The organism is Mucilaginibacter sp. CAU 1740 (assembly GCF_039839285.1).
Taxonomy (GTDB): domain Bacteria; phylum Bacteroidota; class Bacteroidia; order Sphingobacteriales; family Sphingobacteriaceae; genus Mucilaginibacter.
Genome location: NZ_JBDOQS010000007.1, coordinates 115,343 through 346,028, shown reverse-complemented (window position 1 = coordinate 346,028; position 230,686 = coordinate 115,343). Strand labels below are relative to the sequence as shown.

At 43.4% G+C, this 230,686-nt stretch carries 194 protein-coding genes and 1 tRNA gene (2 of these 195 cut by a window edge); 59 read left to right on the top strand and 136 right to left on the bottom strand.

Annotated features, from left to right (window positions below; all coding sequences use genetic code 11):
* The 4 genes from AAFN85_RS17305 to AAFN85_RS17290 all read right to left on the bottom strand — a co-directional run.
* Nucleotides 1–1,527, bottom strand: partial view of a HAMP domain-containing sensor histidine kinase gene (locus tag AAFN85_RS17305; RefSeq protein WP_347528861.1) — the 5' portion only. The gene continues 93 nt to the left of window position 1, outside the view; only the first 1,527 of its 1,620 coding nucleotides appear in the window; the start codon lies at nt 1,525–1,527; its stop codon lies beyond the left edge, outside the window.
* A gap of 100 nt (nt 1,528–1,627) precedes the next feature.
* Nucleotides 1,628–2,071, bottom strand: a complete 444-nt coding sequence (locus AAFN85_RS17300; protein ID WP_347528860.1) for a hypothetical protein — start codon at nt 2,069–2,071, stop codon at nt 1,628–1,630.
* Nucleotides 2,072–2,175: 104 nt separating this feature from the next.
* The gene (locus AAFN85_RS17295) at nt 2,176–2,889 is read right to left on the bottom strand and encodes a LytTR family DNA-binding domain-containing protein (RefSeq protein WP_347528859.1); all 714 of its coding nucleotides are present in this window, start codon (nt 2,887–2,889) and stop codon (nt 2,176–2,178) included.
* 136 nt (nt 2,890–3,025) lie between these two features.
* Nucleotides 3,026–5,764 carry a PAS domain S-box protein gene (locus AAFN85_RS17290; protein WP_347528858.1) on the bottom strand — a complete coding sequence of 913 codons (2,739 nt, stop codon included), beginning with the start codon at nt 5,762–5,764 and terminating at the stop codon, nt 3,026–3,028.
* 74 nt (nt 5,765–5,838) lie between these two features.
* On the opposite strand from AAFN85_RS17290, the gene AAFN85_RS17285 reads away from it, so the two are divergent.
* Nucleotides 5,839–6,222, top strand: a complete 384-nt coding sequence (locus AAFN85_RS17285; RefSeq protein WP_162996362.1) for a response regulator — start codon at nt 5,839–5,841, stop codon at nt 6,220–6,222.
* Between the two features lie 83 nt (nt 6,223–6,305).
* Here the strand turns inward: AAFN85_RS17285 and AAFN85_RS17280 are convergent, their stop codons facing one another.
* Nucleotides 6,306–6,668, bottom strand: coding sequence for a response regulator (locus tag AAFN85_RS17280; RefSeq protein WP_347528857.1), 363 nt, complete (start codon nt 6,666–6,668; stop codon nt 6,306–6,308).
* A 109-nt stretch (nt 6,669–6,777) separates the two neighbouring features.
* Between AAFN85_RS17280 and AAFN85_RS17275 the strand changes: the two genes are divergently transcribed.
* The gene (locus AAFN85_RS17275; RefSeq protein ID WP_347528856.1) at nt 6,778–7,983 is read left to right on the top strand and encodes a GAF domain-containing sensor histidine kinase; all 1,206 of its coding nucleotides are present in this window, start codon (nt 6,778–6,780) and stop codon (nt 7,981–7,983) included.
* A gap of 700 nt (nt 7,984–8,683) precedes the next feature.
* Here the strand turns inward: AAFN85_RS17275 and AAFN85_RS17270 are convergent.
* Entirely contained in the window at nt 8,684–9,874 is a 1,191-nt protein-coding gene (locus AAFN85_RS17270) for a PLP-dependent aminotransferase family protein (RefSeq protein ID WP_347528855.1), read from the bottom strand.
* Between the two features lie 457 nt (nt 9,875–10,331).
* Between AAFN85_RS17270 and AAFN85_RS17265 the strand changes: the two genes are divergently transcribed.
* Nucleotides 10,332–10,655, top strand: a complete 324-nt coding sequence (locus AAFN85_RS17265) for an antibiotic biosynthesis monooxygenase family protein (protein ID WP_347528854.1) — start codon at nt 10,332–10,334, stop codon at nt 10,653–10,655.
* Between the two features lie 69 nt (nt 10,656–10,724).
* Here the strand turns inward: AAFN85_RS17265 and AAFN85_RS17260 are convergent, their stop codons facing one another.
* Nucleotides 10,725–11,168 carry a carboxymuconolactone decarboxylase family protein gene (locus AAFN85_RS17260; RefSeq protein ID WP_347528853.1) on the bottom strand — a complete coding sequence of 148 codons (444 nt, stop codon included), beginning with the start codon at nt 11,166–11,168 and terminating at the stop codon, nt 10,725–10,727.
* A 114-nt stretch (nt 11,169–11,282) separates the two neighbouring features.
* Here AAFN85_RS17260 and AAFN85_RS17255 point away from each other — a divergent pair, with 114 nt between their 5' ends.
* Nucleotides 11,283–11,861: a Crp/Fnr family transcriptional regulator gene (locus AAFN85_RS17255; protein ID WP_347528852.1), complete on the top strand. Its 579-nt coding sequence runs from the start codon at nt 11,283–11,285 to the stop codon at nt 11,859–11,861.
* Nucleotides 11,862–12,141: 280 nt separating this feature from the next.
* Here the strand turns inward: AAFN85_RS17255 and AAFN85_RS17250 are convergent, their stop codons facing one another.
* Nucleotides 12,142–12,795, bottom strand: a complete 654-nt coding sequence (locus tag AAFN85_RS17250; RefSeq protein ID WP_347528851.1) for an NAD(P)H-dependent oxidoreductase — start codon at nt 12,793–12,795, stop codon at nt 12,142–12,144.
* 250 nt (nt 12,796–13,045) lie between these two features.
* Here AAFN85_RS17250 and AAFN85_RS17245 point away from each other — a divergent pair, with 250 nt between their 5' ends.
* Complete coding sequence (locus tag AAFN85_RS17245) at nt 13,046–13,981, top strand: proline dehydrogenase family protein (protein ID WP_347528850.1); 936 nt, start codon at nt 13,046–13,048, stop codon at nt 13,979–13,981.
* Nucleotides 13,982–14,245: 264 nt separating this feature from the next.
* On the opposite strand, the gene AAFN85_RS17240 is transcribed toward AAFN85_RS17245, so the two are convergent.
* From AAFN85_RS17240 to AAFN85_RS17215, 6 genes are all read right to left on the bottom strand, one after another.
* The gene (locus AAFN85_RS17240) at nt 14,246–15,742 is read right to left on the bottom strand and encodes an arylsulfatase (protein WP_347528849.1); all 1,497 of its coding nucleotides are present in this window, start codon (nt 15,740–15,742) and stop codon (nt 14,246–14,248) included.
* A 12-nt stretch (nt 15,743–15,754) separates the two neighbouring features.
* Complete coding sequence (locus AAFN85_RS17235; RefSeq protein ID WP_347528848.1) at nt 15,755–17,155, bottom strand: sulfatase; 1,401 nt, start codon at nt 17,153–17,155, stop codon at nt 15,755–15,757.
* A 7-nt stretch (nt 17,156–17,162) separates the two neighbouring features.
* Nucleotides 17,163–18,743: a RagB/SusD family nutrient uptake outer membrane protein gene (locus AAFN85_RS17230; RefSeq protein WP_347528847.1), complete on the bottom strand. Its 1,581-nt coding sequence runs from the start codon at nt 18,741–18,743 to the stop codon at nt 17,163–17,165.
* Nucleotides 18,744–18,765: 22 nt separating this feature from the next.
* Nucleotides 18,766–22,134 (bottom strand): TonB-dependent receptor, encoded by a 3,369-nt coding sequence (locus AAFN85_RS17225; RefSeq protein ID WP_347528846.1) that lies wholly within the window; start codon nt 22,132–22,134, stop codon nt 18,766–18,768.
* Nucleotides 22,135–22,164: 30 nt separating this feature from the next.
* Complete coding sequence (locus tag AAFN85_RS17220) at nt 22,165–23,145, bottom strand: FecR domain-containing protein (RefSeq protein ID WP_347528845.1); 981 nt, start codon at nt 23,143–23,145, stop codon at nt 22,165–22,167.
* Nucleotides 23,146–23,237: 92 nt separating this feature from the next.
* Nucleotides 23,238–23,831, bottom strand: coding sequence for an RNA polymerase sigma-70 factor (locus AAFN85_RS17215; RefSeq protein ID WP_347528844.1), 594 nt, complete (start codon nt 23,829–23,831; stop codon nt 23,238–23,240).
* A gap of 666 nt (nt 23,832–24,497) precedes the next feature.
* Here AAFN85_RS17215 and AAFN85_RS17210 point away from each other — a divergent pair.
* From AAFN85_RS17210 to AAFN85_RS17200, 3 genes are read left to right on the top strand one after another with little or no spacing between them, the layout of a single operon-like run.
* Complete coding sequence (locus AAFN85_RS17210) at nt 24,498–25,028, top strand: Crp/Fnr family transcriptional regulator (RefSeq protein WP_347528843.1); 531 nt, start codon at nt 24,498–24,500, stop codon at nt 25,026–25,028.
* A gap of 59 nt (nt 25,029–25,087) precedes the next feature.
* The gene (locus AAFN85_RS17205; RefSeq protein ID WP_347528842.1) at nt 25,088–25,696 is read left to right on the top strand and encodes a sugar O-acetyltransferase; all 609 of its coding nucleotides are present in this window, start codon (nt 25,088–25,090) and stop codon (nt 25,694–25,696) included.
* A 19-nt stretch (nt 25,697–25,715) separates the two neighbouring features.
* On the top strand, nt 25,716–26,363 hold the full coding sequence (locus AAFN85_RS17200; RefSeq protein ID WP_347528841.1) for an HAD family hydrolase: 648 nt from the start codon (nt 25,716–25,718) through the stop codon (nt 26,361–26,363).
* A 175-nt stretch (nt 26,364–26,538) separates the two neighbouring features.
* On the opposite strand, the gene AAFN85_RS17195 is transcribed toward AAFN85_RS17200, so the two are convergent.
* From AAFN85_RS17195 to tssO (AAFN85_RS17055), 29 genes are all read right to left on the bottom strand, one after another.
* Nucleotides 26,539–28,575: a hypothetical protein gene (locus AAFN85_RS17195; protein WP_347528840.1), complete on the bottom strand. Its 2,037-nt coding sequence runs from the start codon at nt 28,573–28,575 to the stop codon at nt 26,539–26,541.
* 45 nt (nt 28,576–28,620) lie between these two features.
* Entirely contained in the window at nt 28,621–30,078 is a 1,458-nt protein-coding gene (locus tag AAFN85_RS17190) for a hypothetical protein (RefSeq protein ID WP_347528839.1), read from the bottom strand.
* A gap of 57 nt (nt 30,079–30,135) precedes the next feature.
* Nucleotides 30,136–31,734 (bottom strand): solute:sodium symporter family transporter, encoded by a 1,599-nt coding sequence (locus AAFN85_RS17185; protein WP_347528838.1) that lies wholly within the window; start codon nt 31,732–31,734, stop codon nt 30,136–30,138.
* 20 nt (nt 31,735–31,754) lie between these two features.
* Nucleotides 31,755–32,765, bottom strand: coding sequence for a winged helix-turn-helix domain-containing protein (locus tag AAFN85_RS17180; RefSeq protein ID WP_347528837.1), 1,011 nt, complete (start codon nt 32,763–32,765; stop codon nt 31,755–31,757).
* A gap of 131 nt (nt 32,766–32,896) precedes the next feature.
* Complete coding sequence (locus AAFN85_RS17175) at nt 32,897–34,519, bottom strand: RagB/SusD family nutrient uptake outer membrane protein (protein ID WP_347528836.1); 1,623 nt, start codon at nt 34,517–34,519, stop codon at nt 32,897–32,899.
* 18 nt (nt 34,520–34,537) lie between these two features.
* Nucleotides 34,538–37,648 (bottom strand): TonB-dependent receptor, encoded by a 3,111-nt coding sequence (locus AAFN85_RS17170; RefSeq protein ID WP_347528835.1) that lies wholly within the window; start codon nt 37,646–37,648, stop codon nt 34,538–34,540.
* A gap of 587 nt (nt 37,649–38,235) precedes the next feature.
* A complete protein-coding gene (locus tag AAFN85_RS17165) occupies nt 38,236–39,126 on the bottom strand; it encodes an alpha/beta hydrolase (RefSeq protein WP_347528834.1) in 891 nt (296 codons plus the stop codon).
* A 12-nt stretch (nt 39,127–39,138) separates the two neighbouring features.
* Complete coding sequence (locus AAFN85_RS17160; RefSeq protein WP_347528833.1) at nt 39,139–39,513, bottom strand: hypothetical protein; 375 nt, start codon at nt 39,511–39,513, stop codon at nt 39,139–39,141.
* A 649-nt stretch (nt 39,514–40,162) separates the two neighbouring features.
* Complete coding sequence (locus tag AAFN85_RS17155) at nt 40,163–40,936, bottom strand: hypothetical protein (protein ID WP_347528832.1); 774 nt, start codon at nt 40,934–40,936, stop codon at nt 40,163–40,165.
* A gap of 1 nt (nt 40,937) precedes the next feature.
* Nucleotides 40,938–41,621: a hypothetical protein gene (locus tag AAFN85_RS17150; RefSeq protein WP_347528831.1), complete on the bottom strand. Its 684-nt coding sequence runs from the start codon at nt 41,619–41,621 to the stop codon at nt 40,938–40,940.
* An 8-nt stretch (nt 41,622–41,629) separates the two neighbouring features.
* Entirely contained in the window at nt 41,630–44,365 is a 2,736-nt protein-coding gene (locus AAFN85_RS17145; RefSeq protein WP_347528830.1) for an OmpA family protein, read from the bottom strand.
* A gap of 2 nt (nt 44,366–44,367) precedes the next feature.
* Nucleotides 44,368–44,847: a DUF4280 domain-containing protein gene (locus AAFN85_RS17140; protein ID WP_347528829.1), complete on the bottom strand. Its 480-nt coding sequence runs from the start codon at nt 44,845–44,847 to the stop codon at nt 44,368–44,370.
* A gap of 4 nt (nt 44,848–44,851) precedes the next feature.
* Complete coding sequence (locus AAFN85_RS17135) at nt 44,852–45,805, bottom strand: hypothetical protein (RefSeq protein WP_347528828.1); 954 nt, start codon at nt 45,803–45,805, stop codon at nt 44,852–44,854.
* A gap of 1 nt (nt 45,806) precedes the next feature.
* Nucleotides 45,807–46,730 (bottom strand): hypothetical protein, encoded by a 924-nt coding sequence (locus AAFN85_RS17130; protein ID WP_347528827.1) that lies wholly within the window; start codon nt 46,728–46,730, stop codon nt 45,807–45,809.
* Between the two features lie 24 nt (nt 46,731–46,754).
* Entirely contained in the window at nt 46,755–47,864 is a 1,110-nt protein-coding gene (locus AAFN85_RS17125) for a hypothetical protein (protein ID WP_347528826.1), read from the bottom strand.
* 2 nt (nt 47,865–47,866) lie between these two features.
* The gene (locus AAFN85_RS17120) at nt 47,867–48,043 is read right to left on the bottom strand and encodes a hypothetical protein (RefSeq protein ID WP_347528825.1); all 177 of its coding nucleotides are present in this window, start codon (nt 48,041–48,043) and stop codon (nt 47,867–47,869) included.
* Nucleotides 48,044–48,046: 3 nt separating this feature from the next.
* The gene (locus AAFN85_RS17115; RefSeq protein ID WP_347528824.1) at nt 48,047–49,912 is read right to left on the bottom strand and encodes a phage baseplate assembly protein V; all 1,866 of its coding nucleotides are present in this window, start codon (nt 49,910–49,912) and stop codon (nt 48,047–48,049) included.
* Nucleotides 49,913–50,052: 140 nt separating this feature from the next.
* Entirely contained in the window at nt 50,053–50,841 is a 789-nt protein-coding gene (locus AAFN85_RS17110) for a hypothetical protein (RefSeq protein ID WP_347528823.1), read from the bottom strand.
* A gap of 7 nt (nt 50,842–50,848) precedes the next feature.
* Nucleotides 50,849–51,421, bottom strand: coding sequence for a hypothetical protein (locus tag AAFN85_RS17105; RefSeq protein WP_347528822.1), 573 nt, complete (start codon nt 51,419–51,421; stop codon nt 50,849–50,851).
* 168 nt (nt 51,422–51,589) lie between these two features.
* Nucleotides 51,590–51,982 (bottom strand): type VI secretion system tube protein TssD, encoded by a 393-nt coding sequence (gene tssD, locus AAFN85_RS17100; RefSeq protein ID WP_347528821.1) that lies wholly within the window; start codon nt 51,980–51,982, stop codon nt 51,590–51,592.
* A gap of 76 nt (nt 51,983–52,058) precedes the next feature.
* Complete coding sequence (gene tssD / locus AAFN85_RS17095; RefSeq protein ID WP_347528820.1) at nt 52,059–52,457, bottom strand: type VI secretion system tube protein TssD; 399 nt, start codon at nt 52,455–52,457, stop codon at nt 52,059–52,061.
* A gap of 122 nt (nt 52,458–52,579) precedes the next feature.
* Nucleotides 52,580–53,149: an NAD(P)H-dependent oxidoreductase gene (locus AAFN85_RS17090; RefSeq protein ID WP_347528819.1), complete on the bottom strand. Its 570-nt coding sequence runs from the start codon at nt 53,147–53,149 to the stop codon at nt 52,580–52,582.
* Nucleotides 53,150–53,495: 346 nt separating this feature from the next.
* Nucleotides 53,496–54,884 carry a DUF5458 family protein gene (locus AAFN85_RS17085; RefSeq protein WP_347528818.1) on the bottom strand — a complete coding sequence of 463 codons (1,389 nt, stop codon included), beginning with the start codon at nt 54,882–54,884 and terminating at the stop codon, nt 53,496–53,498.
* Nucleotides 54,885–54,929: 45 nt separating this feature from the next.
* Nucleotides 54,930–55,370, bottom strand: a complete 441-nt coding sequence (locus AAFN85_RS17080; RefSeq protein WP_347528817.1) for a type VI secretion system contractile sheath small subunit — start codon at nt 55,368–55,370, stop codon at nt 54,930–54,932.
* A 97-nt stretch (nt 55,371–55,467) separates the two neighbouring features.
* Nucleotides 55,468–57,933: an ATP-dependent Clp protease ATP-binding subunit gene (locus tag AAFN85_RS17075; RefSeq protein ID WP_347528816.1), complete on the bottom strand. Its 2,466-nt coding sequence runs from the start codon at nt 57,931–57,933 to the stop codon at nt 55,468–55,470.
* Nucleotides 57,934–57,944: 11 nt separating this feature from the next.
* A complete protein-coding gene (gene tssR, locus AAFN85_RS17070; protein ID WP_347528815.1) occupies nt 57,945–60,311 on the bottom strand; it encodes a type VI secretion system protein TssR domain-containing protein in 2,367 nt (788 codons plus the stop codon).
* A 17-nt stretch (nt 60,312–60,328) separates the two neighbouring features.
* Nucleotides 60,329–61,294 (bottom strand): PKD domain-containing protein, encoded by a 966-nt coding sequence (locus AAFN85_RS17065; protein WP_347528814.1) that lies wholly within the window; start codon nt 61,292–61,294, stop codon nt 60,329–60,331.
* Between the two features lie 41 nt (nt 61,295–61,335).
* Nucleotides 61,336–61,842, bottom strand: coding sequence for a type VI secretion system TssO (tssO, locus tag AAFN85_RS17060; RefSeq protein ID WP_347528813.1), 507 nt, complete (start codon nt 61,840–61,842; stop codon nt 61,336–61,338).
* Nucleotides 61,843–61,847: 5 nt separating this feature from the next.
* Nucleotides 61,848–62,366, bottom strand: a complete 519-nt coding sequence (tssO, locus tag AAFN85_RS17055) for a type VI secretion system TssO (RefSeq protein WP_347528812.1) — start codon at nt 62,364–62,366, stop codon at nt 61,848–61,850.
* Nucleotides 62,367–62,580: 214 nt separating this feature from the next.
* Between tssO (AAFN85_RS17055) and AAFN85_RS17050 the strand changes: the two genes are divergently transcribed.
* Complete coding sequence (locus AAFN85_RS17050) at nt 62,581–63,015, top strand: GPW/gp25 family protein (RefSeq protein WP_347528811.1); 435 nt, start codon at nt 62,581–62,583, stop codon at nt 63,013–63,015.
* Nucleotides 63,016–63,020: 5 nt separating this feature from the next.
* On the top strand, nt 63,021–64,874 hold the full coding sequence (locus tag AAFN85_RS17045) for a hypothetical protein (protein ID WP_347528810.1): 1,854 nt from the start codon (nt 63,021–63,023) through the stop codon (nt 64,872–64,874).
* Here AAFN85_RS17045 and AAFN85_RS17040 read toward each other — a convergent pair whose 3' ends face one another.
* A complete protein-coding gene (locus tag AAFN85_RS17040; protein WP_347528809.1) occupies nt 64,875–65,813 on the bottom strand; it encodes a type VI secretion system baseplate subunit TssG in 939 nt (312 codons plus the stop codon). It lies immediately after the preceding gene.
* A gap of 116 nt (nt 65,814–65,929) precedes the next feature.
* Here AAFN85_RS17040 and AAFN85_RS17035 point away from each other — a divergent pair, with 116 nt between their 5' ends.
* Both AAFN85_RS17035 and AAFN85_RS17030 read left to right on the top strand, forming a co-directional pair.
* Complete coding sequence (locus AAFN85_RS17035; RefSeq protein ID WP_347528808.1) at nt 65,930–66,823, top strand: TssN family type VI secretion system protein; 894 nt, start codon at nt 65,930–65,932, stop codon at nt 66,821–66,823.
* A gap of 10 nt (nt 66,824–66,833) precedes the next feature.
* Nucleotides 66,834–67,979 carry a hypothetical protein gene (locus AAFN85_RS17030; protein WP_347528807.1) on the top strand — a complete coding sequence of 382 codons (1,146 nt, stop codon included), beginning with the start codon at nt 66,834–66,836 and terminating at the stop codon, nt 67,977–67,979.
* 128 nt (nt 67,980–68,107) lie between these two features.
* Here the strand turns inward: AAFN85_RS17030 and AAFN85_RS17025 are convergent, their stop codons facing one another.
* The 10 genes from AAFN85_RS17025 to AAFN85_RS16980 form a co-directional block, all read right to left on the bottom strand.
* Complete coding sequence (locus tag AAFN85_RS17025; RefSeq protein ID WP_347528806.1) at nt 68,108–69,028, bottom strand: glycoside hydrolase; 921 nt, start codon at nt 69,026–69,028, stop codon at nt 68,108–68,110.
* A 264-nt stretch (nt 69,029–69,292) separates the two neighbouring features.
* Entirely contained in the window at nt 69,293–70,540 is a 1,248-nt protein-coding gene (locus AAFN85_RS17020) for a DUF4998 domain-containing protein (RefSeq protein ID WP_347528805.1), read from the bottom strand.
* Nucleotides 70,541–70,569: 29 nt separating this feature from the next.
* Nucleotides 70,570–71,775 (bottom strand): DUF5000 domain-containing lipoprotein, encoded by a 1,206-nt coding sequence (locus AAFN85_RS17015; protein ID WP_347528804.1) that lies wholly within the window; start codon nt 71,773–71,775, stop codon nt 70,570–70,572.
* Nucleotides 71,776–71,814: 39 nt separating this feature from the next.
* Nucleotides 71,815–73,791, bottom strand: coding sequence for a RagB/SusD family nutrient uptake outer membrane protein (locus AAFN85_RS17010; protein WP_347528803.1), 1,977 nt, complete (start codon nt 73,789–73,791; stop codon nt 71,815–71,817).
* Nucleotides 73,792–73,809: 18 nt separating this feature from the next.
* Nucleotides 73,810–77,304: a TonB-dependent receptor gene (locus tag AAFN85_RS17005; RefSeq protein ID WP_347528802.1), complete on the bottom strand. Its 3,495-nt coding sequence runs from the start codon at nt 77,302–77,304 to the stop codon at nt 73,810–73,812.
* A 229-nt stretch (nt 77,305–77,533) separates the two neighbouring features.
* Complete coding sequence (locus AAFN85_RS17000) at nt 77,534–78,679, bottom strand: FecR domain-containing protein (protein WP_347528801.1); 1,146 nt, start codon at nt 78,677–78,679, stop codon at nt 77,534–77,536.
* Between the two features lie 36 nt (nt 78,680–78,715).
* Nucleotides 78,716–79,249, bottom strand: a complete 534-nt coding sequence (locus AAFN85_RS16995; RefSeq protein WP_347528800.1) for a sigma-70 family RNA polymerase sigma factor — start codon at nt 79,247–79,249, stop codon at nt 78,716–78,718.
* Nucleotides 79,250–79,725: 476 nt separating this feature from the next.
* Nucleotides 79,726–80,694 carry a glycoside hydrolase family 43 protein gene (locus AAFN85_RS16990; RefSeq protein WP_347528799.1) on the bottom strand — a complete coding sequence of 323 codons (969 nt, stop codon included), beginning with the start codon at nt 80,692–80,694 and terminating at the stop codon, nt 79,726–79,728.
* 35 nt (nt 80,695–80,729) lie between these two features.
* Complete coding sequence (locus tag AAFN85_RS16985; RefSeq protein ID WP_347528798.1) at nt 80,730–82,718, bottom strand: alpha-L-arabinofuranosidase C-terminal domain-containing protein; 1,989 nt, start codon at nt 82,716–82,718, stop codon at nt 80,730–80,732.
* A gap of 154 nt (nt 82,719–82,872) precedes the next feature.
* Nucleotides 82,873–83,277, bottom strand: coding sequence for a DinB family protein (locus AAFN85_RS16980; RefSeq protein WP_347528797.1), 405 nt, complete (start codon nt 83,275–83,277; stop codon nt 82,873–82,875).
* 252 nt (nt 83,278–83,529) lie between these two features.
* On the opposite strand from AAFN85_RS16980, the gene AAFN85_RS16975 reads away from it, so the two are divergent.
* Nucleotides 83,530–84,018, top strand: a complete 489-nt coding sequence (locus tag AAFN85_RS16975; protein ID WP_347528796.1) for a hypothetical protein — start codon at nt 83,530–83,532, stop codon at nt 84,016–84,018.
* 44 nt (nt 84,019–84,062) lie between these two features.
* On the opposite strand, the gene AAFN85_RS16970 is transcribed toward AAFN85_RS16975, so the two are convergent.
* The 6 genes from AAFN85_RS16970 to AAFN85_RS16945 all read right to left on the bottom strand — a co-directional run bounded on the left by AAFN85_RS16970 (nt 84,063) and on the right by AAFN85_RS16945 (nt 88,942).
* Complete coding sequence (locus AAFN85_RS16970; RefSeq protein WP_347528795.1) at nt 84,063–84,281, bottom strand: hypothetical protein; 219 nt, start codon at nt 84,279–84,281, stop codon at nt 84,063–84,065.
* Nucleotides 84,278–85,570: a paraquat-inducible protein A gene (locus tag AAFN85_RS16965; RefSeq protein ID WP_347528794.1), complete on the bottom strand. Its 1,293-nt coding sequence runs from the start codon at nt 85,568–85,570 to the stop codon at nt 84,278–84,280. Before AAFN85_RS16965 ends, AAFN85_RS16970 begins: the two co-directional genes overlap by 4 nt.
* 1 nt (nt 85,571) lies before the next feature.
* Entirely contained in the window at nt 85,572–86,873 is a 1,302-nt protein-coding gene (locus AAFN85_RS16960; protein WP_347528793.1) for a paraquat-inducible protein A, read from the bottom strand.
* A 185-nt stretch (nt 86,874–87,058) separates the two neighbouring features.
* Entirely contained in the window at nt 87,059–87,574 is a 516-nt protein-coding gene (locus tag AAFN85_RS16955; RefSeq protein WP_347528792.1) for a DinB family protein, read from the bottom strand.
* 1 nt (nt 87,575) lies between these two features.
* Nucleotides 87,576–87,998 carry an ester cyclase gene (locus tag AAFN85_RS16950; RefSeq protein WP_347528791.1) on the bottom strand — a complete coding sequence of 141 codons (423 nt, stop codon included), beginning with the start codon at nt 87,996–87,998 and terminating at the stop codon, nt 87,576–87,578.
* A gap of 71 nt (nt 87,999–88,069) precedes the next feature.
* Nucleotides 88,070–88,942 (bottom strand): AraC family transcriptional regulator, encoded by an 873-nt coding sequence (locus AAFN85_RS16945; protein WP_347528790.1) that lies wholly within the window; start codon nt 88,940–88,942, stop codon nt 88,070–88,072.
* A gap of 400 nt (nt 88,943–89,342) precedes the next feature.
* On the opposite strand from AAFN85_RS16945, the gene AAFN85_RS16940 reads away from it, so the two are divergent.
* Complete coding sequence (locus tag AAFN85_RS16940; RefSeq protein WP_347528789.1) at nt 89,343–90,512, top strand: macrolide family glycosyltransferase; 1,170 nt, start codon at nt 89,343–89,345, stop codon at nt 90,510–90,512.
* An 18-nt stretch (nt 90,513–90,530) separates the two neighbouring features.
* On the opposite strand, the gene AAFN85_RS16935 is transcribed toward AAFN85_RS16940, so the two are convergent.
* The 4 genes from AAFN85_RS16935 to AAFN85_RS16920 form a co-directional block, all read right to left on the bottom strand.
* Nucleotides 90,531–90,932: a DUF5655 domain-containing protein gene (locus tag AAFN85_RS16935; protein WP_347528788.1), complete on the bottom strand. Its 402-nt coding sequence runs from the start codon at nt 90,930–90,932 to the stop codon at nt 90,531–90,533.
* 173 nt (nt 90,933–91,105) lie between these two features.
* The gene (locus tag AAFN85_RS16930) at nt 91,106–91,609 is read right to left on the bottom strand and encodes a GNAT family N-acetyltransferase (protein WP_347528787.1); all 504 of its coding nucleotides are present in this window, start codon (nt 91,607–91,609) and stop codon (nt 91,106–91,108) included.
* Nucleotides 91,593–92,099 (bottom strand): MarR family transcriptional regulator, encoded by a 507-nt coding sequence (locus AAFN85_RS16925; protein WP_347528786.1) that lies wholly within the window; start codon nt 92,097–92,099, stop codon nt 91,593–91,595. The genes AAFN85_RS16930 and AAFN85_RS16925 overlap by 17 nt, the downstream gene beginning before the upstream one ends.
* Before the next feature lie 10 nt (nt 92,100–92,109).
* A complete protein-coding gene (locus AAFN85_RS16920; protein ID WP_347528785.1) occupies nt 92,110–92,601 on the bottom strand; it encodes a GNAT family N-acetyltransferase in 492 nt (163 codons plus the stop codon).
* A gap of 163 nt (nt 92,602–92,764) precedes the next feature.
* Here AAFN85_RS16920 and AAFN85_RS16915 point away from each other — a divergent pair, with 163 nt between their 5' ends.
* Together AAFN85_RS16915 and gap are read left to right on the top strand one after the other, a co-directional pair.
* Nucleotides 92,765–93,829 carry a helix-turn-helix domain-containing protein gene (locus AAFN85_RS16915; protein ID WP_347528784.1) on the top strand — a complete coding sequence of 355 codons (1,065 nt, stop codon included), beginning with the start codon at nt 92,765–92,767 and terminating at the stop codon, nt 93,827–93,829.
* Nucleotides 93,830–93,927: 98 nt separating this feature from the next.
* Complete coding sequence (gene gap / locus AAFN85_RS16910) at nt 93,928–94,905, top strand: type I glyceraldehyde-3-phosphate dehydrogenase (protein WP_347528783.1); 978 nt, start codon at nt 93,928–93,930, stop codon at nt 94,903–94,905.
* Between the two features lie 109 nt (nt 94,906–95,014).
* Here the strand turns inward: gap and AAFN85_RS16905 are convergent, their stop codons facing one another.
* From AAFN85_RS16905 to AAFN85_RS16875, 7 genes are all read right to left on the bottom strand, one after another.
* On the bottom strand, nt 95,015–96,538 hold the full coding sequence (locus tag AAFN85_RS16905; protein WP_347528782.1) for a glycoside hydrolase family 32 protein: 1,524 nt from the start codon (nt 96,536–96,538) through the stop codon (nt 95,015–95,017).
* A gap of 26 nt (nt 96,539–96,564) precedes the next feature.
* The gene (locus AAFN85_RS16900; protein WP_347528781.1) at nt 96,565–98,160 is read right to left on the bottom strand and encodes a glycoside hydrolase family 172 protein; all 1,596 of its coding nucleotides are present in this window, start codon (nt 98,158–98,160) and stop codon (nt 96,565–96,567) included.
* 88 nt (nt 98,161–98,248) lie between these two features.
* On the bottom strand, nt 98,249–99,976 hold the full coding sequence (locus AAFN85_RS16895; protein WP_347528780.1) for a RagB/SusD family nutrient uptake outer membrane protein: 1,728 nt from the start codon (nt 99,974–99,976) through the stop codon (nt 98,249–98,251).
* Nucleotides 99,977–99,988: 12 nt separating this feature from the next.
* A complete protein-coding gene (locus tag AAFN85_RS16890; RefSeq protein ID WP_347528779.1) occupies nt 99,989–103,117 on the bottom strand; it encodes a TonB-dependent receptor in 3,129 nt (1,042 codons plus the stop codon).
* The gene (locus tag AAFN85_RS16885; RefSeq protein WP_347528778.1) at nt 103,114–104,040 is read right to left on the bottom strand and encodes a carbohydrate kinase; all 927 of its coding nucleotides are present in this window, start codon (nt 104,038–104,040) and stop codon (nt 103,114–103,116) included. The genes AAFN85_RS16890 and AAFN85_RS16885 overlap by 4 nt, the downstream gene beginning before the upstream one ends.
* Nucleotides 104,040–105,365: a sugar porter family MFS transporter gene (locus AAFN85_RS16880; protein WP_347528777.1), complete on the bottom strand. Its 1,326-nt coding sequence runs from the start codon at nt 105,363–105,365 to the stop codon at nt 104,040–104,042. The genes AAFN85_RS16885 and AAFN85_RS16880 overlap by 1 nt, the downstream gene beginning before the upstream one ends.
* 454 nt (nt 105,366–105,819) lie before the next feature.
* Nucleotides 105,820–108,597, bottom strand: a complete 2,778-nt coding sequence (locus AAFN85_RS16875) for a substrate-binding domain-containing protein (protein ID WP_347528776.1) — start codon at nt 108,595–108,597, stop codon at nt 105,820–105,822.
* A 211-nt stretch (nt 108,598–108,808) separates the two neighbouring features.
* Here AAFN85_RS16875 and AAFN85_RS16870 point away from each other — a divergent pair, with 211 nt between their 5' ends.
* The 12 genes from AAFN85_RS16870 to AAFN85_RS16815 all read left to right on the top strand — a co-directional run bounded on the left by AAFN85_RS16870 (nt 108,809) and on the right by AAFN85_RS16815 (nt 128,115).
* Nucleotides 108,809–109,126, top strand: coding sequence for a hypothetical protein (locus AAFN85_RS16870; RefSeq protein WP_347528775.1), 318 nt, complete (start codon nt 108,809–108,811; stop codon nt 109,124–109,126).
* A 1,086-nt stretch (nt 109,127–110,212) separates the two neighbouring features.
* Nucleotides 110,213–113,170, top strand: coding sequence for a SusC/RagA family TonB-linked outer membrane protein (locus AAFN85_RS16865; protein ID WP_347528774.1), 2,958 nt, complete (start codon nt 110,213–110,215; stop codon nt 113,168–113,170).
* A 34-nt stretch (nt 113,171–113,204) separates the two neighbouring features.
* On the top strand, nt 113,205–114,713 hold the full coding sequence (locus tag AAFN85_RS16860) for a RagB/SusD family nutrient uptake outer membrane protein (RefSeq protein ID WP_347528773.1): 1,509 nt from the start codon (nt 113,205–113,207) through the stop codon (nt 114,711–114,713).
* Nucleotides 114,714–114,724: 11 nt separating this feature from the next.
* Nucleotides 114,725–115,834 carry a fasciclin domain-containing protein gene (locus AAFN85_RS16855; RefSeq protein WP_347528772.1) on the top strand — a complete coding sequence of 370 codons (1,110 nt, stop codon included), beginning with the start codon at nt 114,725–114,727 and terminating at the stop codon, nt 115,832–115,834.
* A 44-nt stretch (nt 115,835–115,878) separates the two neighbouring features.
* Nucleotides 115,879–116,967, top strand: coding sequence for a DUF5007 domain-containing protein (locus tag AAFN85_RS16850; RefSeq protein ID WP_347528771.1), 1,089 nt, complete (start codon nt 115,879–115,881; stop codon nt 116,965–116,967).
* Nucleotides 116,968–116,987: 20 nt separating this feature from the next.
* A complete protein-coding gene (locus tag AAFN85_RS16845; protein WP_347528770.1) occupies nt 116,988–120,134 on the top strand; it encodes a SusC/RagA family TonB-linked outer membrane protein in 3,147 nt (1,048 codons plus the stop codon).
* Between the two features lie 11 nt (nt 120,135–120,145).
* Nucleotides 120,146–121,669: a RagB/SusD family nutrient uptake outer membrane protein gene (locus AAFN85_RS16840; protein WP_347528769.1), complete on the top strand. Its 1,524-nt coding sequence runs from the start codon at nt 120,146–120,148 to the stop codon at nt 121,667–121,669.
* A 17-nt stretch (nt 121,670–121,686) separates the two neighbouring features.
* On the top strand, nt 121,687–122,421 hold the full coding sequence (locus tag AAFN85_RS16835; protein WP_347528768.1) for a hypothetical protein: 735 nt from the start codon (nt 121,687–121,689) through the stop codon (nt 122,419–122,421).
* 42 nt (nt 122,422–122,463) lie between these two features.
* Nucleotides 122,464–124,074, top strand: coding sequence for a DUF5008 domain-containing protein (locus AAFN85_RS16830; RefSeq protein WP_347528767.1), 1,611 nt, complete (start codon nt 122,464–122,466; stop codon nt 124,072–124,074).
* Between the two features lie 29 nt (nt 124,075–124,103).
* Complete coding sequence (locus AAFN85_RS16825) at nt 124,104–125,804, top strand: alkaline phosphatase family protein (RefSeq protein WP_347528766.1); 1,701 nt, start codon at nt 124,104–124,106, stop codon at nt 125,802–125,804.
* A gap of 26 nt (nt 125,805–125,830) precedes the next feature.
* The gene (locus tag AAFN85_RS16820) at nt 125,831–127,270 is read left to right on the top strand and encodes a PA14 domain-containing protein (RefSeq protein ID WP_347528765.1); all 1,440 of its coding nucleotides are present in this window, start codon (nt 125,831–125,833) and stop codon (nt 127,268–127,270) included.
* A gap of 32 nt (nt 127,271–127,302) precedes the next feature.
* Nucleotides 127,303–128,115 carry a PKD domain-containing protein gene (locus AAFN85_RS16815; RefSeq protein WP_347528764.1) on the top strand — a complete coding sequence of 271 codons (813 nt, stop codon included), beginning with the start codon at nt 127,303–127,305 and terminating at the stop codon, nt 128,113–128,115.
* Between the two features lie 30 nt (nt 128,116–128,145).
* On the opposite strand, the gene AAFN85_RS16810 is transcribed toward AAFN85_RS16815, so the two are convergent.
* From AAFN85_RS16810 to AAFN85_RS16785, 6 genes are all read right to left on the bottom strand, one after another.
* On the bottom strand, nt 128,146–130,107 hold the full coding sequence (locus AAFN85_RS16810) for a beta-N-acetylglucosaminidase domain-containing protein (protein ID WP_347528763.1): 1,962 nt from the start codon (nt 130,105–130,107) through the stop codon (nt 128,146–128,148).
* Nucleotides 130,108–130,211: 104 nt separating this feature from the next.
* Entirely contained in the window at nt 130,212–132,017 is a 1,806-nt protein-coding gene (locus AAFN85_RS16805; protein ID WP_347528762.1) for a glycoside hydrolase family 35 protein, read from the bottom strand.
* A 67-nt stretch (nt 132,018–132,084) separates the two neighbouring features.
* Nucleotides 132,085–133,671: a RagB/SusD family nutrient uptake outer membrane protein gene (locus AAFN85_RS16800; protein ID WP_347528761.1), complete on the bottom strand. Its 1,587-nt coding sequence runs from the start codon at nt 133,669–133,671 to the stop codon at nt 132,085–132,087.
* A gap of 10 nt (nt 133,672–133,681) precedes the next feature.
* Nucleotides 133,682–137,029 (bottom strand): TonB-dependent receptor, encoded by a 3,348-nt coding sequence (locus AAFN85_RS16795; protein ID WP_347528760.1) that lies wholly within the window; start codon nt 137,027–137,029, stop codon nt 133,682–133,684.
* Nucleotides 137,030–137,239: 210 nt separating this feature from the next.
* The gene (locus AAFN85_RS16790) at nt 137,240–138,382 is read right to left on the bottom strand and encodes a FecR domain-containing protein (RefSeq protein ID WP_347528759.1); all 1,143 of its coding nucleotides are present in this window, start codon (nt 138,380–138,382) and stop codon (nt 137,240–137,242) included.
* Nucleotides 138,383–138,446: 64 nt separating this feature from the next.
* Nucleotides 138,447–139,016, bottom strand: coding sequence for an RNA polymerase sigma-70 factor (locus AAFN85_RS16785; protein ID WP_347528758.1), 570 nt, complete (start codon nt 139,014–139,016; stop codon nt 138,447–138,449).
* A 345-nt stretch (nt 139,017–139,361) separates the two neighbouring features.
* On the opposite strand from AAFN85_RS16785, the gene AAFN85_RS16780 reads away from it, so the two are divergent.
* Both AAFN85_RS16780 and AAFN85_RS16775 read left to right on the top strand, forming a co-directional pair.
* On the top strand, nt 139,362–140,180 hold the full coding sequence (locus AAFN85_RS16780; protein ID WP_347528757.1) for an alpha/beta hydrolase: 819 nt from the start codon (nt 139,362–139,364) through the stop codon (nt 140,178–140,180).
* A 180-nt stretch (nt 140,181–140,360) separates the two neighbouring features.
* Complete coding sequence (locus tag AAFN85_RS16775) at nt 140,361–142,766, top strand: outer membrane beta-barrel protein (RefSeq protein WP_347528756.1); 2,406 nt, start codon at nt 140,361–140,363, stop codon at nt 142,764–142,766.
* A 28-nt stretch (nt 142,767–142,794) separates the two neighbouring features.
* Here the strand turns inward: AAFN85_RS16775 and AAFN85_RS16770 are convergent, their stop codons facing one another.
* Both AAFN85_RS16770 and AAFN85_RS16765 read right to left on the bottom strand, forming a co-directional pair.
* Nucleotides 142,795–144,261, bottom strand: coding sequence for an FAD-dependent monooxygenase (locus AAFN85_RS16770; protein ID WP_347528755.1), 1,467 nt, complete (start codon nt 144,259–144,261; stop codon nt 142,795–142,797).
* Nucleotides 144,262–144,330: 69 nt separating this feature from the next.
* Nucleotides 144,331–144,861: a Crp/Fnr family transcriptional regulator gene (locus tag AAFN85_RS16765; protein WP_347528754.1), complete on the bottom strand. Its 531-nt coding sequence runs from the start codon at nt 144,859–144,861 to the stop codon at nt 144,331–144,333.
* A 362-nt stretch (nt 144,862–145,223) separates the two neighbouring features.
* Here AAFN85_RS16765 and AAFN85_RS16760 point away from each other — a divergent pair, with 362 nt between their 5' ends.
* The 6 genes from AAFN85_RS16760 to AAFN85_RS16735 all read left to right on the top strand — a co-directional run bounded on the left by AAFN85_RS16760 (nt 145,224) and on the right by AAFN85_RS16735 (nt 151,419).
* A complete protein-coding gene (locus tag AAFN85_RS16760; RefSeq protein WP_347528753.1) occupies nt 145,224–145,880 on the top strand; it encodes a hypothetical protein in 657 nt (218 codons plus the stop codon).
* A 265-nt stretch (nt 145,881–146,145) separates the two neighbouring features.
* Nucleotides 146,146–146,535: a hypothetical protein gene (locus AAFN85_RS16755; RefSeq protein ID WP_347528752.1), complete on the top strand. Its 390-nt coding sequence runs from the start codon at nt 146,146–146,148 to the stop codon at nt 146,533–146,535.
* Nucleotides 146,536–146,537: 2 nt separating this feature from the next.
* Nucleotides 146,538–149,141: a DUF4132 domain-containing protein gene (locus tag AAFN85_RS16750; protein WP_347528751.1), complete on the top strand. Its 2,604-nt coding sequence runs from the start codon at nt 146,538–146,540 to the stop codon at nt 149,139–149,141.
* A 379-nt stretch (nt 149,142–149,520) separates the two neighbouring features.
* A complete protein-coding gene (locus tag AAFN85_RS16745; RefSeq protein ID WP_347528750.1) occupies nt 149,521–150,168 on the top strand; it encodes a FadR/GntR family transcriptional regulator in 648 nt (215 codons plus the stop codon).
* Between the two features lie 4 nt (nt 150,169–150,172).
* Nucleotides 150,173–151,006: a sulfite exporter TauE/SafE family protein gene (locus tag AAFN85_RS16740; protein WP_347528749.1), complete on the top strand. Its 834-nt coding sequence runs from the start codon at nt 150,173–150,175 to the stop codon at nt 151,004–151,006.
* Nucleotides 151,007–151,017: 11 nt separating this feature from the next.
* Nucleotides 151,018–151,419, top strand: a complete 402-nt coding sequence (locus AAFN85_RS16735) for a DUF1634 domain-containing protein (RefSeq protein WP_347528748.1) — start codon at nt 151,018–151,020, stop codon at nt 151,417–151,419.
* A 20-nt stretch (nt 151,420–151,439) separates the two neighbouring features.
* Here AAFN85_RS16735 and AAFN85_RS16730 read toward each other — a convergent pair whose 3' ends face one another.
* From AAFN85_RS16730 to AAFN85_RS16720, 3 genes are read right to left on the bottom strand one after another with little or no spacing between them, the layout of a single operon-like run.
* Nucleotides 151,440–151,796 carry a diacylglycerol kinase family protein gene (locus AAFN85_RS16730; RefSeq protein ID WP_347528747.1) on the bottom strand — a complete coding sequence of 119 codons (357 nt, stop codon included), beginning with the start codon at nt 151,794–151,796 and terminating at the stop codon, nt 151,440–151,442.
* A gap of 11 nt (nt 151,797–151,807) precedes the next feature.
* Nucleotides 151,808–152,311 (bottom strand): hypothetical protein, encoded by a 504-nt coding sequence (locus AAFN85_RS16725; RefSeq protein WP_347528746.1) that lies wholly within the window; start codon nt 152,309–152,311, stop codon nt 151,808–151,810.
* The gene (locus AAFN85_RS16720) at nt 152,308–152,895 is read right to left on the bottom strand and encodes a class I SAM-dependent methyltransferase (protein ID WP_347528745.1); all 588 of its coding nucleotides are present in this window, start codon (nt 152,893–152,895) and stop codon (nt 152,308–152,310) included. Before AAFN85_RS16720 ends, AAFN85_RS16725 begins: the two co-directional genes overlap by 4 nt.
* 517 nt (nt 152,896–153,412) lie before the next feature.
* Between AAFN85_RS16720 and AAFN85_RS16715 the strand changes: the two genes are divergently transcribed.
* Nucleotides 153,413–154,963 (top strand): hypothetical protein, encoded by a 1,551-nt coding sequence (locus AAFN85_RS16715; RefSeq protein WP_347528744.1) that lies wholly within the window; start codon nt 153,413–153,415, stop codon nt 154,961–154,963.
* Nucleotides 154,964–155,027: 64 nt separating this feature from the next.
* On the opposite strand, the gene AAFN85_RS16710 is transcribed toward AAFN85_RS16715, so the two are convergent.
* The gene (locus AAFN85_RS16710; protein ID WP_347528743.1) at nt 155,028–155,885 is read right to left on the bottom strand and encodes a universal stress protein; all 858 of its coding nucleotides are present in this window, start codon (nt 155,883–155,885) and stop codon (nt 155,028–155,030) included.
* Between the two features lie 76 nt (nt 155,886–155,961).
* Nucleotides 155,962–156,318 (bottom strand): 6-carboxytetrahydropterin synthase QueD, encoded by a 357-nt coding sequence (queD, locus tag AAFN85_RS16705; RefSeq protein ID WP_347528742.1) that lies wholly within the window; start codon nt 156,316–156,318, stop codon nt 155,962–155,964.
* A gap of 228 nt (nt 156,319–156,546) precedes the next feature.
* Here queD and AAFN85_RS16700 point away from each other — a divergent pair, with 228 nt between their 5' ends.
* The 6 genes from AAFN85_RS16700 to hemN all read left to right on the top strand — a co-directional run bounded on the left by AAFN85_RS16700 (nt 156,547) and on the right by hemN (nt 162,624).
* A complete protein-coding gene (locus tag AAFN85_RS16700; RefSeq protein ID WP_347528741.1) occupies nt 156,547–157,239 on the top strand; it encodes an OmpW family outer membrane protein in 693 nt (230 codons plus the stop codon).
* 153 nt (nt 157,240–157,392) lie between these two features.
* Entirely contained in the window at nt 157,393–157,767 is a 375-nt protein-coding gene (locus AAFN85_RS16695; RefSeq protein WP_347528740.1) for a hypothetical protein, read from the top strand.
* Nucleotides 157,768–157,913: 146 nt separating this feature from the next.
* Complete coding sequence (locus tag AAFN85_RS16690; RefSeq protein WP_347528890.1) at nt 157,914–159,095, top strand: PAS domain-containing sensor histidine kinase; 1,182 nt, start codon at nt 157,914–157,916, stop codon at nt 159,093–159,095.
* Between the two features lie 2 nt (nt 159,096–159,097).
* Nucleotides 159,098–160,150, top strand: a complete 1,053-nt coding sequence (locus AAFN85_RS16685) for a response regulator (protein ID WP_347528739.1) — start codon at nt 159,098–159,100, stop codon at nt 160,148–160,150.
* 82 nt (nt 160,151–160,232) lie between these two features.
* Nucleotides 160,233–161,258 carry a 2-hydroxyacid dehydrogenase gene (locus AAFN85_RS16680; RefSeq protein WP_347528738.1) on the top strand — a complete coding sequence of 342 codons (1,026 nt, stop codon included), beginning with the start codon at nt 160,233–160,235 and terminating at the stop codon, nt 161,256–161,258.
* A 4-nt stretch (nt 161,259–161,262) separates the two neighbouring features.
* Entirely contained in the window at nt 161,263–162,624 is a 1,362-nt protein-coding gene (gene hemN, locus AAFN85_RS16675; protein WP_347528737.1) for an oxygen-independent coproporphyrinogen III oxidase, read from the top strand.
* Between the two features lie 588 nt (nt 162,625–163,212).
* Here hemN and AAFN85_RS16670 read toward each other — a convergent pair.
* The 8 genes from AAFN85_RS16670 to AAFN85_RS16635 form a co-directional block, all read right to left on the bottom strand.
* On the bottom strand, nt 163,213–163,902 hold the full coding sequence (locus AAFN85_RS16670; protein WP_347528736.1) for a sulfite exporter TauE/SafE family protein: 690 nt from the start codon (nt 163,900–163,902) through the stop codon (nt 163,213–163,215).
* On the bottom strand, nt 163,899–164,321 hold the full coding sequence (locus AAFN85_RS16665; protein ID WP_347528735.1) for a FixH family protein: 423 nt from the start codon (nt 164,319–164,321) through the stop codon (nt 163,899–163,901). The genes AAFN85_RS16670 and AAFN85_RS16665 overlap by 4 nt, the downstream gene beginning before the upstream one ends.
* Before the next feature lie 4 nt (nt 164,322–164,325).
* Nucleotides 164,326–165,699: a cytochrome c oxidase accessory protein CcoG gene (gene ccoG, locus AAFN85_RS16660; RefSeq protein WP_347528734.1), complete on the bottom strand. Its 1,374-nt coding sequence runs from the start codon at nt 165,697–165,699 to the stop codon at nt 164,326–164,328.
* A gap of 5 nt (nt 165,700–165,704) precedes the next feature.
* Nucleotides 165,705–166,613 (bottom strand): cbb3-type cytochrome c oxidase N-terminal domain-containing protein, encoded by a 909-nt coding sequence (locus tag AAFN85_RS16655; protein WP_347528733.1) that lies wholly within the window; start codon nt 166,611–166,613, stop codon nt 165,705–165,707.
* Entirely contained in the window at nt 166,610–166,801 is a 192-nt protein-coding gene (locus AAFN85_RS16650) for a hypothetical protein (protein ID WP_347528732.1), read from the bottom strand. Before AAFN85_RS16650 ends, AAFN85_RS16655 begins: the two co-directional genes overlap by 4 nt.
* Before the next feature lie 6 nt (nt 166,802–166,807).
* Nucleotides 166,808–168,934 (bottom strand): cytochrome-c oxidase, cbb3-type subunit I, encoded by a 2,127-nt coding sequence (gene ccoN / locus AAFN85_RS16645; RefSeq protein WP_347528731.1) that lies wholly within the window; start codon nt 168,932–168,934, stop codon nt 166,808–166,810.
* A gap of 247 nt (nt 168,935–169,181) precedes the next feature.
* Nucleotides 169,182–169,340, bottom strand: coding sequence for a cbb3-type cytochrome oxidase assembly protein CcoS (gene ccoS / locus AAFN85_RS16640; RefSeq protein ID WP_347528730.1), 159 nt, complete (start codon nt 169,338–169,340; stop codon nt 169,182–169,184).
* Complete coding sequence (locus AAFN85_RS16635; RefSeq protein WP_347528729.1) at nt 169,337–171,727, bottom strand: heavy metal translocating P-type ATPase metal-binding domain-containing protein; 2,391 nt, start codon at nt 171,725–171,727, stop codon at nt 169,337–169,339. The genes ccoS and AAFN85_RS16635 overlap by 4 nt, the downstream gene beginning before the upstream one ends.
* Before the next feature lie 152 nt (nt 171,728–171,879).
* Between AAFN85_RS16635 and AAFN85_RS16630 the strand changes: the two genes are divergently transcribed.
* Nucleotides 171,880–173,661: a hypothetical protein gene (locus AAFN85_RS16630; protein ID WP_347528728.1), complete on the top strand. Its 1,782-nt coding sequence runs from the start codon at nt 171,880–171,882 to the stop codon at nt 173,659–173,661.
* Nucleotides 173,662–173,934: 273 nt separating this feature from the next.
* Here the strand turns inward: AAFN85_RS16630 and AAFN85_RS16625 are convergent, their stop codons facing one another.
* The 6 genes from AAFN85_RS16625 to AAFN85_RS16600 form a co-directional block, all read right to left on the bottom strand.
* Nucleotides 173,935–175,230: a glycoside hydrolase family 71/99-like protein gene (locus AAFN85_RS16625; protein ID WP_347528727.1), complete on the bottom strand. Its 1,296-nt coding sequence runs from the start codon at nt 175,228–175,230 to the stop codon at nt 173,935–173,937.
* Nucleotides 175,231–175,508: 278 nt separating this feature from the next.
* On the bottom strand, nt 175,509–175,853 hold the full coding sequence (locus AAFN85_RS16620; protein WP_347528726.1) for a phosphoribosylpyrophosphate synthetase: 345 nt from the start codon (nt 175,851–175,853) through the stop codon (nt 175,509–175,511).
* Nucleotides 175,854–176,020: 167 nt separating this feature from the next.
* Entirely contained in the window at nt 176,021–177,643 is a 1,623-nt protein-coding gene (locus AAFN85_RS16615; RefSeq protein WP_347528725.1) for a hypothetical protein, read from the bottom strand.
* 621 nt (nt 177,644–178,264) lie between these two features.
* On the bottom strand, nt 178,265–179,281 hold the full coding sequence (locus tag AAFN85_RS16610; protein ID WP_347528724.1) for a kelch repeat-containing protein: 1,017 nt from the start codon (nt 179,279–179,281) through the stop codon (nt 178,265–178,267).
* A gap of 293 nt (nt 179,282–179,574) precedes the next feature.
* On the bottom strand, nt 179,575–182,193 hold the full coding sequence (clpB, locus tag AAFN85_RS16605; protein WP_347528723.1) for an ATP-dependent chaperone ClpB: 2,619 nt from the start codon (nt 182,191–182,193) through the stop codon (nt 179,575–179,577).
* A 422-nt stretch (nt 182,194–182,615) separates the two neighbouring features.
* Nucleotides 182,616–183,047 (bottom strand): hypothetical protein, encoded by a 432-nt coding sequence (locus tag AAFN85_RS16600; protein ID WP_347528722.1) that lies wholly within the window; start codon nt 183,045–183,047, stop codon nt 182,616–182,618.
* 192 nt (nt 183,048–183,239) lie between these two features.
* Here AAFN85_RS16600 and AAFN85_RS16595 point away from each other — a divergent pair, with 192 nt between their 5' ends.
* Entirely contained in the window at nt 183,240–184,631 is a 1,392-nt protein-coding gene (locus AAFN85_RS16595; RefSeq protein WP_347528721.1) for a HAMP domain-containing sensor histidine kinase, read from the top strand.
* A gap of 130 nt (nt 184,632–184,761) precedes the next feature.
* Here the strand turns inward: AAFN85_RS16595 and AAFN85_RS16590 are convergent, their stop codons facing one another.
* Nucleotides 184,762–186,183 carry an AAA family ATPase gene (locus tag AAFN85_RS16590; RefSeq protein WP_347528720.1) on the bottom strand — a complete coding sequence of 474 codons (1,422 nt, stop codon included), beginning with the start codon at nt 186,181–186,183 and terminating at the stop codon, nt 184,762–184,764.
* A gap of 57 nt (nt 186,184–186,240) precedes the next feature.
* Here AAFN85_RS16590 and AAFN85_RS16585 point away from each other — a divergent pair, with 57 nt between their 5' ends.
* The 4 genes from AAFN85_RS16585 to AAFN85_RS16570 all read left to right on the top strand — a co-directional run bounded on the left by AAFN85_RS16585 (nt 186,241) and on the right by AAFN85_RS16570 (nt 189,992).
* Nucleotides 186,241–186,711, top strand: a complete 471-nt coding sequence (locus AAFN85_RS16585; protein WP_347528719.1) for a hypothetical protein — start codon at nt 186,241–186,243, stop codon at nt 186,709–186,711.
* A gap of 915 nt (nt 186,712–187,626) precedes the next feature.
* Nucleotides 187,627–188,439, top strand: a complete 813-nt coding sequence (locus tag AAFN85_RS16580) for a DUF3822 family protein (RefSeq protein WP_347528718.1) — start codon at nt 187,627–187,629, stop codon at nt 188,437–188,439.
* Entirely contained in the window at nt 188,415–188,951 is a 537-nt protein-coding gene (rsmD, locus tag AAFN85_RS16575) for a 16S rRNA (guanine(966)-N(2))-methyltransferase RsmD (RefSeq protein ID WP_347528717.1), read from the top strand. Before AAFN85_RS16580 ends, rsmD begins: the two co-directional genes overlap by 25 nt.
* A 39-nt stretch (nt 188,952–188,990) precedes the next feature.
* A complete protein-coding gene (locus AAFN85_RS16570; protein WP_347528716.1) occupies nt 188,991–189,992 on the top strand; it encodes a hypothetical protein in 1,002 nt (333 codons plus the stop codon).
* Nucleotides 189,993–189,999: 7 nt separating this feature from the next.
* Here the strand turns inward: AAFN85_RS16570 and AAFN85_RS16565 are convergent, their stop codons facing one another.
* Nucleotides 190,000–190,752 carry a DeoR/GlpR family DNA-binding transcription regulator gene (locus AAFN85_RS16565; protein ID WP_347528715.1) on the bottom strand — a complete coding sequence of 251 codons (753 nt, stop codon included), beginning with the start codon at nt 190,750–190,752 and terminating at the stop codon, nt 190,000–190,002.
* Nucleotides 190,753–190,809: 57 nt separating this feature from the next.
* Here AAFN85_RS16565 and nudK point away from each other — a divergent pair, with 57 nt between their 5' ends.
* Together nudK and coaD are read left to right on the top strand one after the other, a co-directional pair.
* On the top strand, nt 190,810–191,388 hold the full coding sequence (gene nudK, locus AAFN85_RS16560) for a GDP-mannose pyrophosphatase NudK (RefSeq protein ID WP_347528714.1): 579 nt from the start codon (nt 190,810–190,812) through the stop codon (nt 191,386–191,388).
* A gap of 209 nt (nt 191,389–191,597) precedes the next feature.
* Complete coding sequence (coaD, locus tag AAFN85_RS16555; protein WP_347528713.1) at nt 191,598–192,059, top strand: pantetheine-phosphate adenylyltransferase; 462 nt, start codon at nt 191,598–191,600, stop codon at nt 192,057–192,059.
* Here the strand turns inward: coaD and AAFN85_RS16550 are convergent.
* Entirely contained in the window at nt 192,028–192,666 is a 639-nt protein-coding gene (locus tag AAFN85_RS16550) for an NUDIX domain-containing protein (protein ID WP_347528712.1), read from the bottom strand. The genes coaD and AAFN85_RS16550 overlap by 32 nt on opposite strands.
* On the opposite strand from AAFN85_RS16550, the gene pyrE reads away from it, so the two are divergent.
* The 4 genes from pyrE to AAFN85_RS16530 all read left to right on the top strand — a co-directional run bounded on the left by pyrE (nt 192,665) and on the right by AAFN85_RS16530 (nt 196,358).
* Complete coding sequence (pyrE, locus tag AAFN85_RS16545; protein WP_347528711.1) at nt 192,665–193,321, top strand: orotate phosphoribosyltransferase; 657 nt, start codon at nt 192,665–192,667, stop codon at nt 193,319–193,321. The two genes, AAFN85_RS16550 and pyrE, sit on opposite strands and share 2 nt — an antisense overlap.
* A 97-nt stretch (nt 193,322–193,418) precedes the next feature.
* The gene (locus AAFN85_RS16540; protein WP_347528710.1) at nt 193,419–193,814 is read left to right on the top strand and encodes an SRPBCC family protein; all 396 of its coding nucleotides are present in this window, start codon (nt 193,419–193,421) and stop codon (nt 193,812–193,814) included.
* Between the two features lie 377 nt (nt 193,815–194,191).
* Entirely contained in the window at nt 194,192–195,820 is a 1,629-nt protein-coding gene (locus AAFN85_RS16535) for an ATP-binding cassette domain-containing protein (protein WP_347528709.1), read from the top strand.
* 465 nt (nt 195,821–196,285) lie between these two features.
* Nucleotides 196,286–196,358, top strand: a tRNA-Lys gene (locus AAFN85_RS16530).
* Here the strand turns inward: AAFN85_RS16530 and AAFN85_RS16525 are convergent.
* The 7 genes from AAFN85_RS16525 to AAFN85_RS16495 all read right to left on the bottom strand — a co-directional run bounded on the left by AAFN85_RS16525 (nt 196,324) and on the right by AAFN85_RS16495 (nt 202,056).
* The gene (locus AAFN85_RS16525) at nt 196,324–197,871 is read right to left on the bottom strand and encodes a recombinase family protein (protein WP_347528708.1); all 1,548 of its coding nucleotides are present in this window, start codon (nt 197,869–197,871) and stop codon (nt 196,324–196,326) included. The two genes, AAFN85_RS16530 and AAFN85_RS16525, sit on opposite strands and share 35 nt — an antisense overlap.
* A 128-nt stretch (nt 197,872–197,999) precedes the next feature.
* On the bottom strand, nt 198,000–198,431 hold the full coding sequence (locus tag AAFN85_RS16520) for a hypothetical protein (RefSeq protein ID WP_347528707.1): 432 nt from the start codon (nt 198,429–198,431) through the stop codon (nt 198,000–198,002).
* A 2-nt stretch (nt 198,432–198,433) separates the two neighbouring features.
* Nucleotides 198,434–198,916: a J domain-containing protein gene (locus AAFN85_RS16515; protein ID WP_347528706.1), complete on the bottom strand. Its 483-nt coding sequence runs from the start codon at nt 198,914–198,916 to the stop codon at nt 198,434–198,436.
* The gene (locus AAFN85_RS16510; protein ID WP_347528705.1) at nt 198,903–199,034 is read right to left on the bottom strand and encodes a hypothetical protein; all 132 of its coding nucleotides are present in this window, start codon (nt 199,032–199,034) and stop codon (nt 198,903–198,905) included. The genes AAFN85_RS16515 and AAFN85_RS16510 overlap by 14 nt, the downstream gene beginning before the upstream one ends.
* 80 nt (nt 199,035–199,114) lie before the next feature.
* Complete coding sequence (locus AAFN85_RS16505; protein ID WP_347528704.1) at nt 199,115–199,732, bottom strand: hypothetical protein; 618 nt, start codon at nt 199,730–199,732, stop codon at nt 199,115–199,117.
* Nucleotides 199,733–200,383: 651 nt separating this feature from the next.
* Nucleotides 200,384–201,439: a cytochrome c peroxidase gene (locus AAFN85_RS16500; protein ID WP_347528703.1), complete on the bottom strand. Its 1,056-nt coding sequence runs from the start codon at nt 201,437–201,439 to the stop codon at nt 200,384–200,386.
* A gap of 53 nt (nt 201,440–201,492) precedes the next feature.
* Nucleotides 201,493–202,056, bottom strand: coding sequence for a TetR/AcrR family transcriptional regulator (locus tag AAFN85_RS16495; protein WP_347528889.1), 564 nt, complete (start codon nt 202,054–202,056; stop codon nt 201,493–201,495).
* A gap of 211 nt (nt 202,057–202,267) precedes the next feature.
* Here AAFN85_RS16495 and AAFN85_RS16490 point away from each other — a divergent pair, with 211 nt between their 5' ends.
* The gene (locus tag AAFN85_RS16490; protein WP_347528702.1) at nt 202,268–202,897 is read left to right on the top strand and encodes an HD domain-containing protein; all 630 of its coding nucleotides are present in this window, start codon (nt 202,268–202,270) and stop codon (nt 202,895–202,897) included.
* A gap of 284 nt (nt 202,898–203,181) precedes the next feature.
* On the opposite strand, the gene AAFN85_RS16485 is transcribed toward AAFN85_RS16490, so the two are convergent.
* Nucleotides 203,182–204,072, bottom strand: a complete 891-nt coding sequence (locus AAFN85_RS16485) for a helix-turn-helix domain-containing protein (protein WP_347528701.1) — start codon at nt 204,070–204,072, stop codon at nt 203,182–203,184.
* Nucleotides 204,073–204,215: 143 nt separating this feature from the next.
* The gene (locus AAFN85_RS16480) at nt 204,216–205,058 is read right to left on the bottom strand and encodes an SDR family NAD(P)-dependent oxidoreductase (RefSeq protein WP_347528700.1); all 843 of its coding nucleotides are present in this window, start codon (nt 205,056–205,058) and stop codon (nt 204,216–204,218) included.
* 164 nt (nt 205,059–205,222) lie between these two features.
* Here AAFN85_RS16480 and AAFN85_RS16475 point away from each other — a divergent pair, with 164 nt between their 5' ends.
* Entirely contained in the window at nt 205,223–205,663 is a 441-nt protein-coding gene (locus AAFN85_RS16475) for a hypothetical protein (RefSeq protein WP_347528699.1), read from the top strand.
* A 173-nt stretch (nt 205,664–205,836) separates the two neighbouring features.
* Here the strand turns inward: AAFN85_RS16475 and AAFN85_RS16470 are convergent, their stop codons facing one another.
* The 3 genes from AAFN85_RS16470 to AAFN85_RS16460 form a co-directional block, all read right to left on the bottom strand.
* On the bottom strand, nt 205,837–206,715 hold the full coding sequence (locus tag AAFN85_RS16470) for an NmrA family NAD(P)-binding protein (protein ID WP_347528698.1): 879 nt from the start codon (nt 206,713–206,715) through the stop codon (nt 205,837–205,839).
* A 1,370-nt stretch (nt 206,716–208,085) separates the two neighbouring features.
* Nucleotides 208,086–208,715: a hypothetical protein gene (locus AAFN85_RS16465; protein WP_347528697.1), complete on the bottom strand. Its 630-nt coding sequence runs from the start codon at nt 208,713–208,715 to the stop codon at nt 208,086–208,088.
* A gap of 87 nt (nt 208,716–208,802) precedes the next feature.
* Nucleotides 208,803–209,393, bottom strand: a complete 591-nt coding sequence (locus tag AAFN85_RS16460; RefSeq protein ID WP_347528696.1) for a carbonic anhydrase — start codon at nt 209,391–209,393, stop codon at nt 208,803–208,805.
* A 131-nt stretch (nt 209,394–209,524) separates the two neighbouring features.
* Here AAFN85_RS16460 and AAFN85_RS16455 point away from each other — a divergent pair, with 131 nt between their 5' ends.
* A complete protein-coding gene (locus tag AAFN85_RS16455; RefSeq protein ID WP_347528695.1) occupies nt 209,525–210,136 on the top strand; it encodes a TetR/AcrR family transcriptional regulator in 612 nt (203 codons plus the stop codon).
* Between the two features lie 131 nt (nt 210,137–210,267).
* On the opposite strand, the gene AAFN85_RS16450 is transcribed toward AAFN85_RS16455, so the two are convergent.
* The 23 genes from AAFN85_RS16450 to AAFN85_RS16340 all read right to left on the bottom strand — a co-directional run bounded on the left by AAFN85_RS16450 (nt 210,268) and on the right by AAFN85_RS16340 (nt 229,813).
* Nucleotides 210,268–211,257: a beta-ketoacyl-ACP synthase III gene (locus AAFN85_RS16450; RefSeq protein ID WP_347528694.1), complete on the bottom strand. Its 990-nt coding sequence runs from the start codon at nt 211,255–211,257 to the stop codon at nt 210,268–210,270.
* A gap of 188 nt (nt 211,258–211,445) precedes the next feature.
* The gene (locus AAFN85_RS16445) at nt 211,446–211,736 is read right to left on the bottom strand and encodes a DUF1330 domain-containing protein (protein WP_347528693.1); all 291 of its coding nucleotides are present in this window, start codon (nt 211,734–211,736) and stop codon (nt 211,446–211,448) included.
* 31 nt (nt 211,737–211,767) lie between these two features.
* On the bottom strand, nt 211,768–212,337 hold the full coding sequence (locus AAFN85_RS16440; RefSeq protein WP_347528692.1) for a hypothetical protein: 570 nt from the start codon (nt 212,335–212,337) through the stop codon (nt 211,768–211,770).
* 229 nt (nt 212,338–212,566) lie between these two features.
* On the bottom strand, nt 212,567–212,977 hold the full coding sequence (locus AAFN85_RS16435; protein WP_347528691.1) for a response regulator: 411 nt from the start codon (nt 212,975–212,977) through the stop codon (nt 212,567–212,569).
* A gap of 8 nt (nt 212,978–212,985) precedes the next feature.
* On the bottom strand, nt 212,986–214,413 hold the full coding sequence (locus AAFN85_RS16430) for a PAS domain S-box protein (protein WP_347528690.1): 1,428 nt from the start codon (nt 214,411–214,413) through the stop codon (nt 212,986–212,988).
* 868 nt (nt 214,414–215,281) lie between these two features.
* Entirely contained in the window at nt 215,282–215,461 is a 180-nt protein-coding gene (locus tag AAFN85_RS16425) for a histone H1 (protein WP_347528689.1), read from the bottom strand.
* Nucleotides 215,462–215,518: 57 nt separating this feature from the next.
* Nucleotides 215,519–216,850 carry a hypothetical protein gene (locus AAFN85_RS16420; protein ID WP_347528688.1) on the bottom strand — a complete coding sequence of 444 codons (1,332 nt, stop codon included), beginning with the start codon at nt 216,848–216,850 and terminating at the stop codon, nt 215,519–215,521.
* A gap of 7 nt (nt 216,851–216,857) precedes the next feature.
* Nucleotides 216,858–217,925 carry a conjugative transposon protein TraM gene (traM, locus tag AAFN85_RS16415; protein ID WP_347528687.1) on the bottom strand — a complete coding sequence of 356 codons (1,068 nt, stop codon included), beginning with the start codon at nt 217,923–217,925 and terminating at the stop codon, nt 216,858–216,860.
* A gap of 20 nt (nt 217,926–217,945) precedes the next feature.
* Complete coding sequence (locus AAFN85_RS16410) at nt 217,946–218,158, bottom strand: hypothetical protein (protein ID WP_347528686.1); 213 nt, start codon at nt 218,156–218,158, stop codon at nt 217,946–217,948.
* A gap of 1 nt (nt 218,159) precedes the next feature.
* On the bottom strand, nt 218,160–218,777 hold the full coding sequence (gene traK, locus AAFN85_RS16405; protein ID WP_347528685.1) for a conjugative transposon protein TraK: 618 nt from the start codon (nt 218,775–218,777) through the stop codon (nt 218,160–218,162).
* A gap of 38 nt (nt 218,778–218,815) precedes the next feature.
* On the bottom strand, nt 218,816–220,075 hold the full coding sequence (gene traJ / locus AAFN85_RS16400) for a conjugative transposon protein TraJ (RefSeq protein WP_347528684.1): 1,260 nt from the start codon (nt 220,073–220,075) through the stop codon (nt 218,816–218,818).
* A gap of 1 nt (nt 220,076) precedes the next feature.
* Complete coding sequence (locus tag AAFN85_RS16395) at nt 220,077–220,742, bottom strand: TerB family tellurite resistance protein (protein ID WP_347528683.1); 666 nt, start codon at nt 220,740–220,742, stop codon at nt 220,077–220,079.
* Nucleotides 220,729–221,376, bottom strand: coding sequence for a hypothetical protein (locus tag AAFN85_RS16390; RefSeq protein WP_347528682.1), 648 nt, complete (start codon nt 221,374–221,376; stop codon nt 220,729–220,731). The genes AAFN85_RS16395 and AAFN85_RS16390 overlap by 14 nt, the downstream gene beginning before the upstream one ends.
* Complete coding sequence (locus AAFN85_RS16385; protein WP_347528681.1) at nt 221,363–222,076, bottom strand: conjugal transfer protein TraI; 714 nt, start codon at nt 222,074–222,076, stop codon at nt 221,363–221,365. Before AAFN85_RS16385 ends, AAFN85_RS16390 begins: the two co-directional genes overlap by 14 nt.
* Nucleotides 222,077–222,161: 85 nt before the next feature.
* Nucleotides 222,162–222,539, bottom strand: a complete 378-nt coding sequence (locus AAFN85_RS16380) for a hypothetical protein (protein ID WP_347528680.1) — start codon at nt 222,537–222,539, stop codon at nt 222,162–222,164.
* An 11-nt stretch (nt 222,540–222,550) separates the two neighbouring features.
* Complete coding sequence (locus tag AAFN85_RS16375; RefSeq protein ID WP_347528679.1) at nt 222,551–225,001, bottom strand: TraG family conjugative transposon ATPase; 2,451 nt, start codon at nt 224,999–225,001, stop codon at nt 222,551–222,553.
* Complete coding sequence (locus tag AAFN85_RS16370) at nt 224,988–225,323, bottom strand: DUF4133 domain-containing protein (RefSeq protein ID WP_347528678.1); 336 nt, start codon at nt 225,321–225,323, stop codon at nt 224,988–224,990. Before AAFN85_RS16370 ends, AAFN85_RS16375 begins: the two co-directional genes overlap by 14 nt.
* A complete protein-coding gene (locus AAFN85_RS16365) occupies nt 225,320–225,598 on the bottom strand; it encodes a DUF4134 domain-containing protein (protein ID WP_347528888.1) in 279 nt (92 codons plus the stop codon). Before AAFN85_RS16365 ends, AAFN85_RS16370 begins: the two co-directional genes overlap by 4 nt.
* Before the next feature lie 124 nt (nt 225,599–225,722).
* On the bottom strand, nt 225,723–226,220 hold the full coding sequence (locus AAFN85_RS16360; protein ID WP_347528677.1) for a hypothetical protein: 498 nt from the start codon (nt 226,218–226,220) through the stop codon (nt 225,723–225,725).
* 129 nt (nt 226,221–226,349) lie between these two features.
* Nucleotides 226,350–227,240, bottom strand: coding sequence for an RteC domain-containing protein (locus tag AAFN85_RS16355; protein WP_347528676.1), 891 nt, complete (start codon nt 227,238–227,240; stop codon nt 226,350–226,352).
* A 211-nt stretch (nt 227,241–227,451) separates the two neighbouring features.
* A complete protein-coding gene (locus tag AAFN85_RS16350; RefSeq protein WP_347528675.1) occupies nt 227,452–228,357 on the bottom strand; it encodes a LuxR C-terminal-related transcriptional regulator in 906 nt (301 codons plus the stop codon).
* A gap of 615 nt (nt 228,358–228,972) precedes the next feature.
* Complete coding sequence (locus AAFN85_RS16345) at nt 228,973–229,392, bottom strand: hypothetical protein (protein WP_347528674.1); 420 nt, start codon at nt 229,390–229,392, stop codon at nt 228,973–228,975.
* Entirely contained in the window at nt 229,385–229,813 is a 429-nt protein-coding gene (locus AAFN85_RS16340; RefSeq protein WP_347528673.1) for a helix-turn-helix transcriptional regulator, read from the bottom strand. Before AAFN85_RS16340 ends, AAFN85_RS16345 begins: the two co-directional genes overlap by 8 nt.
* 693 nt (nt 229,814–230,506) lie before the next feature.
* Between AAFN85_RS16340 and AAFN85_RS16335 the strand changes: the two genes are divergently transcribed.
* Nucleotides 230,507–230,686 carry the 5' portion of a hypothetical protein gene (locus tag AAFN85_RS16335; protein ID WP_347528672.1) on the top strand. It continues 1,347 nt past the right edge of the window, so 180 of the gene's 1,527 nt are visible here — the first part of the coding sequence; its start codon is at nt 230,507–230,509; its stop codon lies off the right edge, out of view.

Sequence of the window (230,686 nt, the reverse complement as noted above, 5' to 3'; positions counted from 1 at the left end):
ACCGCTCTGACCGTGGATCAACTCGCGACACAGATACAACCCCAGGCCGGTGCCGGGCTTTTGCCCTCCGGCCTGGTAATATGGCGTGAACAACTGCGCCTGCCTGTTTGCGGGAATACCCGAGCCGGTGTCGCTAACCACCACGCTTAATTGGTAACCGGGACTATGTTCTACAAGTTCAGCTGTCACTGAGACGCTTCCCTGATCAGTATATTTAATGGCATTGCTTAATAAATTCAACAATACTTGTTTAAGACGAAAACTATCACCCTCAACAATGGTGTCGGAGTGCCCATTCCATAATAATTTCAATTGCAGGTTTTTATTTTCAGCCATAAAACGCATTGCTTCGATTGATTCGGCTATAGCTTCTCTTGGTTTAAAAGGCCCGCTTTGCCGCGTTTCCGCATAGCCCTGCTCCAGCTTGCTGGCATCTAATACATTATTGATCGTTTCCAATACAAGGCCTGAGGCCAGCGTGATCGCCCCCAGCTTCTGTTCCTGTTGAGCTGACAATACTGTTTTTTTCATTGTAAAAACCGCACCATTGATAGCCATTAACTTATTACGGATCTCATGGCTCATAATGGCCAGGATCTCCGATTTTTGACCGGCCAACCGTACAGCGCGGCTATTTTCCACGCGTATCCGCCGTTCCGCCCAACCGGCACGGCGAACATAGATCACCAGTAAAACGATAAAGATCAAAACGGCCACAAGCGAGATGCCGGTAAACGTATTTAGGTCGCCTGTTGCTGAAGCATAAGCTTTTAAAGTCGCTTCCCTGCTTTGTTCATAAGCAATTTGGTCTATATCCTGTAACTGCCGCGTCAATTGCCGCAGTTGGTTCAACAAATTAAGGTTAGCTGTTACCAGCGCCTGTCCGGACAATGCCATCCGTCCATACTGCGAGCCGAGTTCGGCCAGCAATCGTTTTGCTGCTACGTTCGAAAGGCCGGCCTTTTCCCGTTGACGCTGGTGTACCGTGAGTACTTTCACCGATTGCGTGGTATGAAATGCATCTTTTAGCCTGCGCAGCAAACTGTTTTTTACTGTTTCCTTTTTTGTGGTTACGATGGTATCGGCACTAACGAGCACAGATGATGTATGCTGGAGATCACCCCGGTTATGGATGCGGTCAAAAGTGGTGACCCGAAGTAACGAATCAAAATTTTTCCTTAGGCCGAATAACTGTCTCGATAAATTAAGTTTTTGCTGCAGCTTTTGTTCAAGTTGCCTGCGGCTTTCCGGTAGGGAACTGTCCCCACCCTGCCGGTAATGATCAATGATCAAATTCATTCCGCGAAAGATCGTATCCAATCGCCGCTGATAAATAGCCAGATCGGCCGGGCTTCCGTCAGCCGCAGCTTTCTGGAAATTGTTCTCCGCAACATCCAGGTCTACCAAAAGCGCGGTGATCCCCTGACGGTAAGAAGGAGTTTTTAATTGCTCAGCTAATTTGTCGAGTTTATGCGTTATAGCGCGCCTTAAAACAAAAGATCCTGTTGTCACCAAAAAGGTGAACAACAGGAAAATAATAAAAACCCGGTTAATTATCCCTGAAAAATTTCCTGCCTTTGTTGCCATGTGTTGATTGACATTGAACACTTATATCCTTCATAAAGTTTCAGACCTGATCTTGTTGCAGCTTCACGATCTTTTCTCTAATCTTTTCGATATCTTTATTCAGGTCTTTGATCTTTTTTTGATCTTTTTTTACTTTATTATCAGCATCTTCCGCATCGCCTGTTTCATTCGCCGCTTTTTTTGCTGCTTTGGCCGCTTTACGCGCGTCACCGGTATCACCGCCTACAGCAGAAGACGCTTCACTTCGGCTTTTTTCCTGTGCTTTACTTGAACTTTTTGATGCTTCTTCGGCAGCGGCCTGTTCATCAGGCAAACGGTTTTGAACTTTGGTCAGTTCCGCCTGCAGATCGGTCAGCTTTTCATTTAATTTGCGTAACTGATTGTTAATCTTCACCGTATCGCGTTTGGTAGAATCATTTTTTTCAGCAGCCCGGGCAAAGGTTCCTAAACCAAGCATCAGGGCAATCATTATTATCTTTTTCATGGTCGTTCTTTTAAATTATGCTCAAATGAACGCCATAGATAATTAGTTGGCAAGCCGCTTCGACCAAAACGAATTTCCGGCCGACGAAAACCAGCTCTCATCCGTTAGAGCCATTCGCGAAACTCGGCCTTGAAAGCCTCGCGGTATTGCTCAGTGACCGGGATGATGGTTTTTCCAAACCTGATGGTTAAGTGCTGAATTTGTTCGATCTTGTCAAGGTTGACGATAAAAGAACGGTGCACACGCATGAATCGCTTTCCTGAAAGACGTTCTTCCATAGCTTTTAGAGTAGATAAAGCTATTATCGTTTGGTCGCCGGTAAATACTTTAACGTAGTCCTTAAAACTTTCTACGTAACAGATCTCTCTAATATTTACACGGATCAGGTAATGTTCCACTTTTAAAAACAAATACTCATCGGCTGGCGAGGTTTTAGGCACACTCGCTAACGTCCGTACTTTGGCTACTGCCCGGTAAAAGTCTTCATAGGAAAATGGTTTGACCAGGTAATCTACAGCATCCACTTTATAACCATCAATAGCGTAATCCCTGGAGCCGCTGATAAGGATTACGCGTGGTACATGCTCCCTTGGCAAGTCTTTCAGGGTACTGGCAAAAGTAACCCCATCGATTCCAGGTAAATTGATATCCAGCACCAGTAAACCGATACCGCCTGCTTCCAGCCTGTTCAAAGCCCCGGGAGCATTGTTGTATGATCCTGCCAAATGCAAAAATGGAATTTGATCTACCATTTCGCATACATAGGCATTCACATCCGGATCATCGTCAATTACCAGGCAGTTAAGCACTTGTTCCATCAGGCTAAGATACAATGGGTCGCGATCCTTTCCAATTAAGATATAAGGTTGATCATAACAGATTTACGATAGACATTATTCGAGCCAAATTATTGAGAATCATCCTTGTTAAACAACGAAACTACATGAATTACATTTAGTTTAGCGGCAAGCTGAAATAAAAAGTACTGCCCTTTTCTATCTGGCTTTCTACCCATATTTTTCCATCATGCCGTCTGATGATCTCGGCACACAAGTAAAGCCCGATACCGAACCCCGATACATGTCCCAGGGAATCAGCACGGTAATACCTGTCGAAGACATGTTTAACGTCGTCAGGTTTGATGCCGATCCCCACATCACTTACCGAAATTACCACCTGCTTATTTTCAAGCCTGCAGTTAACAACGATTTCCGTGCCTGGCCTGGAATATTTGACCGCATTGCTGATCAGGTTGTTCAATACCTGACCGATCTTATCATGGTCGCCAAAAATACTCACCGATGATTTGCAGGCAAAAGTGATAGTGTGCGCAGTGTGCATAGGATTAACTTCTTCACGTGCCTCCGCAAAAAGTTCCTGTATATCGAACGGTTCTTTAATGATGGCAATCTGACCTGATTCCAATCGGGAAACATTCAAAAATCCATTGATCATGGCGGTCATTTTTTTAACCTGTTTAGCAGATTGTTCCAGGGAACGCTCAATGAACTGATCATCCGCTTTACCGAGTTTGGCCAGCATTACCTGAAGGTATGCGTTCAGCGAAGTAAGCGGCGTTTTCAACTCATGGCTAACCATGCCTATAAAATCGCTTTTTCGTTGTTCTTCTTCCTTCATTCGCTGGATATCGGTAGTCGAGCCAACCCACATAGTGATCTCGCCTTCTTCATTTAACACGGGTGAGACAATATTCAAGTGCCAGCGATAGTTGCCATTAATATCTTTAAAACGCATTTCGCTCTCCAGCGCCATTCCTTTCGTAGCTGCTTCACCTAATTTTTCTACGAATTCCGGGATCTCATCCGGATGCATCATAGCGTGATAGCCAAAATCACGCAGGTCCTCGAAATTCATACCGGCATAATCCAGCCATTGTTTATTAAAAAAAGTAACCTCGCCGCTGGGCAAAGCATTACTGATCTTAGCGGGCACCAGATCTGCAAGATAACGGAAATGTTTTTCGCTATCCTCCATCTTTTGGGCGGCCAAATGTTGCTGGGTAATGTCCATTACTACGCCGGTAAATGCTGAAAATGCTCCGGATGGATCAGCCTGCAGGTTACCTATGGCGCGCAGCCAGCGCAGCTGCTGGTCATGCAGACCTTTTACGGGATAAGTTACATCGTAATCGCCGTGATTATAAATGGCATTCTCCAGTTTATTCGACACAAATCCACGATATTCCTCAGTGATCTGGGCAATAGCTTGCTCGATGCTTAGTGGCTCGTCAGGGTAATACCCAAAAAGTTCTTTTAAGCGGGTGTCTGTAATAAACTCTCTTGTCTCAGAATTGATGAACCATGTGCCAAAATTTGCCGCTTCAATTGCAAGGCGAAGTGCAGTTTCACTTTCTTCAACCTGTCTACGCGCTTCCTGTAGCTGCAGATTTACTGAAGCCAATTCCTGATTCGTAGCGGTCAGTTCTTCATTGGATGCGGCTTGTTCTTCATTTGTTGCAGCCATTTCTTCGTTTATAGCCTGCAATTCCTCTGAACTTTGCGCAAGTGCCTGTTCCATTTGCTTACGCTCGGTAACATCGCGGGTAGTGCCTGCAACCGCCTCCACTTCCCCCGTTTCATTTAGCACTGGTATTAAAATATAATCATATATACGCCTCCCTAAAGTTGCGTGGGGAAAAGAAACTTCCCCCCTAACAGATTGCTTAGTAGCCCGTACCTGATCGATCTCCCGTTCATGCATTTGTGCATGCCATTCTTCGTAACCATTTTCACGCAAGCCTTTACCAATGGCGGTATCCCATGTTTTGCCCCACATGGAAAGCAAAGCACCATTAACATAAGTAAACCGGTAATCCAGATCCCAAACATACATCAGATCGGGGGTGCCTGAAGTAATGGCCTCGTAAACCCTTTTCTGCTGATCGGCTTGTTGCCTCACCTCCTGCAGGGCTTCCTCAACCTGCTTGCGCTGCGTGATATCGCTCGCCGTACCAAACCATTCCACAACATTGTCTTCGTTATCCAAAATAGGTACAGCACGTGAAAATGTCCAGCCAGGTGAACCATCTGTTCGCAACACCCGGTGTTCCAACTGAAATATTTTCTTAGCCTTTATCGCCTCTTCTATTGCCGCATTAACCTTATCTAAATCGTCGGAATGAACGTTCCGTTCCCGCCAACCGGTAATAGGTTTATCGGTGTCCTTCAAAAAACCGCGTCCATCAAGTTCGTTCATTATCTGCCAATCCGCGCTTACGCTATATGTCACATCAGATGTGGCAGTTACCAATGCCCTGAGGCGTTGTTCACTCGCAGAAATCGCTTTACGTTCTTTAACCTGTCGTGTGTTTTCCAGCACCCAAATAGCTAATTTGGTCACTTTACCAGTTTCATCCTTTACAGGTGCGTAAACAAAGGTCACAACTATTATCTCCTCGCGGCCATGCCTGATCAGCATCAGCTCCGCTTCTTCCGCGTAGTAGGCTTCACCAGTTTGCACCACGCCAACCATCGCAGCTTCATAATATGTGCGGGCTTCTGCAAAGGGGTCCCAGTACCACTTTCCTATAATGGCTTCTTTAGGTTTACCCGCAATTTCCAGGAACTTATCATTGAGCATTTCGGCCTTGAAAGTAAACGCATCCAAAATGCAAATGCCTATCGGGGCGCTTTGTACAATCGTATGTAACAGCTCATTATCCTGTAAATTCATAATGCTCAAAAAACTGAAAAACAGGAAATTTGTTTGATTGTAAAACTGCTATATTTACTTATAACCCACTGGCATTGAAGAAGAGAATATTGATCATTGAGAACGACCAGGATATCCGGAATATCGTGGAACTCATTTTAGAAGATCAGGGATTTGAAACGCTAAGTATTCCTGAGCCGGCTGATCTGGCTGAGATCAGCTCATTCAAGCCTGATCTGATCCTGCTTGACGAGTTCATCAACAGTAAACCTGGCCATCGCTTGTGCCGTAAGATCAAACAGGTACCAGACCTCGCGGTCACCCCGGTAATTATCCTTTCAACCGCTAATGATATTGAGCTGATTGTTGAAGAATGCGGGGCCAACGATCATATCCGTAAACCTTTTGATATAGAAGACCTGATCAGTAAAGTACTTCGGCTCCTTAGCTACCAGCAATTAACCCATATCGGAGTATAGATTCCTGCACTGAACCGATTAACAAACAACTCAATCCCGGTTGAGAAATCCTTATTTTACTACAGACTGTGCTAAATATGAGGCTATTGCAATTGATCTTTTACCTTATTGAGCAGCACGTCGATGTCAAAAGGTTTGGGAATAAAATCGTTCGGGGCTCCTTTTTGATTTAATGAATCTGAAAGATTGTGCGTACCAGAGATCAAGATTACCGGTATATGGTGTGTGTTTTCATCTTCCTTTAATTTGCTGCAGATTACCCGGCCATCCATATCGGCCAGCATCACATCCATCAGTACAAGATCTGGATTGAACTCGCTGATCACAGCTTTCACCTGTTCTCCGGTGGAAAGTGTTTTTACTTCAAAGCCACTATCGGTCAACAAGTAGGATACCACATCCAAAATGTCCTGGTCATCATCCAGGATGAGTATTCGCTTGCCCATAGAGTTATATATTTATTTTGTTAGCACAGTGCGAATACGATGCCAGTAAAGCGCGCGCTCACATAATATTGAATAAGGATTATTAAATGTATCTTTGTGATGTTCAGCTATGATAGAAAAAGAGTTACCGGTCCCGGAGAATGAAGCTGAAAGGCTGATCGCATTACAATCTTACGATATTATTGATAGCGGTGAGGAAAAGGATTTCGACACTATAGCATCTATAGCGTCTGCCATTTGCGGTACACCAATCTCGCTCATTACTTTCATTGACGAAAAACGCCAGTGGTTTAAATCACATATAGGTACTGACCTAACTGAAAATTTCCGTGACCTTTCTTTTTGTACCTATGCTATTGCGGCACCCGATGAGATCCTGATCGTACCGGATGCTTTACAGGATGAGCGTTTTGCAGATAATCCGGTTGTGACAGAGGCAAATGTTACTTTCTACGCGGGCGTGCCCCTTGTTAATGAAGATGGTTATGCTTTAGGTACCTTATGTGTGCTTGATCAGCAATCGCATGATTTTAGCCAGGGACAAATTGATGCGCTAAAAGCGCTGGCCAAACAGGTAGTGGATAAAATTGAACTGCAGCGTAAAGTATCCTTGCTCGAAAAAACCAATCAGGAGCTATTGAACGCTAATGTATTGATCCAGAAGTTCGCTTCGATGGCCGCCCACGATATTAAAAACCCGCTCAGCAGCATCAAGCTGACCTCGCAGGCCCTTCGTACCAGAAAGGAAATCACCATGAGCGAAAACTGTTTGCGACTGGTAAACATGAACATCTCTGCAACAGATAACCTGTTACTACTGGTTGACGAAATGATGGCTTACTCTAAGAAACCAGCCTTATTACTTGAAAAGCGGCAGGAGTTTGAACTCAATGCTTTAACAAACAGGATAGTAAGCTTGCTGACGGTACCGGATAGTATCCGTATTGACATACCATCGGCTAAGCAAATGGTAAACTTTTCGATTGTTGCTATGGAACAGATCCTGATCAACCTGCTGAGTAATGCAATCCGCTACAATGACAAACCAGAGGGCTGGATAAAAATACGCTTTGCCGAGGATGTGGAGTTCTATCACCTGGAAATAGAAGATAACGGCATGGGTATCCCAAAGGCTTACCTCGAAAAAATATTTACGAATCACTTTACGCTCAACGTGGCCGACAGGTTTAATAATAAAGGGTCGGGTATTGGATTAGCTACGGTGAAAGATTTGCTTTATCTGCTCAACAGCACAATTTTCGTAGAGTCAAGTACCGGGCTGGGGTCAATTTTCAAAGTTCGCTTAAAAAAATAACAGTTAAGTCAATTATAGCCTTTTGCATTCACATGTCTATTTCTAACACTTTGGCTAAGTGAACAAGCTTTAGACAACACCTAAGAGTGTATTTGTATATTCCCGCGTACTTGACCATACCATTCCGTGCTTTTTAGAGTAACGAGTTGTGTAAATGCGTATTACGTTAAATGTCTAATTCAGAAAGATAAGTTGGTCAAAGTGCAATAGAACGCTCTAAACTGTTCTCCGGAAAGCAGTGATCAAATGCTTTGTAATATCCAGTTTTGGGGACTTTCGTATTTTTTGAAAGATGATTTAATGATTTGAAGACTAAAGTCAGCATGCTATTATAATTCTGTGAGGCTAAAGAGGCTTAAAGTAAATCCTTAGTAAACGAACGGACGTTTTCATGAAAAATTAAGGTTTTTTTCCTTCTTTCGTATAGTTGAATATAGCATTTGCAGGTATATTATTGTCAATAAAGTGGTGAGTAATTCGGTGAGTACCATATTGAAAACCATTTAAGATATCGAAAAGAGCAGAAAATTTGGGTTAAAACAAATCCGTAACTATTATTTGAACCAAGCCCGAGAATTTAAAATATCTCATTGCTACCCGATAGCATTCCTCTTTGTCTACATTTTCACTAAAATAGTTGCTTAACACATCTGTAAATCCTATATTTATAATAATAAACTAAGTAGCATAATAAGGTCTGTTAGTAGCCATTTGGTGAGCACACAGTGAGCAGTGTCAAAAGCCAAAATATTGATATTGAAAGTGAGCCTATTACGTGATTTTTCACGTTCCCTCCGGCTCCACAAACTTCCCGCGAAATCCGCGAAATTTCGCAGATTTCGCGGATTTTTTTTGCGCCACATACAAGATTCCATACAAAATCAGGTTTGTACGAACCTATGTAAACGATCTGCCCGCTGTGGTCGGCGCTGGCCAGTGGTAAAATGGGGCTGTTATGGTAGTGAAAATCGTAGTCGTAATCCTCCTCTATCACCCACAGTTTGTACCGCTGTATCAGGTTAAGCAACTTTATTCGCCGCGAAGCACTTAAGGTAACCGTTGTTGGATGATGGTGATGAGGGATAACATAAAGTAGCTTTATCTTTTTACGCTGTAATAGTTCTTCGAGGACATCAACATCTATACCGTCCTGATCAACAGGGATGTAATTAATGCGTGCTCCCTTATTTTGAAAAATACCATCAGCTATAAAATAGCTTGGGTTACTAACAATTATTTCGTCGCCGGGCTTGAGTAACAATGACGCGGCTATATAAATAGCCATTTGCGCGCCACGGGTTATCAGAATATTGGGGGCAGAGATGTTGAGGCCTCTTGTTTGGTTAAGAAATAACGCGGTGGCCTGGCGCAGCTCATCATTACCGGCATACTGCTTTTCGGCCAAAAGCCCCTTCATTACCTCCCCTTTCATTGTTTTGCGGTATTCACGCATCAACTCATCTACCGGTGCAAGGGTAATATCTGGAAAGCCGTCGTTTACAATAATATCAGGCCGCCGGGTTGTAGCGGGTATAAATCTAAAATCAATAAAGTTATCTATAAACTCCCCGGTATTTTGTGGCGGCGGAACGGAGTATTTTTGTTCGGGATGAAACGAACGGGGTTTAACGATAGGCAATTCGGGAATAACTTGGAAACCTTTACGGTTAATGGCCTTGAGCCAGCCCTGCGATATCAGTTCATTATAAGCGTTAATAACCGTATTGCGGTGTACGTTGATCATCGCGGCCATTTCCCTTGTACCCGGCAAAAATGTACCGGGCAGCAATTTACCCTGTTGTATCAGCGCGATAAGCCGGTTAGCGATGTAACGGTACATTGGGATATTGATCTTTTCATCAAAGCTGATAAGCGACTGATATGGTAACATGGCTATTAATTATTTTCGTGGGCGTTGGTAGTACGGAATATCATGCGCAGGGCTTTATGTCTGGTAATGAAAGTTTGAATGTTTGCGAAAAAAATCAGACCTTGCAAATCCCTCTACTACAACCATTTTTTTAATTCCAGCGGTAACAGCCATCTTGTGATTTCAAGTTATCGATTTTAAGCCCTTTTTCAAAATGCAGTTTTTTTTATTATCAATAACCCGGCGAAATTATAGTAGCCTTATCGCCGTTTTACCTACCAGTTTTACTTAATGAGATAGTCCAGATTAATTAATTGTATATCTGGTTGTGGCTATATAATATTATCCTCTGGACTATTGATAAATATGCATGCTGGAACCTTAAAGTGCTTCAAATTCCGGATACCTTAACCCCGTCAAAGCGTTATCGATTTGACTGATTTTTAAATTTCAAATAGCACCAAAAAAAGAATACAAAATGATCACAATCTCTAAAGATCAAAACTGCCTAACGCTGGTTAACTTTTTCACGGTAAAGCCAGAAAATCAAGACGCGCTTATACAACTTCTAATTTCGTGCACTGATGAATTTATATCCGAATGTCCCGGATTTATTTCAGCCAGCTATCATAAAGGGATAGATGGAAAAACGGTTGTTCTTTACGCTCAATATGAAAATATGGAGGCCTTTCAAAACGTGATCAACAGCGAAGGCGGAAAAAGAATGGTTGCCGAAGGTACCAAACTGGCCGAGGCGGCACATCGCGGCTTATGCCAGGTTGCCGATACCAGGACCTCCTGATCTGAATGCTTCCTTACAGGAGGAAAGTCTGCCTGTTTCGGCAGACTTTCGGAGCTTGATAAGTACCTCTTAATCCAACGTTGGTTGTTGATGGGTTGATACCGCAATCCTGTTCCAGGCGTTAATGGCGATGATAGCCATGATGGTTTGGGCAAGCGTATGGTCGTCAAGAACGCTGGCAGCGCGCTGATAGGTGGTATCAGAAACCCCGCCGTTGTGGATGTAAGTGATCTCTTCGGCTAAAGCTAAAACAGCCATCTCCTTTTCACTGAAAAAGGGTGTCTCTCTCCAGGCACTTAGCGCATAAATCCGTTGCTCTGTCTCACCCATTTTTCGGGCATCTTTGGTATGGAGGTTGATACAGAACGCGCAGCCATTGATCTGCGAAACGCGGATTTTGATCAACTCTTTCAGTGAGGCCTCAAGGTTGGTAGTACCAAGGTATTTTTCCAAACCGAACATCGCTTCGTAAGCTTTCGGCTCAAGCTCTTTAATCACAATTCTTTTGTTCATTATATTATGTTTTTTGTTTGGGCAAAAGTCCCGAATACCCGCGTTTTAAAAATTAAAGTAGTTGAAGAAATAAGCCGGGCGGATAGTTTATTTTAGATGCAGATATCAGCAGTTATGAAACAACACATCATATTATTCGACCATATCCGCCGGTTTACCCGGCTGGAAACCACGCATGAAGCGATATTGGTGGAAAAACTAAAATACAAGACAGTTGACCGAAAGTGCCAGCTTCTACCACAAGATCAAGTTTGTAACGCCTACTATTTTGTACTTGAAGGTTGCCTGCGATTATACAAAAACACTGAAGATGGGATAGAACAAATCCTGCAATTCGGGATACCCGGATGGTGGCTGAGCGACTTTCAAAGCTTCGAAACAAGGAGGCCTTCTGAATACAATATCCAGGCCGTTCAGCCAACCAAAGTACTCATTTTGGAACGAGCCGATTATGCGCAGTTGTTTGAAGAGGTTCCGGAATTAAACCATTACTTCCGGCTGATGATGCAGAAGGCCTACATGGCATCGTTAAAAAAAGTAGAGTTGCTGCTATGTGAATCGGCAGAAAAACGGTATGAACAGTTTGTTAATGCATTCCCTAATTTTGTGCAGATCATCCCTCAGTATATGCTGGCTTCCTTCCTCGGTTTCTCACCACAATTTCTGAGTATGCTGAGGGCTAAACGCTGTTAATTGCACTGAAAACTAAGTGTAACTAAACCAGGCCCGACTTACTTCATGCTTTATTTAGTTGGATATTTAAAAAAGGTGTTCTCTGCAATCAGGTAAACGATCACCGCTACGCAGGCCGTCATTACAGTTCGGGTTATTGAATAGATCAGTAATTCCATATCATATTGATTTTATTGTTGATAGATCCGCTCTTAGCAACTATCGCGTCGGCGTCCCATTTCGGGAGCCGACGCAAAACAGTAAAAAACGGGTATCAAACAAAGCTCACTACCATTAAATCTTAATACAACTCGCAAGACATCCCCAGCATCTCAACAATTAACCGGATCTGATTTTGGGCGTTTTCGAAAGTTTTCGCCAATTCCTCACCGCCGTTAAGTTCACCGTCAACCACCACTTCCTGTACGTCTTTTATCCCCATCATTTTGAACGCCGCCCGCAAATAAGAAGCCTGAAAATCCAGGTGCTCGTTGTAGCCGCCCTGTTCGTATGCTTGCGCGCCGCGGGAAAGGATCAGGATCAGCTTCTTATCTTTTAGTTGGCCAATGTATGGGTCTTTGATATTTTCACGATTGAGTACCCAGGTTTCATTTATCCGGATCACCTGATCCAGATAAGCTTTTAGCGAACTGGGGATGCCGTAATTATACATGGGTACACCTACCGCTATCACATCGGCCTCCCGCAATTCTTTGATGTACTCATCGCTTTTGGCAAGTGCGCTTACTTCTTCGGCTGTACGCAGTTCGGGCGCTTTAAATGCGCCGGCAATCCATTGCTCTGTTACATGCGGAACGTGTGCAAGCCCAAGATCACGATAAACCACGGGGGCTTTCGAGTCGATGGTTAACCAATAGGAGGCGAATAGGCCTGTTAACCTTCTGGAATTAGAACGAAGCGTTCTCGGGCTGGTATTGATGATCAGTAATTTCATATTGTTTTTTTTGACAAAATTACCGGGGCGGGAATTGCTGGCAGTTAATCTACTTGAAGAAATGCGAGCGATTGTATTTTTTATGCGGAGACAGAAAGATTGGTGGTTTCTCTTTCGCCTGAGAGGTTTTTCTGGTTATGTAATAAAAAAGTCAGATTAGAAATAATACCCCAATAATAAAGGGATAGTTTATCAAAAACAGATCAACAAATTTGATCTTTAACCAGGCAAAAGCCATACATCTTCAAATATGGAAAAGGAACTATTGAAATTAGGAGCTGCGGCCCTCCGCAAGGCTGCATTAGATGAAAATGCCAAATCGTATATCTTAAAAGATCCATTATTGTTCGGATTGCTCAAAAAAGCTGCAAACCGCTACATCGGTGGTGAAACCCTCAATGAGACAATTGCAAAAATAAATGCGCTAAACGGTATAAAGTGCTCCATTGAATTTATGGGCGAAAGCACCAGGAATGCTGAGGAAGCGAATCAGGCATCGGCAGAGTTTTTAAATATCTGCCGTTGTATCGGTAGCGATCGGTTGAATGCCACCGTATCGCTTGATCTGTCACACATCGGGCTGGCAGTGGATGCTGATCTGTGCCTGCAAAACTTAGAAGCGATATGCACCGAAGCCGCCTTGTATGGAACAGAGGTCATCATCAGTGCGGAAGGTACCGAACGTACTGATGCGGTATTGCAAACGTACCAAAAGGCGGCTCTTAAACATAATAATATAGCTATTACCCTGCAAGCCTATTTGCATCGTACAGCCGATGATTTTAAGGAGGTTGTTAAAACAAATGGCCGAATCCGTATTGTTAAGGGAGCTTTTCAAACTGCGGAAAACCTCGCATTGCCAAGGGGAGAAAAATTAGATGAAATTTACCTGAGTTATATAGAACAGTTGCTGGCACGTGGTCACAAATGCTCAATCGCTACCCATCATGATAAAATCCAGCAGGCAGCAAAAAAATTGGTCGACCAATATAGGCCTTCTTCAGTGGATTACGAATTTGAAAGCTTGTTTGGCATTAACAACGAACAGCTTCAAATTTTACAACAGGAAGGTTATCAAACGAAAATTTATTTTGTGTATGGCAAAGAATGGTACCTGTACCTTTGCAATCGCCTCGCCGAATATCCGCAGAACCTTTTCCGTGCATTAAATGATATTGTAGCTTAAGTATTCCATTCCGATATTCATTTAGTTTTTAATAAAGAGGGTTGGCTTTGAGAAAATCAGTTAAAATATGGCAAACCGTCGTCTTATGTTGCCGCCCGTTAAGATCCATTTAAACGTATCCCGCAATGGCATTTGAGTAAGCGCGGCATGAGTTACTGTGATGGAAGGTAAACTATTTCTGTAACAGCTTCTAAAAAAAATAAAAGAGCCCCGGCCAGGTTATCAACTATTTACCTGGCCGGAGCTTTTAAAATATTAGTAATATTAATCGCCTTTTTCAAACTTAGGCGCTACAAATTCCCATTCGTGAATGTGAGCTTGTCGGTGTTCTTTTTTAACGATCTGATCAAAGTAGGTGGTGATATTTGTATGAGCTAATGCTATATCATTTGCTTCGGCAGGATCTTTATCCAGATCATAAAGTTCCCATTTAGCTAAACTATCTTTTTTCATGTTTGATTTTACGCCTTTCCAGTGCCCGTATCGGATAGCCAGCTGTCCGCCTTTTTCCGGAAACTCAAAATAAATATAGGGATGTTGCTGCTGACCGGGTTTGTCCAGCAAAGTTGGCAACAATGAGATTCCATCGTTTTGAGGTGCTTTAATACCGGCTATTGCCGCAAATGTGCTCATCATATCAAACTGAACAGAAACAAGGTCGCTTACTTTACCCGCCGGGATCTTGCCCGGCCAGCGGGCAATAAAAGGTTCACGGATGCCGCCTTCATAAAGGTCCTGTTTTCGGCCACGCAAATCGGCCACGCTGTTAAAGTAATGGGTATCTACCCCGCCCACATCAAAGGTTGCTCCGTTATCGCTCGAAAACATAACGATGGTATTTTCATCAAGCTTCAACTTTTTGAGCAGAGCGAAGATCTTTCCTATCTGCGTATCCATATAAGTGATCATAGCCGCATAAGTTTCCCTTGGATGTAAGGTAGCTGCATATCCCTTCTCACCCCGATAAGGTTTATCATCAAATTGGCCCAGGTAAGGTTTCAATGCCTCCGGTGGCACTTGTAAGGATAAATGCGGAATGGTGAAGGGCAAGTACAGGAAAAACTGCTTCTCCTTATTCTTTCCAATAAAATCAAGCGCTTTGGCCGATAACCTGTCTATCGAGTAATCCTTTCCTATAAAATAATTAAAGGCCTCGGTATCGGTTTCGTTTTCTTTGAGTTTACGGTGTACAAAAATACTGGAGTTGTGCAGGGTATCCCATTTACCGTTTTCCCATAAATGGGTTGGGTAATAGTTATGCGCTTGCTTTTGATCAAGGTAGCCATAAAAATAATCGAAGCCTTGTTTGTTGGGATCGCCGGTGGTAGTGTTCATACCCAACCCCCATTTGCCTATGGCGGCGGTTGTATAACCAGCCTGTTTTAGCATGTGGCCGATGGTAAATGTACCCTCAGGCAAGGGCATTTGCCCACCCTCAGTAGCATCAGAAAACCCACCAAACTCATAATTGCCCCTGATGTATGAATGCCCGCCATGCCTGCCTGTAAGCAGCATACAGCGCGCCGGCGCGCAAACCGGCGTGCTGGTATAATGTTGGGTAAACCTGATCCCCTCCTTCGCCATTTCATCTAAAAAGGGCGTTTTTATCTTTTGCTGCCCGTAAGCACCTAACTCGCCATAACCCAGGTCATCAGCATAAATGTAAATGATGTTTGGTTTTTTCTGCGCATATGTAAGTGCACCAGGCAACAGCAGTAAAAAAGTTATAAACAATCGGCAATGAGCAAAAGGGATCTTCATAAACTTTAAATTTTAGTTTTCAGTTTTACCCGGGTATTTATCAAACAATGCTTTAAGCTGTTTGGCGATTTCCGGGTATTCATCAATAACATTGGTACGTTCGCTTGGATCGTAAGCTAAGTTAAACAGTTCTGTTTTTGATTCCTGTACTTGTTTTACAATGCCCATATTGGTGTTGCTGCCTTTAATTTCCCGGTACTTCCAGTCGCCTTGCCTAACAGCTTCGCATACTCCGCCGTTGTAGTAATAAATTTCCCGGTGTTTAGGTTTAGCTTCTTTACCAAGCAATAGTTTTGATACCGATTGCCCATCAAGCGTGCGACCTTTAGGCAGTGGCGCGTTGGCCCACTCAGCAAGTGTAGGCAGCACATCAAGGTTGCTCGTCATGCCGGTTAGCGAAGCTCCTACCGGGGTATGCCCTTTCCAGTAAACAATAAATGGCTCGCGTACGCCGCCTTCATAGCTCAGTCCTTTGCTGCCCCTAAACACACCCGCTGTACCGGCATCCCAATGTTTGGTTGCGCCGTCGCCACTCATGCGTGATGGAAATTCGATCCAGGGACCGTTGTCGCTCGAGAAAATGAATATGGTATTATCGGCCAGGCCGTGTTTTTCCAACACGCTCCAAATCTCGGCAAGGCTGGCATCCAGTTGCTCTACCACATCACCAAGGTGACCGCCATCCGAGCGGCCTTTATTTTTCTTCGACGATGCAAAGGCTACCGGCAAATGCGGCATATTATGCGCCAGGTACAGGAAAAACGGACTCCCTTTTTTCTGACCTTTGATATATCTAACCGCTTCTTTGGTGTACAGATCAACTATCGATGAATCTGCAGGTTTGATCACCTCCGGTTTATGGTTACGGAATAGTTTGATTGTGGTATCGGTAACCACATAAGGCGAGCGATAATCATGGCTGTATAACAAGCCATAATACGAGTCGAAACCTTGAGCCATTGGATGGTTAAAGGCATCATGATCGCCAAGGTGCCATTTGCCTATCATGGCCGTGCGGTAGCCAACTCTTTTCAGCATTTCGGCTATGGTTACTTCCTGATCCGGCAAGCCAAGCGGCGAGCCGGGCGAAAGCGGGTTAGGGATATTCATCCTGGATGCATACCTGCCAGTCAGCAGAGATGCACGCGAAGGCGAACAAGTAGGGCTTGAAACTACGTAATTGGTTTCCCTCACTCCTTTCAACGCCATTTTATCTAAAAACGGCGTTTTAATTACGGGGTTACCATAGCAACTCAAATCTGAATAACCCATATCATCGGCCAGTACAAAAATAATGTTGGGGCGTTGTTGTCCTCTTGCACCTGTTGCTAAAAATAACATGGCGGCGGCAAACAGCCATTTGCCCGCTGTTGAACTATTTATTTGCATGAGCTTTATATTTTGCTTTTTCATGATCAGTTTACCAGTTAGGGTTTTGTTTCAAATTAGGATTAAGGTTGGTTTCCTTTTGTGGAATAGGCCACAAGTAATGTCTTGATTTATCAAACACACGGTTAAAAGATACTACCTGCACGGTAACCAGTTTATTGGTAGCATCTGAGTAAGTGATGCCATATACCGGACCTGTCATTACAGTTTCGGCCGTTTTCCAGCGGCGTATATCAAACAGGTGCAGGCCTTCAAAAGCCAACTCTACCGTGCGTTCGTGGCGCACAATCTGCCTCAGCTGTTCCTGGGTTAAACCGGTTGCAATATTGGGCAATTTAACGTCGCTCCGGCCATTGCGAACGGTGTTAATGGCATCATAAACCGACTGATCGATCTGGTTCAGCTCGATCTTAGCTTCGGCAAGGGTTAACAATACCTCCGCGTAGCGCAATAAAATGATATTGATGCCACTATTTGATGGGTTGGCGTAATCTTCGGTATTGATATATTTTTTGATGTTGTAGCCCGTGGTTGAAGCGATGTAGGTGCTTCCAATAGCATCAGCAGTACCACTGTTGGGGGCGGGTTTAAAAGCGATACCGCTTGGCAAAGCATCGCCGTCAACAAACACGGAAAACCTGAGCCTTGGGTCGCGGTTATCATAAGGGTGATAAGGATCAAAGCCACTACCTGCATCATTAATGTTTTTACCATCCGCTGTTTCGTAGGCATCAACCAGTGACTTGGTAGGCACGTAATAACTCTGCGCGTTCTTTTGGCTGTAAGGTGCCAGCAAAGCGAATACCCCGTTCGAATAGGTATCTTTTAAAAACTGTTTATCGAGAATAACTTCGGAATTATTCTCTGCTGCATATTTAAACAGGTTTTGGTATGAGCTGTACAGCGTATAACCTTTCACCTGGTTTGCCGCGTCAACCACCAGTTGGTAACGGCGAGCCCATAGGTCGGCCCGTGCTTTTAAAGCCCAGGCTGCACCAGAAGTAACGCGCCCTTTATCGGCAGCTCCGTATGTGGCAGGCAGTAAAGCTGCAGCATCGCTCAATTCCTTATCTACAAAATCCCATACCTGGCTAACCGGCGTGCGGGTAACCTGCTGCCCTTCGGCAATGGTAAGTGTTTTGGTAATTAGCGGCACATCACCAAAAAAGCCTGCCAACTTGATGTATTGATAAGCCCTCAATACTTTCGCCTCACCTTTAAAACGGTTAATGAGTGTAGTATTGGTTGATGATACTTTATCTATATTTTCGAGAAAATAATTGGTTGCCTGGATGCCCGTGTAAGCGGCCGACCATTCATTATATATCTTGGCATTGGCGATATCATAAGTCCCTAACTCAATGAAGGCCTGCGTATCGAAATTCTGGTTAGTATGGGCAATATCCGATAAAGCATCCCAGGTAAAAATGCTAACCCCATCAAGGTCTGTATAAAGCGCGTTATCGGCAAGTAAGGCGTCGTTTTCTGTTTTCCAGAATATATTGGCGGATACACGATCATTAGGCAACGAATCCAACAAGTTTTTACGGCATGACGAAAGACCGCCAGCCAGTATCAGCGCGAATAAATATTTATATGTAGTATGTTTCATGATGTTAATTTGGGGTTGATGTTTAAAACTGAACATTGATACCGGCTGTATAAAGCGATGTTTGCGGATAATATGTAGCCCTGCCCGATTCCACTTCCGGATCAAGTTTCCACTCGTTCAGCTTTGAAAAAGTAAGCAGGTTGGTGGCCGATATGTAGAACCGGATGCGGCTTAGGTGCAGCTTACTAACCGTTTCTTTAGGCAGACTGTAACCCAGCTGGATGTTTTTAAGACGAACATATGAGCCGTTGATGATCAGCCTATCAGAAGTGGCCACGTTACGCAGATCAAACTTAATTGGCCGTGGGAAGCGTGCACCGGTATTATCGGGCGTCCAGTAATTGTTGGTATATACTGACGATGTAAAACCTTCCTGGTTACCCATCTCGGCCAGGGCACCTGATAAGCGGGTATCAACCTTTGCCGCTCCCTGGAACAGGAAATTTAGATCGAAGTTTTTATAGGCAAAATCACTGCTTAAGCCGAAGGTGTATTTAGGGAAAGGATTGCCTATGGCAGTCATGTCGTTGGCATCTATCTTTTTATCTCCGTTCAGATCTACATATTTTACATCACCGGGTTTTGAGTTGGCGGCATAAGTTGGATAGCTGTTCACCTCGGCTTGGGTTTGGAATAGACCGTCGGTTTTATAGCCCCAAAGTGTGTTAACGGGTAAGCCAACTTTTACAATATACCGCGGGTCGATATCCGAACCGGTAATATACGGGCCGGTACCTTTCAAGTCGAGTACTTTATTTTGGTTGATAGTAAGGTTGGCGTTGATGTTATACCTGAAACCAGATTCACCGCCGTGGTAACCTACGCTAAACTCGAAGCCCTTATTTTCAACTGAGCCTGCATTTTGCGGCGGCGCATTAAGGCCTACCGTTGCCGGGATACCCAGGTTTAGCAAAATATCATTGGTTACTTTGCGATAATAATCGGCAGTTACGCTTAGACGGTTGTTTAAAAAGGTGGCATCAAAACCTAAATCAAGCTGTGTGGTTGATTCCCAGCCCAGGTTAGTATTTGCCAATGTTGACTGACGGTAACCCGCCGCCGAAGTACCACCAAAAGTATAAGTAGTTAATGCCAACGCCGAGTAATAGCTATACAAATCAACAGACTGGTTACCGGTTTTACCCCATGAACCGCGCAATTTAAGATCGTTTACCGTATTCTTTAAACCATCCCAAAACTCCTCCTGTGATACGCGCCATCCACCAGAAAAAGACGGGAAAAATCCATAGCGTTTATCACCGGTAAATTTAGATGAACCATCATAACGGCCATTGGCTTCAAACAGGTATTTGTTATCATAAGCATAATTCACCCTGCCAAAATAAGAGCGCAGGCCAAAGTTGGCATCGTATCCCGAATTGCTTTTGGTACCATCATTAGCACCCTGCCCTATCGATTCCACATCGTTATTGTAAAAACGTTCGCGGTAGGCTGTGAGGTAGCTTTGCGTATCGTAAATTTCAGAATAACCTACCAAACCCCTGAACGCGCTTTTGCCTATGGTTTTATCGTAGGTAAGCAAGTTGTTCCAGGTGTACTCGCGCAAGTTATTGCGTACTTCGGTAAGGCTGTTGTTTGCTACAGTTTTGGTGATATTGGTGTTTTTATCGGTATTAGAATACGAGTTGGTAAAGTTTTTTTGCTGGATGTATTCTACACGTGCACCATATTGGGTAGATAGCTTAAGGCCGGGTAAAATCTCCAGTTCGGCTTTCAGGTTGGCGATCAGGTTATCATCGTATTGTGATGAAAGGCCACCTTTTTCGGCAAACATCAGCGGGTTGTTACCCTGGGTGCTTAAACCGTAAGTGCCATCGGGATATTTAGGCACTGCCCATAATGAACCATGGTAAAAGTTGTTAAAAGGATCAACCGTTGGCACGGTTGAGTAATTAGTACGATAGTTCAAGTCACCGCTAAATTTCAGGATCTTTGCAGCGGTGTAATCTGTATTCAGCTTAACCTCTTTGATCTGGTCTTTAAAATTAACCACGATGCCATCCTGATCAAGGTAGCGCGCGCTTAACCGTGCCTTGATCTTATCATCGCCACCGGCAATAGATAAACTGTGGTTTTGCTGCGGTGCCGAGTGCAGCATGGTTTGAAACCAGGTATTTGGCAATGGATATTTTTCCCTGTCGGTAGCGTTTACCCAGGTATTGATTGATTCATCGGTAAAACGTGCAGGCAAAGCGGCTCCTGCGTTGGTATAGGCAACCTGTTCCAAACGCATATAGGCTTTAAGGCCCATCATCTGCGGTTTATTGATGGCGTTTTGCGATGCGTAGTAATAATTATAGTTGATGGAAAGCTTATTTTCCTTAGCTCTTTTGGTGGTTATGAGGATTACCCCGTTAGTAGCCCTTGAACCGTAAATGGCGGTGGAGGCAGCATCCTTCAGGATCGATACATTATCAATATCATCAGGATTGATATCGGTTAGCTTTTGCTCAATACCATCAACAATAACCAAAGCGTCGTTTTTGCTGAGGTCATAGCCGCCGGTGCTGCTGTTGTTAATATTAAAGGTAGTAATACCACGCACCCGGATGGTGGCGCTTGATCTGCCCGGCGATCCTCCCCTGTCCAACACCGTAACACCCGGAGCCAAACCTTGTAAAGATTGCTGCACGTTTGATACCGGTCGTTGTACCAGTGTATTACCGCTTACCTGGCTCACGGCGCTGGTAAGGCTTGTTTTTTTCTGTGTGCCGTAACCTACAACCACCACAGCATCCAGCTGACCTGATGATACTGCCAGCTGTACGTTCAACTCCTGCTTTCCGGCCAATGATACTTCCTGAGTTTTAAAACCTACAAATGAAAATACCAATGTAGCATCAGCCTCATTAACAGTTAACTTATAATTACCATCGGCATCGGTTACTACGGCGGCACTTCCACCCTTTACTTTGACGGTAACACCCGGAAGCGCGAGGCCCTTATCGTCGGTTACCTTGCCGCTAACAGGTATCGCTACAACAGGCTTTTGAACTACCGGCTTAGGTTTTTCTTTTTGGATGATGAGTACCTTATTATCATGTACCTGGTAAGTAAGATCTGTTTTTTTAAGCAACAGGTTCAACAGATCGGCAACGGTTATTTTTTCCTTATTTAAAGTGAAGTTTCCATATGGATTTAGTAGTCTTTCGTTGTAAACAAAAATGAACCCGCTTTTTTGTTCAACCTGTAATAAAGCTGTTTTTAAACTCGCGTTTTCAAGTTTTATCGAAACGCGAGTATCAGTAATGGTTTGGCCACTAATGGTTTCCGCAAACAGTAACGAGGTAAAGGTGATCATCACAATGCTGAGTAATGTTACCCTCGCCAACTTGTTTATCAATAATTTGTTAAGGAAATTTATATTCATATTATAAGGGGTTATTAATATTTAATGGGATTAATTTGCTTTTGTTGATGATGAAATAGTTACCTGGTTATTGTGGATCTGATATTGGATATTACCTGTTTTAACCAGGTCGTTCAGTATATCACTTAGCAGATCCGTAGCGTTAAAACCGGTATTAAATCGCATACTGCGAAGCTCCTCTGTTTTGAAAATGAAACTTACATTATACCTGCGCTGCAACTCACTGGTAATGGCTTCCAGTTCTTCATTATGAAACCTGTATTTTCCAACCATCCAACCTGTGGTGTTTTCTGCAGTTACGCTTGCTTTGTCTATAGTGCCTGTTTCTTTATTAAATTCGGCCTGTTCATTTGGTAAAAGGAATAAAGGTGCGGTACCTTTTTTTATCACTGCTACTTTACCTCCCAAAACCGTTACTGTGATCTTTTTCATTTCGGCCGCCGCCCTAATATTGAACGAAGTGCCCAACACCTGTGTTTTTATCTTCCCGGTTTGCACTACAAAAGGTTTATGCGCATCATGTGCTACATCAAAATAAGCCTCTCCGTCACTAAGCCGTACCGTACGGATCTCTCTCCCGAAAGATGGCGTATAAGCCAGCGTGCTTCCCGCATTAAGCCACACTTTTGAGCCATCTGGCAAATCAATCTTGATCACTTTACCGTCGGGGGCCTTTACTTTAACCCAGACTTCTTTTGTATTGGTGCTAAAAATTCCGCGGTTCAACTGGGTTATGCTAACTGCTAAAAGCAGGATAACCGCGGCTGCTATTCCAGCCAGTTTATATTTAAGCGGTCGTACTATTGTCTGCGGTTTATCAATGTTGCTCCACATCTCCTGCTTAAGCTTTTTAAAATCGATGTAATCCGGCAATCCACTCTCTTCTGACGCTTTTAAATTATACCATTGCTCAACCAAGGCCCGCTCCTTTTCGGTGCAGGTTCCGTTTAAATAGCGGGTAAGGACATCGTTATCGCCCTCTCCCCTGTTGTTTGCATGGTTTGTTTTCATTGCTGTTGTATGTATATGACAGTTTAGCGAAGCCCTGGTAGTAGGGCTTTCTCAATTATTTTTATTTTTTATTGAAAAAAAGCTGAAACAGATCAGCGAAGGAATAAAAGCAGGATAAAAAGATAGGATATTTTGAGCTTCAAGATCCTGATAGCGTTATTGATCTGCTTTTTGACGGTCTTGTCGGAGATCTGCAGTTCGAGTGCTATTTCTTTATGGCTAAGGTGTTGTTTACGGCTCATTTCGAACACCAACCTCATCTTTTCGGGCAGATTGGCTATTTCGCGTTCAATAATATTACCTAACTCTTTTTCGCGGAAACGCTCTTCAATAACAAGGTGATGCTCTTCAAAATAGATAGTCAGCGAATCGATATAGTTACCGCGCACTTTTCTGCTATCAAAAATATTGAGGATGCGGTTACGCAACGCGGTATATAGATAACCTTTTAAGGATGTGCGAAGGTCCAGTTCATCGCGCTGGGTCCAAAGATGGGCGAAGAGTTCTTGAATAACATCTTTCGCTTCGTCCTCATCTTTAAGCATCTTGTAAGCGTGAATATACATCTGGCCCCAATGTCTTTCATATATTTCTTCGAATGCGCCTTTTACACCCTCTTTAGTAAAGTTTATTAATTCGGCATCCGTAGCCTGAGCTAATTGGACTGCGTTAATGTGCTTTCGCATGATGAGTTAGGGGAAGTGATAATGAGATCTGAATTTAAATGTAGGGTGGCAGGTATTGTTACCCGGGTAAAAACGACAACAATCGACAGCAACAGGAAAGGCTTCCCATTGGAGAGAAAACAAGCTTTTTTACCGAAGATGATTTAAAATTCAGATACACGCGAAGGCATAAATAATTTGAGTAATTATTGATCACGTGACAAAAATAGCAGATTTGAATTAAATCTACTATTCAGATAGAAATAATAGTAATAATTTTTACTACTCAATTGTTTTCGTATAGAGTTCCCCGGCAGTTAAATAATAACAAACCGGCGAGTGCATACGCTATTTAATATAGCGGCAGTATATCATCATTACCGCGGGCGTGTTTTTACCGCAATTCAGACACCCGAAGGCCGAAATGGTTAGGTAATGTAAAAAGCGACGAATGGCAGCATTGGTATGAAAGCGGCGAGAAGCTGAAAGAGGCCCCGTTCTCGACTACCTGATATTAATGTTGCTCATCTATTACCAAAACTCATGAAAAAAAGAACCCGGTTAATAACTGTAATAATGGCTTTAAAAGCACTAACAGCTATATTGCACTTGTAATATATAGTTATAGCGCGCGTGGAACTAAACGAGATTTAAAACATTATTAGGGGTATTCGACATTGCTATCCGATGTCGGATGCTGCTATTGATGAACTGTCAGGGCACTTTATCATGAAGCGCCTGCCTAAAAATCATTTATTGGCCGAGGCCGGTTTAAAGAACAATTATGTATATTTTATAGAAAAAGGGTGTGCCCGAACTTATTTCTTTTTGGATGGTAATGAGGTAACTAACTGGTTTAGCAGAGAGGGTGATATCACTTTTTCTTCAACTGCCTTATACCACGGCGCGCTTGCTACAGAATATGTGCAGCTTTTAGAAGATGCTATAGTTTACCTGATGCCTATTGACGCACTTAACAGGTTATACGAAACTAACATCGAAATTGTAAACTGGTCGCGGGTTATTCATCAGGAGGTACTGTTGAAAATGCAGACTTTACGACTCGATAGGTTATCACTTTCTGCTAAAGAAAGGTATGATAAGTTTAATGCCGAAAATCCTGATCTCATCAATCGTGTAAACTTAGGATATATAGCTTCGTTCCTTGGGATGACCCAACAGCACCTGAGTAGTTTACGGGCCGAAGTACGAATTTAAGATAGATGAAAATTTTATTTTGATTTTGCGGGTACCTTTGTTTTTCTAATTAGCAACTCATGAAATCGGAAATACAAAAGTGCCTGGATGGCGAGTTTTTCAATACATCTGACCCCGAAATTCGAGGCATTATACATAGTGCAAGGAAGTTGGCCAAAACTTACAATCAAACAGATAGTACAGATTCAGCCGAAAGGGAAAAAATATTAACTGCATTGTTAGGGAAAATTGGCAACAACGTTAATATTGATACGCCGTTTTATTGTGACTACGGCAGGCACATTGCTATCGGTAATAATGTGATCATCAATATCAACTGCACATTTGTTGATTGTAACAAAATAGAGATCGGCAACAATGTACTCATTGCTTCAAATGTTCAGATCTATACCGCTACACACCCGGTAAATACGCCGGAACGCTTAGTTGCCGATTGGCATGAAGATTCGGACTTACCGTACTTTCGCACTTATGCCTTACCTGTTAAAATAGAAGATAACGTTTGGATTGGTGGCGGTGTTATAATACTCCCCGGAGTAACTATCGGCAAAAACTCTGTTATTGGTGCAGGCAGCGTAGTTACCCGCTCTATTCCTGAAAATAGTGTGGCTGTAGGTAATCCATGCCGGGTTATACGCAAAATCAATAACGAAACTACCGGTATTTAATTAAAGCCTTTAAATCACGATGTCTAAAATAAAAGCAGTCATTTTTGACCTTGATGGCACGCTCGCCGATACGCTTCCATTATGCATCAGCGCCTTCCGTAAATCCATCGAACCGCTTATCGGCAAGTCGCTTTCCGATGCGGAAATCATAGCTACATTCGGCCCCTCTGAAGAAGGTACCATAATGGCACTTGCGCCTGATCATTATGAGCAAGGTATCGCCGCATACTTACAGCATTATAAAGCGTTGCATAACATGTGCCCGGCACCTTTCCCCGGTATTATAAACCTTTTAAATACCTTAAAAAGCAAAGATATTCATATAGCCATGGTTACCGGCAAAGGTGAGTATAGTACCGAGATATCCTTAAGTTACCTTGGGCTCGCCGGTTTTTTTGAAGCTGTTGAAACCGGCTCGAAAGAGGGACCCAGAAAAGCTGAAGGGATTCAAGAAGTGGTGAACAGTTGGAATAATATAAAAAGTGAAGATATAGTTTATATAGGTGATGCTCCGGGCGATATTATCGCAAGCAGAAAAGCAAGCATCAGAGCAATTGCCGCAGCATGGGCGGATACCACAGCCCCCGAAGAACTAAATGAGCTTAAACCCGATCAAATATTTTATACCGTTCATGATTTTTCAGAATGGATATTAGCCATGTGTTAAAATTACTATCGTTGCTCCATTTGGGTTGAACAATTGTTATCCAGCCAAAACATGTTGATAGGCTTGTTTGCTTATATCCGAAAAATAATTGCTTTACTTTTCGGATATAAGGCTTTTAAAGGTTCTCCATCTTTTATTCAAACCATGCATATGCATCTATAATGTATCGATCTTTCTAAATCGATATTTTTATCGTATCTCCTTTCCTGACAACATGTTGATAAGTACGCCCGTTACGTGTGACGGTAATTATTAAATGATCTGTGCTTTTTTTGCTGATAGACAGATCGAACACCGAGCCAAACGCATGGATATTATCCAAACTCATGTGGTCCCAAGCCTGCGGTAAGCGAGGTGTACAATAAAAACTATTGAAGGCGGCCGGCCGCATCCCAAACAACCCCTCGGTAAAAATGCGACAGTACAATCCGCTCTCAGCCGAAAGATGCCGCTGATTGCCTTCCGGGTAAGCTTCAACGGCATACGGTACATGTTCACCCAAAAGCCGGCGTTGCGAATAATATTTTAAAAACCTGATAGCTTTTTCTGTTTCACCAGCCTGCAACACGCCACGAAGCGCGTATAAAGTTGAGCGATCCCAAAACGTGGCATCACCGGCCTGGGTGGCCAGGCCATCGGCTGTCCAAAGCTGGGGCGAGAACAGCGCATCTATAGTCCCTTTGCTACGATCATAAATACCCATAGTTAGTGGTACGCATATCCAGGAACGTAATACGGTATTGGTTTCGTAATATTTATAGGTATGATAACCGGCTATATCAGCCCCAAAGTATTTTTCAATCGCGCTTTTAAGCGTTGCGGCCCGTTGAGCATATTGTGCTGTTTCTTTTTTAGGCAGATGTAGTTGCCCGGCTAAAAAACTTGCAGAGATCAGGGCATCGTAATACAAGCCATTAGTAGATAAGTTGGCTTTACCCGACGGAAACCGACCCTCCAGTTCATCACTTTGCGACTCGACCACTCCTTGCTGGTTGATGTGCCTGCGATTATACTCCAAACACCAGGATATCAATGGCCAGAGTTTTTTTGCTGAATCAATGTTTCCTAAAGTAAGGGCATAACGCGATGCACCATAAGCGATCATGGCCTGGTCACCCCTATCACCAGCACCTTTCCAAACAGTATCCCCCTCAGCCACTATCGAACTTGGCAGGGGTTTGTAATCCGGGTTCATATAACCTGCAAACAAGCGGTAAGCATTCATGGCCGATGGGTTCCCTATCCTGTCGCCCGAAAATGCAAAATAAGGATTAACATACTCAGCCTGGTCATTAGCCCAGATGGCCGCATAATACGACAGGCCACCGGGACCATGCATATAGCCGGCCTTGGTTTTAAAAATACTTTCGGTAGCCCTGATCTTGGCAAAGGCAAACATGGCGTTCAAAACACTATCGGGCGTTTTGAGTTGCAGAGGTGCCAGGATCTCATCAATACGGTGCTGCCGTGCCAGCTCCTCAACGTCTGCCCTTACAGGCTGTAATGATCCGGGATGATCTGTAGCCTGGTAGCTGATGGCGAAAGTGTACGATTGTCCGGGTTGCAATATTTTACGCCCGTCATTTTCTGATCGCATGATCACGGTGTGTGGCGCACCTTTGCTTTTAAGTGTATCGGTGGTTGTTTCGCGTTTTAAGTGTTCCATCATCACCGTAACCGGTTTATTACTAACGTTGGTAAACTTGTAGGTTTCGATAGCCATGGGCTTGTCTGTTGATGGGAACAGGCTGTGTTCGATACTTACCTGTTTTAATTTATCTGTGCGATAAGTAATCCGCATAAAACCATGCTGGTTAATACTCTTTGCAGGTAAACTTATACCGCCTTTCGCTGCATCCGGCCATAATAATTCATCGTCAACGTACACGCGGGGCAAGGCATTATCATCAAATGTGTAAGCGATATGGCTGCGGGTATCGTCGGGCAGCATCCGGAAGGTTGGGAAAACCACTGTACGCGAAAGCTGGCATAAACCCTCTTTATCTACATTGTAAGCAATCCATAGAGATACCTTCTCGCCCGACATTTCAATATGATCAGCATGTGGGAGGCGACCGTTAATATTCCAGGTGATACTGCCATCCGGCTGTAAGGCCCACCTGTTGTTTTGTTGTGGTAAAACCAATTGCTGCGCCGAAACCCAACGCAGCTGTACAAAAAATATCAGTATAAGTAAACAAAGTTTTCGCAAGCAACAATTCATTAAATAGTATAGATAAGGATGTAATTGATCATATTATTTCACGCTGATTTTAACCTGACTACCGGGTTTAACCGAGACTTCGGCAAATGAAATTCGTTTCCCCCAATTATCGGTTGTTTGTTTAACAGGCACCTGTTTTCCGTTGGCATAGGCATATTTATAACTACCATAAAACATGGCTTTCCATTTAAGTTGCCTTTTACCTGTATTTTTTAAAGATGATTCCCGGATACTATGATGGGCAATATCCACTACCGTACCCAGCAGCGATAAATTTCTAACGGAGGCATTCCCCCCATCCGTAGTTTTGTAAATGGTACTGGTACTTTGCGAACAGGCATCGGGGGTTACGCCCATCATTCCTTGTACTATAGCTTCTATCACGCCGAATGAAACCTCAGGATACTCCCGTCTTTCGGTACTTTTATCAGATAGATATAAAATATAATCGCGGGCTTTATCCCAGGCGTTATTGTTATAAAATATTAAAGGCAGGTAGGATGTATTTTCCACATTCCAGGTTTTGGAAGCGAGGTGCGTTAGCGTTTGTTTAATACGCGTGGTATCTTTTAAAGCATCAAACCAAAGCAAAAATGTTTCGCCTTCGTCGCGGCCAAATTTGCCATCTTTACCGTAGTAAGTAAAGTATAAATTATCCTTCGCGTCCCACCAATTGGCCTCTAAGCGCTGCCTGTATTTTTCGGCCTTAAGGGCATAAACTTTAGCTTCAGCTTGTTTGCCTTTACTGGTCAGTATAGCCGAGTAAGTTGATAATCCCCGGTAAAGCGCGGCCACCAGGTCGGCACCGGTTTTTAAGTTAGGAACTCCCTCGGAATAAGAAGGTAAGCCCCGGCAACGATGGAATGAATCACTTTCATTAAAAGGTACCGGTGCATTGGGATGGGCAGGTCTGTTCAACATCGAATCGGCAGAAAGTACCCAGGCATCAATATAATCTTTAATCGTTTTTTCCTGGAAATTAACAAATGCGGGATCGTTAATGTAGTACTTATTGCCTGTCCATAAATACAATCGCCAGCTGGCACTCAGTACATCAAAATTTGCAGGGAGGTTGTACCAAAACTCCCGGTCGTTCCGGTAATCTTCGGGAGCGGGCTGGCCTGCTTTATTCATCTCCCAGTATGAGCACCAGTTTTTTGAAGCAGAGATATTACGGGCAAAAAGCGCGAGCATATTGTGGTTTTCGCGCTGCAGGCCAAGTATCTCGCCCCCTATACTTTGGTGCGATACATCGCGCATGCAAAAGGCATCGCGCGGGGGTAATGCGGATTCGTACCAGGGGCCAACCGGATCGGCAGGGTGGCCTTTGTAATGCAGGGCCATAGCTTTGGCCCATGCAAAGGCGTATTCTACCTTTTTATCGGATGAGGTGAATTGTACGTTTTGGGCATAAGCCTTAATATTAAAGAATACGCACAGTATTAGCAAGGCTGTAACAAGCCTGTGTTTTAGTAAAGGTAGAATATTCATAATTGGTCTATTCTGGTCTATTTTATAAAAATAGATAATTTTGTTGATTGTCCAAACTTATTTTGCAAGTACAAGCGGAGAAAACACAATAAACATCAGCACCATCAGCAGTAATAATATACAACTGTAAATATGCCGGTTTTTCCAGGGCTTAACATCAACCAGGGTATTGAGCTTTAACTGGTAAGGTTGCGCCATGGGATAAAGCTTGCCTATAAGCAACATCAGCCCGCAGGTTACTACAAATAGTATAGCCAGGATATGCAGAAAATGGATATGCAGATCGAAAACCGTTTGCGTAAGCGCATAGCTTACAATAAAAAACGCCAGACCGATACCTGCTGCTTTGGCTGGCACCCGTTTAGTTACCAAACCTATAAATATAATGGTAAAAATGGGCACATTGAAAAAGCCATTCACCATTTGTACATAAGTGTAAAAGCCATTTTTAACAAAAATGATAAAGGGAGCGATAAACATAGCCAACAGGCAGATCACGATCTCGAATAGTTTGGCCGCCCGGATCATCTGTTTCTCATCGGTCGCCTTTCCCCGCTTTTCCGTCCATGGTTTATAGATATTCAACACAAATAGTGTGCTTGAGCTATTGAGGCCAGCATTAAAAGTGGTAAGGGCGGCCCCGAAAATAATGGCTGCTATATAACCCGCTATAAAAGGCGGCGAAACCAGGCTATCCAGCTTTGGGAATACTTCGGCCGTGTTATCTAAATGTGTAAAAATGTGTACTGCTATCAAACCCGGTACATTCAATAATAGTGGCGAGATCAATTTACCAAAACAGGCTACAGCTATGCCTTTCTGGCTGCTTTTTAAATCGCGCGAGGCCAAAACCTGCTGAACTATATATTGCTCTGTTCCCCAATAATACAGGTTTACCAACAGCATACCCGTAAATAGCGTGCTAAAAGGGATAGGATCTGTGGCTTTGCCAATACTATTTAAATGCTCCTGATGATTATTCAGTAAAATATGCAAACCTTGCAGCATACTCCCCTGCCCCAGGTATCGCAACGCAAAAAATGGCAACAAAACGCCTCCTGCAAATATGCCCAAACCAAGCAAAGTATCCGAGGTGGATATAGCTTTCAATCCCCCCAATAATGAATACAGGCAACCGATAGTTCCCATTACCCAGATCAGGATCCAGATGGTAGTCCAATAATCCGTTTTCCAAACATCCGAAAAATGGAACAGGCCATTAAATGCCACCGCGCCACTGTATAAAACCGATGGCAACAGGTTAATGATATAACTTACTAAAAAAATGCAGGAAACCAGCTTGCCGATCCCCGCTCCATAGCGGGCTGTCAAAAAATCGGGAGTGGTAGCTATGCCCAGCTTCAGGTACATCGGCATCAAAAACTCCGAAACCAGCAACATGGCCAGCACTGAGGTAATGCCCCAGGCCATAATCGACATGTTGTGGGTGTAAACCAGCTCGTTCTCGCCTATAATGGTGGCCGTGTTGATATTGGTGAATAACAGTCCCCCGCCTACCAGCAAAAAGCCAAGGCTCCTATCGGCAAAAAAGAAACCGTTAAGAGTATTGAGCTTGCTTTTGCGCGATTTATACCAGGATACCAGGCCAACTATGCCTGTAAAAAAAATAAAGCTGGTTAGTATAAGCCAATTCACCCTGCCTGTATTTGGTAAATTTAAAGCGTGCTGCGCTCAAATAATAAAGTTGGCACCGTTAGGCTGATTTTTTCTTTGTTCACGATAGCCCGCCCGGCCAGTGTACCCATACTGGCAAAATCGGCCGAGAAGGTGGTAACGCCGATGATCTCTTTAGCCGGCTCATCATTACTCGATAATACGCCTACATCTTTGCCCGGAACAAGTTGCATGCTCTTACAATCGCGCATAATTTGCCATAGGGCAAAGTTGTCTAACGTAAAATAAACTTTCCCCTTTTCAACCGAGCCATGGGTGTACTCCTTAATGATCCGGCCTTTGATATTAAAATCCTTCAGGAATTTTTTAAACGATGGCACGATCTCCTTTGGATCCAGCGAGGTTGGCGAGTGATAAAATATGATCTCATCAAACTTTTTGATCTTAGGGGCAAGCTCGGCCAAAATGCGGTATGACGATTGGCCAAACTCCTGGGTGATATGGTTAAAATCACCGTCGATAGGTTCGTACCTGTCAAACATCAGGAACTTGTTTGGCGGGATGGTTTCCAGCAGTTCTTTGGTTTTAGGGTGAGGAATAGGTGCTATTACATACATGCCATACTTCCCCTTGATCTGGTTAAGAATGGTTTCGAAGATCTCGATATCGCCGTGATGAAAATACGGGTTCAGGCGGATATTAGGGCCAAGCTCGTGACGGAAATTGCGGTAAAACTGCTCTTCAAAACTATCCAGGTTGTACATGAGCAAGGCAACATTCAGCGTTTGCTCGGCATTACTGTTGGCCACAAAATACCCATGCCTGTTTTTAGATTCAACAATCCCCCTGCTAATCAGTTCCCGGTACGCCTTAATGATCGTTTCCCTCGAAAAGCCCAACTCCTTGATCAGCTTGTTTACAGATGGCAGCATCTCATCCTGGCCTATAACCTTCTCGTTAATGGCGTTGATGATACCCTGCACAAACCTATCATGTTTAGAGTATGAAGGGATATCCGTAAGCTTTTTGATCTCCTGAAAAATTTTATCCATTGTACCAGTACATTTTAGCCAAAGTAAGAAAAAAGGCGGCAACCCGCAGTTCTTTTTCTTTATTGCCGATGATCGGCATATTTAGTATAAACCAGTTTGGCAGCCGGAGCTGCCAAACTGGTTTTGCTTAATTAATAACCCGGATTTTGCTTCAGGTTTTTATTGAGGTCGATCTCTGTTTGAGGTATCGGGAATAAGTAGTTTTTATTCGCATCAAACACGCGCGGAGTTCCTACTTTAATGGTGGTACCTGGAGTCAGGGTTAACGCGCCATTGGTTTGGCTCACGCTGCCTTGCAAACTACCGGTAACCTGCCCGTTCATTACCTGCGTACCGATTTGCCAGCGCTGTATATCAAACCACCTCAAACCTTCAACTGCCAGCTCAACCCTGCGCTCGCGGCGTAACAGGGTACGCAAGCTTGCCTGGTCGTTATATTTGGATTGATCAACAGCCGGCATATTTACATCCGGGCGTTTCCTTACCGAGTTGATATCATCATACACCGAGGCATCAATTTTATTGCTCTCGATCTTAGCTTCGGCATCCATCAGTTTTATTTCGGCAAAACGGATGAGGATCACATTCATACCAACCTGGTCCATGTTAGGAAAATCGGCAATTACGGGGGTATATTTCCTCAAGCCATAGGCCGATGGACTACAGTTGTTATCGCCCCAATGATCGATAGTTTTAGGGCTGCCCGATAGCGGATCATAATAAAACCCGTAAGGCAGCCTGCTGCTGTATTGCGTACCTGGATAAAAAACAGTGGCGGTTAGCCTTGGGTCGCGGTTTTTGTAAGGCTGCGTGGCATCATATCCGGATGCAGCCTCGTCAATGGTTTTTCCGTTGCTCATTTCGTAAGCATCTACCAGGCTTTGGGTTGGCGCTATGGAGTTATAGCCACCCAACGAGTTGATGGTCATATTCCTGGCCCAGCCAAAGTTATTATCGCTCGCTTTAAACTGAACATCCAGTATCACTTCCTGGTTATCGGCAAAAGGTTGGCGGAACAGGTTCACATAGCTTGGGTAAATGCTGTAGCTAAACGGCGGTGCCATCAGCGACTGGCAATCGGCTATACACTCGGCGTACATTTTATTAAAAAGCTCAATCCTGGCTTTTAAAGCGATGGCTGCACCACGGGTAACCCTGCCGATATCCCCGCCCGAATAACTAACCGGCAGGTCGGGCGCTATTGCAGTAAGCTCTTTCAGTATATAAGCTACAACATCTGCCTTGGTTGATTGTGCTGCTTTATTGGCCTCATCGGGCGAAACATTGTGTTCAACCAAAGGTACCGCGCCGTATAACTGACTAAGCGTAAAATACTCGTAAGCCCTTAAAAAACGGGCTTCGGCAATAAAGCGGGCTTTTAATGTGGCATCCATATTGGTGCCGCCCACATTATCCAAAAACCAGTTACAGGTTTGGATACATTTGTAATTCCATTTGGTGTATCCCGGATTAGTTGGGGTTGCTATCCCAGCCGAAAGCGACAGCCAGTTCTCCCACGGAAACTGATCGAAGGTGTTATCCGAGTTGTTATCGGCAAAAACACCGTAGTAGCCATTGTTACTGCCGCCCCATTTGGAGTAGCAACCGTTTAATGCGGCAAGGGCATCATTTGATGATTTCCAGAGTACACTATTAGTGTATGAATCTAAAGGAGCCCTATCAAGGAAACCTTTCCGGCACCCAGAAGCCGCCACCGAGCCTAATATTATTGCGGTTATGATTAATTTTTTCATCGAAAATTTCTTTAATAATTAAAATGATACCTCAATACCAAGTGTGTTTGTTTTTAACTGCGGGTACGAGCCATAGGCATTGTTACCGGCACTGGTTTCGGGATCAACCCATTTATAAAAGCTGGTGAACGTGAGGATATTCTGTCCGCTGTAATAAACCCTTACGCCTTTTACGCCAATCCTTTCCAATGGCTTGGCCGGGATGTTATAACTTACCTGTAAGTTCTTCAACCTTAAGTAAGAAGCATTCCTAACCCAAAAAGACGACACAAAGCTTTGCGGGTTATTTTGCGAATAGGTTGACCATAGCCTTGGGAAAGTAGCCGACGTATTTTGCGGCGTCCAGGCATCAAGCAAAGCCGTGGTTGGGTTACCGATATTGGGTTGCTGCAACGAACCAAGCTCAAAACCCTGAACATAGTTTTTAACACCCAAAGCCCCCTGGAAAAACGCGCTCACGCTGAAACCCTTCCAGCCAGCACCAAGCGTAAAACCAAATGTTGTTTTAGGGAATGGCGTACCGAGGTACACGCGATCGTTACCATCAATAACACCATCTGGAGTACCATTAGGGCCGCTGATATCTTTATACATCAAATCGCCGGGGCCAATAACGCCGCCGCTTTGTTTAGCGTGCTGGGCTACCTGTTGCTGAGTTTGGAAAATGCCCTCAACCTGGTAACCGTAAAATGCCTTGATAGGCTCGCCAACAACCAATCCGCTGGAGATAGAACCTGTACCCGCCAGATCAGTTATTTTGTTGGTGATGAACGAGGCGTTTACAGCGATGTTGTAAGATACACTGCCTATCTTGTCGCGATAAGCCGCAGAAAACTCCCAGCCTTTGTTGCGTACCGAACCCGCGTTTTGATATGGCGTGGTAAAACCATAAACACTGCTGGCCGGCAATTGCAGCAGGATATCGTTGGTATTTTTAACAAAGTAATCAGCCGTAAAACTCAATTTGCTATTCAACAATTCCATATCGAAACCTACATCAGTAGTGGTTGATTTTTCCCAGGTGATAAGCGGATTTGCGCCATTATTAAGCGCTATACCTGGTGCAAGCGTTTGGTTGAACGAATAGTTTTGCCCGCTGGTGATAGTTGAGATAGCAGGATAAGGGCTAACTATATTAAGCGCGCCCATACTGGCCAGGGTTTGACTGCCGTTGTTAGGATTAACCAAAGTTTGGTTACCTAATTTACCCCATGAAGCCCTTAATTTTAACAGGGGAATGGTGCTGGATAATGATTCGAAAAACGATTCTTTAGAGATATTCCAACCGGCAGAAAAAGATGGGAATACGCCCCATTGCTGGCCCCTCGCAAAACGAGATGAACCATCATCGCGAATATTGGCTTCCAGCAAATACTTATCATCATATGCATACCTTACTCGGCCAAAATACGATAGCAAAGCCAGCTGACTGGACGTGCCGGCATTTTGCTGACCTAAAGACGGAGCAGCGTTAATTTCTGATAACGAACTATTCAGAAAGTTTTGCCTGTAAGCATACAGGTAGCTATAATTGGTTAACTCCTGCGACGCGCCAGCCAATACATTGATGCTATGTTTGCCGAAACGCCTGTCGTACTCCAATAAGCCCTGCAGGTTGTAATAGCTGTTAACCACATTGGCATTAGCCAACGAACTTTGACTGATGGTTGTAAGTACCGACGAAGGATTTTTCGGATCGTAATAAACATCGGCCGGTTTAAACTCCTGAGCGGGGTTGGCGTTGTAGCGATAGGCGAACGATGGCTTAAAATGCAAACCTTTAATCGGTTCCCAATCGGCACCCACATTACCTGTAAAAAGCGTATTTTGATTGTTATTATACCCCGGCGAATTTAGCCAGGCAATAGGGTTACCAAACGACAGGTAATTATAAACGCCGTTTTTATACTGGTTTACCACCGTACTGCTCATAGCCGCGGTTGTACCGATAATACCCCCAATATCGCCCCCACCTAAACCATCGGGAGCCTGGGTTGGCGCGTATAAAAACGACAGGTTGGCGCTAACACTAAAGTTTTTTGTTAAGGCCGAATTGATATTCATACGGGTTGAATATCTTTTAAAATTCGATTTGGCAATAATACCATCCTGCTGAAAATACCCCAGCGAAAAGGCGTATTGCGTTTTCTCATCTCCCCCGCTAATGTTTACCGCATGATTTTGCTGAAAACCGCTGCCTTTGTAAAGGAAACCCTGCCAATCAGTATTGGGGTGCGTATCCGGATCGGTTTGGTTTTTAAACAGCGTGATGTCGTTATCAGACCAGTAAGGCGTTTGCCCTTCGTTGGCCAGGGCCTGGTTGTAAAGTGTAGCCGCCTGCCATGACGGTAAAAAATCGGGCAGGTTTGATGGTCTTTGTTTGCCGAAATAGCCGGTATAATTTATCTGCATTTTGCCGTTTTTGCCCCTTTTAGTGGTGATCAGTATCACACCGTTGGCAGCCCTCGATCCATAAATTGAAGCTGAAGCCGCATCTTTCAATACCGAAACCGACTGCACATCATTTGGGTTCACGTCCGATAGACTCCCGATGATGCCATCAACTACTACCATCGGGTCGCTGTTGTTCAGCGTACCGATACCCCGAATGTTAATGTTGCCGGAGGTGCCCGGTTGCCCGCCTGTTGTGGTAACAGTCACACCGGCCATAGTGCCTTGCAAGGCATCATTAAGGTTGGTAACCGGCCTGTCCTGCAGTTCTTTTGCACCTATTGATGCTACTGAACCAGTGAGGTTGGCTTTTTTCTGTGTGCCGTAGGCAACAACAACTACCTCGTTCAGGTCTTTTGTTCTTTTGTCAGGCACCATGGTTACGGTACCATCCCAGCCTGCGGTAACTTTTACAGTTTGTTTTTCATAACCGATAAAGGAAAACAACAGCGAAGCGTTTTCAGGTACGCTGATCTTGAAAACGCCGTCAATGTTTGTTACGGTGCCCTGCGAGGTACCCACAAGACTAACACTTACCGAGGGCATAGGCGAACCCAGCTCGTCCTTTACCCTACCCGAAATGGATTTTAATTGCTGGGCGAAAACCTGTTGAATGCTGCATAACATGACACAGCAAAACATAACAAGCCCCAGTTTTTTAGGTACTTTTCTTTTCATAATTGATTTTTGAATTAATTGGTCTATTCTGGTCTATTATGTTATAAAAGTAGAAACTTTTTAAATACTGTCAAATTTTTTTTAAATAATTCTGGATGAGGGGAGATTTCATTAAAACCAATTGTTTAACATGTTATAGCTATGCGAAATGAATAACTATAAGGCGGAACTTCTGCAAGACGCCATGCCGCGAATAATTTTGAAAAGAATAGGCAATTCATCCACCTTGAATTTGTAATACTCTGTTGTGGTTGATAGTGAATTTATCTCACACAAAATGAAATGTGAGATAAATAATGTGATATAAAGTGGGTAACAGATAATTAAACCATAGGTATGCTTTTTAAAAACATACTATATTGCAGGCTTAAGCATCGCCCCGGATGGCGAATTGGCTGAAGTTATATACCCGTTTCAACAAAATAACGACATTTTGCTTGCCCTATATATAGTAGCACAATATCTTAAGTAGGCGGTTCAAGGCAGATTTATACAGATGAATTGCTTTAAAACAAAAAATCAAGTGGAAAGGCAACACGCCTCATTGTCAAAATATGTAAACATTACTGACCCTTACCAGGCTCTATTTACTTTAAAAAAGTTTTGATGATGCCGATTAACTCTTCAGGTTTTTCTGACTGAAGAAAATGGCCGCAATTTTCAATTTTGCACAGCTTAAACTCTGTTGCTAACATAGGTAATGCATCGTTAATCATCTGATAACCCGAACCACCTACACCTAAAACCGGTACTTCTATTTTTTTGTAATGTTTATTATCCTCAATATCGGCGGCAAAAGCTTTATACCAGCCATTTGCGGCACGGATGCCTTCCACGGTATTGTAAGTCCTCACGTAAACCGAACGGTCGAAAGCGTTTATCGCATCTTGTTTAACTGATAAACCGTCAAATATTGCATTAAGAACCAAAGAATAGCGCCCTTCGAGAATTTTTTCGGGCAAATCATCAACCTGGTTGAAAGCAAGCCACCAGGGGTAAAACATACCAGGGATTGGGAGCATTGGTAACTTGTAGATAGAGGCGTCTACCGGTGGGGTATCCAACATGATCAAACTGGCGGTGAGCTCGGGGTAAACTGCAGCAAAGCTATAAGCGATGCCCGAACCAATATCATGCCCGGCAATGTGTACTTTCCCTAAATTTAATTTCCTGACCATTTCCGCCACGTCGGAAGCCATCTCTTTTTTACTGTAACCAGACGCGGGAGCGGAAGAATAACCCATACCGCGAATATCCAGGCTAATTACAAAATACTGCTTAGCCAGTTCAGGCATTATCTTATGATATGACCACCATGTTTCAGGCCAACCGGGCAAAAGTATTAGTGGTTGCCCCTCACCTCCTGCAACGTAGTGTAAAGTAATACCATTTACCTCAACCTCTTTACTTTCAAAGGCTCCAAGACTAAGTGCCAGTTGGGCATCATTTATATTTTGTTGGTTTAGGATACTATTCATCACCATATCGTTTTATTTAAGAACTATACCAATGCTTTGGGCGAATGATTTCCACGCGTAACGTTTAACATCATTTAATGCTACATCACCAGATTCAATAGCCGTAATGGTTGTGCTGATCATGCCATCGAACAAAAAAAACACCCAGTAAACAGTAATATCACTGCTTATCACGCCTTCCTTTTGTAGTGCGATGATAAGTTCCCGCCATTTGATCTTTACATTATCATGCAGCTCATTTCTATCATCACCGTTAAAAAGCTTAGGTTGCTCGCGTTGCTGCAGTTTGTTTAAAAAAGCATATTTATAATTACAGTCTATACCGGCGTACAGCATCTTTTCCAACTTTTCCAACGGTTGCTGCGCACTATCATAAGCAAGATTCATTGCTGTTTTGCAAATCAGCATCATTTCTTTTCTACATTCTGAGATAAGTTGCTCTCGATCTTTATAGCGCCTGTACAACGTTCTCCGGTTTATCCCGGCCTTATCAGCTATAAGATCTAACGGCGCGGAGAAATCATCATTTAAAACTTCTATTGCTGCTTGTAATATTGCCTTATCGCTAATCATGCTCAAAAATATGAAAAATGTCACAGTATTGAGACTTTTTTATATATTAATAGACACGCATTTTGATCAGTCTTTTTGCAAACGCTTATTAAACCACCCAATTAATATATCATAACAATGGTGTTCACGTTAAATCGCAAAAGTCCCTGGTGAAGATTTTCAAAAGCCAAATACGGCAATAATCCGGTCTGTGAACGGTAGCTACTTAGTGTTGTACCTTCAAAGCATCTCCAATGGTTTCTACATTAATAGATACAGGATCGCCTTCATAGTGACCCTCTGATTAACAGTCAGATGCTCTAACCGGCTGAGCTACTCAGGAGTGTTGTCCGGTTCGGAGTAGGGAAAAGTATAATTTATGCTGATATTTCACATTTTTTATTTGATGGAAAATTTTTCTTTTACCAAATAAATTTACGCCAATAATGAAGTTTAACTTCTATGCCTTCTGATTATCAATATCTTATATCACCTCAAACTCAGTTTTATTAACCGGCATATAAAAAGCAAGGTCAAGCAAAATTTCCTCTTCTTGCTCTTCATTGATAACGCTCAGGGCGTGATCGCCGTTGGGTCTGCGCAGCGCAGCCACTTTTCCGTTACCATAGTAAACAGGTATAGCATCCCCCGGAAACGGCGCAACCTCAAAGCCCGATTCAAAATCTTTTATCAGGTTGTCAACGCGCGCGTTGGCCTTCCGGCCATCCAGGTACATGCTGGTAGACATAATTTGTTCCCTGTTTTCGATGGCTTTTCTAAACGCGGGGTAATCTTTGTTTCTGATCATATTGGCAAGCCTGTCATAAGCGCGGTGCAAAAGCAGTTGGGCATCATCTATTTTAGAAACATCCTGCCCGCTTTGCCAGCCGATAAAGCTGTAAGGAACTTCGCCTTTAAATTGCTGTACCTTTTGGGCAACGGGAAACGCTTTATCGGGCGAGATATCCGGGAATGTATAGTTGAGCACCGTTTCTTTCAGATCGAAACCGTTGGTTATCTCATATAACTTGAGTGTGTAGGCAAGCTTGGCATGCTCATTCAATTTGGTTTCGCCGGTTAAAGGCAGCATCCGTGCCGAAAGTACCTGGTTGCCGGAAGCCGGAATGGCAAAGTTGACAGGTACCAGGCTGGATGCCTGTCCGGGTAGTTCCAGGTGCAGCACGGCTATATCGTTCACCCTGATCTCGGCAATGCAGGCGGCCGCGCTAAATTCTATTGCATAATATGGCTTGTTCACATTATTGTTTTTTATACCAGTCGAAAGAGCGGAACGCGATCCAGTCTTTGCCCGATTGTTCAGATGGTTTTAAAGCAGTTAGTTCGGCATCGAAGTTTTGGCCGCTACCCGTTTCTATCAGGTAATAGGAAACTCCGGTGGCAGCGTTTTCCCAAACAAAGTATTTTTTGGTTTCGCCTTTACCGGGTTTTACTTCATTGCCGTTCTCATCAAGTTCGATTGATCCCTTTGCTGTCCCTGTTTTTTTAAATACCTGTTTGCCTACTTTATCAAGCTCGGTTATCAGCTCGCCAGCCTGTTGTTCAGAATGGAGCTTCAGTTCATAAAAGCCAAGCGTTTTATCGTTTTCGCGGTAATGAAACAGCACCTCGCTTTGGCTTGCCGAAAAATCCTTGCCGTTGAAACGAAGCACCTTTGGGTCGCGGGATTTGGCAACTTCAAAATCGAGCAGGGTTTGATCTGTTGCTTCTTTTGGTTTGGGTTTAATGCCTTGCGCAGTCAGTTGATCCATTATCTTTTCCTTTAAGGTTAGCTTTGCAAGATCAAACGGCGCTGCGGCGGCACTGGCGTTGGTCATGGTTTTTGTCGAGTCGGTACCATTATGTGTTGTTGCTCCCTGCGGCTTTTGCGTGCATGACAACATTGTAGTTAAAACTATTGTTAAACTGATAAGCGGGTTTTTCATTGTAGTGGTTATGATTCTTTAAACAATGGGATGTTTGCACTCACCCCTGCGTATTTTTCAAGATTTTTAATAACATCAAACTCTGGAATAAGTGTGGCCTTTTTTTCAAAATTTGCCAGTGGCATTTCTTTTTTGCCTTTAAATATTCCTCGTTTAATAGATAAGCCAACATCGGCCTTGATCACAAAGGTTACCACCAATCCCTCAAACATCAACTGCGGGCGGTATGACATACCGGTGTTATCGTACTTTAACCCATGCCCAAATGTTATCGCGGCCTTTCCGGTGGCTTTCATCTCTCCTTTAACATAAGCCTGTACCCCTATTGTTACTATCTTTCCCTCTACTTCAAGCGCTGCCTGCAACTCGGCACTCAAGGTACCTGTAAGGGTGGCGTTCATGTTCTTTTTGTCGGAAGCGGTATTGAAATTGATATCTGCCGAGCCTTGTAAAGTGCCGGTGATCAGCAGGTCGATATACATTTTAAAGGTGATGTTGTGCCCATCTTCGGCCAGCCAGTCGCGCACCTCGTTAAAGATCTGCCCGGCTTCAGGATTGCCTACCGCTGTTCCGGCGGCTGTAACGGCCATGGATAAGAGGTCGATGTTCAGCGTGGCACCGATAAGTGGTTTGGCATTGAAATAAAACTTTACTGAGGTTCCTATTTCATCAGTAGGCTTACCTTTTTTCTCGCCTTTCTCCAGCATCCATTCGGCACCGAGGCAAAAGTTTGGCGGTTGCAATTCCAGTTTAAAAGGCAGTGCTCTACCCAGTCTTGTTTTGGTGAGCTTGCCTTTAGTAGTATCTGTTACCGCTTTCGAAAACTCCTTAAGTGAACCGAACAAACTGTAAAGCCATTTTATTTTTTGCTCATGCTTTAAAGTTACATCCAGCTTTGAGCCGTAGGTTGTGCCGGATTTATCCCAGTTCACTTCCATTATTACCCCGAAATCAACTTCAGTTTGGCTCCATCGTTTCTCGGCGCCTATTTTCCCGGCTTTCTTTTGCATTTCGGTATGCTGCGCCGGTGTAAGGTTTTGCCACTTCACGCTGAGCTGGTTGCTGAGGTTTAAAAAGAAATGGAAATCCCATTTAATATCTGGGTACACTTTAACAACTACGGTAGGGTTATTCTCAACCGAGTAGTACCTGCACGAGTGGATATGAACAAAGTAATCATTAGCCGAACTGGATGTACGGGTATCTAAAATTTTATTCCTCGGCCAGATGTATTGGAACGGCAGCGGGTTAGTTTTCTCAATAGCCGATACCGCCGGGATGGTAATACTGCCATCCCCTTCCGATTTTAAATTGATGTTGGTAACCTTTACTTTTTTGGTATGCTTGGTACGCTCAAAGCAGGCCCTTGTATCAAACTTTTCGGGCTTAACAGTAATGTTTTTAGGCGTTGAACCTAAAATAGTTTCGTAAATAATGGTTTCGGCATTGTGGCCCAGATAATCAAAACCGATATCAACCCTGCGGTTTTGGATGTATTCCTGTTCGTTTTTGAACTTGATATTGTCTCGTCCCTTTTTATCGTCAGTAGGGTTTACTTCACCATGCCCTGCCGTAGTAATCCGCGACGGATCGAGCTTACCGCGCGAGAAAAACTCCTTTACCGTTTTGGCCCTGTTTTCGGATAGGATATTATTATGGTTTTGCTTACCGATAACGCAGGCGAAACCATCCAGCTGGATACTGCTGTGCCTGTGCTCGAGCAAAAACTGCAGGATATTGTTTAGCTTTTTAAGGCTATCTGCGGATAGCTCGGTACTATCAAAATTAAAGATGATGGATTCGATCACCTTTTCGCGCTTATCCTGGATATTTTTAACGCCGTTGCCATTATCAAAAATAAGATGAGGTTTTCCATCTTCAATCACATTGATCTGCTCAAACTTACAAAGTTCAAAGCGGGCGGCATTTTTATCAGGCTGATAAATGGTTACAGGGGTACGGTTTTGTGGCAAATCGGTTACCTGCGATACCACATTATCCTTGATCCGTAAAAACCGGGCGTGTACATTATCGCCGTTATTATCTTCAATAAACTTCCCGGTTGCGGGGTGCACCACCCTTACGTAAAACTCCTCCACGCCCGATCTATCGCTCATGGATTGATACCAGGAATAAGTGTTGGGGATCTTCAGGTTGATCTCACCGTTGATCACTTTTACAAAGTAAATTTTACGGGTTTCCTCATCATCTTTAGGCAATAACCCGAAAGCCGCACGCAGCTTGCGGTACACCCTCACCTCCACATTATCATAACCGTTCAATCCCTCGGTAAACAGCCTGAGCCAAACCAGCTCACCATACGAGAACTGGTACGACTGGCGAACATCCGCCCCACCCTCGGTGCGCGACCAACGGCTATCGGTAAGTTTGGCGGGCGTTTCTCCCCGCATTTTCAGGCCCGATTTGCCGTCAAAATTGCCGCTAAGTGATGCCTCTACATACCAGGTATAAGGCCCACAAAGGCGTTTCGGGATTTTATAAGCATATTTAGATGTGCTGGAAACGGTACGTTGGTGATCAATGTAACCTTTATTATTAAAAATGGCCCATTTAACCTCCTTGGCTTTATCCTGCGGTGTTGTTGCCGGAAACCATTCACCTATCTGAAACCAGATAAACTGATCGGGCGCAACAACCAGCAACTGGCCGGGGATAGATCCTTTGCTCCCATTGTAAACTGTGCCCTCGCCGGTCCAGGCTATTTTCTTGATTCCTTTATCCATAACTATGATTTTACGCTTACCTCGGTACCCTCAAAGCTATCATCAGGCTCTGTTACCGAACCAGACATGGGGTTGAGTTGCGATTGCACATTTTTATTAGCGTTATCAAAATTTTGTTTGGAGCCTTCCGCTTTCTGGCCGTGCTGCACTATCTCAATACAATCCTTCCCACCAACCGGGCAGGTAGCCTTACTATCTTCCAGCAGTATTTTGCCCCCGTTGGATAGAATGGTATCCTCATAAAAACCCGACCACTCGGTTACCACAGCGCTGCACGTACGGTTATTGTTTTTTGAGCACGAACCAAAAGTATTCTTCTCAAAAGTGGTGTTGAGATCCTTAGTGGTGGCAATAGGTTTCTTGCTGCCATCCTGATCGTTAGCAAACTCCTTTTTGTTGGTAAGCACCTTCAGTTTATCCGGGGCGTTACCATATTTGCACATACACTGTGCTCCTTGAACTACTATATGCTTCTCTGCCATGTGTTCATATATTTAGTAAGCGGTACCAAAAGCTCTTCCTGGGCGCGCCGTCAATAACTACCAGGCCTTCGCCATCTGCATAAGCAGCCTCGGTTTTGTCCTGTGCAAAATCATGATCAAACGGTTGCCCGTTTTCGGGTGTCATAAATATTTTAACTTTTATATTGATGGTTGTCTGTTCACGATAAGTTAGATCAGACACTACAGAAATGATATGTTTATTTTGAGGGTGCAGTATATAAAAACCCTCATAGCTGCCAGTTGGCGCTGTTGGGTCTTCGGCACCTGGTGGTAAGTAGCCCTCATGTATTAGTTGTAAAGCGCCAAAATCATTTTCCTGCTGCTGCAGGTTTTCCCTCGTAAAATACCCGTCGCTCATCAGGCTTTTTAACACCGGGAACTTGTAGCTAATGCCACCGTTAACCAACCCGTAAGTTTTATAAATGGGCTTGAAGAGTGTTTGCAGGAACCAGTCATTTTGCAACAGCGCCATCTGTACATTTTCGCGCAGGGCAAGCTGTTTTTCCATGCGGGCCACATAATCTTCAATAACCCGGCCTTCAAAATTATCCATGATCTTGGCCTTCACTCCTTCCCAGCGTTTCAAGATCTGTTGATGATTGGCTATCCCATCAAAGCCGCCATTTTTGTCTACCGAAATAATAAGCGGATAAAACACCTTCCCGGCGGCGTGGGCCAGTTTGTCGGCTATCAGATCGGGCAGGATTTCGTTAACGAATACATCGCTGATCCTTTCTATCTGGAACAGGGCTTCACCCGTGGCAGATGGTTTAAGGCGGGTAACACGGGTTTCATATTTCACTTCGTTCTGTGTTCCCTCTTCATCAAAAACAATACGCACACCGTAATTAATGGATTTCCCTACCGGCCATTTTAAACGGAGGGTATTGCTCCCTTCCACATAAATTTTGTTGTTTACCGTTTCCATCACTTCCATTTTATTTAACCAGTGCTAAAGCCTCCGCTTGTGTCATGATCATTACTTTTAGCGATGAAATGCCGCGTTTGCTAAATGTGGTTGATATTGTTGTTTGCCTGTCCTTACCCGGTTCAAAAACTTTTTCCGCAAGCTTTACCTCGCTGGCTTTACCAGCCGGATAAGTTACCGTGCCATTCGTCACCTGTCTATCCTCAACATTGCGGTAGTATTTAATGGCTGATATTGCAGCACCAGCATAAGTCACTTTTTTTGAAAAGCGGTTTTCTTTATCGTGTGATACCTTAACTTCATCAAGCTTGCCATTGGTATAATGGTAAGCGCTATTCCACGTATCAGTAACATCAGTAGCCTGGCTGCGGGATGTTATTATGGTAGCCTTCTCAACCGATTTACCTGATGATGTTTTTGACTGATAGAATAATAACGGATCGGCATCTGATACCGGGTAATCGCCAATTTGATCTGCCAGTAAATTCAACACAGCCATTACCGAATGTTTTTCACCAACCTTCTGTTTAAAGGTTGAATAAAATTCAGGGTAAAGCGTGTAGCGATCATTTTTGATAAGCACACTATGGTCGGCATCGTTAAAGATGATTTTCAGGCTATCGCCCGGCTCCTTGCCTGCAATAACAGGTTTGGCAATAAAATAAAGCGCGTTATTAACCAAATCCACGCTGTAAACTGTAGCAGTTGAAACAGCACCCTCTTCAATATGATATACGGCTATGCTATCGCCGGTTTTATTACAGGCATAAACAAACCGACTGGTGCTGTTTTCATTGCCCCCTGTCGATTTACTGTTGCTCACCTTATTGATCACCACACCGGTATAACTCCCACTCGCCTTTGTTTGGGCAGCCGAAGGCATTTTACAGGCGGCAAACAGCAGCAATATCAATATGTTAAATAGTTTTTTCATGTATAATGTAGTAACGGCTTTTTATTATGGATGCCTTGGTGGTTGCCCCGGATTTGGCGGTTGGCCCCGCTGCTGCGGAGGCATACCAGGCCGTTGTGGTGGCTGTCCCGGTCTTTGACCTTGTGGTGGTTGTCCGGGCTGTTGCGGCGGCTGACCGGGTTGCCCAGGCTGCTGTGGCGGCTGACCAGGTTGCTGTGGCGCGGCTTGCCCCGGTTGTTGCGCTTGCGCTGTTGCCGAGGTTAAACGGGTAGGCGTAAGTTTCCAAAAAATACTTTTACCTGCCGTTATAGTAGCCGAAATACCGTTGGTGGCTTTTACACCGGTATCGTAATAAAAGCTTCCGCTTGTCCAGTATTGCTGGTCTGTGAAATCGCTCGCAGGTAAACTGTACTTTAATTTGGCTTTCTCTACGCCTTTTTTGTTTTTTACGGTGATGTGCTCATGGGTACCGTGATCATGTTTCAGATCGTGATTGCCCGAATCGCCGTAAGTGGTAGAGGTACCACCCTGCGCCGCAAGAAAATCGTCATACACATCCTTTGGGATCTCCACAAATTTATACTCATCAAATTTGTTTTGACCAAGCTTGTTGTATGGGTTCTGTTCCGAATTACCCCAAGCCAAAAAGTCGGTGCCATCCCATAGCTCGGCACCCTTGGTAAGGTCGGCTACGCCATTCAGTACATCCAGTTCTGCCTGGCGGGCCAGTTTTGATTTATCCTCGTTTTTATCGGGAAGTTCCTTTTTATCCGGCACTGATGAATAGCTCGAAGCCAGCAAAGCGCGCCATGTTTTTTTGGTATTAACCGATCGGTTATGACTTGCAAAGGCCACACAACGCAACTCCTTGATATCCGAATTGCCCGATTCCTGCTTCACTACATAAGCTATGTACCTGAAATCGGAATGGGTCATGGCCTTGCCATCGTATTTAACCAACTGGGCATCTACGTTGATATCTTCCCATTTTTTGGCCTTGGCTGCATTGTCATAAGCATCCTTAGTGGTCAGATAAATTTTGGCGCTGCCCGCTATCCCGCCCAGGTATTCGCCTTCACGTGTGTAGTACACGTATTCGGTGTTATCCTTCGGGTCTTCGGTTGGTTTATAATCTCCAAACTGTACGTTTGCCATAATTAACTTGATTTACCTCCCTGCCCTAAAACTTGTTTGTTGCTGGCCAGCGTAAGGCTTTTTTTCCTGGCCTCCACATTGATCTTATCAGCAAGCTTTTGAAAGTTTTGGCCAACCAATAACTGGTAAGTGCCACCTACCCTCACCTTCATGTTTGTGCAGTTTTTAATGATAGCCATAGCTTAAAACATTTTTGATTTTTCGGCACTGTTCACTTCAACTGTTTTACCGCTTTGCAGGGTCATGTTCTCTTTCTGACTAAACATCACTATCTCGCTGGCCAACTCATTGGATGTTTCCGATTGCCGCACAAAATCCTTCGAAACAAATTCCTTCCTGCTATCCGAATTTTCCTGGATATCGCCCGATGCGCTGAGCGAATAGTTATTACCCGCCGTGGTAGCTATATCCTTACTTACCGAGGTACTTTGGCTGTTGCCCACGCTGGTACTTTGATCTTTACCTACCTGGATATCCATATTTTCCTGAACGTTGATCTGCATGTTTTTGCAGTTCAGTGTCATGTTCTCAAGCGCGGTGATAGTGATATTGTTGGATGCCGTATCGATATGGATAATATTGGTATTACGATCTGTAATGGTGATCCCCTGCGAAGCTTCGCTATCATCAAAAGTAATGAGGTGTCCGCTACGGGTAGCTATACTTTTAAGATGATTGTTAACCTGCGTGCGGCTATCGCCGTTGGCGCTGTGGTACACGCTGCCTATTACCACTGGGCGGGCAATGTTACCTTCTTCAAAGCCAACCAGCACCTGGTCGTCAATTTCGGGGATGGCTAAAAAGCCGCGGTTGTTTTGCCCCTGATCGTCGTTACCGGCTGTTGGGGTTACAATGCGGAGCCACTCGGTAGGGTCGTTAACAGAGCATTGCCATTTAAACTGAACTTTAATGCGGCTTAAACCATCAGGATCATTATTGTCAAGTACGGTAGCAAGCTGCATATCCGCCAGCGGCTTGGTAGCCACTTTTACCGGCAAACGCTCGGTATCGGCGGCAACACCTTCAAACGAGTTGCGGTAGTGACCAACCTCATCAACCTGGTGAAAAACCGAGGTTACCAGGAACTTGCCAAAATCGTGCTGTTCAAAATCAGTTAGGCCTTTTAAGCTGGTACTTATATTTAATACGGTACCCAAAGCAACCTGCGGCTCATCGCTGCTCCCGCTGATCTGTACAAGATCAGATATAGTAGCTTTTTGCTCGTTGTTAACTATGGTATCTATCTCTTCTTTTGAGTTTACCCTTACTGCCAAAGGTTGATTATAGTTTTTACTGAAAACCTGGTTCGAGGCCTCAATAGCGTGCGAAATATCCGGCGATGAGCCAGAGGTACCTGCCGGTGCCGAAGTAAGCAGTTCATCGTGTTTGGAATTATAAGCAAACTTGGTGTATTTTAAAGGTGCAACCTGCATGGCATACTGAATAGTTTGCAGGTTACGGCCGTATATCAGAGACACCTCTTTAAGCTTATCGGGTTTACCGAAATTTAGCGTTTGCCCATCGTAAAAAAACCATTCGTGGTATTCGGCCGAGAGGCGGTTAAGGAAAGCGAAATCACTTTCTTTATATTGAATAATGTAATCGAGGGTGGCGCTGCTTACCGGTTTTATCTGCATGGTAAGATCATTAGCAGGCGCATCTGATGTGGCCTGCTGAACTATGCTTTGCAGGTTTTTGGCCAGGTATGAACCAACATCCGGCCCTCGCTCCAGCAATATACTTGGGCTATGGCCACTTACTATCAGTTCGCCGTGGTAGCCGTTGGTGTGGGCAAACTCCACACGGGTAATTTTGCCGGTAAAGATCTGTTCCTGCCCGCTAAGGTTACCAAACTCAACAGTGATGTTTTTGCCCACAAAATCTTTCGATTTATCCAGCGATAACGACCCGAAAGTTTCTACCTGGTCGTAATTAAAGCGAAGCTCAAAACTGTGGTGCTCATTAAAACGCTGCATCAGCGTAAACGCCGAATAATGCGTGATCTGGCTGCCATCAATATATATGCTGGTTATTACTTTGTTTTCCATCGGTTACGTATTTAATAATGTTGATGCCTGTAAGCGGTCATTTATCCATTAACTTTATACTATTCCTTAATATTAAGGCGGCTTTTTGCCGTTTGTTTTATCTATTATTTGTTTATCGGTTGGTTTTATAATTTACCCTATCAGGTTACTTTGTAAACAGCTATCTTAAACAAGCCTGGAAAAAAGTGTACTTCAAAACCCGGCCGGGTATAGCGGTCGGCTTTAATTGTTGGCATCATACTTTTATCCGAATAGGCGTGCACTACTATGCTTTGCCCCTTTTTGATATACCCCGATCCGATCATCACATCAACATCGGCAGGTTTTACATGTACACACCCGTGCGATTCGGCAAGGTTAACCTGGAAACGCGGCTGCGCGGCAGTTGCCCTCCTGTTGTAACTGGTTATGGCTTCATCATGCGGAGTAGTATGAATAAAATCGCCCATAAAAGTTTCGCCCCGGTTCATGATACCGTCGTGGTTCCTATCAACAAAGTATTTTACCGATACGTGGCCAAAATCGTTAAACAGCCACTTTTCGGGCAGATCGGTATCGTACAATAAAACTTCACTACCGCTGTAATGGGCAACTTTTAATTGTAACCAGGTTACTTTGATGGCATTTTTAATAGCCATTTCGGTTTTGTAATAATTGAGCCAGATGGGGCGATAGGTAGATAGCTTTTGCCAATGCCCGTTGTTGTTTACATCAACATAGGTTACGTCGCCAATAAACTTAAGTCCGGCTCCCCATGGCACACCCGACCAGTACGCGTATTTACCGTAACTGATATGTTTTTCCACTGCGCCGACTACATAACGGCCGCTGCGGGTTGGTGTCATTTCATGCCCATCCATTCCCGTTTTTTTGGTTGAGGGGCCTCCGTGGGCGTCAAATTCTTTTATTTTGATTAACAGGTTGTTCATAATAGGTTTAGCGCATCACAGTTAATTGCTCAATACTGTTACCTGCCGCATCGGGCGTTTTTTTGCTTTCGGCCGATATGGTAACCGCCGGCGTTTCTTTAAACTGAAACATAGTGCTCACGGTAGTGTCCTGCTCTGCAGCCGGGCTAACTATCCAGTTGCCATAGTTTTTTTTCAGATCGGCAAAGGTTAGCTCGCTACCAAGTGTTTGCGACAGATAAAACCTGAAGGCCAATAGTTTAGGCTTCTCGGCTTTTCCATCATCATTAACAAAAACATTCAGGTATTCGGCACTGTCTGCTTTGGCCTCTGGTTTACCGTTCAACCTTATTTTATAAATTGATGAATATTTTTGAAGCAGCGTTTTCCCGGTGACCGTGCTGTAATTTTTATCCTGTATGGTTTTGGCCAGATCTGTAACGATAAGCAGTAGCGTTCCCTTATCAACTTTGGTAAGCGTGGTTGTTTGCACGGCATCAGCCGCAGCTGGCTTTGAGGACTGGTTGCATGAAAGCATGCCCATCCCAACAGTGCAAACAAACATTAAAATACCTTGATATACAGGTGATGAGGTTTTCATTTCAGTTTATTATCAGTAAGCAGCGGCATTAACTGGTTTATATCCTGACCATCGGGGGGCTGATCAGCAATATTTCAATATCATTAAGGATTCAGGTTTCACAAAAACGGAGGAGATACTTTATCCATCTCCTCCGTATCCTGTTTATTATTTTAGTGCAGGTTATGCTTATTTAGGCCAATCGTTTTCGTGTTCGGCGTTGCCTATTTTAAGCTTGCGGGCCGATATTACAAAGCTTAGCGCCATTGGCGTGTTGCCTGTAATTGATAAGCCTTCGTTGTATTGGATAATGTAAGCTTCCTCAAAAGAAAGCTCTTTCATTTTGGCATCCTCTTCAGATTTTTTGAAGGTGATGGTACCGTTTAACGGTTTGTATTGGTTGTTCACCATCGATTCGATAACCGAAGTATCTTCGGTAGATTCAACTTCAACCTGGATAGTACCGCCGTAAACGCCTGATGACGGGCGACCTTTAGCGTCAACATCCCTGCTTAACGCGTAGCTGCACTGCAGTACGTCAAACTCCTTCGAGCCTATATTTATTCTTGCTTTAAAAGCCATTTTAGTAAAATTTTAATGTGATACAATCAGATCAGCAGGTGATTGCCCTCGGCAACATTTGCTCTCCCTGTTTTAATTAGTTACGGCCTGGCCAGTCGTTAACGTGTTCGGCATTACCAAGGCGCAGTTTGCGTGCCGAGATAGTGAACTTGTACGACATTGGGGTTTCGCCAAGAATGCTCAAACCTTCCGAAAACTTCACAATGTAGCCATCCTCAAAGGTTAGCTCTTTCATTTTCGCGTCTTCTTCTGATTTTTTTACCAGCAGGGAACCTGCTATTGGTTTGTACTGATTGTTTACCATCGCTTCAACCACAGAGGTATCTTCGGTTGATTCTACTTCGATGTCGATCGTTCCTCCATAAACTCCTGAAGACGGGCGTCCTTTTGAGTCTACATCACGGTTTAGGGCATACGAGCAATTAAGCACATCGTACTCTTTGCCCGAAAAATTTAATCTTGCTTTGAAAGCCATAACGATAAAATTTTAAGGTTAATATTAATAAATCACAAAACCGACCATCGGTTTCATGTAGTATTAACTACAAATAGATATGTTTTATTGTTTGACGAAATATAAATTAATCTATAATTATTTTATATCAGCTTGATACCGAACGAGAAAAGTTTTTTTACCCACTTTTGGGCGTAGTCATTTTCGGGAGAGTAGAAATGACCTATGGTGCTGGTATGCACCGGTTTGATATGGCATTTTTCGAGCACGGTACGCTTAATTGCCAGGTAAGTAGTACGCTGATCGGTTTGCCAGTCGGCCCAGGCGGCTTCATCGAGTATGGATACGATCCGTGCCGATTTTCCGGCAAAATCATTACTGAATTTTGGTTGGTGGATGATGAAAACCTGATCGGGCAGAAAGATGCGGTCGAAAAATCCTTTGATCTTAAAATTGATAGAGTCTTTGTAAACCGGGCAAAATACCACGATATGGCCTGCCCATTTAATTTTTTCAACAGCATCCAACAGATCAGGCTCCAATTCAACCGGGCGACCGGGAAGTTGTTTGTTGGGATTGAATTTCAAATCGGCAATGGCAATTTCCTTAATAATGGCCTGCGCTTTTACAGCGCCATCCCTGTAGGCGTCAATAAGTGCACGCGTGTTGGCACTTTTATCAATGTCTGCATTTATTAGGAGTACCTGCTTCATTTACCAACGTAAAAGTAAGCAGATATTTATAAAAATGCCCGATTGTGTTAAACTTAAGCTAACATTAAATTAAAAAGATAAGCTAATTACAGCCTCGTAAACGCATTCCAGGTTCAGAAACCATCGGATAAACAATGTCATTAAGTTAAGAAATTTACCTGACTGCACCAGAGGTGCAAAAGCTTTGTAGAAATAAAAATATTGAACCTTTGGTGTGCCAGAGGTACACAACGCCGATGTTCCGTACCTCTGGCACGGCCAATCAGATTGATTTTCTTTCTACAAAGCTGTTCCCCCTCTGGGGGATGGATTTCCTTAACTTAATAACATGCAGTGAATAACTAAACTATTGCTGCTTATATTCCGTATTCCATGTAGCGCTTTCATCATCACCTTTGTGGCCATCAAGTTTCACAACAAAGCTTTTAGCCGGAAAATATGGGGTAATGTGAATATCCAAGTGGATGCGGTCCTTCTGTACCTCGTCGCGCTCAAAACGGATGATCTTGAATCGTTCTATCAAACGCTCGGGCCCTTGTATGCTGTCCAGAAACTTCACTATCTGCGAGCGCAGATCCTGCTCTGTTTTGGAGTTCCAGTTTTCAAAGGCGCGGCGGTTCAAAAAGTCGAACAGTACTTTGGTAATGTAATCGAATACACGCACAACCGAGTAGGTTTGCAACCCGATATTGTCGCCATTAAACAATGTTTTGGCCGAAAATGCCATTACCTTGCCATACTCGTTTACCATTGGCACCAGGCCTATGCGTTCCAGGTGCGAGATCTCGCTTTTTTTCAGGTCGAAGCGTACACCGTCAACCTCGTTTACAGCGCCGTGTTTTTTACCGGCCGTAACCTGCGACATCAGCGTGTAATACATTTTACCTGCCAATGCTGCCGAGCCGGGTACGAAAAGATCATCCTCTTCACCAACTTCGGCAACTTTACCGCGTCCTACCATCCAGTTACAAGTCATGATGGTGTTTGATTTAAATGCTTCGCCGCCGGTTAAATTAGCTGAGGTAAACAAGTCAACCACGTCATCAGGCTGATCAAGATCGGCGAAATCGGTAACCAGCATTACCTTGTTTTCAAACGCCAGTTTCGACCATTTTTCAACCACCTTGTTTGAACCAAGATATCCCGGAACTACCAGTATAGAGTAGTTTTGGCGAAGATCCAGGCGGTCATAATTTTGTTTCAGCTCATTGCTCACGTAGTCTATAAAGCGCGGGTTATCCAGCTCTTTTAACTGATCCAGACCTGCATTCATGATCACCACGTTTTTTACTTTATCTGTTTCGGTGTTTTTATAAAACAGGTTAAGTGAGCGGTAAGCCTGCTCCAACTCGCGGGTACTTTCCAATACGGTGTGAATATTGTTGTTCAGGCTTTCTTCGGCCTGTTGCAGTTGTTCGGTGCTTTTATCAACCATATCCCCTACCGATGCACCTTTTTCCAGAGCGGCTATCCACAGGTTAAGCTTTTGCTTTAACTCATCGCGTTCAAGCTTTTTCTCATCATCGGTTAAAAATATCTGTTTACGGGCTTTACGTTCGGGGTTAAGGTTTTGTAAACCATCTATAGTAGTTTCCAACAGATCGAACCCGCCAACGCGCGATAGCTTATCGAGGCTTTGGTTTAGGGTCAGATCAGGTTCGGCAGTTCTTTCGGCAGGTTTAAAACCGGCAGCCAATTCGGTTTCTTGCAGCGCTTGCTCATTTGGTGTTGCCATATCGCTTTAAAAATTAACTGATTAAGGTTAGTATCTTATTAAAAATTATTGTTCAAGTTCTTTAACAAAGTTTTTAAGCGCGTTAATGAAAGCGCCGCGGGTTTCTTCGTTGTCGAGAGTGGTTTTAAGCGTTTTGTTAGTTTTAAGCTGCTTAATGATATTCATATACATTTCGCGCTCAATATTCAGCTTGCGCAGATAATCGCTTTGCTGTACCAGTTTTTTAACGCTGAAATCAGAAAGGTTTTGAAACTTCAGGTTTTCGTTCACTACAGAACCATCCTGCCTGTCGAGAGATACGTTTACGTTTGGTTTGTAATGCTCAAATACATCCTCAACAGTTTTCAGCCCTTCAACCTTTTCCGGACGTAACGGCTCATGATCTGTAAGTTTCTGAATAAACAAGGTTTTATTTGGCGAGATCTCACCAAAAGCTTCTGAGGCGTCGACTTTGCGCTCGTTTCCTCCTATTTCGTAATTAAACATAAGTGTATAGGATAAGTGTAGTTGCTTAAGTATTTAGTTTATAACTCATTTGTATTAATATTGTTTTATAAAACAATATTTGTTAACCATTTGGCAATTAATTAATCGTCCATGAAAGTTCATTAACTCCATCTGCTTTCGAGATGCTAACGGTTTGTCCCTTCTTCAATTCGCCCGAAATGATGTAGCGCGATATCGGTCGCCTTAACTGGTTACGGATAACACCCGATAGCTGCCTTGCACCGTATTTAGGTGTAAAGCCGCCCAATGCCAGCATGCTCCTCGCCTCGTCAGTAATATCGAAACCGATCCCCATTTTATCCAGCTGACCGGTAAGTCCTTTTAACTGGATGTTGAATATGTTTACCACACTTTCTTCGGAGATCGGTTTAAATGGTACTATCTCTGAGAGCCTCGCCAAAAACTCGGGCCTGAAATGCCTGGCCATTACCTCCATTAATTGGTTGGAGGTTGGCAGGTTGCCTTGTGCCAGCTGATCGGCAAGCCATTCGCTGCCTATGTTTGAGGTGAATAGCACCAGCGAGTTGGAGAAATCGCCCTCTTTGCCCAACCTATCATGCAGGTGGCCTTCGTCCATGATCTGCAGGAAAATATCAAATACCGATGGGTGCGCCTTCTCGATCTCATCAAACAGCAAAACCGAATAGGGCTGCTGCCTGATCTTATTGACCAGCAAACCACCTTCCTCATAACCCACATATCCCGGAGGTGCACCATACAGCAAGGCCGCTGAATGTTCCTCTTTAAACTCCGACATATCAAAGCGGATCATGGCTTTTTCATCGTTAAATAAAAAATCGGCAATGGATTTGGCCAGCTCCGTTTTTCCGGTACCGGTTGGCCCCAATAAAAAGAACGAACCTATTGGCTGCCCTTTTTTATTCAACCCGCTCCGTGATTCGAGTATAGCATCGGCAACGGCTTTCAGTGCCTGATCCTGCCCTACTACCCGCTTTTTCAAAAAGCTTTCCATGTTTAACAGGCGTTCTTTTTCCTGCGCCTGGATCTTTCCTAATGGGATACCGGTTTTGTAAGAGATAATGGCGGCGATGTCCTGCTTATCAACTTCGCTGGTTTTATCTTCGGCCAGTATTTCCAGTTGTTTTAAAGTGCGGTTTAAGTATTCTATGTACTCATCGGCGGTTTCAAAAGTACTTACCTGCGTTTCATCTTCCAGTTTACCTAATAATACTGGGCTGGTTTTATTTTGCATCAGGTTGTACAACCATTTATAATCGGCTACATCAACTTCATCAGCATCTTTCAATTCTGTAAACTTTTCCTGCAATTCGGCCAGCGTCATATCGGTGGTATCATTCATGAGCCGGATGGCGGCCATGGTGCGATCCATCAAATCGAAAGCGGAATCGGGCAGGCGGCGGTCTTTCAGGTAACGTTTGGCTAAACGTACACAATCCTGCACCGCGTCATTGCTTATTTTTAGGCCATGGTGCTCCTCATAATAAGGCACCAGTTTTTCGAGCATTTTGATGGCCGTATCAATATCAGGCTCATTTACCTGCAATACTTCAAACCTGCGGCTAAATGCCTGTTCGGGCTCAATCACCTTGCGGTATTCATCAATAGTGGTAGCGCCTATTACCGTTATCTCGCCGCGGGCCAGCTCGGGTTTTAGCAGGTTGCCAACACCGCCTCCGATAGGCCCTTTGCTATCCAACAAAGTGTGGATCTCATCAATAAACAGAATGGCTTTATCGTACTGTTTAATTTCGCGAAGGATATTTTTGAGCCTGTCTTCGATCTCGCCTTTGTATGATGCACCGGCTATCAACGAACCTAAATCCAACTCAAACAAACTCACATTTTGTAAGGATTGGGGTACGCGGTTATCTACAATATCCAAAGCAAAGCCATCAACCAATGCAGTTTTACCCACACCCGCATCGCCGGTAATGATTACGTTGGGCTTGGTACGGCGGCTCAATATCTCCATGATCATCCGTGTTTCCTTATCACGCCCGATGATCGGATCTATCTTACCTTGCCGGGCCAGATCGGTACGGTCAACACAATATTTAAACAGCGCGCCATTATTGGTACCGCCATCCGGTTGGCCCGAAGCTGCCGGGGCTATGGCATGCTGCACACCTTCATCTTTCAGGTAAACATCCAGCAATTCTTTTTCCTTTATCGGGAATGATTTGAGCTGCCCTGCATCAAAACCAACATTAGGCTTTGTTAAAGCCACCAGTATACAAACCGGGTTAATTACATCCAAACCCAATTTTACACGGATAGTATCGGCCTCGTCAAAAACCACCTTTATAGCATCGTTGCCCAACATTTCATCAGGGATATTGATGGATTGAGGGTATTCTTCCATGCGTACCTCGGCCCAGTCAGCAATGTAAGCGGCATCTTTGCCAATGGCGGTTAAAAAGCCGCGTAAACCTACCTCCTGGTGCATCAAACCTTTAAGTAAATGCGCCGGGCCAAACTCTTTATGATGGTACTCTTTAGCTAAAGACTGGGCAACCCTTACTGCCGTTTTTACTGCCTCGCTTAAATTAATTACACTCATATATTGATGTGTTAGTTGTTCCAGTTTGCCTGGGTTACATAATAATATACTTTACCGTTTGATGTAAAATGCTGCTGCACCATTGCGCGTTGCTTAATGGTATTGCGGCATTTAATGAGGTAGTTGATATAAGCCTCAAACTGCGCCTGCGGCATGTTGCCCGAATCATCCAGATCGCTCACCCTATACTTTCCAAGCGGTTTGGCAGGCGGTACAATAAGTCCGGTAGCTTTACGGATGTAATCGCTAAGCGACATATCCTTTATGGTTGACGAGGAGATATCGTCATCGCCAAGATATTTACGTACAATATTCACGTAGTTTTTAACCAGCTTGCCGCGGTAGCTGCCATTATCCTGTTGCAGGTTTTCGCCTATCATCAGCGATAATATATCTGATAATTGCTTGTACTCGGCCTGGCTAAGAATGATGAAATATTGAAGTTGGGTTGGGTGCTCTGATACCAGCGTTGTAGGAACATCCGCAGTTAAATAATATTTGAATGCATTATGCGGCAGATCATTGCCCAAAGTTTCGGGCACAGGTGCTTCAAACTGCGACATCACCACCGGGGTAACATAACGGTGCTCGCGGCCGGTAAGGCGGAACACGCTATCTAATGATCGAACCTGCGTTTTAATGTCAGTCTGGGTTTCAAACATCAGGCGTTTCAAGCCTATCTCCATCGCTTTGTTTGATTTTACAATACCTTTTGGCGGGAAGATCACCGCGCCCTGGATCAAACTGTTTTTAGGGTAATCGAGGTAAAAAGAAACAGAATCGGAAAGGGAAATATTGAACTGCTGGGTGTTAGCCAGGCCCTCGCCCACTACCAGGCGTTTCTTTTTATTTTCGGCCAGCAAGGCGGCAGATTCTGAAACCAGCTTGCGCGACTGGATCACGAAATCGTTATAAATGGAATTATAATCGCTGAAAACCTGGATGGCCAGAACGCGTGCGTCGGCAGCGGCAATTTGTTGCGATAGTTCCGGAACTTCGCCAGAGGTTGGGTTACCGGTGCTGCCTATCAATACAACCAAATTGGTTTCGTTGCGGTGATTTTTAAACATGCCGAGGGCCGAGCGGATCCCTTCAAATACAGGCTGGCTCGCGGCAGCACGGCTACAATCATTAGTAATTGAGGCCTGTTGATTAAAAAAGCCTATCATCCTGCGGTAATCGGCATCGAAAGGTTGTTGTGCAACTCCCCCCGCGTTACAGTTACTTCTGCTGCGATATACCACCGCTCCGTAGTTTAAGCGGTTGCCATTATCATACAGGTTAAACACGTTTTCGAACGATTGGATGGTATTGATCAGGCCCGAAAAATAGCTGCGCATCGAACTTCCTCCGTCAACTACAAATACAACGTTGATCTTGTGGATGTTTTTACGGATGGCCAGGTAATCAGTATAACTTAACTGTCCGCCTTTTATATTGAGGATGCTGTTTTGCGTTCTGTCGTAAACATCGGTAGCTACGCCCACCTGCATAATATTGCTGGTAGCGCGGGAAACGGTAACCGGCATGCTGCGTAATAAAGGCTGGTCATAATCAGAAAAAGGATCGAGCGCGAAACGTAAAGTTCCGGTACCGTTGTAGTGCAGCGATTGGTTAATTACCGCGGCTACAGAATCATCGGCATCATAATTTTTATTGTTCACGGTGCCTATATACAGGCGATCGCCCCAACTGTGTACGGCTTCGGCAGGTACCCAACCGTACACGCTTCTTGCCGCGCTATCGGTCACCAGTTGCCCATCCGAACCAACCAAAACGGTTTTACCATCGGGCGATTTTTTATACACGTACAGCAATTGGTGCAAAGCCAGCTTGCCTTTTTTGTGTTCCATCTCGGGCGATGTATAGATATATAGCGAGTCCGTTTTATCAAAGTAAGCATCCGGTGTAACCAGCGGACCTTTGCCCGATACTATGGTAAGGGCTTTTTCAGGATAGCCACTTTGCGGGTTTACATAGGCCGATTGCCAAAGCAGCACTTTATCGCGGCTGATCCAGCCGTAGCTTTGCGCGGCTCTTTTGTTGGTAAGTTTGCGGCCTTGTACGCTGCCCGGTTCATATTTAATGAGTTTGATAAAGCCGTTACGTGTTTCGCTTACATAAAAAGGCTCCATAAATTTGAGCTTTTTCATCACCAGCGAACCGCCGGGGGCTGTGTAGGTATAGTTTTCGTCGCGATCGGAAAAAACTATCCAGGGTATTGATGTCGATTTACTATCGTCATATACATTAGTTTGGGCGGTAGGTTTTTGGAACGCTGCCGGCATGGTAGATACTTTTTTACCTAATGATACCGGCGATTGAGCATTGGCTCCCAATGCTATCAACAAGGCTAAAACGGTTATTATATTTTTCATGGTGTAGTGTAGGCTAATTATCTTCTTGAATGTTTTTTTGCGCCTGATGATGTTGAGGCGTGTTGCTTAACGGTAAGCAGGCTTGAGCAGGTTGATTTGGGTTTCAGTGTAACCTGGGCTTCATCAATACTTACTCCGCCGCCAAAAGTGAGGCGCATGCAGTAGGAGTAAAAATCAGTTTGCTTGTTATCCCCCGCGGATTCGATGTTAACTGTAACCTTTTCATCTCCGCAGAAATACCTTCTTACCAAATAATAGTAATGGCGGTTAAAATCGCCGCCGTTGGCAATGGCCTGCAGGTGCGCGCGGATATCATCAATGGCTTTTTGTTCACCTTCGCCGGGCGCTACTATAGCATCTATGGATGAATCTGGATTGGTAATGCGTATTTTATGATATACCGGGCGGCTGTTATTATTGGCATGCAATTTTACCAGGTAAGTGCCGGGATTATGGTAGGTGTATAAAGCTGTAGGCCCTTTAACATCTACACGGCCGGTTTCACCGAAAGACCATTCGTAAATGCGGGCATTGCCCTGTGCTTCCAGCCTCACCTCTTCGTTAACAATACCCTGGGTTGGGCCGTTAATGGTAAGCAAAGTATCCTGAAATACCTGGGCTACGTTTTCCTTTACATCAACCGGAAATTGCTGTTGCAGCTTGCCATCTACCGTGAGCCGAACTATGTAAGCGCCGGATTTTTTAAAATGATAGCTGCCGTTTTGATGCGTTGAGGTATCACCGTTGCCAAACTCCCAGAGCCATTTTTCAGCGCCGGATGTATTGTCGGAATAAACAAGGGCATCATTTAAAAAGATCTCGTCTTTTAATATGCGGGCATTAACAGTGCGCTTATCAAACAACGAGCTTTTGAATAAAAAAATAAGGCCAGCCAAAAGCAGAATGGTTACTATAATGTACAAAAAGATGTAGTTCTGCCGGTTGGTACTTACTGGTCGGCCACTATTAAAATCGTCTTGCATTGGTTTTAGGTTTATTTTATGTATTAGTTATTGTTTTATTATTAATGGCGTTGCTGTGCAGCTGCCGCCGCGCCTATGCTTTGCTGCAATTGCCTGGTTGATAGTCTGCAATCATCCAGCAGTTTGTTAAGGCGGCTCATATCGTTATAGTTGCCCCGCAGTTCGTGCTTATCGTAAAAAAGGTTTTCGTGTATTTTTGAGGCGTACACAAAACATTTATAACGGCTATCGTAAGGGCGACTATTGTAATAGGCCCGCACGGCGGTAATGGCGTTTTTGATATCGTTTTCTAAAAACAACGCCTGCACGTTGGGATTAAATTTTACAATGCGGGCGTAGGTGGTATCAATGGTGGGCGTAGCTTCCTCAACAGTAGCTTCAAAGCGTTCTTCCTCGTTCAGGCGTTTTGAGAAATCACCTTTCGAGATCTGCATATTGTCGCTATAGTTGTAAAACATAGCTGTACACAACACACCGGCAGCAAAAACAAACAAGGCTAAGAAAAACAGAAACTTTTCCCGTTTCTCTTTCAGGCTAAACTTCATCATAATTTTTATCGCGGAAAGCGACCGTTAATTTTACTTACAGCGGTTGAATTGGTTTTATTACATGATTCCAGCTGCGAACGGAGGCTTTCGATCTGGAAGCGGGTGGTAAACAATGAATCTTTTATAGTAGCAGCGGTTGATATATTATCACTCAGCTTTTTATACAGTTCAAAGCTTTTTAAGTGTATTGGGTTTTGTTGCAGTTCGGCCTGTATTTTTTGGTTGCTTTCCTGGATATCATTTAACAGGATACTTTGATTATTCAACTCTTCGGGGTTCATTTTGGTGTATTGCGATAGCTGCTGCATGCGCTGCAAAATGATATCGAAATTGTTGTTGATATCGGTACGGAGTGTGATCAATTTATCCGACTCTTTTACTTTTTGGTTAAGGATGGCTACCTCCTGGTTTGAGGTAACAAAAAATAAAAAAACAACTATTACACTGAAGGCTAAAAGTGTGATAAAGTATAAAATAAAGGTTACATAAGCTCTCCGTAGATCGCTGGTATTAACGGGTTTCATTGATTTGTATCTATCATTAATGGTTTAAGTATCTGCTTTTAAAAACCCTCCGCACATCCTGCCTAAAACCCCTGAATATCAGGCACGGAACAATTCCCAATCAGCCGCAGGAATAAATATTTTCAACCTGCACGACGGGAATACAACTATTTAAGAAAAGATTTGTTTACAAGTAGTGAAAATTTAAACTGATAGTTACATAATCTGAATAAACATGCCTATCCCTCTTTACAAAAAGCCGTTCCGTTTAAGTAACGTTTTTCAGGGGCACGACCTTGAAAAACAAGATATTGGTGCTTCTATATCGCAATACCTCGAGCTGATAATTTTTACCCGCTACGGCGAGCACCGCTTTATGCCTGATTTTGGCTGCGAGATCTGGGATCTGGATTTTGAACTCATTATTAGTGAGAGCACCTGGGAAGAAAAGCTGCGCCAATCATTACTCCGGTCTATTACTCGGTACGAGCAGCGCATTTACAATGTGCAGGTTGAAGTGCACATTAAAGAGGTGAACAAATTTTATCCTTTACGTAACGTTAGCGAGATAAAAAAGAAAGTAGAGATCATAGTTAAAGGAAAAATGCAGCAAACCGGCGAAAACTATTCGTTTAACATATCGTTATTCCTCAGTCCATTATCTGCCTAAGCTAAATGAGTACCATTTTTTTTAATACCAAAGAAGAGATCCGCACCCGCATGCTGCGCAATGCTACCGATTACTGGGGCACTGCCAACATCAATGATATCGACCCGATGGTGAAGCTTTTGATAGAAGCTTTAAGCACCGAGTTGTTCAATGTATCGAACGATGTAAAAAACCTGGAGAACAGGATCCTGAGTAAGATCTCGCGCATCCTGGCGTCCGATTACTTAACCTCGGCCCTACCCGCGCATGCCGTTTTAAAAGCCCAACCCATTGAAGCCCGCGAAAGGCTCAATACCGACGCCCACTTTTTTCACCGCCGGGCATCGGTTAAGGAAGCCAGCAAGGCCAACAAGGATGATCAGCTTGATGTATTTTTTTCGCCCATTGGAGAGGTTGATCTTTTTAACGCCACTATCCGTTATTCGGCCAACGGCAGGCACCTGTACGCTTACGACGAAAACCAACATAAGCATACCGTAATAACCGCGCCATCCGATATCAATACCGACAGCAACGCCTTATGGCTGGGGATTGAATGCGCGCCTAATTTGCAGAACCTTCAAAACCTGTCGCTATTTTTTGAGTGGCCCGATTACTCTGCTAACGATGAGTTTTATAAGCTGCTCTCGGTAGTTAAATGTTACTTGAACGATACCGAACTGGAACTGCAACCGGGCATTGTTTACGCCGAAGACCTTAACGCCACCAATCGCCCCGTTTTTTACGAGCAGAATGTAATTAACCTCATTACCCGCGATATCAAGGATTATTATAACAACCGTTTTATATCCCTTATCGATAACACCCTCAGCAATATCGGCGATCAAAAACAGAACTTTCCACCAGCTTTTGCCGATGTATTCAATCCTGCCGAGTTGAACAAGCTAAAATCATGTATATGGATCAAAATCACTTTTCCGGCTGCCATATCGCCCAATATTATTGATGAATTGCAGGTATCGGTTAACTGTTTTCCGGTACTTAACCGCCGCCGACATGATCAAAAATACCGCCTGCGCGAGGTGAATAACATCATCCCTATTAAACCGGCCAGCAATGATCATTTTTTATCGGTTAAGGAGTTGTATGACGATAAAAATGTGCACTACAGCGAGATCCCCTATACACAGGCCAACCAAAGTTATGAGGGCAGCTACTCCATCCGCAACGGCGGTGCCGAGCGGTTTGATTCGCGTAACGCGCAACAATTGATAGAGTATTTGTTTGAGTTGCTGCGCGATGAGAAAGCCGCCTTTGCCAGCTACGGCAGCGATTTTTTAAACGGGATATTAAAAACATTAGAGCAAAACCTGGCCCTCATCGAAAAAAAATCGCGCCATGCCGAAGATGGTCACGAGATGTTCAACTACCTGATAGTAAAGCCCGGCAACAAAGCCAATATGCTATACCTGCAATACTGGACAACCCTTGCCGATGGTGCAAACCACATCAGGCGCGGCACCAAACTACAACAGTTTGAAATGATGAAACTAAAGGCCGATAGCATCCGCCTCATGACGGGTACCGTTGGCGGCAGAGATAGCCTCGGCGCTACTGAGCGTGTGCAGGCTTACAAATACGGCCTTACCACTAAAGACAGGATTGTCACCCATGCCGATCTGGTTAGTTTTTGCTACTACGAGCTGGGCAATAAAATTACCGATGTAAAAATTGATAAAGGCATCATGGTATCGCCCAACCCCAAAGAAGGTTTTAAAAAGACAATAGACATCTACCTAAAACCCGATGAAAACCTCAGGCTTTCCGCAGTAGAATGGGAAACGCTGCTTACCCTGCTGCAATCAAAACTGGTAAGCCGGAGCGTGATCAACTCCAATTACAGGTTGTTTATTCGTTAGTTAGTTGCCCAGGTAAGTTGTGAAACCCAGGCAGGCATTTTCCTGGCCTGGGCCAAGTACCATTTTCTGAAAATCGGGCTGTACTACAAATTTGGTATTGGTTGATGTTTGCAGGGGGATAAAGTATGATAGTATTACCTCCATAGCCTGCGCCGAGCGGGTGCCGGGTAAAAATTCCAGCATTTCGGCAGCGCTTAGGGGGCCTATGGTAATCACCAGTTCTTCCTCCATTTCATCAACTGTTCCGGCAATAAAATTTACGCCTAATTGGCAACCACCCAGGCGGCTTTCAAACTGCTTTGATGCCGCGGCCATTTCTTTATTAATGTTTAGCTGGTAATTAAGGCCGATATCCGTGTTGAACATAATACTCAGCACATTGCTGATAAAGGGCAGATTATTGCGCTGTTCATGTATCACCGGCAAAACATACATCAGTATCACCATTTGCGGGTTGGTGAAACATTTAAACTCCTCCCATTCCTTTAAAAAAATATTTACCAGGTCGTCGTATTCACTTTTTTTATCAAGGCGGCTTTCATAAAGTTCAACAAGGGTACGGATGTGGTAAAGCTCGGCCTCAAAAGGGGCGAAAAAAGCACGGGCCTGTTTTTCCTCATCGCGGCGCATGGCGATGTCTTTGATCATATCCTCCTCGGTAAGCATAATGCTCGAGGCGGGCGGCTGATGGAACAGGCCTTCGGGTAGCATATCATACAAACCCTCGCGGTTAATGCTGATGGCCAGCATCTCGCGGTTACGGTACATCGACTGGTAGGTACTTATATCGGCTATCTCCTTAGCATAGGCGCGTTGCTGCGGACCGGCAGGTAAAATGATCACCCTATCGGCAGGGGTATCTCCCTGTTCAATAATTTCGGCGGCAAGGGTTACGGCTTTAAAATCAGTATCTATCCGGTTAGTTTTTGTAACGGTCATTTTATGCTTTTTGTGTACTTCGTTAAAACAATAACGCAAATTTTCGGTAATTGATTAAACAAAGTTCAGATTTAATTATTGCGAACTTTTTTTGCTTTACAGACCTACAACTTATTATGGACGTTAAATCCTTTTTTATCCGTTATTTGCTGTTCCCCATCATTTTTGTGGCCGCTACAGCGGTTATGAGTATCATCAACAAAAAGAACCAGGTACTAAACAACAAAAAGCTCATTGTTATCATTTTGCTAACCGGCATTGTATTGGGCATACCGGGCTTGCTGGGCTTTTTAGATCTGCAATTTATGCCCTGGGGCTACATTATCTGCCAAATCTATTATGTAAGCGCAGGGATCCTGTTTGTATGGCTGGCAGGCAGGCATTACGAAACCGAACTGCTTGGAAAAAAGATCTTCTTTTTTATCTGCTGCCTCATATCATGCTTGTTGGGGATCTTTTTATTTAAGCTTGGGTTCGATTGGCTTAACAATCTTAAATACGGCATCTGGGCATCAACCTCGGTGCTGGTATTTTTACTGCCTCTGATTTTCTGGTGGACGTATATCGCCTTCCTGAGTATCCCGTTAGAGATTTACAAGGTTTGGCAATATCCTGTTTACCCGGCCGATATTAGCATGGAGCACCTTGATTTTAACCGCCTGCTGGTACTTGAGGTAAACCTGTATAAAAACACCGATGATGTTGAACCTTTAAAGGTAAAGGCGAAAGCGCCCCGCAACATGAACTTTGGGCTGTGGTTTCAGAAATTTATTGATGATTATAACCTCAAATTCCCCGATTCGCCTATCGAATACCTGCAGGATGGTGGCGGCAGTTACCGTTGGATCTTTTACATGAAGCCCTCTTTTTTTAAACGACGCAATTTTATCGATCCGGAGCTGGATATCGAACAAAACCATATTACCGAAACCTATACCATTTTTGCCAAACGCGTATCGGAAGTTGTGAACGCTCCTGAACGTACCGGCGATGATGCTGTTTACCTATAAATTATAACCTATGTTTTTGCCAATAAAACACCGCTCGGTTAACTGGGTTGACGGGATGAAGATCTCGAGTGACCACTTTGTAAAAACCGACAATTTTGTACACGACCTGGTGAGGGACAGCAATTCCATCACCCTAAATAATAACAATTTTGGCTTGCTGCCGCCGTTTAATGGGGAAAGTACATCGCTCGAGATCCAGATCACCGAGCGGGCATCTAACCATGTGCAGGTTAAAATAAAACAATGCAACGCCATTACCGCCGAAGGTTATCGCATTAACCTATCTACAGGCAATATGGGCGAAGAGCTTGTTTTCAACCATTATTTTAGCCAGGAACAACTAAGCGACGCGGTTGAAAATTACTACATTATCCTCACCGTTAACCCGCACGAACGTGTGGCTACAGGCAAACCGGACGCCGAGGAAACACCTCTTAGATACCCCGAGGTTGACAGCCAGTACAGCATAGCGGTATTGCCCGCCAGCCAGATCAGTTTCCGTAATAACCATTACCTGGAAATTGGCAAGCTAACCCGAAGCGCATCGGGCATGCAGCTGCAAGGCGATTACATTCCGCCTTGCACAGCCATTTTGAGTCACCGTGATTTGATCAGGTATTACGAAGCCTTCAGTAATATGCTGAACGAGTTTCAGCTTTTGTCATTTCGCATTATTGATAAGATCACCTCAAAAGATACCATATCGCCGATAGGCCGCAATGTTAAAATGCTTTGCGATAAAATGCTGGATTATATTGCCCGCATTTACTTTTCGTACCGCAATATCGCTTTCCAACAATCGCCGCTGGTGCTGGTGGGCTACTTTTCTGAAATGGCGCATATATTTTTCAGTTCGATAAAAAGCATTGCCGGTGCAGAGCGTGAAGAACTGCTTAAATATTTTTACGAATGGAAGGATGTTACCCCCGGCAACTTTGAAGAGCTGTTGGCCCGGCTGATAGAAGTGGTGTACAATCATCATGACATCCGCTCATCTATGCAGGTGGTTGATGAGTTTCTACGTGTGATCATCGCCCTGTGGAACAAGCTTAGCACCCTTGAATACGTTGGCCAGCGCAAGGAAAATATTGTGGTTGCCGAACAGCAGATTGTACAAGCCGTGCAAGCCAAACGTACATGGACGTTGTTAGATTAATGAAGCGGCCCCCGGTATTTAAACCTTGAACAATAAGATTTTCTTAATCAGATAATAGAATCGTTGACAGTGTGAGCTTCTGATTTATATAACAATCTCAGTGTTCGACAATCGAACACTGAGATTAGCTATTTCTTATACGTACGGTTGTTTATATTCCGGCCATAATAAACATCGCAGGGAATGTGGTGGCCTGGATAAATCTTATCAAGAATGCTGTATAAAACCGGATCGTAAGTTTTCAGATCGTCAGGAGACTGGACGCGAACGCTTCCGTCGTAAAATTCCATATTCGACCAAAACCACCACTGGGTACCTTCTGCCCAGTATTCGGCTACTGTATTGATGGCATATTGACCTTTATACAACCCCTTCTTTTTCGCGTTCTCATAAGCGGCGTTAACTTGTTTGATCATTTGCGGATCAATAATTTCCAGTACCGCCATAATATTGTGGCTAAACTCATGAACCATAATATTTTCGCCAAAATAGCGTGTGCCCGGATAGCCTAATAAATTCTCTTCGGCGCAGGAGGTTTGGATACCGCCCATTCCCCTGGCGCGCTGATCCCAATAGCCACGATCTGTCATGCTGGCTATGCCGCCGGGTTTATAGTAGGTTTCGCGCTCGCCGGGGGTAAGCCTGCCATCATCATAAGTCGGCTTTTTCCAGTCGCGGCATTCGGGCAGATCGGTTTGCATTTCCGATTTCCCAATAATGGATAATCTTGCGCCGAGCTTGATCATACCGGCACGGATGTCAGGTCGTTTAAGCAACATGTAATTGATAATGTCACGGGCTATTAATAGGGCATCGTTGGATACATGCTCGGACGAGATGATCGGGATACCGAAAGCATCAGCATATTTTTTATAAAAAGGATCGAAGCCATAACTTACTGGCGGCGTAGTGACAATAACACTATCGTAACTTGCGGCTAAAGGTTTACCTGTATTTATTCCCTGGGCTATACAATAAGTTTGGCCTAAAAGCCCGCAGGTCAGGATGACCAAAAATCTTTTTAAATGCAGAAGTAGTGTTTTTTTCATGCCGGATATTCGCTTTTCAATTATCAACTTTTATGCTATAAAATTGATGAATAAAAAGCTTCGTTTTTAAGCGGATATTTTCCTTTGATAACTATATCTTATCCTTACACATTTTGGGGATCTGACCTCAAGATATCAAAAAGCCGCCATTGCTATTAATGACGGCTTTTTGATGTTTTTAAACAGTTTCCAATAACCTATTTAAAATTCCAAAACAATCGTTTTTCCCGGCTCAATACACCGGGAAAAACAATTCTGTAAAACCTAATTTTTATAAAGCTTGATATTAAATACCGTAAAGTAACTGCCGGGATTACCGTTCCCGACAATGTTACCTAAAAAGCCTATCGATACTACCTGCGGCGAAGAAAGTGTGAACGTGAATGTTTTCACTTCCCTTGAGTTTGGACTTGTGCCGCCCACGTTTGCGCCGTTAAACATGTTTATTGATCCCAACGCTGTAGAAAGGTTTGCAAGTACCGGGATCCCATTACCTCCGGCAGCGGCAACACAATAAACCGATGAATTTGATTGCACTTCAGAATAAGCATCAAACGAAACTATGTAGTTACCGGCCGGCAGCGGTGCTGATGTTGCCTGGTACACAATACCGTTTACAACAGGCGTGTTGTTCCATGTTTCCCAGTTAATGGTTCCTCCGCCATCAGATGAATAACCGCCAATAGTGCCGTTATCTTTATTTTTAGCGGCCGCGTTGGTGACCCACGGCGCGGCAAGCGTACCCCATCTCCCATCAAACAAATCCCTTTGAAAAGGGCCGGCGTTTGAAAGATAGATACTGGTTACATCGGCTTTTACGCTGTGTTCCTGGTAATCTGTATAAAAAGTATCGATGGCAGTTTTATTGGGTTTAAAAGCGGTGCGATAGCTGATGGTGCCACCCGCCTTAAATTTAGGCAGCGATGTACTTAACGCTGTTGCCACCGATGTAATTACCGTATCGTGTTGTTTGTTTACCGCATCGGTATATTTTATCTGCATGTAAAGTACGCCGTCATCAGCATTAACATCAGCCCAGTTAATTAACGCCGAACCATCCGTTTGCAACTCGGCTTTGGCAATACCCCTGTTAATCAGCGAGCTTTGATACAGATCGCCATAAACATTGCCCGCCACGGTAACCGGGATGGAGATATGCCCTTCGTTATCATAAGTACGGATCTCGAAGCTCATAACGCCTTCGGGTAAATTGGGGATATACAATTTTGCTGTATCCACACCTCCGGTACGGGTTACCGCCGTTTCTATCGAATCCTGCTTGCTGTTCCAATACACGCGGTATTTCACAATTTTAGGATCGGAGGTAAAAAGGCCGGTCAGTAAAACTCTACTCCTGCCCGAAAAGATTTGTACCGAATCGAGCTTACCCGGATAGATGATAGGACCGTTAGGTTCGTATTTCTTTTTGTAATCATCCATTTTACTGCAGGCGCTCATTACAAACGCTGCGAGGATGAACAAACTGTATATTATAATTTTATGCTGTTTCATAATTAAAATCAAATTGAAAAATGCTTGTGTTATTTCCCAAATAAGGTAAACTCACTGATACTCATAAAGTATGAGCCTGTCCAGTTGCGTAAACTCCTGATCCTGATATATCTGTATCCAACTGTACTTGCCGGGAAATCATACGCCCATCCGGCCTGCGCGTAAGCATAATCGGCGGCGGTTTCAGTACCCGAGGGCGAACCTGATGGTTTTACCACGTTACATGTTACCAGTTTTGTCCATGTAGCATCCAGAGCACCGTTTACATTTGGCGCATTTGATCCCCAGATCTCAAAATCCCTTAAATTCCCCCTTACGTAATATACATTACCAACTTCAAGGAAAGGATTAAGTATAAAGCGGCTCAATACACGCTGTTTACCCAAATCAAGCGTAACCATTTGCGGGCTGCCGGCACTTTCCACCGTAAACAGGCAGTTTGGCCAGCCACCTGTAAAGTTGCCGTCAAAAACTTTGGTTAAATCTGTATATGAATACAGGTTTGTAGCATCGCCCGGCAACACATAGGCAGACCAATCCTGCTTCGAAAACTGTTCTTCATAAAATGGTGTAAGTTTTAAGAACAGCGTATCCGAACGGTTTAAAAACCTATCCCTCACAAAAAATGCGTATTTTCTTTCAATGGCGGGTTGGCCCCTCACCGCGGCTTTTATTAAAACACTATTGCTGTAAATATTATCCATGCCTTTCGGCTGCACATATTGGCCATTATTAGCCGTATCGGCCATGGGCACAATGGCCAGGTTATCTTTAGCCGCGTTATCACATACCACATTAAAGCCCCCAAAAGTAGCCGTTACCTTAAGCGACCTGAAGGCCAGGATATAAGGCGGCGTTAAAGGGTTAACGGTAACCTCAACCGCGGCCGAGGCTTTTTCGCTGGAGTTAACCGCATATAATTTCACCACATGGGCCAATGTATCTGCAAAACCATCAACAGTTATATTGTTAGTATAGTGTGATGCGATAACCTCACGTGTTTTACCCGGGGAGGTTTCATAAACCGCCTTTACATAAAAAAGATCGTTATCACCAGGAAGCGTATAGGTTAAAGTGGCCTGGCCATTTAAGTTTTGCACCGTTACGTTGCTAACAACACCAGGGGCATTGTTATTGGTTACAGTTGGTTTATTGAGAGTTTCCTGCTTGCAGCCTGTTATTGTTATTACCAACAACCAGATCAAGCAAGCGGCTTGTAATTTCCTTGTTTCCATTTTAATGTTTTTATTGTTAAACATATTATCGCCCCTCATCTACCAGTTAGGGTTTTGTACCAGGTTTTGATTAACCAGCAGATCGTTCTCCTGTATAGGCCACAGGTAATCGCGCGGGATCACAAAATGCCTCGAATAAATGGAGCGTTCGCGGTAATACAATTCCGGCGAGTTTTCGCTGATTGACCATCCTGTTACGTTGCCGTTAAGCTCAACACCGGCGGTTTTCCAGCGTACCAGGTCCCAGTAGCGGCTACCCTCAAAGCATAGCTCAAGCGCACGCTCGCGCTGAATAATGGAGCGCATGCCATCCTTAGTGGTGTACTTGGTTGGGTTAATAGAAAAGTTTGACCATGAAACCTGAACCGTTGGTAAACCTGCCCGCGCCCTGATCCGGTTTATATAAGTATATACATCCGCTACCGGGCCTTGCGCTTCGTTCAGTGCTTCAGAATAAAGTAAATAAAGGTCGGCAAGTCTCATTTCTGGCCATGGATAATTGAGATAGGTAACCGTTGCCCATTCGTAATGCCAATTGAGTGCCTTTTTCATGTAGAAACCGGCGATAGGTATTGGCGACGACTGGCCTACCTCGGCACCACGTGCTTTCATCCACCAGGTATCCACATCGGTTTTGGTTGGGCTGTTTGCCATGTACCATATGCCGCGGTCAAAACCCAGATCGGCGTAGTAACGCGGCTCCCTGTCAAAATTGAGGCGGGCGGTGGTTTCACCCTCCTTGATATTGAAACGATCAGCATGCGTACCAACCTTTAATTCAGCAATGTTGCTAAAATCAAGCGTTTTATCCTCATTAATAGGGACTCCGTTTTTGGTGTAAAACATTTTGGCCATTTTTATGGTAGGGCCAAGCAGCGGCCGGTTGGCCGATTTTGCCGCATCAGCATTATTAAAATCATACTGACCGGCACACATCGACTGGAAAAATGAGTTGGTGCCGATGTTGTTATTAGCCGTTAATCCCCAGATTAGCTCATCGTTCCATTTTTCGCTCATGGCATTCCTGATGCTCATCTGCGTCATGGTTGTATCGCTAAGTGGAATTGTTGGCGCAGGAAAGGTGTAAAGCTGAATATTCTGCGCTTCGCAAAAATCAATTGCTGCTTTACAGGCATCCGCCGCAAGCTGCCATTTTTCGGCGCTAAATGCGGGGTTGAATAGCTGTTCCCCATCTTTATTCTTGAACGAGCTGTAATCCGGGTTACCGTTAAACAAAGGGCTTGCCGCTGTTACCAATAACTTGGCTTTCATGCTTAGGGCCGCGCCTTTAGTAACACGCCCCAGTTCGCTGCCTTCGTTCCGGATAGTTAATGGAAGCTTTGCTGCAGCCAGATCATATAATCCGGCAATGTATTTCACTACCTCATCAACCGGACGGCGCTTTACCCTCACTTCATCAATCGGCGCATCAATAGGCAGGTTTTTATCAATGATAGGAATTGGTCCGTAAGCCCTGAATAATTGAAAATGATAAAAGGCTTTTAAAAACTGGGCTTCCGCTATCCAGCGTTCGCGGGTATCAACGTCCAGGTCGCGCACTTTGGTGAGGTCGCTTACATTTTCAATAAAAACGTTGCAATCGCGGATGGCTTTATAATTTGAAACCGCGTCCCTTGTACCATTCATATAATTGGCAATAGGATCTGACGAGTTTTGAAACCCGCGGGGCAACTGCAATACGTTGGTCGACCGGATGTGATTTGCCGGATCTTCTACCCAAACTTCATCACCGGCGGTAAGCCCAACGTTGTAAGTGGGATCTACCTCGGTAGGCAGATAAGAATAGCAGGTAAAAAGATACTTTTCGGCCTCGGTTTTTGAAACGAAGGCGTTGGCTATGGTAGATACGTTATCCGGAACTACATCAAGAAATGATTTTTTACAGGACGATACCGGCAGAATCACGGCTAAAGCTATAAGCAGCAGTACAACAGTACCCTTTGGCGTATAACCTGATGTTATATGTTTATTTTGTTTGATAAAATTACTTTTCATATCACTTGTTTTAAAGCTTTAAAACTCAACCCTTAAACCCAGGTTAAACACTTTTTGAACCGGGTATCCTAAGCCCGACGATCCCATTTCCGGGTCCCAAAGCTTAAAGCTGCTCAGGGTTAATAGGTTAAGGCCGTTTAAATAAATACGCGCGCTGTTTAAATGAATAAACTTGAGCTGGCTCTTGCTGAAATTGTACCCAAGCTCGGCCGATTTAAGGCGAACGAACGATCCGTTACGCAACCACCAGGTCGAAGTTTGGGTATTGTTACCCTGGATTTGGGTGCTGAGGCGAGGCCAAAAGGCGTAAGGGTTGCGGTTATCTTCCGACCAATGATCGTTGGCAATTGAGTTTAGCAACCCGCTTTGGTTACCAGAATTAAGACCATTGGTTTGTAACCCGTTAACCAGATAAAAAGGAGAAATATCTGCCGAATTGATCACAAATGATGAGCGGGCCGATCCCTGGAAAAACGCGCTGATATCAAAGTTTTTATAGCCTACAGAAAAACCGAAGCCGTAAATAATTTCAGGCACTTGCGGATAGCCTATCGGCACCACATCCGAACTGGTTATTTTGCCATCGCCGTTCATATCCCGGTATTTAATATCACCGGCTTTATAATCGCCAAAACTTTGGGTTGGTGAGTTGGCCACATCTTTATCGTCGATAAACAGGCGTTCGGCAAGCAGACCGTAAACCTGGCTCAGGGAGTTGCCTACCCTGCTCAGGTATTGTAAGTTGGCGGGATAAGCGGGCTCCTCGTTTTTAAGCAATTTACTTTTAGCATAAGTAAGCGTACCGCGCGATTGGATCCAGAAAGCGTTGGTAAAGTTTTTCTTGTAATCCATGGCTATATCCACACCCCTGCTTGATGATTTGCCCGCGTTTGAGGATATATTCGCCTGCAAACCCATCGAGGTTGGTATAGTGCTGCGCACCATCAGGATGTTATCGCGTTTTTGCTGATAGGCATCAACCGTTAAATTGAAATTTTTGGCAATGGTTAAATCCATACCAATATTGGTTTGCCTTGATTGCTCCCAGGTAATGTTCTGGTTTTCGTAACGGTAAGTAACCACACCCGGCCTGCTATAGGTATAATTAGTACCAAACTGGCCGTTGCTGAAGCTGTTTAAGTTAACATCCGATAGGTAGAAGAAACGATCTGTAGCCGAGCCTATCTGATCATTACCCACTAAACCATAAGTAAACCTGAATTTAAGATTATCGATGGTGGAAAGCAGCGGCTCAAAAAACTTCTCGTTTGATACCACCCAGCCTGCACCCACAGATGGGAAAAAGCCAAAACGGTGATTGCTTGCAAAACGCTCAGATCCGTTATAACCAAAGTTAAACTCAACCAGGTAGCGGTTATCATAACCATAAGTAAACCTGCCAGATACGCCCTGGTTACGAGATGGAAGCGATAACTGAAGCGTAGGCGCGTTACCGGTAAGGTAATTACGCATAGTACCGATAAGCAAACCACTAACTGCGTGTTTTTGGGCAAAAGTGCGATTATAGTTTATCGCCGTTTCGATATAGGTAATAGAGTTGGAAACGTTTAACGCCGGGTTTTGGTTGTAAGTTAAATACTCGGTAGGTGTAGCCCCAACGCTGCCCGCCGAACCATCATTCAGTAAACTTAAACCATTGAATTGGCCATTAAGCACATTAGACTGGTAGTAATAAGGGCTATACTGGCGTGAAACAGTAAAATATGAATAACGGGTAGTGTAAGCCATGGTACGGGCCGATAAACCTTGTGTAATAAAATCAAGTTTTTGGTTAAGATTTAGCTGAGCCGTTAAAGTACTGGTATTTGAGCTTTGAAAACCAGATAATGACTGGGCATATGGGTTTACATACAGGCCGCCGCTGGGTATAATAGCATTACCAAAAAGCGGGTGGTTTACATAGGGTAACAAATTACCGGGGTAAATAGCAGGGAACGCTACAGGGTTACTCCACAAAGCATTTAAAAAAGTGAAGCCACCGCCACCAACCGGACCATGGTAACTATCAAACTGACCTTTTAAACTTACTACAACCTCGGTAGTTTTGGTAAGGTTTAAGGTGGTGTTTGATAACAGTGAGTACGATTGCAGCTTGATATTATTGCTGAAATTGTTCAGGCTGTTTTCGGCAAGGTTGCCGTTGTCAATATTGTAGGTCATGGCTAAGTAGTACTTAGCTTTTTCCGAGCCGCCGCTGGCATTCATGTTGAACCTTTGGTTGCTGGTTTTGGTTTTTATCAACTGTTTGATCCAGTTATTACTTGGGTACAACAGCGGATCATCGCCATTAGCTGTATGGTCAATTTTGTTTTGCGAGTAAGGTAACGCGCCTAGTGGGTTACGGGTAAGCACAGCCTCGTTGGCCAATGTCATGTACGTGATATTATCGGCCAGATCAATGTTTTTGATATTGGATGATGTTGAATTTTCTCCGCGGATATTGAATTTAACCGCCCCTACATCACCGCGTTTGGTAGTTACCAGGATAACGCCATTTGCACCACGTGCGCCGTATAATGATGACGCGGTTGCATCTTTCAATACCGAAAAACCGGCAATATCATCGGGTTGCAACCGGGCAAGATCTGTAGTTGCCGATTCGATACCATCTATCAAGATCAATGGGTCAACCTTACCGGCGCCAAACGTGCCCACACCACGGATAAAGAACTGGGCGTTATCGGCACCAGGTTCGCCACTGCGCTGGTAAGCGATCATACCGGGAATAGTTCCGGCCAGTAATGTGGTAAGGTTGCTTGATGGGGCTTTAAGGTTTTTAGGGTTAATAGTTGTGATGGAGCTTACCAAACTTGTTTTTTTCTGTGTACCATAGGCCACAACAGCTACTTCATCAAGCGCGTTTTTATCGGCTCCCATTTCAACATCTACCTGGTATGTACCATCGGCAGATAGGGAGTATTTGGTAAGATCAAACTCCTGTGTTTTGGTACCTACAAACGAAAAAGTAATTGTAGTTACATCGCTCCCCTTTAAACTGAAGGCGTATTTACCATTTGCATCTGACTGGGTGCCAATGCTTGTGCCTTTAAGCTTTACGGATACACCTGGCAGGGTAAGCCCTTTTTCGTCGGTAACCGTTCCCTGAACCCTTTTGGGCGTTGTTACCGCAGCCGCGCGGGTTGGTTCTTTTTGGGGAGCTACAACCGGTTCAGTTTTTTCAATTACGATAAGCTGATCGCGCAGGGCGTATTTCAAATCCTTGCCTTTCAGCAAAACGGCGAAAACTTCCTCCAGTGGCGCGTTTTTGAAATTTACAGATACAACTTCCTTATCGTTTAAAAGCTTGTTGCTATAAAAAACGGTAAGTCCCGTTTGTTTTTTGATGGCGTTAAATACTTCGGCTAAACTGATGTTTGCTTTGGTGAGCGTTATTGGCCCCGTTGCCTGCGCTTGCACAGTGCCGTACCGGGTTACCAATAAAAGAAAAATAAAGGGCAGCAAGAGCCGCGGGCTGAATAAAATTCTATCCATATTTATTGGGTTTATGATTTGGTTTTCTTTAAGACCGCATCCGGATAAAACGGGTGAATGGGAACAGAAAAAAATGTGCATTTTTATCGCACAAGCATCAATTATCTATAATTCAACCCATTGCGATCGAATAAATCTGATTCTATAAAGGCAAAAGCTTCCCGCTTCGGTTAAAAACCAAACGTTAGGTTATTCAAGAAACAAATGGGAAGGTAGCTGAGGGGGCTCGCTACTTGATGTGCAAAACCCCGTCTTTCAAAACAGCGTTAACACCTGCTGATGTTTTGATGTTATGTATAAAAACATCAATCGATTTGTTTTTCTGAACAGCGCCGCTAAATGTTTCGTCGGCTTTAGCAGGATCATCAAAAACAACTTTAACATCAAACCATCGCAGCAGTACATCGCTTATATCGTGAAGTTTAGTATTGTGAAAATAATAAATATCATTCATCCAGGCCAATTCAACTGCCGGATCAAATGTTTGCGATGTAAATCCTGCGACAGGCGTGTAGACAGCCTGATAACCTGGCTTTAAAAGCATTTTTTGCTTATCCTGTCCGCTTGTCGACACAGATCCCTCAACTAATGAGGTCACTGTTTTATCGGTTTGATAAGTGTTTACATTAAACTCGGTACCTAAAACCCGTACATCCGTTAAACCGGTATGCACTATAAATGGTTGGGCGGCATTTTTGGCAACTTTAAAAAAAGCTTCACCGGTTAAATACACATCCCTGGTTTTATCAGAAAACGCGAAAGGGAAGCGCAGGCTTGATACCGAATTGAGCCAAACCTGTGTACCGTCTGATAGTACAATGCGGTAATTTAATTTTGCAGGGATAACAAGCGTACTCCATTCGGCTGTTTTATTGTCATCAAGTTGATAACTTAGCCCGTTACTGCCTTTTTTTAAATGGGCGAAGGGCACACTGATCGTTTTTTTGCTGGTATCCGAAAGATCAATATGCTGGCCGTTCGCCATCCTAAGCTCAATGGCGGGTGCTTTGGTATCTTTTTTGGCCACAACATTTTCTGTAACCGGCGTTTTTCGCCAGTAATATCCGGCGGTAAAAGCAATGAATAATAAAGCTGCCACAGATAGCCATTTGGTTATCTGCAACCTATGAGAACTGCCAGGTCGTACTGATTTTATTTCCGGCTCAATTTTATCCCAGGCTTTATTTTCGTCGATGTTGTTTAAAAAGTTTTGAGCTTTATCTGACGATAAAGTTTGCTGCATTTCATCCCATAGCTGCTTAACCCTGGGATCATTTTGTATAGCCTCATTAAGCAAACGGTTTCCTTTTTCACTTATCGTGCCCGCGATTTGCTCAATTATTAAGTCCTGAAAATACGCTTTATTGTATGTCATTATTTGTAAGACCCCATTATATAAAAAAGGGTGAACTTATTTGGCACTTTTTAATCCTTCTTTTAGTGTTTTTATGGCCAGTTTCAAATGAGTTTTCAACGAATTTATGCTGATGCCCATTTCATGGGCCGCATCCTTGTATTTTTTATTCTCGTAATGTACCAGGTTAAACGCCTGCAACCGCTGCATCGACAGATCGGCCAGCATTTTCTCCGGGTAAATTTCGGGGGCAGGCGCTTCTTCCTCCTCCTCTACTTCAGTAAGTGTGTATTTATAATCAACCAGTTTTTTTTGAACCCGTGTAGCGCTTTCAACTTTTTTAAGACAACGGTTACGGATTGCCGTGGTTAAATAAGCCTTCAATGACGAATTGATACCAGTAAATAATTGCTTTTCCCAAAGATCAACAAAAAAACCCTGAACAGTATCTTCAGCTTCCATTTCGTCCTGCAAAATATAAAAGGCTGATACATTAAGCAACTTATAGTATTTTTTAAATACAGCTTCAAAGGCCTCCTTGTCCCCTGCCCGTAATTGCTCAATAATTTGAGCATCGTTCAAAATTTCCATGAATTGGTTTTAACTGGTATGGTTTATAAGAAATAGAAGGTATCTATCAAAAGCTAAATTAACTTTTTTATTGTCAAAAAAACAATTAATAAAAATATTTTTTATTAAAAGAGATTAGGCGACTAAATCGGTTTTTATCGCTTAATCCATAGCTTTGATCTTAAATTAGCTTCAAAAAATTATCTACAAAAAAAAAACTGGTAAGAAAGATGACCGATTCGCAATAGCAAAGAATGGAAGAAAGTAATTTATTAATGTATTTTAAACAATTAAATCACTAATTATTCAGAATAATGTTATTGATTAGATTAGTAGCACCTGCCGCAAAAAGGTAACGGCTGTTTCTATTTTCCCCCAATATAATAGTATTGATAAAAGCCCCAACCTGCCGAATGGGTGTTCGACAGGTTGGGGCTAAGTTTTCGAGGCGAAACGTATTTTTAGCGGTGTGTTTTTAGTATTAAAACTAATGCAAGCTATTTTTCAGGCGTCCCCCATTTCGCCTTTAACAACTCAGCCTCTTTCGCGGTGATAGGCATAACGGTACCGTGGCGCGGATGGAAATCCATAGATACTTCATCGTCAATCAATTTAAAGTTTTCGAGATCGGTAGTGCGGGTGAACTGGTATTTACCCTGGGTGTACATATCGTACATTAAAATATATCCACTACCATCATTCAGTTTAAAAGTTCCTGCCCCTTCTACCGGGTCTTTAGTTTGCTGTACATATTGATCTCGCAGCACATAACCGGAAGTTAACTTATCTGATACGGCGATCTTTATCCCTGCACCAGATCCTTCTGTTTTAAAAAACAGGTAGTATTTTTTATCTTGATAAACGATGTCGCCATCAATGCAGGCGCCTCCGTCGGGTTTAAAAAACAGCTGTTTAGGTTCGGTTTCCAAATCGGTAAAATCTTTATTGGCGTAGGCATAGTATATTTTATCGGCCTCTTCGCCAAAGCGCATCGACCAGTATATCATATACTTTTTCACCTTCGGATCATATATGGTTTGTGGTGCCCATACCCTGTTTACCCCGTCAAACTTTTTGAAGGTTTTGGTGATATCGATGGTTTTAGATGTCCAATGTACCAGATCGGTAGATTTTAGCAGCACCATCGATGAATCGGGTCCCCAGCCAAATTTTTCGGTATTCATGTCTGTAGCTACCATATAAAAAGTTTTACCATCCGCAGCGCGCATAATGTGGGGATCGCGAACGCCGCCAGTAGCGCTTATATCTGCCGAATTTAATACCGGCTGGTTGTTATTTAACGCGTGGAAATGGTAACCGTCATCGCTCAAGGCAAAGCGGATAGCCTCGCCGCCTTTACCGCCGGTAAAATAAGTAAAAAGATAAGCGCTGAATTTTTGCTTAGGCTGTGCCACAAGCGTTCCATAAAAACCAAGTAAAATGCTCAATAAAAGTATTTTTTTCATGTATATAGGTTATTGTAAATTCTATTAAAAACCAATCATTTAGTTTGCCCTGCACCACCTGTATTGATCCTGACCACACTTAAAGAATAAGCAGGAACCGCGAACGACCAATTTTTCTGTAAGCTGATCACCGAAGATTTTGGCAGAATAGCCTCGGGAGTACTCACGTTATTTTCTGCCTGAATATCTCCGGTTATCGTGGTAAGCGTAGCCGAATCCGGTAATATACCGACCCTGGTCAGATCCGCAGTTCCCGAAAGGGATGCGTTGCCCGCGTTGGCTATCTTCAGAATAATATCACCGGTTGCGGCATCCCTTACGCATGATACGCCTGCTGTGGTATCATTCACAGCCTTATTACCTTTAAGCTTTATCACGCCCGGCAAATATTCTCTACCAGCATTGGCAGTAAATTGCTGCTGAACATAATAGTTAACTGTTGGAAAAACGTGGGTGCCATTAAAGTAAATAAGGTTAGGATTCCATGATGTATGACCTATCCGGGCGATAAGCGGGGCGTATGATGCCATCTTAACTACATCGCCGTTGCGTTCAAGATTAATCATGTAAACGGCTTCGCAAAGGGCGTTGAATAACTTGTTGCCCCATGAGGCATATTCGCCTATGTAAACTTTAGATCGCTGCCTGTTGTAGGCATCATAACGAGTGGTGTTTTTCAAAAACCATTGTGGCTTTTCATAATAATGCTCATCAACAATGCCAACGGCAAGTTGATCTGCCAGTTTCCAGCCTTTATCAAAGTCTTCGCCGTTGGGGCTTGGGCCTACTGTTCCTATTATCTTAATTTCGGGATGGGCTTTGTGTACCGCATCGTAAATCATCCTGAATCGTTCTTCAAACAGGCCTGTTATCTTATCTTCATTACCGATGCCCAGGTACTCGAGATTAAAAGAGGCCGGATGCCCTGCCGCCGCGCGTTTTGCGCCCCAGGCTGAAGTTGCCGGTCCGTTGGCATATTCAATCAGGTCGAGCACATCCTGCACGTAAGCTTTCATCTCATCCATTGGGATACCTTTTTGCCCGGTAGAGCCAATTTTCCAGGTACCACCCGAATTTTGGCAGCTCACACCCGCGGCAAGTACCGGCACAGGTTTAGCACCAATATCTTCACAAAACTGAAAATATTCAAAATATCCCAACCCTACCGACTGGTGATAATTCCAGATATTACGTTGATCCACCCGTTGTTCAACCGGGCCGATGGTATTTTTCCAGCGGTAAATATTAGCAACGCCATCGCCATGGGTAAGACATCCGCCTGGGAAACGCATAAATTTCGGTTTCAGATTGGCAACAACCTGTGCCAGATCGGCCCGCATTCCATTTTCACGATTTTTAAATGTCTCGGTCGGGAATAGCGACACCATATCTATACCGACTTTTCCTTTTGATTTTACCAGCAACACAAGTTTGGCGCTGTCATTATCAAAATTTACATTGATCTGTTCGGTGTACTTTTTCCAACCTTTCCCCGCTGCGGCAAATGCAGATGAACCCAATTCCTTCCCTTTCCTATCAACAAGCGCTACAGATACTGGTAAGGACTGCGCCGACATTACGTTTAAGAATACCGAAAAACGATAGCTTTTCCCTGCCTTAACCGGGATGCCATCAAAACCAGAATTTTCAAGCCCTACGCCTTTTTGCCCCTCGTCCTCAACATTAAGCATTATATAGTGAGGGTTATTGGGATAAACAGGAGTAGCGCTTTCTACAGAAATAGTTCCATAACCGAAGCCATCGGTTTGATATTTCCATGCTGTTAAAGGGTTCCAGTTTGCATTATCAGCCGGGTTGTACTCAAATGAACGGTTTTGAACCAATTCGGCATAAAGACCGCCATCTGCTGCGTAACTTAAATCCTCAAAAAATATCCCGAAAAGATCGGGGCTGATCTGTTTAGGTTTTGTGCCATTTACAGGTTTTGAGATGACATGTTTTTGTGCTCGCAGAACGGAGCAACATAATAGCAGGATAGAGACAAAAATTAAACGCCGTATCATGGGCACAAGTTAAAAAAAGACTTTATATTAATTGTTTTTTTAACAATTAATATTTTAAGGCAATTTCCCTGTTGTTTTGTGTCTACATGATCTGTTCTTTGGGCAGCCCCCTGTTTCGCCTGAATCTTTTTACCGGGGGCCTAAAAGCTGGGTTTTAAATAGAGCCTATTAAAGTATCGATACTCGCCAGATGATGTTCGTCATGCTCTGCCACAAATAACAAATGGTCTGTTACCCGCATTGGCGTTTTTAGCCGAGGGTGCAACGCGGATTTCAAGAGATCATCGGGCGACAACGAATCGAGCAACCTGATCGTGTTTTGCCTTAACCCTAAAAAATTAGCCAGTAGTTCTTCTAAAGGTCTATCATTGTGCCCTGCCAGGTCGGTCTTGGTGTTCTGTAAATCGGTGGCGCGCAGCTCCGTGCTGCCGTTAATTATATCATCCAGCCTGCCTTGCCAAAGTGGTTCCAGATCGGCCAGGTGACCAATATGCTCCTTAACAGACCATTTTCCAGAAACCAGCACAGCCTCCGGCAAACCTGCTACCCTTTTTTCCAACTTTAATGGAAATGCACTCAGCCGCGTTTTTAATTCTTGTAATCCATGAGTATTATGCTCAAAATCAAATTTCCGATCAAACCATTTATTCATAGCCTATTCAAATTTGCTTTATCTATTTACTTTATTTTTGCACCGCAAAGCGGCATCACTCAATATCTCTTTAACTTATGTAGATGGCTCTACAGCCGTTACTGCGATAGCCTTAGTTTCAAAGCTCTCGACTGCTTTTCTTTTATATTTGTAGCCAGCATGACGTCATCCGAAGCCATCTTATTCATTAAAAACGCCATCATCGGCAATGAACCTCAATATTGGGCCGACCTTGGCAGCGGAAACGGAGTTTTCACTACTGCACTCCAAACGCAGTTACCTCCAGGCAGCCACCTAATCCCTGTTGATAAGGAACGCCAAAACCTGCCCGATTTTGTCAAAGCCGATTTCGAAAAAGACGACCTTCCTTTAACCGGTCTCGACGGCATCCTTATGGCCAACTCCTTTCACTATATCAAGGATAAAACCAAACTTATTAAAAAACTGGAAACTTATTTTACCGTGACGCCTACTTTTCTTATCGTTGAATATGATACTACCCGCGCTAACCCATGGGTACCGTATCCTATCAATTATCAAAACCTCCAAAAATTATTCGACGGACTCGGTTACAGCCAGATCAACAAATTGGCCGAAACTCCATCAAGGTATGGTGGCAGCATGTATTCGGCACTGATCAAATTATAAATGTTATGTGTATTTATAACGCTTTTAGCGCATTTATCAGGTGATTAGTTAACGATCACATGCATTACCGGGCGCACAAACTTATGCGATAGTCCTGTTTGGCGGCAAACAATTATGGCAGCCAGGTCTACAACTTTCGATTTTAAAAACGCGTTACCGCTTTTTGTGAACCATAACCAGCTCAGGGCACCAACTGTAACTGCCCCGATTACAACAGTTGTTACGAGTAAAGTTTGATCTTCTTTATCGAATGGATTTTTCATAACGCATCATGTGGTGAAACTCGTTTCAAAATATAGGAAAGCAGGGCCGCGAACAGCACATAACCGGCGAAAATAAAGTATCCGGGCTGCAACGACGTGCCATTGGCTGTAATTACATTTAACGATTCGGTGTGGATGTTAAGGCTTGAAAGCTGGCTTTTAAGGATGCCATTCAATCCGATATAGGTCATCAACATGCCAACGATCATCACGTCCGACATATCCCATTTGCCAAGTTCAAACGTGAGGTATCGGACTACGCCGTTGCGACCCAATTTTTTCGGACTGAATACATAAATACCTTTAGCTATCAGACGTAACAAAGGTAACACCAGTATAAATAGCAAAATAAGCACCCCTACTAAAATGGCGTCCGGCTTAGGCTGCCCAATTAGTGTTTCAACAATTCCCAATATGCTTTTGCTTTGATAAAACAGCACCTGGTTTTTAAATTCCACATTGCCATCCAACAGCGCCAGGTGCAGTGATTGGATCCTGGCGTCTACCTCAACTACCGGTAAAAGGCTTCCGGTAACCAGCATCACAAACGCAAACAGCAAGGCAAAAATAAATAACGGCGTTTGCAAATGCACCTGTTTACGTAACGCAAACCAAAGCAACAAAGCCACTAATACACACCCCAGCATAATACATACGTATTGTACCAGCTGAATTTTTAACTCAGCGAGTTTTTGATCGATACGGTTATTAAAAGCTATAGGGTCAGAAACCTTGTACTTTTTATATACATATTTGGTAACCGCGTAATTGGCCACGCTTACGCTATCGTAAATCTGGCTGGTTAGTTGGTTAACCTTGCTCCCTGCTATATTTTTAAGGCGCTTTTCACTTTCAGGGCTGCTTATTTTAGCTACGATGGTTTTTGCGAAGGGTTTAACCTGCGCTTGTAATTCGGCAGAATCCACAAGGGTGTTGAAGGCTAATTTTTTAAGTTTCGCGCCCAGCCCTTTTTGAGGTTTGTTGATCTCGGCTACCGTTTTGCTTACCAGGCCATGCATTTCCTTTTCAACCATTATCAGCATATCACGCTGTTGTGCTTTTGTGATGTGATAATCCTGGATCTGGCTACTCAGCACTTCGGTAATACGGTCGCGCCACTGATCTATTGAAAATAAACCAAAAGTAACGCTGTTTGATAAGCTGTAATCCTCCTTAACCTGTTCGCGCTCGGCAGAAACATCGGCCAGTCGATAGCCCGAATAAGCGGCCCCGCCCAACAACAGACTGAGACCAACAAGCATGATGATATTTAAAACGGTGTATTTCATGTTAGTGGGCATCGTGTGGAGTGATATATTTCAAAATGGTTGATAAGATCAGCCCGTACAGTACAAAACTGATAAAGATGATGTAGCCGGGCTGTAGTGCCGTGTTGTTGGTTGTAATGAGTGTAAGGTCTTGCCCGCGGATATTGAGCATGGCAAGTTGTTTATCCAGCAAACCATTCAAACCAATATAGGTCATTAATACCGCTATTACGATCACATCGGCCATACTCCATTTTCCGGATTGAAAAGCGAAGTATTTGATCACCCGGTTTTCGGCCAGCTTTCTCTTGCTCAATAAGTGGATACCGGTAGATGACAGTTTCATAACCGGGAAGAGGATACTGAAACAAAGAATGAGGATCCCTACCGCGATAGAATCAATAGCAGGTTGTTTTACCAAAACCTCAACCACTCCCAAAATGCTTTTACTTTCATAAAAAAGCACCTGGTCTTTAAACGAAACGTGTTCGCCCAGCAACATAAAATCGAGCGTTTTTATGCGGCAATCAACTTCTATCATGGATGCGCTGAGCCCTACCGCCAGCAATATAAAGGCAAACAGTAACGAAAGGATAAATAGCGTGCCGTGAAGCTCGGTACGTTTGCGCAATATCCACCATAAACCCAATACCAGCACTATACAGCCCAACATTAAAAAGCAGTTATGGTACATTTCTACACGGATCTCCTGTAACAGATCGTCGAGCTTTTTATTTAGCTCCTCTTTATTGTGCACCTGGTATTTGCGGTACATGCCATCAAACAGTGCGTGATTAGCCTTTAATGTGCTATCAATACTTTCCGTATGCTGCAATTGGGTAAACTTACCCATTGCCAGGTTGCTCAATTTGTTTTTTTGATTGGGATTATCGGCTTTGGCTATAATTGAGCGCGCTAAACCTGGTACCTGGGCTTTAACCTTATCTGTTTTAACAAAAGTTTTTATGGCCAGCTTTCGGATCTTGCCAATAAAGCTTTGAGGCTTTTTCTCAACCATAGCCTCGGCCTTATTAATCAAGGCATAAAGCACCGATTCAACCTCGGTTTGTAATTCCTTCTTTTGCTTTGGCGTCAGTTTAAAATGTTTTACCTGACGGTTTACAATGCCGGATACCTCATCACGCCATTGATCAACAGATAATAGCCCGTAAGAGATATTATTGATAGTTGAGTGGTCGAGCTTAATGGTTTCCTGTCGGGCCGATAGCTCGTGCAGCCGGTAGCCGAAAAAGCCTTCAAGCCCCAACAGTACAAACAGGCCGAGAATCAGTAATAGTTTGGGTAGATAGTTACGTTTCGTCAAGGCTTAAATGGTAAAAAAGTTAGCATAATTACAGGTTCGGTTTAAACCTGTATAATATCATGCCATTTCACTTTTATACCTAAAGCCGGTTTTGCCGCCCCGCTTTTGTACTTTTTTCCGAACAGGGGGGCGGAATAATTTCATCCAGATTTGCAAGTAAATCTCTCGCTTCAATTAACCTGCTTTTAAAACAAATTCGCGGTAGCGTTTTGGCTAACGTAATAGGTAGCCAGATCAACAGAAGAAAAATCGCTAAATCCAACCTGCCGCAATAAGGTGACCAACTGCCCACGATGATAGGTAGAATGATTAATGCAATGTGCGAAGCTTTGAAAGTATCTTATTTCACCAATCCTGCCGTTTGGGTAGATAAAATTTATAGTTTTTTCAAGATCAGCCTCGGGGTGGCCATTTACAAAGTCCACTATTCCTCTACTGGCTTTCTGCCATATATCCATCAATTCGGCTTTGGAACCGGTAAATACCGACGATAGATAAACCGGGGTATTTACCCCGGTCCAAAAGTCGATCCAGATCTTCTCAGCACTTGCAATATGAATGGCAGTTTGTTTAACGCTGTTAAAACTGCTTGCGTTTACTTTGTCCCACTGTTCATCGGTGATACCGCTTAGCCAACTTATCGCTTTATTGTCGGCCCAGTTGTTGTAGGCCGCCAACTCTTCAAAATATGCTTTATTCATATTAAGCCTTTGATGATAAATTTGCCAGCAACTCGGGTAAAGTGGTAATGCCCCAGTGTTCAATGTATTTTCCATCTTGCAGGCGAACAATATCTATCACATCTATCTGGATGGCTTTTCCTGTGGCGGGTATCCCTAAAAGGTTTCCGGTGTGCGTACCGCTTATTGTTTTGCGGGTGGTAACCCAATCGCCTTCGGCTACTTGTTGGTGAATTGTTACGCTAATATTGGGTATGGCAGGCCTTAATATCTCGTTAAAAAAATAGCGCATGCCTTCTTTACCGCTATCCATACCCATCGGGGCCGATCGGTTCACAAAATTCTGGTGCATAAGCGCGTTGAAACTATTTTCATCCCATGCGGCTATCACTTCCTGGTTAAAGCGGCGTACAGCTACTTTGTTATCTTCCATATTTGTTTCCATTTTTTATTTATTTAGATGGAACAAAAGTAGCCTTGGTTGGTACCGCAGCGTTAAGGGCAAACGTTCAGGAATTATTGCGGCACGTTCAATTGTTGATGGCGGTATTCGCTCGGTGTGAAGCCAAAATGATTTCGGAAGGCTGCGGTAAAGCTGGAGTGGTTTTGATAGCCAACCTTCATATAAACGCCGGACGGGCTTTCATCTACAGAACGCAAAAGCTCGGCAGCCAGCTCTAACTTACTCTTAAGCAACCATTTTTGCGGCGTGGTATGATATAGCTCATTAAATCTTCGTTTAAAGGTTGATATGCTCATATGGCAAAGAAAAGCAAGTTCATCAACAGTGATCTGGCGGCCGGCATGGCTTTCCACCACCTTTTTGAGCTGCAATTGGGCTTTATCAGCGGTAATGATCTGTATTGCCCGAAACCGTTCGGGATCGGCATGCAGCAGATATAAAAGTAATTCTTCTATTTTAAGAAGGCGCACGGGAGCTGGTAATTCCTGACCGGAATTTACCAGATCTTCAACCGATGAAATAAATTGCGTGATAAACGCATCCTGTTTAAAAATAAGAAATGGCTGCCTGCCATATTTGGATACCGTGCTATTTAATAGATGTTCATACTTGATCAAAAAGCGGTTCAATATCTCATTGCTGAAATAAAACAGGATACTGCTAAAATGCTCACCGTTTGCAAGTAATTCAGAAGTTAAAACATTTCCGGCCGATAGTACCACCAGTTCGCCTGCATTAACAACAGCTGTCGAGTCGGGGTAAACGATTGTCTTGGTACCGCTAACCAGCAGGTTGATCATATTACAACCGAGGACGATCTTATTTTTAACAGAATCCTTCCCGGATGTATAGCAACGGATCACTACATCATTCACATCTTCGGCAGGCCCATCTAACAGATCCTCGGGTAAATTATAAGTTTCCATCAATAATTTTCATTTGCAAAATACTCCTGATTGCCGGTATCACTTACAAAAGTAATGAATTATAGAAGTTTACATGGAAATACGTGTTGGGGTCCGGGAAACCGCCTTTAAATTCAATAACGATTAGGAGGCACCTACGGAGCCAAAAAACATCTTTCATATTCGCTACAAACATGGTACTCCTACGGAGTTTGAAATATTCGCCATATAACTCCTTAGGAGTACCATGTTTGTAGAATACGTTTTTCAGATTTTGGCTCCGTAGGTGCCTCCTTTTTAAAAGCGATTTCCCTGGTGTTTGGGATCTACCGCTGCTCATTCACAGCCACCCGATGTTGAAGCCTCTTCAAAGCAGTCAAAAGCTTTAAAATGTTTTTGGTTTTCATTCGTCCTCAAGGGTATGGCAACAGTATTATTTTTAAGCGCTCCGGCGCATGGCAATGTTAACCCCACCCTTGGCCTCGTAGCAGAATTGGTAAAACAGGGCGAGCAGGTTATTTATTTCACATCCGAAACATTCAAAAAAGCCGTTGAGGCTACCGGGGCAACTTATGCGCCCTACGTTATTGATATGGATATTTTTAAGCCGCTGGTACCTGGCCATCCCCGCCCTTTACCGGGTGTTATAGCGCAGGCAGAACATGTTGTGGCGGATATTCTTGAATATATAAAAAACATCAGGATCGACTATTTGATCCATTCCATGGGATTTCCATTTGCTTCGATAATCCGGCAGATCCTTAAAGTTCCTACCATATCGTCTTTGGCTGTCTTCGCCGGTCTCGATCAGATGGAAAAACGGATCAACAGCGGTGAAAACTTTATGGGAAGCGCAGAAATGGACGCCGCTTATGAGCCGGTAGCCCGTTCAATTGAAAAACGTTATGGGATACAAATGCCAGAGCGGCCTCTTCAACTGCTGATGAACCGCGGTGATTTGAACATAGTTTATACCTCCCGCTACTTCGCACCAGAAAGCACTTTTTTTGACGACTCCTTTATTTTTGTAGGCCCGCCAATTTATGACCGCGGCCAACAAATGGATTTTCCTTTTGACTTGCTGGAAGGCAAAGATGTGATCTATATTTCGTTGGGTACAGTTTTTAGTAATTTCGATAAATCGATCTATCAGATATTTTTCGATGCTTTTAAAAATTCGCCTTACCTGGTGGTGATGGCCGCGCACCAGGTTGACCTTGCTGAAGTACCGGATAATTTTATCGTTAGAGATTATGTACCTCAACGCGAATTACTGCGATTTACAAAAGTAGCGATCACCCACGCCGGGATGAACAGTATGAGCGATCTGATCGATCAACATGTACCATTTGTTTCCATTCCATTAGGCGCAGATCAGCCACTGCTGGCAGCCAGGGCTAATGAATTAGGCGCCACTGTAGTACTCGATCACAAGCAATTAACGGCGGAAGAATTGCGTGAGGCGGTAACCGAGGTTACAAAAAGCAGTTATCGCGAAAACCTAGTAAAGATCGATCAATCTTTTAGAGAAGCGGGTGGCTATCCAAAAGCGGTAGACGCGATATTTAAATTGGTTAAAGGAATAAATTAAGCTTTGAACGGAGATTATTTATTGCAACTCGTACGCCTCGCGGATATAAACAAATAAACCGGGGCGTACATCATCTGCCGAAGTGATACGGATATGGTTCTCGAACTTTTTACCGGAGGCTACACTTTTTATTACCGGCTTTTCCGGGTGTGCTACTGCCGAATAAAACTTTATATCGAGTTCTTTTTTCATGGGCCGGATGATCAGGAAGCCCACTCGGCGGGTAAAAACGATACAATTTGGCGTAACGCCTACCAGTACATCGGGCCAATCTGCTACCTCGGCAAGTATCTTATCAAAGGCCAGCAGTAATTCGGGGGAACGGCCTTCAAACAAGCTGTTCAGGCTCACCCGTGCGCAATAGTGCCGGTAATCTTTCCAGGGTAATTCGCGGTCGCAATCCGGGCAGGTCCAACTCATGGTTTCTTTTTCCAGAAAGATAGCTAAAACTATGCCGTCAAATTTAGCTTACCATATAAGCCAGATTTGATGGCATAATTAGTCCAACCTTGTATTTGACCCCGATCTGCGTTTCCCTACATATACGCGAGCAACAGTGGTTGAAAATAACAGGATAAGATTGAAAAGTAAAATTACAACTCCTTCACCATCCAAATGGTGCAGGCAAAATGACCAGAGTTACCCAACGCTTTATCCAACGGCTTATAGCCGGCTTTTTCATACATGCTTACCGCCTTTGCCAGCTGAGGAAAGGATTCGAGGTATAAATGTGTATATCCGTTTGCTTTTGCGGCTTCGCAGCATTTATCCATTAGCATTTTACCAATTCCTTTACCGCGCGTAGCCGATGTAAGGTATAGCTTTACCAGTTCGGCGTAGCCTGCCGGTAAGCCGTTGGTTGGGTATATTCCGCAGCCGCCAATCAAAACACCATCTTCTTCGGCCACAAAATAGCAGCTGTTTGGGGTTTCTTCAAATAGCTGGTAAAGCCGGTCGGTGTCCGGGTCGGAATAAACAGTGCCCACTTTTGGTACGTCAAATTCCTCTAACGATTTACGGATTATACTTGCAAGCTCAGCATTATCGCCGGGCCTTATATTTCTGATCTGGATATTCATATCAATTATTGAGTTCATTTTTTTTAGATTGATTAGCGGCCATATGGCTTTTGGCCCGTTGATAAAAGCTCTGGATCTCCATTTGTTGTTCAACCTCGTCAAGAGCTTTCATCAGGTTATTTTGGGTATTGGTGAGTTCAGTAGCGGCACTGATCATGATCTCCCAGGCCGGCCTCATTTGTTCAATAAGCTGCTTTCCCTTTTCGGTGAGTTGCACCAGGCGTTTACGCTCATCGGCTTTATCTTTTGACGACCTGATAAACTTCAGCTTCTCCAGCTCTTTTAATAAAATGATGGTTGAGGGGTGACTGTAGCCAATTTCTGAGGCTACTTCAACTATGCTCAAAACTGGGTTAAAATGCAGCGTGTACATCACCGGGAACCATTTAGGTTCAAAGTCGATACCATGAGCTTTATAAATAAGCAAAGCATCCTTTCGCATTTGCTCGCTCAGGCGTTGCATCCTTGTGGCTATGGCCAATATGCCTGATTCCTCAATTACTCCCATATAAAGGTTATTAATTGTTTAAATGAAGGTGATAAAACAAATTGTCGGTCATCATGCGCGGAAAACCGGCCGGAATATCATTCACATCTATCTCCGTAAAACCGTTACGCTCGTAAAAGCGGTGCGCGGCTTTTAATTGATGTACGGTACCCAGGTAAACTTCAGTAATGCCTTTATCACGGCAGCTTTGCAATAGCGTATTTAACAATTGCTGCGCCACACCCAAGTCCTTACCTCTGTATTCCTTTTTTACGAACATTTTACGGATAGTACCCATTTTACTGTCCGAATTGATCAGTCCTATAGTACCCATCAGTTCCTCGCCATTAAAAGCACCCCAGAAATCGCCTCCGTTTTTATGATAATTGGTATCTATATCCAACAGATCGGGCTGGGCATCAATAGTGATGGTTAAATTAAATTCTTTTTGCTGGATGGTCAGGATCAGATCTATGATCTCGGCACAATGCTGGTTATGTATCGGTTTTATAATAAATTCCATGTTTGTGATTTTATCTACTTACAATAATACGTAGTTAACTACATATATTTAAACATTGATTATTTTATGACATTTCGGTTAAAATATCACTTCATTGACCATTGGCCTAAATTGTATAATTTATGTCCTTTGAGACTACTGAGAGATGTTTTAAATTTGACTTATGAATCAGAAGGCTGAACATCCGGAAAAGAAAAAGATCATCATCGTAGCGATGAGCAGCGGCATGTTGCTTAACTTCTCGGGGCCTGCCGATGTTTTTATCAATGCTGATAGGTACCTTGACGACCGTGGAATACCCGGTGGTTATGATGTAAAGATCGTGGCCCCTACCGCAAGCAAAAAACTGGATACCGCCGCCGGAATGAGCATTAATTGCGAATTATTTGTAGCAGATATACAAAGCCCCATCGATACGCTGATCATAGCAGGAAACGATTCCAGGGAAGCCAGTCAGCCAGATCTCACTTGCTTTTATGATTGGTTGGCCACCCGAAACGAACACAATACCCGCCGTATAGCCTCAATTTGTGGCGGAGCATTTGTTTTAGCGAAAGCCGGGATATTAAAGGGCAGAAAGGCGACTACGCATTGGCAATCGAGCGAACGGTTAAGTAAAACCTACCCTGAAGTTAAAGTTAACGCGAACCCGTTTTTTACCCGGGATGGGCATGTTTATACTTCAGCCGGTGTTTCGTCCGGGATCGACTTGTCATTAGCTTTGGTTGAACAGGATCATAACAAAGATTTAGCGATCAGTGTAGCACGTAAACTGGTTTTCTATTTAAGTCGCCCGGGATTTCAGTCGCAGTTCGGCAATTTGCTGCCTGTTTTTGAGCGGGAGCACATCGGCAAAAAAACACAGAACTGGATTGCCGGGCACCTGAATGAAAAACTCGAAGTGAACCAGATTGCCGATCAAATGAATATGAGCACCAGAAACTTCACCCGTGTGTTTCATAGAGAAACAGGAATGCCACCTGCTAAATTTGTTGAAAAGCTGCGGGTTGAAGCTGCCCGGAAATACCTGGAAGATTCGGATGTATCCCTTGAAAAGATAGCCGATTTATGTGGCCTGGGTGGCTTAGTTTCCATGCGGCGGATCTTTTTGAGGCACCTCAATACAACCCCGTCAGATTATCGCCGGGCTTTCCGCACATCGCTATCAGATGCCGGCATTGAAAGCCTGCTTGCGGCTGGCTCCCCGAGTTTAGCAAACCCGGTTTAACTAATTAAAACAACACCTCAACGGAACGCTATCTACACACGATCGGCGTAACAGACTATTCATGCCTTTATTTTTTAACAACATAAATTTTTGATAATATGAAAATCGCGATCAATGGATTTGGCAGGATCGGAAGAATGACCCTGCGCGCATTACAGGATAAAACCAATATAGAGGTAGTTGCTATAAACGACCTTACAGATATTGCTACACTTGTACACCTACTAAAATACGATACGGCACACAGCCGCTTTCCCGGAACTGTATCTGCAGAAGGTGACTATATTGTAGTTGGAACAAAGCGAATAAAACTGTTAAGCGAAAAAGACCCTGAAAAACTGCCCTGGACTGAATTAGGGATCGATGCGGTTATTGAATCGACCGGAAGGTTCACAGACAAGGCTTCTGCCGAGGCCCATCTCAGGGCCGGAGCGAAAAAGGTTTTGATCACCGCACCGGCAACCGGAGGCGTTAAAACTATCGTTCACGGTGTAAATAATGATTTGATAGGCGGCGACCAGATCTATTCAACAGCCTCGTGTACCACTGGTAGTATCGCCCCGGTTTTGCATATCCTGGATAAAGAATACGGCATCGAATCGGGATATATGGTTACTGTTCATGCCTTTACAGCCGACCAAAACCTGCAGGACGCGCCTCATAAAGACCTTCGCAGGGCACGTGCCGCCGCATATAACATCATCCCTACCACAACCGGCGCAGCTAAAGCTATCGGAGATGTGTTACCGAACCTAAAAGGCAAACTGGATGGCTACTCATACCGCGTTCCTGTAATTGACGGTTCTATTGTGGATCTTTCTATCAATTTACAAAAAGAAGTTACAGCAGCCGAGATCAACGAGGTTTTAAAGCGTTATGCCGATAGTTCACTTAAAGGCGTTATGCAATATACCGAGGAGGCATTTGTATCTTCTGATATATTAGGTAACACACATTCATCTATTGTAGATGGTACAATGACCAAAGCTATCGGAAAATTGGTTAAGGTTGTTGCCTGGTATGATAATGAAGTAGGTATCTCCAACAGGATATCTGAACTGATCTCAGAATTGTAAATCAAAATAATTCACGCATTATAAATTTTTTAATAAAGAAAGCCCTTAACCTGGATAGTTAAGGGCTTTCTTTATTAAGCATGTACACTAAACAAATGGGAACATTAAGTTATTGCAAGTCCCACAATTTTAGTTTTTTCAGTACTGCTTTACCTTCGGCAAATACGGATACTCCGGTAGCCGCTGCATCCGGGTATATCATTGTCGAGATCACTTTTTCGCCATCATTTCCAAATACTTCTAATGATGATTTATCAATAAGTACCTTGATCTTTACTACGCCATTTATTGCTTTCAACGGAGCGGTTTGTACCAAATTCTCCGGCGATTTATTTGCCTTTTCTGAATTTGAGCAATCAATATAAAGTTGCTGTTTAGCAACGTCGTACCCAACAAGTACATTCCTTTCGGTACCGTCTTTCTCGGTTAAACTAAATCCAAACTTTTGCGCTTTCCCAACCTCAAATTCAGCATCAATCCAGTTGGCGTTGCTGTTGAACTTTCCATTTTCGGTGAGGCTTACTTTCTTATCATCAATAACCAAATTAGCCTTGGTCAGCACCCTGCCTTTTGATAATACAGGCAATTTACTGCTCACGATTGTAGAAGGATTTTGGAAAAGCCTCAAACCATCGGGTGTTGTTTTGATTGATAGATCATGCGGGATAGCCATCTGGCCTTTCCATGGGTAAGTTTCTTTCCTGCCATTTTGCAGCCAGCCTAAAAGGATCTTTTTATCTTGAGGTGCATCGCGCCAGGCTATAGCCGCGTAGAACGCGTCGCCATAATCAACCGTTAACAGCTTATCAGCGGCGTTGTCATTTTTAAAAGTTTTGCCGTCAAAATCACCAATGTAATATTGCATCAGCGGACCATGATCGCCACCGCATGAAACAAATAATACATATTTTGTTTTAGCCGGATTACCGTCAACAGGCAGCGGGATAAGTGAAGGACATTCCCAGCCATTTTTAGTATAACCGGCCGGGCCAAAATCGCTTAGTTTAGTCCACTGTTTTAGGTTTTTCGAGCCGTAAAACCGTACCATGTGTTCATCAACCATGGCAACTGTCATGATCCATTGTTTAGCAGGTTCGAACCAGAAGACGTTCGGATCTCTGAAATCGCGTTTGTTGAGGTCGATAACCGGATTGCCTGCATACATTTTGAAGGATAGCCCTCCGTTATTGCTGTAAGCGATAAACTGCGATTCTTTTTTTTGCTTTGGCTGATCAGCCGTAAAAATGGCAACCAGCGGCGCTTTGCCATTTTTGCCAAAACCGCTGGTGTTCTTCTTATCCAAAACCGCCGATCCCGAATAGATCCAGGTGGTGGTATCTTTAGTTACAACTTCGGGTATGGCTACGGGTAAATGTTTCCAATGTACCAGATCGGTACTGGTAGCGTGCCCCCAGCTCATATGCCCCCATTTATTTTCGAAGGGATTGTGCTGGTAATACAGTTGAAATTTTCCATCCAAAAATATTAGCCCGTTTGGGTCGTTTGTCCAGTTTTTATCTGGCGTAAAATGGTATGTTGGTCGCCATTGTGGAGTGGGTTCTGTTTTCTCTTGCGCAAATGCCTTTACCGACATTGCAAGGAGCGCCATACTGATTAATTTAAGTTTATTCATCTTTTTAATTGATTAGTAGTTATTTGTTATTCAGGTAACATGTCAGGTTTCACCTGGTTCGCTACCATTTTACTTTTCGTATTTTTAAAGCCATACCAATAAGTGGTAGCGGCAAAATCGGCAGTACCATTTTCCCAGCCTAAGGTTTCCAACGTGTACTTAAACGTTTGGGCAAACGGAACAGCATCAAGGTTTCTGGTGCGTGTAAATGTGTTATGGCCGAATGAGTCCGCATTATCAGCCCTTGGCGCGTTAGCAAATGGCGTTTGATAGAGCACCACCGGTGCCCACGAGGTATTGTAGTAATCTTCCGTACCTGTTCCGTATTCGGTAGGGAATTTCAGGTTATCAACCCAAAGTTTTTGATCACCCTCACCATACCATTTATGCATGTGATTGTACACAGCGAAAGAATCGCCCATAAAAACACCCTTACCATTAATAACGTTAAATTCCCATTCGCTGGGCTTGTCCTTTTCGGTTTGCTTAATGGGCACGTTATTTTGGCTTCTCCAATCGGCATGAAAATACATGCTCCGTTTGTCCCAATTCCATTTGCCTGTTGTGGCAGTTAATGAAACCTTTACGCCCACTGCGCCCAGGTTGAGCAAAGTTATTTTGGCCGATTTTTGATATGGCATAACCCAGCGGCTAATGATCTTCCCCTTCTGTGTTATAGTTCTGTACCAGCTTTGCAGCGGCCTGGCACCAACCCCACTCCCACCAAAATCACCCACAGGGCACCAAATGGTTTGCTCGCCATCAAAACTTACCTGCAATATTGTTGATCGCAGCGCCTGTTCATGATCTTCCGGCTTTTCCGTTTTGATTGACAGTTGTAATAAATGGATAGCAGAACTTCCCGACGGCAAATTAACAGATAGTTGTTTGGTTGGCTCTAAACTTCCTTTTAGCGATGTTTTAGGTAATGTAACCTCATCAACCGGATTTGCAAGTTTGTCATTAACCGATGTTACCAGGGCTTTGCAATCATCCAGTTGTTTCACAGTAAAAGTTTTTACCAAAGTTCCCTTTGGATAGTTTCTGTAGTTTATTTGATAATAGCGGGGTTGCTTAGTTGGTTCATTATCCTCAAAAGTTACTTTGCAATGCCGGGCATAGGGCAAGGGTAAATAAAGGGTGCTGCCGCCTTTTTCTGTTGGCTCATAACTGGAGTGTGGTGCTAACAAAGGCGCTGCTATTTGCAAGCCGCTTTTCATAAGGTCATAAGCCGGTATTGTGACCTCTGGTGTTGTATGCCTGTCGAAATAGATCCTTATGATCCCTGCGCGTTTAAAAGTGGTGAGCCAAAACCGCACAATGGCACCGGGACCGTCAACATCCATCATCACCTGTTCTCTGTGGCCGTTAACGGTATCAGTACGGATGTAATTGCTATGATCTTCATTGGCAAACCAACCCGGCTCATTTGGCGAAACCGAGGCACGATCATAGCTGCTGGCCTGCATTATGGTATAATAAGGGACTGGCCATTTTGCAGCTTCGTTCCTATCCGTTAAATCGTTAAGCAGTGATTTAACGGTTATTACACGCTGTGCAAAACCACTACCAACAATTGATATCAATAGAACTATCGTTAGCAGCTGATGCTTTAATTTCATTTGCTACAGTATTTACAATTGGTGCATTCAATATACAATAATTACAGGGCTACCATGTACTAAACAAAGCAGCCCTGTAAATTAACCATTACCAACCGGTATTTTGTTTATATAAACCGTGACTAAAATTGATCTGTGCCTGTGATATCGGCAAATACTCATCCCTGTTTTTGGTAAACTTAGCGCCAACCAGGTGTGGTGTGCGTTTGGTTTCGGTTGTGAAATAAGCGTTGATATATTCAGCAGCTATACCCCATCTAACCAGGTCAAAAAAGTGGTAGCCTTCCATAGCAAACTCCAATCGGCGTTCAAACATCAGGGCTTGCCATGCGTAGGCATTTGTCCAAGTGCAATTTACGCCGGGTTTGTAGGTATCCACGCGGTAATTTGAGGTGGGTGTTCCATCTTTTTGCTTTAATAAGGCTGTACTGTTACCTGCCCTCGTGCGGATCATATTGATCAGCGGCAATGCCTCAATTTCTCGTCCGGTTTGGATCAAAGCTTCGGCCTTCATCAATATCACATCGGCATACCTTATTATTTCCCAGTTTTTTGAGCTGGACATAAACGGCGGGAAACGGGTAAAAGAAGGATCGGTATAAGCCACAGTTTCTTTCATGCTTAACAACGGCCCATAACTTTGCAGGTCGCGCGCCCAGGCTGCCTGGTAAACCAGGCCGGTTTGATATTTATACGGGTGGCCGGGAATAGCAACGGTGTGGTCAAGCCTTGGATCGAACGAGCCTGTTTTGTAATCGCCGGTTGGTACTACGTCGTTATCATTAAATGTAGTAAACTGAGGTAAGCCGTTTGCATCGGTTTTAAAGGCGTTCACCATGTTGTTACTTGGCGAATGAAAACCGCAGCAACCATATTCTGCATTCATTGGATAATCAAGCACGTGCCCGGCATCTGTACGGCCGATAGATGAGTTATCATTTTTAGAATATTGTATGGCAAAAACACTCTCCAACGAGTTATCAGATTGCGGGAGGAAATTGGTAGCAAACTCTGGAGTAAGGCTATATTTACCGCTGCTTATTACGCTATCGCATAAGGTATTTACTCGTGTTAGCTTTGTTTTATCTATACCGGTAACGTTGTTTTTATCATCTTGTGTGTAAGCCTGGTACAGCAATGTTTTAGCCAGGTAAGCCTGCGCCGCTCCTTTTGTTGCGCGGCCAACATCTGTTTGTGTTACCGGAAGGTTTGCGGCTGCGTAATCAAAATCTCCGGCTATTTTATTCCATAACTGATCGCTGGTGAGCGCCACGTTTGAAATAGAGCCATAAGTATCAGCCGATTTTTGAATACTTTCATCTACATAGGGAATGTGATTGAAGAGGATCTTGAGCAGGAAATAAAAATGACCGCGCAAAAATCTAAGTTCGGCCTGCCTTTGTGTTTTGAGCGGATAGGCTGCATCTGTTTGCCCTTCTACCAGTTGCAGGGCCGTATTGCACCTGGCAATACCAACAAACAATTGATAAAACACAGCATCGCCCGAACCATTGGTTACCGTGTTATTGATAAATGTTTCAAACTGATGAAACTCGCCAACGTCGCCGGTGCCACCGCCACCTTTATAGGCATCGCCGCCACGGATGCTTCCGTATGCCCACATGCTGCTATAGGGAATAAAAAACCGATCGTTACCAAGGGCTGAATAAGCCGCTATCACCATAGCGTCAGTATTTGCCGGAGTTTTCAGGTCTTCTTGCGATACTACTGCCTGCGGTACTTCGTCCAGGTATTTTTTACAAGATACAGCCATTATACAAAGTATAAAAACTGTGATATATTTTATGATTTTCATGTTGTTGCTTTATTAATATGAAAAGTTGATGCCTAAGGTGGTGATGGTTGGGATTGGGTACGGATTGCCTGCCGTTTCAGGATCAGGTCCGGTAAATGATGAGGTTTTGAATGTTAGCAAATTACTTGCCTGGATGAATACAGTAGCCCGTTGCAGTTTGGCGCTTTTAAAAGCATTCCTGAGGTTATAGGATAACTGTACGTTGCGCAGTTTTAAATAGGAAGCACTTTCCAGGAAGTAATTAGACGGACGGGCCTCATCATTGTTGTTAACCAGTGTTAACGCCGGTATTGTTGAGCCTGTATTTTTAGGTGTCCAGGCATCTAAAGTTCTGGTACCCCAATTTGATCCCGAGGCGATGGAAGTAAAATCGGTTAGGTATTTGAAGGAATTGTTGATCAATCCACCTTTTACACCTTGAAAAAAGAATGATAACGACCAATCCTTGTAATTAACAGCGGTGTTTAAACCATAAATAAAATCGGGTGCAGAATCACCAATATAACGTTCATCGTCAGGGGTGATCTTGCCATCGTTGTTAACGTCTTTATAGCGGATACGACCGAGACCTTTTCCTGGCTGTGCAGCCGAGTTATTAACCTCATCCATCGATGTGAATAAACCTTCTGTAATGTAGCCAAACTGTGAGCCGGGCGAACGACCGAGGATGGTTTGTGTAGTACCATTACCAGGGAACCCATTAATGGCAGCCGCCGGAAGTTTAGTTATTTTAGCACGATAAAGTGAAAGGTTTCCGGTTACACTGAATGTAAGATCAGACGAGATCTGGCCTGAGTATGAAAGGATAGCATCAAGACCTTTTATTTTTTCGGATGCTCCGTTAAAATACTGGTTACCACCTTCACCCAAAATAGCCAGGTATGGTGGGTTGATCAAGATATCGGTAGTATTTTTATTATATACATCTAACGATCCTGATAGTTTATTGCCAAACAATCCAAAATCCAAACCTAAGTTTGTTTGGGTGGTTGTTTCCCATTTAAGGTTGGGGTTACCTGTTTGTATGGAGGTAAAGCCCGAAGGAAGTGTGCCTGAATTGGATCCGGTTATATCATAAGCACTGCCGCTGTCAGATCCACCCGGGCCCTGGTTGCTATAAATAGCCTGGTAAAGCGAATAAACCGCGTTGTTGGCAATATTTTGGTTACCGGTTTGTCCCCAGCCTAACCTCAATTTCAGGTCGGAGATCAACGGTACGTTATTTTTCATGAAACTCTCCTGGCTTATCCTCCATCCTACTGAACCTGCCGGGAAATAGGCATACCGGTTATTTTGACCGAATTTGGAAGAGCCGTCCCTCCTGATAGTACCCGATAGCAGGTATTTATCATCAAACGAATAGTTGGCTTTGGCAAAGTAAGATAGTAAGGCATCACCCGAGCCACCACCATGCGCCTGGATATTTTTATTACCTACACTCAGGTATGCGTAATTGATATCGGCAAGTGTTAAACCTTCTGCGCTGCCATTGTGGTTTTGATAGGTGTTTTTGATGTTCTCTTCGCCCAATAATAAGTTTAACCTGTGTTTTTTGATCGACAGATCATAGGTTAACTGGTTTTGCCAGGTTTGTGAAACCGCGTAATCGCTTGATTGGCCTGCAATTGTACGTGGGTCAGATAAAAAGCCAGCGGTATAAGGAATTTGCAGCGAACGGTAGTAGTTACCCGAAAGATCGACAGCGTAGGTGGTTTTAAAGTGAAGCCCTTTAATAACTTCAAAATCAAGGTAAGCATTACCGAATATCCTGCCGAACGAGTTGGCATTTTGTTTATTGGCCTCTATTAATCGGTATGGGTTATCCCTATCATCCATACCGGCAATTGGGCCGCCAAAACCTACTCCGTCAACAGTATGTACCGGGATAATGGAGTTTTCGATATATGATAAATTGGTGATTGAACCTGTCGGCAATATCTTATCCCTCATGTAAGTAGCAGATAAGGTTTCGCCTATTTTTAACCTCCCTTTAAAAAAGTTGTACTGGCTGTTGTAACGCGACGTGTATTTTTTACTTCCCGACTCACGAATAATCCCCTTGTTGTCATAATATCCAACAGAAAACAATGAATTACCTTTTTCTGTACCATTAGATAAACTTAAGTTATAAGATTGCAGTAGCGAGGTTTGCGATATGGCATCAAACCAATCGGTATTGGCAGATTTCATTGTTTTTGCAGCATCCAGGTATTCACGGATGATCACGTTATTTAATACTGGGTTGCTGTTATCTTTGTTCCAGTCGAATGTGTAAACGCCTCCAAATTCAACAGGTTCAACCGGTTGTCCGTTTACAAAGTTGGGGCCGAATTGGTTGTCATTTACCTGTGCCTGCCAGTAAGCCTGGCCATGCTGGTAAGCGTTAAGTTGCTTAGGTTTGTTGGTATAATATTGTAATGATGTTGAAGCGTCGAAATCCATACGCTGTACACCATTTTTGCCTTGTTTGGTTGTTACAATGATCACACCGGCAGCAGCCCTCGAACCGTAGATACTTGTAGCCGAAGCATCTTTTAATACCTGTATCGATTCGATATCATTCTGGTTTATTTCCTGCAAACCACGTTGGGTTGGTATGCCATCAATAATATACAATGGATCGTTATTATTAAGTGTTGTTGTACCACGCACCCTCACGGTTACACCGCCATTAGGCGATCCATCGGCAAATACAGTTAAACCAGCTACGCGGCCTTGTAAAGCTTTCATAGCATTACCTTGTGGGATATCCTTGATCTCCTTAACGTTAACTACGGTAACAGCGCCTGTTAAATCTTTTTTCCTTTCGGCAGTATAACCGGTTACAACAACTTCGTTCAGCTCGCTTGCTGAGGGTTGAAACTTAACTTCAAGCTTATCGTTACTGTCTGTAACCTTAATTTCTATGGCTTTATATCCAACAAAAGAAAAACGAAGTGTTTGCCCGGTAGCCGCTTGAATTTTGAATTTGCCGCTTACATCTGTAGCGGTAGATTTTTGCGTTTCAACCACAACTACCGTAACCCCGGGTAGTGCCTGAGCTTCGTGGTCTTTCACCACCCCGCTCAATTCGCGTGTTTGTGCATAGGCTCCACTTGTCAACAGGACAAGTAAGGAGCAAAAGAGTAATAGTTTTCTCATGTTGTTTTTATTGGTATAATTTGGTTTTTGAAATTTTCAAACTCTGAGCGACTGTATTCCGGACAGCCACCTTTTTGTGTCGCGATAAAGGCGCCCATCGCCGCCGCGTTATTGATATTGTTTTGAGTATTGTCGCCGGCAATTTTACCGGCAATAAAAGCGGCCAGGAAAGCATCGCCGCTGCCAACGGTATCCTTTACAGTTATTTTAGGCCCTTTAGCGTGATACGCTTCATTTAGGTTATAGCACATGGCACCATCACCTCCTTTGGTTACTAACACTTCGGAGATTTGAAACTTATCCTGTATAAAATTCACTTTATCATGTTCGGTGATATAATTACTACCAAACAGCTGGTTTATGCGAGTTAACTCCGCCTCATTAAACTTTACAATGCCGGCTTTCATCAGCAGTTGCTGAAGGGTTTGCTTATTCACATATGGTTCCCGAAGGTTGATATCCAAAACGTTGCATAACTCATTATCAAGCAATGCTAACAGTGTTTCGCGGGTGGTTTTATTGCGGGATGATAAGCTACCGTAAACAAAATAGTCAGCAGTATTTAGTTGCCCATCGGTATAGTCTCCGGCCGAAATAAAATCCCATGCAACCGGATACAGTATCTCATAAGTAGCTTCTTTATTGCTGTTTAGCTTTACCAAAACTTCACTCGTGGCATACTCGTCATCTGTTTGGATCAGCGCATCGGCTATGCCCCATTGCTTAATTAGCTTTAGCAGCTCAAGGCCAGCCAGATCATCGCCTACTTTGCTGATAATGCCGCTACTTACACCAAGCTTATTTAAATGATAGGCAACGTTAAGCGGTGCCCCTCCAGGTTGTGCGCCGCCGGGTAACAAATCCCAAAGAATTTCGCCAAAGCAAAACACCTGTGCATGTTGTGATCTTTCTGCGTTCATCATTAATGCATTACAATGTTTGTTTCTATCTGCTCAAGCGACCGGCCCTTTGTCTCGGGCATAAACTTCCACACAAAAATGAACTGGCATACCATCATCACACAGAAAAACGAAAAGGTAACAGCCCCGCCCAAGGTCTCGGCCAGGTATGGGAAGCAAAAAGCAATAATGGCGGCCATTATCCAGTGCGTTGAACTGCCCAGCGTTTGCCCCTTAGCGCGTACCTGGTTCGGGAATATTTCGGATATAAAAACCCAGATGACCGCACCTTGCGAAAACGCGAAAAAAGCAATGAAGATCATCATGTAAACAGGTATGGCAAAACCGTTGAACCTACCCGAGAAAAATGTAATAGCAACCAGGAAGAGCGAAATAATTAACCCTACCGAACCTACCAACATTAAAATACGCCTGCCTACCTTATCAATAATATTGATGCCAAGCAGTGTGAAAATAAAATTGATAACCCCTATGCCAACGGTTGATAGCAACGATGAATGCGCGCCAAGACCAGCCATTTCAAAAATGCGTGGCGCGTAGTAAATGATGGCGTTTATGCCCGATACCTGGTTAAAAAAGGCAAACAACACCGCCAGTATTATCGGTGTTTTATATTGCTCAGAAAACAGACTGGTATTTGAAGATGCCTCGCCAAGTTTTGAATTTTGGATCTCGGTTAAAGCCTGCTCGCAATCAAGCGGGTTAATAATGCGTAATATCTCGAGCGCCCTGGTAGTTTCTCCTTTTTTAAGGATGAGCCAACGCGGACTTTCAGGTATAAAATAGATGAGGATCAAAAACAATAAGGATGGAAAAGCCTGCACACCAAGCATCCAGCGCCATGAGCTTTCACCGCCCTGGCTAATAAGATAATTGGAAAGATAAGATACCAGGATGCCCAGTACTACGTTAAACTGAAACAAACCCACTAAACGCCCACGCCTATCGGCAGGTGAAACTTCTGATATATAAATAGGCGCGGTTACAGAGGAAATGCCTACCCCCAGGCCACCCAAAAGCCTGAATATTAAAAAGATGTACCAGTTATCTGCAAGCGCGGTGCCTATTGATGATAACAGGTAAGCGGCAGCTACAAAATACAAGGTATTTTTCCTGCCGAAAATATCTGAAGGCCGCGCACCTAATAATGAGCCTATCACCGTTCCTATTAAAGCTATAGATATAGTAAGGCCGTGTTCCATTACAGAAAGCTGCCAGAATTGCTGAATTGACTTTTCGGCACCCGAGATAACGGCGGTGTCGAACCCAAACAGAAAGCCACCAAGGGCTACGACCATGGACCAGGCCAGGACGGAGTTTTTCTTCATATATAATTTAGTCTTTTGGTTTACTGTCGCAAAGTAGCCCGGAGATGCTATGCACAGTCATTGATTTTATACCAAAAGACACAAGAATTGAAACAAATAACAAATACCTGAAAATCAATTATTTAAATACATTTGGAAATAACTTTTATTAATGAATCTATAATGGTGTTACATGGAATCTTTGAATTGGTTACATCGCCGAAATGTGTATTTTTAACGCATTGGAACTTAAATGAGGCCTTTCAACGGCTTTAACTATTGCTAAAAATTTACTTTTTGTGATAATTGCGCTTTTTGACATAGCGTATTTACGCCCGTAGCAGTTCAAAGGCTCACAAGGAAATATTTAGATTTTGGAGGATGAAATAAAGGGGTAATTGCAACCTGATAATATAAAAAAAGCCACATAGCACATTAATGCTTATGTGGCTTTAAACTGATAAGAAGGAGGGGATCAAGCTACTGGATTTCGTTTAAATTCGGTAGGTGTACAACCGTATTTTGCTTTAAATACCGTGGCAAAATAGTTGGGATTTGAAAAGCCGACCTGATAAGTGATCTCTGCAATTGAAAAGTTTTCGTTTTGCAGCAGGTATTGCGCCTTCTTTAAGCGGCGGGATAGTATATAATCGGTAATACTGCAGCCCAATAAAGCCTTTACCTTCCGGTAAAGCTGTATGCGGGAAATACCTATCAGCTTGCAAATATCATCCACGCTAAATTTATCGTTCGATAAGTTCTGCTCCACAATACCCGCAAAATCATTAATGAATTTCTTGTCGATACTTTTAGCCACAGATGTTCTTTCGCCAGTACTGATATCGCTGGTAAAGTGATCTTTTAAGATCCTACGGTTTTTGATAAGGTTTTTTACGTTGGCCAGCAGGTAATCGAAATTAAACGGCTTGGTGATATAAATATCGGCCATGGCGTCAATACCTGATATTTGCTGCTCCACACTCCCCTGCGCTGTTAATAAGATAATAGGAATGTGCGAAGTGCGCAGATCTGATTTAAGCTTTTCTGAAACAGCCTTGCCCGAAATGCCAGGCAATACGATATCCGATAAGATCAGATCAGGAACGTGCTCATAAGCCTGCGTTATGGCATCATGCCCATTATCTGTTGTGTAAACCTCAAAATACTCGTCGAATTTTGCGGCGAGGTAATGCAGTAAGTCCTGGTTATCTTCAACAATAAGTATAGAAAACTCTTTAGGCGAGCTTAGCAGATCGGGCTGTGTTAACGCGACTGAACTTTTAAGATCGGAACTATAAATTTCAGATCGCTTGCTTAAGTTCGCCCAATTGCCAGGTTCGGTAGTTTTTTCATCGGCCGATAGATGATCATCGCCCAATGGTAATACAACCGTAAATTTACTGCCCTTCCATTTTTCGCTTTGTACCTGTACACTTCCGTGGTGCGCATTAACGATCTCCCGGGAAAGCGAAAGGCCTATGCCAGAGCCGTTAGATGGCATGTGTGCGGCCTGGTAAAACTGATCGAAAACAAGGTTAAGTTCCTCGGGGTTCATGCCAACGCCTGTATCTTCAACCTCAATTACCACCTCATCATTGCGCTTAACAATATTGACCCTTACCTTGCCCTTTTCGTTGTTAAATTTAATGGCATTGGCTATCAGATTAAAGAAAACCTTATCAAGCATATTTACATCAAACCAGCATTTAATATCATTAACGTTAGATGATATACTTAAATGGATCTGTTGTTTTTGAGCATGCGGCCTAAAATTATCTACAATATCCCTTATAAAAGCTACGATGTTGTTTGCTGAGGCTTTGATGGATTGCTTATCGTATTCTATTTTACGGTAATCAATCAGCTGGTTAACCAGCCTTAAAAGCCGGTGGCTATTTTGATAAATAATGCGGATATCTTTGCCGCCCAAGGCCAAAAGCTTCTCGTTATTCATCATATCCTGCAGTGGCGATAGGATAAGTGTTAATGGCGTACGAAACTCGTGAGATACGTTAGTAAAAAAGTTAAGTTTAGCCTCGGTAGCTGCTTCTGCCTTTTCCGACATCACTATTAGTTGATTTCGCTGCGATAGGATCTCGTCGTTTTTTGCCGCGAGGCTTTTATTTATTTTCCTGTTTTCGGTAAGCGAGTAAAACGCAAGCCCGCCCAAAATAATTGCCAGCACAAGTGTTATTACAATAACATCTAAAACGGTTTGCTGACTATCATATATCCCCTGTTGTTCTTTTATTAAAACCTGCTGTTTTTCGATATCTTTTTGCTGGTTATTGATGCGCGCCCATTGCATTTTCATTAATTGAACGTTAGATGAATCGATCACTAACGATTGCAGGATATTTTCTCTCGAAAACGGCTCCTTATTCAATATCCTGAACGCGGTGCTCATTGCTTCCTTTCCACCGGTTGGATAAAGTACGCTCGCGTCGATAATTTTATCAGATACCATTCCTAAACCGCCACCGGTACCAGGCAAAGCATCTACACCTACTATCTTTACCTGGTGGCCAATATTCAGCTGACTAAAAATATCACGAACACCAGATGCCATTACATCATTATGCGCAAATACCGCATTTACCAACGGTAACTTATCTTTTATCCTGTATAGTTGTTTTTCGGCATTGGGTTTAAGCCAGTCGCCATAAACTTTTGAGATAACATGGATGTTTGAAAACTTCCGGATGCCGTCGTTAAATCCCCTATCGCGTTCAATGGCTGGCGACGACCCCGGCAGGCCCATCACTTCCAATATGGATACCGGGCCTTTAATGGTTGAGCCGATATACTCTCCTGCCATTTTACCCAGTTCATAATTATCCGCGCCAACATAAGCGGTGTATAATGGCGATGATGTTTTTCTGTCGATAATTATAACCGGGATACCTTTATTATAAGCCTCTTCTACCACAGGTGTAAGCGGCTGTGCTTCGTTCGGCGAGATCACCAACAGATCGATGCCTTGCCGCAGCATATTACGTACCTGTGCAATTTGTTTGGCACTGCTATTTTGAGCATCTGTGTAAATAAAGGTCGCGCCGGGGTGAAGCGAAAGCTCGGTTTTCATCTCCTCGAGCATGGTGCGGCGCCAAAGATCGGATCCAACACATTGCGAAAAGCCAATGGTGTAGGTAGATTTTATTTTATCATGTTTGCAGGCAACTAATGCGCAGCCTGTAACAACAAGTAGCAATATCTTTTTTACCCGCGCAATATAGTTTGGCTTACATCCCATGGTTTATGAAATAGAAATTTCGTGTTTATAATTGTAATGCGAAGGTACTACAGGTTGTATGTACCTCAAAGTTCTACGAATATAAAAAACATTTCACGTTAACGTAAACGTTAAAAGGATTTATAGGATACAAGCTTCAAATTGATTCCTTATGACGAACATTTCATATTCTCTGCATCCAGGTACCAATGTTTAATGATATATTGCAATTATGGCAGATTTTTTCACACTAATTAAAGACTGGATCATTGCCCTGGGCGAAAAACATGATGTTGATCCCCTGTTGCTGGGCTGTCTTTATTTAGTCAGCAAGGTAAGTCTTGTAATATTTATTGGGTTGGTAATTAAAAATCTGAGGGCAAAAAAAGCAATAGTATTGCCGTTGCTACTGGCCTCTGTTAGTTTCTGCATACCTTACCTTTACCTGGTTATTGCAGGGCGTAACATTTCGATCTGGGTATATGTGTTTATCGTGCTTGTATTTATATATGGCGGGTATAGCATCTGGAAAAAGATTAAATTAGTTTAATCACCAACTGCCGTTAGCCGGCGGCGTAAACTCAAATATGCCGCTATTACTCGGAACTCCCTACCTGTTTATAATACATTGACCAACGTAAGCCTGTTGTTAACTGATGCCAACTTCATCAAACCGAGTACGATACGGGATTTGAGTTTAGGTTGACCAATTTCTTCTTCATCAAACTGATCACGGGCACAAAACACCAAGACTTGTGTTTCCCCTACTCATTTAGGTACACTTGCAGCACTTAGCCGAATTTCAAACCAGCTACAGAGAATTTAAATCATAAGTTTAAACATATTAATTAAAAAATGTAAGAATTACATTTTTACGACAGATTTTCCCTCAATACAGAAATTTAGCTTAACTCAGACACAGGATTTCGTGTCGACTCCCTTGCATTTTTTTCAAAATGAAATCAGTATTAGGCTATTTTTTTAACATTTTTACAATTGCGATCGATTGTTATTATTTGAAACAGCAAAAGTTCAATATTTTAGCAATATCACTTGGTAAAACGTTTTGGTTAATTATATTTGTTAAAACCAGTTATAAAAATACGTTACTGCTTAATCGTTTAAGCTACCTTACTTAGTTCTTACGAAGCTCACGTAATCTTAATATATTATAACCAATATCACTTAACATGAAAAACCTGATTTACCTGTATCTCATCTTTCAGAAACCGATAATCTGACAAGGCTGCGCCATTAAATTTCACGGTGAAATTTTAGGCATCAAAAAGTTTATTAATTAACCTAATCACCAACCGGTGAAAAGAACACCTGTGTATTTGCCATTTTGATGGTGACACCCGGGGGTGCTTAACTATGCCCTGTTGTTAATAATAATCCTGCAGATTATTTGCTACTCCATGTTCTTTTCATCTGTAAATCAACACTATGAAAAGAAAACTACATTCTGCTTAACGTAACGGCGTGCCCTATCTGCAAACTCAATTGCAGGCATTTTGGCATGGCCCGTTAACTCAAACAATTTTTTTTCACAAACTAAAAAGATCCATTCATTATGCGATACTTATGGCTGTGCTTTGTGGTTTTCGCAGCGATAACTACAAATGCACTCACATGCTTGGCTAAGGAAAATGAGGGTAAAAAAAGTAAAGTAAACAAAGTAAAACGTGCTGCTTTACACAATAAATCCTTCATCCGCCGTGATACTACGGCTAAGGACACCTTATTAAAAGATAGTATGAATATTATTATCAGACATACGCTGTATAATAAGCTATCTGATAGTGTTACCAAAAAGCCTTACGACTTATCTAAGTTCCCCGCTGTATCCCTTCAGCAACTTTTAAAAGGGCAATTTGCCGGTCTTTATGTACAGGAACCCTCGGGCGAACCTGGCAGCGTGCAAAACATGTTTATGCACGGCGCACCTATGCCGCTCCTTTCCCAAAGGGATGTTTACCAATCGCAGCCATTGGTTGTGCTGGATGGTATCCCCCTGGTAACAGAACACCCCTTTGCATACGATATACAACTGTATGATTATACCAGAATGGGAACTGCAACCAACCCGTTTGCCCATATTGATATGAATAATATCGCCTCCATCGAGGTATTAAAAGACCTCTCGGCCACTGCCGTTTACGGGCCGCGCGCGGTGAACGGGGTTATCGTTTTAACCTCAAAAAAACCGGTATCGGCCAAAAGTATCACGTTTGATTCTTATATAGGATTGGCACAGCGCCCGGGCGTAACTACCATAAACGGTAAATACGAAAACGCTTTCAGGCAGCGCTTTTACGATCTTTATACCACCAATGGCAGGTACTCCGACGATGAAAACTACCCTATTTACCTTAGCGACTCGTTAAATAATGTATATAGCGGCAAATCAGACTGGAGCGACCTATATTATCGTAACGCAGTTGTTTACGGTATAAACTTTGGTATTTCGGGTGGTACCGATCGTGCTAACTTCCGTTTCTCGTTGGGGGATCTGAAAAACAACGGCGTTGCTGATGGAACTGTGCTAAACCGTTATAGCGCCATGTTCAATATCAACATGAAACCAATTAAATGGTTGTTGTTTTCGGCTATGGTAAATGCCAACCGGCTTGACAGGCAACGCAACAAATACCTGCGCGACAGGTTTGCCCAGATCAACTATTTCCCTGATCTAAGCGCCCCGTTGCCGCCAAACAAAGAGTACTATGCCGATTACCTCACCCAGTACAAAAAAGGCTTTGATAACAATAAAATAAATATTGTTGACGGCTATGCTAAAATAGGCCTCGATCTGGGGAAATTTAAATTCACAACAACCTTTAACGTTGATTATAATGAAGGCTACCGCGATGTGTTTTACGCGCGTACCCTTTTGCAGGGCAACAGTTACGCGTCTAATTACTTTGGTTACAGCCAAAGGATAATGGCAGATAACATGGCCAGCTATGATCTGACAATAAATAAGGTAAATAATTTTCATTTTGAGCTTGGGCAATCAACTCAGTGGGATACCTATAAATACAGCAACGCCTACGCCTACAAAGGTGTGAACGACTATATTAAGATCGACCTACTGGATTCCAACCCCAAAAATCCTGATGGATCGGACAATGGAAACTATCTTAATCCTACAGCATTTCCGCGGGAGTTAACGTTCCGTTTTTTGGATAAGATAAGGCATAACCTGGTTTCGTTTTATGCCAAAACCGATTATTCATTCAAAGAGAAATATTTCCTGTCTGCAACCGTGCGTGCTGATGGCTCATCAAATGCCCAGCCAACAAGCCGGTGGTTTTATTCGCCGGTATTATCCGCAGCATGGAGCATTAAAAAAGAGTTATTAGATAACAGCACCATTATAAACGACCTTATTTTAAGGGCAAGCGCAGGCCGGTTAGGCAGGCTTAACGCGTTTGATAATTACGCGCAAGGTCCTCAATATACGGCATCGGTAGGCTATACCGGCAATTTAACAGTGCCTGGGTACAATGCATTTGGTGTGCTTACCCGGCCTTATTCTACCGGCTGGGTTGGCTACGGCATCCCATGGTCGTACTCTGATCAATTGAATATCGGAACGGATGCGGGCCTGCTTAACAACCGCCTGCACCTTTCTGTTGATTGGTACCTGAAGCAAGAAAAAAACTTGCTGATAGGCATCCCGGCTTTTGCTGAATATGGTTACAAACAGTCGATAGAGAGTGGTATGGCCGTGAACAATACAGGCATAGATGTATCTATATCGGCAGATATTATCCGGAATACAAATTTTGGATGGACATCTTCCTTAAACCTCAACCATAACAGCAACAAGCTAAAAGCCTTGCCAAGGGGCTTAGATCAGATCATTGTTAATAACAAGCTATTAAAAGTAGGTAGCCCGGTAGATCAGTATTGGCTGTTGATCAATGACGGTATTTATAAATCAGAAAACGAAGTGCCTATTGTAAACGGCCAACCGCTCAAATACAATGGCATAGCCCTGCATGCCGGCGACCCAAGGTGGCGCGACATCAATGGCGATAATGTTATTGACAATAATGATAAGGTGTTAAAAGGGCATTCGCTACCTAAAATTTCGGGCGGGTATGATAACAATTTCAGGTATGGCAACTGGAATTTAAATATCAACCTTTACTTCAACCTGGGCCGCGACCTTATCCACCAGGAAATGGCCAACCGCTTTGATTTTATCAACCGCGAAGGTAACAGCGATGTAAACTCGGTTAAGGAGATCACATTTTGGGAAAAACGCGGCGACTACAATAAATACCCGCTGTATAACCCATGGAGCACCGTTATCCCCTACCGTGTTGACCAGGACCTTTTCCTCGAAAACGCTTCATTCCTGAAACTAAGAACGGTTTCCATAGGATACGATCTTACCAAAGCCATGCGCGCAAAAAAGATAAAACTCACCAGGTTTTATGTGTATGCCACAGCAAATAACGTGTTTACCATAACTCCATATACCGGCCAGGATCCTGAACTGGTAAGCTACGATGGCTATGATACAGGTTATGGCCTGCCAATACCAAGAACCTACACCCTTGGGGTAAAAATGGAATTATAATATGAAGAACGATCACAAAAATCATGTTGTAAAAATGAAAAAGACATTATGTATCGTCCTGATCCTGTTTAGCGCGGCAATAACAAGCTGTAATAAAACATTGGATATCGACTCGACAAGGGTTGTGGGCGAAAAAAACATGTGGAATAAGCTTGAAGATGCACGTGCCGGCATATTGGGAGTGTATGCGCTTACCCGTGCCGCCTTGTCTGATAACGATAGCCACTGGCTTTATGGCGATGTACGCACCGGCGAATTTATCAGCCCCAACCGGCAAGATCTGAAAGCTATTTCAAGCAACCAGCTTAACGCATCGTACCCAACTGTAGAGGCTTTGTCCGACTGGACAAGGTTTTACGCTATCATCAACGCTGCCAACATTTTCCTTGAACGAGTAGGCGATGTAAAAGCTGCCGATAAGCGGTACACCGAAAATAATATGATAGTAGATGTTGCCCAGGCGCGTTTCCTGCGCGCTTTCACCTATTTCTATATTGTAAGGATCTGGGGAGATGTGCCCTTCATCACTGCCTCACACGATGGCAAGTTTGAGAACCAGCCCCGCGAAAGCGGCGATAAAATATTGATCTGGGCACAACAGGAAATGCTTAAAGCCGCCGCCGATCTGCCGTTTGTGTACAGCAATAACGATGTTCAGCAGCCAGGTAATTACTACAATGAAGATGCTACCCGCTGGGGTGGTGCTTTAGCTACCAAAAACACGGCTTACGCGGTTTTGGCCCATTTGGCAGCATGGCAGGGAAACTATACCGAGGTTGCAACCTACACCAAATTTGTAGAGGACAACTACGGCAAAAGCGGTATCAACTTTCAAAGCACTGAGGACCTGACCAAATCAAACGGCTTCTTTTTCAATAAAAATACCAGCCAGATGTTTGGTTTTAACTCGGATTGGGGACACGTTGAAGGCTCTGTAGCCGGTCACCTTGAAGAGTTAACCCTGGCCGAGCCTGTAGTGAATAAAAAAGTACCGGACATTTACATGCCTAAGGATACTATCCTTAAAATATTCAATTTACCTAAAGATGAACGTTTTAGTATTGATACCCTTGGTCAGCCACGCAGCGAAAGGTATTTCACCAACATCAATGGCAAGTACCCCATCTTCAGCAAAATAAAGGTAATCCAGGGTGGTGTTTCAGATCCTACTTTCCGCTACTTCACCAGCGCGCTGATCTTTACAAGAATCGAGGACGTGGTACTTCTCCGTGCTGAAGCCCTGGCTGTTTTAGGAGATGTGAACGGTGCGTTAAATGAAACTGTCTCTGTGATCTTCAGACGCGGCATAACAGATATAACCTTCGATAGCAACCAGGATATCATCGATCTGATATTTCAGGAACGTCACCGCGAACTGTTGGGCGAAGGCCAGCGATGGTACGATCTGGTTAGGTATAATAAGATCAAGCAAAACAACCCGGCTTTTCTCAAACTCATCAATTCGAAGGGGATCTACTGGCCGGTATCGCGCAAGCTTATCGCGCAGAACAACCTGTTAACTCAAAACCCATTTTGGAAATAAACTGACCATATATGAAAAAGTTAATAAAATATATGAGTGCCTTAGCGCCGGTGTTTATCGCAGTGCTGCTGCAAACCGCCTGCAAAAAGGATGGAGGTTATCATGACGCCACAGGCACAAGCTCAAAATTTGACGGCAACACTTACGAGTACCTGAAAAGTAAACCCGGCGTGTACGATTCATTACTGGCTGTAATAAACAGGATGGGGTTGCAACAAACGCTTATGGATAGCAATGTTACCCTGTTCGCGGTTACAAACCCAAGTTTTCAGCTGGCCATTAATAACCTAAATACTTTAAGGAGACAAAGCGACAAAGACCCCTTGTTTTTAGCAAAAATTGATGGTGTGCAGCTGGATACCATGGTTTCGTACTACATAGTAAGAGGTAAACGCACAACCGATTCACTGTTGCTACAGGATGGTCTTGACCTGCCCAGCGTACGTTTCGCGTACCCTATGCATGGTAAGGTTATCAAAATAGCAGCATCAGGCCTAACTGGTGGCGGCCCCGATGTTATTGAATTTAGCAATACTAAACGGAGCAAATTTGTCAGAAACTGGTCTACCACTACAACCGGTTCCAATAATATCAGCACAAAAAATGGTATTGTTCATGTAATTAGCCCCGATCACATTTTTGGCTTTGATGAATTTGTATCGCGCCTAACCTTTGTTCCGCCACCACCAAACCTCATGACCCTGATAGGCGGCAAGCTTACTGTTTTGAGGGATAACGCCGGCGGGCCAGATAATGGTGAAGGTTCTAAAAAAGTTATCGACGGCGATGACCATACCAAATTCCTTGCCGAACTACAGGGACGCTTATGGATGCAGTATGAGTTGAATGAACCTGCGGTTTCCGGAGTTTACACACTGGTATCTGCCAATGATGCTCCCGAGCGCGACCCAAGGGCATGGACCTACGAAGGATCTAATGACGGTAAAAACTGGACCGAGCTTGACAGGCGGAGCAACTTCTTTTTTGAAGAACGATACCAAACCAAAGTTTTCAGGTGCCCAAATACCACAGCTTATAAATTTTATAGGGTAGATATTACCGAGCTGCGCGATGGCGGCCTTTTCCAACTGGCAGAATGGACTATCAATAAAGTGAAGTAAAGATGGAAGATCAAAATATTAAAGCGATAAAAAAACCAAAAGACATGCGAGCATTCATAAAAATGGGATCAATGGCTCTGCTGTTTGTTGCAGCCGCGCTGAGTAGTTGTAAAAAGATGTACGGGATTCCGGATGAGAAAGATTATCTCAGCAACAATGTAAACTACGCCAATAAGGTTTTTGAACCAATTTTAGGGCGAACCACTTTAATGGGTGGTTTTAACGGCGATAACTCAACGCAGCCGCTAAAGTTTGAGATCATCAACGCCCGGTTTGGCGATGGCCGGCCGGTTACCGATCTGTTTCAAAAAAAGCAAACCTACGTATGGACGGCTCCTTACAACGGACTTGAAAAAAGCCTGAGCGAGATAGAAGCCAAACGTAAACTGGAAGAACATCCCTTGTTTGAGGTACGTTCATCGGGCGAGTTTATTATGTGGGGCTCATCAACCAACGAGCTGATAGCACCACGAGCTACTGACAGTACCAATTTCCCGCAAAACACGCGTTACTTTGATGTTAAAATAACCAATACAGGCGGCAGTACCGTAATTCGCGATTTGCAGGTAAGGCCATTCCGCGAACGCCCTTATGAGCCATCGGACGATTTTAACATTTACTCGGGTTTGCCTGCACCTCACCCTAAAACGCCTTATAACCCTGCCAGCCGCAACTATATCAGGCCGTTTTTAAATGATGTAATAGGTGCGCAAACAGATATCCCGCTGCAAAGTAACGATGATAAGAAAGATGTGGTGGTGTACATCCGTCCGTTTACCGGCGGAACCGGCAACTCGTTAAGGTTTAAATTCCTGAATAAAGATTCGGTAGAGATAAACCCGGCTTTATTAAACGAAACAACCTGGGATAAAATAGTACATGGGTTTAACATACAAAAAACCACAACCTATGTGCAATATGACGTTGCCTATCCAATTCCCCTGGTAGAGATACCAACGGTTTACGCGCCAGGAGGCACAAGGGACCACGCCGAATTTAAATACTCACGCATTGGTTTTGGCGGCGCCCGGGTGGTAGCAAGTTTCGGGATAGATTTCGCTATATACAAAAAAGGCGATTGGGAGATCGTATTCCACTTTTTGAAAGACAATCCAAAGTTTGAAGACGAATAAGCGAATTAAAACTTATCACGATGAAAAAACACATACTATTTTATATAGTGCTTGCCGTTTGCATAAGCTTCTTCTGCACAGAGGCTAATGCACAGGCGCAAAATATAACGATCTCCGGCACGGTGGTTGAAAAAGCAAACAATAAGATCCTGCCCGGCGTAAATATTTATTTGGGCAATAAAGGCCTAACAACAACCGACTACAAAGGAAAGTTTACTGTTACCGTACCTGTTAACAGTACCCTTCTGTTCACGTTTATAGGTTTTATTTCGGAAAAAGTAAAAATTGAAGCCGGACAAAAAAACATAACGGTAACGCTCACCGAGGATAAAAAAGGCCTTAATGAGGTAATTATTGTTGCCTACCAAAACCGGAACAAGGAATCAACGCCGGGTGCAGCTGTTACTATAACGGCAAAGGATATCCAGGACGTACCAACTTCAAACGTTGAAAACTTGTTGCAAGGTAAAGTAGCGGGCTTAAACGTCCAAAACAATACCGGTGCCCCCGGTTTCAGGGGCTCGGTTCAGGTGCGTGGTTTATCAACCTTAAGCGTATCTGGCAGTGGTAGCGAATCATTTTTGCAACCTACTTCTCCACTGTATATTATTGATGGGGTGCCGCTGGATGCTGATAAAGCTGCAGAGTTTGGTTTTCAAACGCAAGGGCCGGGCGTTAGTCCGCTGTCATTGATCCCGGTTGAGGATATCCAGAGCATCCAGGTAATGAAAGATGCCCAGGCAACTTCCATGTACGGTTCAAGGGGCGCTTATGGTGTAATTATCATTACTACCAAACGCGGAAACTCTAAAGTGCCAAGGGTACGTTACACAGGTAACTTCTTTGTTAATGCTACCCCACAACTACGTTCAACAATAGGCGGTAATGCCGAGCGCCAGGCAAAGATCCAACAGATCCTATCCAACGCTACCGTTATTGATGAGCTGAGACGATTAGGCCAAACCGGCTTCCTGGCCGATAGCTTGAACGCCTACTGGAACAACTCAACCAACTGGCAATCTATTTTTTACGGCACAACGCATAACCAAAGCCATAACGTATCCTTAGACGGCGGAAACGACCGCTTTAACTACAAGGCCAACATGGGCTACTATTCAGAAAAAGGGGTTATTAAAAACACCGGTTTCGATAGGTATAACCTGAATATGAATATGGAGTTTAGGCCTAATGATAAATTCAGGTTCTTTGGCTCGTTATTCGGTTCATTAGGCAGCCAGGCGAAAGGTAACGGTGTTGGTTTGCTGCAGCAAGGTGTTGCGCAAAACGGTCAGGCTTCTACCCTGTTACCACCGCCGTCCTTTTATCTCTCGCCCGATGGTGTTACATCCGCTCTGCAAACACAAAACAGTAACAGCACCAGGAATATCCGCACCAATGTTGATGGGCGCTACGAGTTTATAAAGGGCCTGGCGTTATCATCGAGTATCAGTTATGATTATACCTCCGATGCCGAATCGACCTTTACACCGGCTGCTGCCAATGCCCAGTTTGCACAGGTATATGATTATGCGGGCCGTAATTACACGTTATACAATCGTAACGCTATTACTTATGCCCAAACATTTGGTGCCGATCATACCATCTTCGTTAATACTTTTAATGAGATCTATAAGCAAGGCGGCCAAAGCGGTATCATCAGGCAAACCCGCATCCCTAATGATCAGTTGCAGGGCCCTGTAGGTTCCGACTCTTATAATTCAAGAGGTGGCGGTGTATTATCCAATTACAGAAACGCTACTATCGCATCCTTCGCGGGTTCATTTAACTACGATTTTAAAAAGAAATACGTATTGGAACTCTCATACCGCCTGGATGGTACATCATCAAACGGTTTAGAGAACCCTTACTCCAAAAACCCGGCGGCAGGTTTCAGGTGGAACTACTATAAGGAAAACTGGTTTAAAAATTGGGATTGGCTTACATCGGGTGGTTTAAGGTTAACCTGGGGACAAAACATTGTACCAACAGGTACTTTACAAAGCATTTATGGTTTGTACAACCTTAACGGTAATTTCAACAATAACCCTACCATTGGTATCAACTATGAATTTATACCTAACCCGGCCTTAAAGCCTACTACCACTACCCAATATAACCTGGGTTTTGATATGACGCTTTTTCAAGGCAAAGTTGATTTCACTTTTGATACCTATTACAAAAAGGTTGATAATTTATTGTTCGATAGGTTTTTGTCTAACAGCACCGGCTTTCAGAAAAAATCAAGTAACGACGTATCCATTGCCGATTTTGGTTATGAGCTGATGGTGACCTTCAGGCCGCTAACCGCCAAAGATTTTAACTGGACCGTATCATTTAACGGTGCTATCAACCGCGATTACCTGCTAAGGTTACCTGCTGAATACAACGGACAGTATATCAAATTTGACTATAACAACCGTCAGCACATCGTTTTCAGGGTGGGTAAAAATACCTTATCAAATTACCTGCTAACTAACCAGGGTGTTTACGCAACCGACGCCAACGTACCTGTAGACCCGGTAACCGGGAAAAAATATCAAACAGGCGGGTTGGCCTTTAAAGGCGGCGATCCGAGGTTTAAAGATGTTAACGGCGACTATATCCTTGATGACCGCGACTATGAAATAACCGGTAACTCGCAGCCTTTAATTACAGGCGGTATGTCAACAAATATCAACTACAAAAACTTCGGGTTAAATATTTACGCAACCTACACAGCTAAAAGAACGATTTTGAATAATGCCCTGTCAGACAGGCTATCCATCATGCGAGATCCATACGCCCTATTGGCGGCTGTACCGCTGAATGACCTGGATATATGGCGAAAACCGGGCGATCAATCCAAATACCCTAACCCCTACTCGTTTTCGAGGTTTAACCAGATACAGCCGCTCCGTTCCGATCAGAGCTTATGGCAGGAAGAGGGCTCATACCTCAAGATCAACACGGTTACGCTATCCTACATGTTTGATAGGAAGGTTGTGCGGCAGTTTGGGTTTAACAACGTGAGGGTTTATTTCTCAACCAATAACCTCATCACTTTTTCGGGATATCAAGGACCTAACCCCGAGAACGTGACCTCACTGGGCCGGGATATATCAAGCGGTTACCCGGTACCACGCACATACAATTTAGGTTTAAATATCGAACTCAATACAAGTAAATAAAACTCAAGATCATGAAAAAAAGTGTTATATACATTTTAGCGGCGGCAGCAAGCTTGTGTTTACCATCCTGTAAAAAGTTTCTGAACGTACAGCCCATCGATAAATTAACGGGTAATAACTTTTACCAGTCTAAAGATGATGTGGTGGCCAATATTTACGATATGTCAAGAGCGTTTTTTGGCAAGATAAACGAAACGCATTTTATCGGCGCTACGGGCGAATATCGCTCGGGCGAGGTTTTGTACGAACCCCAGTCAGATAACGGGCCTGCGCGTGCATATGTAGAAGTATTGGGCCGCAATGACCTGATCAGGCTTTTGGGGGGAAATCAACCCTGGGATTTCTACAATTTTTATCGTATTACCGATTGGACAGGCTATTACCAGGTGATACAAAGCGCCAATATCCTTATTTCAAAATTGGAAACCGGGGTGCCGGGCGTAACCGAGGCTGAGAAAAAGCAATTTGAAGGCGAAGCCGCTTTTATACGCAACCTCGCATACTTTTATATGGTAAGGCTTTATGGCGATGTACCTTACTATACCGATGCATTCCATTCAACAGCTTTACCGCGTGAAAACATGGTATCTGTTTTTAATAAATGCATAGCCGACCTTAAAAAATACAAGGATGGTTTACCCTGGACCTATTCAGATCCGGCTTTAAAAGGTGTAAGAGCGAGCCGGGGCAGCGTTATCGCGCTTATCATGAATATGAACATGTGGAACGCCGGCTTTGATAAAGCTAATGCAAACAAATACTACCAGGAAACCGCCGATTACGGTCAGGAGTTAATTAAAAGCAATGCTTACCGGTTACTGCCTATAACTGAATGGGCAACGGTTATCAAAGGACGATCAGACGAGAGTTTATTTGAATTTTTCCGCAGTATAAACTATGGCGATCAAAACCTCAACGTTGCCCCTATTGGTGATATGTTTTTGCATTATCCATATAAAAGGCCGGAGTACACGCACCGCATAAGCTTTGCCTATTTCAGGGCCGAGTATATGCAAAAACTATATTCAGGTACATCTGATAAGCGTGCTACTATCTGGTTTAACTCAGACATCTATGCCGATAACGGAAAGTTCATGATGTTAAAGTTTGCTCAAAACTCATTTGCAACCGGCGAGGAAGATGCTAACCCTGATAACACCTTTATGATATTCAGGTACGCCGGCGAAATACTGCTCTGCGCAGAAGCGCTGGCCGAGCTGGGGCAGGATGACCAGGCCATTGCTTTACTGAATAAAGTACGGGCACGGGCCGAAGCCTCACTTTATACCGGCGGCGGCGGTCAGGACCTTAAGGATTTCATCTTTCTTGAAAGATCGCGCGAGCTGATGGGCGAAGGCCACCATTATTTTGACCTGGTGCGCACCCGCAGGATCATGAATGGCGAATGGAGTTACAATGTATTAACGCTGGATAAATTTAACCGCGGCGCCTGGACATGGCCTATCAGCAGTAACGCGCTTGCCAATAACCCTTTTATGTCGTTAAACATGTACTGGGTTAACGGAGGTAATTAACCAATCATTAAAAAGAAATGAAGAGCAATATGAAAAATATGATTATTGTGTTTGCCGGGTTATTACTGGTGCTTACCGGCTGTAAACGCGATGAATACTATAAAGACGGAGGCAAGGCCAAGGCCGATTACCCCGCCAATATGCTGCAATATTTGCAGGATAAACCTGTGCCTTTTGATACCATTGCGCAAATCGTAAAACTGGCCGGCCTGGAAGAAACCTTCCGCAAAACGGATTTTACCTTTTTCGCGCCCGATGATGATGTGATCAAACGAACCATCGGCAACAACAAAACAAGGGGATCATTAAATAAATTTTTGTTTGATCAGGGCCGTGATACAGTAAAAAAGCTATCAGATATCGATTCGGCCATATGGAGAAAATACCTGCAACGCTATATGTTTAAGGGCATTAACCGGCTTAAAGATTATCCGCAGATAGATATCGACCTGCAAAACCAATATCCGGGCGCGCTTTATTACGCTTACAGCGGCGATGTTGTGAATATTGGCGTATTGTATGCCGATGCTAATAACATTAAATATATCGGCCCGCGTACGTTGATGATCAGTTATATCTATGACATCAACAACGCTCAGAACGCGGTTTTTCGCAATAAGGTTTCCTCATCGGATATTAAACCCACCAATGGCGTAGTGCATACCCTGCAATATAATGAGGCCTACTTTGGGTTTAGCCAGGATGATTTTTACCAGGAGATCTACTTCGCGGGGCTTCACCCTTCCGATTAAAACATTATCAACAATATTTTTTCAATGGCAATCAATTGAAATATGAGAAGAATTAACTACATCATCATGCTTATCCTGCTTGCATTCGGCATGGAGGCATGTAAAAAGGATAAAACAATTTACTCCGAACCATACGGCGACGGAAAGCCGCCTTTAGGTGTTACTCTTAGCCGCGATGCGGTACCTGTACCTGCAGTTGGCGCGGTGGGCACCGAGGTAACATTTAAAGCCACCGGCCTTGTGGCTTATAAAGACAAAATAAAGTTTATGTTTAACGGCGAACCCGGCCAGGTTACCGAAGTAACAGCATCAACCATTAAAGTAAAAGTGCCTGCGTTTGGCAGCACCGGCATCACCTCGATAGCTATTGACGATCAGTTAGTGCTCGGCCCGCTGTTTAAAGTATCCGGATTGATCAATATCGATCCTTCTTTCAGGGCTACTGCAGGCGCAAACAGTACTGTGAACCAGGTTTATCCGCTTGCCGATGGCCGTAACCTGATATTGGGCTGGTTTACCAATTATGATAACAAGGGCATCATTACGCCGCTTAACCGTATTGTCAGAACATCGGCCGATGGCGAGTTTGACCGTACTTTCCGTACAGGTAAGGCAGCAAACGGATCATTGTCAAGGGTTATTGAGCTTGGCGGCAAATACGTTATAGCAGGTGGTTTCAACGGCTACAATCAGCGTACCGAAAATATCAGCAATATCACAACTTTAAATGTTGATGGCAGTGTTGATACCATGGGCGTAAAAACCTATAGGCGTCCATCGCAAACAGATACCACCAAATATTTTCCGAAGTTTAATGGCGGTACTAATGATTATATCTCAAAAGTATATAAGCATCAAAATAAGATACTGGCAACCGGAAGTTTCAGGTACTATGTAAACCGGGTTTATACGCAACATAATCACGATTTTACCCGCGATACGGTGATCCTTGACAGTACCGAGATACGGCAAATAGTTCGTTTAAACCTGGATGGATCGCTTGATAAAACATACCGTTTTAATACAACCACAAATAAAGGTTTACCATCGGCAAATGGCCCTGTAGATTCATACATGCATACCGATGCCGATCAGTTGGAAAAACTGGTACTGTTTGGCAGCTTTACCACATTTGACCAGAAAACCGCGGGGCGCCTGGTTAGGTTAACCGCCGGTGGTAGCATTGATGATTCGTTTAAAACAGGTACCGGTGCCGATAACAGTATCTCATCCCTAACCTATAACCCGGTAACCAAAAAGTATCTAATAACAGGCATATTTAGAAAATACGATGGCAAAGAGGCTATTGGCATGGCGCTCATTAACCTCGATGGCACACTCGATCAGGCTTTTGTAGCCAAAACTTTTGAAGGAGGCTATCCCGGTTTTGCAAGGCAGCTTAATGACGGGCTGATAGTAGTAAGCGGCAGCTTTAAAAAGTATGATAACGTTACCCGCAATGGTTTCATGGTACTAAATACCAAAGGCGAACTTGCCGGTAATTATAATACCACCGGGCCGTTCTCAGGTTTCTTAACTGATATTATCGAAACCAAATCAACCGATGGTAAACGGGCCCTGTTGCTGATAGGTGGCTTTGACCGTTTTGATAATATACAGGTTAGCAACATCATACGCGTAACCATCGAATAAATTTATGACAACCTATAATTTATAAAGAAATGCAGAACAGGAAAAAATATAAACAGATCATTTTTTCGATCATTTGTGCATTGGCTGTTGTTACAATATCCTGTAATAAAGATTTTGTGCGTACCCTGCCCAATAAAGATTATGCAGATACAGCCAGTGCATCCTTCGGTGCGCGTAAGGTTTTGTACCTGATTGTTGATGGCGCAAGGGGTTCATCGGTAAACAGCGCCAACGTTCCCAATATAAAATCGCTATTACCCAATTCCATATACAGTTGGGTTGCCTTAAGCGATCCGGATTCCACGCGCGACGTGAGCAACTGGGCCAATATGTTAACCGGTGTACAAAAAGAAAAACACAAAGTATTATCAGATGATGCTACCGGGAACAACCTAACAACTTATCCCGTGTTTTTTGAAAGGGTAAAAGAAGAAAAACCAAACGCAAAGATCGTTTCTTTCGCTTCTTCGGCCACATTCAAAAACAAGTTAACACAGGGCGCTACAACAAGCGAGCTGTTCAGCACTGACGAGCAGATAAAAACCGCTGTAGTTAATAGCCTGAATACCGATACGGCACAATTGATAGTTGGCCAGTTTAACGATATCAGGGAAGCAGGTGCAAGATACGGGTACGATAATTCGTTTTCACAGTATAAGGGCGCGATAGAAAAGTTTGACGGCTATGTGGGTGAGATGATAGATGCCCTGAAAAAGAGGAAAAACTACGCCAACGAGGATTGGCTGGTAGTAATAGCATCAAGCGGTGGCGGTAAATTCAATATTCCGGCTAACGAGAATGATAATACCGTTTTCAGTAACACTGCTGCCAATACATTCACCATTTATTATAACCCCAAATATAAACAGCGGGTAATAGGTAAACCATTTACCGGCAACAGGTATTTGGGCCGTACCGTACGTTTGAAAGACACCGGCGTAAGGGCTGAAATTGACACTGCCGATATTTTTAACATTGATGATACTACCAAGTTTACCATCGAACTGAAGGTAAAAAAGAATGAGGATAAATTCTTCTGGCCAAGTATTTTGGGTAAAAGAGCGGAATGGTCATCAGGGCACCCGGGCGTTGGATGGGTAATTTACCTTGAAGATGCTTACTGGTATTTCGAATACCGGGGTACTAAGGATAATGATTATCACCAGTGCCGCGGCGGCGATCTGCCAAAAGGCCAATGGGAAAACCTTTCGGTTAAATGCGAAATACGTGCCGGCAAACGGTATATCAGAACCTACACCAATGGCGGTTTTAATAATGAGATAGAGATAACGGCTTCCGGGAGCCTTAGTAACAACAGCAAACTAAAGCTGGGTTATTTGAACGGTACAGGGCACGGAACGCCTGATGTATATGTAACCGATATCAGGTTTTTTAAAGTTGACGTACCAGATGCTGTAATAGGAAATTATGCCTGCGAAACATCTATCAGCGAAGGCCACCCCTACTACACCTTTTTAGCAGCATACTGGCCGGGCACAGATGGCCAGAGCGACAGGATCAGGGATGTTGGCCCACAGGCCCGCGATTTCAAATTAAAAGGCAATTACCAATGGGAAGATTTTAATGACCTGATCTGCCCACCGCCGGCCGGCGCGCTTGCCCAGTTTGTTCCGCAAACGGTAGATATTCCGGCACAGATCATAAACTGGTTCAGGATCCCTAACAGGCAAGCCTGGGGACTTGATGGCCGCGTTTGGCTTGATCAATAGATGTTAACCATTATAAACTAAATTATATGATGATGAAAAAATACAGATATGTTTTGCTTATCGGGTTAATGATCCTGGTAGCGGCAGCCTGCAAAAACAACGCGCTCGACGACCTGAAGCCAATTCAGAATACAGACAGGGATATTTCGGGTGCGGGCACCAACGCCGGTGGTGTAACAGCCGGTAACGAGATAGTTAAAGTGCCATTTAAGATATCCTTGTCGGGACCGGCAACTAAGGCTTTTCAGGTGGGAATTACGTTTAACAATGATACAGTTACCAAACTGATAGCCAACGGCACCCTTAAAAACACAGTGATACTGCCTGCGGGTGCCATTGATTACAATAGCGTTATTAATGTAGCATTTGGTTCGGATACAGCAAGCTCGGTTGCCAGTATCAGGTTATCGGCCATCGAAGCTAACTATGGCAAAAACGTTGCCTTCGCGTTTAAGCTTACCGCCCCAGGCAAAGGCAACCAGATAAAAGGCGGACAATCAAATATCATGGTGGTGCTTGATACCAAAACGCTTATAAAAGAAACTGATATCCATTACATATCGCTTTTGAACGGCGGCGGCATTATGAATGTGGATTATCAAAAAAACTACACCACATCGCCGGCCGGTATTACCATTCCTTTAACTGTAAACCTTGCGGGCGTACCAGCCGGAGCCTTCAATGTGCACGTAAAATTGAACATGGATACGATAGCCGATCTGGTGAACAAAAAAGTGTTACCTGCCAACACCATAGCACTTAATGCAGATCAATTTTCTTTGGATACTTTGATCAGGGTAAACTCAAACGCCAGCACGGCAATAATACGTTTATCAATAGGCTGGCCGGTTTTCGACGCCAATATAGCTGCCAATAAACGCTTTGGCTTTGTAGTGAGCCTGTCAAATCCAACAAAACACATCCTGCACCCAACAAACAGCAAATTGATAGTTTTGGTGCAGCCGGAGGTTAACCTGGATAATAATTCGTACATAACAGGTAATGGTACAGGTTTAAAGGCTGAATATTTTTCCAATAACCAACTGCTTGATTTTGATGGCAGAAAGCCTGACCTTGTTCAGATAGAACCTACTATTGATTGGCCCAACGATGGCGTTTGGCAGGCCGCGATCCCAACCATAAGCCACGATAATTTCTCCACCAGGTGGACCGGCGAGTTCCTGGCTCCTGTTAGGGGCGAATACGTATTCTGGCAAAATGAATGGGACGACGGATCGAGATTATTTATTGACGGCAAAGCCATTATTAATGATTATACCACCGAGTGGGATAAAGACAGCCGTACAGCCAAAATATTTTTAGAACGGGGCAAACGCTATAAAATAGAAGCCAATCACCGTGAAAACGTGGGCGGCCAGCGCGCCCGTTTAACTTTCGAAGTACCGTCGGCCGGTATTAATGGCCGTAGGATAGTACCACAAAGCCAATTATTCCCTGCACCCTGAGCGAAAACAGATCATTGGAAAAAATTAAAAACATGAAAAAAGCATTGCACATTATATCGGTATTTTCAACAGTGGCTCTGTTGTTTGCCGGGTGTAAAAAAGATAAGCCCGCGCCCCAGCCCCAACCAGATGAGCCACTGCCTTTAGTGGATTTTACAGCCGCGCGAACAGATAGCGTTGATTTTTTGAGTTATCAATTTACAAGTGCCGTTACCAATTATAAAGACATTTTATGGCAGTTTGGCGACGACAGTACATCAACAGAGAAAGCCCCCAAACACAGGTTTGCTTTTGATGGGTTGTACCACGTAACTTTAACAGCCCGAAATTCGCAGGGATTTTCATCAGCCCGCGAGATCATATTAAATGTTGCCGATCCTAATTTTGACCGCACCAAGGTTGGTGAAAGTTACTTTAAAACCATAGGCGGCACGCTCACCGTATCGCGCGATAACGGTGGCGGTCCCAATGCAAACGAAGGTTCGTTAAAAGTGGTTGACGGAGATGCGAATACCAAATTTCTGCAGTCAGGTTTCTCTGGCGATCTGGTAATGAAGTATGAGCTAAATACCCCTGCCGTTGCCGGTGCTTACACCATGACATCGGCTAATGACTCGCCAGATCGCGACCCTAAAGGGTGGATCCTACAAGGATCGGAAGATGGCATCCGCTGGATAAACCTGCACAGCAAAAACAACGAAGTTTTTGCAAACCGTTTTCAGCGCATCATCTATCACTTTAACAATAATGTAGCTTATAAATTTTATAGGATAACTATTAAGGTTAATAATGGCAGCCGTGATTTTCAAATGGCTGAGTGGACGGTTAATAAAAAGCAGCCGTAAGGGCTGCTTTTTATTGATACGGTCGCGATCTTATTTGCCAAAATTAATTAATGTTGGGGCATCATTCACAAATTCGTCCAGCACCCCATCGGCTATCTTGATCGGGCCTTCCGTTCTCGTTACTCCCGGCAGGGTGCGAATAGCCGCCGCCTGGGCAGCAAGCAGTTTCGCGTTAGCAAAATATGACCCGGCTGCTGCGCTTTTATTATTTGCGGCTTCAAGCCCGGCAGCAGTTAATTGTAATGCCCTACCCCACAATTGCATAGCATCAAGCCATGGGCGTGCCTCGCGGGCAAACGCGGTATCTATTACTCCCGACCGGATAATATCTGGCGCACCGGCAAACTCTGCCGCCTGTTGGTTTAGTTGAGTAATTGCGCGGTGACGTGTAGCATCGTCGCCTACGGCAATTGCATCACGTACGCCATCCAATAGCATTTTTAAACGCGGTGCCTGTGGCTGCCATGGCTGGCTACCAAAAGTGGGTGCCATATGTTGTGTATCGAAGAAAATAAGCAGCGCTGCTGTTGCCTGCTCGTCACCACCCGTAAGTGCACGTGCCGCATAAAGCAAGGTGCGTTCAGCATCATAGGCTTTATCGTTCCAGCTGAAGGCAGCTACTCCGGTTACTGCAACCCGGCTTGGTGCTTCCTGGTTCATCGGGTTTGAAAGAATACCCGTGAGTTCATCGGATAGTCCGGCTTCCCTGCGCGCGTAAGGTGCAAGCAGTAACCTGCCGGTTGTTTGTGCATAATCATTTACAGGATAATTATCCCACAGCAATGTTTTGCGGCCGAATGCTTTTGTAGCCGCCTTGGCATCCGAGATAGCTATAGCAGGCGGTACTACGTCGGTACCAGTCCATTGCACAACTATTTTGGGGTCGAGATTTTTCCTCAAGGCTGCCTTGTATAAGCTTTCCTTAGCGTCGTAATATTCGGTTGGCACCATGATTAGCGGTTTTGCTTCAGGGTCGTGGGCATTTAGGCTGGCCTGCACGGCATTTAAAAACTTTGATTGGGCTGCACCGGCTGCTTCGGCACTGGGTGCGCCTAAATTTGTTTTATCTATTTCGCAATTCCATTTGGTATATTCAATATCATCAAGTGCCACATAAAAGTTATGTACGCCGATAGAGCGCAGGGCATCGAATTTACGTTCGATGGCGTGAAGGTCGGCCGTGTCTGAAAAACAAAGCGATGGCCCGGGCGAAATGGCGTACACAAAATTGATGTGGTTGGTATGGGCTACCGAAACCAGCTTGCCCAGATCGGTTAAAACTGCTTTAGGATATGCTTCTCTCCATCGATCACGGGCATAAGGATCATCTTTAGGGCTATAAACATAAGTGTTAGCTTTAACAGTACCCAAAAAGTTAAGGTGTTTTTTCCGGGCTTCCATAGACCATGGCGCGCCGTAAAACCCTTCAATAGTACCACGAACCGGCATTGCAGGATGATCCTGAATGACAATTTCTGGTATAGCTGAGTTTTTAATCAACTGACGAAAAGTTTGTGCTGCATGAAACAAGCCATCAGCATCCTTACCGGCAAGCGTAATTAATGCACCTGTCCCGGTTGCTGTGCTTGCAATTGTATAGCCTTCGGCATGGCTATCTGCCTGAGCGGAATTTCTTGAAAGTGCCGAACGCAGAATGCTTGCATCACCATTGCCAATAACAAAGTAAAGTCCATTTAAAACGTTGGGCAACTGTTGAGCGGTAACAATATTTTCAACTCCTGATGATTTAAGGATACTGCGAATAAGTGCCGCGATTTCGGGATCGGTGCCTTTTGCCTCTATCAAAACAACCGATTTGGTTAAAGGGATCAAGGTATTTCCCAACTTGATTGATACAGGTGTCGGGAAAATGGCCGGCAATGTTACGGGATGCGTAAGCGCGGTTTCGTAGGTTTTGGGGACAGTGGTCTGCGCGTTAGCAATGCTGAAGCTTAGTATTGATAAACCTAAACAGGTCAATGTTTTTTTCATCGAATTTAGTGTTATAAAAATAGCGCCGGTTGAGGGGCGCTATTTCAGGTAGTTAGTTTTAGTTTATAGATGCGTTAGTACTATCGCAAAAGGATATATGTACCTTATTCTAAAGTCTTCACACCTTTAATAGTACTTGCGGTATCCTGGTGCAGATCGAATACAGTTACGTTATTCTCACCCTTTTGCAACCAGTTGGCAGGGCAGTATAAATGAAACTGCGGACCAACATTCCAGTAACGGCCCAGGTTATGCCCGTTAACCCAGATCACACCTTTTTTAAAGTTGCTAAGATCAAGATAGGTATCCGCGGCTGCTTTTAACTCAAATTTACCTTTAAAAAATACACCATCGTGAAAGCCGTTCGCATCGCTCGATTTTAGCGCGGCGATAAACTTATCGTCCATTGGCAGTTTGTAAACTTCCCAGTTGGTGAGTGTCATGCCTTCTAACGTTACCCTATCAGTAATACCCTTACGATCTACCATATATTGCGCGAAGTTGATATGGCCCATGTTTTCAACCAGGATATCAAGCTGCGGGTCTTTCACGTCCGAAGGCGGCAGTTTAACTGTCCATTTTCCGCCATCGCGATAAACGGTATCAACCAATTTACCATTCAGCAGTATAAGGGCATAATCATGCGGCTCGGTAATGGTAAGGGTTCCGCTTTTACGGCCTATTAATTTGGTGCGGTATAAAATAAAACCGCTATACTGACCAAGGGCTTCCATCGGCACAGGCTGAGGTATTTTAACGGCTTCCGGTAACTCGTTCCATACACTGTTAACAGGTTTCATATCAAATGCTGCAACCTCTGTTACCGGTGTTGGTTTAGGAACGTTAGGAATTTTATATTTTACGTATTTGGCGATAACATTACGCAATGCATAAAATTTTGATGTTGGTTCACCACGCTCGTTAACCGGCGAATCATAATCATAGCTGGTAACATCGGGCTGAAACTGCACTGGCGAAAAAGCGTTAGCCCCCGCATTGAAGCCGAAATTAGTACCGCCATGTACAACGTATAAATTGAATGATTTTTTATGCTCCAGTAAATAAGTTACTTCCTTCACTATACCATCATTCCCGGGCTTTTGCCATTTCTCTTTCCAATGAGTTAACCAGCCCGGATAGCTTTCACTACTAAAGGATGGCACATTGGGATTTTGTTTTGCAGCCTGTTCAAAATCGGCATCACTCGATCCGCTGTCCAATCCTATAGCAGCGCCATCAACCCCGCCTGCTTCAAGCATAAAGGCTGTTGGGCCGTCGGCAGTGTAAAAAGGTACATCGATACCGTTTTTCACCCACATATCTTTTAGGGTTTTAATATACTCCCTGTCGTTAGCATAGCTTCCGTACTCATTTTCTACCTGCACCATTAATATGGGGCCGCCATTGGTGCATTGTAATCCGCGAACTTGCTCAGATAAAGCATCCACAAAACGGGTAACCTCGGCCATGTAGCGCGGATCCATACACCTCAGTTTAATATCGGGGATAGATAATAAATAAGGAGGCAAACCACCAAAATCCCATTCGGCACAAACATACGGACCTGGGCGAAGCAGTACCCACATCCCTTCGGCCTGGCATAGTTTTATAAATTCGGCAATATCCCTGTTTTCTGTTTTAAAATCGAATACGCCTTTTTGCTCTTCATGATAATTCCAGAAAATGTAAGCCGCTATGGTATTACAGCCCATGGCTTTGGCCATCTGGATGCGGTGCCTCCAATACATTTTAGGGATCCTGGCAGGGTGCATCTCGCCGCTGATGATCTGGAAAGGCTTTCCATCAAGCAAAAAATCAGATTTGCTTAACGCAAACGTATGTTTTTGCTGAGCACCGGCAGTAATTGATGATAAGATAACAAGAACAAACAGGAGAACTTTTTTCATCATAAATGTAATTATAGGATGTTAAATAACCGGGAAGCATGATTTACACTCCCCGGTTAAAATTAATAATTTACCAGCCCGGATTTTGAACTAATTGTTTATTCAGGTCCACCTCGTTTTGAGGGATAGGCCATAAATAATCGCGATTTACGTTAAACTGCCTTTTTTCAACCAAAACGTGCTGACCATAATCAGCCCTCGATGAATTGAAATAGTTAAGGATACCGTAAGCGTTACCCGGCATTACCGTTTCTGCCGTTTTCCACCTGCGGATATCAAACAGGCGGTTATCTTCCATCGGGAACTCCACATGGCGTTCGCGCCTTACAGCAGCCCTTAATTGCGCCTGGGTTGACGCTTTCGCCGCGGTTAATGCAGGCATATTAACGCCGGTACGCTGCCTTACTTTGTTAATAGCATCGTAAACCGTTTGATCTATTGTACCCGCTTCTATCTTGGCTTCGGCATAATTCAATAACACTTCGGCATAACGAATCAATACGATATCGTTATAGGAGTTAGCATCATAATTGCCTGATATTACCGTTGGGATGTATTTTTTATAATAGTACCCGCTAAACGAAGCATTGTTTTTACCCAATGCATCAATCGAATTTGTGTTGGTGATATCTATGGTGTTGCCATTAACCACAGTTCCCGGCACAACTACTGTTAGTTTAAGCCTCGGGTCGCGGTTATCAAAAGGTTTTGCCGCGTTGTACAACGGCGAATTATCAATGGTGTTACCATCTGTACATTCATAATCATCAACCAGTTTTTGCAACGGTACCACCTGCGACCAACCGCCAACAGTAGGCCCGCCAACCCAGGTAGCTGTACCGTTAGCATAGGTATTGGCAATGTACTGACCTGCAAGTATTATCTCCGGACTGGTTTTGTTAGTACCATTGAATAAACTCAAATAATCAGCATCAATACTGTATTGGTTTAGGTCCATTACAGCTTTCGCAGCAGCGGCGGCTTCTGTGTATTGGGCGTTATAGAGCAGTACCCGTGCTTTTAAAGCTAAAGCCGCTCCGCGGGTAATCCTACCCTGATCGGCAGTGGCATAACTAAGCGGCAGATAGTTAGCTATGGTATCCAACTCGGCAACTATAAAGTTAGATACGGTTGCTTTTGGTGTTCTGCTCACATTAAATTCGCTGATAGCTTGTACGTGAGTAATTAATGGTACATCCCCATACATACCTATCAATTGCTGGTAAGCGTAGGCCCTTAAAAAGCGTGATTCGCCAACCAGCCTTTTGTGCATATCATCACTCATGCCGGTTACCTTATTAATATTATCAAGCACGTTGTTTGCCGCGCCTATCATGGTATAAAAATTTGACCAGTAATGACTGAAAACTCCATTGCTGGCTGTACCAGTGCCATTACCTGCATACTGTATATCATCGGGCCAATTACTCCATGAATAACTATCGTCAGTTCCGCACGATAAAAATATCCTGTCGGTAAAATCACCGAGATAACGGTAAATATTGTTTACCGCTTGTACGGCATTGGTTTCTGTTTTCCAATAGGTTGTACCCGACGATGCATCTAATGGCTGTTTATCAAGCAGGTCTTTTTTACAGGCCGAAAAACCCACAGCCACAACAGCCAGTAGTAATATTATATGTTGAATCTTTTTCATCTCTGTTGCTTTAAAAATTTGCGTTAATACCAAAGGTGTAAGTTTTAACCTGCGGATAATAGCGGTTATCATTTGGCGATTCAGGATCGATATCGCTTGGCAGGCTACTGAAAGTGAACAGGTTTTGCCCTGACACATATAACCTTAGTTTTGAAAGGCCAAGCTTGCTTATCAACGTTGGTTTAAATGAGTAGCCTAACTGGGCGCTCTTAACCCTTAAGTACGATCCGCTCCTGATCCAGAAGGAAGAAGCCTGGTAGTTTTGTGTTGAAGTAGTTAACCGTGGATAGGTAGCATCGGTATTTGTAGGTGTCCAGCTATCCTGCTGAACGGCTTTGAAGTTACCATCGGTACTTGTTGGCGCCCTTTGCATTACCAGGGTGCTTACATCAACCTTTCCAACACCTTGCAACAAGGTAGAAAAATCGAACCCTTTATAGCTTGCGCTTAAATTAAACGCATAGGTATAACGTGGAATGTTGCTCCCTAAGTAAACACGATCTTTAGAATCGATAACCCCATCGCCGTTCTGATCTTTATACATCAGATCGCCGGCTGCGGTACCCGCGGTTTGGGTAGCATGCCCTGCAACTTGCTCGGCTGATTGGAAAATGCCTTCAACCTTGTAGCCATAGTAAGCCCCGATAGGAATCCCGGTCATGTATCCGAAGGTATTGTTGTTGTTATCGGTTGTGAGGTAATCAGTTCCTTTAAGATCGGTGATCTTATTTTTTACATCTGAGATATTGGCACCAACCGAATATTTAAAATCTGAACCGATGGTTCCCTTGTAATTCACACTAAACTCATAGCCTTTGTTGTTCATGCTACCGGCATTTTGATAAGAGGCAGTAAAACCTACGGTAGATGGAATAGGAAGCGCGTATAATATATTATCGGTGGTTTTGTTATAGTAATCAAAAGTGAACGTCAACTTGTTATCTAAAACGCCTAAGTCAAAACCAATATCGGCCATTTTGGTAGTTTCCCAGGTAAGGCCGTTGTTTACATAAACGCTTTGGCTGGCTGCCGTATTCAATGATCCGCCAAAAGGATAGCTGTTATTGTAACTAAAGGTTGATTGATATGGATAGTTAACTACAGCGCTTGTTGTTGAAAGCGGGTTATCGTTACCCAATTTACCCCATGATCCCCTAAGCTTCAGATCCTGGATACCCGAGAGATCCTTCATAAACTCCTCGCGGGCAATGTTCCAGCCTGCCGAGAATGATGGGAACCAGCCATAGTTTGATCCTTTAGGAAAACGTGACGAACCATCACGACGAATATTGGCCTCGAACAGATATTTATCATCGAACGAGTAATTTAGCCTTCCAAAATATGATACAAGCAGGTATTCTGTAGCTGTACCAGTGTTTGTAGATGTACTGGCCGAACCGGCGTTGATCTCAGACAGATCGCCATCGGGAATATCTTTTCTAAAGGCTGTTAGATAATCATAATTTTCGCTTAAGCGTGAGGCGCCCGCCAATACGCTCAGGTTATGCTTGCCAAAGGTTTTCTTGTAGTTGATCAAACCCTGGTAATTTTGAAACCAATAACCGGTGTACTGTTTGGTGATATCGTTTTGCCCTAATGTCAGCGTGTTTTTGGTGTCATACTGAATATAGTCGAAAGCTTTATTGTGCAAGCTGTTATATGAGCTTTGGTAGTTATCGGATGCGGTACCGGTAAGGGTAAGCCCATCAATTACCTGGTAGTTTAACTTGAAGTTGCCGATGAAGAGGTTCTTTTTGTAGCTGTAAAGCCCGCCCTCATCTTGTAACCTAAGTGGGTTTTGGCCACCGCGTAAAGTAGCCCATGTGCCATCGGTATATTTGTCAACACTTAAAGGGTTGGCAATAGCAGCCTGGCCAAACTGATACCATGCAGATCCTGCAACGCCTTGCGGCTCCTGTTGTTTGGAGATATTGGCCGATATATCGGCACTAAAATCAAGGCGCTTGGTGATCTTGGTGTCTGTATTGAGCCTAACAGTAAGCCTGTCGTAATTCATTTGTTTGATCAAACCATCCTGGTTAAAATAGTTGGTTGAAAAACGATAGGTATTTTTTTCACCGCCACCTGCAACAGAAAGGCTGTGCTCCTGCTGGAAACCACTACCTGTAAGAATATTTTTTAGCCAGTAATTATCTGGGTATAAATTCTGGTCGCGGTTAGGGTTGTTGTATTCTGCAATTTGTGCATCTGAATATACCGCGCCTGCACCCGAATTGGTGTACATGAGGTTAGCCAGGCGCATAAACTCCTGTGCACCTACAAATTTGGATATCCGGGTTGGGTTTTGCCAGCCAAAGTAATCTGAATAATTTACCGCTGTTTTGCCAGATGAACCGCGTTTGGTAGTGATCAGCACCACGCCGTTAGCGGCCCTTACACCATAGATAGATGAAGCCGCAGCATCTTTTAGCACCGATACCGAGGCAATATCATTAGCATCAACGTTATTGATATCCGTTTGCACACCATCAACCAATACCAATGGGTTACTGTTGTTCAAGGTACCTATACCACGAATGCGGATAGTGCCCTGATCTGCACCCGGCTGTCCCTGGCTTTGGGTTACCGTAACACCAGATGCAGCGCCCTGCAAAGCAGCTGATACCTGGCCAACCGGCTTCCAGTTAAGATCGTTGCCGCTAACCGAAGACACCGAACCCGTTAGGTTTACTTTTTTCTGCGTGCCATAGCCAACCACAACAACCTCGTTTAGCTTGCTCATATCAGGCACCAGTTTAATGTTCATTGCCGACCCCGATGTTGCAGGCAACTCGGCAGTAGTAAAGCCAATAAATGAAAATATCAGCACTGCATTGCTGTTTGGAACATTTATTTTAAACTTACCGTCGGCATCGGTAACAACAACTGCCGTTCCGCCTTTTACCTTAACGGTTACGCCCGGCAAAGGGAGGCTTTTATCGTCAGTAACCTGCCCGGTAATAGTTACGTCGGCTTGTGTTACCCGCAGCGTTTGGTTACCGGATGCTCCCTGAAGAATGATAGTTTTATCAATTACCTTATAACTTAATGAAAGGTTACGAAGGCACTCTTCAAGTGTTTCGGACAGCGAAGCACCGTTAAGCTTAACGGTAACGGTTTTATTATTTACATCTTTCGAATCGTAAAAAAACACGTAGCCGCTTTGTTTACTAATGTTGTCAAGCACGTTTGCAAGCGAGGCATTACGCTCATTCAGGTTTATTTTTTGACTAAAAGCTTTGGCGCTACACTGCAGCAAACCTGCTATTAAAAAAATGGTGGTCAGTTTCATAACCAGGAGAATTTTTTTGGGCAGCCATTTTTTGGACATGGCGATAGAAAAAGCATTATAATTCATACTTTTGATTAGTTGGGTTAATACACGATTAGGTTCAATTATTCGTATTTCCGTAAAAGGAAGGGGTTAACTCAAGTATTTCGTACCCTGATTGGCGTCGGGGTACGTTTTTGAATTAACAGCCTTTTTTGATTGCCGCTAAGGCGTGAGGTGTAATTCTGTTTTCATCGTTAGTTTTGTTGGTTTTTAAATTATTGATGGATATATTGTTCAGGGTGTAATTACTATAGTACGGCCTTGTATGCGGTAATTGATCTTTTTAAATGCGAGCAGATCGAGCATTTGCGATGCATTCACATTGCGTGAAATCCCCCCTGAAAACTCTCTTTTAGGTACTTCGCCTTCATATTTCACATCTACATCATACCATCGGCAAAACTGGCGCATCACATCATAAATACTGGCATCATGAAAATAAAACATCCCGTTTTTCCATGCTACCGCCTGATCGGCATTTACTTTTAGCACATCAAGCTGCTCGCCGGCAAGGCGTGCCTGTTCGCCGGGTTTTATTATTTTGCTTATTTGATTATGAGATATTTTCACACTTCCTTGTAAAAGTGTTGTGCGGGTAACGCCCTCATCGGCGTAAGAATTTACGTTAAAATGGGTACCTAAAACTTCAATTACCTGCCCGTTAGATACCACCCTGAATGGCTTGTTCCTATCATGGGCAACTTCAAAATAAGCTTCGCCGGTAAGTTCCACCCTCCTTTCGCTGCCATTAAACTGTACCGGAAACCTAAAAGTAGTTGCGGCGTTGAGCCAAACTTTGGTACCATCAGATAAAGTAAACTGGTATTGACCTCCCCGGGGTGTAGTAGCGGTGTTAAATAGATGTTCCTGAGCTTCATGTTCGCCAGGCCGGGATGAGTAAGTAATACTTCCGTCGGCCGTTTTATTGATGGCGGTACCGGCATCGCTGGCAACCTGTCCGTTTTTTGCCCCCGAAAGCACCACCTTGTTCCCATTTGATAAGGTAAGTGTAACCTTGTTGCTGCCAGGCAAAATATTGGCAGCTACCGCCGCTTGCGGAGCATTAACGGTACGCGCTGTTTTATTGAAATTAATAAATTGATAAGCGCCAACAACAAGGGCTACAGTAACAGATGCGGCGGCCAGCGTATAACGCCTGCGACGCATTTTGCGGATATTATGATTACCTTGAGCGTTTTGTGTTAGTGAAGCGATACTTTCCTGTTGGTGAAGGGTGATCACATCCTCATCAATTTGCGGCGATGGCTCATCAGCTCGGAATGATAAATACCATGATTCTACAATGGCCTTCTCTTCATCAGAAGCATTGCCTTCATCATATCGTTTTAACAGATCTTCGAGGTACTTTTTATCCATAAGCAGGGGAAATTCCTTTTAATTATGTCAACGACAATTGAAAAGGCGCTATGGAGTAGAAGAATTATAAAAAAAATGAAAAAAGATAGGTCCCTAATTTTACCCTTAATATTTTAAGCGAGTTTTGAACCTGTTTACGTACAGTAAGTACGCTAATATCAAGTTCGTTTGCTATTTGTTGATGCGAAAGGTGTTGGTTGCGGCTCATCTCAAATATCAATCGCATTTGGGGCGGTAGCTTTTCAACCTCTGCCTCTATAATTTCGGTAAGTTGCTTCAACCTGATATTGTGATCTGCAGCCGGGGTACCGTTATCAATAAATGACTGAAGCGAATCAAAGTAATTGTATTTTAACTTGTTTCGCCTATAAACATTGATCACTTTATTGCGTACCGCCGTGTAAAGATATGCTGATAAACCAACCGTAAAATGGATGGTTTCCCGGTTATCCCATAAGTAAGAAAACAGTTCCTGCAGTACGTCCTGAACTTCATCGCTATCCCCTAACCTTTGCCGTGCATGCCTGTAAAGAACCGCATAATACCGTGAGTGAATTTCGGTGAAAGCACCAACATCGCCCTGTTGTAGCTTAGTCAGTAACTCTGCATCGGTAAATGAACTAAAAACACTCATTAACAATTAAAAGGGGATTCTAATTTTCAATATTAAGGAATTATTTCCTAAGATGAGCAATTTGTTAACCTCAATGTGTCGTTTTAACAATTAATTTTGCGCTGATGCAAAAGATAAAATCATTGATCGCCCACGCTCCCGTATCTCTTGAATTACCGGCATTAAAAGTTGTGTAATCTCACAGTATTTATCACCCGTTTTCATAAATTAACGATATACCGTGAGCATCAAAACCAATACATTAATTAAGCTATTAAATATCAACAACTTAAAATTGCGGCATAATAATAGTACTTAGGCGGCAAGCAAATAATCTATCAAACAAAAACCAAACTATTTACAACCATGAAATTCACAGTAAAAGACGGAACAGAGATTTATTACAAAGATTGGGGCACTGGTCAACCTATCGTATTTCACCACGGCTGGCCGCTATCAAGCGATGATTGGGACGGGCAACTAATGTTTTTTGTTGAAAAGGGCTTCCGTGTTATAGCGCACGACCGCCGTGGCCATGGCCGTTCAACACAAACAGGTTCGGGACATGATATGGAACACTACGCATCAGACGTAGCCCAACTAATGGAACACCTCGATATTAAAAACGCGGTACACGTAGGCCACTCAACCGGTGGTGGTGAGGTAATTAAATACGTTGCCCAATATGGTAAAGACCGCGTGGCTAAGGCTGTTTTAATAAGCGCAGTTACGCCGTTAATGTTACAAACTGAAAACAACCCCGATGGCGTTCCGCTGTCTGTTTTTGATGAGATCCGCCAGGGTACCGCTTTTAACAGGGCGCAGTTTTTCCAGGATTTTACTATTCCGTTTTATGGCTACAACCGCGAAGGCGCTAAAATTTCGCAAGGCGTGCGCGACAACTGGTGGCGTCAGGGCATGATGGGTGGCGTTAAGGCTCATCATGATGGCATCAAAGCTTTCTCAGAAACTGATTTTACCGAATACCTGAAAAGCGTTGAGATCCCGGTACTGGTATTACATGGCGAAGACGACCAGATAGTTCCTTTCCCAATTTCGGGTGCAAAAGCCGTTAAGTTGTTAAAAAACGGCACGCTGATCTCGTATCCGGGTTTCCCGCATGGTATGCCAACTACCGAGGCTGCAACTATCAATGCCGATATTTTGGCTTTTATACAAGCTTAATTACCTGTTAAATTGGTAATACATAAAAGGTATCCCTTAAATGGGGTACCTTTTTATTTATCCGGTTTGATTAACACACAACCCGATAAAAAAAGTGATTTTCACGCATATTTTTCACCCATTACATCATAAACATCAGCCTCATACTGATTATCTTACATGATTATTAGGTTTGACTGAATGATCCGTACACTTTTACTTTTTTTACTGGCATTGGTGCCCGTTACAAGTTTCGCTCAGCATTTTACGCTGATAGTGCTTAAAGAAAATAGCCAACCGGCCGATGGTGCCACGGTTAAGCTCGTACAGAATAACAGACAGGTAAACCTTGTAGTAAGTAACGCCAGCGGTCGGGCCAGCTTTGAGAACATTTCAACAGGGGCATTTAGTTTCACCGTAACTTATACGGGTTACAGGCCGCAAACCACGCGCAGCTATACTATTGCCGAAAATGTAAAACAGGATACCATCCGGATGCAGCCCTTTGATACCCAATTGAAAGAGGTAAGCGTTACTGCTAAAACACCGCCGGTTGAAGTAAAACAGGGCAAGGTGATCGTTAATGTAGATGCATCTGTTACCAACGTAGGTGCTACGGTGTTGGAAGTGCTGGAGAAATCGCCGGGGGTGATGGTTGATCGTAACGGGGGCATTTCATTACAGGGCAAACCCGGGGTACTGGTGATGATAGATGACAAGCCAACCTATCTTTCAGGTGCCGATCTGAATAACCTGCTTAGCAGCATGAGTTCTACCCAGGTAGCACAGATAGAGCTGATAGCCAACCCCACCGCCCGGTACGATGCCAATGGGAACGCGGGGATCATCAACATTAAAACCAAAAAAAACCGACAGAAAGGCTTTAACGGATCAGTTTCGGCAACGGTGGCACAGGGTGTTTATTTCAAAACCAATAATACGCTGGTGCTCAATTACCGTGCAGGCCGCGTAAATACATTCTTTAATTATAATATCAGCGATCAAAAATATCTTACCAATCTGTACGCGCTGCGCAAATACACCAACGCAAGCGGGGCGATCACTTCAACGCTGGATCAGCCATCTCACTTTACCGGCACGGTGCTCAATAATACAGTAAAAACAGGGTTGGATTATGATGTTTCGCCCAAAACTACTCTTGGCGTTGTACTTGGCGGAACCATTATTCACCGTGAGGGTAATAATACCGCCTCGGCGCGCTGGCTTAACTCAACCGGCGCGGCAGATTCTGTGATCGCTACCGATAACGCCAATAATAGTCGCTTTAAAAACGGGCAGGTAAGTCTAAGCCTTCGCCATACCATCAGCAAAACGCAGGATATCAACGCCGATGCCGATTGGTTGCACTATAATATTACCAGCGACCAGAATTTTAACAATCGCCTGCAAATCACAGGTGGTTATAACGAATTAACGCGTGCCAAGATCCCTACAGGCATCAACATATTTACTGGCAAGGCCGATTATACACTCAAAACCCAAAATGATGGCCAATGGCAACTCGGCTGGAAATCGGCACGCAGCAGTACTGATAACTCCGCCGGGTATCAAAATTTCAGCTCGGGGCAATGGACAGATGACCTTACCCGCAGTAACCATTTCCTTTACAACGAGAACATCCATGCCTTGTACTCGCTTTGGGAAAGCAAGCACAAGGCCATATCGTACCAGGTTGGTTTGCGTTATGAACATACTGATTATCATGCCCATCAACTGGGCAACTTGCTGCAAAAAGATTCGGCTTTTTCGCGTAACTACGGCAGCTTTTTCCCAAGCGGTTATTTTAGTTACCAGGCCGATACTGCCAACAACTTCACTTTAACCGTAAGTCGCCGTATTGACCGCCCAGCTTATCAAACACTTAACCCGTTTTATTTTATCATCAATAAATACACTTACCAAACGGGTAATCCATACATTTTGCCGCAATACAGCTGGAACCTGGAGCTGAGCCATCAATACAAAAATCTGCTTACCACTACGGTATCGTATAGCAACATCAACAACTACTTTTCGCAGATATTTTTAAGCGATCCTACACTTGCAGGTATTTTATTGTACACGCAGGGCAATGTGGGGCGCACATATATAATTGGCTTATCTGAGGCTATAACGGCATCGCCCGCCAACTGGTGGACAATTACGGCCCAAGCCTTGTACAATTATAAAAAGCTAAGCGGTTTTAATGGCAATCGTTACACATCCGATATCAATCAGCTTAACCTTAATGCCAGCAACCAGTTCACCATTAGCAAACGATTTACCGGCGAGCTATCTGGCTTTTATACCACCCGTGCCCGTAACGACGTGCAGGAACTGCTATACCCTACCGGGCAGCTATCTGCGGGACTCGGGATGTCGATGTTTAAAAAGAAAGCCAACCTGAAGTTGAGTATGCGCGATATATTTTACACCAATGCTATGGAAGGCCTAACGCAATTTCCGAACGCTACCGAATATTTTAAGATAAAGCGGGATAGCCGTGTAGTGGTGCTCGCGTTCACTTACCGCTTTGGCAAAACCTACAAAACGGTTAAACGTAATAATGGCGCAGCCGATGAAATGCAGCGGGTTGGGAACGGGTAACGAATCGGAATATCGCATTCGCAATTGTTTAGCTTGTAAAACCGCTTGTTAAATAGGCTTGCACCTGCGCTATACCTCCAATCAAAGCTATATAACCATCCGGCCTGATCAGTACGGCACCTTCTGTTAAACCATAAGCGTTAATAAGCGCCTCATCCTGTTTTTTGATCAGCCTTACCCATGCCGGTAATTGAACATGGACTTCGACCCCAAGTAATAACATTTTCCATTCAGTTCCTCGCAGATATTCCGACAGCCATTCTCCATCTGTCAACTGAACATCAGGCGCACGATCTCCTGCCTGTAAACCGGATATTGTTATAATACTTGCGCCGTTAAGGGAATTTTCCCTGTAATTTAGCTTCAGTTGTGTAGTATCAGCAGAGCCCAGGCTTTCAAAGCCACTTTTGCCGCTGGTTGCACCGGCCATCATTACCTTTTGCCTTTGCGAAGTAGTTTCCAGTAGCCAGTCGGCAATAGGGATCCGCTCCTCTTCGTAAGTGTTTAATAGTTGATCATCAGCATAGCCTTTAATTACAGCCGCCAGTTTCCAGCCTAAATTATATGCGTCTTGTATTCCTGTATTCATGCCCATCCCCCCGGCAATTGAATGTACGTGTGCCGCATCGCCTGCTATAAAGGCATTGCCTACCCTATAAGTTTCGGCTCTGCGCACGTTTACCCGGTAAACAGATTGCCAGGTGCTGCCCGTAAAGGTTACCCCTTCCATTTGCGTACGTTCTTTAAAAAGTTGGTTGAAGGCCTCCAATGTTGGAGTTGGCACATCGCCATCCGGATTTGGCGGCACTACGGCCTGTAATTGCCAGGTATTGCTGTTTTTAAACGGGAACAGGGCGAATGCGATACCATATACGGGGCTTAACCAGTTGTACCAGGCATCGGGTTTCAGGCCAGCAACAGTTACATCGCCCACCCAAAGCTGCTCCTGCTGATGGGTTTCACCAACAAAATTGATCCCCAGTTTTTTACGGGTAGCACTTTTGCCGCCATCGCAGGCTACCATGTACGTGCAATTTAGATCTTGCTTGCTGTTGGGGCTTTCCAATTGGCAGATAATACCGTTGGCATCTTGCGTAAAAGTTGTCAGTTCGGTAGCCCATTCAACCTTGCCGCCAAGGTGTTGCAGTTTGTTACGCAGGGCATTTTCTACCGCGGGCTGTGGTAGTAATAAAGTTTTGGGGTAGCGGGTGTCGTTTCGCGGAAAACCGGTACGGGGCGTTTCGCCCAGTAACTGGTTCCCGGCAAATTTGCGGTATGGGAGTTCGGTTGTGCCCATGGCCATCAGCTCTTCGGCAATCCCTAAGTCGTTTAATATTTCCAGGCTGCGTGGTTGCAGGGCTTTGGCGCGCGAGCCTTGCGGTGCGGCGTTAGCGCGTTCAATAATGCGGAATGATATGTCGCGCCTGGCCAGTTCGCAGGCCAGGGTAAGGCCTACCGGGCCTGCTCCTATAATTAATACATCAGTATGTTTCATAGCGGTGTTTTTTGTTTCCACAAAGCTACCGGCCATGTAAAGCCCCTAACGATAACAATTGTTAATTAATCATTTTCTGTTACGGATGCGGCTAAGTGATACTGAGGTAATACCCAGAAACGAGGCGATATAATGCTGCGGGATCCGCCTGATAATTTCAGGATGATGGGCCAGCAACTCCCGGTACCTTTTCTCAGGACTATCTTTAATGTGGGCTACAAACAGTTTCTGAAAATCCATTAACCGCTGCTCAATATAATGGATGTATGATGCCTTAGCCAGGGGATTGTTTTCCCGGGCATTTTTAAAACGCTCCAGAGGCACACTGTACACCACGGTTGGTTCCAGGGTTTCAATGCTGTACCAGCTGGGCTGGCCAAGGGTCATGCTCTCGAACGACGACGCGAAACTCCCTTCAAAAAGGAATTGGAAAGTAACCTCTACCCCATCGTTATTGAACCAGCACCGGCAGCATCCCTTATCTATATAAAAAAGCTTTTTAGCCTGGTTTCCCTCACCTATCAATAGGGTTTTGGCAGGCAGTTCTTCCCTGGTGTAGGCACTCTTAATACGATCTACAAAATCAGCTGCATCGGGCATCTAACAAATATAACATCACTGTTCTTAAATAGCCTAATGATTATTACAACAGCGAACCGCCGATTTAACATAGGCACCTTGCAACACATAGGTAATTTTGAACGAACGGGCAGCAACACAGGGGGTAACAGGGGTTAACAGAAATCGGGGTTAACATTAACCCAATTACCTATAAATCAATATTTTAAATAAAAACAGACGTTAACCCCCATTTGTCAGTAAGGCTATCCCAATAATTAAGTTAAAAATCTGAAAATAAACTACTTAATCTTTTACAACAGACAACACCTGCAAAAATACTAAAAATATTAGTAAATAAGTAAGTAATTGCCTATCTTTACTTTTCTAAATTACCAAACCTTATGCAAACCGAAAATGCTTTACCGGATTTAACCTCGCCATACCAGAACGTGCTCAATGTATTGAGCTTACCAAAGATCACCCATGCCGATATTGAACATCTTAACCTTGCTGAACGCGATTACCTTGGAGAAATTTCGACCGAAAAACTGCGGCATTTAAAAGGCGAAGAACGCGACAGCTTTATCGAAAAAATAACGGGGATAGTTGACAAGAACACAAACGACCAGGTTTGGGAACATAACCATCAAGTAATTGGCCGGGCCATCGCGAAACTGATTAGCCAAAATGGATGCATGCCCCCTAAATTTATGATAGCCCGCGAAACCGGCCTGAGCAGGCAAACGGTTGCCAGGCACATTGCAACCTATAAGTCACATCCTCAATACCTTGCCGAGGTGGAACAATTTAAATACATGACCCCATCGGTATTGGCCAGTGTTTGCAAGCAGGCCTGCAGCGGCGATGTAAAAGCCGCCCGGCTTTATTTTGAAATGGTTGGCGCGATAGAAAAACAGCAAGCCCAAACCGTTATTAACGAACAAAACAACTACATCCAAATTAACAATACCATTATAAGTCAGCAAAACCTGAAAAAGCTGAACAAAGAACAACTGGATCAAATTGAGCGGATGATTAGCGGTGTTGGGGAGAGTTGATTTGGAGCGCGGATTTACTCACCCCGGCTTTGCTTCGCTCGCCACCCCTCTCTACGCTGCGCGTAAAGAGGGGACTTTTCTATTTATATTATATTTTTTCAACCCTCTTTGCGGCTTGCCGGAGAGAGGGTGGTCCAGCGGAGCGTAGATCGGGTGAGTAATTGCGCGGCATGTTATCTTCCCTATTTGCCACCCAATACATTTTGCCCAAAACCATAAATGTGATATATTTAAGCATTGATCAATACCTTATCAAAAAGTAGTTATGGTAATTACTATCAAAGATGAAACCTTCGCAGGCAAAATTCTGCAGGAACTCGACCTTGAATTTGAAACCAACATGGTTACCGTGCGAGATATCATTACCTCGCGGGTAGTTAAAGAGGTGCACCTGTACAACAGCAAATTGCCCGAATACTTTAAAGGGCTTGTTGAACCATCAGACGCCGAAAAAACGCTTAACGGCTTTAAACTCAAAACAAAAAAACTCATCGACGCCGAAAAGCAGGTGTATGTTGCGCTGCATGCTTTTCAAAACAATTCGTTCTTTGTTTTGGTGGATAATACACAATCTGAAGATCTTAACCAGGAAGTAGCGCTGAGGGCCGAAACCAGCATCAGCTTTATCAAATTAACACCATTGGTTGGCGGCTGAGTATGGGCATTTTTGATAAGCTAAAAAACGCGTTTAGCAAAAACGCGCAACCGGTGAATGATACTCCCCATCAGGCCCTTAATGAATTTGATGAAGTGATCAGCAGTTCGCATGCCGAATATGCTAAAACCACCGAGTATTTTTGGAATGTAAAGCTGAATACAATTTCTGTTTACACCAATACAGTTGCCCTTTGGGATGATCAAAAGAAAATAACATTCATCACTTATTGCATCCACAAGCTTAACGTTTATTTTAAAAATCGTGGACACTCTTATTCACATTCCGATAAGGCATATCAAATACAAGAAGTTCAAACCGCGTACTTAACGCAGTTGTTTAAAACAAAACTGCTTATTGACGATGATGGCCTGGAAAGTATCATCCAAGGATTTAACGAAAATAACAATTGGGATTGGTATTCATTTAACCGATGGCCTGTTTCGCCAATGATTAACCAGCTTAACAATCAATATGGCAAAACAGGTGTTTCCGAAAAAATGGCCAACTCGTTAACCGGTTTAAAAGCCAAAATTGAGGAAATTAACAATACCTATTATCAAAAAGACAAGCTGAAAATCATTGAGAAAATAGATCAGTTGATCTTTAGTTCGGCTGGGCATGTGGCAAAGATCAAACCTACATTCTTTTTAGGCGAAGACAAGTTTTCGGCATATGCCAATAACATGGTGCAAGCTATGCCCGAAGCCGAAAAACTGATCTGGTACCAGTTGATAGCCAAAGCGATAAAGGCTACCGGTTCCAAACCAACCAACAAATATTTGCAGGAAACTAAAAACCTGTTTAAAGAACTCGGCGCGGATAAGTTTAAGACCGTATTAAACAACTGGTTTCAGTTTGTTATTGATTTACAGGAAGAAACTATCACACATACCCACACCTACGATAATAGGGTTTACAACTACACCACGGCTACTTTTTTAAGCGCCATCAATATGGATGCTATAAAAGGTTTTGTGTGGATGGGATCAAATTTTCATGATAACGCAACGCTGAACAATATGGCCAAACTGGCCGAGCGTTGCTACCGCAAGTTGCCCGGTGTTGGGCCGGCGGCGGCCTCGGTTGGTAACGCTGCCTTGTTCGCGCTTTATAAATCGAAGGGGCTTGATGGTATAGGACATTTGTCGCGCCTTAAACTGCGCATTAAGCAAACCAGCACGCAGCAGCTGATAGAGAAGTACATGGTAGAAGCGGCCAAAGAACGCGGTGTTTCTACCCACGAAATTGAGGATATGTCTGTTGATGATCACGGGCTTGTTAACGGCACCCGCGAATATCAGTTTGAAAATTTCAGCTGTATTTTGAAGATAACAGGTGCCGGAAAATCTGAACTTAACTGGTACAAAGACGATGGCACCCAGCAAAAAACCGTACCTGCCGCCGTAAAAGACAAGCATGCCGCCCGTTTAAAAAAAATAAAAGACACCCAAAAACAGGCAGACCAAACAACCTCGGCCCAGCGCGACCGGATTGACCGCATGTTCAGGAGCGGGCGCAAATTCACTTACGCCGCGTTTAAAGAGTTTTTTGTTGATCATGGTTTGATGTGTTTTTTAACCCGGCAAATTATCTGGGATGTAACCCAAAATGATCAACCGGTAACCATGATTTACCTGGATGGGCAATGGGTTGATATTGAAGGTAATCCTGTTATCCTTACCGAAAACGCTGAGCTATCTTTATGGCACCCCGCCCTGGTACCGGTTGCCGAAGTAAAAAAATGGCGCGATTTTTTAACGCGGCACCAGATAAAACAGGCTTTAAAGCAAGCCTTTCGCGAGGTTTACCTGCTTACCGAAGCCGAACTCAATACCCGAACATACAGCAACCGTATGGCTGCTCACATATTAAAGCAGCACCAGTTTAACACCCTTACCAAAGCACGGGGCTGGAAGTATGCGCTGATGGGCGCGTTTGATAATGGCCGCGATAACGGCACAGCCGAAATAAGCTTACCCGAGTATGGCTTAAAAGCGCAATACTGGATAAACGAGGTTAATGCCGACAATGCCTTTAACGAAACCGGCATCTGGAACTATGTAGCAACCGACCAGGTGAGGTTTATCAATAGCGATGGTAACGTTGTTAACCTGGTAGATGTGCCTACCCTGCCCTTTTCCGAAATAATGCGCGATGTTGACCTGTTTGTTGGCGTAGCCAGCGTAGGCAACGACCCTAACTGGTACGATTCGGGCGGGATACCAAGCCTGAACAATTATTGGAGAAGCTACGCCTTTGGCGACCTATCCGAAGTGGCCAAAAACCGTAAAGAGATCCTCACCGGTTTAATTCCGCGATTAAAGATCAGCAAGGTTACCGAGATCAGGGATAAATTTGTTGTAGTAAAAGGGAAACTGCGCACCTACAAAATCCATATCGGCAGTACCAACATCCTCATGGAACCTAACGATCAATATCTATGTATAGTTCCGGACAGAAGCCAGAAAAGCCCCGCCGAAAATTTATTTATACCCTTTGAAGGGGATTCGGGGCTATCTGTGATATTGTCTAAGGCGTTTTTGTTGGCTGATGATGACAAGATTACTGACGGGACTATTACCAGTCAGATCGGTCGGGGTTGAGGGCATTGCTTTTCAGGAGCTTAAAACATTCAGATAGCATGCAGACATTTACTCACCCGGTCTACGCTTCGCTGAACCACCCTCTCTCCGGCAAGCCGCAAAGAGGGTTAGGAAGAGTATCATAAAATAACACTAACAAGCTCCCCCTCTTTACGCGCAGCGTAGAGAGGGGTGACAAGTGTAGCGACGTCGGGGTGAGTAAATATGCGCGCGATAAGTTGCGCTTGCCAATTCATGAATCATTACCCTACACCAATACTCACCAATTCCCAAAAACTTCCTATACCATCCCCCCAATTCAAAAATTACAATAGAATTAAATTAAAACATCAGATGTTTAATTTAACATCATATATTTGCATTGTTAAATCACTTAACAATGGCAGAAAAACTGAGCAACAAAATTATCCGGCTTATCAAAAACGATATTGCGGCCGGAAAATGGAAAGAGGGTGATAAAATGCCTTCGGAGTTTGAACTGATGGAATTATATGCTGTTGGGCGCTCATCCATTCGTGAGGCTATCAAATCGTTAGCTGATGCGGGGGTATTAACAGTGCAACAGGGATCAGGAACATTTGTAAATGCCATATCCGATTCTGAAAATATAGACCAACGTTTAAAACGTGCCGCATTTGATGATATCAACGCCGTGCGCCAAATGCTTGAGTTGGAAATAGCTACACTGGCTTCAAAAAATCGTACAGAAAATAACCTTCAGGAAATTAGCTTACGGCTTCAACAACGTAAAGATGCCATCATGACCGAACAGCGACTGCCCTGCATTGAGGCCGATCTGGCTTTTCACTCCGCCGTTGCAAAAGCTTCTGGAAACAGCGTACTGGCCGATCTGTACCACAGCTTCACCGTAATAATCCGCGACTTTTTTGAGAAACGCGAAAAGCAAGGCATAAACCACTTTGCCATGAGCCACTACCTGCATGAGGCCCTTTACAATGCTATATTAAAAGGCGATGCGGAAGCCGCACGCCAGGTAACCACCGAAATTTTAAAGAATAATTATTAAAACCATGACTATATTAACTTTCACACTGATATTACTGGCCGGGGCCTACCTGGCAGGGCTGGTAGGTTCATTAACCGGCCTTGGCGGCGGCGTAGTTGTAATACCTTTGTTAACCCTGGTATTCAATGTAGATATCCGCTATGCCATCGGCGCGGCGCTGCTTGCTTCTATCGCCAACTCATCGGGCGCAGCAAGCGCTTATGTAAAAGAAGGCATCACCAATATCCGTTTAGGCATGTTCCTGGAAATTGCCACTACTGTTGGGGCGGTTATTGGGGCGGTGCTGGCGGTGTATACCCCTACCAACACCATCGCCATACTTTTTGGTTGTATCCTGCTTTTTTCGGCAGCCATGACCATAAGGAAGAAAAATCAGGTTGCACTTACAGAAGGGAGCAAAACTTCGCAATTTTTAAAACTTAACGGCAGTTATCCAACCGCTGATGGCCCGGTTGAATATAAACTTAAAAATGTTGGCGCCGGGTTTTCTATCATGACTGTGGCCGGAGTGCTATCTGGCCTGTTAGGAATTGGCTCAGGAGCGCTTAAGGTATTGGCCATGGATTCCACCATGCACATTCCTTTTAAAGTGAGCACCACTACCAGCAATTTTATGATAGGTGTAACTGCTGCGGCCAGCGCGGTAGTTTACCTGCAACGCGGCTATATGGATCCGGCTATCGCTTTCCCGGTAGTACTGGGCGTATTGGGCGGCGCTTTTACAGGCGCGAAACTATTGAAACGGCTCGACCCTAAAGTGCTGCGCTACATTTTCTGCGCGGCCATAGTTTTTGTAGCCGCCGAAATGATGTATAACGGATTTCAACACAAATTTTAATTGAGAAGATCATGAACACAAATAATAAAACTAAAAGCCTTGGGGATCGTGACATCGAATTGCTTGTAGGCCGCCTGTTGCGTACCGGTGTAATAACCGCGAGTTGTATCGTATTGCTCGGCGGCATCTGGTTTCTGATTCAGCATGGTTCGGCACCAATTCCTTCATATCATCACTTTGCCGGTGAGGATGCTAACTACACCACCTTCGGCGGCATTATTTCAAGTACTTTTCAGTTCAATGCCAAAGGGATCATACAGTTTGGGGTGATGGTTTTGATAGCTACCCCGGTTTTGAGGATAGCGCTGTCATTATTTGGTTTTGGTTTAGAGAAAGATTGGCTTTATGTAGTTATCACAACTATAGTGCTTGGTGTGATGCTATTCAGTACAATTGGCGGGTTGAAAGTATAAGGCGGGCATTTATCGTGACGCTACAAAATATAAGGTAAATAGATAATAAGCGCGCATACCACAGCGCCGCCGCAAATTATCAATACCGCGCCAGATGCTATATCTTTTACCTGGGCAATTAGTGGGTCCTGTTCCCGGGTAACACAGTCGGCCAGCTTTTCGATAGCGGTATTGAAAAGCTCGGCCATCAAGGCCAAACTAATGAGGATAATGGTGATGAGCCACTCTGTCCGGCTGATCTTTAGCAAGCAGTTTGTGATAACTACAGCAATAGCGGCGATGAGGTGAAAAAACATGTTCTGATCGCCCTTGAATGCTACCAATATCCCTCTAACCGAATATTTATAGCTTGCCAAATGTTTTTTGATCTTGTTCATGCGGGTTTGTGTTATTTAAAAACGTGCGCTAAATAAACTATACCATAGCTGGCCAGGCAAACCATCATTTTTAAGTTTGGTCGGGTAATGAGGTTATGTTTTTCGGCTTTACCGGGTAAAATATAGCGGCCTAAGATCCAAAAAACGGCCGACAAACCGATATCCATAAAATCAAACCGGCCGTTTGTAATATGTACCAACTGTAACAGTTCAAGTCCCACACAAAATAGAAGCGGGATATACAGGCACTCTATCCTCCTTTTATAAAATTCAAAATAATAAGTGCGGGAGGTAAGTGTAATGCAAAATACCCACAATGCTTCGGGCAAAGAGTAAACTACAATATCACTTAAAGGGAGCATTTGTAGTACCCCGGCCTTTAATTTTCTATAATTATTTATGGAGATCAGCCTGATGAATACCTCGGTCACCAATGTTTTTTCTGTTCGATAAAATAGATAAATGAATAAGCTGATAAGCAAGGCAAGGGCAATGAGTATATAGATCTTCCTCATTTTTTTTGATAGATTAAAAGTTTAAAATAGGATAACCAAAACGGGTACTCTTTTAGCAACGTGAAGTTTTGGGCGGGAATAACATCTCCTATACGGAAAAATGATTTGAAATGAAGTCTTTTCGCGATGGCGCTAAAGGCCCGGTCGATATAGTTAAGCCAGTTATCGGGCGTAAAATGATTAAGGATAAATACCTTCCCTTTTGGTTTCAATACCCTCATCACCTCTTTCAACAACTGGTCGGGATCATCCACCACCGCTATAACGTGCGAAAGAACAACATAATCAAACGTATCGGCATCAAACAACAAGGCAGCACCATCCATCTTCAAAACCTGGATATTCCCGGGGCAGTTTCGTTGGGCTATTTTAAGCATTGCCTCGGATGTATCTATACCAGTAATGTGGTGCTTTTTATACAACGAGAAATGAGCGCCGTTACCTACGCCTATCTCCAATAGCCTGCCATTGGGCAGAAGATTTATTTCGCTAAATAATTTTTCCTTTTGAGGTTTAAGGAAAACATCCACAACGGGATAGAAAAAGGAGAACCTATTGTAAAAGATGTTGGTTTGCTCACTCATAGTAATTATAAATTATGCTCCCTATCCCCTTTTCACTAACCCGGCGTTGGATGAATTTGTAATAAGGTAAAGGTTCGGCATGTTTAATTGCCGTATTAATGAAGCAAAATTACTAATTTACTTTTAATTTCAAAGTTCTTTGTGTTCTATTTATCAAACGATAAACTTTTCTATAAGTCTTAGCTATTTCTCGGCCTATTCCTGAAAAAAATTCAGATTAATTAATTTCTAATTCAGAATTAAATAAAAATTAATTCCTGAAAAGAAATTTGTTTTCGTCAAAAAACCACCAAAATAGATACCAACACTGAAACGAAAACAATAACACATCTATCACAAGCTTCCCCAAAATCAAAACACCCAATTAACATCATCAAGTTTAATTAAAACACATGCCTATGGATAAATAGCTAAAAACCAAACAACTCCAAACTGCGGCTATAAAAAGGTTTGATGGCCGCCTTATTGTTATAAACCAAAACCAATTAAAAGCCGTTATGGCACCAATTATTACCTTATGAAGAAAAACTTAATTATCATGATGGCAGCTGTACTGCCGTTAAGCTTCAGCTGCACAAAAAATAAACTGCAGGTTAAACCAACCGATGCATCCGGTTCAAAAAGCGAAATTTTCGGATCGCCGGTGGGCGATGTGGTTGGTAAGATCACCGTGGGCTACCAGGGATGGTTCTCTGCCGCCGGTGATGGCTCGCCGGTAAATGCCTGGGGGCACGATAACCTGGAAATGTGGCCCGATACCAGGGAATATGCCAACACTTATTCGGGTACTCCGTTTAGCCAGGCCGGTGTAGGACAACTTGGTTACACCGGTAATTTAGGTAATGGACAGCCCGCTAAAATGTTCTCCTCCTACGATCAATCAACAGTTAATACCCATTTTCAGTGGATGCAGCAATATGGCATCGACTGCGCCGCGCTGCAACGCTTTGCCAATGAAATTACGCCCGGAAGCAGCATTAAAGCACAACGCGATGGCATGGCTACCAAGGTTAAAACCGCGGCACAAACCTACAGCCGCAAGTTTTATATAATGTATGATGTATCTGGCTGGGGCAACCTCGCCGTTTTAAAAACCGATTGGACAAATACCATCGTAGGCAGCCTTAACCTACTCAATTCAAGCGCTTATGCCAAACAAAATGGTAAACCGGTAGTGTGTATTTACGGCTTGGGCTATGCAAGCCACCCATCAAGCGTAACAGACGCGCTCGATCTCATCAATTGGTTTAAGGCGCAGGGGTGCTATGTAATTGGTTCTGTTCCGGGCCAGTGGCGTACCGGCACAGGCGATTCGAAAGCCGGTTTTATTGATGCTTATAAGGCTTTTAATATGATATCGGGCTGGGCTGTTGGCAGGGCGGTTGATGCCAGCTATGCGCCATGGGTAACCGGCGACCGTGATTTTTGTAACGCCAACGGAATGGATTATCAACCCTGCGCATATCCGGGAACGGCGTTTTATAATACCAATGGCGCGGCATCACCCCAAAATCAATTCCCGCGTAACCATGGCGATTTTTTATGGGCGCAATTTGCCACGTTTAAAAACGCTGGCGTACCGAGCGCCTACATAGCCATGTTTGACGAGTTGAACGAAGCTACATCTATTTTTAAAGTAGCCGAAGATGCCTCGATGATCCCCACAGGAAAATACTTTTTAACGCTTGATGCCGACGGCACCCACGTATCATCAGATTTTTACCTGAGGCTGGTGAACGACGGCGGTAAAATGCTAAAAGGACAGATTCCCTACACCACTGCAGAGCCTACACCGTTTAATGGAGTTATTTTTTACGAGGGCAACAATTATGTTGGCGGGATGGGCCAGCCCCTACAGGTGGGCACCTATACCCTATCACAACTGGCAGCTAAAGGCGTCCCTAACGATTGGGCATCATCGGTAAAAGTTCCGCCAGGCCGGACTGTGATTTTATATTCCGACGATAATTTCAGCGGCACTTCATGGACGATAACCGGCGACAAATCAAACTTAAGTACTTTAAGTCCAAGCGCTAATGATGTTATATCATCGGTAAAAGTTCAATAGAAATATATAGCAAAAAACGCGGCCTGGTTACAGATAACCAGGCCGCGTTTACATTTTATTAAGGTTACTTTTTAGCAGCCAGCACTAATAAGGGGATATCAAGTCTGCCCGCCATTTCTTCGCTGTAGCTGCTTTTTATCAACCGGTAAATAAAATTATGCGGGCGGTGAACCATCACCAGCATATCAACATGCCCATGCTCGCAGATCCAGCTTAGCCCTTCCTCTATATGGCTGTTCTGCACACTACGATAGTATATTTGCGGGTAGTTTGCTTTGTTGGATATTTCGGTCATGAAATGGGTTATCGCTTGTTTAACTTCGTGGCTAACCTGTTCCTCCTCGTGGATATGAGTAAGCAGGATCTCGGCACCTAACACTTTAGCGAAAGGGATGAGATCAAACAGGCTTTCCATGTCCTCATCAGGATTGGCAAAATCCGTAGCGAAAGCTATTTTTTTTACAGGAAGAAGCTTTGTTTCGGGCGAGATGAGTAATAGCGGTTTGGTTGTAGCTTCGATCATATTTTTGGCGTGGTTACCTATTAGAAAACTACTCATGCCGCCGCCGTGCGTGCCCATTATCACCATTGATATGGGGTTGTTTGCCGCAAACCCATCTACAATATCGGTAACTACCCCCGATTCGTTAATGACAGATATCCCCGGCTTAAACATGTCGGAATGAGCCATGGCTTCGAGGTGTAGTTTCTCAATTGCCAATTGGCTTGTGCTATCCTGAAGCAGCATTTCCAAATCATCCATTGGCCATACCACCAAGCCCGATTGAGGTATTTCGGCAGGGACAATAACAGCGTTACACAGTACAACATCGGCTTTGATCTGTTTGGCCAGGTGATAGCCATATTCAGCGGCATGCCTTGCATTGGCTGAAAAATCGGTAGCAACAAGCAGTGTTTTCATGTTTAAGGTTGTGATTATTTGACACCACAAAACTGGCTGATTTTGCCGCGTTAAATAATGATGGTTAAACGAATTGTTATTCTCCCTCGTATATCACACCAGAAGCAGGCGTTTCTTTAAGCTCTATCCGCTTTAAACCGGGTAATTCGGGAGTTAGCTTCCGCCACATCCATTTAGCCAAAAGCTCGGCTGTTGGGTTTTCAAGGCCATCAATGTTATTCAGCAACGTATGGTCAAGTAAACCTATCACCGGCATGGCAACATCTTTCAAATCTGAGAAATCCAAAATCCAGCCCTCCTTTTCCAAAATTTCACCTTCTATATAAAGTGTAAGGTGATAGGTATGCCCATGCAGGTTGCGACATTTATGCCCTTCGGGTACATGCGGTAAAAAGTGCGCGGCATCAAAAGTAAAATGCTGATAAATGATCATAAAGTTATAATGAATAATAAAGCCGCAAGGTTACGCGAAGTTGATTTACTGCGATATGATGAGGGTTTTGAAAAATTAAAACCCTCATCATTGATTATTTAAATACTTTATGTAGATGCATTTTTAGCCCATACAACAATGATCAACATCAGCACATAGGCTGCTTAACATCATGCAACCACCAAGGTAGCCCGCATAGTTTTGAGCCATAATTAAATCTGATATATTATGAAAACTTTAAAACTATGCGTACTGACCCTGTGCCTGTTTTGTGGCTTAAACACTTTTGCACAGCAAAAAAATGAGTGGGATATCCGCTTGCGCGCTATCGGCATATTACCACAAGAAAGCGCTAAAATTGGTGTTATTGGTGGCGATATCAATATCAGCAACGCCTATGTGCCCGAACTGGATATCACCTATTTCTTCGCCAAAAACTTTTCGGCCGAACTGATCCTCGGTACCTCAAAGCACAAAGTAAAAACGCAGGGTTCAAACCTCACAGCTATTGGTGGCGGCTCATCTGCCGATGTTAACCTTGGCAAGGTTTGGTTATTGCCCCCAACCTTAACCCTGCAATATCACCTGCCTACAGGCACAGCATTTAAACCTTATATTGGCGCTGGGGCCAACTACACTATATTTTACAATGCCGATAAGGGGCCGGTTGTACAAGGCATAGATTATCAAAATAAATTCTCGTTCGCGGCGCAGGCAGGTATTGATTACGATATCAGCAAAACAGTATTTCTTAATATCGACCTAAAAAAGCTTTTTCTTAATACAAACGCAACGGTGAACGCGGCTAATTTAACACCTGCGAGCAACCAGGCGTTAGCACCGGTATTGCAAAACATTGCTGCGGATGTAAAGATCAGGCCCTGGGTACTTGGCATAGGCGTTGGATATCGGATAAAGTAATGTGATAAGTTTATAATAAAACTATTAAAAGGCCGGGCAAATACAGCACGGCCTTTGTTGCGTAAAGGGCAATTTTTTAATTAATGATACAAATCAATAAAAAAGGTGACGAAAGTCATTTTTTTTCAAACAGATGATCGGTACCATTACAACATGGAACAAATCAGTATAAAACAACCCACCCTCCTTCACCAGGATTGGCTGCGAAGACTGGATTTTTATCATTTTGAACTATTCATGCTGCAAGAGCAACTGGATGAAATAGCGGAAGAAACTACTGATGCTGATGTTTTGGAAAAGGCCGGGTACTTTAAAAGCCGCATGATCATCCGTAAAAATCATATCGAAAAATTAAGAGTCATCATCCGTGAGAACGATATACGCTTAACACAGGAAATGATGTGTGAAGATACCATCGATAATACCCTCAAAATTTTTGACACGCTAAATAACGAATGTGTAGCGCTACAGGAATCAGTAAACGCGCTACGTCGGGATTTTGACCTGTTTGTGGCCCAATGCGCTTAAATTGATTTCTGCTTTTACATCCACCGCCTATCAAAACATTCAGTTTAAAAAATGACGAATATCACTTTTTAAACTGAATATCATTATTCCCTGCCTGCCGCAGCTAATTGATATTTGTTTGCCACCTGAAATGGCTACCGGTTTATATGGAAAGTGCGGCATTGCTGAACGCGATTATTGAAAATGCTATAGATGGCATCATCACCATTGATGAACGTGGATTGATAGAATCCATTAACCCTTCGGCCTGCAAACTTTTTCAATACACCCCGGCCGAGGTAACCGGTAAAAATGTATCGGTACTGATGCCTCCGCCCGATCAGCAACAACACGATGAATATATCAACCGTTACCAGCATACCGGCCGGGCGCATATCATCGGCATTGGCAGGGAGGTTACCGGTTTGCGGAAAGATGGCACCGTTTTTCCCTTTCGCCTGGCAGTTAGTGAAGTAAGATATTCCGGGCGCAAAATATACACGGGTTTTATTCATGACCTAAGCCGCGAAAAGGAAGCAGAAGATCGCCTGAAAGAGTACGCTGCCCATTTGGAAGATGTGGTGGAAGAGCGCACCCAATCGCTCCGCCTATCGGTTAAAGAACTGGAGATAGCAAAAGAGGAAGTAAGCATCTCGTTGGAAAAAGAAAAAGAACTCGGTCAGCTAAAAAGCCGTTTTGTTTCGATGGCATCGCACGAGTTCCGTACGCCTTTAAGCGCTGTACAGCTTTCGGCCTCGCTTATTGAAAAATACGCAGGGCAATCGCCAGGCAAAAATATCAGCAAGCATGTAAGCAAGATCAAGAACGCGGTGGGTAATCTCACTACCATTTTAAATGATTTCCTTTCGCATGAAAAGCTGGAAGCCGGTCGCGTTGAGCCATCTATTACCACCTTCGACCTGGTTAAACTGGCTGAGGAGATCACCGAAGAGATGCAGCTGATAGCCAAAAAAGATCAGAACATCATTTACCAGCACACCGGCAGCAACAGCAAAGTTAACCTGGACCTTAACCTGCTTAAAAACTGCATCATCAACCTCATAGCCAACGCCATCAAATACTCGGGCGAAAATACTTTTATCGAGTTTAATACTGAGTTGAGCAAAAACGGCTGCAGCATCACCATAAAAGATAACGGCATAGGTATCCCCGAGGCGGATCAGAAACATTTATTCGAAGCGTTTTTCAGGGCGCACAACACCGGCAGCATTCCGGGTACCGGGCTGGGGTTACATATTGTTGCCCGCTATGTACGCCTCATGAACGGTAACGTAGCTTTTAAAAGCAGTGTTAATAAAGGCACCCTATTCACCATTTCATTCCCCTAACAATGAGTAAAAAGATACTAATTATTGAAGATAACACCGATATCCGCGAAAACGTAGTTGAGATCCTGCAACTTGCCGGTTACAACGTGTTGGAAGCAGCTAACGGCCGCCACGGCGTAGAATTAGCAACCAATCACATCCCCGATATTATTTTATGCGATATTATGATGCCAGAGCTTGATGGCTACGGCGTATTATACATGCTGAATAAAAACCCGGCAACGGCTGCCATCCCTTTTATATTTTTAACAGCCAAAGCCGAACGGCTTGACCTGCGTAAAGGCATGGAAATGGGTGCCGACGATTACCTGACCAAACCTTTTGATGATATAGAACTGCTGAACGCGGTTGAAAGCAGGTTGAAAAAGAAGGAAGCACAGCAAACTTTTTACAGCAGATCGCTGGATAACCTGAATGTGCTGCTGGCTAAAAACAAGGGGCTTACCGAGTTAAAACGGGTAATTGAAGAACGCAAATCCCGGCAGTTTAAAAAGAACCAGGTAATTTACTACGAGGGCGATAAAGGTAACGGCCTTTACCTGGTGATAAAAGGCCGCATCAAAACCACTAAAATGGCCGAAGATGGCCGAGAACTGATGACCGGCATCTACACCGCCGAAGAATACATCGGCATCCACTCCTTTTTAGCTAACGAACCCTACAGCGAAACAGCTACCGCACTGGAGGATAGCCTGCTCTGCCTCATCCCAAAAGATCAGCTGGATGAATTATTGAATTTATACCCCGATGTAGCGCGCGAATTTATCCGCCTGCTGGCCAACAACATACGCGAAAAAGAAGAACAGTTACTACAGCTGGCCTATCATTCGGTGCGCAAGCGGATGGCCGAGGCGATGTTGAGGCTGCAAAAACAATACACCGATGATACTGAAAGTTTCAAGATCTCACGGGAAGACCTGGCCGCAATGGCTGGTATGGCAACAGAAACAGTAAGCCGTACCTTATCTGATTTTAAGGATGAAGGCTTGATTGATAAAAAAGGGAGTGTGATAACTATTTTGGATATAACCCGTCTTACAAAAATGAGAAACTGATCAACATCACTTTTCGGGCTGACGCGGCTCATTCATAGGGCATAGTACCGGGCTTAATTTTGTTTACATTAAATTATTGCGAATGAAAGCGGTAGCCTACAGTATTAAACCCTTCGAGAAGGAATTTTTGGCCAAAGCCAACCAAAAAAAGCACGATATTACCTTAATATCAAATTCCCTAAGCGCCGATACAGCTGTGTTTGCTGAGGGAAAAGACGCTGTAATTGTTTTTACCAACGATGATTTGTCGGCCCCGGTTATTGAGCAATTGGCAGGCTATGGTGTTAAACTGATCATTACCCGTTCTACCGGAACAGATCATATTGACAAGCAGGTCGCCGCCACCTATGGCATCAGTATTGCCAACGTTCCATCCTATTCGCCCCAGGCTATTGCTGAGCATGCCGTAGCGCTGGCTTTCGCGCTGAACCGGCAAATTATCAGGGCCGATAAGCATAGCCATTATTTTGATTTCAGGAACGACGAACTGATAGGTTTTAATTTTGCAGGTAAAACTGTTGGGCTAATAGGCTTGGGCAATACAGGCAAAGCTGCCGCGAGGATCTTTAACGGGCTTAGCTGCAATGTTATCGCATACGATCCTTTCTTTCCGGCGGATGCAGAGCATATTACATCGGTAACTTTAGATGAGTTGCTGGCTAATGCCGATATCATCTCTCTTCATTTGCCGCTTACAACTGCCACTAAACACCTCATCAAAAACGACACCATCAACCGGATGAAGAACTGCGTGATGCTGATCAATACATCGCGCGGAGCGCTTATCAGGACTACTGATGCCATAGCTGCCCTAAAAAGCGGTAAAATCGGCTACCTCGGCCTAGATGTTTATGAATTTGAGAAAGGATTATTTTTTGAAGATCATGAAAATGACGAGGTGAAAGACCCATTGCTGCATAGTTTATTAAACTATCCTAACGTACTGATAACCCCTCACCAGGCCTATTTAACCAAAGAAGCCCTGCAGGAAATAGCCGATAAAACCATCCGCAACCTCGACCAATGGCAGCAAAATAAATGCACCGGCGACAACTGCGCTTGTGCCAATAGCTGCCGCGTTACCCTGCCAACGGCCATTAAAATTTAATCTTATGGAACAATCACTCACTGCCAAATACAACGTAGCCGCGCCACGCTACACCAGTTACCCAACCATGCCATACTGGGACAACGCTGCGTTTGATAAAGGGGAATGGATAAAAACAGTAAAGCGTTCATTCGATGAAAGTAACGCGCAGGAAGGTATCAGCATATACATCCACTTACCTTTTTGCGAAAACCTGTGTACCTATTGCGGCTGCAATACCCGCATCACCAAAAACCACCGGGTTGAAGAACCATACATTAAAGCGCTGCTACTGGAATGGGCGATGTACAAAAATATTTTTGGCAAAAAGCCGGTTATCCGGGAGATTCACTTGGGTGGAGGGACGCCTACATTTTTTAGTCCGGCTAATTTGAAAGCTTTAATAAGTGCCATTTTGCTGCACGCTGAAATTCATTCGGACGCTTCCTTTAGCTTTGAAGCCCACCCGGCCAATACTACAGTAGATCATCTACAGGCTTTATATGACCTCGGCTTCCGGAGGTTGAGCCTGGGCATCCAGGATTTCGACCCTAAAGTTCAGTTTATCATTAATCGCCAGCAAAGTATTGAACAGGTGCGCGCGGTTACCGGTCAGGCCCGGCGCATCGGCTACACCTCTATAAATTATGATCTCATCTATGGCTTGCCTTTACAAACATTAGCAGGTTTGGCAACAACCCTACAGGAGGTAGCCGCTTTAAAACCCGACAGGATAGCATTTTATAGCTACGCACATGTACCATGGATAAAACCTGGTCAGCGCCGATTTACTGAAATTGACTTGCCTGATGCAAGGTTAAAAACTAAGCTATATGAAGTTGGCCGGTCGCTGTTAAAACATTATGGATATCTTGAAGTTGGAATGGATCATTTCGCCTTACCGGGCGATGAGTTGCTGCTGGCCGAGCAGGCGGGTAACCTGCATCGAAATTTTATGGGCTATACGCATCAGCATACTCAATTACTGGTTGGACTGGGTGTATCATCCATCAGCGATTCGCAGTATGCATTCGCCCAAAATGTAAAAGTTGTTGAAGAATACCTGGAGCTGGTAAAAAACGGCGAACTGCCTGTTTTTAAAGGCCACCTGTTAACTTATGACGATATGGTAGTACGCAGGCATATCCAGGATATTATGTGCAAAGGACAAACCAACTGGAACCATCACACTGAACCATGCGAAGCATTACTTGATGGGATTGAAAGACTGCAACCATTGGCTGATGATGGGTTGATAGAACTTAACTCATGGGGGCTAAAAGTAACACCCCAAGGCAAGAATTTTTTACGCAATATTTGTATGGCGCTTGACGCCAGACTTTGGGCTAATAAACCGGCTACGCAGTTGTTTAGTATGGCAATCTGATATAGATTAGCATGAGCGCGTGGCCACAAAGAAAAGCGGGTGAGAAGTAACCAACAAACGATAGTGCTCACAACAAGTATCTCGCTATAAACTAACGCGGTCGCCCTCTTGGCCGGGCGGGGCCAGGCACTTTTGTCTTGACACAAAAGTGCCCAAAAAGTCAAGTCAGCAGGAGGCTTCTTTGCGCGCTTGCCTCTGCACTATCCCTACGCTTGCCTTTACCCTGCAAACCGGGCAGAACCACGGGCTGCTAAATTTTGCCCCACTGCGTTCGCTCGTAGCCCTACGCTTCTGCAAAAAGTAGCTATGCCCTCCCATCGCTCAAGGCCACCATCGTTCTGCCCGCTTTCACCCGAAGCTTCCCTGCTGACAGAGAAACATCCTTCTACTAACATATTATGAGGTAACTGACATATTCTTTTGATCAGGTAGGAAACCAAAAGCTTTGCGTCTTCGCAACCTTTGCGCACTTAAACCTCAAACTATTCAACCCCAAAAAACTTTGCGTCTTCGCGCCTTTGCGTGCCTAAAATCTTAAACAATCCAACCAAAAAATTTGCCTCCTTCGCAACTTTGTGTCCTTAAAATTCATCGACACACACCAACCGAAGACGATTGCTTAGCAGGACTTAAATACGGTATATCCAAATTCAATCCCCTCAAAATAAACCAAAAGCCCAGGCACACCATCAAATAAGGCATAGCGCGATTTACCCTCCGCCTAACAACCGGCCCCACAAAGCCTGAGCTGATGGTAGCCGCCAGCATCAACGGAAATGTACCTACGCCAAACCAAAACATATAACTTGCCGCGTTTGCGGGCGACGAGGTATTAACAGCACCAACCAAGGCCAGGTACACAAAACCGCAAGGCAAAAAACCGTTAAGCAATCCAATAACCAAATGCCCTGCACGGTGTTGCAAAGCATATTGCAAAAGCCTGTTAACCGGCTTTAATAAGTGAGGTGTAAACTTTAAGCCCGTTATTTGTAGTTTAAACAAGCGCGAAAAACCGGCCGTAATGATCAGCATACCGCTGATCAGGCTTACACCTTGTTGCAAATTGTAAAGCCATAGCTGTTTACCTACAAAACCAATCAGCAATCCTAAAAAAGTATAGGTAATTACCCTACCTGTATTGTACAACAATTTATCAGCTACAACATACCACCAGCGGTTTTGCGAAACAGGCACGGCAAAAGCCAGCGGACCGCACATGCCTATGCAATGCACACTGCCAAACAGGCCAATAAAAAACGCGATCTCGTTGTTGCTCATTTTATAAATACTTCCTTATGGTACAGGTAAGCTTTATGGCCGCTCTCCCACTCCAGCGTTAATTGCCACGGGCCTTTGGCCATACCTTGCAAATTGATATCTGCGGAGTTTTTACCCGTGTTATCGAGTTTAAATAATCGGTCCTGCGTTTTATCCGAAGGCCTCATGAAGCTTATTTTTCCGCTCATAGGCCCCGCAAATACAAATCGGAGTTGCTCGCCGGCTTGTGTTATTACCGGTTCGGCATGATCTTTTATTACCTGTTCTTCACGGTCATGGTCATGGTTAAAGCTCATCCCTTTTTCGTAGTATTGGTGATCGTAATCATCAACCGGTACGGTAAACATATAGATACACATGCTCAGGATGAACAGCATAAAAACCACCATCCCTGCTATAATTCCTTTTCCCCAATTCATTTGTTTAATCATTTGTTGGCCCTATAAAGTTGGTGCTTACTGTTTGGATCATCTGGTGGTTAACTACCAGCTTTAAGCGGATCCTGGTTTTGGCGGTATGGATCTGCGATGCCGGTAGCATCACGAAAAAGACTGTCTTTTCTGTTCCGCCTTTGCCGATAACACCGGGTGCCTGAATGTATTTTATTTTGACGGATGGGTCATCGGGTATAATAGTTATTGTTTTGTCCTTATCTGTTTTATTGATGATCTCGGCGTTATAAATATTGCTGATGTAACCGCCCGGCTGCTGCTGATAAAGCATCCCGGCACTTCGCATAACTGTTAAATCCATATCTGTACGGCTGAAGATAAAATAGCTTAGCACGCTTGTTAAAACGGCTATCACCGCGGTATAGGCCATCATCCTGCCGGTAAAAGTTGGTTTCTCTTTAAGGCGGATCATGTTTTCGGAGAAGTAGCCTATCAGGTTACGGGGCTTGCCTATTTTATCCATCACCTGGTCGCAGGCGTCGATGCAGGCTGTGCAGTTGATGCATTCTATTTGGGTTCCCTTACGGATATCGATACCTGTAGGGCAAACGGCTACGCAAAGGCTACAGTCTACACAATCTCCTTTCAGGTTAAAGGGATCCGCTACTTTACTTAGTTTGCCCCTTGGTTCGCCGCGTACCTCATCGTAAGCCACTACCAGTGTATGCTGATCTATCAAAACGCTTTGCAACCTGCCGTAAGGACAAATAAGTGTACAAACCAACTCACGTACCTGGCTGTAAACTAAATAAAACACAATGGTAAAAACCCAGATACTGATAAAGCCAACCCAATGCGCTGCTACAGGCTCGGTAATTATCCTGATCAAATTTTCGCTGCCGACAATGTAGGCGAGGAAAGTATTGGCTATAAGAAACGAGATAAGCACAAATATGGCATGCTTACTTATTTTTTTGGTGATCTTTTCCCGTGTCCATCCCCCGGCATCCAGCTTTTTGCGTTTGTTGGCATCTCCCTCAATCCAGATCTCTATCTTCCGGAAAACCATCTCCATAAAAATGGTTTGCGGGCATATCCACCCGCAAAAAATACGGCCAAACGCAATTGTGAATATCACCACGCAAACCAAAAACACTAATGATGCCAGCACAAACAGGAAGATATCCTGCGGCCAAAAAACCCGACCAAACAGTACAAACTGCCTGTCGATAACATTAAGCAGCAACAGCGGCCTGCCACCCACCCGCAAAAACGGCCCGGCGAAAAAGAATAACAGGTAAAAGTAACTTAGCCAGCTTCGCCATTTGTAAAACCTGCCTTTACGCACCTGCGGGTACATCCATTGCCTTTTCCCGGTATCCTTTGCCGCCAGTAAGCCGTTCATGATCGTTATAGTTTTGCTGTCGCTTTATCTTTTGTGCCGATGTTATCTGTTTCCTTTTCGCCCTGCGGCTCTTTTGCTCCGGCGGGGTTAGTACCATGCAACGATTTGATGTAGTTGGCTACATCCGAGATCTGTTTAGGCGATAACTGTTTTTCCCAGGTCGGCATACCTTTGGCCTGCACGCCGTATTTGATGGTTTTGAATACGTCGTTTATTTTACCGCCGTGCAGCCAATAATCGTCGGTAAGGTTGGGGCCAACTACGCCCTGGGCATGATCGCCGTGGCAGGGCACGCAGCTTTGTTTAAATATGGCCTGCCCCGAAGCTAAAACGGTAGCATCTGTTACCAGCTTAACTGTATTTTCATCAACACGGTTGGCGGCTTTGCTCAGGTATTGTTGCTTGGCGATATCGGCCTGCGCCATTTCGGTTTTGTACTCATCATATTGCAACTGACCGAAGCCAAATACGTGATAAGTTAAAATGTACCCCACCGCAAAAATAATGGTGATATAAAACAGGTACATAAACCAGCCCGGTATGGGGTTATCCAACTCCTGGATCCCATCGTAATCGTGCTCAATAATTAATTCACTTTCTTCGGATAGCGGCCTCAGCGAGAGCAGCTTATTCCAAACCTCGCCTTTAGGTTTTTTAGCTTTTTTGGCAGGCTTCAGTTCGGCAATGATCTGCTCTTCGGTATACCCTTGTGATTTTAGGGTTAAGCGCGTTAAAGCTTTGAGAGCGCGTAACAGCACCAGCATTGACAAGATGAATAATGCCAGCATGCCTATAATGGCCCCATACCCTATTTCGTTCATGAGTTTTGCCGGGATCAGGCCATCGTCTTCGGCCATGGCGGGTTGTACCGATACTATCAGTACAATTAAAATTAGCAGGCGGAAGTATTTCATAAATTGTAGGTATTAAGTGATTCGCCTTGACTATCATTTAAGGGCAGTTCGCTCATATGGTCTACATGTTGTTTCCTGAGCCTGAAAAGCAGAACGGCTACTACTATAAAAAATACGAGGAAAATACCGAGCGAGAACAACAGGTACGCCTGGGTACCCGAAACGTTTTCTGTGAATTGTTTAAACATGGCTTTTTATTTAGCAGCAGTTTTATTTGCTTTGATATCGGTGCCCAAACGTTGCAGGTAAGCTATCACCGCAATGATCTCTTTATTGTTTTTAACCTTGATGTGATCATTGTACAGGTTATCGGCAATTTGTTTTTCTTGTTTGGCGAGGTCGGCATTGGCTATTTTTTCATAACCTTCGGGATACGGAACGCCGAGCGTGCGCATGGCTTTGATCTTAGCCGCGGTAGTAGCCGTATCCAAATTTTGGGTTAATAACCAATCGTAATTAGGCATGATACTTCCCGGCGACATGAGGCGCGGATCCATCAGGTGATTGTAATGCCAGGCATTGCCGTACTTGCCACCCTCGCGGGCCAGATCCGGACCGGTACGTTTCGATCCCCATAAAAACGGGTGATCGTACACAAACTCACCTGCTTTGCTGTACTCACCATAACGTTCCGTTTCTGAACGGAATGGCCTTACCGTTTGCGAGTGACAGTTTGAACAACCTTCCCTTATATAGATATCCCTTCCCTGTAACTCCAACGGTGTATATGGCTTAACTGCAGCAATGGTTGGAATATTTGATGATATAGTTAAGGTTGGCATCAATTCGATAAATGTGCCTATCAGTATTACCAGCAGGGCGGCTATCATTAATTGGATAGGTTTACGTTCCAGCACCCGGTGCCATTTTTCTTCGTTGTTGGCTTTGCTTAAAACAGGCAGCGGCATGGCCTGGGCAGGCTCGTTAGCTACCAGTTTGCCTTGCAACGCGGTGCGGCATAAATTATAGGCCATCACAATTACACCCAACAGGTACAATGAACCGCCGATAGAGCGCATTACGTGCATAGGCAATATGCGCATAGTGGTTTCTAAAAAGGCAGGATATTTCAGGATGCCTTCGGGCGTAAACTCTTTAAGCATTAAGCCTTGGGTAAAGCCGGCCCAATACATCGGCACGGCATAAAACAAAATGCCCAGTGTGCCTATCCAAAAGTGGAACGAAGCCAGTTTTTTAGAGAATAGTTCGGTTTTATAAACGCGCGGGATGAGCCAATACAGGATTGCAAAGGTTAAAAAACCGTTCCAACCCAAAGCGCCAACGTGTACGTGGGCTATGATCCAATCCGTAAAGTGACCTATGGCGTTTACCTGTTTTAAAGAAAGCATTGGGCCCTCAAAGGTGGCCATACCATAGGCTGTTAAGCCCACTACCATAAATTTCAGGATCACATCATCCCGTACTTTATCCCATGCGCCCCTCAGGGTTAGCAAACCGTTGATCATACCACCCCAGCTTGGCGCTATCAGCATAATGGAGAATGCTACGCCCAGTGATTGCGCCCAGCCCGGTAAAGTGGTATATAACAAATGGTGCGGACCAGCCCAGATATAGATGAATATCAAAGCCCAAAAGTGCAGGATACTTAATTTGTATGAATAGATAGGCCTGTTGGCCATTTTAGGCAGAAAGTAATACATCATGCCCAGGTAAGGCGTTGTAAGGAAAAACGCTACCGCGTTGTGCCCGTACCACCATTGCACCAGGGCATCCTGCACACCGGCATAAACCATGTAACTTTTAAAAGCAGATACCGGCAGCTCGAACGAGTTTACAATATGCAACACCGCTATGGTAACAAAAGTGGCTATATAAAACCAGATGGCTACATACAAATGCCGCTCGCGGCGTTTGAATATAGTACCGAACATGTTGATGCCAAACACTACCCAGATAAGCGTGATAGCGATATCGATAGGCCACTCTAATTCAGCATATTCATGCGAGGTAGTTAAACCTAAAGGTAAGGTGATCACTGCCGAAATAATGATAAGCTGCCATCCCCAAAAGTGGATATTGCTGAGTACATCGCTAAACATGCGCGCTTTTAGCAGGCGTTGTAAGGAATAATACACACCCATAAAAATGGCGTTGCCCACAAAGGCAAAGATCACCGCGTTAGTGTGTAAGGGCCGGATGCGGCCAAAGGTGGTGTATTGGTTACCCATGTTCATGGCCGGGCTATACAATTGTATAGCTACGATGAGGCCAACGGTCATCCCAATAATCCCCCAGATCACGGTGGCTATGCCAAAATTCCGCACGATCTTGTTGTCATAGTAAAATTTTTCGGGCTGCATAAAGTGTTTTTATTATGGTGTAAAACTATCGCCTTGAGTTAAGCGACAGAATGATGAGAGTTTGTGTAAATGGTGATGTTGGTCACTTTTGGCGCGGGTTACTCACCCCGGCATCGCTGCGCTCGCCACCCCTCTCTACGCTGCGCGTAAAGAGGGGATTTTTTATTTTCTACCCTCTTTGCGGCTTGCCGCAGAGAGGGTGGTCCAGCGAAGCGTAGGCCGGGTGAGTAAATTATGCGGCGATACTTTAACTTTCTTCTTCTTGCTCCGAATCGTCCAATAAAATCCGCACCGATGGTGTGTACAGATCTTCATTTTGGCCGCTGCGCTGCGCCCAGAAAAAGGCTGTTAAAAAGATGAGGGCCAGCAACACACTGCACCCTATCAAAAAATAGATCACGCTCATGATAGCCTCCTTTTTTTAGCGGCCACGTGCGTAGCGATACTGGTAAATGAAATAATGGTTACAGTGCTCACCGGCATCAATATGGCTGCGAACAAAGGCGAAAGCATACCTGTAACCGCATAGCTTAAGCCTATAAAATTATAAGTGAGCGAAATGAGGAACGAGATATGAATGATCCTGACCGTATCTTTCGAGAACTTTAAAAAGCTGGGCAGTTTGGCAAACGAGCGCCCATCCATAATGGCATCACTGCCTGGCGAAAAGTTATTTACGTTATCAGTTACAGCTATGCCCAGGTCGCTTTGCTTTAATGCCCCGGCATCGTTCAGGCCATCGCCTATCATCATCACTTTGTTGCCCTGTTGTTGAAGCCTGCCTATAAAGTCGAGCTTATCCTGTGGTGATTGATTAAAAAACAATCGGCCCGAATGCTTAAAGAAACGCACAAGCTCAAAGCGCTCATGATCCTGATCGCCAGACAAAAGGAACATTTCGTAGCCCTGCTCCAGGTTGGCAATATTTTTCAAGCCTTCGCGGTATTGCTGGGCAAGGGAAAAGTATCCTTTGTAAGTACCGGCAATAGAAACGTGAACTTTGGTGCCTGTAAACAGGCCATTGCTGTAGGCGCCAACATGCTGTTCGCTCCCGATTTTTATTTCGCGGCCGCTAATTGAGCCTGTTATACCCCTGCCTGCAATTTCACTCAGACCGCTTACGGGCATCCATTCCCGGCTACCAAGGTAACGACAGATCATCCGGCTTAGCGGGTGATTAGAATGCATGCAGATATTATAAACCCAAGCCTTTTCAGCCTCATTCAATTGCGCGTTCAGCTGTATGCGATCGTTATCGCTGGTGGTTATGGTGCCCGTTTTATCCATAACAATGGTATCGATAGCGGCCAACTGTTCAACAACGGCGGTATTTTTAAGGTAGAAAAGGTTCCTATCGAAAATGCTTAACGCTGCCGACATGGTGAACGGCGTACTTAGTGCCAGCGCGCACGGGCAGGCAACTATCAGCACGGCAGTAAAAGCAGCAACTCCTCTGTGTATGTCTGTAGGCAGCCAAAACAGTAAAGACCCAAATGCTATCACCAGCAAAACAACCGTAAAATACTTGCTCACTTTTTGGTTAAAAGTGAGCATACGGTTATCCTGTTTGCGGGTAAAGGCCTCGTTATTCCAAAGTTGGGTAAGGTAGCTTTGCGATACGGGTTTTACCACCTCCAATTCAATGGCTTCGCCGGTTTGGCGGCCACCTGCATAAATAATTTCGCCAAGGGTTTTACTTACGGGAATGGCCTCGCCGGTAACAAAGCTAAAATCAATTAGCGCCTGCCCTTTAAGCAAGATGGCATCGGCAGGGATGATCTCATTGTTACGGATCAGGATACGATGACCCGTGTGCAGATCAGAAAGAGGTACAGGTTTTTCTTTCCCCTCAACAATGGTGTTAACTGCTACCGGAAAAAATGAACGGTAGTCCCGCTCGAACGAGATATGGTGGTAGGTTTTCTTTTGCACAAATTTGCCTACCAGTAAAAAGAATACCAGTCCGCAAAGCGTATCGGCAAAGCCGGCGCCGGTATGGGTGGCCACTTCAAAAACTGTCCGTGCAAAAAGTACCGCGATACCTAAAGCCAGCGGAAAATCAATATTTAATTGTTTGCGACGAAGGTTTTGCCAAGCCGAAACGAAATACTCACGGCCGCTGTAAAAAACAACCGGCAAACCAAACAGCACATTCAACCATCCGAAAAATTGTTTGAAAGATTGTTCGTATGCCGAAATACCAAAATACTCGGGAAAGCTGAGCAGCATCACGTTGCCAAAACAAAAGCCTGCCAAAGCTATTTTTTGTACCAGGTGATCTTTACCTACAGTGTTTTGTTCCTTGATAACATCCTGCAAACTGATGAGCGGTTCGTAGCCGATATCGTACAAAAGTTCAACCAGTTGTTGTAAGTTGATCTGATAATTATCAAAGCGGATATTTAACTGTTTTTTCAGAAAATCAACCCGGCAATAATGTACGGCGGGGTTAATTTTATTAAGCTTCTCCAACAACCACAGGCACGAACTACAGTGGATATGTGGGATATAAAAAGTAACCATCGTAACCTGATCATCGGTGTAATCGATCAGTTTGCCAACTATCGATGGTTCGGACAGGTAATCGAACCGGCGGTCTATCCGGGCGCGGGTTGCACCGGGGTGGTCGTTATAAGTGTAATAATTACAAAGCTGGCTTTCTGATAGCAATTGGTAAACACTTTTACAACCGTGGCAGCAAAAGCGTTTATCTTCAAGTGTGTAATTTTCGGTTAAACAATCGTCGCCACAATGGTAGCAGCTTGTTTTTTCGAGTGTGGTATTTCCTTTCATATGGGGATACTTTCGGGTTCAAAGCTGGCCCATAAATGCCGGATAAATAATGATGAGCGATTGTTAAAAGTGTGACATCGGTCAGTTTTTGAAGCCTGAGGCCTGCATAGTTTTGGCAACCGGAACCTCGGTTCCTTAAAACAAAAATTTGCATGAGCCATACATTTCATATCCCGGTATTAGGATTAGGATATTCTGTTGATACACCATTAAAAGTAGCTCGCTACGGCATCTCGTCGGTTATGTCTATTGTTGATGATGAGCTGGTTGAGCGGATGCGGGAATATCATACAATAAACAACAATGAGCTATTTACCCCTATCCCTAAATTAGCACCCGATGCCCGCGCCAGGCGAATCACTGCTTATCTTAACCTGGTACACCAACTGGCCAGTCAACAATTTGAACAGCTTAAAAACGAGCCTTTCGAACCGGACACCGATATCACCCGGTACTTTGAACTATTGCCCGATTCATCGCAGCTTAAACAAGGTTACGAGTTGATGCTGGATTACCCGGATAACGAACGCCGGCAGATCTTCCAAAATATCCTCCGCAACAAAATGACCATGGGCGCTATCGATGTCAACATTATGTCGAAGGTGGATAAGATGAATTTTGATGCTGATGGCAATTACCTTGGCGATGAAAACACTGATGCGCTTGCCGCCTTACGGGGATTTGTGAACAGCACGCTGCGATCATCTATCATATTATCGGCAGGCATGAACCCCAGGTTATATAGTTATCTCGAAACATTCGGTGAGTTTTTACCGGATGGCGAAGGTCATTTCAAAAAACAGATCATTTTGAAGGTAAGTGATTTCCGCTCGGCATTTATCCAGGCTAAATTCCTGGCGAAAAAAGGCTTATGGGTATCCGAGTTTAGGGTTGAATCGGGATTAAATTGCGGTGGCCATGCCTTTGCTACCGAAGGATTTTTATTGGGGCCGATATTGGAAGAATTTAAAGAGAAACGGGCCGAAATGACGGCCGAACTTTTTCAATTATATCAAACAGCTTTAGCATCGAAAGGTATCAGTTGCGAAACAACACCTCAGCAACGCCTAACCGTTCAAGGCGGCATCGGTACAGCCGAAGAAAACGACTTTTTGATAGAACATTATCAGGTTGATGCCACAGGTTGGGGAAGCCCGTTTTTACTGGTTCCCGAAACTACCAATGTTGATGAACAAACGCTGATGCAGCTTGCAGATGCTTCGGCAGATGATTTTTATGTAAGCGGCGCTTCACCATTAGGCATCCTTTTCAATAATTTCAGGCCAAACACAATGGAAGAGCTACGCCTTAAACGCCTGCAAATGAACCGCCCTGGCAGCCCATGCACCAAAAAATACCTGGTCACCAATACCGAGTTTACTGAGCAGCCTATTTGCACCGCATCACGCGAGTATCAGCATTTAAAGATCAAACAATTACAATCGCTTAAACTGCCCCAGGATGAACTACAGCAACAGGTTGATGCTGTTACCGAAAAAATTTGCCTGTGTGAAGGGCTATGCACATCGGCCTATATAAAAAACGATATCCTGAAGCCGAGGGAAACACCGGCCGTAGCCGTGTGCCCCGGCCCTAACCTGGCCTACTTTAACCGGTTATACACGCTTGATGAAATGGTAAAACACATTTACGGCAAACTCGATCTGCTGGATAAAGTAAAACGTCCGCATATGTTTGTTAAAGAACTTGAGCTGTATGTTGAGTATTTACAGGCAGATATCAAATCGCATTTATTAAACCTGACGGATAAGAAAAAGAAGCAACTGGATAAGTTCAGGGCACAGTTACAGGAGGGGATCGGCTATTATAAGCAGTTATTTAACCGCCCGGCAGAATTGATAGGCTTTAATATGGATTGGGTTGAGGATTTGAAGGGTTTTGAAGATGCTTTGAATAGGTTGGTGATTTTCTGATCTAAAACGTATAAAAGTCGTCGTTGCGAGTGAGTCAAAGCCGAAGCATCTGTAGGGAATATGATATTAGGCGGGTGGGCCTGTCACCCTGAGCTTGTCGAAGGGTCGCGCGCAGAAGCCTGCCCACCATGCTTCGACAAGCTCAGCATGACACCCATTTTTAAACATATCATGGATAGGTACGAAGCAATCCCCAGGGAGCAGATGGGCTATTCAAATCGCCCAGTACAATCGGGGATTGCTTCGTACTTTATAATGACCTGGGAATAAGATTTATTTCCCTGTAACCCTTTCCGGCATTTTAAATACCAGCGGCTTTTCGTGACGTAGTATTTTGGCTGCTTCACCGGTTAGCCACAGGTAGGTATCGGATGGTTTTCCATCCATATTAATAAAAGCCGTACCCGTACCATCCCCTACTTTAGGCGGATTATCCGATCCTTTAAATATCGCGGTACCTTCGTTCACTTCGTCAAACATGGCTACATAGATCATCTCAGCCCCGGCCGATATAGCGGTTGATAACATCTGCCAGTAAAACTTGCCGCCTTGTCGTGGAATAGAACCTACCGGTTTCACATCATCCGGAAATTCATAACGGCTCAGGTTGTGCCAGCTGAAACCGGGATATACGCAGGGCACATAATCCAGGTGGTTATCGCGGCACCATTTAATATCATCGATCACATCGTCGCGGTACCTGTCCATATCATTATGCAATAAGGGCGAGTATCTTTGTACGCTCCATGGCAGTACAATATCACAACGTTTAATTATATCGTGCAGGTAAGGATCATTAATACAATCGGCCCTTAAAGTCCGCCATGAGTTTGGTACGCCTATCATTACCGCACATCCACCATAAACCGGGTCGTTCTTCAAAAAATCAATAAAACGCTCGATGCCGATGTTGCGGATATTGTATGGCCTATCAGGAAAGCCAACTCCCCAAATAGTAACAACAGGTTTGCCGTTATGGTACAGGTAGGTATTGGTACCCTTAGGATTGGTTACTTTCAGCTCATCAACCAGGTATTTCCAATCGTCTATCAGGGTTGAGCAATCCTCACCCTTTCCGGCAAGGCCCGACAGATCATACATCACCGCGATGGCTCTTTTATAAGTTGAGGCCGCTTCGAACGCGTTTCGAAATACTTTGTCGTCTTTCCGGTTTTCGGGGCGGGCGTTATTGAAAAAGCGCTGCATAAATACGCCATCTACACCGTATTGCTGCATCCATTTAAAATGCAGGTCGGCAGTGCTTTTATCTACCGAGCTGAAAAATTTTGCAGGTTGCCCATCGGCCAATTTAAATGGGGTTGGGTAGGTTTTGGAGTACTCGCTTACATCGGGCCACATATCAATGCCCGATCGCTGTTCATTGCCATAAGCAAAATGGGTTGCACCGCTGCCATCGCCCTCGGCCCTAAACCATCCCTGGTAGCCGGCCATTACCAATCCTTTGTAACTTGGATATAAAGTTGTTTTGGCATGCCTGGTTTGCGCGCTGGCGGTGGTGAAAAAGCATAGGATCATCCAAATACATAATGTAATTTTTGTTCTTCTCATAGTTTACTTGTTTAGTACAGGTGTTGGTTAATACACCGTGCCGAAGTTCACACAGAAGCTTAACAAAAAATTAATTATGGACTAATGGCGGGCAAATCATCAAAAAAAATCGATCAAATATTAAAATTGAAGCTAAGTAAGGTAGAGCGTTGCCATAATTATATCGACATAACTTAGCAAGCTCCATTTTAAACGTCAAAAGCCGACTACAAATATTCCGGCTGTCCCTACCGCGATATCTGTAACCGACTTTTAACTTAGATCTTTATAAGCCCGACTTACTCCGTCGGCCTGTCTTCACCATGCAGGTTATGACTTACCTGACCGTGGTGTAACTTGGCGGCAAGTGCTGATGAACTATCATCGGCATAAGCACCATAGGCATTTACCAAAACCCCTCTCAGGTGGTATTTATCCGATGATACCGCGTACACAATAGAGGTATCCGATGGATTACTTGCGCCTTCGAAACGGTAAAACTCATCTATCTCAAAATCATCGGCAGTCATGTGGATATCTTTGTCCTTATCGTCGATGGTATCGCCCTCTAAACTTAAGTTTGCTGTATATCCCCGCTTAAGCAGGTCGTTAGTGGCATCCACTAAGGTTTCATAATTTTTCATGGTGATGGTTAATTAAGGTAATTGGATAATCCCGTGATCACCCTTGTTTAATTATAACTTAAAACCCGGGGTGGTTGTTTGCAGTAGATACAATAAAAAAGTCCTGCTACTTTCGTAACAGGACCAAACTAACTGTAAAATAATCCCATCGCGGGAAAAAACTTTATTTATTGCGCTTTAGCCAGCCAGTATGAAGCATTTAAATGGAATGCAGAATGTGAGGTAAAGCCAGATGGCGCATCGCCCGACCAACCGTTGAACAGATTATCGCCGGTATCGCCTGTGCCGTCATCAGCATCCGAGCTATCACCGATCCAAACTACACGGCCAGAGCCGTAAGTTGCCAATAAAGCCATTGCGTTAGCAGTACCACCATTGGTAGCGCTGTTACGCCAGAATAAACCTTGTACGCTTGAGTTATTGGTAGGGAACAAAGTTGCGGTTGAACCATCATAGAAAGCCATTTTTGAAGCCGCACCAGCTGCGCCGTTCAATACTTTTTGCGCGTTGGCGTTAGTGCCTGTGTACACGTTTGTTGAAGGGCTTTCGTTAATATCAACATAGTTTACGCTGAAACCGAATGGGTTATTATTGTTGATGCCGTTGTTGGTCATCAGATCGTTCCAAACACGTGGTGAGTCGTAACCATCGCCGTCACGATCTGATGGGTTGTAACCGTTTGCATCAGTACCTGCGGTTGTAGCCGCGGTATGGTCGGCAATCATGAATAAACCGCCGCCGTTAGCTACGAAGTTCATTAAAGCAGTTTTTTCTGAAGCGGTGAATAAACGGTTTGGCTCGCAAACGATGAATACGTCGTAGTTGCTCAGATCCTGTGCGCCACCACCACCGTAAGTGATAGCTGTACCTACAGGCAGGGTTTCAACCAGTTCGCCTTTTTTAACCAGTTCAACTGCCCAGGCAGATAATGCACCTTTCCAATAAGTTTCGGAAGTTGATGCGGTGATGCCTGTGTACGATGGTGTTGGGATGCGTTGAGCTTTGGTTTCGGTAGTGGTACCGCCGGTGTAAATGGCTACCTGCTCGGTGCCATCGGCATCAATCTGCCAATCGGCGCTGCCCGCGTTTTCGAGGTGACTGGCATCAAACAGGAATTTTTTACCTGCTATTACAGTACCGCCACCACCACCGGTGCCGCCACCCGCGTTGTCATTAACAGTGATATCGTCAATATTGATACGGTTGCTGCCGCCGGTTAGCTTGCGGATCTCTAAACGTACATTACCGGTTTGGGTAATAGTAAAAGTAGAGGTTGCCAGGCTGGCAGTTGTAGTGATTGCCGAACCAGACTGCGCCCATGATGAGCCACCGTTAGTTGAATAGAACAAGCCCCATGTGCTTGGCGTATCTCCGCTATAAGTGGCACTTTTAATGGTTACTGTGCTGATGCCTGTGGTAACATCAAACAACATGGTAATTTTACCGGTGTTACGGATCCGGGCGCTCCATGAGCCGGCTCTTTGATCGGCTGCGAGATTGCCGATCAACGCATCGTACAAATTCCATGAACTTCCTGAAAGGGTTACGTTGTCGCCACTTGACGAGCCGGTTGGCGATACATCATAAGCAGTTTTTGGGCTGGTTGAACCCACTTCAAAGCCTTGAGTAAGGGATACGGCTAAGGTTTTGATTGTTTTTGATGTGGCGGTTGGTTCGGTATTGGCATCTTTTAGTCCAGCTACTTCACCGTTTTTTTGGCAGCTTGTTGCCATCATTGCTGTCGCGGCAACAGCCAATACCCATAACCTTGGGTTAGTAAATTTTAACATAGTGTTTTTAGGTTTTAATGTATAAGTTAACAATATTAAGTTTTACGGTAAAAATGTAAAAAAGTTGATACCGGGGTATTTTGATTTTATTAACTTTTTATTAAGGAAAGATGGCTAAACCGATATACTAAACGTAGTGTTCAATTTTTAAAAGTGTAAACACTTGTTCTTTTTGAAAAATCAATCACATCTGATAATCAAATGGTTACGTTTTGAAAAAGGATCAAATCCACCAGACTGAACATATAGCTACTAATAATCAATGAGTTATGATTTTTAAAAAGCAAAAGTTGAACACTTGATTTTTAAAACATTGAACGCTGACATGATTTTGGAAGAAAAGGATGTAAGAGGTTCTACACGCGTATGCGCCTTGAACTATTGCTGCAAGATATAACATAGACCGAAATGGCTTGGTGCAGACGATCAAGATCCTATCAAAGCTACCCTGATGGGAAAATAAGAAATTCTGGCAGGACGGAAATTGGGCTTTAATTGCAAAGATTAAAACGCGCGTTTATGTTATATAAGCGCCAAGCCTATAACAGCGGCTTGCGCCATGCGAAAACGCTTGTGAAAAGAGTATCTACGTAAAACAATTTCCACCTGCTTTAAAAACGATCAGGGATTAAATTTCCAAAAATCATTAAAATACACCGGATAATTGGCACCGCCTGCGAATTTGCTACCTGCCCCAAGGCCGAAATATAGGGTATCAGCAACAACAAATCCAGTCGCGGCCGTTCTTTCTTGCCCCTCAAAATCATCCGTTTTACTCCATTTATCTGTAGTTGTATCGTATATCAATACAGCTTTACGAAACTTGAGGTTTTCGCTTACTCCACTGATCACATAAATTTTAGTTCCTTTAACAAGAGCAACCGGACTATATAGCGCTTCGATAACATCGGCTTTTTTAGTCCATTTGTCCAAAGCAGGATCATACTCCCAAAAATCGCTTACCACATTGTCTGTATTTACACCTGCACCAACGTAAGCTTTTCCGTTAGCAGCAACACCAATCATTTCGGCGGTACCAACTCCAGGATAGTCTGTTAGTTGTACCCATTGGTCTGTAGCAGGGGTGTACTTCCACAAATCTTGTTTGGTTTTTAAAAAATTGCCCATCAGATACCCGTAATTACCTATTGCAAAAGATACAGCGCCCTGTCTTTTGCTGCCTGGAAAATCATTTTTTTGTGTCCATGTATCGTTTGATGGATCGTATTCCCAAAAATCGTTTTGAAGCAAACCTGTACTATAATTAAACCCGGTACCGAGATAGATTTTATTATTTACAGAGAAACCGGCCATCATCCCCATTCCACTTCCCGGATAGTTTTTTAACTGAATCCATTTATCGTCAGTTGGATTGTATTGAAATACGTTGGCGATATTGTTTCCGGCATCTACCTCATATTCGCCACCAACAATATAGCCTTTATTATTGCTCGAAAATCCAAATGTCCACCGAAGGGCGGTACCCGGGTAATTCTTTAACTGCTTCCAGCCCTTTGGTTCTTCTACCTTCGGTGTATCAAGTTTATCATTCTTAACCGGGTCAACATGATGTTTTTTACACGAAATTGTAGCGAACAGTAACAAAATCGAAACTATTGTCAGGTTTAATTTAGGCATGATAATACAGGTTAGTTTCCGTAGTAAAGATAAATCAAAAACCACAAAAACAATACATAAAATACTAAATTCCAAACGATTAACACTTAATCCCTTTGTCTTTCAAAGGGGTAGTGATAGGATTACTGAAGTGCTCCCCGGCTAACTCATGTCAGATGGATCAGCACGATGCATACAGTTCAAGATATTCTAAGGGCAATCCAGATAGAACGAGACGACATATTTTTTCATGCACAAAAAAAGAGCGGCCCGTGGGTCGCTCTTTTCATTATATATTGAGTTGTTATTTTAGCTTATTTAGCCGCCTCGGTTGTTTCTTTTGCCGAGTTCAGGAATACAAACTGTTTATCAAACATATCGATCTTGATGGTATGATCTTTATCCACCGTACCTGCCAGGATCTGTTTAGATAGCTCGTTCAGGATCTTTTTCTGGATCACACGTTTTAGCGGACGGGCGCCAAATTGCGGATCATATCCTAACTGGGCCAACCAATCCAAAGCTTCGTCGGATGCATCGATGGTTACCCCCATTTCGGCCAGAGTTTGTTGTACCTGTTTAAACTGCAGTTTAACGATATCATGGATCTCATCGCGGTTAAGCGGGGTAAACATGATGATCTCATCAATCCTGTTCAAAAACTCCGGACGGATAGTTACCTTCAACAGGTTAAACAAATCGTTTTTGGTTTTGGCAACCAGTTCGTCCCGGTTCTCATCTTCCAGGTTCTGGAAGTTTTCCTGGATGATGTTTGAACCAATATTGGAGGTCATGATAATGATGGTGTTTTTAAAGTTCACCACACGACCTTTGTTATCGGTTAAGCGGCCATCGTCCAGCACCTGCAACAGGATGTTAAACACATCCGGGTGCGCTTTTTCAATTTCATCCAGTAGTACCACGCTGTAAGGTTTTCTACGAACGGCTTCGGTTAACTGCCCGCCTTCATCATACCCCACATAGCCCGGAGGCGCTCCTATCAACCTCGATACAGCATGGCGTTCCTGGTATTCACTCATATCTATCCTAACCAGCGCGCTTTCGTCATTAAACAGGTACTCGGCCAAAGCTTTCGCTAATTCCGTTTTACCTACACCTGTTGTACCTAAAAATATGAACGATCCAATTGGCCTGCGTTTATCCTGCAAGCCGGCGCGGCTGCGGCGGATAGCATCACTTATCGCTTCAATAGCTTCCTCTTGCCCTGCTACACGCTTGTGCAGTTCGGCTTCAAGGTTAAGTAGTTTTTCGCGTTCGCTTTGTATCATTTTGCTCACCGGGATGCCTGTCCAGCGGCTTACCACTCCGGCAATATCGTCGGCGGTAACTTCCTCTTTCAGCATGCGGCTGTCGCTTTGATTTTCCTGCAGAGCGGCCTTCAGTTTTTCAACTTCGGCCTGAGCCTGTACTATGGTTCCGTAGCGTAGTTCGGCTACTTTACCATAATCGCCGGCGCGTTCCGCCTGCTCGGCTTCCAGTTTGTAGTTTTCTATCAATTCAACTTTGGTGTTGATACCGTCAACCAGGTCTTTTTCACCTTTCCATTTGGCACGTAACGAATCGCGTTGTTGCGATAGGTTGGCAATTTCTTCGCTCAGTTCGGCAACCTTGCGGTCGTCTTTTTCACGTTTAATGGCTTCGCGTTCAATTTCCAGCTGCATAATGCGGCGTTCAAGCTCGTCAACCACCTCTGGTACGGAATCCATTTCCAAACGGAGTTTTGAAGCGGCTTCGTCCATCAGGTCGATAGCTTTATCCGGTAAAAACCTGTCGGCAATATAACGTTGCGACATTTCTACCGAAGCGATGATCGCCTCGTCTTTGATCCTCACTTTATGGTGGGTCTCGTAACGTTCTTTCAAACCACGCAGGATAGAAATAGCATCGGCAGCATCCGGCTCTTCAACCATCACTTTCTGGAAACGGCGTTCCAGCGCTTTATCTTTTTCCAGGTATTTCTGGTACTCGTTCAAAGTAGTGGCACCTATCGAGCGCAGTTCGCCACGGGCTAAGGCCGGTTTCAGAATGTTTGCGGCATCCATTGCACCTTCGCCACCGCCTGCACCTACCAGCGTATGGATCTCATCAATAAACAGGATGATCTCGCCATCGCTTTGGGTAACTTCTTTTATAACGGCTTTCAGGCGTTCTTCAAACTCACCTTTGTACTTGGCACCGGCAATCAGCGCGCCCATATCCAACGAATATACTACCTTGGTTTTCAGGCTTTCGGGAACATCACCTTTAATTATCCTGAAGGCAATACCTTCGGCAATGGCGGTTTTACCAACACCTGGTTCACCCACCAAAATAGGGTTGTTTTTTGTACGGCGAGATAAGATCTGGATCACACGGCGGATCTCATCATCCCTGCCGATAACCGGGTCCAACTTGCCCGAACCTGCGTATTCATTAAGGTTACGAGCGTATTTGTTTAAGGCATTATAAGTAGCCTCGGCGTTTTGATCGGTAACTTTGTTATCGCCACGCAATGCAACAATGGCTTTTTTCAGGTCTTTTTCGTTGACGCCTGAGTCTTTTAAGATAGTGCTCACCGCACCGCCTGCTGCCAAAATGCCTAAAAGGATATGTTCAACAGATACAAACTCATCCTTAAACTCTTTTAAATACCCTGTAGCTTTTTGCAAAGCCGAGTTTGCTTCAGACGACAGGTAAACATTGCTCCCGCTCACTTTGGGGAACGATGCTATCTGGGCATCAAGCGTATCATTTAACCTGTTAAGGTTAACGTTTAATTTTTTTAATAAGTAGCTAATTACGTTTTCATCAACCAGCAGCAAACCTTTAAGCAGATGCGCGGTCTCAATTGCTTGCTGTTGGTTACCAACAGCAATTTCGGAGGCTTTTTGAACCGCCTCCTGGGCTTTTATGGTAAAGTTGTTAAAATTCATAGTACTCAGTGTTAATCAAATTATCGGCCAGTGTAGCGCTTATGAAAAATTGTCATTCAATATTAAATTAAAATGACAGTTTGCCATAACAATTAACTATTTAGCTGTATGTAACACTAACAAAGAACAGGGCAAATTGTCGGTTTGGTCTCTAAAATATTCAGAGGGCTTAATCCTGAGTTGACACACATTATCTTCAGCTGTGAGAGGCTGACATACGAGGAATGGTGCTTTATTTTTCAGTTCGAAATTGCAAATAAGAGTATCCCTAAATTTTCGCCCTGAAACTTTTCTTAAAAGTTTCAGGGCGCTATACTTCAAGCAAACATCAATAGAAGGATTACAATGGGTCCTATCCTCCTAAAGCTTGGTAACGTTATAGTTGCGAGATACGCGGACGAGATGGTTTTCCGGCTGCTTATTTAATCATCCAATTTATCTACCTTCACTAAATTAGAGGTCCAGGCAAGTCCTTTTCCGCCATTTCTTCCGTCAACCACGCCACTTGTTTTCATCGTTTTTCTGTCATTACTCAAAATGTAATGATTTGCATACTGCCTGCCCTTAAGATCGTAGGTAGCGTTAGGTCTCGCATCGGTGATTGTTAATACATAAATATTGTTTGATAACACTTTAAAAGTACCGCTGTGTGTAACAACCTGCACATCATTTTCTTTTGACATGTTGAAAAAACTCCCGTCCGACCTGAAAATAACGTGAGATCCCGGATTGGTCGTATCGTTCCAGATACCCACAAACGGTTTAATTTCTTTCTGATTAGCCTTTTCTACTGTTCTGCATGAAAAAGTTGTTAATACGGCTGCAAGAATTGCGATAGATTTAAGAGATTTCATTAACGTGTGATTTTGGTTTTATGATGTGTAAATTATATCCATTCCTTTTTAAAAGAACAATTAAAGTTCGTTAAAGGGTATGATATCTTTTGACCAGATATTTAGTAAAAGGGTTAATCACACTCCGTCACATTCCTGTTACAGCATTTGAAAATATTTTCATAATTTTGTTTTAATCCAGATAAAAACTACTTGAACACCCGTTTCTTTTTTAACAACCTGCCGCTTAGGTACCGTGCGCAGTACCGAGACTATTATACTTACCAAAACCTTATTGCGGTAAGGGCGGCAAGTATGATTTTTTTGGTGCTTAACGTTATTATCAGGGTGCTGTACCTGGTGTTCCCGGTAAGCCTTACCAAAGCGCAAAACTTTCCGGAGTTTAACTTCAGTAACTGGATCTTCATTATTGTAACGCCAATATTTCTTATCTCCAGCAACCTGTCCATCCTCAACTTTAAAACCAAGAAAAAGGCTACGCCAGGCATGGCCATGCTGGTGTTTTTATTTGCGCTTTATATTATTGTTTGCGGGATGTACTCGAGCTTTATTGCCACATCCGATCCGAGCAACGCTCTTACACTTTATTTGATAGCCCTTTGCCTCATTAGCGTGATTTTTGTTTTTGAATACTACGAAACTGTATTCTTATTGGTGTCTATCGAATTATTTTTCACTTCGCTACTCATCTACAGTCAAACACCCGCTACTGATATGCTGTACAACCAGCTGATCTCGGCCATATTGCTTTCGGCATTTTATTTTACGTCGAGGTATTTTTTTACTTATAAGGCCAATTATTATTTGCAGGTAAACGAGATCCGCGAAAAGAATGCCGAAATTGAAAAGGCAGGCGAGTTTAAAAACCAGGTTTTGGGCATGGTAGCACATGACCTTCGCAACCCAATAGCCGCCGTAGAATCGATAGCGATGATGATGGAACTGGATGATGTGGACGAAGAAACGCAGGATAATATCAACATGATGAAAGCCTCCTGCGCGAAAGCCCGGAGCATTATTGGTGATTTGTTGGAAGCCGCCCGCGATGAGAACATAGCCATTTTTGAAACCCGCAATACCGAACTTAACCAAATGCTCACCAGTACAGTTTCTGACTGGCGGTTACAGCAAAACAACAAAGTAAATGTGGTATTCAGCAGTTCGGCGAACCCTGTTTTTGCCGAGATCAACCACGAAAAATTTCACCGGGTTATTGATAACCTCATCAGCAACGCTGTGAAATTTTCGAAAGACCGCGACCGGGTGGACGTTCGTCTGTCGCAACAAAGTGATTCCATCACCATCGAAGTACAGGATTACGGTCTGGGCATCCCGGCCAATATCCTCCCCGAAATCTTTAACCGTTTTTCAAAAGCGGGACGTACAGGTTTACGTGGCGAAAAATCAACCGGATTGGGACTTAGTATTGTGCGGCAGATAGTTGAAAAACACAAGGGCACTATCACCGTAACCAGTGCCGAGGGGGCAGGATCGACATTTACTATTAAACTGCCTGTTGCTGGGGCTATGGCTTTGGGGGATTTACTGAAGCCGAGTAGTAATGGGGCTAAGCAAATGGCGTAATCGATTCGCCACTCCCGTCATGCTGTCCGCTGGTTAGCGGATCAGCACCCCACGGGACAAGTCTACGATTTACTTAGCGGTTGGCTTAGCAAGTGGGATGTTGAAATAAATTCAACATGACCGTATTTTTTTACACCTCTTTATCTTTATAAAACCTACCATCAAAGTTCACCAAAAACAACTCGATAGTAGCGCGGGTTAACGCGGTATAAAACCAGCGAAGAAAATCCATGTTGATCATCTCATCCGTCAAATACCCCTGATCAACAAATACAGCATCCCATTGGCCACCCTGCGCTTTATGGCAGGTTATGGCATAAGCGAATTTGATTTGCAGCGCGTTATAGTATGGGTTCAGCTTCAATTCGTTATGCATGGCGCGCTTGCTGGGCAGGTGCTCGTAATCCTTCATCACTTCGGTATAAAAACGCTTTTGATCTTCCTGGCTTAATGCCGGCGAATCGGCATAAATGGTATCCAGCAATACCTTACAATCTAAGGTAGGATCTTCCGAGTAGTCAATAAATTCCAGCTGCACATCGGCAAACCTAAAACCGTACATATCTTCGGTGCGGCGCACTTTTACTATCCGGGCAATATCGCCGTTAGCTATAAAGGCAGTGCTGGCTTCCTCTTTATCCTGTAACCAGAAGTAATTGTTTTTTACGATCATGATTTGGTCGCCGCCGGTTAGTTCTTCTTCACGGTAGAGGATGCGGTTGCGGATCTGGCCATTGTATTGATTTGCGTTTTTGTTTGATCGGCAAATCACCAGTGTACGATCGTGACCGTATTTTCTGTAGGCATATTCAAGGCCTTCGGGCAGGCGTTCGCCAGTCATGCGGTAAACATCTTTATAGCCTTTGGTAACGATTTGCGGAGCTTCAACCTCTTCTGTCCTGATCAGGTCACGAACATTGGTAGCATTAAGCAAAATACCCGAGTTTTTTTGCTGACGCAATACTTCGGTAAGCTCGTAGTTAAAAACGGTAAGCCCAAACTTGTCGCTCATTAATTTGGGATCGAGCGCGGGGCTTTCGTCCGCTCCTACAGGTGGTAACTGGGCCGTATCGCCAACCAGCACCAGTTTACAGTTCTTATCATTGTAAACGTACCGCAGCAGATCAAACAATAAGGATACCTGGTTGTGGCTGTTGGCTTCGTCTGATATCATGGAGGCCTCATCAACAATAAACAACGTGTCGCTGGCCAGGTTATCTGCCAAAGCAAAACCCTGATCCATGGTTAAAGCCGATTTTGCGCGGTAAATCCGCTTATGGATAGTAAAAGCTTTCCGGCCCGAGTAATTGGTAATCACTTTGGCCGCCCTACCGGTTGGTGCCAGCAAAACGGCCTTGTAGTTGTAATTACGCAGGGCTTTTACCAGCGCGCCTACAATGGTGGTTTTACCCGTACCGGCGTAGCCCTTCATAATAAAGCACTCGTCGCCATCATTGCTTTGCAAAAACTGGTGCAAGCGGCCAAATAACTCCTCCTGTTGTTGGGTTGGCTGATGCGGGAATGCTTTACGGATATGATCTGGAGCTGACACCCTGCAAAAATGATGATAAGTAATTTAATTCAGTAAGATTAGTTTTACATTTGGACCATGGAATTTGAAAATAACGACGAACAAAAATATAGCGACGACGATTACGTAGATATTTACTCCAGGAGGGCGATATTTTGGTTTTCGTTTTTCAACATCATATTTGGCGGCGTATTATTGGTTATCAATTTATACAACGCAGGTTATAAGAGGGCAATAGCGGGAGTTTTGGCTTTTATTTTAGGTTTCACCTACCTGTCATCGTTAGCTATACTGTATTCAGGCATCGATTTAAAATTGATCACTGGTGCTATGGAAGCTACTTATAAAGGCAGTCAGCCAACTCCGCAACAATTAACCGCTCTATTTTCGGTGGCCGGGCTTAACATTGCTTTTGGGCTGATTGGCGCACTTATTTTAAGTCGCGGATTTTTCAAAAGGTACTTTCCTGATGATGATTACTATCCAAAACCTGTGGGTTTACCAATTTTAATATTCATTTTATTAATGTTCCTTACCCGGATCGTATAATAAATAAAGCCCCCTTTACAGATAAAAACGGGTCGACTAATTCAAGCCAACCCGTCAGATAGTTTAATTAACAGTAAGTATATTACGATTATTTTTTTGAATAGGTTTTAAAAAATAAAGGGAAAACACTCGCTGTTTTCCCCTTAAACTATTAATTAAATACAAGACTTAAAAATAAATTACAATTTTATAAAAGTTCCAAAACTCTACTGTTAACTTAAAAAAAAGTTACCCAACTGTAAGAAAACAAAACAGGCTGACCGCTTAAAGTCAACCCGTCGGATATTCAATTAATAGTACTGTTTGAATACTTTTACAGAAAATAAATTAACACATAGATATTAAAAAATAAGGGATAAACATCACTGCTTACCCCTAACTATTAATTAAACTTTTCAGTTCCCCTAAACTGAACATGAATAATTACGAAACATAATTATTTATGTTTCAATTAATTACAAAACGTTCGGAATTGCACACTTTTTCTCATTTTTAGCACACGTATAATTTAGGGAAAAATTTTGTTGATTAGTTTGCTTCACTAGGCCGCACAATTAATTTATAGTTATTGAATGATTTATGAGATAGCGCCTCGGATAATAATAGCCACTTCGCTAATTGGAAAAATTTGGTAAGCATTTGTAATACCAATAAAATTTATCCAAGTCATGCCACTTTGCATTCGGCCTTAATCTTTGCCAAGCTAAACCTTTCATCACATATATTTGATGGATTATCTGTTAAACCATTTTTTATTTTCCTCGTCTTTGCAAAGTTTAAGTTCTTTGTAAATAAATTCTGCCATATTTGTACTGTAATAACAGTAGCATTTTATCCTGTTTTCTTGTCCTCTTATTGCTTAGTAAGTGCCTAATCGACATAAAATGAAAAAATGTTACTTTTACTAAAACAGGTATGAGCGAAGACAATTACACTTACCACGATGATAACTTTAGCCTGGATAAAACAGAGGGCTATACCCTACTGATCCAGGTTGAAAACGATTCATTTTCATACGCTATAAGCAGCAATGGCCATCTAATTGCATGGTCGGAAAACCATCCTTTGGATGAACTGAGCGATCCGCAGGAACTGCTCGACCTCCTATCGGCCCGCTACCACCAGGTAATTATTGGTTTGCCTGCACAAAACTTTACGCTTGTACCTGCCGAACTGGCTACCAGCGAACGCCTGCCTAACATAGCGCGCTTTTTAGATGTTAAGGCCGATACCACAGTACTGGCCCAGGCATTGGATAACGAAAACGTTATTGTGTACAAAACCAATGGTGCTGTAGTTAGCGCCGCCGAAGAGTTTGGTATGCGCAACACGGTTTATACTTCAAAAGGCTGGTTAACAGCTATAGCGCAAAACAATCCAGGCAATAACAACCTGTATATCAACATAGAAAACAATAAAGCCGAGCTAACCCATTTTGCTTTAGGTAAACTGCGCTTTTACAACATCTTTGATTTTAACAGCGATGATGAGCTAACGTACTTCGCCGTGCTTGCTGCTAACGAGCTTAACCTCGACCCCAAGTACACCACTATATATTTAAGCGGCGATATTGACGAGGACGATAGCAAACTAAGCCGCCTTGCTGAATTTTTCAGAAAAGCAGAAGTTAATACATTACAGGTACTTGAACTGCCTAAAGAAATTGTACCTCACCGGGTATTATCAATAGCAGCCCTTTCATTATGCGCATCATCGGAGGTAGCCTAAAGGGCTTACGGCTTAATCCGCCAAAAAATTTACCGGTTCGTCCTACTACTGATCTGGCTAAGGAAGCTTTGTTTAATATCCTCCTTAATCAAATTGATTTTGAAAGCATTAAAGTGCTGGATCTGTTTAGCGGTACAGGCAATATCTCGTTAGAGTTTGCTTCACGAGGTGCAGAACAGGTTATTTCTGTTGATAGAAGTATCCACTGTGTTAACTACCTGAAAGATACCTCGCGCCAGCACCAGCTAACGCAAATAAAAACTTACCGCGAAGATGTGTTCAAATACCTGAACATCGAAACCGAACAATACGACCTAATATTTGCCGATCCGCCGTACGATCTGAACCGGATCCCGGATCTGCCCAAAGTAGTTTTTGAACGTAACCTGCTTAAACCTGATGGGTTGCTGATTGTTGAACATCAATCGATGCAAAATTTAAGTAATCATCCAGCTTTTGTTGAGCAGCGAAAGTATGGGCACTCGTCGTTCTCATTTTTTAAAAATCCATAGCTTTACTTTTCTCTTTCATAACCTCAACCTATTCCTTTCATGAAAAAAATTCTAATTACCGCTCTGTTATTAGTAACAGTTAATTTGGCTGGGGCGCAGATAAGCGTGTTTAGTACTTTTATAAACGCGCACATCAATCCTGACATAAAAAAGCAAATTGAACCACTCAATAAAAAACTTATTGAAAACCTGGCATCAAAAAATACACCGGGGGTTAAACAATTAATGTCGCCGGTAGTAATTGAACGTTCGGGAGATAAGCTAAGCGCCATTGTAGATACCATTAGCAACGGAATGCGATCTGCAGAATATAGTATCATAGATGAATATTATACCATAAACACAGCCACAAATGCCCGAAACACCCTAACAACGGGCATGGACAATAACAGCGGTTATTTTATAAACTACCAGGCATTAAACAAAGAAATGTTTACCGCGCTGCTTGCCATAAAAAACGAAACTACAACTTTGATGATCCTGGCTATTTACGGTAAATACGATGATGGATGGAAGCTGAATATTTTGAATGCCGGTGCATATCAACTATCAGGAAAAACAGCGCAGGATTACTATAACGAAGCAAAAAAGCACTATGACAATGACGAGCTTTTGGACGCCACTGATGAAATGGTGCTCGCAGCACGGATTGGCACCCCGGGAGGGCGATATTTTAGCTACAAAAACCTTGAAATAATGAACGCATTTCGTGAAAAGGTAATTAAAGAAGCGAATCAAAAATACAAGCTGCCGATATCCATAGATGATATCAAAACCCACCCGCAAATTTTTTCGGTGGTACCGCAATACATCAGCGGCCCCGATGGCGGCTTCTTTCCATACGTAGCCTACAAAAGCAATATCGACCTTAATGACACCACTGCGCTTAAAGCCGAGAATGACGCTCTTCAAAAAGCAACTGCCGTTATATTTAAGGGCATCACTCAAAACAATAGATACATTTTGTACCGTGCTTTCAGAGATTTACCCGGCCCGACCGCTTCAAAAGAAAGCTATGGCTTTGTGCAAAAGGTGCAGTAGAAAATATTTATTCATTAATCCCTAACACCAAAAGGCCTTTTTCGAGAAACCCGGCAATCTTGTCGTCAGAAGCGTTAGTTATAAGCGCATTAACAACATCCAGGCCTGCAAAATTCAGATAGGTTTCGCGCCCTATTTTACTGTCATCGCAAAGGATGTAGGTATAACCGCTACTTGCGGCGAAAGCGGTTGTGATTGAAGCTTCGTTTTCACTGTTGGCAAATAGGCCCGCGGCAGCAATTCCGTCTACACCCAAAAAGGCTTTATTAGCCCGGTATTTATTGATGTGCTCGATAGCTGTAGTGCCATGTACTGCCCGGCGTTCTTTATCCAGTTCGCCTCCTATTATATTAACGCTTGCGGCACTATCCTGAAGCTCATATACTACCGGTAACGAATTGGTGATCACCTTTATTTTTTTGTTTTTGATAAACTGGCAAAGCCTGAAAACAGTACTGCCGCAGTCCATAAATATAATGTCGCCGTCATTGATCTGAGCGGCTGCCCGGCGGCAAATGGCATCTTTAACATCAGCATTTTGGGCGCTTTTATTAACAAAAGCATGAGGCTTTTGCAGCGGGTTAACTTTTACGGCCCCTCCGTGCGTGCGGTATAGCAAGCCATCGGCAGCAAGCTGGTTCAGATCTCGCCGGGCAGTTATTTCTGAAATTTTGAGTTGGGCGGCGATCTTTTTAATATCAACCTCGCCATCCGCCTCAAGCGTTTCCATTATTTTTTGTTTTCTGCTTTGAAAGTTCATTTGAATAAACTTAATTTGTTCAAAAATAATCAATATCGATCAAATTCAATCAAAATAATGAAACATATTAATATCCTTAAAACCGAGGTGCTGGCAAACTTCAAATATATCCTCCGTAAAATCACCTATGAGGCTACCCGAAGCGATGGTACTACATCGGTACAGGAACGCGAAACTTATGATCGCGGCAATGGAGCAACTGTACTGCTTTACAATAAAGAACAGGCAACGGTAGTGCTCATTAAACAATTCAGGCTCCCTACCCTGCTTAACGGCAATCCCGGCGGAATGCTGATAGAAACCTGCGCCGGCCTGCTTGATAAGGACAATCCCGAAGAATGCATTAAGCGCGAAATTGAAGAAGAAACAGGCTATAAAATAGCCGACGTAAAAAAAGTAATGGAAGTGTATATGTCGCCCGGATCGGTTACCGAGATCCTATATTTTTTTGTGGCCGAATACCAGAACGATATGAAGCACAACGATGGCGGTGGTTTGTTAGAGGAAGACGAGGATATCGAGGTGATGGAACTTCCTTTTGCAAAGGCTATGGATATGATAAACACCGGCGAGATAAAAGATGCCAAGACCATTATGTTGTTTCAATATGCGGAGATAAATAAGTTAATTGGGTAAGTGGTTGATTGAGTGAATGGTTAATTGTCTGAACTCGAATTTGGGGGAATTAAGAGATTAACAGAATACTTAAGCAAATTCGATAAATTCTCAAAATTCGAGTTCAGACAAAAAATCGGTGTAATCAACCCATAATCGGTGTAATCCCAAAAACAAAAAAACAACCGCTCACCCAATCAACTTAATCAACCATTCACTACTTTTACCCCATGAAAACAGCGCTTTTTCCCGGCTCGTTCGATCCGATCACCAAGGCACACGTTGATATTGTAAAACGCTCGGTTGAGTTGTTTGATAAATTTTATATAGGGATAGGTGTAAACAGCAGTAAAAAAGGCCTTCTTACTATTGAGCAGCGTGAACAAATGATCAGGGCTGTTTTTGCGCACGATGAGCGCATTCATGTAGTGGCCTACGAAGGCCTTACGGTAGATTTTTGCAAAAGCATTGGCGCGGCTTATATGATCAGGGGCATCCGCACGGTATCTGATTTTGAATACGAAAAAGCCATCGCCCAGATGAACCACTCGCTGGCACCTGATATCGAAAGCATTTTTATAGTAAGTAAACCGGGCTATTCGTCTATTAGCTCAACCATTGTACGCGAAATTATCCGCTACAGCGGCGATGTAAGCCAGTTTATTCCGAAAGAGGCATTACCTTATTTGTAACCAGCTTTTCTTTGTGCAATACATCCATAATTGATGGGAATGTATTTTCAATAATGGGCTCGATGTGTTCTTTTTCAAACCAGCGCACATCGGTTATCCCCTCCTCTTTTTGAGGTTTTAATTTATCTTTGGCTTTGCTTTTCATGGCATACCAATAGGTTTTTTTAAGCACCACCTCTCCCCTGTTAACATAAACGTGGTAGGTTTTGCAAATTTTTTCGTTAAGCTCGCTTACTTTAATACCGCATTCTTCTTCAACCTCGCGCACAGCAGCTTCTTTTACACCTTCATCTTTTTCTATTTTGCCTTTAGGCAGGTCCCATTTATCATTACGGTAAATGAACAGGTACTGGCCCTTAGTGTTCATAACCAGGCCCCCGGCAGCTTCAATTAGTGTAATGCTTTTTTTAACGGCCTTAAAATACACTTTGGCATTGGCGGTTTTAATGTAGAAAAGCTTGTTGGGATTAGCGAGGATCCAGGTGTATATAATTTTAAGGTCAAAGGTCTCAGCATCAAGCTTTTCAAAATTATCTGCGTGTTTTGGTTCAGATTCTGTGATGAGGATAACCTTTTCGTTAATATAAATTCTGTATTTTTGAGCCATGTTTACTAATAATGAGATCGAACAACAAGTAGCCGAATTCCTGCTGCAAATTAAAGCAATTAAATTACAACCCAATAATCCTTTTACATGGGCATCGGGCTGGAAATCTCCAATTTACTGCGATAACCGCGTTACACTTTCTCATCCAACCATCCGTACCTATATCAGGCAACAATTAGTTGCTGCCATACAGGAAAAATTTGGCTCGGTTGGTTGCATTGCGGGTGTGGCTACTGCCGGTATTCCGCAAGGTGCATTAGTAGCACAGGAAATGGGGCTTCCATTTATCTATGTACGTTCAAAACCAAAAGAGCACGGTACAGGCAGTATGATTGAAGGCGACACGGCAACCACATCTGGCAAACGCGTTGTTGTTATTGAAGATCTGCTATCTACCGGCAAAAGCAGCCTTCAAGCCGTTGAGGCACTACGTGCTGCCGGTTATGATGTTGCAGGCCTTGCCGCCATATTTACCTACGGTTTTGACGTTGCCGACGAAAACTTTAAGCAAGCCAACTGCCCTTTTGTAACGCTATCAAACTACAACGCGCTTATTAAATACGCTGTAGAAAATCAGTACATCTCCGAAAAAGATGTAGATCTGTTAAAACAATGGCGCGAAAACCCATCTGTTTGGGGCGTAACTGCAAACTAAAACCGTTGATTTTTTTGATTACGTTGATTTCGCTGATTATTTGACAGGCGGATTTCCCTTGTCTCAAATCACATATCTAACATCTCATATCTACCATATGAATACGTTCACCAGCAAAGTAAGCATCAATAAACCATTAAATGAGGTTTATGATTTTTTGGCCGATTTTAATAATCACCAAAAGTTGATGCCAGATAATATACAGGAATGGGCTTCAACTACTGATGAAGCCCGTTTCAACATCCAGAATATGGCTAAGCTTGCTTTGAAAATAAGCGAACGTATTCCCGGCGAATTGATCACCATTATCCCTGCCGAGAAACCACCGTTTGATCTGGAATTAAAATGGTCGTTATCTTTCGACAACGACCATACTGATGTTTTATTTACGATCGGCGCGGAACTGAGCATGATGATGAAAATGCTGGCATCAGGCCCTCTCCAAAAATTAGCCGATCATGAAACACAAAGCTTGCTTGATTTATTAAGCTAACAATGTATTTCTGAAGCTAAAGTATATTAATATACTTTGCGTTTTTGTGTATTGTTGATGGCTATTACCACATTGATGATAATTAAACCTACGATTAATGCTCCCATGACCATTGTTAATTTTTATTAATTAATGCGTTATACTAAATGTTAGTCAAAGGTTGTACCATGATGTTATAATTGGCTTATATGGTGTTTTAACGAAGCTTTTGCATTTTTAGTTTACATTAAATTATCATTTTTGTGTAATTGTATGCCCATAAGCTATATTTATGGGGAAAACTATCGTTCCCCGAAAATCCACAACCACAATATCGCCACGAGATATCGTTAAAATGAAGATTTTAGCGTATTTTTGCGCCAAATTATAGGTGCAGCATGATCACGGTATCCAATCTCTCTTTACGTTACGGTAAGCGTACTTTATTTGAAGACGTTAATCTGAAGTTTTCACAAGGCAATTGCTATGGTATTATAGGTGCCAACGGCGCGGGCAAATCAACATTCATGAAAATTCTTTCGGGCGATATTGATCCAACCAGCGGTTCGGTAAGCTTTACCCCCGGCGAGCGCATGGCCGTGTTAAGCCAGAACCATTATGCTTTTGATGAGTTTTCGGTATTAGAAACCGTAATGATGGGACATAAGGAAATGTATGCCATCATGAAAGAAAAAGATGCAATTTATCTGAAAGAAGATTTTAGCGATGCAGATGGTGAGCGCGCCGGTGAACTGGAAAACCTTTTTGCTGAAATGGATGGATGGAATGCCGAAAGCAATGCCGCTACCCTACTCAGTAACCTGGGCATTAAAGAAGAATTTCACTACCAACTGGTAAAAGACCTGGATAATACTCAAAAAGTACGCGTATTATTAGCACAAGCCCTTTTTGGCAAACCAGACATTCTGTTACTGGATGAGCCTACCAACGATTTGGACATTCATACCATAGCATGGCTGGAAGATTTCCTGGCATCTTATGAAGCTATTGTATTGGTAGTATCGCACGACAGGCACTTCCTGGATACCGTATGTACCCACGTGGTAGATATTGACTTTGGTAAGATGACCATCTACACCGGTAACTACACTTTCTGGTACGAATCGAGCCAGCTGGCCTTGAAACAACGTGCCGATCAGAATAAGAAAACAGAAGATAAGATCAAAGAGCTGCAGGAATTTATCCGCAGGTTTAGCGCAAACGCTTCTAAATCGAAACAAGCAACCAGCCGTAAAAAAGCGTTGGATAAGATCAACGTTGACGAGATCCAGCCATCAAACCGTAAATACCCGGGAATTATTTTTAACAATCTTGGCCGTGAAGCTGGCGATCAGATTTTGCAGGTAGAAAACCTGGGCAAAACCCTTAACGGCGAGGTACTGTTCAACAACATCACTTTCACCGTAAATAAAGGCGATAAGATCTCTATCCTATCACAAAACAGCTTAGCTACAACAGCCTTTTACAATATCCTAACTGGCAGGGATAAAGATTTTACCGGTACATTTAAATGGGGCGTAACCATCAATGCTGCCGATATCCCTAACGATAGCAGCGAATACTTCGACGGCAAAAGTGATAACCTGATCGATTGGCTGCGCGAATACTCTCCAGGCGAAAAAGACGACCAGTTTATCCGCGGCTTTTTGGGCCGTATGTTATTCTCGGGCGAGGAAGTAATGAAAAAATGCAGCGTACTATCAGGCGGCGAAAAAATGCGCTGCATGTTCAGCCGCATGATGCTGCAGCAAGCCAATCTGCTGATGTTTGACGAGCCTACCAACCACCTTGACCTGGAATCGATCACAGCACTTAACAACGGGATGAAAGATTTCCGTGGCACGATCCTATTCACCTCACGAGATCATGAATTGGTTGAAACCGTAGCTAACCGTATTGTTGAGCTAACACCGGGTGGCTACATAGATAAATTGATGAGCTACGACGAATATATCAACAGTGCCGTGGTGCAGAAACAGCAAGAAGAGTTATACGCAAGCGCGTAAACAATCCAAATAAGTTAAAGAAGTCCGATTATTTTCTAAATAGTCGGGCTTTTATATTAGTGGGCTATAACAAATGAGCTTACGCTAATCCGAAAGCCTGACTTTCAAGCTGATTAATAGTTGATTCGTCGCTGAAGAGATAAAAATGATCTTTAGTGTATGAATATTGAACATTTAAACCGTGCTGAGAAATAAAGTCCTTGACAATTTTCTCATATTGAAGTTTATTAACTTTAAGTAATTTTCTTTTTTTCATGGGAATGCTTGATGATATTATAAAATTAGTTATCATCCATTAAGAAAACAACAACAGTATTATACAATTGTTGTGAACCTGTTATACATTTTTTATTTTTTGTGACCCTATGAATTTTACTTCACAATAATTTACATTTAACAAACCGTTAACTAAATGTTTTAATTAAAACTATTCGCATATTTGCAACCCGAATAACATCAAAACCCGACTCCGTAGCTCAGCTGGTAGAGCAAATGACTCTTAATCATTGGGTCGAGAGTTCGAATCTCTCCGGGGTCACCCTACTGGACAAGTCCAATAAATCGGTACTTGTCCAGTTTTTTTTCTCTCCTAACCTGCTGTTTATAAGCAAAGTACACCCTACAAATTCGTTGAGACGATTAGTTCGATGTTGCGCTCCATCAAAACGCAAATTTTCAGGATGGATCGAACTAATGATACGTCTTTTCATAGCTATATCGCCTGCTTTATATTTGATTATCAAATCTTTGGCATTTAATAAACCTCTGTTAAGGTGATTCTCGACTAATCTTGAATTCTGTGCAATATCGGGAAGCTTGCTTTCCAGCGATGTAATGTCCTTTTCACATTTTGATTTGATTGCCTGGAAATCGGCCCCTGTAAATTCTCCCGAAATGAGAAGCTCCCTCGCACGATCTATCTTCTCGTTCAATACCTTTATTTGACCAATAATGCTCCTTTGGCTATCATCGCCATTATTTACACTCAACCGATAGGCCTTACTGATAGATTCAAAATAAAAGTCTTGATAGCTTTCTTTAATAGAAATCGTTGCAATATCCTTCTCAAAAAATTCATTAGCCAAATCCGCTCTAAATCTGCATTTACAACCTGCGGTACAATGATAGTAGTAAAAATATGATCGACTGCCCTTTGATGCGCTCCCGGTGAGTTTTCGGTTACATAAAGGACAATGTAGAAATCCCCGTAGTGGAAGCATTTCTAATGAGACAATTTTAGTGCCTTTCATTTTCTTCTTTCCATCCAGAAAATCCTGCGCTTCGTAAAATGTCGCCTCACTGATTAACGGCTCGTGTAATCCATCAACAAGATGTTCATCTTCATCTTTATATTTTGGAATAAGGACTTTTCCATAATAAAATGGGTTTCGAATATGTCTCCAAAAGTTTTTATAAGAGCATTTAAGGCCTTTTTCCTTTGCCATTTCATATACCTGCATAATCGTATATCTGCCTTTGGCAAGTTCTTCAAAAGCCTTTTTGATGGCAGTGGCATTCGGTTCATAGGGAGCGATATACTTTTTCCCCTGTTCATTTATCTTATTGACATAACCATAGGGTGCTGTCGCCATCCAACGCCCTTCTTTTTTTGCTCTGCGCATACCATGAAAAACATTCAACGAACGTCTGTCATTCTCAACTTCCGGGACGGCCAGATAAAACGCAAGCATCATCTTATTTTCAGGAATTGTTAGATCTAATGGTTGCTCTATCGCCTGTGGCTCGACGCCGCTCCGATTAAGCTGATTTATCATAAAATAGGCATCTCCGGTATTTCGACTGAAACGATCCCATTTTGTAAACAAGATAAGATTAGCCATTCCTTTGTCCTTGCGTAGATCAGATAATAGTTTTGTCCAAACAGGCCTATTAAAAGTTTTGGCTGAAAAATCTTCATAATAAACACCGTTAACCTGAATTGATTTAATATCACAATACCGCCGCAACACTTCTTCCTGGTTGCGTTGAGAATATCCCTTTTCTGCCTGTTCATCAGTACTTACCCGAACGTATAATATTGCCTTATCCATCTTGTAATCTTTTGTTTCTCAATTTACCGATTTGTTTAATCCTAAATCAGCCTAAAAGGGCTTGACTGGGTATTTTTTAGTAATTTTTTGTTCTAAAATAGCCCCTGTTGAACGGGGCTATTTGAAGCCTATGCATGTATAAAACCTTGTGCTAATATGTTTTTTAGCCATCCCTCGGCAAACGCTGTGTGCTCATTTTGCATTTGTTCGTCGCAATGTTCTACAACTCCGCAGTAGAATGTTATACTTACCTGATAAATTCCAAGGTTTGCCTGCTCAAAGGAATACGGAATAATTTGTACATGGTCATAACCTGAATTGTCACATGTTCTTCCATCAATGAAGACAAAACAAACTTCGGGGTCTTGCATTAGATCACCGTTTTGCTTGTAATAATGGCAAAGGCTAAAGAGCAAAGCTTCACCATCATAGGCATCGCCAATTTTTTCAATTACCAAAGGCATAAATGGCTCGTTCTCAATTTTAAGATGCTGCTTACCGTTTAGTTTTTCAATCAGCAAGCAGAATATTTCAGTACTTTCTTTATTTAAAATTTTCATAATTATCTTTTTAAGTGATGCTGCCTTGGCCTATATTCATTTAATAGTTCGCTTCCGTACTTGATGCGTATCTCATCCAATGATTTGCCACTGCTTTGGCTGACCTTGTATTCCGCTGTCCTGAAATACCAGGCCTGTTTTTTTGATGCAAAAAAGAAACCCGCACCTTTTAAAGTCGCCCTAACCGGGTAGGTGCTTCCCGTTACCCAAATCCAGTATCCCACTAATTCAATGCTGATACCTTCGAGGTGTATAATTTGCTCAATGGCTTTGCGGTAGGCTTCCGAGGAAAGGATTTCGTTCTCAGTTTCTTCATCGGAAAGGTTTTCGCCTTTAATGGCCTTCGCACTTGCAAATGCATATTCTTTATTGATTTCCTGCATAGTTGCAGTATCGCCTCCCAAATCCGGATGAAATTGCTTAGCCAATTTCTTGTATTGCGCCTTAACCTCGTCAAGGGTTGTGCAGTCATTAAACCATTTCATAGGCGTTTAGAAACTCGTTGTACTCAAATTGGAATAATGCAGGGTCGGCAGTCGCTAAATCCTGCGCATAACCCGGCCAAAATATTTGGTTGGTTAACTCGATAAATAATTCTATCATTGTTGCAGCTATTAAGATGTAACTATCTAAGCAAGATGCCCTATGTATCACGGTACACAGGGCATCGCCCATTAATTGAGTTATGCAGGAATAATTATTTCGGCTTCGATCTCTGCCAATTTTTCAACGCAAAGGCTGTTCACGTACTGTGTTACGTGGTCGATGATATAGGCGTTCTTTGTTACAAACTCGTTATTGTTATCATCCCGGAGAATAAGTTCACACCGGTAAAATTTATTATTTTCGGTTACATCCCCATCCTCATTAGCCTGAATAGTAAAGGTGTCGAGATTGTCGATAGTGCCTTTAAGCCTGTCGCGCTGTGCAATCTTTTTGCTTAAATCGCCTACCAGTTTTACAGTTGCATCAAGATTGAAAAATGGCTTAAGGCTAAAGTGCTCTTTGATCTCTTTTTTTGTCGGCTCACCTTGTGCCTGCGCTGCTTCACCTTGTTTTATTTGGCCGGCTTCGGTTTCGCCTCCAACGTTAGCGGGGTGGTTATCCACTGCAATGTTACTATCGGCCTTAATTTCTGTGCTTCCGGCTTGCGGGCCTGCTTCCTTTTGCGGATCGCCATTTTTTGCCTCATCGTTTTGTTTTTCATTTTTAGCCTCCTTACCTGTGATGTTCGGGCGGTTGTTGTTTTTAACTAATTTATTGTTTTTAGCGCTTTGGTTTTCGATTACTGTAGTTTTCATGGTCTTATTTTTTTAGTGATTTGATTATTATTTACTGCTCTGTGATAGGTTATTGGTTTTTAGTCGCTGGATGGGTGGCGCTTTATTTTTTAAACTTTTCATTTCCGGTGCTTTTTATTTTGCTCTTTAAGTGATGCTCGCATGCGCTCGCTCTCGCTTTTTATTAAGCACCTCACCTGTAAAAGCCGGTCACTAAGGCAAGCCTTTTGGCAAAAAAATACACTCTCCAACACCCGCCGCGATAGCGGCATCCGATGAAAAAAATGAGAGGAAGATTTTTTTTCCAAAACCCGCAGGGCTCGGGCTTGCTGTGTGGACGGCTTATCAGAAATTTGTTTAATAAAAGGCCGAGAACGCGCTTTTTATTGACTTAAAACACCGCAGCCGAAAAGAATTGGCACTGGCGCAGCCTGTGCCTTCCGCGGGAAGTTGCTGAATGCAGGAACGAAATGAAGCGGCTGCACCGCCCTCACATATCTCTTTAACTTTACATAAACGACATTCGAGGATGCCGTAATAAAAAAAGCGAAACTACCAGCCGCATTTACTTACAAAGGCCATAATCGGTGGTGCGGTGGGGAATAATTTTTGGTAATGACGTATGATTGCAATATCGTAAGGAAAAAATATTGATACTCAAAATCGTGATATTTAAGGGATTTGAAATCTTTTATCGTTTATAAAGCCCTTGTCGGTTAACGTTTTTAAGAAGGCGACAATTTTAGTTTGGTCATCATTTGACAGCCTTAAACCTGTGACGCCATTATTTATTAAGGCTATATCGGGATTAGTTTTTTGCGATATTCCATTTGAGTAATGCGCCATCACATCCTTAAGTGTGGCAAATCTGCCGTCGTGCATATAAGGAGCAGTCACTTCAACATTTCTCAACGATGGCACCCGGAATTTGAATTTGTCGTTAGGACTATTAGTGATAATAAATCTTCCATAGTCACCAGACTGAAGGTCAAGCCCATTGCTACGGTACGAATGATCAGTAAAGAGCGGTTCAGCATGGCAGGTGTTGCACTTTTTCTTAAACAACACATATCCCTGCTTTTCAACTTCAGTGAAATCGGCACCTCTCTCATGACGGGCATATTTGTCATATCTTGAATTCGATGATACCATAGCGCACATGAATTGTGTAAGCGCATCTACCACACGTTCAGGACTAATTTTTACACTTTTAAAAGCAGCGTCAAAAAGAAGCGGATACGGCTCAGTTGTCTGCAGCCGAGCGGAAACGATGTTGAGATCAATTGCCAATTCGCACCTATTGGTGATAGCCCGGTTAACGGTATGGCGCAAATCATGCACGCTGCCATCCCACATAAATGATTTGTCCCACGCCAGATTAAATAAAGCAGGGGTATTCCGGCTTCCGGCACATTGTTTTATACCGTGACTAACCGGGAAATTCAAATTAGAAAAAGCGGCGAATGACTGGTGGCAATTTGCGCAGGTAATAGATTGATCCAATGATAACAATGGCTCATAAAACAGTAATCTTCCTAATTTAAAACCAGCAGGAGTTACTGGATAGTACTCAAAATCATATGAAGGCTCAGGAAAATTAGGTGGCCTTTTAAACGTGGCATTTTCCGATGAACTGTTGTAATTTATTTTCGTCGGCTGAAGATTATAAGCGGTAAAGCCGATTATCAAATTCAAGATCGCCCCGATAACTACCAACTTTAATTTCATAGTTACAATAATTAATAAAACATACCAGTTAGTATGTTTTAGTGCAAATTTTTTTACGCTAGCTGCTTCAAATATTTTTCAAATTCCCCAAGAAAAGAAGCATAGGAGCTTTTGCCAAGGACCTTCCCCAGGTTTCGTGCGCCCCCGTAATTAGTGATAATGTGTAATGCAATTTTCCCGGCATTATGGTCCTTACTCAATTCGCCAAGGTCCTGCGCTTTAAGTATTTCAATTTCCAACACTTCACGCCAGGTGTTAATAACCCGGCTTAAAGCCTTATAAAACGCCTTATTAAGCGACGCCATTTCCTCCACAAGATTGATAACCGGACAACCGAATTCTACCTTGAAGACCTCATAATTTGACAGGATGCCCTTCATCATTTTATAAATTCTTGCACGAATGTCACCCGGTTGTTTCAAGTATTTTGTCATCAATGGAATCAGTTTAGGATACATCAAATCGTTCACCATAGCTATTCCCATTTCTTCTTTGTTTTTAAAATGATAGAAAAACGCGCCTTTAGTAACTTGAGTAGTTGCAATGATTTCATCTATACTGGTCGCCTGGTAACCCTTTCTGTAGATTAACTCCGACGCCTTTTCCAGTATGTTCATCCGGGTTGCTTCTGCTTTGGCCATAAAATACTAAATAGTATGTTGCAAAAATATGAAAATAAGGTATATAACGGCTTTAATCTGCCCCATGAACTTTAAATAATCATCAATTTGTCAAAAGCAAACAGGTCTGTCTACTTTTGCATATTTAGTACACTAATCTGTCTACATTTGTTTGATATAATTTAAAAAACTTTTAACTACAATTTTTATGGCTGTAGAATTCAAACTACCGGATACCGAAATAACAAGGCTGGCCCACGACCTTGTCCGAAGTGCGTCGAACGATATGCTTTATAATCACCTTATGCGCTGTTATTTTTTTGCCGAGTTGATAGCTGAGCAGGAAAACGCAGATGTAGATCTTGAATTGATTTTTTTATCGACAACAATGCATGATCTTGGATTCACAGATTTAGGGAGAGGCCCTAATCGGTTCGAAATTGAAGGCGCACATGCGGCAAGGAAGTATCTTATAGACTGGGGTGTGCCGGAAGACAGAACCTGGAAAGTGTGGACTAATATAGCCGCGCATACTTGGGACATTAATTTGTTCAAGGAAAATGAATCGCGTATTTCTCAATTGGGAATTTTGTACGATGTAATTGCGTTGCCGCCTGAAGTTAAGCTTGACCAGGATAAAGTGGATGAGATTGTGAAACGTTACCCAAGACTGGACTTTAAACGGGGATTTTATGAGATGCACCGGGAGGAGCTTAATAGCAAAAGTCCATATCCGCATCGGTTCCACATGTGTACTTGTATCGCACACGAACAAGGGCATAAACTGGAAATACCTGATCCGAAAGCTTGGCTTGACGGTGCACCGTTCTCTGAGTAATTTTTATATTCAATGATTTTTCGACACTTGACTAAGCATCCGGTAGTTTTCACTGCCGGATGTTATTTAACAGTTAAAACAGTTGCTCACTGTCATCGGGGACAAAACAGCGGTTGGAGCGTCCGGCTTCAACTGAGACACACTTTGTACAATCCCGGCTTTCTCTAGAGTGACTGACTGACTCGAGATGGGCGACATAAATGTGTCTTTGCTTCAGTTGCAACCATAAAAGTTATTTTTATAGTTCATTCATTAAGGTCGAAATGACCTAGGTCGACACATTCTTAATTTAAAAACATCCGTTTAAAATCTTTGGGGGTTTTGCCTGCCTCTTTTTTAAATAATTTCGAAAAGTATGACATATTTTCAAATCCCAAGGAATAGGCTATTTCAGATATGTTGTCGGCGGATTCACGTAGTTTATTTTTTGCAACAGTAATGAGTGCGATATGGATCAGTTCCTGCGCTGTTTTCCCCGTTTCCATTTTCAAGGCGTTGCTTAGATAACGAGGTGACATATTCAAGGCGGAAGCCATATATGCCACAGACGGTAAGCCTTCTTTCAGGAACTTTTCTTCCCGAATAAAACTGTCTAACAATTTATTAAAAGCTGTAACCGTTTTCCCGCTTAATTCTTTCCGGTTAATAAATTGCCTTTTGTAAAATCGCTCAGCATACTTCAATAAGGAATGAATGTTCACGAGGATAATATCTTTGCTGAATTCATCCTGGTTGTTGGTATATTCAGATTCGATGGACTCGAATAATCTTGCAATCACTTTTTCTTCTTTAGGAGACAGATGCAAGGCCTCATCTGTCTCATAATCGAAAAATGCATATTTCTGAATTTCCTCCTGTAAAGCATTACCTAATAAGAAATCTTCATGGAACAGCACGATGTACCCATCTTCTTCAAGCTCTAAATTATTAATCTCGATCACCTGACGGGGTTTCCAAAATACCATTGACCCTTTTTCGTGATCAAATCTGGTACGTCCGTATAACCAATGGCCCGCTTTAATATTTTTTAAGCCGATCATGTAAAAATCACAGGTAAATTCTTTAAAATTTAAGACCAGTCCGGGAGTAACGCGCAATAAACTTAGCATCGGATGTTCCGGAGCCGCAAGGCCGTTCTCCCGGTGCATCTCACTTAAAGACTTAAAATGTTTCATTGATTCAATAATTAAAAGTAATCAATTCATATATTAATACTTTGTCGCCTAAAAAATTTGTTTTTCAAATTCCTGTTAAATGACAGACGTGAGCTAAATGATCTTAACGTCCAACATTGAGCATACTATTGATACTGATAGCATTAGGCAGAGATTTCTGTCGGTGTAAATTTATCAGCCCATTTTTCTATTTCGTGACTGATTTTATCACGGTTTGTCCTGTAGGTTTGAAAGGAGTCTTGTCCAACAGGCAAATGAAGCGGAGGATTTTCCACAGCAGCCAGTTCAATGACCACTTTTGCAAGTTTAGCGGGATCGCCAGGCTGATTGCCATGCAGTGAATCGGGAACGTTTTTCATTTGTCCAACCATTGTTTCCGCGTAATCAGCTATAACGTTGGCCGTAGCAGAATAAGATTGGGAGTTCAGGAATTGAGTACGAAATAACCCTGGTGCCAGGGAAGTAACTTTGATGTTAAATGGAGCAAGTTCAAGCGAAAGGCCTTCAGAAATGCCCTCAACAGCATATTTAGTAGAACCGTACAAGGCCCAGGCAGGTAAAGCCCCATAACCGAACAACGATGATATATTAATAATGTGGCCTGATTTTCTTTCTCTTAAGTGTGGTAATACCGCGCGAACTACATTCAGCACCCCAAATACGTTGGTATCATACTGACGCCTTACTTCCTCATCGGAAGCTTCCTCGATAGCACCGACAATGCCGAACCCGGCATTATTTACGACCACGTCAAAATGTCCAAATTTTGCAATACCATCATTCACCGCCTGTTTTACTTCTAGTTCTTTTACTACATCCATGGTGACAACGGTAAGTTCTGAAGGGCTACCAAGATCAGACAGCAAAGCAGCGGCATTATTGCGGACCGTTGCGACAACTTTATCCCCGGCCGCAAGGGCTTCCTTTACGATTTCAAGGCCAAATCCTTTACTGGCACCTGTTACAAACCAAACTTTTTGTTTCATGATTTATTTTTAATGATTAATTTTAAACTAATAGCACAAATACCCGCATGCTTACATGCTTCGGATACTGCTTATTCAAAGGTAGATGGGGAGCGTATGGTGGTGCTAACGCTAATTTCAGAATTACTATCACTTATTTACTGATACCATTAATCTGATACGACATGGGGTTTCTAACTTTTTTAGGTAAATTATTTGGTCTTGGCAGACGCTTTAATGGCACTCCGGAGCAATACCTGGCTATGGTACGATACATAGCGGAGAAAAACAATTCAAATTATACCAAGGAAGAAATGCTGCAATGGGGAGAAACTTTTCAGAAGGTCATGAAAGTAAATCTTGGAAAGTACCGGGATTTCAGGGATTTGGCAGAACATGGCATACCTGATACTTCGATGATCAAAACGGTCGACGATAAGGTGAAAGAGATGGGGCAACGCAGAGATCTAATGCAAGCTATTTATGGTCCGAACGCCGATCTTCGCGATGACGATGTGATGAAAAGCGATGAAGCGGGTGCTGTCTTCGCCCGTAATATGGTCAAAGATATTTCGCAACATGTCCAGTTTTCAAAGGAAGAACAGCAAAAGCTAGACGACTTATAGTGCTTATAGCGTCCACTTTTACTACAAGGGTCTGGGTGCGTATTAAACTTTGATAACCTGTTCTTTTATGCAGGGATATCGAATAAAATATTATAAGCTCATTCTAATTACTCTAAAGCAAGTAGGATAAGCTTATAATGTGTACGCGTTAGCGGCCAGTTCTGTTCCGGAAATTAAATAAAGATAGCTTTATTCTTTTCGAAAAAGTCGGAAAGTGTTGTAGGTTGTTTTCCGGTTATAGTTTCAATTAGATCGTTAGTTCCGGCAAAGATGCCGTTAACACAATCCTCAGCCACGTGGGTAACGTGTTGTATAAAATGCTCACTGGCAGGTTTCTTTGAATTGATCTCAAAGAATTGATCAATAGTAACCGGCTTATATTCAACTGATTTTTCTAACACCTTGGATATGACCTCCGCCATTTCGAAAACGTTATATTCATTCGGACCATAAAGTTTAAGAATCTGGCCGCCATAGGTGTCGGTTTCGGTTGCGGCCTTGGCAACAACTCGGCCCAGGTCAGCTGAATCAACAGGTGCCCATCGTCCGTTACCAAAGGGCAAAACAATTTCATTGTTTTCCTGAATAAGGTCGCGGATATAAAGGAACCAGTCATCAAAAAAAGTTGGTCTTAAGTGAACGGTCGGAATGCCCGTTGCATTTAAAATCTGTTCACCTACCCAATGATCCTGAGCTGCATTGCTCTTGGCTTCACGTCTCGCCGAGATTTGCGACATGTTGACTATGCCTTTCAGACCATTTTCTTTAGCTGCCTGGGCAAAATAAGCTGTTGCTTCTAACACCCCGGGGACTAATATCGGGAAAACCAGGTAAGCGGTGTCTATGCCTTTCATAGCTGCAGAAATGTCGTCAAGATTCAGCAGGTCACCTAATACGACCTCAACGCCTTTTTGCTCAAGTTGCCTGGAACGATCATCTTGACTACGCACCATCGCCCTTACTGGATATCCCATCTTTAATAACTCGTCAACAGCAGCTCCGCCGCTTTTACCGGTCGCACCGGTTATCAGTACCTTAATTTGCTTTTCCATTTTGAAAATATTTTTATTATTGAATGCTCGAATTTTGCATAGTCAAAGGTAGTTTTAACCCAAAAGCGGGTGCTAACACTAATTTCAGATTTACTATCACTTTTATGCCGCTATCTTAGTCTTATTGCCCATTTAGCACCAAATTTCAGGAAGGCTATGGTTTGTAGCCTTTGGTTGGCTATGATTGGAATGATAAATAATATTAACCTTACCGGCCCAATGATAAAGTAGTACTATTTATAGTAAGGCGATATCAATAAGTACACAATTACTCCTGTAGAACTTACATAAAGCCAAATCGGCATAGACCAACGCGTTATTTTCTTATGTAATTCAATCTGCATATTTAAACCTCTGCCTATTGATATTAATGCCAGAGGAACTATGATGATAGCGAGAAAAATGTGGGTGACCAATATAAAATAATAGATATAACGAATACCACCGTGGCCGCCGAACTTGGTTGACGGAGTTGTAAAATGATGAAGAAGATACGAGCCTAAAAAGATTAACGTGCAAAAAAATGCGGCCCATACGAGATTGCGGTGAACCTGTATTTTTTTCCGTTTGATAGCAATGAGTGCCAGTAAGAGAAAAATAAAGGTTAATCCGTTCATGATTGCTTCCAAAAGTGGAAGAAATGATAGACTGTATCGCGCAAAATTCTCTTTATGGGGAAGAAATATCGCGAAAACGATAAGTCCATTTATGGCTATTGCCAAAGTCCAAATCAACGGTTTGTAATTTCTAATCATGGATTTCAATTTATTATCTAAAAATGTCTTAAATAAGGTCTGCTGGTCAAAGGCGAAAACGGCCAGGGTATATTCGCCAGGATAATGAGAAGTCCTATGGTATACCATATAGCCATGGTCTTGAATTTCCCACGGTCGTCGATCTTGCGTTTTGCCTTAGCTGATCCAATAGAAATAACGATAATGGCCAGCACCATCATGACGCTGTGTTCCATTCCGAAAAATCTGATCCCCCGTTGGGAGACAGCTTGACTGTAACGGTGTAAAAAATAGTCGATGAGGGGGCTGATTGAGTAAAGCCAAAGGCCTAAAACAAGCTGTATGTGTGCAATCGTCGCAGTCCAGTGTCTAACGCCGTTATCTTGAGACGTAAACATTCGCTCAAATAACCAACCGCGATATGCCCTGGTAATTGAAATTAGCAAGCCGATCAGTACGAGCCAGCGTACCAGCGAATGGATGATTAGAATCGTCGGATACATTTTGAATTATAGGGTACGAAGTTATACAAAACATACTACTTAGTATCTTTTGTAAAGCAAAAAAATAAATCTCTCCGGCAAATGCTGTCAGAGAGATTTAGAAACTACTGATGAATAAGGCTGCAACCGACGCTCACTCGTCAAATGGCGCGCTGCCTAAAAAGTCTTCCGGTTTTGGAATGGCAAGGGTTCCGGTTCGATGATGTTCGATGCAGCTGCATAAATGGAATCGGTGGGGATAAGGCTGTTTACTGTCCAGCTCTTTTTCAAAAACCTCTAAAAAGCCACGCTTGAATCCAACCCGTGGATAGTGGTACAATATTTCGGCAACGTCTTTAGGATTAAGACTTATTTCGGGAGGCAAGGCTGTTAAATCATAAAGTATTCCAAATTGCATAATACGGGTAGCTTCGTCTTTAAAAAGGTTCATATCACCGACATGTAAAGCAATGTTATGCCATACCTGCCACGTTCTTTCATCCGGCACACCTCTTTCTAAAAGGAAATTTCGGGCTGCATGTGCACCCTCGATTTCAAATCTGTTCGGTCCGTGGCCTGCTTCGGTAAAACCTAAGTCGTGAAGCACAGATGAAACGAACATAAGTTCGTGATCAATTTTAGCGTTTCTTTGCTTCGCAAATAGCTCGCCGAAATAATAACAGCGCATAACATGGTTAAACAACACGTCGCTGGAAACAGAACGGGCAAACTCTTCAGCCTCCCTGGCAATACTGGAGTCGGGAACTTTGATGTCCAAGATCATAATAAAATTATTGTGACGCTTTCAAAAAGCGGCTGATGAATAAGAAAACAAAGGCGGTCTATTAGTTAACAGAGCCGCCTAATTAATTTACGCGTGCTCAACAGCAGGAATGTCGCGAATCACTTCAGTCAATTCACCGGAATTCATCTCATAGAAAAGGCCATAAAGGTTAATATTCTTTGGGACAGCAGGGCTGTTGCGAAGCAAATCTATGTCGTGTTTGATCGATTTCTCATAATCCATGATAGCCAAGCTGTCATGATCAAACAGTTCGGTTAAATCTGCGTGATGATGATCGTGAAATTCATTAACTAATTGGTCAGGTGTGAACGCTGTTGCGCCGCAAAAAGAATGGTGAACAACATATATGTTTTCGAAATGGAACAGATATTCCATAGTAGCTACTGATTGAAGAGCAGATAATGCACGACCTCCAGCATTTGACACTTCAAATAATGTTCTGGTGTGGCCTATCTTAGCGCCTTCATTTATAATGTTTTCGCCTGGGTACACTTCGCCCTCATAATGTTCAGCAACTTTTTGCGGGATCTCTGCGGCACGTGGGTCAAAGCAATAGATCACAAGTGATTTCATCGGGATGGCTTGATTGAATCCCTGAAAATTGTTTTGATCGAACCAGGGTTGATTCCTGAATTCGAATTGGTTGTAATTTGTCATTTTTTTTTCTCCTTTATTTTAAATGCGTTTATTAATTATCTTTGTCAAAAGTAAACAGTTCTGTCTACATTCCAAATAAAAAGTAGACAAATCTGTTTACTTTTTTAAAAGGTTACTAAAGGATGATAATTATGGAGACTTCTGTTTTAGATTTTAAGGATCTGCGCACGGCTGAAATAGAAAAATTGAAACCCAAGGAGCGAATTTTAAAGACCGCTTATGCGCTCTTCAACAAATTCGGGTTTAACGTTATTGGTATAGACCGGATAATAGCAGAAAGCGGCGTTTCTAAACGATCATTTTATCAATATTTTCCGTCCAAGACAGATTTGATGGCAGCATGTTTGGATTTCAGGGAGGCCCTTCGGTTTAAAGATCTGGAGAAAAGGGTATCTTTACTTGACGGAAATCCAAAAGCGGAAATCTTAGCAATTTTTGATTCATTATATGAATGGTTTTCGGAAGAGGATTTTAACGGATGTGCTTTCAATCGTGGGATGAATGAGTTTAATTATACTGATTCAAAACCGCTTCGGGATAAAGTAGATCAACATTTTATTCAGTGGGCCGCTTTTATCAAATCTCGTTTGGACAAACTTACGACCGCCGAAAAGTCCGAAATACTTGTTGCTCAATTATTGAGCCTCATTACAGGAGCGCCGATAATTGCAATGATATCGGGAAATCGAGAGGTTGCTTTGTTTGATAAAAAAATTGCAGAAGATCTTTTAGCAACAATTTAAGCTAATAATACCGGAACGACTGGAAATAAAAGAGCTGCCTATAATTGCAGCTTCTTTATGTATTAAATTAATTTATTGGGCAGGCTGCCGGTTCATGGGTGATTACTGTATAAGTTCTACATAACATTAAATCAATACGCCCATTTTAAGTATAGCGATCCCCAGGTAAAACCACCACCAAAGGCCGCTATTATTAAATTATCTCCCTTTTTGAATTGATTTTCCCATTCCCATAAACAAAGGGGTATGGTTCCGTTAGTTGTGTTACCATATCGCTCAATATTGACAGTTACTCTTTCAGAAGGAATTCCAGTGCGATTTGCAGTTGCATCGATAATTCGCTTATTAGCTTGATGAGGCACAAGCCAGGCAACGTCTTCAGCCGCCAATTGGTTTTTCTCCATTATCTCAGCAGCGACATCTGCCATATTTGTAACTGCAAACTTAAATACTGACTGCCCTTCCTGAAATGCATAGTGCTCTTTTGCGTCTACCGTTTCATGGGTTGCGGGTTTTAGAGAACCTCCGGCTCTCTGATATAAAAACTCCCGGCCAGATCCATCACTTTTGAGAATTGAGTCCATTATACCCAGGCCTTCGGAATTTGGTTCGATTAAAGCACAACCGCACCCATCTCCAAATATTATGCAGGTCGCCCGATCTTCGTAATTTATAATTGATGACATTTTATCGCCTCCGACCACTAAAACTTTGCTGTGTTTACCGCTTTCAATAAAAGATGCAGCTGTAGCCAGTCCAAATAAAAAGCCGGAACAGGCTGCTTGTAAATCGTATCCCCAAGCATTTTTAGCCCCAATTTTATCCGCTAAAATATTAGCAGTAGCTGGGAAAAGCATATCTGGCGTTGAGGTGCAAAAAATAATGAGGTCTATCTGATCTGCTGATATTCCTCGTTTTGTTAGTAATCCATTCACCGCGGGGACTGCCATGTCTGAAGTTGCCAGCCCTTCACCAGTCAAAATACGCCTTTCCTTAATCCCAGTTCTGCTGGTAATCCATTCATCATTAGTATCTACGATTCTTTCTAAATCATGATTTGTCAATACAGAATCTGGGACATATCCATGCACCGCAGTAATTGCGGCTAATATTTTGTTCATTATATAATCTCCTAAAAGTAATTTATTTGAGTGGACCTCTCAATGGATCTTGTGAGGCTCTATCGTAAGAAATTAGCATTGTCAAACAAATAGTTTGAAAAGAGACGCTGGCAAAAGACATCCAACCTTAAGCCAGCGATTCTCATAATCTTCTTGTGAGTAACAACAGGCAAAATTTTAAAGAATGATTAGTCATTCCCTTCAAAAAGTACAGCCATATGGTCGCCGCCTTTAGTACGATGTTCGCGTAGTGCGGTATATTCATCGCTGTAATACCACTTTTTTGCATCTTCCATCGATGGAAACTTTACTAACCTTGCTGTTTCAGTTGGCTGACCTTCCAAATTCTCATGTTTTGTACCATAAGCTAATATCTCAATGGGGTGATTTCCAACTGCAGTAGCGATGTTTTTTTCGTAAAAGTCTAATTCCTCTGCGTCTTTCGTGTTTAGTCTTTGAAATAAAATGTAAGCTGACATAGTTTTAATTGTTTTATAAATATTTATGTTATTAAGATTTCCTCAGAGGAATTTGAAGATTTGTAGGCCTATTTGCCGGGCTGTCAAACGGCCTGCCATCTATATGACGTGCACCATTAAAGAGCATATTGTCTTTGAGTAAGATTAAATCGTATTCTTTAAATGGTTGTCCCTGTTGTAATCCAAAGGCTGGTACGGACTTTCCCAGTATTTGCTTAGGCTCGTTTATCACCCATTCACCTGTTTCGGAACTTACACTTTGATTGAGCGCTGCTGCTAACTGAACATTTTTAATGGTAATAACAAAAAAGCTGTCGGCCGTGTAATCTATCTCAAACGCACCTTCGATTATGGGATGAGGTTGTCCAAGTTGAATATGACCAGCCATATTCATCTCCACCAAGGGGACTTTTCCGAAAGCATCAGCATACGTGACGAATCTAAGTGTAAAACCTTCATCAGATAAGTATTCGAACTCACGAGAACAATAGAGGGGCTTGACCTCTCCGCTTTCTGTTTTAACCGTACTTGGACGAATTTCCGTAGCCAAACTTGCCCATTTATTGCCTTTGATGGCTGTTAATAATTCACTTATTATCATAAAACTGTGTTTCTTAAGATGCCAATTAAAAAATATTACATACCACTTAGTATGTTATTTTACGACGTTGATCTTTTTTACAAGATTACCTAACGCAAATGTATATAAAACATACTAATTAGTATGTTTTGAATTGAATTAATTTTATAAAGATTGAGCCAAGTTTAACAATTAAAAAATTTCGGACAGATCTTTAAAATGGAGTCGATATACAGAGATCTTTATCTATTTAAATCTCCTTTTTAGCTCCGATTTCTTTGAGCATTTCGAGCAAATGATCGTTTGTGATTGGTTTAACGTAAAAGTTGGAAACTTCCTTGTAGGAGGCGGCTTTGACATGATCGGCCTGATCAATGGATGAGCTTACAATATAGACAGTGATTTCTTTACCTATTTTAAATTTTGTGAATTCGTCTAGAAATTGCCACCCATCTAATACCGGCATATTAATATCCAGTAAAATAACTGAAGGTAAAGTTTCGGGAGTTTCAATGATTGGGCGAAGATACCTCAAAGCTTCATCACCATCATTGAAGACAAGTATACTATCACAAAAATCGATTAGCCGCATTTGCTTGCTTAACAGATATGTATACATAGTGTCGTCGTCAATAAGGCACGCAATATCTAATTTTTTCATTTGCAAATTTACTCAAATTCAATTGTAAATGTAGTTCCGGTACCGGGTTCACTTTCCGCCCAAATTCTTCCGCCCATAGCTTCAACTTGATTCTTGACAAGAAATAATCCCATTCCCCTAGCATCTGGATGCCGGTGAAAAGTTTTGTACATTCCGAATAATTTATGTCCATGTAAATTGAGATCTATTCCTAAACCATTGTCTTGGACACTCAGCAAAACTTGACTGGGAGTCTTTTTTGCTGTGATGATAATTCGGGGAGTTCGATCAGGGTGTCGATATTTGAATGTATTACTAATTAAATTAATTAAAATACTTTCCAAATAAGCTGGATTAAATTCTACGCTCAAATCCTTGGCTATAATAATATCAACTTGGGCTTCGCTTTGCATAATTGTAGCAGAGAGAATGTCAATAACCCGTTGTACTTCCTGCTCTAAACGGACCGACACTTTGCCAGCCTGACCGTTGTCATGCACCTTGACAATTTCATTTAAATTTGATAGAGTATCAAGCAAGTTACCTGCGTTTACATTTAACATTTTTATAAGGTTCATTTGCTCATCTCGATCATCTTCGGTGATTATCATATTTGTAAGCATCTGAATATTTCCGGTATGCGACCGTAAATTGTGAGAAACGATGTGTGCGAAGTTCAGTAAGCGACTATTTTGTCCTCTTATAATTTCTGAATTCTTCTTTCTTTCAGTAATGTCCTTGATTTGAGATACGAAATACAGGGGTACGCCAAACTCATCGTGAACAAGAGAAACATTCAAAAGGGCCCATATGATTCTGCCATCATGATGGAAGTATCGTTTTTCCATGCTATACGTGTTGATGGTACCATGTAAGAGCTCCTGCAATTGCTTGAGGTCGCTATCCAGATCCTCCGGATGGGTAAAATCTTGAAAAGTGTGTTGCAAAAAACCCTCCTCATCATATCCCAGCAAGTTACATAAACTGCGATTTACCTTTATCCAGCCTCCTTGCAGAGATACAAGTGCCATACCGATTGGGGCATGATCGAACGCTTTGCTAAAACGCATTTCGCGTTCCTCCAGCAAGCGTTGAAGCTTAATTTCTTTCGTTATGTCTTGCAACGTACCATATATACGCATGCACTTACCATCTAAAACATCAGCTTGAATCCAAATAGTTACCCATTTTAGATCATTTTTCGCTGTTATAAGTTCAAGCCGCTTCGTCTGCGGGACTTGGGTGTGAATCGCTAAATCAATGAGTTCACGAACCTCCTGGGGATTTTTGTAAAATTTGAGAGATTCCTCTAGTTGTGGTGAAAAATTTTCATCGACATCGAGTATTTTCCTAATTACGCTATTCCAGTAAAACTCTCCGGAAAAAAAATTTCTTTCAAAAATGCCGAGGCCGGCAAGGGGGGTTACGCGTTGGTATAAATCAAGTTTTGATTGCATTAAAATAAAATAACGTTATGCCAAAAATATACGCAATATGTTAATATTTAGTTCATGGTTTAAAAAAAGCCATTTGGGTTATGATACAAACTTGTAATTGCTTAATCCCTTGGCCTGAAGGAATCACATTGAATTTTTAAACAACGCATTTCACCTGAGATTCTACTATAATGTGATATCTTTATGCAGACGACAATATCTACGTTGTTATTATGCATAACTTAGTTCATGGTTTTTGAAATAAGTTCGATTGGATAGATGAACTTAAAGGGATCTATCAAAAAGGGAGTTGAAGCAAATTTTATTTGTTGTAGAATGAACTTCGCATTTTTTTCGTTAAAGAGAGAATTGATATTTCCTATCTCCGCTTATTTTTTGGCGATATATGAAAACGCCTAAACCGATTTCAAGTGCGCAGTTCATTCGGTGGCATGTTAGCGTCAAGAAACGCCTCGGTGCCAACAATACTATTAAGGTATAATAAAATGAATACTTTTATAAAGGGTTTGTTTTGTGAACCTAAGAAACACATGGCCTTAATTTTTTTTTCCAACGCCCGCCGCGATAGCGGCATCCGATAAAAAAATGAGAAGAACATTTTTTTTCCAAAACCCGCAGGGCTCGGGCTTGCTTTGTGGACGGCTTATCAGAAATTTGTTTAATAAAAGGCTGAGAACGCACTTTTAATGGGCATAAAACAGTGTAGCCGAAATGAAAGTGGCACTGGCGCAGCCTGTGCCTGCCGCGGGAAGTTGCTGAATGCAGGAACGGAATGAAGCGACTGCACCGCTGAGGTTTTGCACCTTTAAAGGCATAAAAAAGGCCACCCGATACCGGATGGCTTTTTTTTAGAGAATACTTTTAGAGTTTAGTTTGCCTTTTTCTTCAGGCTCGTCACGTCTTTGCGTATTTCTGTTGCCAACACTTTGATTTGCTGCAAGCCATTGCGTAAGCGGGTTCCTGCGGCTCTGTTGCCTTTTTCGTAAAACCTGGCAGCATCTTGTTCAACTGTGTTTAACACATCCTGTAATTCCTTGAACTTTGTCATTTTATTGATTTTATGGTTAATAAATAAATTGATTTAATATTTAGAAGGCCGGAAAAATTATATTTTAACTGAACGGCCTTCTTCCAGATCCTTTTCCTTAACCTTAGCCTGGCTCTTGGTTTCTGATTGTGAAGTTTCGGGCTTTTTGTATAGTTCCCGCTTTTCCCTTTTACCTTTCTCACTGTAGAGATCGAGCGTTTTATATTGCGGTGCGGCTTCAGCCATCAACTTCACCTCTTTGCCTTCACGGTTTACGGCAGTGACAGCTACACGGTCGCCGTTTTTCATCGCGGACATGATAGCCTCCTTTTGAGCCGGGTCGGACAATTCTTTAATTTTAAACCCTTTAAGTGTTTTTTCTAAGTCAAATCCGAATGCCGGATCGTTCATCTGCTTTAGCTTAAAGTTGCCCCAATCATCTTTTTTCTGTTCAAAGTCAAGCTTTATCCAGGCCTTATAGCCTTCGCCGTTCCTCGGATTGATCAGGTCATCCCGGTGGACAGTCCGGCCCTGGACCATATTGGCAGCTTGACTTGCCGAGTAACCGGCTCCTTCTTTCACGTAGAACGTTTGCTTAATCGCGGGGCTGAAATAAGCACCGCGGAAATCATCATGCACGAAATTTACTTTGCCGGTATCCTTGCTGGCCAGTAAATGCCTGCTTTCCGCGCTTTCACCAATACTTAATTCGCTTGTCCCTTTTTGCTTTTTAAAAAACTCGATAGCTTCGTTCGGGCTATCGAACGTTTTTACAAGCGGCTTTTCTTTATTGTCTTTATTTTCCGTCAACACCATGTACGATTGGTTCGGTGCTGACGGCGGCACTTTGCCCGCGACCGCTTCGTATTTGCCGAAATTGTAGGTATCCGAAACACCCGATTTGTGAAAATGCAGGGTAAGGTCAACCTGGCCTTTATCACCGGGTAATTGATCTTTGACGGTAAAGTGCTGCGGTAATTGTCGCATGTTCTTTTCCAGTTCGTCTGCCGTTTTGGGACTGAAACCCAATGCGGTCACCTCTTTCTTTAGGTCTTGCAGATTGTTTAAATTCATTGTACGATGATTTATTGGTTTATCATTTGCCATCTTTTCAGAAACATTTGTCGTCAGCGCTTCTGTGGGATTCGCAGTTTTGAGATCCGCAATGAGATTTTCGATGCGCTGGTAATATAGCGGGTGCTCCTCAGTACCGAATCCTGGTACATGACCCAACTCCTCTTTTTCGTCCAGGTAATCGAGCGCATCGTCCAGCGTTTTGAAAACTTGTATATCGCTTGCTTTTAACTGCGCTTCCCCCGGGCGGGTTTCCACAACGACATAGCCCACGCCATTGCCCTGCGCTTTTTCCATCTTCCCGATGATCTCCGCCGCATGATCTGTGGTTAACAAACTCATATCAGTATTTATTTAATCGGAGCAATACCTGCTGCCCATTATGCAGTTTAACTTTGATCTTTTTTGCCTTTTTACTGATCAGCGTTTTAGCTGCATTTATACCGGCACTGGCTGCCTGCGTGCTTAGCGACATATCCATCGGTAAAAGCTCCATGCCCTGCACTGCATTTGCTGTACCGGTTCCGGCCGCTTCAGCCAATTCGGCTTCGGGCGCGTCTATTCCGGCTAAGCCATCAAGGGAATAAGTTGAAAACGATACCGGTATGATGGATGTGCCGATCCGGATGTTTTTGATATCGAGCAATAACCGCTGGTTAGTGATATTGCAGGCACCGAAAAGCAATTGACCGTTCGGGATTTTGACGTTTTTCACCACTATGGAATCCAGAATACGCAATTTGACCACGCCCCCTTGTGCGACCTTCTGATTTCCCTCTATTATCGCAGGTATGGCCTTAAATATGCTGTCCGCTTTCACTTGCGGAGCGGTATTTGCCGGTGTCGGTTGGGCCGGTACAGGTGTTTGTATTGCAGCTATCTTATCCAGCATTGCATTCAATTGCCTGAGTTCAGGATCTTCTGAATTTTTGTTATTAATTGCCTGAAGCATACCCGTCAGTTTGTCGGTTTCGGAGGTGCTCTGGGTTAGATTTGGTGAATATGTTGAGGGTTTCACAACAGGCTCGGGCTTGTTGATCTCCCGGCTTATCTCAGACAGTTTTTGATTGATCTTAGCGGCACTGGCATCGGCTGAAGGACTGTTAGTTGAATATCCTCCGTGGCCTTCATTCAGGCTGAATATGGGGTTATTGGCATCGCCCCTTGATTTAACAGAGTCTTTAGTCGCCTGATCGTACAGACTAAGCTTATCCTGCGGCTGTGCTTTGCCAAATTTTGCGTCAGGTAACCTGGTATTTATCCCCTTGTTACCGCTTGGCTGGTCGTCCGGTGTGCCTTTGCCGCCTCCCAAGGCAGCGAATAAAAGCGCCGCGCAGAAAATAATGATCACAGGCAACACTAACAGGAATTTACGCAGCCTGGCTTTTTGTTCTTCAGTTTGTTGTTTCATTTGTTTAATATTTTATTTTATTAATACCATGCAAGGATCAGGAGCCACAAGCTTCCCCCACCAAACAGCAGGCAGATCACGGCCAGCATCAGCCACTTGGAGGCATTGTTCCAGTGTTGCGTTTCCCGGTTAAGTTTATCCGCAATCACCCGTTGTACTTTAGTAATTCGCTGACCGATCCGGATCCCGATCCCGCTTTGATGCTTATTTAATTTGTCTTTAAATACCTTCATGTCATTTGCTTTGAGGCAGATCGTTGTTCTCCAAAATCTCCCATCCTTGTATGAGAAAGCCGTGAGGATTTTTGTCCGTTTCGGTTTTAAGATCGCTGACTTTGCCTTGTGTGACGAGTTTACGTGTGACCGTGCTTGTGGCGCGGATCAGCTTTTCGGTGCCATAGCAGGTAAAATCCCAGGGATAGCCGTTCATATCCAGCCGGATGCTATCCACGGTGATTTGCTGATTGATGTTGCCGGAAATGAGATTATTGAAATAATTGGCTTCCTTCAGATTATCATAAACCCTTTTCGCGGAGTTATCAGCCAGGTACAATGCTTTCCTGATCGCCGTATCTATTTGCCCGTCATCCGGTGCCAGTGTAAAGAAATCTTCGTGGAATGTTTTGATGTGATCGCGTAGTTCTACAGGCAGGTTAGTTTTACGGTCTGATGTAAAGGCAGCTAACGCTTTGCCGTTGTAAAGGATGTGTACTTTATTTTGCGCCTTTTCCGCGAAGTCATAACTTTTGTAGATAGCAAAACATAATACGATCCCATTGACCAGCATCAGGAAGATGTTAAACAGTCTTTGAAGCCGGGCAACCGTGTCTATATTTTTGAGTTGTTGAAACATATTTTTATCCCGAATGGGTATTAGAGGTGATTGGTTTATTAACTTTTACCCGAGAGCCGATCTTTTTGATGTTCACTTCCTCCCGAACCTGCACTGTGATAGCCTCGCCAATAGTTCATAGGAGCAGTCAATATATTATATGCCCCTCTTCCTGCTCTTGTAGCCGCCTGCGGAGCAATCCTCGCAGCCGCGCCCGCAGTCGATGCGGCAATCTGGCCCGAACTTGTCGTTACGCTTGTGCCAACACTCGTAACGGTGCTGATCCCGCCCGCTGCCAAACTGTTTACCCGTTGCAGCATTCCGTTTTGCCCGTGAGCATGCACGATGAAATTGGCGACGGTCGGAACGGAAAAATAACCGAGGATACCGATCAGCAGGAACACCAGATATGCCGTGTCAGTACTCGAAAAAAAAGTGTCCCCCTGGTTCTGTATCTGCGAAATATCCAGCTTCAGCATATTTTCCTGCACTTTGCTGATGATCGCGCCGAAAATGTTCGCGATAGGCAGCCAGAGGAATATATTGATATAGCGTGCCAGCCATTGGTGCAAGCTATGCTGAAATCCGTCGAATACGGATAGCCCGAAAACCAATGGGCCCAGGATGGCGAGTACCACCAGGAAAAAGGTTCGTACCGTATTTATACAAAGGGAAGCTGCGGAATAAACCACCTCCAACACTTCGGATAGCCATTGCTTAATGCTGTTACGAAAGGAATAAGATTGCTTTGCCGCCCAAAACTTAATGTCATTGCCGATGCCGTCGAATACGCCTTGGTTATCGCCGTTCGGATCGTCCGGATGGGTGTACTTGTACCACTTATCCTGGTCACCATTCCCGTCTGCGCCTTCGTACATCTGGTAAGCATCGGAGTTTTTAACCGCTGCTTCCTTTTGTTTGAGTAATTGGGCGACAGCAGTATTGCTGGTTTGAACCATGCTGGCCGTGGCCGAGACGACCGGCTGCAAGACACCATTCATCAGGGAGATCACGGCAGGAAAAAGCAGGATGGCCATGCCGAGCGCGAAAGGCCGCAGCAAGGGATAAAAGTCGATAGCTTCCGCAGCGGCGATCTGCCGCCATACCCTTGAAGCGATAAACCATAAAGCTGCAAATCCGGCTATGCCCCGCGCGGTGCCGATAAGCTGGCCGCAAAGCGGCAGCATCTGGCTATACACGTTATCGAGTACCGGCTGCATTCCTTTGAGGTCGTCCGCAAGGCCGTCCGCTCTGGACATGTGCGGCATGCCGATCAGGAAAATTAGCGCTGTCAAACTATAAATAGTCGTTGCTTTCATCTTAATAAAGATTTTTAAAGGTTTGTATTTCGTTCGCGGCCTTTTGTCGCTGCACCGAAAGGATTGCAACCTGGTTGTTGAAATGACGCATGAAAACAAGTTTACGCTGGGTGTCCGCATAGATATTATCGATTGCAGTGAGACGCTCACCATCGCTCATCCGCAAGTTATTTGCGGTGATGATATTGGTCAGATTGCCAAGATTGGCTACGCTTTCGTTTAACAAATGCTGATAAACACTATTGACATACGCTAATTCATGAGCGTTAAACCGCCTGCCTGCGTTTGCCTGTTTCCAGGATTTTTTGTACTCCGAAACGATCCTGGCTTGGTTTTCAATAATGTCCGCAATCCGTCCGTACTTTCTGATCCCTGGGCTTACGGCCATCAAGCCGTTCAGGAATGCAGAATGCAGGTTGAAATTGCCCTCCGAAATGTCCTTAACCTCGCCGTAACCCTGGGTAAGGATGGTGTAACCGGTCTGCATGTCGGTTAGTATCGCTTTGAACTGCGTTAGTTTTTCAATATCCAATATCAATTGCTGTGTATCCTGCGCCGTCGAGGTTTGGGCCTTTGAAGGCTGAAAAGCCAAACTGCAAAGAATGATGCACAAGACGAGTATTCCCCAAACTTTACGAGGGCCTCGTAGCCATTTATTTAACTTCATAATACCTCCTTAGCGTTTCCACCTCATGATTGTCTTGTTGTCGCTGTGCACATAAGAGTTGAACTGTCCTGCAGAAAGAGCAGGTAAAAACATATTTATCCTTAATGGACGCACTGATCCGTTGCAACCGCCTTATGCGCTCATCATCGCCCATCTGAAGTTCACCGGTTGTAAGTACACTTTGCAGGTCGTCGAGGTCGCTGTTAAGCTGTGCGACGAGATTTTGACTCACTTCAGTAACATAGGCCTGTTCATTTTCGGTCAAGCCATTAAGGCTCCTGATGGCGTTCAATTGACTGATAATACTTTGTTGTTCTGCCTGTATTGCCGCAAGGTTCGCGCTGCTCCTGACTTCCGGTTTAACCCCGGACAGGGATTGATAAAAATCCTGGTGCAGTTTAAACTCGCCATTCTTAAATCCTGCGATAGCGTTCCACTCGCTTTTCAGCATATCATAACCCTGCCTTAACGATAGCTCTTCTGCTTTCAAAGCAGCAATTTGTTGTTCCAGGTATTTGATCTGGGTCTTCTTTTGATGAAACCACTCGTCCCAGCTTTGTGCCCTCGCTTGTTGAAAAACCAGTGCAGGAAACACCAGGCAGAGGATCGCGATCTTTGCTTTAATCGATACCATAATACTTTTTGAGGGTTAATACTTCGTTTTCATCCTTTGCCCTTTGGAGGCTCAGGATCGCGTTTTGGTTATTGAACTGTTGCAGGTCATTGTAATTGGAGTCCATGTGGTCAGCGGCCTTGTTGATCAATTCCATACGCGAAGCATCAGGCATTTGAGTTTTGCCGGCGTGAATGACATCAAGGATCTGGTCAAGGTCTGTTACACTTGCTTCCAGGATACCGGAATAGACCCTTGTCATGTAGCTCAGCTCATCCACGGTGAAATGCCGGTCATTCTTTAACAGGCCCCATCTGTGGGTATAAGCATTAACCAGGGCTGCCTGCTTCTGCGTGAGTTCGGCAATTTTGGAATAGTAGGCAATAGCTGATTTAATATCCCATAACTCCTGGTAGTATTGGCCGAAAAGGTCTTTTTGTTTGGATGACCAGTCCGATATCTCGGTAAGCTTCAGTTTCGACAATTGGTTTTCAAGTGCTTTTTGCGCGTTTTGCAGCCAGATCGTTTTATTCTGCATGCTTTGTATTTTCAGGTCGATTGCCCGGATTACGCGCCCGACGGTCGATGAAATCACTGATCCGACAACGGTCTGCGCATCGGCCCCTTTCGGGATGGTAACGAAGATGGTAATGGCCGAAACCGGCAGGATTACCATGTATTTTTTTAATGCGTTCATATCGCTTTCTTCTGGATTTTGCATAAAAGGCCCCCTTACCCCAGTAAGGGGGCACGATTGATTAAATAAATTGCGTTAATTGGGTCGGGCCGGAATTACCCGTTGGAATTTAAAGCTTCCGGTATTCGCTATTACCGTTCAGCAGCGTACCCTTTTCCGGATTGAACAGCAAAACATTCCCGGTTTGCATGATCTGCATCGTTTGTTTTTGCCCGTCCCATTCGCCCGTCCAGTGTTTAACCTGTTGCTGTAAAGGCTGGAGTTTGCCCTGTGTGATGCGCCTGAAACCGGTCTTTCGTGTAATGGTGTAAATGCTTTCCGTATTCCTGGCCGGTTCGATGATCAGCGTATCGTTAGCGACGCTGTATTCGCTTTGCACTTCGTTTACATACCTGCCGGGAATGAAGTCTTTGACTTTACTGTTTTCACCCTGGCATGCAGCCAATCCCAGAACTGCGATTGCTAATGGATAAATGAACTTTTTCATAGCTTTCGATTTTATTTTTTACGTTCAACTAATGCCGCGATCCCTTTTTCCATGCTTCCGTAATGATTGGCATATTCCATTACTTCAGCTTTTTCCGATGACTCCGTGGTGTAAGCATAATACTCCTCGGGTGACACCTCCGTCCTGTACACTTTGGAACTTTGTCCGCCGAGGCTGATAAACACTTCCTTGTATTTGTAGGCCGGGTCGTTGGCTTTGTTCATGGACAGTATAAGCGCTTTTTCCTTTTCAGTCAGGCCCAGCAATTCCTGCACGTCATCAAATTTGTTCTGGTATTTACTTTGGTCTAACAGGATCTTGCAATCACTGTTATTCACAATGGCCTGTTTGATGATCGGGCTACTCAAAATGTCCTCCACCTCCTGGGTGACTACGATAGCCTCCCCGAAAAATTTACGGACGGTCTTAAAGAGGTATTTAATGTATTCTGCCATGCCGTCCTTGGCAATAGCTTTCCAGGCCTCTTCAATTAAAATGAGCTTGCGGACATTCTTAGGCAGCTTTCGCATCTTGGAAATGAATACTTCCATAATGATGATCGTAACCACCGGGAACAAAATTTCATGGCTTTTAATATTGTCCAATTCGAATACTATGAAGCGCTCGTTGAGCAGGTCAAGGTTTTCGGTAGCGTTCAGCAGGTAGTCAAATTCGCCGCCCTTATAGTATGGATTAAGCACATACAGCAGGTTGCCTATATCGAAATCTTTTTCCTTGACCTTACCGTTTTCGAGTACGACCAGGTATTCTTCCATTAAAAAATCATAGAAGGAATTGAAGCAGGGAAAGGTGTCCGGTTTCCTGGCCAAATGCTGGTAATAGAGCGTTATAGCGTTGGAGATGGCAACGTATTCTGACCTGGCGAAATTCTCGTTTTCCTTCTTCCAGAGCGCTAAAAGCAAAGTTTTTAAACTTTCTTTTTTCTCTATGTCCAGTACCTCGCCTTTGCCAATGTAAAACGGGTTGAACTTGATGGGGTTATTTTCCTCATAAGTAAAATAGTAACCGCCAACCAGGTCGCAAAGCCCTTGATAACTGTGGCCTACGTCTACCAAAACGATATGTGCCCCCTGTTCATAATAGCTGTTAACCATGTGGTTGGTAAAAAAAGATTTACCTGAACCTGAGGGGCCCAAGATCATCTTGTTACGATTGGTAATAAAACCTTTCTGCATAGGTTCGTCCGAAATATCCGCCCTTACCGGCCTGCCCGAGAGCCGGTCGCCGAGACGGATACCGGCACCGCTTAGTGAGCTGCGGTAATTACTTTCAAGGTTCAAGAAGCAGGTGGCCTGTTCCAGGAATGTATCGAAGGTGTCATTCATGGGGAAGTCAGCGGCGTTGCCCGGTAAACCTGCCCACCAGATCTGTGGTGCGCCGTCCGTTTCCTGCTTGGCTGTGGCATCCATTTGTGCCATCGCCGATCCTACTTTATTCCTGATCTCCTGAATGCTTTTTGGATCGTTTGTCCAGGTCATTACATTGAAATGTGCCTTGACCGGCAGCCGTTGTTCGGCTATCGCCTCGTCTAAAAAATCGCTGGTCGCATCCCGTGCAATAGCGTTTTCCCGGCTGTAAGCAGATAGGGATTGAAGGCGGAGCCTTTTCTTTTCCAGTCCCTTGATCGTCTTCTGTGCATCACCGACAAAAATGAACTGGTTGCAGATGTGGTTACAATCAAGAAGCAAACCTAAAGGCGAGGCAAAACCGACACTGAACTTGGTGCGGTCGGTACTATAACGGTCATAGTTTACCCGGCTTCCGCAAAGTGAGGGCAAGTCTTCGACATCTGAGAGCGTGAACAACTGGCAGTGATAGCGGCCTATACGAATATCATCTTTGAGATGAACGTCATTGATGAAAGGCCTTTCGTTTTCTGCCTGCAAAAAACAATACTGCTCAATAATGCCGGCCTTTGTTTTGGTTCCGGCAAGTTCATCGTTGGTTAGGCGCTTTAGTGAAACCAAATTACTGTCCGCCAAGATCCGTTCAAAGGCCCCTGCCTTTTCCATAAAATCACGGTAAATCTGCTCATTGAGGGACTGCGCAGGAACAGGTGATTTTCGCATCAGGGAGGAATAAGCACTGTTTGCCGCTTTCCGGTTTCCAGGTTGTTTGGTTAGCATCACGTAACAACTATGCTTTAGGAAAGGCCTCCCTTCAAAATAGTGCTCGCTGGCCTCTGCAAGAAAGCTGCCCTTTTCGCCACTTGGCTTATAGCCTGCGCGAACGAATACATCCTGTTTGTGCAAAATACTGTGATGAGGCAAGACTTTGATGGCCTTTATCCAGGCATGGTGCAGTGCTTCGTATTCCTGGCCGGACATGGTGAAAATGTCAGGTAGCTCCAATTTGAAGGCAATCGTGATATCTCCCTGCCTGGACAAGATGCAGTTATTTTCAACTTTGTAAACCGGTAATATATCTTCAATGTTTACCATCGCTTGGCTGTGTTAGATGAATAAATAATTTCCTTGAGCGGAATTTTACATAGTTAGGCAGATTACGCCTGGCGTTCCGTTTGGCTAAGCCATGTTGCCCGTATTTATTGCTGAGCCTGAAAATTGCCATTACCAAACCGGTTCCTGTTCCGCCTATCACGATCAGGCAAACCCACATGTTGACTCCGCAGATGTAAAGTATGGCGTAGAGGAGCAACAAGCCGACCAGGCCAACAGCGAGGTAACCGATGTACTGGGCTTTGACGCCCTTAAACTCGATTGCTTTATTGATGCCTTTGTTAACCTGATAAACGCTGCTCATAATCCAAAGAATGATTTGATAACTGTAGCCACAACTACTAAAAAGATACAGGAACCAAACCACGCGGCGGCAATCTTATTGGTATCCGGCTCGCCCTCGTTCCATTTTCGGAACACCTTGATTGCGCCGACAATGCCAAGTACGGCACCGATGGCATACATCAGGTTGCATCCCGCATCGAAGTAGCCCTTGACCATTGTGGTGGCCTGGGTAATACCGGCAGCACCATCCTGAGCAAAACAGTAATTCGCTGTCAGCAGGGCCATCAGAAACATCAGCGTCTTGGTGAACGCTATGCGCTTCTGCTCCGCCGATACTGCCCGGTAATCATTGATCCCGTTTTTAAAATAATTATAGATCGCTTTAAGAATTGATTTCATGGTTTGTTGGTTGAGGGGATTAATTCCATAGGTTGATTAGCTCTTCATCCGAGATCGGGAACAAGGCGTTCTCGCGGATGAATTCGTTAAGCGCGGCTTCCTGAGCTGAGCCGGACATAACGATATACCTGGCTTTTACCGGTGCAAAAAGCGAAAAGAAATCGTCCTTTGTGCCGTTTTCGTTTTCCAGGATATTGAAAATGGTCTTCAGGTCCTGGAGCAAGTCCGGTATCAGGCCTAATTGGGTTTCCCGCTTTTCCTCCTCCGTTTCATCCCAAATTTTGGGCGCGAAGTCGAGTGTATGTGCTTCAACTTCACTAATTCCCTCTGGCAACCTGTTTGCGCCGATCAGGTCGTCTTCATGCAGTTCATCCTCCCATTCCTTTTGCAGCCGTTCAACCTTGTTTGTCTTCGTCCGGTTTTTCGCTGTGATCAGCAGAAAACCCGCGTACCAGGCTACTGTGAAAATGACCGCGGCAATCAAAAATTGCTGCCACGTAAAAAAATGTAGTATCATAAAATTTGCTTTTCTCCTGCCGCTCCATTGCGGAAGGATTACAAAAGCAAAGGTTGGGAGATGTAAAATCCAGCTTGGACAAGTTGCCTAAAATTGATTTTAGCGTATTGAAATTAAACTATTTAGCAATCAGTTATCTTGTCGATTTCGCCTGGATTGTTGTTTTTCCGGGTTGTATTCCTCATCTTCTTCAATCTTCCTGTTGACCGATTCACGCAGATTATCCAGAAAACGAGTGCGGCTTAAACGCTTCCGTCGTTTGATTTCAACGAATCGTCGTGCGGGAATGCCAATCGAAACGCCGAAGTGTTCTTCCAGCCACTTAAATATATCGTTGACACCTGCGTTGCCATTGTTAAGCTGGCCACTATCGAGCAACCCGTAGCCTAATTCAACGAGGTTGATACTTTCGCCTGTCCAGCTAAGCGGCTTGGATTGATAACTTCCATGTTGTTTGATCTCAGATGCTAAGGTTCCGAATCGGATTTGTTCAAGTATAAACTCCTGTAAACGTTCGTAAGCATTAAATTTTGAAAATAGATAGTCACCGCAAGTTGAAAATTCGGGATCGGCTTCGCCAAATTCTGGCACAAAAAAAGAAGGGACTTCGGCACCTCTTAAGAAATAAAGCTTATCAAGTTCTGTCAGCCCTATTCGATAGTATTGATACATATAAGCATGATGTCTGAAACATCTGTTGATAATTTCGAGTTCGCTTTGATAAAAAGCCAGCTGCTTTTCCCAGGTTCCAACCGGCTTACTTTGTTCGATATTGTATTGCTCCAAAGCAAAAATTTTGGCTGATAAAAATTTTGGCTTTACTTCTTTGAAAAAATGGATTTCTGAATTTTGATCGTCAAAACGCTTTTGCTGCACCTGCTCACGCAACATGCTTAACAAACTTCTGATGTGTTGCAAGGAATTTGATAAACGCTTTTCTGGAGTTAACTGTTGACCTGCAATATCGGCAAGTCCATCGGTAAGCTGCGTCAATAGCTTTCTGATAGAATTTGATAGCATAAAACAAAGATTTAATCCAACCTGCCTTGCCCGGTTCACAATCGGCAACAACTTCCACCTTTGGCAGGATATGAGTAGAGTTTTTCCAAATAATCCTTTTTAATAAAAAAGCCCATCCTTAACCATTAACTATGGCCAAAGATGGGCAATCAAAGAAATCCTTATAAGTGTAGTTTTTATCCTTTAACCTGAAAAGTGGAAAACCACCTACTCAGTTTTCGAAGAGCTTATTGATAAGTGTGTGTCTTTTTCGGACTCCCGTTTTTTCGTAAACTCTTTGTATATAGTTATTTACCGTATTTTCCGATAGGTATAGCTTTTCCGCTATCTCTTTATAAGAAAGACCATCTGCAAGTGACCTTGCAACATCCTTTTCCCGAGTTGTAAGCTTGTATAATTGGCAGTTAGCATCAAATATTGCGGTTCGCTGGTGCTGTTTACGCCGATGTTCGGCTTTTGCGCGGCGGGTAGATTTGACAAAGAATAAGATTGTGATAATTACAAATCCTAAGTTGGTAAATAAAACTTCCGTAACCTGATCCATTTGTAACCAAACAAATGCTCCCATAGCCACCCAAGGAAAGACAGCGCAATACACTGTAATTTCTTCAGTGTAAAAGTGACGATCGCGGTGCTGCTGATAGTGTTGGTGTATGGCACGAAGAATTGCCCAAAGCAAAACTACAGCATAGATAGATGGGATGATTATTCCTAAACGAACATCCGTTATAAAGTCATCGTTAATGGCATACGCCACTACGAAAAATATAAAGTATGGGGCGAGTAGAAACAATGGCACACCAATTTTGGCATGCCATTTAAGTTGCTGAAGATCTAATTCTTTATAAAAGTAAAATGGGAAATATGATGCAGTTAAAAAACCCGCACCGTAAGATACCATGTGTTGATACCGGATAGGTAAGGCTAATTGCTCATCCGGGAAAAGACCGCGCGTGATATCGTAACTAATTAGTAGCAACAGAAGAAATGAATAACGAGCTCGATGCTTATCTTCCAAACGGAGAAGATAACGAATTGTTTGACCCGCTAATAGCATCGTTTCTAAAAGGACAAAAACGGCAGTGACGATATGCATTTGAGTTCCAAAGACCTGCATAGTGATTATTCCGTCGCTCCTAACGACGTAAAGGTTAACAAGAATAGGTTAAGATGAGTACTTTTCACATTTAAACCTGACTATCGAAAACACTTGATGCATCTCACGATGGCAGGTCAAGTTTTTCTAACTTTTAAACGTCAGATCGGAAATGGGTGTCTCTTGATCCTTGCAACTAAGCAAGTGTCAATAAGGTATTTAATCAGACCGTTGAGCCTACTGAATGAATTTACGTGTCGAAGCTTCTTGTTTATATCAAATCTTTGAAAAAAGAGATATAATAAAAAGCTCATAAGGCTTGCTCTATCGCATTTTGTTGCAATAATCATATTGACTCGTTATAAGGGTTGGTTAAAAAATATAAATTCCTGATATAGATAATTATTATTTTAATTTCTTTCGAGGCACATTTAAGCATTTCGAAATACCAAGTATTTATTATTGGTTAAAACGAGAAAAAGTGTGAAATAATTACAGCAAATCGAGGTGATTTACTTTTCTATGACTAAAAAAATAATATTATGGGATGTACAACCTATTATGGCGTAATTAGTGGTAAATAATCGAATAAGAACTTATTTTGAATTACTTCCTATCCTAATTAGAAAGACAGGTTTAAGCCCGAATATATAAGAAGCGATTATTTACTTGACTATTATATCTCTTAAGCCTTCCATCTTTGGTAAGAGCGAGCAAAATGCCCGAAACTTCGGTTGCTTTAAAGTCGTTACCGGCGTCATTCAGGTGTTTTAGGACTTCGCCGATGGTTTTCTCTGTATCAAAGAAATCAGTAAGCATGACTTGATCTAATACACGTTTAACACCGGGCCGTTTAACATGTTGATTTGAAGATTCTTGTTTTGAAAATATGGGATCAAGTTGGTCGGCGGTATTTTTTAGGGACTTTGATTTTAGCTCTAGGAATGGCAAAAGAAATTCTACTATTCTTATTTGAACAGCTTCGGATTTAAAACCATTTACGATCTCCGATAAATCATGGATTTGTTTTATTAATCGCTCGATAGATTTATCCATTACCCTTTCTAAGCATTTCTACTTTCTCCCTTTCACTTTCTAACAGCCGCTCAAGTAAAGCTACTTTCTCATCGTACAATGAAACTATTTTTTCAATCGGATTGAAATGCAAGGAACAATTAGTATTTATTGCTGATGCATTATCCTTGAAGTCAGTAAAGGTATTGGCAATAATATTTACAGCCTTATCTTCATCAAGATTTTTTATTGCGTCAACCGGAACCTTCAAAATTGCGGCAACTTGATTTAATATATCGTCCTCTATTACTTCTTTCTGCTCCAACAACGAAACTCTTTTTTGACTCCACTGTTCGCCTAAGGCGTACGCAAGAGCTTCTTGCTTTAAGCCGAGCATTTCTCGGAAACGTTTGATGTTACGGCCTTGATGAATATTCTTTGATGTGTCGGCATTTGTGTTCATAAATATATAGCGTGTGGTCAAAAATAACAAAAAATACCCAAAGCGCTTATAAAGTCTAATTTAGATATAATATTTGGAATTCGTTACTTCAACCCAAGCATGCACCTTAAATATCCGCTTGATCAACTCAAAGTCGAAAGCTTTTTAACTCTATTTTTTTATCCCAAAAAGCTCTAAGTATTTTATACCTATCGCAAAACACCAGAATAATACAATACGTATTATATAGAAAAACCTAAATGTCAGCCGTTGATAATTGTTTAGAAGCCCTTAAAAACTTGGCACTTAAAAAAACCGGCATCTCAGTGATGAAGGTTCATTACGCACGGCATATTTCCTGTGCTGTTTTTAAGGAAACTAATTATGAAATTTCAGAAATAGCTATTCTACGTACATTTAATTTCCTACCTGCAAAATTTCCTCCTTCGTATTATACTAAAGACGTGTTAGCATTATACTGTGGATATGAGAATTACTTTGAGTTTTGCAGAAACAGTAAGTTGTAATTGACTCGGAGACTTAGGGCGCATAAGTAAAATCTAATATTTGCAAGATTGGCTCAACTTCTTAACTCATTTTTCCAGATTTGACTGAGTTATTCCAATTCGCATCTTCGATAACCTTCAAAAAATTTGAATATTCAAATGAGCAGTTTGAATTTTGTTAATCAACAGACATTAAAAAAGATATGCTATGCGAGGTGACGAACATTATGTACCATGGGAGAACTATCCCAAATTCCTGCTATTTAATGAAATCCGCGATCCCTATCGCGCGTTACGAGACGCTTTTTGGGGCGAAGAACCAGAAAGGAATAAACGTTTGCTGGAACAATTAAAAACATTTGCACTGAGCGATACACATTACCAGGGT

What these genes read in the sequence shown, in the direction of transcription:
- AAFN85_RS16345 (WP_347528674.1), bottom strand. Translation starts at nt 229,392, where the DNA reads ATGGATAAATCTATCGAGCGATTAATAAAACAAATCCATGATTTATCG.
- AAFN85_RS16515 (WP_347528706.1), bottom strand. Translation starts at nt 198,916, where the DNA reads ATGAAATGGTTTAATGACTGCACAACCCTTGACGAGGTTAAGGCGCAA.
- AAFN85_RS16855 (WP_347528772.1), top strand. Translation starts at nt 114,725, where the DNA reads ATGAAAAAGTTAATAAAATATATGAGTGCCTTAGCGCCGGTGTTTATC.
- AAFN85_RS16630 (WP_347528728.1), top strand. Translation starts at nt 171,880, where the DNA reads ATGAGCCATACATTTCATATCCCGGTATTAGGATTAGGATATTCTGTT.
- AAFN85_RS16750 (WP_347528751.1), top strand. Translation starts at nt 146,538, where the DNA reads ATGGGCATTTTTGATAAGCTAAAAAACGCGTTTAGCAAAAACGCGCAA.
- AAFN85_RS16760 (WP_347528753.1), top strand. Translation starts at nt 145,224, where the DNA reads ATGCAAACCGAAAATGCTTTACCGGATTTAACCTCGCCATACCAGAAC.
- AAFN85_RS16460 (WP_347528696.1), bottom strand. Translation starts at nt 209,393, where the DNA reads ATGACAAATTACAACCAATTCGAATTCAGGAATCAACCCTGGTTCGAT.
- AAFN85_RS16925 (WP_347528786.1), bottom strand. Translation starts at nt 92,099, where the DNA reads ATGGGAGTAATTGAGGAATCAGGCATATTGGCCATAGCCACAAGGATG.
- AAFN85_RS16790 (WP_347528759.1), bottom strand. Translation starts at nt 138,382, where the DNA reads ATGGATAAAAAGTACCTCGAAGATCTGTTAAAACGATATGATGAAGGC.
- AAFN85_RS17045 (WP_347528810.1), top strand. Translation starts at nt 63,021, where the DNA reads ATGAGTACCATTTTTTTTAATACCAAAGAAGAGATCCGCACCCGCATG.
- AAFN85_RS16845 (WP_347528770.1), top strand. Translation starts at nt 116,988, where the DNA reads ATGAAAAAACACATACTATTTTATATAGTGCTTGCCGTTTGCATAAGC.
- AAFN85_RS16635 (WP_347528729.1), bottom strand. Translation starts at nt 171,727, where the DNA reads ATGAAAGGAAATACCACACTCGAAAAAACAAGCTGCTACCATTGTGGC.
- AAFN85_RS16455 (WP_347528695.1), top strand. Translation starts at nt 209,525, where the DNA reads ATGGAGACTTCTGTTTTAGATTTTAAGGATCTGCGCACGGCTGAAATA.
- AAFN85_RS16940 (WP_347528789.1), top strand. Translation starts at nt 89,343, where the DNA reads ATGGCAACAGTATTATTTTTAAGCGCTCCGGCGCATGGCAATGTTAAC.
- AAFN85_RS16945 (WP_347528790.1), bottom strand. Translation starts at nt 88,942, where the DNA reads ATGGAAACTTATAATTTACCCGAGGATCTGTTAGATGGGCCTGCCGAA.
- ccoS (WP_347528730.1), bottom strand. Translation starts at nt 169,340, where the DNA reads ATGAGCGTGATCTATTTTTTGATAGGGTGCAGTGTGTTGCTGGCCCTC.
- AAFN85_RS16585 (WP_347528719.1), top strand. Translation starts at nt 186,241, where the DNA reads ATGGAATTTGAAAATAACGACGAACAAAAATATAGCGACGACGATTAC.
- AAFN85_RS17050 (WP_347528811.1), top strand. Translation starts at nt 62,581, where the DNA reads ATGCCTATCCCTCTTTACAAAAAGCCGTTCCGTTTAAGTAACGTTTTT.
- AAFN85_RS16580 (WP_347528718.1), top strand. Translation starts at nt 187,627, where the DNA reads ATGAGCGAAGACAATTACACTTACCACGATGATAACTTTAGCCTGGAT.
- rsmD (WP_347528717.1), top strand. Translation starts at nt 188,415, where the DNA reads ATGCGCATCATCGGAGGTAGCCTAAAGGGCTTACGGCTTAATCCGCCA.
- AAFN85_RS17180 (WP_347528837.1), bottom strand. Translation starts at nt 32,765, where the DNA reads ATGGATAAAATTTTTCAGGAGATCAAAAAGCTTACGGATATCCCTTCA.
- AAFN85_RS17275 (WP_347528856.1), top strand. Translation starts at nt 6,778, where the DNA reads ATGATAGAAAAAGAGTTACCGGTCCCGGAGAATGAAGCTGAAAGGCTG.
- AAFN85_RS17020 (WP_347528805.1), bottom strand. Translation starts at nt 70,540, where the DNA reads ATGAAACAGCATAAAATTATAATATACAGTTTGTTCATCCTCGCAGCG.
- AAFN85_RS16520 (WP_347528707.1), bottom strand. Translation starts at nt 198,431, where the DNA reads ATGAAAATTTTAAATAAAGAAAGTACTGAAATATTCTGCTTGCTGATT.
- AAFN85_RS16440 (WP_347528692.1), bottom strand. Translation starts at nt 212,337, where the DNA reads ATGATAATAAGTGAATTATTAACAGCCATCAAAGGCAATAAATGGGCA.
- AAFN85_RS16895 (WP_347528780.1), bottom strand. Translation starts at nt 99,976, where the DNA reads ATGAAAATCATAAAATATATCACAGTTTTTATACTTTGTATAATGGCT.
- AAFN85_RS16715 (WP_347528744.1), top strand. Translation starts at nt 153,413, where the DNA reads ATGAAGAAAAACTTAATTATCATGATGGCAGCTGTACTGCCGTTAAGC.
- AAFN85_RS17005 (WP_347528802.1), bottom strand. Translation starts at nt 77,304, where the DNA reads ATGGATAGAATTTTATTCAGCCCGCGGCTCTTGCTGCCCTTTATTTTT.
- AAFN85_RS17030 (WP_347528807.1), top strand. Translation starts at nt 66,834, where the DNA reads ATGTTTTTGCCAATAAAACACCGCTCGGTTAACTGGGTTGACGGGATG.
- AAFN85_RS16965 (WP_347528794.1), bottom strand. Translation starts at nt 85,570, where the DNA reads ATGAAATACACCGTTTTAAATATCATCATGCTTGTTGGTCTCAGTCTG.
- AAFN85_RS17160 (WP_347528833.1), bottom strand. Translation starts at nt 39,513, where the DNA reads ATGAATCTTGCTTATGATAGTGCGCAGCAACCGTTGGAAAAGTTGGAA.
- AAFN85_RS16485 (WP_347528701.1), bottom strand. Translation starts at nt 204,072, where the DNA reads ATGAAACATTTTAAGTCTTTAAGTGAGATGCACCGGGAGAACGGCCTT.
- traJ (WP_347528684.1), bottom strand. Translation starts at nt 220,075, where the DNA reads ATGAAAGCAACGACTATTTATAGTTTGACAGCGCTAATTTTCCTGATC.
- AAFN85_RS16470 (WP_347528698.1), bottom strand. Translation starts at nt 206,715, where the DNA reads ATGGAAAAGCAAATTAAGGTACTGATAACCGGTGCGACCGGTAAAAGC.
- AAFN85_RS16600 (WP_347528722.1), bottom strand. Translation starts at nt 183,047, where the DNA reads ATGAAATCTCTTAAATCTATCGCAATTCTTGCAGCCGTATTAACAACT.
- AAFN85_RS16475 (WP_347528699.1), top strand. Translation starts at nt 205,223, where the DNA reads ATGGGGTTTCTAACTTTTTTAGGTAAATTATTTGGTCTTGGCAGACGC.
- AAFN85_RS17235 (WP_347528848.1), bottom strand. Translation starts at nt 17,155, where the DNA reads ATGAAAAAGCAAAATATAAAGCTCATGCAAATAAATAGTTCAACAGCG.
- AAFN85_RS17265 (WP_347528854.1), top strand. Translation starts at nt 10,332, where the DNA reads ATGATCACAATCTCTAAAGATCAAAACTGCCTAACGCTGGTTAACTTT.
- AAFN85_RS16375 (WP_347528679.1), bottom strand. Translation starts at nt 225,001, where the DNA reads ATGGTAAACATTGAAGATATATTACCGGTTTACAAAGTTGAAAATAAC.
- AAFN85_RS16490 (WP_347528702.1), top strand. Translation starts at nt 202,268, where the DNA reads ATGGCTGTAGAATTCAAACTACCGGATACCGAAATAACAAGGCTGGCC.
- AAFN85_RS16890 (WP_347528779.1), bottom strand. Translation starts at nt 103,117, where the DNA reads ATGAGAAAACTATTACTCTTTTGCTCCTTACTTGTCCTGTTGACAAGT.
- AAFN85_RS17125 (WP_347528826.1), bottom strand. Translation starts at nt 47,864, where the DNA reads ATGGCAAACGTACAGTTTGGAGATTATAAACCAACCGAAGACCCGAAG.
- AAFN85_RS16680 (WP_347528738.1), top strand. Translation starts at nt 160,233, where the DNA reads ATGAAAGCGGTAGCCTACAGTATTAAACCCTTCGAGAAGGAATTTTTG.
- AAFN85_RS17165 (WP_347528834.1), bottom strand. Translation starts at nt 39,126, where the DNA reads ATGAATAGTATCCTAAACCAACAAAATATAAATGATGCCCAACTGGCA.
- AAFN85_RS16620 (WP_347528726.1), bottom strand. Translation starts at nt 175,853, where the DNA reads ATGAAAAATTATGAAACCTTAGTGGATGCCACTAACGACCTGCTTAAG.
- hemN (WP_347528737.1), top strand. Translation starts at nt 161,263, where the DNA reads ATGGAACAATCACTCACTGCCAAATACAACGTAGCCGCGCCACGCTAC.
- AAFN85_RS17145 (WP_347528830.1), bottom strand. Translation starts at nt 44,365, where the DNA reads ATGGATAAAGGAATCAAGAAAATAGCCTGGACCGGCGAGGGCACAGTT.
- AAFN85_RS16370 (WP_347528678.1), bottom strand. Translation starts at nt 225,323, where the DNA reads ATGAGCAGCGTTTATCAGGTTAACAAAGGCATCAATAAAGCAATCGAG.
- AAFN85_RS16665 (WP_347528735.1), bottom strand. Translation starts at nt 164,321, where the DNA reads ATGAATTGGGGAAAAGGAATTATAGCAGGGATGGTGGTTTTTATGCTG.
- gap (WP_347528783.1), top strand. Translation starts at nt 93,928, where the DNA reads ATGAAAATCGCGATCAATGGATTTGGCAGGATCGGAAGAATGACCCTG.
- AAFN85_RS16710 (WP_347528743.1), bottom strand. Translation starts at nt 155,885, where the DNA reads ATGAAAACACTGCTTGTTGCTACCGATTTTTCAGCCAATGCAAGGCAT.
- AAFN85_RS16650 (WP_347528732.1), bottom strand. Translation starts at nt 166,801, where the DNA reads ATGTTTAAACAATTCACAGAAAACGTTTCGGGTACCCAGGCGTACCTG.
- AAFN85_RS17090 (WP_347528819.1), bottom strand. Translation starts at nt 53,149, where the DNA reads ATGAAGCAGGTACTCCTAATAAATGCAGACATTGATAAAAGTGCCAAC.
- AAFN85_RS17000 (WP_347528801.1), bottom strand. Translation starts at nt 78,679, where the DNA reads ATGACATACAATAAAGCGTATTTTCAGGACTTAATAATTGAGCAAATC.
- AAFN85_RS17205 (WP_347528842.1), top strand. Translation starts at nt 25,088, where the DNA reads ATGAAATCGGAAATACAAAAGTGCCTGGATGGCGAGTTTTTCAATACA.
- AAFN85_RS16830 (WP_347528767.1), top strand. Translation starts at nt 122,464, where the DNA reads ATGAGAAGAATTAACTACATCATCATGCTTATCCTGCTTGCATTCGGC.
- ccoG (WP_347528734.1), bottom strand. Translation starts at nt 165,699, where the DNA reads ATGAACGGCTTACTGGCGGCAAAGGATACCGGGAAAAGGCAATGGATG.
- AAFN85_RS17270 (WP_347528855.1), bottom strand. Translation starts at nt 9,874, where the DNA reads ATGTTACCATATCAGTCGCTTATCAGCTTTGATGAAAAGATCAATATC.
- pyrE (WP_347528711.1), top strand. Translation starts at nt 192,665, where the DNA reads ATGTTTACTAATAATGAGATCGAACAACAAGTAGCCGAATTCCTGCTG.
- AAFN85_RS16885 (WP_347528778.1), bottom strand. Translation starts at nt 104,040, where the DNA reads ATGATGAACGCAGAAAGATCACAACATGCACAGGTGTTTTGCTTTGGC.
- AAFN85_RS17170 (WP_347528835.1), bottom strand. Translation starts at nt 37,648, where the DNA reads ATGAAAAGAAAAGTACCTAAAAAACTGGGGCTTGTTATGTTTTGCTGT.
- AAFN85_RS16905 (WP_347528782.1), bottom strand. Translation starts at nt 96,538, where the DNA reads ATGAATAAACTTAAATTAATCAGTATGGCGCTCCTTGCAATGTCGGTA.
- AAFN85_RS16805 (WP_347528762.1), bottom strand. Translation starts at nt 132,017, where the DNA reads ATGATGAAAAAAGTTCTCCTGTTTGTTCTTGTTATCTTATCATCAATT.
- AAFN85_RS16930 (WP_347528787.1), bottom strand. Translation starts at nt 91,609, where the DNA reads ATGAACTCAATAATTGATATGAATATCCAGATCAGAAATATAAGGCCC.
- AAFN85_RS17220 (WP_347528845.1), bottom strand. Translation starts at nt 23,145, where the DNA reads ATGAAAACAAACCATGCAAACAACAGGGGAGAGGGCGATAACGATGTC.
- AAFN85_RS16800 (WP_347528761.1), bottom strand. Translation starts at nt 133,671, where the DNA reads ATGAAAAAGATTCAACATATAATATTACTACTGGCTGTTGTGGCTGTG.
- AAFN85_RS17035 (WP_347528808.1), top strand. Translation starts at nt 65,930, where the DNA reads ATGGACGTTAAATCCTTTTTTATCCGTTATTTGCTGTTCCCCATCATT.
- AAFN85_RS16550 (WP_347528712.1), bottom strand. Translation starts at nt 192,666, where the DNA reads ATGGCTCAAAAATACAGAATTTATATTAACGAAAAGGTTATCCTCATC.
- AAFN85_RS16495 (WP_347528889.1), bottom strand. Translation starts at nt 202,056, where the DNA reads ATGAACATACTGGAAAAGGCGTCGGAGTTAATCTACAGAAAGGGTTAC.
- AAFN85_RS16700 (WP_347528741.1), top strand. Translation starts at nt 156,547, where the DNA reads ATGAAAACTTTAAAACTATGCGTACTGACCCTGTGCCTGTTTTGTGGC.
- AAFN85_RS16565 (WP_347528715.1), bottom strand. Translation starts at nt 190,752, where the DNA reads ATGAACTTTCAAAGCAGAAAACAAAAAATAATGGAAACGCTTGAGGCG.
- AAFN85_RS16820 (WP_347528765.1), top strand. Translation starts at nt 125,831, where the DNA reads ATGATGATGAAAAAATACAGATATGTTTTGCTTATCGGGTTAATGATC.
- AAFN85_RS16445 (WP_347528693.1), bottom strand. Translation starts at nt 211,736, where the DNA reads ATGTCAGCTTACATTTTATTTCAAAGACTAAACACGAAAGACGCAGAG.
- AAFN85_RS16725 (WP_347528746.1), bottom strand. Translation starts at nt 152,311, where the DNA reads ATGAGGAAGATCTATATACTCATTGCCCTTGCCTTGCTTATCAGCTTA.
- AAFN85_RS16920 (WP_347528785.1), bottom strand. Translation starts at nt 92,601, where the DNA reads ATGGAATTTATTATAAAACCGATACATAACCAGCATTGTGCCGAGATC.
- AAFN85_RS17110 (WP_347528823.1), bottom strand. Translation starts at nt 50,841, where the DNA reads ATGAACAACCTGTTAATCAAAATAAAAGAATTTGACGCCCACGGAGGC.
- clpB (WP_347528723.1), bottom strand. Translation starts at nt 182,193, where the DNA reads ATGAATTTTAACAACTTTACCATAAAAGCCCAGGAGGCGGTTCAAAAA.
- AAFN85_RS16505 (WP_347528704.1), bottom strand. Translation starts at nt 199,732, where the DNA reads ATGAAAACTACAGTAATCGAAAACCAAAGCGCTAAAAACAATAAATTA.
- AAFN85_RS16540 (WP_347528710.1), top strand. Translation starts at nt 193,419, where the DNA reads ATGAATACGTTCACCAGCAAAGTAAGCATCAATAAACCATTAAATGAG.
- AAFN85_RS17080 (WP_347528817.1), bottom strand. Translation starts at nt 55,370, where the DNA reads ATGTTTAATTACGAAATAGGAGGAAACGAGCGCAAAGTCGACGCCTCA.
- AAFN85_RS17120 (WP_347528825.1), bottom strand. Translation starts at nt 48,043, where the DNA reads ATGGCTATCATTAAAAACTGCACAAACATGAAGGTGAGGGTAGGTGGC.
- AAFN85_RS16745 (WP_347528750.1), top strand. Translation starts at nt 149,521, where the DNA reads ATGGCAGAAAAACTGAGCAACAAAATTATCCGGCTTATCAAAAACGAT.
- AAFN85_RS16380 (WP_347528680.1), bottom strand. Translation starts at nt 222,539, where the DNA reads ATGAAAAAGTTCATTTATCCATTAGCAATCGCAGTTCTGGGATTGGCT.
- AAFN85_RS17190 (WP_347528839.1), bottom strand. Translation starts at nt 30,078, where the DNA reads ATGAATATTCTACCTTTACTAAAACACAGGCTTGTTACAGCCTTGCTA.
- AAFN85_RS16365 (WP_347528888.1), bottom strand. Translation starts at nt 225,598, where the DNA reads ATGTTTCTGATGGCCCTGCTGACAGCGAATTACTGTTTTGCTCAGGAT.
- AAFN85_RS17215 (WP_347528844.1), bottom strand. Translation starts at nt 23,831, where the DNA reads ATGCGAAAGCACATTAACGCAGTCCAATTAGCTCAGGCTACGGATGCC.
- AAFN85_RS16450 (WP_347528694.1), bottom strand. Translation starts at nt 211,257, where the DNA reads ATGAACAAAATATTAGCCGCAATTACTGCGGTGCATGGATATGTCCCA.
- AAFN85_RS16795 (WP_347528760.1), bottom strand. Translation starts at nt 137,029, where the DNA reads ATGAATTATAATGCTTTTTCTATCGCCATGTCCAAAAAATGGCTGCCC.
- AAFN85_RS16810 (WP_347528763.1), bottom strand. Translation starts at nt 130,107, where the DNA reads ATGAAAAAAACATTGACCTGTTTAGGTTTATCAATACTAAGCTTCAGC.
- AAFN85_RS16425 (WP_347528689.1), bottom strand. Translation starts at nt 215,461, where the DNA reads ATGACAAAGTTCAAGGAATTACAGGATGTGTTAAACACAGTTGAACAA.
- tssR (WP_347528815.1), bottom strand. Translation starts at nt 60,311, where the DNA reads ATGAAAAATATAATAACCGTTTTAGCCTTGTTGATAGCATTGGGAGCC.
- AAFN85_RS17040 (WP_347528809.1), bottom strand. Translation starts at nt 65,813, where the DNA reads ATGACCGTTACAAAAACTAACCGGATAGATACTGATTTTAAAGCCGTA.
- AAFN85_RS16975 (WP_347528796.1), top strand. Translation starts at nt 83,530, where the DNA reads ATGACGTCATCCGAAGCCATCTTATTCATTAAAAACGCCATCATCGGC.
- AAFN85_RS16655 (WP_347528733.1), bottom strand. Translation starts at nt 166,613, where the DNA reads ATGAAATACTTCCGCCTGCTAATTTTAATTGTACTGATAGTATCGGTA.
- AAFN85_RS16385 (WP_347528681.1), bottom strand. Translation starts at nt 222,076, where the DNA reads ATGCAAAATCCAGAAGAAAGCGATATGAACGCATTAAAAAAATACATG.
- AAFN85_RS17115 (WP_347528824.1), bottom strand. Translation starts at nt 49,912, where the DNA reads ATGGAAAACAAAGTAATAACCAGCATATATATTGATGGCAGCCAGATC.
- AAFN85_RS16510 (WP_347528705.1), bottom strand. Translation starts at nt 199,034, where the DNA reads ATGATAGAATTATTTATCGAGTTAACCAACCAAATATTTTGGCCGGGT.
- AAFN85_RS17245 (WP_347528850.1), top strand. Translation starts at nt 13,046, where the DNA reads ATGGAAAAGGAACTATTGAAATTAGGAGCTGCGGCCCTCCGCAAGGCT.
- coaD (WP_347528713.1), top strand. Translation starts at nt 191,598, where the DNA reads ATGAAAACAGCGCTTTTTCCCGGCTCGTTCGATCCGATCACCAAGGCA.
- tssO (WP_347528812.1), bottom strand. Translation starts at nt 62,366, where the DNA reads ATGAAACCCGTTAATACCAGCGATCTACGGAGAGCTTATGTAACCTTT.
- AAFN85_RS16410 (WP_347528686.1), bottom strand. Translation starts at nt 218,158, where the DNA reads ATGAAGGTATTTAAAGACAAATTAAATAAGCATCAAAGCGGGATCGGG.
- nudK (WP_347528714.1), top strand. Translation starts at nt 190,810, where the DNA reads ATGAAACATATTAATATCCTTAAAACCGAGGTGCTGGCAAACTTCAAA.
- AAFN85_RS16480 (WP_347528700.1), bottom strand. Translation starts at nt 205,058, where the DNA reads ATGAAACAAAAAGTTTGGTTTGTAACAGGTGCCAGTAAAGGATTTGGC.
- AAFN85_RS17150 (WP_347528831.1), bottom strand. Translation starts at nt 41,621, where the DNA reads ATGAAAAACCCGCTTATCAGTTTAACAATAGTTTTAACTACAATGTTG.
- AAFN85_RS17280 (WP_347528857.1), bottom strand. Translation starts at nt 6,668, where the DNA reads ATGGGCAAGCGAATACTCATCCTGGATGATGACCAGGACATTTTGGAT.
- tssO (WP_347528813.1), bottom strand. Translation starts at nt 61,842, where the DNA reads ATGATGAAGTTTAGCCTGAAAGAGAAACGGGAAAAGTTTCTGTTTTTC.
- traM (WP_347528687.1), bottom strand. Translation starts at nt 217,925, where the DNA reads ATGAAACAACAAACTGAAGAACAAAAAGCCAGGCTGCGTAAATTCCTG.
- AAFN85_RS16350 (WP_347528675.1), bottom strand. Translation starts at nt 228,357, where the DNA reads ATGCAGGTCTTTGGAACTCAAATGCATATCGTCACTGCCGTTTTTGTC.
- AAFN85_RS16430 (WP_347528690.1), bottom strand. Translation starts at nt 214,413, where the DNA reads ATGCAATCAAAACTTGATTTATACCAACGCGTAACCCCCCTTGCCGGC.
- AAFN85_RS17250 (WP_347528851.1), bottom strand. Translation starts at nt 12,795, where the DNA reads ATGAAATTACTGATCATCAATACCAGCCCGAGAACGCTTCGTTCTAAT.
- AAFN85_RS17010 (WP_347528803.1), bottom strand. Translation starts at nt 73,791, where the DNA reads ATGAAAAGTAATTTTATCAAACAAAATAAACATATAACATCAGGTTAT.
- AAFN85_RS16340 (WP_347528673.1), bottom strand. Translation starts at nt 229,813, where the DNA reads ATGAACACAAATGCCGACACATCAAAGAATATTCATCAAGGCCGTAAC.
- AAFN85_RS17130 (WP_347528827.1), bottom strand. Translation starts at nt 46,730, where the DNA reads ATGAAAAAACTATTTAACATATTGATATTGCTGCTGTTTGCCGCCTGT.
- AAFN85_RS16860 (WP_347528773.1), top strand. Translation starts at nt 113,205, where the DNA reads ATGAAAAAGACATTATGTATCGTCCTGATCCTGTTTAGCGCGGCAATA.
- AAFN85_RS17260 (WP_347528853.1), bottom strand. Translation starts at nt 11,168, where the DNA reads ATGAACAAAAGAATTGTGATTAAAGAGCTTGAGCCGAAAGCTTACGAA.
- AAFN85_RS17065 (WP_347528814.1), bottom strand. Translation starts at nt 61,294, where the DNA reads ATGCAAGACGATTTTAATAGTGGCCGACCAGTAAGTACCAACCGGCAG.
- AAFN85_RS17075 (WP_347528816.1), bottom strand. Translation starts at nt 57,933, where the DNA reads ATGAGTGTAATTAATTTAAGCGAGGCAGTAAAAACGGCAGTAAGGGTT.
- AAFN85_RS16900 (WP_347528781.1), bottom strand. Translation starts at nt 98,160, where the DNA reads ATGAAATTAAAGCATCAGCTGCTAACGATAGTTCTATTGATATCAATT.
- AAFN85_RS16395 (WP_347528683.1), bottom strand. Translation starts at nt 220,742, where the DNA reads ATGAAGTTAAATAAATGGCTACGAGGCCCTCGTAAAGTTTGGGGAATA.
- AAFN85_RS17200 (WP_347528841.1), top strand. Translation starts at nt 25,716, where the DNA reads ATGTCTAAAATAAAAGCAGTCATTTTTGACCTTGATGGCACGCTCGCC.
- AAFN85_RS16785 (WP_347528758.1), bottom strand. Translation starts at nt 139,016, where the DNA reads ATGAGTGTTTTTAGTTCATTTACCGATGCAGAGTTACTGACTAAGCTA.
- AAFN85_RS16535 (WP_347528709.1), top strand. Translation starts at nt 194,192, where the DNA reads ATGATCACGGTATCCAATCTCTCTTTACGTTACGGTAAGCGTACTTTA.
- AAFN85_RS16780 (WP_347528757.1), top strand. Translation starts at nt 139,362, where the DNA reads ATGAAATTCACAGTAAAAGACGGAACAGAGATTTATTACAAAGATTGG.
- AAFN85_RS16880 (WP_347528777.1), bottom strand. Translation starts at nt 105,365, where the DNA reads ATGAAGAAAAACTCCGTCCTGGCCTGGTCCATGGTCGTAGCCCTTGGT.
- AAFN85_RS16815 (WP_347528764.1), top strand. Translation starts at nt 127,303, where the DNA reads ATGAAAAAAGCATTGCACATTATATCGGTATTTTCAACAGTGGCTCTG.
- AAFN85_RS17300 (WP_347528860.1), bottom strand. Translation starts at nt 2,071, where the DNA reads ATGAAAAAGATAATAATGATTGCCCTGATGCTTGGTTTAGGAACCTTT.
- AAFN85_RS16730 (WP_347528747.1), bottom strand. Translation starts at nt 151,796, where the DNA reads ATGAACAAGATCAAAAAACATTTGGCAAGCTATAAATATTCGGTTAGA.
- AAFN85_RS16695 (WP_347528740.1), top strand. Translation starts at nt 157,393, where the DNA reads ATGGAACAAATCAGTATAAAACAACCCACCCTCCTTCACCAGGATTGG.
- AAFN85_RS16970 (WP_347528795.1), bottom strand. Translation starts at nt 84,281, where the DNA reads ATGAAAAATCCATTCGATAAAGAAGATCAAACTTTACTCGTAACAACT.
- AAFN85_RS16685 (WP_347528739.1), top strand. Translation starts at nt 159,098, where the DNA reads ATGAGTAAAAAGATACTAATTATTGAAGATAACACCGATATCCGCGAA.
- AAFN85_RS16690 (WP_347528890.1), top strand. Translation starts at nt 157,914, where the DNA reads ATGGAAAGTGCGGCATTGCTGAACGCGATTATTGAAAATGCTATAGAT.
- tssD (WP_347528821.1), bottom strand. Translation starts at nt 51,982, where the DNA reads ATGGCTTTTAAAGCAAGAATAAATATAGGCTCGAAGGAGTTTGACGTA.
- AAFN85_RS16835 (WP_347528768.1), top strand. Translation starts at nt 121,687, where the DNA reads ATGAAGAGCAATATGAAAAATATGATTATTGTGTTTGCCGGGTTATTA.
- AAFN85_RS16955 (WP_347528792.1), bottom strand. Translation starts at nt 87,574, where the DNA reads ATGAATAAAGCATATTTTGAAGAGTTGGCGGCCTACAACAACTGGGCC.
- AAFN85_RS17295 (WP_347528859.1), bottom strand. Translation starts at nt 2,889, where the DNA reads ATGGAACAAGTGCTTAACTGCCTGGTAATTGACGATGATCCGGATGTG.
- AAFN85_RS16935 (WP_347528788.1), bottom strand. Translation starts at nt 90,932, where the DNA reads ATGAGTTGGACCTGCCCGGATTGCGACCGCGAATTACCCTGGAAAGAT.
- AAFN85_RS17240 (WP_347528849.1), bottom strand. Translation starts at nt 15,742, where the DNA reads ATGAAGATCCCTTTTGCTCATTGCCGATTGTTTATAACTTTTTTACTG.
- AAFN85_RS16950 (WP_347528791.1), bottom strand. Translation starts at nt 87,998, where the DNA reads ATGGAAACAAATATGGAAGATAACAAAGTAGCTGTACGCCGCTTTAAC.
- AAFN85_RS16870 (WP_347528775.1), top strand. Translation starts at nt 108,809, where the DNA reads ATGGCAGATTTTTTCACACTAATTAAAGACTGGATCATTGCCCTGGGC.
- queD (WP_347528742.1), bottom strand. Translation starts at nt 156,318, where the DNA reads ATGATCATTTATCAGCATTTTACTTTTGATGCCGCGCACTTTTTACCG.
- AAFN85_RS17025 (WP_347528806.1), bottom strand. Translation starts at nt 69,028, where the DNA reads ATGAAAAAAACACTACTTCTGCATTTAAAAAGATTTTTGGTCATCCTG.
- AAFN85_RS17135 (WP_347528828.1), bottom strand. Translation starts at nt 45,805, where the DNA reads ATGGAAGTGATGGAAACGGTAAACAACAAAATTTATGTGGAAGGGAGC.
- AAFN85_RS17105 (WP_347528822.1), bottom strand. Translation starts at nt 51,421, where the DNA reads ATGAAAACCTCATCACCTGTATATCAAGGTATTTTAATGTTTGTTTGC.
- AAFN85_RS16740 (WP_347528749.1), top strand. Translation starts at nt 150,173, where the DNA reads ATGACTATATTAACTTTCACACTGATATTACTGGCCGGGGCCTACCTG.
- AAFN85_RS16355 (WP_347528676.1), bottom strand. Translation starts at nt 227,240, where the DNA reads ATGCTATCAAATTCTATCAGAAAGCTATTGACGCAGCTTACCGATGGA.
- AAFN85_RS16610 (WP_347528724.1), bottom strand. Translation starts at nt 179,281, where the DNA reads ATGCCTAAATTAAACCTGACAATAGTTTCGATTTTGTTACTGTTCGCT.
- AAFN85_RS16525 (WP_347528708.1), bottom strand. Translation starts at nt 197,871, where the DNA reads ATGGATAAGGCAATATTATACGTTCGGGTAAGTACTGATGAACAGGCA.
- AAFN85_RS17225 (WP_347528846.1), bottom strand. Translation starts at nt 22,134, where the DNA reads ATGAATATAAATTTCCTTAACAAATTATTGATAAACAAGTTGGCGAGG.
- AAFN85_RS16500 (WP_347528703.1), bottom strand. Translation starts at nt 201,439, where the DNA reads ATGAAATTAAAGTTGGTAGTTATCGGGGCGATCTTGAATTTGATAATC.
- AAFN85_RS17230 (WP_347528847.1), bottom strand. Translation starts at nt 18,743, where the DNA reads ATGAAACATACTACATATAAATATTTATTCGCGCTGATACTGGCTGGC.
- AAFN85_RS16465 (WP_347528697.1), bottom strand. Translation starts at nt 208,715, where the DNA reads ATGATCTTGGACATCAAAGTTCCCGACTCCAGTATTGCCAGGGAGGCT.
- AAFN85_RS16765 (WP_347528754.1), bottom strand. Translation starts at nt 144,861, where the DNA reads ATGCCCGATGCAGCTGATTTTGTAGATCGTATTAAGAGTGCCTACACC.
- AAFN85_RS16615 (WP_347528725.1), bottom strand. Translation starts at nt 177,643, where the DNA reads ATGTTAAAATTTACTAACCCAAGGTTATGGGTATTGGCTGTTGCCGCG.
- AAFN85_RS16990 (WP_347528799.1), bottom strand. Translation starts at nt 80,694, where the DNA reads ATGAAAAAAATACTTTTATTGAGCATTTTACTTGGTTTTTATGGAACG.
- AAFN85_RS16770 (WP_347528755.1), bottom strand. Translation starts at nt 144,261, where the DNA reads ATGAAACATACTGATGTATTAATTATAGGAGCAGGCCCGGTAGGCCTT.
- AAFN85_RS17140 (WP_347528829.1), bottom strand. Translation starts at nt 44,847, where the DNA reads ATGGCAGAGAAGCATATAGTAGTTCAAGGAGCACAGTGTATGTGCAAA.
- AAFN85_RS16755 (WP_347528752.1), top strand. Translation starts at nt 146,146, where the DNA reads ATGGTAATTACTATCAAAGATGAAACCTTCGCAGGCAAAATTCTGCAG.
- AAFN85_RS16875 (WP_347528776.1), bottom strand. Translation starts at nt 108,597, where the DNA reads ATGGGATGTAAGCCAAACTATATTGCGCGGGTAAAAAAGATATTGCTA.
- AAFN85_RS16670 (WP_347528736.1), bottom strand. Translation starts at nt 163,902, where the DNA reads ATGAGCAACAACGAGATCGCGTTTTTTATTGGCCTGTTTGGCAGTGTG.
- AAFN85_RS16570 (WP_347528716.1), top strand. Translation starts at nt 188,991, where the DNA reads ATGAAAAAAATTCTAATTACCGCTCTGTTATTAGTAACAGTTAATTTG.
- AAFN85_RS17085 (WP_347528818.1), bottom strand. Translation starts at nt 54,884, where the DNA reads ATGGCAACACCAAATGAGCAAGCGCTGCAAGAAACCGAATTGGCTGCC.
- AAFN85_RS17015 (WP_347528804.1), bottom strand. Translation starts at nt 71,775, where the DNA reads ATGGAAACAAGGAAATTACAAGCCGCTTGCTTGATCTGGTTGTTGGTA.
- AAFN85_RS16360 (WP_347528677.1), bottom strand. Translation starts at nt 226,220, where the DNA reads ATGATACTACATTTTTTTACGTGGCAGCAATTTTTGATTGCCGCGGTC.
- AAFN85_RS16995 (WP_347528800.1), bottom strand. Translation starts at nt 79,249, where the DNA reads ATGGAAATTTTGAACGATGCTCAAATTATTGAGCAATTACGGGCAGGG.
- AAFN85_RS17210 (WP_347528843.1), top strand. Translation starts at nt 24,498, where the DNA reads ATGTCGGATGCTGCTATTGATGAACTGTCAGGGCACTTTATCATGAAG.
- AAFN85_RS16850 (WP_347528771.1), top strand. Translation starts at nt 115,879, where the DNA reads ATGCGAGCATTCATAAAAATGGGATCAATGGCTCTGCTGTTTGTTGCA.
- AAFN85_RS16825 (WP_347528766.1), top strand. Translation starts at nt 124,104, where the DNA reads ATGCAGAACAGGAAAAAATATAAACAGATCATTTTTTCGATCATTTGT.
- AAFN85_RS17175 (WP_347528836.1), bottom strand. Translation starts at nt 34,519, where the DNA reads ATGAAAAAATTAATCATAACCGCAATAATATTAGGCTCGGTGGCGGCT.
- AAFN85_RS16720 (WP_347528745.1), bottom strand. Translation starts at nt 152,895, where the DNA reads ATGAGTGAGCAAACCAACATCTTTTACAATAGGTTCTCCTTTTTCTAT.
- tssD (WP_347528820.1), bottom strand. Translation starts at nt 52,457, where the DNA reads ATGGCTTTCAAAGCAAGATTAAATTTTTCGGGCAAAGAGTACGATGTG.
- AAFN85_RS16775 (WP_347528756.1), top strand. Translation starts at nt 140,361, where the DNA reads ATGATCCGTACACTTTTACTTTTTTTACTGGCATTGGTGCCCGTTACA.
- AAFN85_RS16915 (WP_347528784.1), top strand. Translation starts at nt 92,765, where the DNA reads ATGAATCAGAAGGCTGAACATCCGGAAAAGAAAAAGATCATCATCGTA.
- AAFN85_RS16625 (WP_347528727.1), bottom strand. Translation starts at nt 175,230, where the DNA reads ATGAGAAGAACAAAAATTACATTATGTATTTGGATGATCCTATGCTTT.
- AAFN85_RS16390 (WP_347528682.1), bottom strand. Translation starts at nt 221,376, where the DNA reads ATGGTATCGATTAAAGCAAAGATCGCGATCCTCTGCCTGGTGTTTCCT.
- AAFN85_RS16435 (WP_347528691.1), bottom strand. Translation starts at nt 212,977, where the DNA reads ATGAAAAAATTAGATATTGCGTGCCTTATTGACGACGACACTATGTAT.
- AAFN85_RS17255 (WP_347528852.1), top strand. Translation starts at nt 11,283, where the DNA reads ATGAAACAACACATCATATTATTCGACCATATCCGCCGGTTTACCCGG.
- AAFN85_RS17290 (WP_347528858.1), bottom strand. Translation starts at nt 5,764, where the DNA reads ATGAATTTACAGGATAATGAGCTGTTACATACGATTGTACAAAGCGCC.
- AAFN85_RS16735 (WP_347528748.1), top strand. Translation starts at nt 151,018, where the DNA reads ATGAACACAAATAATAAAACTAAAAGCCTTGGGGATCGTGACATCGAA.
- ccoN (WP_347528731.1), bottom strand. Translation starts at nt 168,934, where the DNA reads ATGCAGCCCGAAAAATTTTACTATGACAACAAGATCGTGCGGAATTTT.
- traK (WP_347528685.1), bottom strand. Translation starts at nt 218,777, where the DNA reads ATGTTTCAACAACTCAAAAATATAGACACGGTTGCCCGGCTTCAAAGA.
- AAFN85_RS16840 (WP_347528769.1), top strand. Translation starts at nt 120,146, where the DNA reads ATGAAAAAAAGTGTTATATACATTTTAGCGGCGGCAGCAAGCTTGTGT.
- AAFN85_RS16985 (WP_347528798.1), bottom strand. Translation starts at nt 82,718, where the DNA reads ATGATACGGCGTTTAATTTTTGTCTCTATCCTGCTATTATGTTGCTCC.